The sequence below is a fragment of the Rhodococcus sp. WB9 genome (genome assembly GCF_007558985.1).
GTDB lineage: Bacteria > Actinomycetota > Actinomycetes > Mycobacteriales > Mycobacteriaceae > Rhodococcus_F > Rhodococcus_F opacus.
Window position 1 is genome coordinate 4,890,001 of sequence record NZ_CP041769.1, and the last position, 230,686, is coordinate 5,120,686.

General features: G+C 68.4%; 215 protein-coding genes, 1 tRNA gene, 3 pseudogenes and 1 riboswitch (2 of these 220 running past the window's edge). Of the genes and pseudogenes, 78 read left to right on the top strand and 141 right to left on the bottom strand.

The features are described from left to right. On the bottom strand, nt 1–1,165 hold the 5' portion of the coding sequence (gene tyrS, locus FND50_RS22680; RefSeq protein ID WP_144287193.1) for a tyrosine--tRNA ligase. 113 nt of this gene lie to the left of the window's left edge; the window shows 1,165 of its 1,278 coding nt (coding positions 1–1,165); the start codon lies at nt 1,163–1,165; its stop codon lies beyond the left edge, outside the window. An 8-nt stretch (nt 1,166–1,173) separates the two neighbouring features. Further along, entirely contained in the window at nt 1,174–1,845 is a 672-nt protein-coding gene (locus tag FND50_RS22685) for a DNA-3-methyladenine glycosylase (RefSeq protein ID WP_144287194.1), read from the bottom strand. 39 nt (nt 1,846–1,884) lie between these two features. Between FND50_RS22685 and FND50_RS22690 the strand changes: the two genes are divergently transcribed. From FND50_RS22690 to FND50_RS22700, 3 genes are read left to right on the top strand one after another with little or no spacing between them, the layout of a single operon-like run. After that, complete coding sequence (locus FND50_RS22690) at nt 1,885–2,616, top strand: ABC transporter ATP-binding protein (protein WP_144287195.1); 732 nt, start codon at nt 1,885–1,887, stop codon at nt 2,614–2,616. Next, a complete protein-coding gene (locus tag FND50_RS22695) occupies nt 2,616–3,371 on the top strand; it encodes an ABC transporter permease (RefSeq protein ID WP_037204898.1) in 756 nt (251 codons plus the stop codon). The genes FND50_RS22690 and FND50_RS22695 overlap by 1 nt, the downstream gene beginning before the upstream one ends. After that, on the top strand, nt 3,368–3,994 hold the full coding sequence (locus FND50_RS22700) for a TetR/AcrR family transcriptional regulator (protein WP_144287196.1): 627 nt from the start codon (nt 3,368–3,370) through the stop codon (nt 3,992–3,994). The genes FND50_RS22695 and FND50_RS22700 overlap by 4 nt, the downstream gene beginning before the upstream one ends. A 26-nt stretch (nt 3,995–4,020) precedes the next feature. On the opposite strand, the gene FND50_RS22705 is transcribed toward FND50_RS22700, so the two are convergent. The 17 genes from FND50_RS22705 to infC all read right to left on the bottom strand — a co-directional run bounded on the left by FND50_RS22705 (nt 4,021) and on the right by infC (nt 22,402). Further along, nucleotides 4,021–4,233: a Trm112 family protein gene (locus FND50_RS22705; protein WP_005247353.1), complete on the bottom strand. Its 213-nt coding sequence runs from the start codon at nt 4,231–4,233 to the stop codon at nt 4,021–4,023. 38 nt (nt 4,234–4,271) lie between these two features. Continuing rightward, entirely contained in the window at nt 4,272–7,232 is a 2,961-nt protein-coding gene (locus tag FND50_RS22710) for an acyl-CoA synthetase (protein ID WP_260851055.1), read from the bottom strand. 136 nt (nt 7,233–7,368) lie between these two features. Next, a complete protein-coding gene (gene argH, locus FND50_RS22715; protein ID WP_144287198.1) occupies nt 7,369–8,787 on the bottom strand; it encodes an argininosuccinate lyase in 1,419 nt (472 codons plus the stop codon). 2 nt (nt 8,788–8,789) lie between these two features. After that, nucleotides 8,790–9,989: an argininosuccinate synthase gene (locus tag FND50_RS22720; protein ID WP_144287199.1), complete on the bottom strand. Its 1,200-nt coding sequence runs from the start codon at nt 9,987–9,989 to the stop codon at nt 8,790–8,792. A 47-nt stretch (nt 9,990–10,036) separates the two neighbouring features. Then, nucleotides 10,037–10,597, bottom strand: coding sequence for an arginine repressor (locus tag FND50_RS22725; protein ID WP_005260422.1), 561 nt, complete (start codon nt 10,595–10,597; stop codon nt 10,037–10,039). Next, the gene (gene argF / locus FND50_RS22730; RefSeq protein ID WP_144287200.1) at nt 10,594–11,541 is read right to left on the bottom strand and encodes an ornithine carbamoyltransferase; all 948 of its coding nucleotides are present in this window, start codon (nt 11,539–11,541) and stop codon (nt 10,594–10,596) included. Before argF ends, FND50_RS22725 begins: the two co-directional genes overlap by 4 nt. Continuing rightward, the gene (locus FND50_RS22735) at nt 11,538–12,737 is read right to left on the bottom strand and encodes an acetylornithine transaminase (RefSeq protein ID WP_005247366.1); all 1,200 of its coding nucleotides are present in this window, start codon (nt 12,735–12,737) and stop codon (nt 11,538–11,540) included. Before FND50_RS22735 ends, argF begins: the two co-directional genes overlap by 4 nt. Next, nucleotides 12,734–13,660 (bottom strand): acetylglutamate kinase, encoded by a 927-nt coding sequence (argB, locus tag FND50_RS22740; protein ID WP_144287201.1) that lies wholly within the window; start codon nt 13,658–13,660, stop codon nt 12,734–12,736. Before argB ends, FND50_RS22735 begins: the two co-directional genes overlap by 4 nt. Beyond that, nucleotides 13,657–14,901, bottom strand: coding sequence for a bifunctional glutamate N-acetyltransferase/amino-acid acetyltransferase ArgJ (argJ, locus tag FND50_RS22745; RefSeq protein WP_144287202.1), 1,245 nt, complete (start codon nt 14,899–14,901; stop codon nt 13,657–13,659). The genes argB and argJ overlap by 4 nt, the downstream gene beginning before the upstream one ends. Next, on the bottom strand, nt 14,898–15,953 hold the full coding sequence (gene argC, locus FND50_RS22750; RefSeq protein ID WP_005247372.1) for an N-acetyl-gamma-glutamyl-phosphate reductase: 1,056 nt from the start codon (nt 15,951–15,953) through the stop codon (nt 14,898–14,900). The genes argJ and argC overlap by 4 nt, the downstream gene beginning before the upstream one ends. 68 nt (nt 15,954–16,021) lie before the next feature. Continuing rightward, a complete protein-coding gene (locus tag FND50_RS22755; protein WP_005260418.1) occupies nt 16,022–16,420 on the bottom strand; it encodes a hypothetical protein in 399 nt (132 codons plus the stop codon). Nucleotides 16,421–16,464: 44 nt separating this feature from the next. Then, entirely contained in the window at nt 16,465–18,951 is a 2,487-nt protein-coding gene (gene pheT / locus FND50_RS22760) for a phenylalanine--tRNA ligase subunit beta (RefSeq protein WP_144287203.1), read from the bottom strand. 67 nt (nt 18,952–19,018) lie between these two features. Beyond that, a complete protein-coding gene (pheS, locus tag FND50_RS22765) occupies nt 19,019–20,104 on the bottom strand; it encodes a phenylalanine--tRNA ligase subunit alpha (protein ID WP_037204920.1) in 1,086 nt (361 codons plus the stop codon). A gap of 94 nt (nt 20,105–20,198) precedes the next feature. Beyond that, entirely contained in the window at nt 20,199–21,008 is an 810-nt protein-coding gene (locus FND50_RS22770) for an RNA methyltransferase (protein WP_005247382.1), read from the bottom strand. 41 nt (nt 21,009–21,049) lie between these two features. After that, nucleotides 21,050–21,439 (bottom strand): 50S ribosomal protein L20, encoded by a 390-nt coding sequence (gene rplT / locus FND50_RS22775; RefSeq protein ID WP_005247385.1) that lies wholly within the window; start codon nt 21,437–21,439, stop codon nt 21,050–21,052. Between the two features lie 63 nt (nt 21,440–21,502). Next, entirely contained in the window at nt 21,503–21,697 is a 195-nt protein-coding gene (gene rpmI / locus FND50_RS22780; protein ID WP_005247390.1) for a 50S ribosomal protein L35, read from the bottom strand. Between the two features lie 57 nt (nt 21,698–21,754). After that, the gene (gene infC / locus FND50_RS22785; protein WP_144287204.1) at nt 21,755–22,402 is read right to left on the bottom strand and encodes a translation initiation factor IF-3; all 648 of its coding nucleotides are present in this window, start codon (nt 22,400–22,402) and stop codon (nt 21,755–21,757) included. A 377-nt stretch (nt 22,403–22,779) separates the two neighbouring features. Between infC and FND50_RS22790 the strand changes: the two genes are divergently transcribed. Both FND50_RS22790 and FND50_RS37635 read left to right on the top strand, forming a co-directional pair. After that, nucleotides 22,780–23,163, top strand: coding sequence for a DUF1844 domain-containing protein (locus tag FND50_RS22790; RefSeq protein WP_186301127.1), 384 nt, complete (start codon nt 22,780–22,782; stop codon nt 23,161–23,163). 1 nt (nt 23,164) lies between these two features. Further along, nucleotides 23,165–23,577: pseudogene (locus tag FND50_RS37635) on the top strand (DUF1801 domain-containing protein). A 7-nt stretch (nt 23,578–23,584) separates the two neighbouring features. On the opposite strand, the gene FND50_RS22800 reads toward FND50_RS37635, so the two are convergent. Beyond that, complete coding sequence (locus FND50_RS22800; protein WP_144287205.1) at nt 23,585–24,286, bottom strand: YafY family protein; 702 nt, start codon at nt 24,284–24,286, stop codon at nt 23,585–23,587. A gap of 119 nt (nt 24,287–24,405) precedes the next feature. On the opposite strand from FND50_RS22800, the gene FND50_RS22805 reads away from it, so the two are divergent. Beyond that, the gene (locus FND50_RS22805; RefSeq protein ID WP_065491612.1) at nt 24,406–25,152 is read left to right on the top strand and encodes an alpha/beta fold hydrolase; all 747 of its coding nucleotides are present in this window, start codon (nt 24,406–24,408) and stop codon (nt 25,150–25,152) included. A 6-nt stretch (nt 25,153–25,158) separates the two neighbouring features. On the opposite strand, the gene uvrA is transcribed toward FND50_RS22805, so the two are convergent. Beyond that, on the bottom strand, nt 25,159–28,152 hold the full coding sequence (gene uvrA / locus FND50_RS22810; RefSeq protein ID WP_186301128.1) for an excinuclease ABC subunit UvrA: 2,994 nt from the start codon (nt 28,150–28,152) through the stop codon (nt 25,159–25,161). Between the two features lie 151 nt (nt 28,153–28,303). On the opposite strand from uvrA, the gene FND50_RS22815 reads away from it, so the two are divergent. From FND50_RS22815 to FND50_RS22830, 4 genes are all read left to right on the top strand, one after another. Then, nucleotides 28,304–28,993 (top strand): MBL fold metallo-hydrolase, encoded by a 690-nt coding sequence (locus FND50_RS22815; RefSeq protein WP_144287207.1) that lies wholly within the window; start codon nt 28,304–28,306, stop codon nt 28,991–28,993. 168 nt (nt 28,994–29,161) lie between these two features. Continuing rightward, entirely contained in the window at nt 29,162–30,124 is a 963-nt protein-coding gene (locus FND50_RS22820) for a DoxX family protein (protein WP_144287208.1), read from the top strand. A 161-nt stretch (nt 30,125–30,285) separates the two neighbouring features. Beyond that, nucleotides 30,286–32,568 (top strand): ATP-binding domain-containing protein, encoded by a 2,283-nt coding sequence (locus FND50_RS22825; protein ID WP_144287209.1) that lies wholly within the window; start codon nt 30,286–30,288, stop codon nt 32,566–32,568. Next, a complete protein-coding gene (locus FND50_RS22830; protein WP_144287210.1) occupies nt 32,565–32,951 on the top strand; it encodes a DUF732 domain-containing protein in 387 nt (128 codons plus the stop codon). Before FND50_RS22825 ends, FND50_RS22830 begins: the two co-directional genes overlap by 4 nt. Nucleotides 32,952–32,964: 13 nt before the next feature. On the opposite strand, the gene FND50_RS22835 is transcribed toward FND50_RS22830, so the two are convergent. The 3 genes and pseudogenes from FND50_RS22835 to uvrB form a co-directional block, all read right to left on the bottom strand. Then, entirely contained in the window at nt 32,965–33,417 is a 453-nt protein-coding gene (locus FND50_RS22835; RefSeq protein ID WP_005260405.1) for a universal stress protein, read from the bottom strand. 188 nt (nt 33,418–33,605) lie between these two features. Further along, nucleotides 33,606–34,479, bottom strand: a pseudogene (locus FND50_RS22840) (hypothetical protein). A gap of 30 nt (nt 34,480–34,509) precedes the next feature. Beyond that, complete coding sequence (uvrB, locus tag FND50_RS22845) at nt 34,510–36,672, bottom strand: excinuclease ABC subunit UvrB (RefSeq protein ID WP_005260403.1); 2,163 nt, start codon at nt 36,670–36,672, stop codon at nt 34,510–34,512. Nucleotides 36,673–36,749: 77 nt separating this feature from the next. On the opposite strand from uvrB, the gene FND50_RS22850 reads away from it, so the two are divergent. Further along, the gene (locus FND50_RS22850) at nt 36,750–37,268 is read left to right on the top strand and encodes a DUF402 domain-containing protein (RefSeq protein WP_005260402.1); all 519 of its coding nucleotides are present in this window, start codon (nt 36,750–36,752) and stop codon (nt 37,266–37,268) included. A 1-nt stretch (nt 37,269) separates the two neighbouring features. Here the strand turns inward: FND50_RS22850 and coaE are convergent, their stop codons facing one another. Further along, complete coding sequence (gene coaE, locus FND50_RS22855; protein WP_144287211.1) at nt 37,270–38,484, bottom strand: dephospho-CoA kinase; 1,215 nt, start codon at nt 38,482–38,484, stop codon at nt 37,270–37,272. Nucleotides 38,485–38,654: 170 nt separating this feature from the next. On the opposite strand from coaE, the gene FND50_RS22865 reads away from it, so the two are divergent. Further along, entirely contained in the window at nt 38,655–38,873 is a 219-nt protein-coding gene (locus FND50_RS22865; protein WP_144287213.1) for a hypothetical protein, read from the top strand. A gap of 145 nt (nt 38,874–39,018) precedes the next feature. Here FND50_RS22865 and rpsA read toward each other — a convergent pair whose 3' ends face one another. Next, complete coding sequence (rpsA, locus tag FND50_RS22870; protein WP_005260398.1) at nt 39,019–40,503, bottom strand: 30S ribosomal protein S1; 1,485 nt, start codon at nt 40,501–40,503, stop codon at nt 39,019–39,021. Nucleotides 40,504–40,752: 249 nt separating this feature from the next. On the opposite strand from rpsA, the gene FND50_RS22875 reads away from it, so the two are divergent. Then, the gene (locus tag FND50_RS22875; protein ID WP_144287214.1) at nt 40,753–41,646 is read left to right on the top strand and encodes a class I SAM-dependent methyltransferase; all 894 of its coding nucleotides are present in this window, start codon (nt 40,753–40,755) and stop codon (nt 41,644–41,646) included. A 39-nt stretch (nt 41,647–41,685) separates the two neighbouring features. Here FND50_RS22875 and FND50_RS22880 read toward each other — a convergent pair whose 3' ends face one another. The 4 genes from FND50_RS22880 to FND50_RS22895 form a co-directional block, all read right to left on the bottom strand. Then, on the bottom strand, nt 41,686–42,447 hold the full coding sequence (locus tag FND50_RS22880; protein ID WP_005247428.1) for an amino acid ABC transporter ATP-binding protein: 762 nt from the start codon (nt 42,445–42,447) through the stop codon (nt 41,686–41,688). Continuing rightward, on the bottom strand, nt 42,444–43,427 hold the full coding sequence (locus FND50_RS22885) for an amino acid ABC transporter permease (RefSeq protein WP_005571114.1): 984 nt from the start codon (nt 43,425–43,427) through the stop codon (nt 42,444–42,446). Before FND50_RS22885 ends, FND50_RS22880 begins: the two co-directional genes overlap by 4 nt. A gap of 20 nt (nt 43,428–43,447) precedes the next feature. Then, nucleotides 43,448–44,377, bottom strand: a complete 930-nt coding sequence (locus FND50_RS22890) for an ABC transporter substrate-binding protein (RefSeq protein ID WP_050787246.1) — start codon at nt 44,375–44,377, stop codon at nt 43,448–43,450. Nucleotides 44,378–44,525: 148 nt separating this feature from the next. Then, nucleotides 44,526–45,623 carry an isocitrate/isopropylmalate dehydrogenase family protein gene (locus FND50_RS22895; protein ID WP_144287215.1) on the bottom strand — a complete coding sequence of 366 codons (1,098 nt, stop codon included), beginning with the start codon at nt 45,621–45,623 and terminating at the stop codon, nt 44,526–44,528. Nucleotides 45,624–45,642: 19 nt separating this feature from the next. On the opposite strand from FND50_RS22895, the gene FND50_RS22900 reads away from it, so the two are divergent. Continuing rightward, nucleotides 45,643–46,164, top strand: coding sequence for a 2'-5' RNA ligase family protein (locus tag FND50_RS22900; RefSeq protein WP_005571116.1), 522 nt, complete (start codon nt 45,643–45,645; stop codon nt 46,162–46,164). On the opposite strand, the gene FND50_RS22905 is transcribed toward FND50_RS22900, so the two are convergent. Next, nucleotides 46,165–47,070, bottom strand: a complete 906-nt coding sequence (locus tag FND50_RS22905; protein ID WP_144287216.1) for a DMT family transporter — start codon at nt 47,068–47,070, stop codon at nt 46,165–46,167. It abuts the gene before it with no gap. Nucleotides 47,071–47,264: 194 nt separating this feature from the next. Between FND50_RS22905 and FND50_RS22910 the strand changes: the two genes are divergently transcribed. Together FND50_RS22910 and trxA are read left to right on the top strand one after the other, a co-directional pair. After that, nucleotides 47,265–48,263 carry a helix-turn-helix domain-containing protein gene (locus tag FND50_RS22910; RefSeq protein WP_037204891.1) on the top strand — a complete coding sequence of 333 codons (999 nt, stop codon included), beginning with the start codon at nt 47,265–47,267 and terminating at the stop codon, nt 48,261–48,263. A gap of 73 nt (nt 48,264–48,336) precedes the next feature. Next, on the top strand, nt 48,337–48,705 hold the full coding sequence (gene trxA, locus FND50_RS22915; protein ID WP_005247443.1) for a thioredoxin: 369 nt from the start codon (nt 48,337–48,339) through the stop codon (nt 48,703–48,705). Between the two features lie 19 nt (nt 48,706–48,724). Here trxA and polA read toward each other — a convergent pair whose 3' ends face one another. Next, nucleotides 48,725–51,469 (bottom strand): DNA polymerase I, encoded by a 2,745-nt coding sequence (gene polA, locus FND50_RS22920; protein WP_144287217.1) that lies wholly within the window; start codon nt 51,467–51,469, stop codon nt 48,725–48,727. 226 nt (nt 51,470–51,695) lie between these two features. On the opposite strand from polA, the gene FND50_RS22925 reads away from it, so the two are divergent. From FND50_RS22925 to FND50_RS22940, 4 genes are read left to right on the top strand one after another with little or no spacing between them, the layout of a single operon-like run. Then, a complete protein-coding gene (locus FND50_RS22925) occupies nt 51,696–53,066 on the top strand; it encodes a branched-chain amino acid ABC transporter permease (protein WP_005260384.1) in 1,371 nt (456 codons plus the stop codon). A gap of 4 nt (nt 53,067–53,070) precedes the next feature. Continuing rightward, on the top strand, nt 53,071–54,060 hold the full coding sequence (locus tag FND50_RS22930) for a branched-chain amino acid ABC transporter permease (protein WP_005247450.1): 990 nt from the start codon (nt 53,071–53,073) through the stop codon (nt 54,058–54,060). Continuing rightward, on the top strand, nt 54,053–55,072 hold the full coding sequence (locus FND50_RS22935; RefSeq protein ID WP_144287218.1) for an ABC transporter ATP-binding protein: 1,020 nt from the start codon (nt 54,053–54,055) through the stop codon (nt 55,070–55,072). Before FND50_RS22930 ends, FND50_RS22935 begins: the two co-directional genes overlap by 8 nt. Then, the gene (locus FND50_RS22940; protein ID WP_005247455.1) at nt 55,069–55,863 is read left to right on the top strand and encodes an ABC transporter ATP-binding protein; all 795 of its coding nucleotides are present in this window, start codon (nt 55,069–55,071) and stop codon (nt 55,861–55,863) included. The genes FND50_RS22935 and FND50_RS22940 overlap by 4 nt, the downstream gene beginning before the upstream one ends. 62 nt (nt 55,864–55,925) lie before the next feature. Here FND50_RS22940 and FND50_RS22945 read toward each other — a convergent pair whose 3' ends face one another. Next, nucleotides 55,926–57,248, bottom strand: a complete 1,323-nt coding sequence (locus FND50_RS22945) for an ABC transporter substrate-binding protein (protein WP_144287219.1) — start codon at nt 57,246–57,248, stop codon at nt 55,926–55,928. 166 nt (nt 57,249–57,414) lie between these two features. Further along, complete coding sequence (locus FND50_RS22950; RefSeq protein WP_005260378.1) at nt 57,415–57,975, bottom strand: TetR family transcriptional regulator; 561 nt, start codon at nt 57,973–57,975, stop codon at nt 57,415–57,417. 109 nt (nt 57,976–58,084) lie between these two features. Between FND50_RS22950 and FND50_RS22955 the strand changes: the two genes are divergently transcribed. Then, on the top strand, nt 58,085–58,924 hold the full coding sequence (locus FND50_RS22955) for an oxidoreductase (protein ID WP_144287220.1): 840 nt from the start codon (nt 58,085–58,087) through the stop codon (nt 58,922–58,924). A gap of 38 nt (nt 58,925–58,962) precedes the next feature. Here the strand turns inward: FND50_RS22955 and FND50_RS22960 are convergent, their stop codons facing one another. Further along, on the bottom strand, nt 58,963–59,592 hold the full coding sequence (locus FND50_RS22960; protein ID WP_144287221.1) for an ANTAR domain-containing response regulator: 630 nt from the start codon (nt 59,590–59,592) through the stop codon (nt 58,963–58,965). A 100-nt stretch (nt 59,593–59,692) separates the two neighbouring features. On the opposite strand from FND50_RS22960, the gene FND50_RS22965 reads away from it, so the two are divergent. Continuing rightward, nucleotides 59,693–59,766, top strand: a tRNA-Leu gene (locus tag FND50_RS22965). Between the two features lie 84 nt (nt 59,767–59,850). Here FND50_RS22965 and FND50_RS22970 read toward each other — a convergent pair. Then, nucleotides 59,851–60,306 carry a carboxymuconolactone decarboxylase family protein gene (locus FND50_RS22970; RefSeq protein WP_005260372.1) on the bottom strand — a complete coding sequence of 152 codons (456 nt, stop codon included), beginning with the start codon at nt 60,304–60,306 and terminating at the stop codon, nt 59,851–59,853. Nucleotides 60,307–60,403: 97 nt separating this feature from the next. Between FND50_RS22970 and FND50_RS22975 the strand changes: the two are divergent. The 3 genes and pseudogenes from FND50_RS22975 (at nt 60,404) to FND50_RS22985 (ending at nt 62,937) form a co-directional block, all read left to right on the top strand. Then, nucleotides 60,404–61,278, top strand: a pseudogene (locus FND50_RS22975) (sigma-70 family RNA polymerase sigma factor). A 105-nt stretch (nt 61,279–61,383) separates the two neighbouring features. Next, on the top strand, nt 61,384–61,887 hold the full coding sequence (locus tag FND50_RS22980) for an SRPBCC family protein (protein WP_005260370.1): 504 nt from the start codon (nt 61,384–61,386) through the stop codon (nt 61,885–61,887). Nucleotides 61,888–61,911: 24 nt separating this feature from the next. After that, nucleotides 61,912–62,937 (top strand): DUF4185 domain-containing protein, encoded by a 1,026-nt coding sequence (locus FND50_RS22985; protein WP_144287222.1) that lies wholly within the window; start codon nt 61,912–61,914, stop codon nt 62,935–62,937. 4 nt (nt 62,938–62,941) lie between these two features. Here the strand turns inward: FND50_RS22985 and FND50_RS22990 are convergent, their stop codons facing one another. The 13 genes from FND50_RS22990 to FND50_RS23050 form a co-directional block, all read right to left on the bottom strand. Next, nucleotides 62,942–64,729 (bottom strand): ABC transporter ATP-binding protein/permease, encoded by a 1,788-nt coding sequence (locus FND50_RS22990; protein ID WP_005565500.1) that lies wholly within the window; start codon nt 64,727–64,729, stop codon nt 62,942–62,944. Between the two features lie 196 nt (nt 64,730–64,925). After that, a complete protein-coding gene (locus FND50_RS22995) occupies nt 64,926–65,174 on the bottom strand; it encodes a hypothetical protein (RefSeq protein ID WP_005260364.1) in 249 nt (82 codons plus the stop codon). Nucleotides 65,175–65,279: 105 nt separating this feature from the next. Continuing rightward, nucleotides 65,280–66,158: an acyl-CoA thioesterase II gene (locus FND50_RS23000; protein ID WP_005260362.1), complete on the bottom strand. Its 879-nt coding sequence runs from the start codon at nt 66,156–66,158 to the stop codon at nt 65,280–65,282. Next, nucleotides 66,159–67,577 carry a pyruvate kinase gene (gene pyk / locus FND50_RS23005; RefSeq protein WP_005260360.1) on the bottom strand — a complete coding sequence of 473 codons (1,419 nt, stop codon included), beginning with the start codon at nt 67,575–67,577 and terminating at the stop codon, nt 66,159–66,161. It abuts the gene before it with no gap. 37 nt (nt 67,578–67,614) lie between these two features. Further along, the gene (locus FND50_RS23010) at nt 67,615–69,117 is read right to left on the bottom strand and encodes a glutamate synthase subunit beta (protein WP_005260358.1); all 1,503 of its coding nucleotides are present in this window, start codon (nt 69,115–69,117) and stop codon (nt 67,615–67,617) included. Then, the gene (gene gltB, locus FND50_RS23015; protein ID WP_144287223.1) at nt 69,110–73,693 is read right to left on the bottom strand and encodes a glutamate synthase large subunit; all 4,584 of its coding nucleotides are present in this window, start codon (nt 73,691–73,693) and stop codon (nt 69,110–69,112) included. The genes FND50_RS23010 and gltB overlap by 8 nt, the downstream gene beginning before the upstream one ends. A gap of 273 nt (nt 73,694–73,966) precedes the next feature. Beyond that, nucleotides 73,967–74,809 carry a TM2 domain-containing protein gene (locus tag FND50_RS23020; protein ID WP_144287224.1) on the bottom strand — a complete coding sequence of 281 codons (843 nt, stop codon included), beginning with the start codon at nt 74,807–74,809 and terminating at the stop codon, nt 73,967–73,969. Then, nucleotides 74,802–75,860, bottom strand: coding sequence for a prolipoprotein diacylglyceryl transferase (gene lgt, locus FND50_RS23025; RefSeq protein WP_144287225.1), 1,059 nt, complete (start codon nt 75,858–75,860; stop codon nt 74,802–74,804). The genes FND50_RS23020 and lgt overlap by 8 nt, the downstream gene beginning before the upstream one ends. Continuing rightward, nucleotides 75,857–76,660, bottom strand: coding sequence for a tryptophan synthase subunit alpha (trpA, locus tag FND50_RS23030; protein ID WP_144287226.1), 804 nt, complete (start codon nt 76,658–76,660; stop codon nt 75,857–75,859). The genes lgt and trpA overlap by 4 nt, the downstream gene beginning before the upstream one ends. Continuing rightward, nucleotides 76,657–77,976, bottom strand: coding sequence for a tryptophan synthase subunit beta (gene trpB, locus FND50_RS23035; RefSeq protein WP_005247488.1), 1,320 nt, complete (start codon nt 77,974–77,976; stop codon nt 76,657–76,659). Before trpB ends, trpA begins: the two co-directional genes overlap by 4 nt. Before the next feature lie 62 nt (nt 77,977–78,038). Next, on the bottom strand, nt 78,039–78,848 hold the full coding sequence (gene trpC, locus FND50_RS23040) for an indole-3-glycerol phosphate synthase TrpC (RefSeq protein WP_005260348.1): 810 nt from the start codon (nt 78,846–78,848) through the stop codon (nt 78,039–78,041). 86 nt (nt 78,849–78,934) lie between these two features. Continuing rightward, nucleotides 78,935–79,639, bottom strand: coding sequence for a TIGR02234 family membrane protein (locus FND50_RS23045; RefSeq protein ID WP_144287227.1), 705 nt, complete (start codon nt 79,637–79,639; stop codon nt 78,935–78,937). Further along, nucleotides 79,636–81,222, bottom strand: a complete 1,587-nt coding sequence (locus FND50_RS23050) for an anthranilate synthase component I (RefSeq protein ID WP_039951282.1) — start codon at nt 81,220–81,222, stop codon at nt 79,636–79,638. Before FND50_RS23050 ends, FND50_RS23045 begins: the two co-directional genes overlap by 4 nt. A gap of 59 nt (nt 81,223–81,281) precedes the next feature. Here FND50_RS23050 and FND50_RS23055 point away from each other — a divergent pair, with 59 nt between their 5' ends. After that, on the top strand, nt 81,282–81,746 hold the full coding sequence (locus tag FND50_RS23055) for a peroxiredoxin (protein ID WP_061698034.1): 465 nt from the start codon (nt 81,282–81,284) through the stop codon (nt 81,744–81,746). Here FND50_RS23055 and FND50_RS23060 read toward each other — a convergent pair. Continuing rightward, entirely contained in the window at nt 81,734–82,513 is a 780-nt protein-coding gene (locus tag FND50_RS23060) for a dioxygenase (protein ID WP_144287228.1), read from the bottom strand. The genes FND50_RS23055 and FND50_RS23060 overlap by 13 nt on opposite strands. Before the next feature lie 177 nt (nt 82,514–82,690). Here FND50_RS23060 and FND50_RS23065 point away from each other — a divergent pair, with 177 nt between their 5' ends. Continuing rightward, nucleotides 82,691–83,200: a MarR family winged helix-turn-helix transcriptional regulator gene (locus FND50_RS23065; protein ID WP_005260338.1), complete on the top strand. Its 510-nt coding sequence runs from the start codon at nt 82,691–82,693 to the stop codon at nt 83,198–83,200. Between the two features lie 102 nt (nt 83,201–83,302). On the opposite strand, the gene FND50_RS23070 is transcribed toward FND50_RS23065, so the two are convergent. The 15 genes from FND50_RS23070 to FND50_RS23140 all read right to left on the bottom strand — a co-directional run bounded on the left by FND50_RS23070 (nt 83,303) and on the right by FND50_RS23140 (nt 96,317). Then, nucleotides 83,303–83,482 (bottom strand): 2-hydroxymuconate tautomerase family protein, encoded by a 180-nt coding sequence (locus tag FND50_RS23070; protein WP_005247502.1) that lies wholly within the window; start codon nt 83,480–83,482, stop codon nt 83,303–83,305. A gap of 362 nt (nt 83,483–83,844) precedes the next feature. Beyond that, entirely contained in the window at nt 83,845–84,336 is a 492-nt protein-coding gene (locus tag FND50_RS23075; RefSeq protein WP_144287229.1) for an SRPBCC family protein, read from the bottom strand. Between the two features lie 707 nt (nt 84,337–85,043). After that, nucleotides 85,044–85,388, bottom strand: a complete 345-nt coding sequence (gene hisI, locus FND50_RS23085; protein WP_144287230.1) for a phosphoribosyl-AMP cyclohydrolase — start codon at nt 85,386–85,388, stop codon at nt 85,044–85,046. Further along, a complete protein-coding gene (gene hisF / locus FND50_RS23090; protein WP_005247506.1) occupies nt 85,385–86,158 on the bottom strand; it encodes an imidazole glycerol phosphate synthase subunit HisF in 774 nt (257 codons plus the stop codon). Before hisF ends, hisI begins: the two co-directional genes overlap by 4 nt. Then, entirely contained in the window at nt 86,155–86,988 is an 834-nt protein-coding gene (locus tag FND50_RS23095) for an inositol monophosphatase family protein (RefSeq protein ID WP_005260332.1), read from the bottom strand. Before FND50_RS23095 ends, hisF begins: the two co-directional genes overlap by 4 nt. 9 nt (nt 86,989–86,997) lie before the next feature. Continuing rightward, nucleotides 86,998–87,732, bottom strand: coding sequence for a bifunctional 1-(5-phosphoribosyl)-5-((5-phosphoribosylamino)methylideneamino)imidazole-4-carboxamide isomerase/phosphoribosylanthranilate isomerase PriA (priA, locus tag FND50_RS23100; RefSeq protein ID WP_005247511.1), 735 nt, complete (start codon nt 87,730–87,732; stop codon nt 86,998–87,000). A gap of 19 nt (nt 87,733–87,751) precedes the next feature. Further along, nucleotides 87,752–88,009 carry a hypothetical protein gene (locus tag FND50_RS23105; RefSeq protein ID WP_144287231.1) on the bottom strand — a complete coding sequence of 86 codons (258 nt, stop codon included), beginning with the start codon at nt 88,007–88,009 and terminating at the stop codon, nt 87,752–87,754. Next, the gene (hisH, locus tag FND50_RS23110) at nt 88,006–88,641 is read right to left on the bottom strand and encodes an imidazole glycerol phosphate synthase subunit HisH (RefSeq protein ID WP_005247515.1); all 636 of its coding nucleotides are present in this window, start codon (nt 88,639–88,641) and stop codon (nt 88,006–88,008) included. Before hisH ends, FND50_RS23105 begins: the two co-directional genes overlap by 4 nt. Nucleotides 88,642–88,650: 9 nt before the next feature. Further along, nucleotides 88,651–89,832 (bottom strand): MFS transporter, encoded by a 1,182-nt coding sequence (locus FND50_RS23115; protein WP_144287232.1) that lies wholly within the window; start codon nt 89,830–89,832, stop codon nt 88,651–88,653. Continuing rightward, nucleotides 89,832–89,984, bottom strand: a complete 153-nt coding sequence (locus FND50_RS36265; RefSeq protein WP_007297398.1) for a hypothetical protein — start codon at nt 89,982–89,984, stop codon at nt 89,832–89,834. The genes FND50_RS23115 and FND50_RS36265 overlap by 1 nt, the downstream gene beginning before the upstream one ends. A gap of 13 nt (nt 89,985–89,997) precedes the next feature. Beyond that, complete coding sequence (gene hisB, locus FND50_RS23120; protein ID WP_007297399.1) at nt 89,998–90,612, bottom strand: imidazoleglycerol-phosphate dehydratase HisB; 615 nt, start codon at nt 90,610–90,612, stop codon at nt 89,998–90,000. After that, nucleotides 90,609–91,751 carry a histidinol-phosphate transaminase gene (locus tag FND50_RS23125; RefSeq protein WP_144287233.1) on the bottom strand — a complete coding sequence of 381 codons (1,143 nt, stop codon included), beginning with the start codon at nt 91,749–91,751 and terminating at the stop codon, nt 90,609–90,611. The genes hisB and FND50_RS23125 overlap by 4 nt, the downstream gene beginning before the upstream one ends. Continuing rightward, nucleotides 91,748–93,070, bottom strand: coding sequence for a histidinol dehydrogenase (gene hisD, locus FND50_RS23130; RefSeq protein WP_144287234.1), 1,323 nt, complete (start codon nt 93,068–93,070; stop codon nt 91,748–91,750). Before hisD ends, FND50_RS23125 begins: the two co-directional genes overlap by 4 nt. Nucleotides 93,071–93,176: 106 nt before the next feature. Beyond that, nucleotides 93,177–94,262 (bottom strand): putative zinc-binding metallopeptidase, encoded by a 1,086-nt coding sequence (locus FND50_RS23135; protein ID WP_144287235.1) that lies wholly within the window; start codon nt 94,260–94,262, stop codon nt 93,177–93,179. A 111-nt stretch (nt 94,263–94,373) separates the two neighbouring features. Continuing rightward, entirely contained in the window at nt 94,374–96,317 is a 1,944-nt protein-coding gene (locus tag FND50_RS23140) for an acyl-CoA dehydrogenase family protein (protein WP_144287236.1), read from the bottom strand. Between the two features lie 87 nt (nt 96,318–96,404). On the opposite strand from FND50_RS23140, the gene FND50_RS23145 reads away from it, so the two are divergent. Both FND50_RS23145 and FND50_RS23150 read left to right on the top strand, forming a co-directional pair. Beyond that, nucleotides 96,405–97,682, top strand: a complete 1,278-nt coding sequence (locus FND50_RS23145) for a glycoside hydrolase family 1 protein (protein ID WP_144287237.1) — start codon at nt 96,405–96,407, stop codon at nt 97,680–97,682. 36 nt (nt 97,683–97,718) lie between these two features. Continuing rightward, the gene (locus FND50_RS23150) at nt 97,719–98,348 is read left to right on the top strand and encodes a LysE family transporter (RefSeq protein ID WP_144287238.1); all 630 of its coding nucleotides are present in this window, start codon (nt 97,719–97,721) and stop codon (nt 98,346–98,348) included. Nucleotides 98,349–98,399: 51 nt separating this feature from the next. Here the strand turns inward: FND50_RS23150 and nadC are convergent, their stop codons facing one another. Genes nadC through nadA form a run of 3 tightly spaced genes read right to left on the bottom strand, consistent with a single transcriptional unit; the run spans nt 98,400 to nt 101,871 of the window. Continuing rightward, entirely contained in the window at nt 98,400–99,269 is an 870-nt protein-coding gene (gene nadC, locus FND50_RS23155) for a carboxylating nicotinate-nucleotide diphosphorylase (RefSeq protein ID WP_144287239.1), read from the bottom strand. Then, nucleotides 99,269–100,837 (bottom strand): L-aspartate oxidase, encoded by a 1,569-nt coding sequence (locus FND50_RS23160; protein ID WP_144287240.1) that lies wholly within the window; start codon nt 100,835–100,837, stop codon nt 99,269–99,271. The genes nadC and FND50_RS23160 overlap by 1 nt, the downstream gene beginning before the upstream one ends. Next, nucleotides 100,834–101,871: a quinolinate synthase NadA gene (gene nadA, locus FND50_RS23165; RefSeq protein WP_144287241.1), complete on the bottom strand. Its 1,038-nt coding sequence runs from the start codon at nt 101,869–101,871 to the stop codon at nt 100,834–100,836. The genes FND50_RS23160 and nadA overlap by 4 nt, the downstream gene beginning before the upstream one ends. Before the next feature lie 78 nt (nt 101,872–101,949). On the opposite strand from nadA, the gene FND50_RS23170 reads away from it, so the two are divergent. Beyond that, nucleotides 101,950–102,684, top strand: coding sequence for an NUDIX domain-containing protein (locus tag FND50_RS23170; protein WP_144287242.1), 735 nt, complete (start codon nt 101,950–101,952; stop codon nt 102,682–102,684). 41 nt (nt 102,685–102,725) lie between these two features. On the opposite strand, the gene FND50_RS23175 is transcribed toward FND50_RS23170, so the two are convergent. Continuing rightward, the gene (locus FND50_RS23175; protein ID WP_065491638.1) at nt 102,726–103,325 is read right to left on the bottom strand and encodes a TetR/AcrR family transcriptional regulator; all 600 of its coding nucleotides are present in this window, start codon (nt 103,323–103,325) and stop codon (nt 102,726–102,728) included. A gap of 82 nt (nt 103,326–103,407) precedes the next feature. Here FND50_RS23175 and FND50_RS23180 point away from each other — a divergent pair, with 82 nt between their 5' ends. Continuing rightward, nucleotides 103,408–104,220 carry an SDR family oxidoreductase gene (locus FND50_RS23180; protein ID WP_144287243.1) on the top strand — a complete coding sequence of 271 codons (813 nt, stop codon included), beginning with the start codon at nt 103,408–103,410 and terminating at the stop codon, nt 104,218–104,220. Here the strand turns inward: FND50_RS23180 and FND50_RS23185 are convergent. The 3 genes from FND50_RS23185 to bioB are packed head-to-tail and all read right to left on the bottom strand — an operon-like array spanning nt 104,210 to nt 106,075. Then, nucleotides 104,210–104,767 (bottom strand): DUF2567 domain-containing protein, encoded by a 558-nt coding sequence (locus FND50_RS23185; RefSeq protein ID WP_025432860.1) that lies wholly within the window; start codon nt 104,765–104,767, stop codon nt 104,210–104,212. The two genes, FND50_RS23180 and FND50_RS23185, sit on opposite strands and share 11 nt — an antisense overlap. 10 nt (nt 104,768–104,777) lie before the next feature. Then, a complete protein-coding gene (locus FND50_RS23190; protein ID WP_144287244.1) occupies nt 104,778–105,065 on the bottom strand; it encodes a hypothetical protein in 288 nt (95 codons plus the stop codon). Then, nucleotides 105,062–106,075, bottom strand: a complete 1,014-nt coding sequence (bioB, locus tag FND50_RS23195; protein ID WP_005260291.1) for a biotin synthase BioB — start codon at nt 106,073–106,075, stop codon at nt 105,062–105,064. Before bioB ends, FND50_RS23190 begins: the two co-directional genes overlap by 4 nt. A gap of 153 nt (nt 106,076–106,228) precedes the next feature. On the opposite strand from bioB, the gene FND50_RS23200 reads away from it, so the two are divergent. The 4 genes from FND50_RS23200 to FND50_RS23215 all read left to right on the top strand — a co-directional run bounded on the left by FND50_RS23200 (nt 106,229) and on the right by FND50_RS23215 (nt 109,529). Then, complete coding sequence (locus FND50_RS23200) at nt 106,229–106,858, top strand: TetR/AcrR family transcriptional regulator C-terminal domain-containing protein (RefSeq protein WP_144287245.1); 630 nt, start codon at nt 106,229–106,231, stop codon at nt 106,856–106,858. 77 nt (nt 106,859–106,935) lie between these two features. Next, a complete protein-coding gene (locus FND50_RS23205; protein WP_144287246.1) occupies nt 106,936–108,069 on the top strand; it encodes a lipase family protein in 1,134 nt (377 codons plus the stop codon). 54 nt (nt 108,070–108,123) lie between these two features. Then, nucleotides 108,124–108,861, top strand: coding sequence for a FadR/GntR family transcriptional regulator (locus FND50_RS23210; protein ID WP_007297412.1), 738 nt, complete (start codon nt 108,124–108,126; stop codon nt 108,859–108,861). Beyond that, a complete protein-coding gene (locus FND50_RS23215) occupies nt 108,858–109,529 on the top strand; it encodes a sterol desaturase family protein (RefSeq protein ID WP_144287247.1) in 672 nt (223 codons plus the stop codon). Before FND50_RS23210 ends, FND50_RS23215 begins: the two co-directional genes overlap by 4 nt. 61 nt (nt 109,530–109,590) lie before the next feature. Here the strand turns inward: FND50_RS23215 and FND50_RS23220 are convergent, their stop codons facing one another. The 4 genes from FND50_RS23220 to FND50_RS23235 are packed head-to-tail and all read right to left on the bottom strand — an operon-like array spanning nt 109,591 to nt 113,403. After that, nucleotides 109,591–110,340, bottom strand: coding sequence for a succinate dehydrogenase/fumarate reductase iron-sulfur subunit (locus FND50_RS23220; protein WP_005247561.1), 750 nt, complete (start codon nt 110,338–110,340; stop codon nt 109,591–109,593). A gap of 1 nt (nt 110,341) precedes the next feature. After that, entirely contained in the window at nt 110,342–112,276 is a 1,935-nt protein-coding gene (locus FND50_RS23225) for a fumarate reductase/succinate dehydrogenase flavoprotein subunit (RefSeq protein ID WP_007297414.1), read from the bottom strand. Nucleotides 112,277–112,297: 21 nt separating this feature from the next. Continuing rightward, on the bottom strand, nt 112,298–113,122 hold the full coding sequence (locus tag FND50_RS23230; RefSeq protein ID WP_005260277.1) for a hypothetical protein: 825 nt from the start codon (nt 113,120–113,122) through the stop codon (nt 112,298–112,300). Continuing rightward, nucleotides 113,119–113,403, bottom strand: coding sequence for a hypothetical protein (locus FND50_RS23235; RefSeq protein WP_005247567.1), 285 nt, complete (start codon nt 113,401–113,403; stop codon nt 113,119–113,121). Before FND50_RS23235 ends, FND50_RS23230 begins: the two co-directional genes overlap by 4 nt. A gap of 173 nt (nt 113,404–113,576) precedes the next feature. On the opposite strand from FND50_RS23235, the gene FND50_RS36270 reads away from it, so the two are divergent. Next, the gene (locus FND50_RS36270; RefSeq protein WP_186301129.1) at nt 113,577–113,963 is read left to right on the top strand and encodes a VOC family protein; all 387 of its coding nucleotides are present in this window, start codon (nt 113,577–113,579) and stop codon (nt 113,961–113,963) included. A 25-nt stretch (nt 113,964–113,988) separates the two neighbouring features. Beyond that, on the top strand, nt 113,989–114,363 hold the full coding sequence (locus FND50_RS36275; RefSeq protein ID WP_005260275.1) for a VOC family protein: 375 nt from the start codon (nt 113,989–113,991) through the stop codon (nt 114,361–114,363). A gap of 10 nt (nt 114,364–114,373) precedes the next feature. Here FND50_RS36275 and bioD read toward each other — a convergent pair whose 3' ends face one another. Continuing rightward, entirely contained in the window at nt 114,374–115,069 is a 696-nt protein-coding gene (gene bioD / locus FND50_RS23245; RefSeq protein WP_144287248.1) for a dethiobiotin synthase, read from the bottom strand. Next, on the bottom strand, nt 115,066–116,208 hold the full coding sequence (locus FND50_RS23250) for an 8-amino-7-oxononanoate synthase (protein WP_260850652.1): 1,143 nt from the start codon (nt 116,206–116,208) through the stop codon (nt 115,066–115,068). The genes bioD and FND50_RS23250 overlap by 4 nt, the downstream gene beginning before the upstream one ends. 77 nt (nt 116,209–116,285) lie before the next feature. Here FND50_RS23250 and FND50_RS23255 point away from each other — a divergent pair, with 77 nt between their 5' ends. The 4 genes from FND50_RS23255 to FND50_RS23270 are packed head-to-tail and all read left to right on the top strand — an operon-like array spanning nt 116,286 to nt 123,255. Then, nucleotides 116,286–117,581 (top strand): adenosylmethionine--8-amino-7-oxononanoate transaminase, encoded by a 1,296-nt coding sequence (locus FND50_RS23255; RefSeq protein ID WP_144287250.1) that lies wholly within the window; start codon nt 116,286–116,288, stop codon nt 117,579–117,581. A 51-nt stretch (nt 117,582–117,632) separates the two neighbouring features. After that, the gene (gene glgX, locus FND50_RS23260) at nt 117,633–119,888 is read left to right on the top strand and encodes a glycogen debranching protein GlgX (RefSeq protein ID WP_144287251.1); all 2,256 of its coding nucleotides are present in this window, start codon (nt 117,633–117,635) and stop codon (nt 119,886–119,888) included. A 13-nt stretch (nt 119,889–119,901) separates the two neighbouring features. Beyond that, a complete protein-coding gene (treY, locus tag FND50_RS23265; protein ID WP_144287252.1) occupies nt 119,902–122,259 on the top strand; it encodes a malto-oligosyltrehalose synthase in 2,358 nt (785 codons plus the stop codon). 54 nt (nt 122,260–122,313) lie between these two features. Then, on the top strand, nt 122,314–123,255 hold the full coding sequence (locus FND50_RS23270; protein ID WP_144287253.1) for an NADP-dependent oxidoreductase: 942 nt from the start codon (nt 122,314–122,316) through the stop codon (nt 123,253–123,255). Between the two features lie 10 nt (nt 123,256–123,265). Here the strand turns inward: FND50_RS23270 and FND50_RS23275 are convergent, their stop codons facing one another. Beyond that, complete coding sequence (locus tag FND50_RS23275) at nt 123,266–123,892, bottom strand: TetR/AcrR family transcriptional regulator (protein WP_144287254.1); 627 nt, start codon at nt 123,890–123,892, stop codon at nt 123,266–123,268. Nucleotides 123,893–123,983: 91 nt separating this feature from the next. Next, a complete protein-coding gene (locus FND50_RS23280; RefSeq protein ID WP_005563004.1) occupies nt 123,984–124,172 on the bottom strand; it encodes a DUF1918 domain-containing protein in 189 nt (62 codons plus the stop codon). 109 nt (nt 124,173–124,281) lie between these two features. Between FND50_RS23280 and FND50_RS36280 the strand changes: the two genes are divergently transcribed. Both FND50_RS36280 and treZ read left to right on the top strand, forming a co-directional pair. Beyond that, a complete protein-coding gene (locus tag FND50_RS36280; protein WP_005260252.1) occupies nt 124,282–124,431 on the top strand; it encodes a hypothetical protein in 150 nt (49 codons plus the stop codon). Nucleotides 124,432–124,471: 40 nt separating this feature from the next. Further along, the gene (gene treZ, locus FND50_RS23285) at nt 124,472–126,205 is read left to right on the top strand and encodes a malto-oligosyltrehalose trehalohydrolase (protein ID WP_144287255.1); all 1,734 of its coding nucleotides are present in this window, start codon (nt 124,472–124,474) and stop codon (nt 126,203–126,205) included. On the opposite strand, the gene FND50_RS23290 is transcribed toward treZ, so the two are convergent. After that, nucleotides 126,172–127,737, bottom strand: a complete 1,566-nt coding sequence (locus tag FND50_RS23290) for an MFS transporter (protein WP_144287256.1) — start codon at nt 127,735–127,737, stop codon at nt 126,172–126,174. The genes treZ and FND50_RS23290 overlap by 34 nt on opposite strands. Nucleotides 127,738–127,863: 126 nt before the next feature. On the opposite strand from FND50_RS23290, the gene FND50_RS23295 reads away from it, so the two are divergent. Beyond that, nucleotides 127,864–128,388 carry a TetR/AcrR family transcriptional regulator gene (locus FND50_RS23295; RefSeq protein WP_144287257.1) on the top strand — a complete coding sequence of 175 codons (525 nt, stop codon included), beginning with the start codon at nt 127,864–127,866 and terminating at the stop codon, nt 128,386–128,388. Nucleotides 128,389–128,392: 4 nt separating this feature from the next. Here the strand turns inward: FND50_RS23295 and ilvA are convergent, their stop codons facing one another. From ilvA to FND50_RS23310, 3 genes are read right to left on the bottom strand one after another with little or no spacing between them, the layout of a single operon-like run. Beyond that, complete coding sequence (gene ilvA / locus FND50_RS23300) at nt 128,393–129,745, bottom strand: threonine ammonia-lyase IlvA (protein WP_144287258.1); 1,353 nt, start codon at nt 129,743–129,745, stop codon at nt 128,393–128,395. 43 nt (nt 129,746–129,788) lie between these two features. Beyond that, entirely contained in the window at nt 129,789–131,564 is a 1,776-nt protein-coding gene (locus FND50_RS23305; RefSeq protein WP_144287259.1) for a pyruvate dehydrogenase, read from the bottom strand. 54 nt (nt 131,565–131,618) lie between these two features. Further along, complete coding sequence (locus FND50_RS23310) at nt 131,619–132,053, bottom strand: nitroreductase family deazaflavin-dependent oxidoreductase (protein WP_144287260.1); 435 nt, start codon at nt 132,051–132,053, stop codon at nt 131,619–131,621. A gap of 171 nt (nt 132,054–132,224) precedes the next feature. On the opposite strand from FND50_RS23310, the gene FND50_RS23315 reads away from it, so the two are divergent. After that, nucleotides 132,225–132,461 carry a hypothetical protein gene (locus FND50_RS23315; RefSeq protein ID WP_144287261.1) on the top strand — a complete coding sequence of 79 codons (237 nt, stop codon included), beginning with the start codon at nt 132,225–132,227 and terminating at the stop codon, nt 132,459–132,461. 3 nt (nt 132,462–132,464) lie between these two features. On the opposite strand, the gene dnaE is transcribed toward FND50_RS23315, so the two are convergent. From dnaE to lspA, 5 genes are all read right to left on the bottom strand, one after another. Beyond that, a complete protein-coding gene (gene dnaE, locus FND50_RS23320; protein WP_007297430.1) occupies nt 132,465–136,001 on the bottom strand; it encodes a DNA polymerase III subunit alpha in 3,537 nt (1,178 codons plus the stop codon). A gap of 98 nt (nt 136,002–136,099) precedes the next feature. Next, nucleotides 136,100–137,017: an EamA family transporter RarD gene (gene rarD, locus FND50_RS23325; RefSeq protein ID WP_144287262.1), complete on the bottom strand. Its 918-nt coding sequence runs from the start codon at nt 137,015–137,017 to the stop codon at nt 136,100–136,102. Then, complete coding sequence (locus FND50_RS23330) at nt 137,014–137,691, bottom strand: hypothetical protein (RefSeq protein WP_144287263.1); 678 nt, start codon at nt 137,689–137,691, stop codon at nt 137,014–137,016. Before FND50_RS23330 ends, rarD begins: the two co-directional genes overlap by 4 nt. Nucleotide 137,692: 1 nt before the next feature. Further along, nucleotides 137,693–138,619: an RluA family pseudouridine synthase gene (locus FND50_RS23335; protein WP_005260233.1), complete on the bottom strand. Its 927-nt coding sequence runs from the start codon at nt 138,617–138,619 to the stop codon at nt 137,693–137,695. Further along, nucleotides 138,616–139,212: a signal peptidase II gene (lspA, locus tag FND50_RS23340; protein WP_186301130.1), complete on the bottom strand. Its 597-nt coding sequence runs from the start codon at nt 139,210–139,212 to the stop codon at nt 138,616–138,618. The genes FND50_RS23335 and lspA overlap by 4 nt, the downstream gene beginning before the upstream one ends. Nucleotides 139,213–139,263: 51 nt before the next feature. On the opposite strand from lspA, the gene FND50_RS23345 reads away from it, so the two are divergent. Together FND50_RS23345 and FND50_RS23350 are read left to right on the top strand one after the other, a co-directional pair. Then, nucleotides 139,264–140,217 carry a hypothetical protein gene (locus FND50_RS23345; RefSeq protein ID WP_144287264.1) on the top strand — a complete coding sequence of 318 codons (954 nt, stop codon included), beginning with the start codon at nt 139,264–139,266 and terminating at the stop codon, nt 140,215–140,217. Beyond that, the gene (locus FND50_RS23350; RefSeq protein ID WP_144287265.1) at nt 140,217–140,969 is read left to right on the top strand and encodes a sensor domain-containing protein; all 753 of its coding nucleotides are present in this window, start codon (nt 140,217–140,219) and stop codon (nt 140,967–140,969) included. The genes FND50_RS23345 and FND50_RS23350 overlap by 1 nt, the downstream gene beginning before the upstream one ends. A gap of 101 nt (nt 140,970–141,070) precedes the next feature. Here the strand turns inward: FND50_RS23350 and FND50_RS23355 are convergent, their stop codons facing one another. The 24 genes from FND50_RS23355 to FND50_RS23470 all read right to left on the bottom strand — a co-directional run bounded on the left by FND50_RS23355 (nt 141,071) and on the right by FND50_RS23470 (nt 168,601). Next, entirely contained in the window at nt 141,071–141,571 is a 501-nt protein-coding gene (locus FND50_RS23355; RefSeq protein ID WP_005247603.1) for a hypothetical protein, read from the bottom strand. 152 nt (nt 141,572–141,723) lie between these two features. After that, entirely contained in the window at nt 141,724–143,058 is a 1,335-nt protein-coding gene (locus FND50_RS23360; protein ID WP_144289142.1) for a DNA polymerase IV, read from the bottom strand. Between the two features lie 46 nt (nt 143,059–143,104). Then, on the bottom strand, nt 143,105–146,239 hold the full coding sequence (gene ileS, locus FND50_RS23365) for an isoleucine--tRNA ligase (protein ID WP_144287266.1): 3,135 nt from the start codon (nt 146,237–146,239) through the stop codon (nt 143,105–143,107). A gap of 261 nt (nt 146,240–146,500) precedes the next feature. Next, nucleotides 146,501–146,752, bottom strand: coding sequence for a hypothetical protein (locus tag FND50_RS23370; protein ID WP_144287267.1), 252 nt, complete (start codon nt 146,750–146,752; stop codon nt 146,501–146,503). A gap of 49 nt (nt 146,753–146,801) precedes the next feature. Next, nucleotides 146,802–147,647, bottom strand: a complete 846-nt coding sequence (locus FND50_RS23375) for a DivIVA domain-containing protein (RefSeq protein ID WP_005260217.1) — start codon at nt 147,645–147,647, stop codon at nt 146,802–146,804. Nucleotides 147,648–147,749: 102 nt separating this feature from the next. Beyond that, nucleotides 147,750–148,052: a YggT family protein gene (locus tag FND50_RS23380; protein ID WP_005247609.1), complete on the bottom strand. Its 303-nt coding sequence runs from the start codon at nt 148,050–148,052 to the stop codon at nt 147,750–147,752. 133 nt (nt 148,053–148,185) lie between these two features. Then, entirely contained in the window at nt 148,186–148,863 is a 678-nt protein-coding gene (locus tag FND50_RS23385; RefSeq protein WP_005574458.1) for a cell division protein SepF, read from the bottom strand. A gap of 85 nt (nt 148,864–148,948) precedes the next feature. Further along, nucleotides 148,949–149,683 carry a YggS family pyridoxal phosphate-dependent enzyme gene (locus tag FND50_RS23390; protein WP_144289143.1) on the bottom strand — a complete coding sequence of 245 codons (735 nt, stop codon included), beginning with the start codon at nt 149,681–149,683 and terminating at the stop codon, nt 148,949–148,951. 37 nt (nt 149,684–149,720) lie between these two features. Then, nucleotides 149,721–150,464 (bottom strand): peptidoglycan editing factor PgeF, encoded by a 744-nt coding sequence (pgeF, locus tag FND50_RS23395; RefSeq protein WP_144287268.1) that lies wholly within the window; start codon nt 150,462–150,464, stop codon nt 149,721–149,723. Then, on the bottom strand, nt 150,461–151,660 hold the full coding sequence (ftsZ, locus tag FND50_RS23400; protein WP_005247614.1) for a cell division protein FtsZ: 1,200 nt from the start codon (nt 151,658–151,660) through the stop codon (nt 150,461–150,463). The genes pgeF and ftsZ overlap by 4 nt, the downstream gene beginning before the upstream one ends. A 217-nt stretch (nt 151,661–151,877) precedes the next feature. Further along, nucleotides 151,878–152,765 (bottom strand): cell division protein FtsQ/DivIB, encoded by an 888-nt coding sequence (locus FND50_RS23405; protein WP_260850657.1) that lies wholly within the window; start codon nt 152,763–152,765, stop codon nt 151,878–151,880. Then, entirely contained in the window at nt 152,762–154,273 is a 1,512-nt protein-coding gene (gene murC / locus FND50_RS23410; RefSeq protein ID WP_007297440.1) for a UDP-N-acetylmuramate--L-alanine ligase, read from the bottom strand. Before murC ends, FND50_RS23405 begins: the two co-directional genes overlap by 4 nt. Next, a complete protein-coding gene (gene murG, locus FND50_RS23415) occupies nt 154,270–155,418 on the bottom strand; it encodes an undecaprenyldiphospho-muramoylpentapeptide beta-N-acetylglucosaminyltransferase (protein ID WP_144287269.1) in 1,149 nt (382 codons plus the stop codon). Before murG ends, murC begins: the two co-directional genes overlap by 4 nt. Continuing rightward, nucleotides 155,415–156,950, bottom strand: coding sequence for a putative lipid II flippase FtsW (gene ftsW, locus FND50_RS23420; protein WP_144287270.1), 1,536 nt, complete (start codon nt 156,948–156,950; stop codon nt 155,415–155,417). The genes murG and ftsW overlap by 4 nt, the downstream gene beginning before the upstream one ends. Continuing rightward, nucleotides 156,947–158,446 carry a UDP-N-acetylmuramoyl-L-alanine--D-glutamate ligase gene (gene murD / locus FND50_RS23425; protein WP_144287271.1) on the bottom strand — a complete coding sequence of 500 codons (1,500 nt, stop codon included), beginning with the start codon at nt 158,444–158,446 and terminating at the stop codon, nt 156,947–156,949. The genes ftsW and murD overlap by 4 nt, the downstream gene beginning before the upstream one ends. Before the next feature lie 4 nt (nt 158,447–158,450). Beyond that, complete coding sequence (mraY, locus tag FND50_RS23430) at nt 158,451–159,530, bottom strand: phospho-N-acetylmuramoyl-pentapeptide-transferase (protein WP_005247625.1); 1,080 nt, start codon at nt 159,528–159,530, stop codon at nt 158,451–158,453. Then, nucleotides 159,527–161,041 (bottom strand): UDP-N-acetylmuramoyl-tripeptide--D-alanyl-D-alanine ligase, encoded by a 1,515-nt coding sequence (murF, locus tag FND50_RS23435; protein ID WP_005260200.1) that lies wholly within the window; start codon nt 161,039–161,041, stop codon nt 159,527–159,529. The genes mraY and murF overlap by 4 nt, the downstream gene beginning before the upstream one ends. Then, entirely contained in the window at nt 161,038–162,651 is a 1,614-nt protein-coding gene (locus FND50_RS23440) for a UDP-N-acetylmuramoyl-L-alanyl-D-glutamate--2,6-diaminopimelate ligase (RefSeq protein ID WP_144287272.1), read from the bottom strand. The genes murF and FND50_RS23440 overlap by 4 nt, the downstream gene beginning before the upstream one ends. Nucleotides 162,652–162,820: 169 nt before the next feature. Beyond that, a complete protein-coding gene (locus FND50_RS23445; protein WP_144287273.1) occupies nt 162,821–164,671 on the bottom strand; it encodes a penicillin-binding protein 2 in 1,851 nt (616 codons plus the stop codon). Continuing rightward, nucleotides 164,668–165,342 (bottom strand): hypothetical protein, encoded by a 675-nt coding sequence (locus tag FND50_RS23450; protein WP_144287274.1) that lies wholly within the window; start codon nt 165,340–165,342, stop codon nt 164,668–164,670. The genes FND50_RS23445 and FND50_RS23450 overlap by 4 nt, the downstream gene beginning before the upstream one ends. Then, nucleotides 165,339–166,355, bottom strand: coding sequence for a 16S rRNA (cytosine(1402)-N(4))-methyltransferase RsmH (rsmH, locus tag FND50_RS23455; protein ID WP_144287275.1), 1,017 nt, complete (start codon nt 166,353–166,355; stop codon nt 165,339–165,341). Before rsmH ends, FND50_RS23450 begins: the two co-directional genes overlap by 4 nt. Nucleotides 166,356–166,551: 196 nt before the next feature. Then, nucleotides 166,552–166,983, bottom strand: coding sequence for a division/cell wall cluster transcriptional repressor MraZ (gene mraZ / locus FND50_RS23460; protein WP_005247637.1), 432 nt, complete (start codon nt 166,981–166,983; stop codon nt 166,552–166,554). Between the two features lie 490 nt (nt 166,984–167,473). Further along, complete coding sequence (locus FND50_RS23465; protein ID WP_005247640.1) at nt 167,474–167,902, bottom strand: DUF3040 domain-containing protein; 429 nt, start codon at nt 167,900–167,902, stop codon at nt 167,474–167,476. A 234-nt stretch (nt 167,903–168,136) separates the two neighbouring features. Then, nucleotides 168,137–168,601, bottom strand: coding sequence for an SAV_6107 family HEPN domain-containing protein (locus tag FND50_RS23470; RefSeq protein WP_231137658.1), 465 nt, complete (start codon nt 168,599–168,601; stop codon nt 168,137–168,139). Nucleotides 168,602–168,774: 173 nt separating this feature from the next. Between FND50_RS23470 and FND50_RS23475 the strand changes: the two genes are divergently transcribed. The 5 genes from FND50_RS23475 to FND50_RS23495 are packed head-to-tail and all read left to right on the top strand — an operon-like array spanning nt 168,775 to nt 173,668. Further along, a complete protein-coding gene (locus tag FND50_RS23475) occupies nt 168,775–169,386 on the top strand; it encodes an N-acetyltransferase (protein ID WP_144287276.1) in 612 nt (203 codons plus the stop codon). After that, complete coding sequence (locus FND50_RS23480; RefSeq protein ID WP_144287277.1) at nt 169,383–170,954, top strand: NAD(P)/FAD-dependent oxidoreductase; 1,572 nt, start codon at nt 169,383–169,385, stop codon at nt 170,952–170,954. Before FND50_RS23475 ends, FND50_RS23480 begins: the two co-directional genes overlap by 4 nt. After that, the gene (locus FND50_RS23485) at nt 170,954–171,766 is read left to right on the top strand and encodes a carotenoid biosynthesis protein (RefSeq protein WP_144287278.1); all 813 of its coding nucleotides are present in this window, start codon (nt 170,954–170,956) and stop codon (nt 171,764–171,766) included. The genes FND50_RS23480 and FND50_RS23485 overlap by 1 nt, the downstream gene beginning before the upstream one ends. Nucleotides 171,767–171,797: 31 nt before the next feature. Beyond that, on the top strand, nt 171,798–172,511 hold the full coding sequence (locus FND50_RS23490) for an LppM family (lipo)protein (RefSeq protein ID WP_037204868.1): 714 nt from the start codon (nt 171,798–171,800) through the stop codon (nt 172,509–172,511). Beyond that, a complete protein-coding gene (locus tag FND50_RS23495) occupies nt 172,508–173,668 on the top strand; it encodes a glycosyltransferase family 2 protein (protein WP_144287279.1) in 1,161 nt (386 codons plus the stop codon). The genes FND50_RS23490 and FND50_RS23495 overlap by 4 nt, the downstream gene beginning before the upstream one ends. Here the strand turns inward: FND50_RS23495 and metF are convergent. Then, nucleotides 173,661–174,626 carry a methylenetetrahydrofolate reductase [NAD(P)H] gene (gene metF, locus FND50_RS23500; protein WP_222105583.1) on the bottom strand — a complete coding sequence of 322 codons (966 nt, stop codon included), beginning with the start codon at nt 174,624–174,626 and terminating at the stop codon, nt 173,661–173,663. The genes FND50_RS23495 and metF overlap by 8 nt on opposite strands. 189 nt (nt 174,627–174,815) lie before the next feature. Between metF and FND50_RS23505 the strand changes: the two genes are divergently transcribed. The 4 genes from FND50_RS23505 (at nt 174,816) to FND50_RS23520 (ending at nt 180,223) form a co-directional block, all read left to right on the top strand. Continuing rightward, a complete protein-coding gene (locus FND50_RS23505; RefSeq protein WP_186301347.1) occupies nt 174,816–175,913 on the top strand; it encodes a polyprenyl synthetase family protein in 1,098 nt (365 codons plus the stop codon). 9 nt (nt 175,914–175,922) lie between these two features. Further along, nucleotides 175,923–177,548: a phytoene desaturase family protein gene (gene crtI, locus FND50_RS23510; protein WP_144287282.1), complete on the top strand. Its 1,626-nt coding sequence runs from the start codon at nt 175,923–175,925 to the stop codon at nt 177,546–177,548. Between the two features lie 121 nt (nt 177,549–177,669). Beyond that, nucleotides 177,670–179,274: an alpha-(1->6)-mannopyranosyltransferase A gene (locus tag FND50_RS23515; RefSeq protein WP_144287283.1), complete on the top strand. Its 1,605-nt coding sequence runs from the start codon at nt 177,670–177,672 to the stop codon at nt 179,272–179,274. Between the two features lie 7 nt (nt 179,275–179,281). Continuing rightward, nucleotides 179,282–180,223 (top strand): phytoene/squalene synthase family protein, encoded by a 942-nt coding sequence (locus tag FND50_RS23520; RefSeq protein WP_144287284.1) that lies wholly within the window; start codon nt 179,282–179,284, stop codon nt 180,221–180,223. Between the two features lie 7 nt (nt 180,224–180,230). Here FND50_RS23520 and FND50_RS23525 read toward each other — a convergent pair whose 3' ends face one another. Continuing rightward, nucleotides 180,231–180,599: an Rv2175c family DNA-binding protein gene (locus FND50_RS23525; protein WP_005260167.1), complete on the bottom strand. Its 369-nt coding sequence runs from the start codon at nt 180,597–180,599 to the stop codon at nt 180,231–180,233. A 110-nt stretch (nt 180,600–180,709) separates the two neighbouring features. Here FND50_RS23525 and pknB point away from each other — a divergent pair, with 110 nt between their 5' ends. Next, nucleotides 180,710–182,728 (top strand): Stk1 family PASTA domain-containing Ser/Thr kinase, encoded by a 2,019-nt coding sequence (pknB, locus tag FND50_RS23530; RefSeq protein WP_260850660.1) that lies wholly within the window; start codon nt 180,710–180,712, stop codon nt 182,726–182,728. 43 nt (nt 182,729–182,771) lie between these two features. Here the strand turns inward: pknB and FND50_RS23535 are convergent, their stop codons facing one another. After that, entirely contained in the window at nt 182,772–184,157 is a 1,386-nt protein-coding gene (locus tag FND50_RS23535) for a class II 3-deoxy-7-phosphoheptulonate synthase (protein WP_144287286.1), read from the bottom strand. 42 nt (nt 184,158–184,199) lie between these two features. Then, on the bottom strand, nt 184,200–184,691 hold the full coding sequence (locus tag FND50_RS23540; RefSeq protein WP_005260165.1) for a polyadenylate-specific 3'-exoribonuclease AS: 492 nt from the start codon (nt 184,689–184,691) through the stop codon (nt 184,200–184,202). 67 nt (nt 184,692–184,758) lie between these two features. Between FND50_RS23540 and FND50_RS23545 the strand changes: the two genes are divergently transcribed. Next, nucleotides 184,759–186,081 carry a glycosyltransferase 87 family protein gene (locus FND50_RS23545; protein WP_144287287.1) on the top strand — a complete coding sequence of 441 codons (1,323 nt, stop codon included), beginning with the start codon at nt 184,759–184,761 and terminating at the stop codon, nt 186,079–186,081. A gap of 13 nt (nt 186,082–186,094) precedes the next feature. On the opposite strand, the gene FND50_RS23550 is transcribed toward FND50_RS23545, so the two are convergent. The 6 genes from FND50_RS23550 to FND50_RS23575 form a co-directional block, all read right to left on the bottom strand. Next, nucleotides 186,095–186,853, bottom strand: a complete 759-nt coding sequence (locus FND50_RS23550; RefSeq protein WP_005260161.1) for a 1-acyl-sn-glycerol-3-phosphate acyltransferase — start codon at nt 186,851–186,853, stop codon at nt 186,095–186,097. 130 nt (nt 186,854–186,983) lie between these two features. Beyond that, on the bottom strand, nt 186,984–187,997 hold the full coding sequence (locus FND50_RS23555) for an ROK family protein (RefSeq protein ID WP_144287288.1): 1,014 nt from the start codon (nt 187,995–187,997) through the stop codon (nt 186,984–186,986). Nucleotides 187,998–188,049: 52 nt separating this feature from the next. Next, nucleotides 188,050–188,451 carry a hypothetical protein gene (locus tag FND50_RS23560; RefSeq protein ID WP_144287289.1) on the bottom strand — a complete coding sequence of 134 codons (402 nt, stop codon included), beginning with the start codon at nt 188,449–188,451 and terminating at the stop codon, nt 188,050–188,052. Then, nucleotides 188,448–189,689, bottom strand: coding sequence for an ArsA family ATPase (locus FND50_RS23565; protein WP_144287290.1), 1,242 nt, complete (start codon nt 189,687–189,689; stop codon nt 188,448–188,450). The genes FND50_RS23560 and FND50_RS23565 overlap by 4 nt, the downstream gene beginning before the upstream one ends. Then, complete coding sequence (locus FND50_RS23570) at nt 189,686–190,123, bottom strand: SRPBCC family protein (RefSeq protein ID WP_144287291.1); 438 nt, start codon at nt 190,121–190,123, stop codon at nt 189,686–189,688. Before FND50_RS23570 ends, FND50_RS23565 begins: the two co-directional genes overlap by 4 nt. Before the next feature lie 151 nt (nt 190,124–190,274). Beyond that, on the bottom strand, nt 190,275–190,649 hold the full coding sequence (locus FND50_RS23575) for a polyketide cyclase / dehydrase and lipid transport (RefSeq protein WP_144287292.1): 375 nt from the start codon (nt 190,647–190,649) through the stop codon (nt 190,275–190,277). Nucleotides 190,650–190,817: 168 nt separating this feature from the next. Between FND50_RS23575 and FND50_RS23580 the strand changes: the two genes are divergently transcribed. Then, nucleotides 190,818–192,629, top strand: a complete 1,812-nt coding sequence (locus tag FND50_RS23580; RefSeq protein WP_144287293.1) for a long-chain fatty acid--CoA ligase — start codon at nt 190,818–190,820, stop codon at nt 192,627–192,629. A gap of 60 nt (nt 192,630–192,689) precedes the next feature. On the opposite strand, the gene FND50_RS23585 is transcribed toward FND50_RS23580, so the two are convergent. The 4 genes from FND50_RS23585 to FND50_RS23600 form a co-directional block, all read right to left on the bottom strand. Next, nucleotides 192,690–193,817 carry a glycosyltransferase family 4 protein gene (locus FND50_RS23585; RefSeq protein WP_005573205.1) on the bottom strand — a complete coding sequence of 376 codons (1,128 nt, stop codon included), beginning with the start codon at nt 193,815–193,817 and terminating at the stop codon, nt 192,690–192,692. A gap of 43 nt (nt 193,818–193,860) precedes the next feature. Continuing rightward, entirely contained in the window at nt 193,861–195,222 is a 1,362-nt protein-coding gene (locus FND50_RS23590; RefSeq protein ID WP_144287294.1) for a hypothetical protein, read from the bottom strand. A gap of 49 nt (nt 195,223–195,271) precedes the next feature. Continuing rightward, nucleotides 195,272–196,324, bottom strand: a complete 1,053-nt coding sequence (locus FND50_RS23595) for a C40 family peptidase (protein WP_144287295.1) — start codon at nt 196,322–196,324, stop codon at nt 195,272–195,274. A gap of 379 nt (nt 196,325–196,703) precedes the next feature. Then, on the bottom strand, nt 196,704–197,249 hold the full coding sequence (locus tag FND50_RS23600) for an NlpC/P60 family protein (RefSeq protein ID WP_029537328.1): 546 nt from the start codon (nt 197,247–197,249) through the stop codon (nt 196,704–196,706). Nucleotides 197,250–197,263: 14 nt separating this feature from the next. Further along, a riboswitch (cyclic di-AMP (ydaO/yuaA leader) is annotated at nt 197,264–197,428 on the bottom strand. A 456-nt stretch (nt 197,429–197,884) separates the two neighbouring features. On the opposite strand from FND50_RS23600, the gene FND50_RS23605 reads away from it, so the two are divergent. Both FND50_RS23605 and FND50_RS23610 read left to right on the top strand, forming a co-directional pair. Beyond that, nucleotides 197,885–199,651 (top strand): DEDD exonuclease domain-containing protein, encoded by a 1,767-nt coding sequence (locus FND50_RS23605; RefSeq protein WP_144287296.1) that lies wholly within the window; start codon nt 197,885–197,887, stop codon nt 199,649–199,651. After that, complete coding sequence (locus FND50_RS23610) at nt 199,648–199,923, top strand: Lrp/AsnC family transcriptional regulator (protein ID WP_005247708.1); 276 nt, start codon at nt 199,648–199,650, stop codon at nt 199,921–199,923. Before FND50_RS23605 ends, FND50_RS23610 begins: the two co-directional genes overlap by 4 nt. A gap of 9 nt (nt 199,924–199,932) precedes the next feature. Here the strand turns inward: FND50_RS23610 and trpD are convergent, their stop codons facing one another. Continuing rightward, nucleotides 199,933–201,021: an anthranilate phosphoribosyltransferase gene (gene trpD, locus FND50_RS23615; protein ID WP_039951279.1), complete on the bottom strand. Its 1,089-nt coding sequence runs from the start codon at nt 201,019–201,021 to the stop codon at nt 199,933–199,935. A 47-nt stretch (nt 201,022–201,068) separates the two neighbouring features. Continuing rightward, complete coding sequence (locus FND50_RS23620) at nt 201,069–201,536, bottom strand: hypothetical protein (protein WP_144287297.1); 468 nt, start codon at nt 201,534–201,536, stop codon at nt 201,069–201,071. A 127-nt stretch (nt 201,537–201,663) separates the two neighbouring features. On the opposite strand from FND50_RS23620, the gene FND50_RS23625 reads away from it, so the two are divergent. The 4 genes from FND50_RS23625 (at nt 201,664) to FND50_RS23640 (ending at nt 206,009) form a co-directional block, all read left to right on the top strand. Beyond that, nucleotides 201,664–202,275 carry a heme-copper oxidase subunit III gene (locus FND50_RS23625; protein WP_005260123.1) on the top strand — a complete coding sequence of 204 codons (612 nt, stop codon included), beginning with the start codon at nt 201,664–201,666 and terminating at the stop codon, nt 202,273–202,275. A 64-nt stretch (nt 202,276–202,339) separates the two neighbouring features. Continuing rightward, a complete protein-coding gene (locus FND50_RS23630) occupies nt 202,340–203,191 on the top strand; it encodes a cytochrome c (protein WP_186301133.1) in 852 nt (283 codons plus the stop codon). Then, entirely contained in the window at nt 203,188–204,330 is a 1,143-nt protein-coding gene (locus FND50_RS23635) for a ubiquinol-cytochrome c reductase iron-sulfur subunit (RefSeq protein WP_005247713.1), read from the top strand. Before FND50_RS23630 ends, FND50_RS23635 begins: the two co-directional genes overlap by 4 nt. 29 nt (nt 204,331–204,359) lie before the next feature. Continuing rightward, entirely contained in the window at nt 204,360–206,009 is a 1,650-nt protein-coding gene (locus tag FND50_RS23640; protein WP_050787461.1) for a cytochrome bc complex cytochrome b subunit, read from the top strand. 2 nt (nt 206,010–206,011) lie between these two features. On the opposite strand, the gene FND50_RS23645 is transcribed toward FND50_RS23640, so the two are convergent. Then, nucleotides 206,012–206,959 (bottom strand): DMT family transporter, encoded by a 948-nt coding sequence (locus tag FND50_RS23645; RefSeq protein WP_144287298.1) that lies wholly within the window; start codon nt 206,957–206,959, stop codon nt 206,012–206,014. 69 nt (nt 206,960–207,028) lie between these two features. Here FND50_RS23645 and FND50_RS23650 point away from each other — a divergent pair, with 69 nt between their 5' ends. Then, nucleotides 207,029–207,631, top strand: coding sequence for a TetR/AcrR family transcriptional regulator (locus FND50_RS23650; RefSeq protein WP_144287299.1), 603 nt, complete (start codon nt 207,029–207,031; stop codon nt 207,629–207,631). Nucleotides 207,632–207,702: 71 nt separating this feature from the next. On the opposite strand, the gene FND50_RS23655 is transcribed toward FND50_RS23650, so the two are convergent. Beyond that, nucleotides 207,703–208,119, bottom strand: coding sequence for a cytochrome c oxidase subunit 4 (locus FND50_RS23655; protein ID WP_005573189.1), 417 nt, complete (start codon nt 208,117–208,119; stop codon nt 207,703–207,705). A gap of 41 nt (nt 208,120–208,160) precedes the next feature. Then, a complete protein-coding gene (locus tag FND50_RS23660) occupies nt 208,161–209,228 on the bottom strand; it encodes a cytochrome c oxidase subunit II (protein ID WP_144287300.1) in 1,068 nt (355 codons plus the stop codon). Between the two features lie 275 nt (nt 209,229–209,503). On the opposite strand from FND50_RS23660, the gene asnB reads away from it, so the two are divergent. Next, nucleotides 209,504–211,429, top strand: coding sequence for an asparagine synthase (glutamine-hydrolyzing) (gene asnB / locus FND50_RS23665; RefSeq protein ID WP_120660689.1), 1,926 nt, complete (start codon nt 209,504–209,506; stop codon nt 211,427–211,429). Between the two features lie 71 nt (nt 211,430–211,500). Here asnB and FND50_RS23670 read toward each other — a convergent pair whose 3' ends face one another. The 3 genes from FND50_RS23670 to FND50_RS23680 all read right to left on the bottom strand — a co-directional run bounded on the left by FND50_RS23670 (nt 211,501) and on the right by FND50_RS23680 (nt 214,220). Continuing rightward, nucleotides 211,501–212,475 carry a carbohydrate kinase family protein gene (locus FND50_RS23670; RefSeq protein WP_144287301.1) on the bottom strand — a complete coding sequence of 325 codons (975 nt, stop codon included), beginning with the start codon at nt 212,473–212,475 and terminating at the stop codon, nt 211,501–211,503. A gap of 179 nt (nt 212,476–212,654) precedes the next feature. Next, nucleotides 212,655–213,005 carry an iron-sulfur cluster assembly accessory protein gene (locus FND50_RS23675; protein ID WP_005247725.1) on the bottom strand — a complete coding sequence of 117 codons (351 nt, stop codon included), beginning with the start codon at nt 213,003–213,005 and terminating at the stop codon, nt 212,655–212,657. 138 nt (nt 213,006–213,143) lie between these two features. Beyond that, the gene (locus FND50_RS23680; protein WP_144287302.1) at nt 213,144–214,220 is read right to left on the bottom strand and encodes a glycerate kinase; all 1,077 of its coding nucleotides are present in this window, start codon (nt 214,218–214,220) and stop codon (nt 213,144–213,146) included. A gap of 88 nt (nt 214,221–214,308) precedes the next feature. Here FND50_RS23680 and FND50_RS23685 point away from each other — a divergent pair, with 88 nt between their 5' ends. Next, the gene (locus FND50_RS23685) at nt 214,309–214,965 is read left to right on the top strand and encodes a DUF3043 domain-containing protein (RefSeq protein WP_007297475.1); all 657 of its coding nucleotides are present in this window, start codon (nt 214,309–214,311) and stop codon (nt 214,963–214,965) included. A gap of 3 nt (nt 214,966–214,968) precedes the next feature. On the opposite strand, the gene FND50_RS23690 is transcribed toward FND50_RS23685, so the two are convergent. After that, nucleotides 214,969–215,184 carry a hypothetical protein gene (locus tag FND50_RS23690; protein ID WP_144287303.1) on the bottom strand — a complete coding sequence of 72 codons (216 nt, stop codon included), beginning with the start codon at nt 215,182–215,184 and terminating at the stop codon, nt 214,969–214,971. Between the two features lie 100 nt (nt 215,185–215,284). Here FND50_RS23690 and cobU point away from each other — a divergent pair, with 100 nt between their 5' ends. The 3 genes from cobU to FND50_RS23705 are packed head-to-tail and all read left to right on the top strand — an operon-like array spanning nt 215,285 to nt 217,790. Continuing rightward, nucleotides 215,285–215,932, top strand: a complete 648-nt coding sequence (gene cobU, locus FND50_RS23695; RefSeq protein WP_144287304.1) for a bifunctional adenosylcobinamide kinase/adenosylcobinamide-phosphate guanylyltransferase — start codon at nt 215,285–215,287, stop codon at nt 215,930–215,932. Beyond that, entirely contained in the window at nt 215,929–217,047 is a 1,119-nt protein-coding gene (gene cobT / locus FND50_RS23700; RefSeq protein WP_144287305.1) for a nicotinate-nucleotide--dimethylbenzimidazole phosphoribosyltransferase, read from the top strand. The genes cobU and cobT overlap by 4 nt, the downstream gene beginning before the upstream one ends. A 2-nt stretch (nt 217,048–217,049) precedes the next feature. Further along, nucleotides 217,050–217,790, top strand: coding sequence for an adenosylcobinamide-GDP ribazoletransferase (locus tag FND50_RS23705; RefSeq protein ID WP_144287306.1), 741 nt, complete (start codon nt 217,050–217,052; stop codon nt 217,788–217,790). 19 nt (nt 217,791–217,809) lie between these two features. Here FND50_RS23705 and FND50_RS23710 read toward each other — a convergent pair whose 3' ends face one another. Together FND50_RS23710 and gcvT are read right to left on the bottom strand one after the other, a co-directional pair. Beyond that, nucleotides 217,810–218,913: a branched-chain amino acid aminotransferase gene (locus FND50_RS23710; RefSeq protein WP_005260097.1), complete on the bottom strand. Its 1,104-nt coding sequence runs from the start codon at nt 218,911–218,913 to the stop codon at nt 217,810–217,812. Nucleotides 218,914–218,976: 63 nt separating this feature from the next. Next, nucleotides 218,977–220,077 carry a glycine cleavage system aminomethyltransferase GcvT gene (gene gcvT, locus FND50_RS23715; RefSeq protein WP_144287307.1) on the bottom strand — a complete coding sequence of 367 codons (1,101 nt, stop codon included), beginning with the start codon at nt 220,075–220,077 and terminating at the stop codon, nt 218,977–218,979. Between the two features lie 111 nt (nt 220,078–220,188). Between gcvT and FND50_RS23720 the strand changes: the two genes are divergently transcribed. Further along, nucleotides 220,189–221,706, top strand: a complete 1,518-nt coding sequence (locus tag FND50_RS23720; protein WP_144287308.1) for a leucyl aminopeptidase — start codon at nt 220,189–220,191, stop codon at nt 221,704–221,706. 68 nt (nt 221,707–221,774) lie between these two features. On the opposite strand, the gene FND50_RS23725 is transcribed toward FND50_RS23720, so the two are convergent. Beyond that, the gene (locus tag FND50_RS23725; protein ID WP_005260093.1) at nt 221,775–222,113 is read right to left on the bottom strand and encodes a hypothetical protein; all 339 of its coding nucleotides are present in this window, start codon (nt 222,111–222,113) and stop codon (nt 221,775–221,777) included. Between the two features lie 329 nt (nt 222,114–222,442). Here FND50_RS23725 and sucB point away from each other — a divergent pair, with 329 nt between their 5' ends. From sucB to FND50_RS23750, 5 genes are all read left to right on the top strand, one after another. Continuing rightward, complete coding sequence (gene sucB / locus FND50_RS23730) at nt 222,443–224,182, top strand: 2-oxoglutarate dehydrogenase, E2 component, dihydrolipoamide succinyltransferase (RefSeq protein WP_025432898.1); 1,740 nt, start codon at nt 222,443–222,445, stop codon at nt 224,180–224,182. 91 nt (nt 224,183–224,273) lie between these two features. Continuing rightward, nucleotides 224,274–225,164, top strand: coding sequence for a TIGR01777 family oxidoreductase (locus FND50_RS23735; RefSeq protein ID WP_144287309.1), 891 nt, complete (start codon nt 224,274–224,276; stop codon nt 225,162–225,164). 48 nt (nt 225,165–225,212) lie between these two features. Then, nucleotides 225,213–225,989, top strand: coding sequence for a lipoyl(octanoyl) transferase LipB (gene lipB, locus FND50_RS23740; RefSeq protein ID WP_144287310.1), 777 nt, complete (start codon nt 225,213–225,215; stop codon nt 225,987–225,989). Between the two features lie 52 nt (nt 225,990–226,041). Next, nucleotides 226,042–227,052, top strand: coding sequence for a lipoyl synthase (gene lipA / locus FND50_RS23745; protein ID WP_005561159.1), 1,011 nt, complete (start codon nt 226,042–226,044; stop codon nt 227,050–227,052). 73 nt (nt 227,053–227,125) lie between these two features. After that, nucleotides 227,126–227,884 carry a DUF4191 domain-containing protein gene (locus FND50_RS23750; RefSeq protein WP_144287311.1) on the top strand — a complete coding sequence of 253 codons (759 nt, stop codon included), beginning with the start codon at nt 227,126–227,128 and terminating at the stop codon, nt 227,882–227,884. Between the two features lie 65 nt (nt 227,885–227,949). Here the strand turns inward: FND50_RS23750 and FND50_RS23755 are convergent, their stop codons facing one another. After that, nucleotides 227,950–228,426: an RDD family protein gene (locus tag FND50_RS23755; RefSeq protein ID WP_144287312.1), complete on the bottom strand. Its 477-nt coding sequence runs from the start codon at nt 228,424–228,426 to the stop codon at nt 227,950–227,952. 211 nt (nt 228,427–228,637) lie between these two features. Here FND50_RS23755 and glnA point away from each other — a divergent pair, with 211 nt between their 5' ends. Then, nucleotides 228,638–230,074: a type I glutamate--ammonia ligase gene (gene glnA, locus FND50_RS23760; protein WP_005247755.1), complete on the top strand. Its 1,437-nt coding sequence runs from the start codon at nt 228,638–228,640 to the stop codon at nt 230,072–230,074. 160 nt (nt 230,075–230,234) lie between these two features. Here the strand turns inward: glnA and FND50_RS23765 are convergent, their stop codons facing one another. Beyond that, nucleotides 230,235–230,686, bottom strand: the 3' portion of a protein-coding gene (locus tag FND50_RS23765; protein WP_144287313.1) for a DNA alkylation repair protein. The gene runs 235 nt beyond the window's last position; 452 of the gene's 687 nt are visible here — the last part of the coding sequence; its start codon lies beyond the right edge, outside the window; the stop codon is at nt 230,235–230,237.

Below are 230,686 nucleotides of genomic sequence, written 5' to 3' on the forward strand. Positions count from 1 at the left end.
TCTGGTTGTTCACCGAAGCGCCGCCTTCCTTCACGGTGCGGCGGGCCGCACCCTTGCTCTCGCACAATCCGCTGAGAACCAGGAGGTCGACGATGCCGGCGGGCTCCCCCGGCGCAAGTTCCGCGACGGACGCCTCCCGAAGGGCGGCACCGAGCGTCGGCTCATCCAGGTCCTGCAGTTCCGCGCGGCCGAACAACGCCTGGCTCGCGAGCTCCACGGCACGAGTGTTGGCTTCGCCGTGCACGAGAGTCGTCATTTCGGCGGCGAGCCGGCGCTGCGCCTCCCGCGCATGCGGCCGCTCGGCCGTCGCCGTCTCCAGTTCCGCCAACTCCTCGGCCGTGAGGAAGGTGAACCACCGCAGGTACTTGATGACGTCGGCGTCGCCGGTGTTCACGAAGTACTGGTACCACGCGTAGGGGCTCGTCATCTCCGGGTCGAGCCACAGGCTTCCGCCTCCGGTCGACTTCCCGAACTTCTTGCCGTCCGCCGACGTGACGAGCGGGACGGTCAGACCGTGCACCGACTCGGCGTCGATGCGACGGTTCAATTCGACGCCGGCGATGATGTTGCCCCACTGGTCGGATCCGCCGACCTGCAGCGAGCAGCCGTGACTGCGCTGCAGGTGCAGGTAGTCGTTGGCCTGGAGCAGCATGTAGCTGAACTCGGTGTAGGACATGCCGTCGGATTCGAGGCGCCGCTTGACGGTGTCTCTCGCGAGCATCACGTTGACGGAGAAGTGCTTGCCCACGTCGCGCAGGAAGTCGATGGCCGACAGCTTGCCGGTCCAGTTCATGTTGTTCTCGATGATCGCGCCGCTCGGCGAGTCGTCGAAGTCGACGAAACGTTCGAGCTGACCCCGGATCCGATCGGCCCATTCGGCCACGGTGTCGGCGGAGTTCATCGTCCGCTCACCGACGTCGCGGGGATCGCCGATCAGACCCGTCGCTCCACCGGCCAGCACGACGGGGCGGTTGCCCGCACGCTGGAATCGCTTCAGCGCGAGCAGGGGCACGAGATGGCCGGCGTGCAAACTCGGCCCGGTCGGATCGAAACCGGCATAGAGCGTGACCGGTCCGGCGTCGAGATCGCGACGCAGCGCGTCCAGATCGGTTGATTGGGCGATGAGCCCGCGCCAGGTCAGTTCATCGATGATGTTCTCAGTCACGGGTCCGATCATCCCATCTGCTCGTCGGCGGGCATCGCACGCGGGCTCCTCCGGTACACGGAGACGGCCGGCGACTCCGGAATCCAGAAGCGCCACGGCCGGTCCGCGGCCGTGCTGACGCCGACCCGGGGGCCACTCGCCCATCCGTCCGACTCCGCGACCTCCAGCCGGACCGGCGAATCGTGCTCGAACAACGCCGCACCGTTCTCCGCGAGGGTCACGCCGGTCGCGGACCCCAGGTTGCCGGGACCGCGCGCCCAATCCGCAGGTCGCGTGACGCGGGGCCGGCGCGCCTGAACCGTGGCGCAGCCGTCGAGCACTTCGCCCGCCCGGAGAAGCACCCCGCCCGCGCTTCCGACCGGCCCGTACGACACGTTCATGCAGAAGTGCATCCCGTAGCTGCGGTAGACGTACAGGTGCCCGGCCGGGCCGAACATCACCTCGTTGCGCGGCGTCCTCCCTCGGTACGAGTGCGATGCCGGATCGGGCCACGGGCCGTCCTTCTCCCCGCCGTACGCCTCCACTTCGACGATGCGGATGCGGACGTCTCCGATGATCAGCGTGGATCCGAGAACGATTCGCGCGGCGTCGACGGGGTCCGCCCGGTCAAGTCGATCGATGGTCACGTCCCGATTCTCCACAACCGTTGACTTCGCCACCCCGTCGGTCGCATAATTCATCAAGCAATGAATTCACCCAGTGATGAATTGAGGCCCGCCATGACCGGCAGCCCGGTGATCGACATCCGAGATCTGCACGTGCGAAGAGGCAGGAACGAAGTGCTGCACGGCATCGACGTTCAGGTGCCGAGCGGATCCATCACCGGCCTCCTGGGACCCTCCGGCTGCGGGAAGACCACGCTGATGCGGTGCGTGGTCGGCACGCAGATCGTGGAATCGGGGACGGTCACGGTGCTGGGCGCCCCCGCAGGCTCGGTCTCGTTGCGAAGCCGCATCGGATACGTCACCCAGTCACCCAGCGTGTACGCCGACCTCACGGTCAAGAAGAACGTGGCCTACTTCGCCGCGCTCTACGGCCAACCGTCGGACGCGATCACCGAAGCCGTCGAGGCGGTGGGTCTGACACGCTTCGCAACCCAGAAGGCGGCGGATCTGTCGGGAGGACAGCTGGGACGGGTCAGCCTCGCCTGCGCGCTGGTGGCACGCCCCGAGGTCCTCGTCCTCGACGAGCCGACCGTCGGCCTGGACCCACTCCTGCGCGTCGAACTGTGGGAACGGTTCGACGCTCTCGCCGACGCCGGTACCACCCTGCTCGTGTCGAGCCACGTCATGGACGAGGCCGAACATTGCGCTTCGCTCCTCCTCATGCGCGACGGCTACGTTCTCGCGCAGGTTTCCCCCGGCGAACTCCGGGAGCAGACCGGTGAGGCGAGCCTCGAAGACGCCTTCCTGAACCTCATTCGCGCATCACATGTCGGGAGCGAGAACTGATGAACGTCACGATCTTCGCAGCCACTGCGGGCCGGATCCTCGCGCAACTACGGACGGATCACCGCACCGTCGCCATGATTCTGGTGGTACCCAGTCTGCTGATGGTGTTGCTGTACTTCCTGTATCAGAACGTTCCGGCGCCACCCGGTCAGCTGTCGCTGTTCGAGCGCGTCGCGATCACGATGCTCGGCATCCTGCCGTTCGTCGTGATGTTCCTGGTCACGTCGATCGCGATGCAGCGCGAACGGACGTCGGGAACACTCGAACGCCTGCTCACGACCCCCATGGGCAAACTTGACCTGCTCGGCGGCTACGCTGCCGCGTTCTCCACGGCCGCTGCTGCGCAGGCGGCGCTCGCCTGCGTCGTCTCGTTCGGATTCCTCGGCCTCACCACCGAGGGCAGCGTGACGTGGGTGCTGCTGATCGCCGTGCTGAACGCGATACTCGGCGTCGCCCTCGGCCTATTGTGCAGCGCCTTCGCGCGCACCGAGTTCCAGGCGGTGCAGTTCATGCCGGTGGTCGTGGTGCCCCAGCTCTTCCTGTGCGGTCTGCTCGTTCCGCGAGATCAGCTCCCCACGTGGCTCGAGTGGATCAGCAACGCCCTCCCGCTGAGCTACGCGGTCGAGGCGCTGCAGCAGGTCGCCACCCATCCCGGGGCGACGGGGCTCATGTGGCGCGACCTGGCGGTGGTCGCCGCCTTCGCGCTCCTCGCACTGTCGCTGGGCGCCGCGACTCTGAGGCGTCGCACACCATGACCGGCTCCGCGACACGCGCGGACGCCACCCCGGGTCTGCGCACGGGACGACGCCCGGGCAACCCGGACACACGGTCACGAATCCTGGCGAGTGCACGGAAACTGTTTGCACAGAACGGATTCGACAAAACCAGCGTGCGCTCCGTGGCCACCGGTGCCGGCGTCGACTCCGCCCTGATCCACCACTACTTCGGAACCAAACGAGATCTGTTCCTCGCCTCGGTCGACATTCCCGTGGATCCGACGCAGGTGATCGCTCCGGTGCTCGACATTCCGACGGGCGAGGTCGGTAGTCACCTCGCCCGGGCCGTCTTCTCCATCTGGGAGTCGCCGCACAAGCCCGCCGTGGTCGCGGCGTTCCGGTCCGCGATGGCGGGAAACGAACCCAATCTCATTCGCACTTTCCTCCTGGAGGTAGTTCTCCGAGACCTCGGACCGCGCGTCGACGAGCCACCGGGAACCGGGATGCTGCGCATGCAGCTGGTGGCATCCCAGATGGCCGGGGTTCTGGTGACGCGGTACATCCTCGAATTCGAGCCACTCGCGTCGCTACCCGTCGACGACCTCGTCGCGATCGTCGGACCGACGTTGCAGCGCTACCTCACCGGAGCTCTGCCGGTGTGATCGGGCTCGCCCCGAGTCCGGTGTGATCAGGCCTCGCCCGCAGCCCGGGCAAGCAGCGTCTCGTGCTCGTCCGCGCCGACGTCCCGGGCCTCGTCGATGAGGAGGACGGGAATCCCGTTCTCGATAGGATACGCCCGTCGCAGGCGAGGGTTGTAGAGCAGCTCGTCGCCGACCAACAGCAGAGGACCCTTGTCCTGCGGGCACGCGAGAATGCCGAGCAACGTCGGATCAATAACCACGGAAGTCCTCTCCAACCGTTCGGGTGAGCAGTGTCAGGTTACCGCGCACCGGCAGGCACCCCGGCCGAGCCGTTCCGAAACTCCGCGGCCACCGCTTTGGTCAGTCGCTTGTACTGCTGCGATTCCGGATCGACGTACCACACACGGGTTCCCGGCGTGGGCAGTCCGGCCGCGCTCAGCGCCTCGGCGTTCGGACGGTACGAGGACCCCAGCGGGATGTCCTCCACCACCTGGATGATGTCGGGTCGCAACGCGGGAGGAAGCACCTCGAAGGCGTCGGAGATCTCCGCCAGCCTCGGCGCCCGCCCTTCGCGGAGGGTGAACGCGGCCACGGCCAGCGTCCGGCCGCCGACCTCCACCCCGTAGGCAACCGCGAGGTCGACGCGATCGACGGACACGAGCGCATCGACGATCGGCTGGGTGAACACGGCCCCCCTCGAAGTCGCGATGACGGTCTTCCTGTGGTCGACCAGCCAGTAGTCCCCGTCGGCGTCGCGACGGAAGAGGTTCTCCGTCGGAATCCAGGCGTCGCCCGCGGCAAAGATCCCCCGCATCGCGCCGCCGGACATCTCGGCGTGCACGCCCGCCCTGCCGAGGAGCAGACCGACCTCGTCGTCCTGGCATTCCCGGATGAACCCCTGCTCGTCCTCCAGCAGTCGCCCGGCGATCGGGTCGTAGGCCGCGAGCCGGACCTCCGCGCTCCCCGGGAGGGGGCGCCCCTTTGCCCCGACCTTCGCGCCTGCGACGTTCGCGAGAACCACGTCGCCCTCGGTGGACGCGTAGAACTCGAGGACCTTCGCCGGTGCGAACCGCTCCGTCGTGTGACGCCACAACCCCTGCGGCATTCCGGATCCGATGAAGAGCCGGACGGGGTGACTGCCGTCGAGCGCGAGGTTCTCGGCGTCGAGGATTTCTCGCATCATCGTCCACGTGTAGCTCACCACGGTCACCCCGTAGCGGTGGACTTCCTCGGCGAACCGCTCGGGATCGACTCCGCGTGAGAGCGCAATCCGGGAGCCACCTGCCACGGCACCACCGATCGCGGCCAGTAGGCTCGACGAATGATGCAGGGGTGCAAGGCAATACACGGTGTCGCCACGGTCCAGATCGGCGGCCGAGGCCGTTCCGAACGCCGACAGCGCCCACCGGTAGTTGGTGATCTGTTTCGTCTCCCAGTGGCCGTTGGACTCACTGCAGATGATGAATGCCAGTTCACGAGCGAGACCGGGATCGGGCCGGTACCAGCCCGGCAGTGTCACGGCGGCGGGGTCGATCTTCTCGAGGTCCACAACGTTCGCCGAGGGATCCACGTCGAGGTCGCGCTGGTCGCCACCGCCCAGAACCAGGACCTGCATCCCGGTCGTGATCGCCGCGTCGAGATTCTCCGGGTCGGTGACGATGCGTTCGACACCGTCGATGCGGATCGCGGTGTGGACCTCCCGGCCCGGGGGCAGGAGGACAGCCACAGCACCGAGACGGGACAGCGCCGCGATGGCGGCGAGCGCACTCGGGCGCGTCTGCATCACGACGCCGACGTGAGCGGCGGGACGGACACCGGCCTGGATCAGGCCGCGCACCACGTTGTCGATCCGCTGATTGACCGCCGCGTAGGTATGGACGCGATTGTCGAAGAGGAAGCACTCGCCGCCGGGCGCCTTCCGACCCTGTTCGGCCAGCAACCGGCTGAGCGAGATCTGGGTGTGAGGCTGCATCTGACCGAGCCGGGCCAGCCGCGGCAGCGCCCGCGTGGCCTCGCCGGACAGCTCCACCGTTCCCCGCAGCGCGCCCGAAGCGAACTCACTGATCCCCTTGCCGACACCGACGCCGACCTCGGCGACCGACGCCACGGTGTGAATGATGCGGTCGCTGATGGAGACTCCGGATTCGCTGCCGAAATGTTCGTCGTAACGCATGAGCTCGATAGTGGTGGGCCGTGGGCCGAGACCCTCGTTCCACAGCACCCATTTCCCGGTCGTGGGCCACGTGTGGGTCGCCGCAGCCGAACCGACGACGAGGCCGAAATGTCCTGCCCGCAAAGTTGATTCGTACACATTCGCCCGTGGGGCCGCCCGGCGGATACCGCGGACAGCCAACGGCTGACCGATGTCGTCGACTTCCCCGACGAACGCGAGGATGGGGCAGGTCAACTCCGCGAGCGACACCACCTGATCCTTGATCACGAACCCGCCGGTCATCATGCGGTTGTGCACGATGAACTGCTTGAGCAACTCCGCAACAGCCGGACCGGACCACGCCACCCAGCCCTCGGTCGCGAGGAACCGCCGCTGCTGCTCCCGCGGCAACAACGCTTCCCGGTCGTGCAACTGACGCAGGAAGTCGAGCCTCGACTTCAGCGTTTTTACGGGATCGAGAAGCTGAAAACCGGTGCGCGCCATCCACCCCGAGACCGCGAGCCGATTGAAGACGTGGTCGGCGAGGAAGCCGGCAGCGTCGGTGGCGAACCCCGCCGGAATACCGAACGGCAACCCGGCGAGCGTGTCGACCGGACTGCCGAACGTCACGAGGCCGGCGATGTTGCGACTGCGGCGGTAGGCGGCGGCCTGGTAGGCGAACATGCCGCCCTGCGAGTATCCGGACAGGTAGACGTCACGACCGGTGTGCGCCCGCACCTGGTCGATGATCTCGCTGATCGCGACGATGTGGTCGGCGAGATTCCGATCCCACCCGCCCTCTTCGGAATCCGGCGATCCGAAGTCGACCACCCACGGGTCGATCCCCATCGAGTGCAGGATGCCGACTGCGCCCTGATCGCGGGTCACGTCGTAGACGTCGGCCGACATCATCATCGGCGGGACCAGAACGATCGGGGGCCCGGCGTCGGCAGGGTCGGTGTCGGGGAAATACCTGCGGAGCCGATACATCGGTGCGCGTTCGACCACCTCGAACGGCGACGTGGTGAGGTCCGTCTCGAGTCCACCGAGGCGAACTACCTCCAACCCGTTCTGCGCCGTCGCCACCACGCGACGGATCGGGCCCATCACCGTTTCGGTATTCAGTCCCACGAACACTCTCCCAGACTCTCGAACCGTGACGCACGTCTCACTGCCGCCCGCCCTCACCCTACTGCGCTCGACGCGTCACACAGCCCCTAATCCGGGGCGTCCGACACGGGCGTCATCGACACCACTCTCGCAGCGACTCGGACAGCTGACGGACCCCGCCCAACTGTTCGGCCACACGGATACCGGCTGTACCGCCGCGGGCGTTACGCGAGGCGATCGAGCCCTCGACGGTGAGCACCTCCCGCACCTCCGGAGTGAGCGCCGGATCGACCTCGGCGAGTTCGTCGTCGGTGAGATCCTCGAGTCCGACGGCCCGCGCCTCGGCAACGCGGACGCACGCCCCCGCCGCCTCGTGCGCGACCCGGAACGGGACGCCCTGACGAACGAGCCACTCGGCGATGTCGGTGGCCAGCGTGAAGCCCGCCGGTGCCAGTTCCGCCATTCGGTCCGTGTGGAATTCGAGAGTGGACACCAGTCCGGTGATCGCCGGGAGCAGCAACTCGAGCTGTGCCACCGAATCGAAGACCGGCTCCTTGTCCTCCTGCAGATCCCGGTTGTACGCGAGCGGCTGCGCCTTCAGGGTGGCCAGCAGACCGGTCAGGTTGCCGATCAGCCGCCCGGACTTGCCGCGGGTGAGCTCGGACACGTCCGGGTTCTTCTTCTGCGGCATGATCGACGAGCCGGTCGACCAAGCGTCGGCGAGCGTGATGTAGCCGAATTCCGGAGTGCTCCAGAGGATGACCTCCTCGGCCATCCGCGACAGGTTGACGCCGATCATCGCGAGCACGAACGCCGCCTCGGCCGCGAAGTCCCGCGACGACGTGGCGTCGATCGAGTTCTCGGCCGACGAATCGAACGCGAGCTCCGCGGCGATCGCCTCGGGATCGAGTCCGAGTGACGATCCGGCCAGCGCTCCGGACCCGTACGGCGACACGGCCGCCCGCACGTCGAAGTCCCGCAGCCGCTGAACGTCACGAAGCAACGGGTGCGTGTGTGCCAGCAGGTGGTGCGCGAGCAGCACCGGCTGCGCGGCCTGCAGGTGAGTCTTGCCCGGCATCACCGCGGAGGGATGCGCCGCGGCCTGCGTCGCGAGTGCGTCGACGACGTCGAGGACACCCGCGGCCACGCGGCGGACGGCGTCCCGCAGCCACATCCGAAACAGCGTCGCCACCTGATCGTTGCGCGAACGCCCGGCGCGCAGGCGTCCCCCGACCTCGGGACCGACCCGATCGATCAGGCCTCGCTCGAGCGCCCCGTGCACGTCCTCGTCGGATTCGCTCGGGACGAACTCGCCACTCGCGACGTCGGCGGCGAGCCTGCCGAGACCCTCGAGCATCGCCGCGAGGTCGTCGTCAGCCAGCAGGCCGGCCTTGTGCAGCACCCGGGCATGGGCCTGGGACGCGCGCACGTCGTACGGGGCCAGCACCCAGTCGAAGTGGGTGGACTTGCTCAGCGCCGCCATGGCGGCGGCCGGTCCGGACTCGAACCGGCCGCCCCAGAGGGCTCCTTCGTTGGTGCCGTGAGCACTCATACCTAGAGGCCCAGATCGCGCTTCGCCGCGACCTTCGAGGACAGTCCGTGGATCTGCACGAATCCCTTGGCGTAGGACTGGTCGAACGTGTCGCCCTCGTCGTAGGTGGCCAGGTTGAAGTCGTACAGGGACTGGTTGCTGCGGCGGCCGTTGACGATGATCGCACCGCCGTGCAGCACCAGCCGGATGTCGCCGGAGACGCGTTCCTGCGTCTTCTCGATGAACGTGTCCAGCGCGACCTTCAGCGGGGAGAACCAGAGGCCGTCGTACACCAGCTCGCTCCAGCGCTGTTCGGTCTGACGCTTGTAGCGGCCGAGCTCGCGTTCCTGCGTGACGTGCTCGAGTTCCTGGTGGGCGTTGATGAGGACCATGGCTCCCGGAGCCTCGTAGATCTCACGGCTCTTGATGCCGACGAGACGGTCCTCGACGACGTCGAGGCGCCCGACGCCCTGAGCGCCGGCGCGGCGGTTGAGCTCCTGGATCGCTTCGAGGACGCTGACCGGCCTGCCGTCGATCGCGACGGGGCGGCCGGCCTCGAAGCTGATGATCAGCTCGTCCGGGGCCTGCCAGTTGACGGTCGGATCCTGCGTGTAGTCGTAGACGTCCTTGGTCGGCGCGTTCCACAGGTCCTCGAGGAACCCGGTCTCGACGGCGCGGCCCCACACGTTCTGGTCGATCGAGAACGGCGACTTCTTGGAGACGTTGATCGGGATCTCGTTCTCCTCGGCGAACGCGATCGCCTTCTCACGGGTCCACGCGTAGTCGCGGACCGGTGCGATCACGTCGAGGTCGGGAGCGAGCGATCCGAAGCCGACCTCGAACCGGACCTGGTCGTTGCCCTTGCCGGTGCAGCCGTGCGCGACCGTAGTGCCGCCGTGGGCGCGCGCCGCCTCGACGAGGTGCTTGACGATCAGCGGGCGGCTGATGGCCGACACGAGCGGGTAGCGGTCCATGTAGAGGGCGTTGGCCTGGATGGTCGGCAGGCAGTATTCGTCGGCGAACTCGTCGCGCGCATCCACCACGACCGAATCGACCGCACCGCAGTCGAGTGCACGCTGACGCACGACCTCCATGTCCTCGCCGCCCTGGCCGAGATCGATGGCGACAGCAACAACTTCCTTGCCCGTCTCCTTGCCGATCCAGCTGATGGCGACTGAGGTGTCCAGCCCGCCCGAGTAGGCGAGTACGACGCGATCGGCCATGGTCCTTGTGCTCCTTAGGTTGAAGATCTGTAGAGATGATTCAGTTGTCAGGCGAGGGATTCGATCTTGGCCGCGAGTTCCGCCCCGCTCAGCGGCTCGCGTGCCACCACGAGAATGGTGTCATCCCCCGCGATGGTTCCCACGACGTCAGGTAATGATGCCCGATCGAGTGCACTCGCCAGATAGTGCGCTGCCCCCGGGGGAGTTCGCAGCACCGCCATGTTGCCACTGGCATCGGTCGACACCAGTAACTCCCCCAGCAACCGCGACAGCCGGTCGGTTCCGCCGGAGACGCCGCGGACGGGATTTCCGTCCTCGGGCACCACGTAGACCCCGGCGCCGCCGTCTGCGGCGCGAAGTTTCACGGCACCCAGTTCTTCGAGGTCTCGCGACAGCGTGGCCTGGGTGGCGTCGATGCCCTCGGCCGCGAGCAGCGCCGCGAGTTCGGTCTGGCTGCGGACGGGGTTGTTCGACAGGATCGCGACGATGCGCGCCTGCCGTCCCGCCCGAGTGGGTGCCGTCGCCGCGTTGGCGGCGCGCTGCGGCTGAGCCGCACCTGCACGCTGCGGCTGAGCCGCACCTGCACGCTGCGGGGGTGCCGCACTCACGGACGGTCCCCGGCTCGCTGCGCCAGCAGCCACACGAGCAGGGCCTTCTGCGCGTGCAGCCGGTTCTCCGCCTCGTCCCAGACGACGCTCTGCGGTCCGTCGAGAACCTCGTCGGTGATCTCCTCCCCGCGGTGGGCGGGCAGGCAGTGCAGGACCACCGCGTCGGCGTCGGCCTTCGCGAGGAGCGCCTCGTTGATCTGGAACGGGCGGAACGGACCGACCCGGTCGAGCCCGTCGTTCTCCTGGCCCATCGACGTCCAGGTGTCGGTGACGAGTGCGTCCGCGCCGACGACCGCCGTCTGCGGGTCACCGCTGAGGGTGATGGTCGCGCCGGTCTCGCCCGCCCGCGCGCGGGCCGCCTCGACCACCCACGGCAGCGGTGCGAACCCCTCGGGGCTGGCGATGGTCACGTCGACGCCTGCGGTCACACCGCCCAGCATCAGTGAGTGCGCCATGTTGTTGGCGCCGTCGCCGAGGTAGGTGAGCTTCAGTCCCTTCAGCGAACCCTTCCGCTCCACGAGCGTCTGCAGGTCGGCCAGGACCTGGCACGGGTGGAACTCGTCGGACAGCGCGTTGACGATCGGGACGTCGGCGCCCGACGCCATCGCCTCGAGCCGCTTCTGCCCGAACGTGCGCCACACCACGGCGTCGACGTACCGCGACAGGACGCGGCCCGTGTCCTGCAGCGTCTCCTCACGGCCGAGCTGGGTGCTGCGCCCGTCGACGACGATCGCGTGACCGCCGAGCTGGGCGATGCCCATCTCGAACGAGAACCGGGTACGCGTCGAATTCTTCTCGAAGATCACGCCGACCCCGCGGGGGCCTTCGAGCGGGCGCTCCGCGAATGGGGCCTTCTTCAGCCTGGCGGCGAGCTCGAGGACCTCAGCCTGCTGTGCAGGGGTGAGGTCGTCGTCCCGGAGAAAGTGTTTCACCACGGTCGTCACTGCTTTCCCGGCTGAGCGGCCGATTGCGCGTTGTCGAGAATCGCGGGCAGCGCCGCGACGAATCCTTCGGCCTGATCGTCCGTGAGGACCAGGGGCGGAGCCAGCCGGACGACGCCCGGTTGTGCGGCGTTGATCAGGTATCCGGCCTCGCGCGCGGAGTTCTCCACCGCGGGGGCCACGTCCTGGGTCAGGACGATGCCGAGCAGCAGCCCGGCCCCGCGGACGTGGTCGATCAACGGATGTCCGAGACCTTCGATACCGGCCGACAGCGACTTGCCGAGCGTGTCGGCGCGGGAGATGAGGTCGTCTTCGGCGATCGTCCGCAGCACGGCGAGCGCCGCCGACGCGCAGACGGGGTTCCCGCCGAACGTCGTGCCGTGCTTGCCCGGCCCGAACAGGTCCGCGGCCGCGCCGGTCGCAATGCACGCGCCGATCGGCATCCCGCCACCGAGACCCTTCGCGAGGGTCATGACGTCGGGCACGATCCCGACCGCCTGATGTGCGTAGAACCAGCCCGTGCGGCCGATCCCGGTCTGCACTTCGTCGAGCACGAGCAGGGCGCCGCGATCGGCGGTGATCTGCCGTGCGCCCGCGAGGTACCCCTCCGGCGGAACGACGACACCGCCTTCACCCATCATCGGCTCCAGGAACACGGCCGCGGTGTCGGCGTCGACGGCGCGGTCGAGTGCGTCGAGATCGCCGTACGGCACGTGCTCGACGCCCGGGGGCATCGGCTCGAACGGCGCGCGCTTGGCGGCCTGGCCGGTGAGCGCGAGAGCACCCATCGTGCGGCCGTGGAAGGAGTTCTCCGCGGCGATGATCTTCGATCGTCCCGTGGCCCGCGCGAGCTTGAACGCCGCCTCGTTGGCCTCCGTGCCGGAATTACACAGGAATACACGTCCGGGGGCGCCCAGATGGGAGAGCAGCTTCTCGGCCAGTTCGATCGCCGGCTCGCTGGCGTACAGGTTCGACACGTGCCCGAGGGTCGACAACTGCGTGGTGACGGCCTCGATGATCGCCGGGTGGGCGTGTCCGAGGATGTTGACGGCGATGCCGGCGAGGAAGTCGACGTACTCCTTGCCGTCGGCGTCGGTCAGCACCGCTCCCTGCCCGCGCGTGAGTGCCACCCGGGGGACGCCGTACGTGTTCATCAGAGCGCCGGACCAGCGCTGCTGGAGTTCCGGGGTTCCGGTCATGAGGCAACTCCCTCGGTAGGTGAAGTCGGGCCGGGCGTGACCATCGTGCCGATGCCCTCGCCGGTGAACAGTTCGAGCAGAACGGAATGGGCGACACGGCCGTCGATGACGTGCGCGGTGGGCACGCCGCCGCGGACCGCGCGCAGGCAGGCCTCCATCTTCGGCACCATGCCGGCGTCGAGGCTGGGCAGCAGTTGCGCGAGCGCGTCCACGTCGATCTCGGTGGCCAGCGAATCGCGGTCCGGCCAGTTCGTGTACAGCCCTTCGACATCCGTGAGGACCACGAGCTTCTCGGCGCCGATGGCCTCGGCGAGCGCTGCGGCGGCGGTGTCCGCGTTGATGTTGTGCACCACACCGTCCGAGTCGGGGGCGATGGTGGACACCACGGGAATTCGGCCCGCACGGATCAGATCGAGGACCGCCTCCGGGTTCACCGTCGTGACGTCGCCGACGAGACCGATGTCGGTCGGCGTGCCCTCGACCATCACGGTGCGCTTGGTGGCGGTGAACAGGTGCGCGTCCTCGCCGGAGATGCCGACGGCGTACGGTCCGTGCGCATTGATCAATCCGACCAGTTCGCGGCCGACCTGACCGAACAGCACCATCCGGACGACGTCCATGACCTCGGGGGTGGTGACGCGGAAGCCGCCTTTGAATTCACCTGTCATGCCGAGCTTTCCGAGCATGGCATTGATCTGGGGGCCGCCGCCGTGCACGACGACCGGCTGAATTCCGACCGTCCGCAGGAACGCCATGTCGGCCGCGAACGCCGTCTTCAACGCGTCGTCGATCATGGCGTTGCCGCCGTACTTCACGACGACGACCTTGTCGCGGAACTGCTGCAGCCACGGTAGCGCCTCCGCCAGGACGTGCGCCTTCTGGTGATCGGTGACGCCGCTGAGTGCCTCGCTGGTCACTGTCATGACGAATACGCCGAGTTCTCTTCGACATACGCGTGCGAGAGGTCGGTGGTCCGGATGGTCACCGCGTGTTCGCCGAGACCGAGGTCGATGTCGAGGGAGATGTCGATGTCGCTCAGGTCCACGTCCCGCGCACCCGGTGCGCCGACGCCGTCGATGCAGACGGGGGCGCCGTTGAATGACACCGAGATCTTGTCGGGGTCCAGTTCGATCGGCGCGATGCCGATTGCGGCGAGCACCCGGCCCCAGTTGGGGTCGGATCCGAACAGCGCCGTCTTGACGAGGCTGTCCCGCGCCACCGTCCGGGCGCCGATCAGGGCGTCGTCCTCGCTGAGGGCGCCGCTGACCGTGACCCGCACCCGCTTGGTGACGCCCTCCGCGTCGGCCATCATCTGATCGGCCAGATCGTCGCAGACGGCCGTCACAGCCGCGTTCAGTTCTTCCTGGGTCGGTGTCACGTTGCTCGCACCGGACGCGAGCAGCAGCACCGTGTCGTTGGTCGACGTGGCGCCGTCGACGTCCAGCCGGTCGAACGTCACCCGGGTGGCCGCCCGCAGCGCGGCGTCGAGTTGCGCGGCGGTCGCGACGGCGTCGGTCGTCACCACGCACAGCATCGTCGCCAGCGCGGGGGCCAGCATGCCTGCGCCCTTCGCCATTCCGCCCACGTTCCACTTGTCCGCATGGTGCAGGGCGGCCTGCTTCGGCACCGTGTCGGTGGTCATGATCGCGTACGCGGCGTCGGTGCCACCCGAGATTCCCCCGGCGAGCTCGTGCACGGCCTCCGTGACACCGGCCAGGACCTTGTCCATGGGCAGGCGGTCCCCGATCAGTCCGGTGGAACACACCGCGACCTCGACGGCGCCGGTCTCGGTTCCCCAGTTGCTCAGCGCGGACGCCACTTCCTCGGCCGTCTTGTGCGCGTCCTGGAACCCGCCTGCACCCGTGCACGCGTTGGCCCCACCGGAATTGAGCACGACGGCGCGCAGCCTGCCCGTGGTGAGCACCTGTTGCGACCACAGCACGGGGGCGGCCTTCACCTTGTTCGCGGTGAAGACGCCCGCCGCTGCAAGCTCGGGTCCCTCGTTGACGACGAGAGCCAGGTCGGCGTTGCCGCTCGCCTTGATACCCGCCTTGATCCCGGCCGCGCGGAAGCCCGCGGGCCCCGACACTCCCTGGGTTCGGACCAGGGTGCCGCCGGCGACCTCCCGGGTCGGATGCGGATCGATCGTGCTGTCACTGCTCACGGGGCAACTCCCACTGTCGAGAGACCGGCGGTCTCGGGTAGTCCAAGCGCAAGATTCATCGATTGCACCGCTCCCCCGGCGGTGCCCTTCGCAAGGTTGTCGATCACCGCGACCACGACGATCTGACCGGCGTCGGCGTCGACCGTCACCGCGATCTGGACCGCGTTCGATCCGACGACGGCACCGGTCTGTGGCAGCACGCCCCGGGGCAGCACGTGCACGAACGGCTCGTCCGCGTAAGCCTTTTCGTAGATCGCGCGCACCTCGTCCTCGGACGCGGTGGTGGCCGCGGTGCACGTGGCGAGGATGCCGCGCGGCATCGGCGCCAGCACGGGGGTGAACGACACGGTGACGCGCTCACCGGCGAGTTCGGAGAGGTTCTGGATGATCTCCGGGGTGTGGCGGTGCACGCCGCCGACACCGTAGGCACGGACCGAACCCATCACCTCGGAGCCGAGCAGATCGGCCTTGGGTGCGCGTCCCGCGCCGGAGGCGCCGGTGACGGCGACGATCGTGACCCGCGGTTCGACGACACCCGCCGCGACCGCCGGAGCCATCGCCAGGCTCGACACCGTCGGGAAGCACCCGGGGACGGCGATGCGGGTGGCGCCGACGAGTTTCTCGCGGGCACCCGGGAGTTCCGGTAGCCCGTACGGCCAGCTACCCGCGTGCGGGCTCTTGTAGTACCGCTCCCAATCCTCGGCGTTCGTCAGCCGGAAGTCGGCGCCGCAGTCGATGATGACCGTGGACTCGGGCAGCGCCTTCGCGTACTGCGCCGAATTACCGTGCGGCAGACCGAGAAACACCACGTCGTGTCCGGCGAGCGTCTCGACGGTGGTGTCCTCGAGCACTCGGTCGGCGAGGGGAAGCAGGTGCGGATGGTGCGAGCCCAGAGTCGATCCGGCGTTGCCGCCGGCTGTGAGCGCGCCGATGACGAGCGAACCGTCCGCATACGACGGGTGCCCCAGCAGCAGACGCAGCACTTCGCCACCGGCGTATCCGCTCGCGCCGGCGACGGCAATCCTGATCGGTTTTCCCGCGTGCTCAGTCATACGATTGATTATGCATCATCATGCAAGCTAATACACACCGCGGTCTCTCGACGGGCCGCAATCCGTGGTCACTGCTTGCCGAGCGACCGCCGAATCTCGTCGAGCTTGGCCTTACCAGCCTTCTCCCGCTTCTCCCACGCCTCGTCCAGCGACTGCCCCGACGGGCTGTCGTGCGCGAGTTCGGAGGAGCCCATCGCCGTCCCGAACCGTCCCTCGATCCGCTCACGCACCCGGTCGAACGTCGGGACCCCACCCGGCGTGTAGTCCGGCTCGGGCACATCCGGTGCGATGTGGGGCACGACCTCCGCGGTCACCGGATCCTCGGCCGGAATCGCCGCGCCCACGTCCACCGCCGCGAGGAGCGCCCCGAGGCCCGGACGACCCGCGGCCACCGCACGCACCACCTGGAGGAACTCGGCGTCGGTCAACTGACTCGCCGCCGCCACGACGTCGCGCACTTCGGTCATCGCACCGCTCCTCACCGTCCCTGGCCCTCCACCCAGGCTACGGGTCAGCTGCGCAGTTCGGCACCCACGGCAGCGGACGCCGCAGCCACCGCGGCGTCGCGGGCGGCGCTCGCCTCGTCCTCGGTCAGGGTGCGGTCGACGCCGCGGAATCGCAGCGCGAACGCCAGCGACTTCCGGCCCTCCCCGACCTGCTCACCTTCGAACACGTCGAACAGCCGGATGTCCTCGAGCAGCTCCCCTCCGCCCGACCGCAGGGCCGCCTGGACCTCGGCGGCGGGTACCGCGGCGTCGACCACGACCGCCACGTCCTGAAGGACCGCGGGGAAGGGCGAGACCTTCGGCGCGGGCAGGTTCTCCACCAGCGGCAGGGCGTCCAGATCGATCTCCACGGCACTCGTCCGCGGGGGAAGTCCGGCGCGCTCGAGCACGGCGGGATGCAACTCGCCCGCGTGTCCGACGACGACACCGTTCACGAGCAGCTCCGCGCCGCGACCCGGGTGCCACGGCAGGTACTGCGTCGCGCGGAACTCCAGTTCGACACCGGCAGCGGCAGCGACCGTCCGGGCGGCGGCGAACGCGTCGGTGGCGTCGGCCGCTCGGCCCGCGCCCCACGGACCGCTCGGCTCACGCTGCCCCGTGAGCACCGCCGCCACGTGCACCGGCTGATCCGGCAACGACTGCAGCAGTGCCGTGATCTGCTCGTCGGTCGGGCGCCGGTCCACCGGCAGCGCCTCGACCGGCTTGGTGTCCGCACCGGGCAGCACGACCTGCGCGATGCCGAACAGCGACAGGTCGCGTTGACCGCGGGAAACGTTGCGGGCGAGGACCTCGAGAAGTCCGGGCAGCAACGTGGTGGGCAGTTCCGGCCGATCGGATTCGAGCGGGTTGAGCACCCTGCTGGTGTTCCTGCGCGGATCCTCGGGATCCAGCCCCCACGTGTCGAAGATCGCCGTGGGCAGGAAGACCGGAGGCAGGATCTCGACGTATCCAGAGAACGCCAGGGCCCGGCCGACGGCGCGCTTGCGGCGCTGCGCCGGAGTCAACCCACGACCCGCGGGGGCTGCGGGCAGCACCGACGGAATCTTCTCGAGCCCCTCGAGGCGCAGCACCTCCTCCACCAGGTCGGCGGGCTGCACCAGATCGGGCCGCCACGACGGCGGGCCGGCGACGAGCTGACCGTGTCCGCTGTCGCTGACCCCGACCTCCACGTTGCAGCCGATCTGCGTGAGCCGGCGTGCAGCGGTGCCGTTGGGGTAGTCGACACCCGCCACGCGGTCGGGGAGGTCGATGTCCATGCGGATGGGCTCGTGCGGGGTGACCTCACCGATGTCGGTGAGCGCCGGATCGACCCGCCCGCCGGCGATGTCGACGAGCAGCGCGGCCGCCCGGTCCAGTGCCGCCACGGGGATCTCGGGGTCGACCACACGCTCGAAACGCTTGCCGGCCTCAGTCGACAGCTTGTGCCTGCGCGCGGTCTTGAACACCGCGAGCGGATCCCAGGTGGCCGCCTCGAGCAGGATGTCGGTGGTTTCCGAGCCGACCTCGGTGGACGCGCCACCCATGATCCCGGCCAGCGACAGGACGCCCGAATCGTCGGCGATCACGACGTCCTCGGGGTCGAGGACGCGCTCGGTCTCGTCGAGAGTGGTCAGTTTCTCCCCCGCCACCGCGCGGCGCACGACGAGTTCGCCGCTGATCTTCGCGGCATCGAACGCGTGCAACGGCTGGCCCAGTTCGAGCAGAACGTAGTTGGTGACATCGACGGCCGGCGAGATCGGGCGGACCCCCGACAGCAGCAACCGGCGCTGCAGCCACCACGGGCTGACCGCCTTCGGATCGATACCCGTCACCCGGCGGGCCGCGAAACGCGTCGCCTTCGACTCCGGCTCGACGCGGATCGGCCACGCCTCCCCCTCCGCCGGGTACGGCGCCACCGACGCCGGGTCGGCGAAGTCGAGGTCGAACCCGCACGCCAGTTCACGGGTGAGCCCACGGATGGAGAAGCAGTAGCCGCGGTCCGGGGTGATGTTGAGTTCGATGACCGTGTCGTGCAGGCCCATCAACTCGTTGGCGTCCGCGCCGGGGAGCGCGGTGCCCGGCTCGAGGACGAGGATGCCCGAGTGGTCCTTGCCGATGCCGAGTTCGGCCACCGAGCAGATCATCCCGTCGGAGACCTGCCCATACGTCTTGCGGGACGCGATGGCGAAACCACCGGGAAGGACTGCGCCGGGGAGTGCGACCACCACGAGGTCGCCTACGTCGAAGTTCCGGGCGCCGCACACGATGCCCTGCGGCTCGGCCGCCCCCACATCGACCTTGCAGAAGCGGATCGGCTTCTTGAACTCGGTGAGCTCGGTGATCTCGAGAACCTTGCCGACCACGAGGGGGCCGTCGACGGGCTCGAGCCGGTCGACTTCCTCGACCTCGAGCCCGACCCGGACGAAACCTGCGTCGAGTTCCTCGGCGGTGACGTCCCAGTCCGGGGTGGCACGCTGCAGGATCTCGGTCAGCCAGGATTGCGCTACTCGCACGTCTGCTCAGCTCTCTCGTTCGTGAAAATGTCGTGACTGTGGTGGACGGGATCCGGGTGACGCAGGGTCAGCCCTGGACACCGAAGGGCAGTGTGAATCGCACGTCGCCCTCGACGATGTCGCGCATGTCCGGGATCCCGTTCCGGAACTGGAGTGTGCGCTCGAGCCCCATGCCGAACGCGAACCCGGTGTACACGTCGGGGTCGATTCCGGAAGCGCGCAGCACATTCGGGTTGACCATTCCGCAGCCGCCCCACTCGACCCAGCCTGCGCCGCCCTTCTTGTTCGGGAACCAGACGTCCACCTCGGCGGACGGTTCCGTGAACGGGAAGTAGTTCGGGCGCATCCGGGTGCGGGTCTCGGGACCGAACAGTGCGCGGGCGAACGCGTCGAGTGTCCCGCGCAGGTGAGCCATGGTGAGGCCCTTGTCGACGGCGAGTCCCTCCACCTGAGAGAAGACCGGGGTGTGGGTCGCGTCGAGTTCGTCGGTGCGGAACGTCCGCCCCGGGCACACCACGTAGATCGGCACCTCGCGCGAGAGCATCGTGCGCACCTGTACCGGCGACGTGTGCGTGCGGAGCACCTGGCGCGAGCCCTCCGGTGCGATGTGGAACGTGTCCTGCATCGTCCGCGCGGGGTGATCGGGCAGGAAGTTGAGGGCATCGAAGTTGAAGTGCTCGGTCTCCACCTCCGGGCCCTCGGCGACCTCCCAGCCCATCGCCACGAACACGTCCTCGACCTGCTCGGAGATGATGCTGATCGGGTGGCGGGCGCCTACCGGCTGACGCTGCGACGGCAGGGTCACGTCGATGGCCTCGGCCACGAGGACGGCCGCGTCGCGCTCGGCGAGCAGGACGGCGCGGCGCTCGTCGAACGCCGCACTGATCCGGGTGCGGGCGACGTTCACGCGCTTGCCTGCGTCGGCCTTCTCCTTGCCCGGGAGGGCTCCGAGTCCGCGGCGGGCGAGGGCGATCGGCGACTTGTCACCCATGTGCTCGACCTTGGCCTTCGCCAGGTCGTCGAGATCCGCCGCCGACGCGAACGCCTTCTCGGCGCTCTCCGCCGCCGCAGTCAGAGCGTCCTCGGTGAGCGCACTCGCATCGACCGCGCCGCCTTCGACCCCCGTGGAGGCAGCGCCCTCTTTTTTAGCCACGACCGGTGCCACTCCTTAAGTTCTTTCAGTCAACACTCTCGACGAAACCGAAACAGCTCGCCGTCAAATCCTATGCGATCCGATTTTCGCCGTTTCAGCTGTCGGTTCGCTTGCGGTTCTGGACCCGCGCGCTCGAATACAGGCAGATCGACGCCGCCGTCGCCAGGTTGAGGCTCTCGGCTCGACCGTGGATCGGAATCCGGACACGGTGATCGGCTCGCGCCGAGGTGGCTGCGTCGAGGCCGTGGGCCTCGTTCCCGAACAGCCACGCCGTGGGGCGGGCCAGCAGTTCGTCGGCATCGTCCAGATCGACTTCGCCGTCGGCCGCCGTGGCGAGCAGTTGAATTCCCGCCGCGCTGATGCTGTCGAGGACTGCAGCGGTGTCCCGTTCACGCACGACGGGAAGGTGGAAGAGGCTTCCGGCGGACGCCCGGACACATTTGCCGTTGTGCGGGTCGACGCTGTCGCCCGCGAGAATCGCCGCGTCCGCGCCCACCGCGTCCGCGACCCGGATGACGGTCCCCGCGTTACCGGGCTCCGCGACCGCGACCGGAACCGCGAGCAGACGAGTTCCGGGGCCTATCGCCTCCGCCAGCGGAACGTCGAGGAGATCGCACACCGCGACGAGACCCGGCGGGGTCACCGTGTCGCTGAGAGCTCGGACCGCCCGGTCCGTCACCAGCGACGTCCGGACGCCCGCCGTGTGTGCCCGGTCGATCAGCCGCGAGTACCGCTGCTCCGCGTCCTCGGTGTAGAAGAGGTCGTGTACGGGGCGGGTGTCGAGTGCCTCGCCGACGGAGTTCTCGCCCTCCACCAGGAATCGCCCCACCTTGCGGCGTTCCGCGGTGCGCAGCAGCTTGACAGCAGAAACGACCCGTGGGGTGCGCTCGGTGAGCGGGTCCACGGGTCGTTTCCGAGGCTCTGAAGGCCGGGGTGCTGCGAGACTCAGGCTGCTTCTCCGGCCGGAGCGTTCACGTCCGCCGGGAGCGCCGCCTTGGCGAGGGCCACGAGGCCGGCGAATGCCGCCGCGTCGGAAACGGCCAGCTCGGCGAGGTTCTTGCGGTCGACCTCGATCTCGGCCAGACGCAGACCCTGGATCAGGCGGTTGTACGTGATGTCGTTCGCCCGTGCAGCAGCGTTGATACGCGTGATCCACAGCTTGCGGAAGTCACCCTTGCGCGCGCGACGGTCACGGTAGGCGTAGGTCAGCGAGTGGAGCTGCTGTTCCTTCGCCTTGCGGTACAGGCGCGAGCGCTGTCCGCGGTAGCCGCTGGAGGCTTCGAGAATCGAACGACGCTTCTTCTGGGCGTTTACCGCCCTCTTTACGCGTGCCACTGAAAAATCCTGTCAATCTTGGGGCGGTGAGCTGCCCCGGGTGGTCAGTAAAAGGGTGTCGACTCAGATGTCGAGCAGGCGCTTGATGCGAGGAGTGTCAGCCTTGCTGACGACAGCCACGCCATCGAGGCGACGGGTCACCTTCGTGGCCTTGTGCTCGAGCAGGTGGCGGCGACCGGCCTTCTGGCGCAGGATCTTTCCGCTGCCGGACACCTTGAATCGCTTCGCGGTGCCGCTGTGGGTCTTCGACTTGGGCATGGAGTCCTCAGTTCTCTGTATCCGGACGGTGATCCGGGTCGTGCTGGTGTAGTCGGACTAGCTGGTCGGCGCTTCGCCGGGCGCACTGTCGCCCGCCTGCTCCGCAGGAGCCTGTGCCGGCGCGGCCGGCGCGGGAGTTGCCCGCTGCGCCGGCGGCGCAGCGGCGCTTTCCTGCGCCTTCACACGGGTCTTCGCGCCCTTGTGCGGAGCGAGCACCATCGTCATGTTTCGACCATCCTGCTTGGCGGACGTCTCCACGAACCCGAGATCCGCCACGTCTGCACCGAGACGCTGCAGCAGCCGGAATCCGAGCTCCGGACGCGACTGCTCACGTCCGCGGAACATGATCGTGACCTTGACCTTGGATCCGGCTTCGAGGAAGCGCACGACGTTGCGCTTCTTCGTCTCGTAGTCGTGATCGTCGATCTTGGGGCGGAGCTTCTGCTCCTTGATGACCGTGAGCTGCTGGTTCTTGCGCGACTCACGCGCCTTCTGCGCGGCCTCGTACTTGAACTTGCCGTAGTCCATGATCTTGCAGACCGGCGGGCGAGCGTCGGGGGCCACCTCGACCAGGTCGAGATCGGCCTCGAGGGCCAAGCGGAGTGCATCTTCAACACGCACGATGCCAACCTGTTCACCTCCGGGTCCGACGAGGCGGACCTCGGGAACTCGGATGCGATCGTTGATGCGGGTCTCAGTGCTGATGGGGCCTCCTAGGTTGAACGGTCTTGTCTCGAGACCGCCAGCAGCCCGTACGCCCGGATTCCCAACAAAAAAGCCCCGCTGCGGTGAATGACTCTCACCATGCGGGGCCCGATGTCGACCGATCAGACGAACTCACGGCTCACGCCGATCCCTCGTCTCCTCACACTCGAGGAACTCGAACCGAGTAGCCTCGGACCGAGCGACCGGACCACTGAACTGCAGTTTTACCTGCCGCGCAGAGGTGGGAGTCGGACTCCACTTGCTGCCCCCGACAAATCCGAAGGCGGTCGTTGCGTCAAGGGTAACATTTGCGCACGCCGTGAGCTAATCGATACCGGGACGTTGTGCCGGCGGACGCTGGTGGAATCCTCTAAGGCATGACGGACAACATCGATGACACCCCGAACGACGGCACCCTGACCGGCGGTGACCAGAATACCGACGTCCGGGAACTGGCCGACGTTCCCTCGGTCGAGGTCATCAGCCGCGCCGCGGTCATGCTCATGAGTTCGGCAGCCGAGAAACTGGGCCTCTCCGACGCCGACCCCGACTCCAGCCCCCACCGCGACCTCGACGAGGCCCGGCGGGTCATCACCGCCCTCGCCGGCCTGGTGACCGCGTCCATCGAGTACCTCGGACCGCACGCGGGACCGGTCCGGGAAGGCCTCCAGGCGCTGCAGCGCGCGTTCCGCGAAGCGTCGTCGCACCCGGACGAGCCGGGCAAGGGTCCAGGCGAGAAGTACACCGGCCCCGTGTACTGACATGGCGAGCCGCAACAAGACCGCGCGGACGCCCGCCGGCGTCGACGAGTTCCTCGCCACGATCGCCGACCCGGTCAAGCGCGCCGACAGCGCACGACTGGTGGAACTGCTCACCGCCGCGAGCGGAGAGCCCGCCGCGATGTGGGGCACGAGCATCGTCGGGTTCGGCTCCCGCCACTACAGGTACGCCAGCGGACACGAGGGCGATACCGCACTGATCGGCTTCTCGCCCCGGGCCGCGGCACTCACCCTGTACCTCTCGCTCGACTTCACCGAGCACGAGGCCGAACTCGCTACCCTCGGCACGCACACACTCGGCAAGGCTGCCTCTACGTCAAGAAGCTCGCCGACGTCGACGAGTCGGTTCTCGTCTCGTTGCTGGACCGATCCGTGGCCGCCGCCCGCGCGCTCTGATCGAATCTCACCGTTCGAACACGCTGCGCGCGTCGGCCGGCGGTTCGCCGAAGAGGCTCGGATCGCGTGGGACGAACGACCGGCCGGTGAGGGTGGCGTCGGACACCCGATCCAGCCGGAACCACCGCACACCCGCGCGGCTCAGACACCACGCGACGACGAACCACGATCCCCTCGTGTAAGCGAGAAGGTGCGGTTCGACGACGCGTTCGGTGCGCTCACCGTCCCGGTCCACATACCGGAGCGACACCATCAGCTCGCGCTGCACGCCGTCCTCGACGACGCGGCGGATGCGTGGTTCCGCGCTCGCCGTGTCGGCGTCTCGCCGGATCCACACCTTCGCGCCGAGTCGCTCCACTCGCTCCCTCGACTCGGCGTCCATCACGTCGAGCAGTTTGGCCAGCGCGGCCCGGCCGTCGGTCGCGAACGGCGCATCGCGAAACGCCGTGAGGGCCAACGCCACCGAGACCGCTTGAGCGGGAGTGAAATTCACCGGTGGCAACGTGCCGTTCCCGATGATCCCGTATCCCCCGCCCGGCCCGGCAGTGGCCCGGATCGGGGCGCCCGAGGATTGCAGCACGGCGATGTCCCGCTTGATCGTCCGGGTGGTCACCTCGAACTGCGCCGCCAACTGCTCCGCGGTCCGGCCCCGGTTCCCCGCGCGGCGCAGTTCTTCCGTCAGGGCGTGGAGGCGGGCTGGACGGTCCATGAGGGCAGTCTGCCGAACGACCGCGGCAAAGTTCCGATTCTCGCCGACCGATTCCGTTACGCGACTGTGACACATACGGTGACACGCAGTTGTCACCGTTACGGGTTCACTCTTGTCTCATGACCCAGACAAGCGAAGCACACGACAGCACAGGCACTCACATCATCCTGGCTCCCGGATTCTGGCTCGGCGCATGGGCTTGGGAGGCAGTGGCTTCCGACCTGGTCCGGCGAGGACACCACGTCACCGCGGTGACCTTGCCCGGACTCGACTCCGCGGACAGCGACCGTGCAGGCATCCGACTGGACGATCACATCTCCGCGATCGCGGACGCCGTCGCGGCCACACCGTCGTCGGAGCGGGTGGTGCTCGTGGCGCACAGCGGTGCGGGTCCGGTGGCCTACGCGGCGAGCGATCGGGTGCCCGACCGACTGGCCCGCATCGTCTACGTCGACTCGGGACCGCTGCAGACCGGCACCGCGCTCCGGGAGGATCTCGACGCTTCGGTCACCGAGATCCCGCTTCCGTCGTGGTCCGAACTCGAGGCCGAAGGCAGCAGCCTCGACGGGCTGGACGACGCCACGCTCGAGATATTTCGCAGCCGCGCAGTGCCCGAACCGGCCGGCCCGGCGAGGGACAGGCTCGAACTCGTCGACAGCAGCCGTCTGGACGTGCCGACCACGGTGATCTGCACGAGCTTCCCGTCGGAGGTCATCCAGCAGATGGCCGGCGCGGGTCATCCGATGGCCGCCGAACTCGCGCAGATCGCGAAGGTCGACTACGTCGATCTGCCGACCGGCCACTGGCCGATGTGGTCGCGGCCCGCGGACCTCGCGACCGCGATCGACGCGGCCGCGAGGGACTGACCGAACTCAGCTGACTGCTGCGGCCTTCTTCGGCGCCCGCTTGCGCGGTGTCGCCGTGGCGGCCGCGGCAGTCTTCTTCGTCGAAGCGGGCTTCCGCGACGACGACTTGGACGCCTTCGACTTCGCCGCAGCGGGAGGCGCCGGCACCTCGAGGACGTTTTCCAGGAACCGACCCGTGTAACTCTCCGGAACCTGCGCCACCTCCTCCGGGGTGCCCTGCGCGACGACGGTGCCGCCGCCGGACCCGCCCTCGGGCCCCATGTCGACCACCCAGTCGGAGGTCTTGATCACGTCGAGGTTGTGCTCGATCACGATCACCGTGTTGCCCTTGTCGACCAACCCGTTGACGACCCCGAGCAACTTGCGGATGTCCTCGAAGTGCAGACCGGTCGTGGGCTCGTCGAGGATGTACACCGTGCGGCCCGTCGACCGTTTCTGCAGCTCGGCGGCGAGCTTCACGCGCTGCGCCTCACCACCGGACAGCGTGGGTGCGGGCTGACCGAGCCGCACGTACCCGAGACCGACCTCGACCAGGGTCTTGAGGTAGCGGTGGATCGAGGTGATGGGCTCGAAGAACTCCGCGGCCTCCTCGATCGGCATGTCCAGCACCTCGGCGATGGTCTTGCCCTTGTAGTGGACCTCGAGGGTCTCGCGGTTGTACCGGGCGCCGTGGCAGACCTCGCACGGCACGTACACGTCGGGAAGGAAGTTCATCTCGATCTTCAACGTGCCGTCGCCGGAGCAGGCCTCGCACCGGCCGCCCTTGACGTTGAACGAGAACCGGCCCGGCTGGTAGCCGCGCACCTTCGACTCGGTGGTGGCGGCGAACAGGGTGCGGATCTTGTCGAACACCCCGGTGTAGGTGGCCGCGTTGGACCGCGGGGTGCGGCCGATCGGCGACTGGTCGACCTGCACGAGCTTGTCCAGCTGGTCGAGCCCGTTGATGCGGGTGTGCCTGCCCGGCACCTGGCGGGCGCCGTTGAGCTTGTTCGCCATCACCGTCGCGAGGATGTCGTTGACGAGCGTCGACTTACCGGACCCGGACACACCGGTGACCGACGTGAGCACGCCCAGCGGGAAGCTGACGTCGATGCCCCCGAGGTTGTGTTCGCGCGCACCGATGACCGTGACCTGCCGCTTGCGATCGACCGGCCGGCGGATGGCCGGAATCTCGATGTGACTGCGGCCCGACAGGTAGGCCCCGGTGAGGGATTCCTCGCAGTCGAGCAGTTCCTCGTACGGCCCGCTGTGGACGACCTTGCCTCCGTGTTCGCCGGCGAGCGGTCCGATGTCGACCACCCAGTCGGACGTGCGGATGGTGTCTTCGTCGTGCTCGACCACGATGAGCGTGTTCCCGAGGTCGCGCAGGCGCGTCAGGGTCTCGATGAGACGCCGGTTGTCGCGCTGATGCAGACCGATCGACGGTTCGTCGAGCACGTACAGGACGCCCACCAGGCCCGAGCCGATCTGAGTGGCGAGGCGGATACGCTGCGCCTCACCACCGGACAGGGTCCCGGCGGCGCGGGCGAGCGACAGGTATTCGAGGCCGACGTCGAGCAGGAAGCCGAGACGTGCCTGAACTTCCTTGAGCACCTGACCGGCGATGGCCTCCTCGCGACTGCCCAGCGTGAGGCTGTTCAGGAAGTCGGCGCAATCGGAGATCGACAATTCACAGACCTCGGCGATCGACTTCATGCCGAACTTCTCGTTCGCGATCGTGACCGACAGAATCTCGGGGCGCAGACGCGCGCCGCCACATGCGGGACAGGGGGTGTCTCGCATGTAGCCGTCGTAGCGTTCCTTCATCTGGTCCGACTCGGTCTGCTCGAGGCGGCGGTGCAGGAAGGGCATGACGCCCTCGAACTCGGCGTAGTAGGAACGGGTACGCCCGTACCGGTTCTTGTACCGGACGTGGACCTGCTCCTCACTGCCCTCGAGGATCGCCCGGCGTGCCTTCGCGGGCAGCTTGTTCCACGGCGTCTTCATATCGAAGCCGAGAATGTCGCCGAGCCCGGACAGCAGGCGGCCGAAGTATTCGGAACTCTGCCCCATCGACCACGGCGCGATGGCTCCGTCCTCGAGGGACAGCTCGGGGTCGGGGACCACGAGGTCGGGGTCGACCTCCTTGCGAATTCCGAGACCCGTGCACTCGGGGCAGGCGCCGTACGGGGAGTTGAACGAGAACGACCGGGGTTCGAGGTCGTCGATGGAGAGAGCGTGGCCGTTCGGGCACGCCAGCTTCTCCGAGAATCGGCGTTCCCGGTCCGCGGCGTCCTCTTCGCGATCGACGAAGTCGAGGACGACGATGCCCTCCGCCAACCGCAGCGCGGTCTCGACGGAGTCGGTGAGCCGCTGCTTGGAGCCGGCCTTGACAGTGAGGCGGTCGACGACGACCTCGATGTCGTGCTTCTCCTGCTTCTTGAGCTTCGGCGGATCGGAGAGCGGATGCACCACGCCGTCGACCCGCACACGCGAGTAGCCCTGCATGTTGAGCTGGTCGAACAGGTCGACGAATTCACCCTTGCGGGTACGCACGACGGGAGCGAGCACCTGGAAGCGGGTGCCTTCCTCCATGTCGAGGACCTGGTCGACGATCTGCTGCGGCGTCTGCCGCGCGATCTGCTCGCCACACACCGGGCAATGGGCGGTGCCCGCCCGGGCGTACAGCAGACGGAGATAGTCGTAGACCTCCGTGATGGTGCCGACCGTCGACCGCGGGTTGCGGTTGGTCGACTTCTGGTCGATGGACACCGCAGGCGACAGACCTTCGATGAAGTCGACGTCGGGCTTGTCCATCTGACCGAGGAACTGGCGCGCGTACGCCGACAGCGACTCGACATAGCGTCGCTGGCCCTCGGCGAAGATCGTGTCGAACGCAAGACTCGACTTGCCCGAGCCCGACAGCCCGGTGAACACGATCAGGCTGTCGCGGGGCAGATCGAGATCGACCCCTCGCAGATTGTGCTCACGGGCACCCCGCACGATAAGGCGATCCGCCACTCCAAGTCCCTTCATTGTTCGACAGCCGAGGACGCGCATGAACGCTGGGCCCTCTGGCCGTGCCATGGTAAGCCGGGGCACCGACACGTTCTGTGGGACGGATGGCCGCCCTGCCACTCACCTGCCTGTATTCGACGGTAGCCTCCCCATCATGACCGAGCAGCCCATGGTGATAGAAGACTCGTACACCGGCCACGTCTCCCCCGGTTCGGCGCCACAGCGTCGCACGGTTCCGGGAGCCACGATCACGAAGATGTCCGTCGGCCCCATGAACAACAACGTGTACCTGGTCGTCTGTTCCACAACCGGAAAATCCGTCCTCATCGACGCCGCCAACGAGGCGGACCGCGTCAACCAGTTGATCGACGAACACGCTCCCTCCCTCGAACTGATCGTCACCACGCACCAGCACGGCGACCACTGGCTGGCGCTCGAGGACGTCGCGGCCGCCACCCGCGTGGACACCGCCGCGCATCCACTCGACGCCGACGCACTGCCCGTCCGGCCCGACCGTCTCCTGGAAGACGGTGACACGGTCACCGTCGGCGACGTCACCCTCGACGTGATCCATCTCGCCGGCCACACCCCCGGTTCCGTCGCGCTCGCACTCACCGAGGCCGGCGGCGGACGCACCCACCTCTTCACCGGCGACTCCCTCTTCCCCGGCGGCGTGGGCAAGACCGCCGACGCCGGCAAGTTCGCATCACTGCTCTCCGACGTCGAAACCAAGCTCTTCGACCGCTACGGCGACGACACGGTCGTCTACCCCGGCCACGGTGACGACACCACCCTCGGCGCCGAACGCCCCCACCTCGGGGAGTGGCGCGCGCGCGGCTGGTGACCGCATCCGATCGCCGATTGCGCACCGGACGGTCCACGATTGGCGATCGGCCTCCCTGGGTACTGGTGAATGGGCAGCCCGTCGGTTCGGCAACATCGTCGTACGCCGACGACTGCCCTGAACTCTCGTTAGTGTGAGACGGGAGAACTCGAGATTGGGAGGCCAGGAATGCTTGTCCGTCGTATCGCTCGCCCACTGCTGTCCGCAGTCTTCATCAGCGGAGGGATCGATGCACTTCGAAATCCGGCGCAGAGAGCACAGGCCGCCGCACCACTGATCGACAAGTCCACAGAAACGCTTCCCGAGTCCGTCACGCAGAAGATCCCGTCCGACCCGGAGACGTTGGTCAAGATCAACGCCGCCGTGCAGATCGGCGGCGGAGTGCTTCTCGCCACCGGGAAGGCGCCGCGACTCGCATCGCTCGCACTGGCCGGCAGCCTGGTGCCCACTACCGTTGTGGGGCACGACTTCTGGAACGAGAACGACCCGGCGAAGAAGGCGGCGCAGCGCACTCAGTTCCTCAAGAATGTCAGCCTGCTCGGCGGACTGCTGATCGCCGCCGTCGACACCGAGGGCAAGCCGTCCCTCGGCTGGCGTGGCCGTCGCGCCGCCCGGCACGCACAGGAGGCCGTGGCCGCGGCTCTGCCGCTCGGATCGGGTCACGACCATCACGGTCCCGAGATCGGGGAGGCGTTGGCTGCGGCGTCGGAGCGCGCACGCATCCTGTCCGGTGAGGCCGCCGAGCGCGGGTCCGAAATCCTCGAGGTCGCGAAAGACCGTGGCGCCGAATTCGCGAAGGTAGCGGCGGATCGCGGCCCCGAGTGGGCGGACGTCGCGAAGGAACACGGCTCCGAATGGGCCGAGGTCGCGAAGGAACACGGCTCCGAATGGGCCGAGGTCGCCAAGGAGCGCGGCGCGGAACTCGTCGAACTGGCGAAGGAACGCGGAGCGGAACTCGTCGACGTCGCGAAGGAACGCGGCCCGGAGTGGGCCGAGGTCGCCCGCGAAAAGGGCGGCGAATGGGCCGGCACCGCCGCAGAACGCGGCGAGGTGCTGAGCAAGCGGGCCCGCAAGCAAGCGGAAGCCGCGCTCGAGAAGGCCCGAGCGAAGCGGGACGAACTGTCCCACTGACCCCCGAGTCGCGGCGCCGACCTGCGCCGGATAATCGATCTGATCGGCCCCGGAGACCGCCCCTGACCTGCAATATCAGCGGGCGGCCTCCGGGGCCGACTAGACTGTCCAGGCACTTTTGCAGCCGATCCGGTTGCAGCCGAACCAGTCAAGGAGACCTCTTGCCCGACGAGGACACGTCACGCGACGAGCGCGAGCTCGAGCAGCAGTACGTGACGATGCTCTACACCCGACTGGACGGCCTTCGCCAATACGCGGCGAACCGGCTGAGCCGTGTACTGCTCGAAACCGGCGGGACCCCGCAGGCCCGCAGCGAGCGGGAGTCGTTCAACCAGCTCTACACCGAAGACCTCGCCAAGTACGACGCCGCCGAGAACGGGCTGTGCTTCGGGCGCATCGATCTCGACGGCGAGCACCGCTACATCGGCCGACTCGGAATCCTCGACGAGGAGAACGACTACGAGACGATGCTCCTCGATTGGCGTGCGCCCCTAGCCCGCCCGTTCTACCTCGCCACCCCCGCAGCCCCCGACGGCGTCTCCCGTCGACGGCACATCCGGACGCGAAGCCGCCGAGTGACGGCCGTCAACGACGAGTATCTGGATCTGGCGGCGGCGGAGGCCGCGGGCACGATCACCGGCTCGGACGGCGTCGCGGGTGAAAGTGCACTGCTCGCCGCGCTCAACGCCGCCCGCACCGGTCAGATGAACGACATCGTCGAGACCATCCAGGGTGAGCAGGACGCCATCATCCGGTCGGAGCACAAGAGTGTGCTGGTGGTCCAGGGAGGACCGGGAACCGGCAAGACCGCGGTCGCGCTGCACCGCGCCGCCTACCTGCTCTACACCTACCGGCAGCAGCTCGCGAAGGCCGGCGTCCTCATCATCGGCCCCAATGCCACATTCCTCGACTACATCGGCCAGGTGCTGCCCTCGCTGGGCGAGACCGGTGTGCTGCTCTCGACCATCGGCGACCTCTACCCCGGTGTCCGCGCCACCGTCGAGGACAGCCTCGACGCCGGCGAGATCAAGGGCTCGCTCGACATACTGGGCGTGCTCAAGAAGGCGGTCCGGGATCGGCAGGAAGTGCCGTCGCGTCCCGTCGAGCTGACCTTCGACACCTACCGGATCACCCTCGACCGCAAAGTCGTCACCCGCGCTCGTGGCCGGGCGAGGTCGTCGCGGCGCCCGCACAACCTGGCCCGGCCCATCTTCGTCTCGTCGGTCATCGAGGCGCTCGCCCAGCAACTCGCGGACACACTGGGCGCCAACGTCGTCGACGGCGGGAACCTGCTGAGCCGGGACGACATCGCCGACATGCGGGACGAGATGCGTGAAGACCCGGAGATCATGACGGCGATCAGCGCGCTGTGGCCGGAATTGTCGCCGCAGCAGGTCCTCGCCGAGCTGTATGCGTCGCCGAAACGACTGGCCGACGCCGCCCCGAATCTGACCGAAACGCAACGTGAGTCGTTGCGACGCCCCGTCATGCGCGGCTTCAGCGCCGCCGACGCGCCACTCCTCGACGAATTGGCTGAACTGCTCGGCGTCGACGACGCCGCCGAACGGGAACGCGCCCGCCGCCAGTGGCGAGCGCAGATCGCGGACGCCCAGGGCGCCCTGGACATCCTGACAGGTTCGGCGCCGCAGGATCTCGAGGACGAGCTGGACCCGGAAATTCTGATGGCGTACGACCTGATCGACGCCAGCCAGCTGGCCGAACGCCACGACGTGGGACAGCATCAGACCACCGCGGAGCGCGCAGCGGGCGACCGAACCTGGACCTACGGCCACGTCATCGTCGACGAGGCGCAGGAACTCTCGGAGATGGCCTGGCGAATGCTGATGCGGCGCATACCGAATCGTTGGATGACGCTCGTCGGCGACACGGCGCAGACCGGCGACCCGGCGGGAACGTCGTCGTGGCAACGGATCCTCGAGCCGTACGTGGCCGCACGGTGGAAGCTCACGGAACTGACCGTCAACTACCGCACTCCGGCGGAGATCATGACGTCGGCACGGCGAGTTCTCGCCGAGATCGACGCCGAGCAGACCGTGCCGCGGTCGGTGCGCGAATCCGGTTTCGCACCATGGGCACTGCAGGTGTCCGAATCCGAGCTCGCGGACACGGTGCGCACCTGCGTGTCCCGGGAATCGGGACCGGGCACCACTGTCGTGATCGGGGGCCACGACCTCGTCGCCGCACTGGCCGATCTGAAGTCGGACACCGTCAGCGTCCTGACGGTGCGGGACGTCAAGGGGTTGGAGTTCGACTCGGTGCTCATCGCCGAGCCCCAGGACATTCTCGACGAGTCGCCGCGGGGAATGAACGACCTCTACGTCGCCCTGACCCGCGCGACGCAACGACTCGGTGTGGTGCACACGAAGGCGTTGCCCGCGGTGCTGTCCGAACTCGGTCCGGCCGAGGTCGGGATCCTGTCGTGACACCGGGCGGTCGCGGTCGGCTGATCGCGTGTGGGCTCGCCCTCACCACGATCGTGCTGACCGCGTGCTCGGAGGCCACTGCCTCCGGCCCGCCGCCGACGGCCCCGCCTGCGTCCACTACGTCCGCATCACACCTGGACGCGCGTGGCCTGCGCTACAAGGAGGCGCTGATCGAGTCCGGCATACCGGCGATGCCCGACGACACGGTGATGGCGCTGGCCAACGGCATCTGCGGTCAACGGTCCGAGGGCACCGACGAGGCCACGATCCTCGCGCATTTGACCCCGATGGCGCAGTTCGCCTCGGCGACATCGGATATCGGCCTCACCACCGAACAGGTGGCGCAGGTCTATCTCGATGCCGCCGAGGCGAACTACTGTTGATCCGTCTCCAGTCTCAGCGCACCGTGTGGACGATCAGGACGTCGGACGTCGACTTGCGTGCGGCATCCGACGGAACGGACCCGAGGAGACGCCCGGTGAGCGTGTTGAGTCCGCGGTTGCCGATCACCAGAAGACCAGCCTCGACCTCGTCGACCAGGTTCAGCAGCGACTCGACCGGGGCACCGACGACAGCCCGCTCCACGACCTCCTTGGCGCCGGCCGCGTGGGCGCGCTCCTTCGCGGTGCGGAGGATGTCGTACGTCGGGGCGGAACCGGTGATCTGGTAGGCCTCGTCACCGAGCGCGTCGGCGGCCTGCCCGACGTCCTTCGGATCGGCCGGGTAGTACGCGCAGGCGATGATCAGTTTGGCACCGGCGTCCCCCGCGATGGCAGCAGCCTTCTCGACGGCCAGAAACGACGACTCGGAGCCATCGGTTCCGACGACAACGGTCCGGTAGGCGCTCATTCATTCCTCCATGTCTGCGGTGGTCAATTGGCCGGGGTCCGGACACACGTCATGCCTGGACCCAGCAGCCACTGCGCTGACCCTAGCCGTATCGGTGCCCGCATAGGTGCATTTGCAACACATGCCACAAGGGATATCCCCAGTGCATGACGGATCACATTCCGGATGCGCGCAGGCTGTGATCAGCGTCAGTGCGACGTGCCGACCTTGGGGCCGAACACGCCGGCGGGGAACACCCCCGCCGCGACGATCGCGTCACGCCACGGGGTCGCGAGTTCGACGAGCCGGGCCGCCCCGTCCTCCCCCCAGCGCGGCCCACGGGGCCAGCGCGAGATCGTCGGTGAGATCCTCGACCAGTTCCCGCAGTTCCTTACCGTTGGCGGTGAGTTCGCCCCGGTCGTCCAGGATCTCCTGGTCACGGAGACTGTCGCATGCCGAGTCCCACTGGTCCTGGGTCCAGGCGCGGCGCGTGATCGCGAATTTCTTCTGGAAGCCGAACCCGGTCGCGGTGTGCGTGATCAGCGATTCGAGTCCGCTCAGTCCCGCGGTCTGCAGGGCGGCGACGTGACCGTCGCCGCGGTACTCCCGCAGCAATGTGAGGGCATGCCAGAAAGCGAGGTGCGGTGCGTCCGGCCACGCTACCTCCGCGTACCCCGCATACAGCGGCCTGCCCTCGACACCCGGAATCCCCCGCGCCGCGATCGACGCGAGTTCGGCGGCCTCGGCCATCTCCGGTGAACTCGTCACCGATTCGCCGAGAAGTCGCACATACGCCTCCCCGACCGCCTGGTACCGCGCCTCGACGACTGCCCCGGGCGTGGCCAGACCCCAGGCACGCGGAATGACCGACTCGATCACGACGGGACTGAAGTTGAAGAAGGTCGCAGTGACAACGCCCGCACCGACCGCGCCCATCGGCGCGGAGCGGCCCGCGAAGTAGCCCATCCGACCCGGCTCGAGACCTGCCTCGACCAGACGATCCTCGACCTCGGGAACGAAGTAGCTGAAGGAATGAAGCAGCTCCAAAGACCGGGCGGTACGACCTGCGTTGTGTGCATCCATGCTTCAGACCGTACTGCCTCGGCGCCGTCGCTATTTCAGGCCCGCGGCGTCCATGCCGCGCAGTTCCTTCTTCAGGTCGGCGATCTCGTCGCGCAGTCGTCCGGCGAGTTCGAACTGCAGATCACGGGCGGCGTTCATCATCTGATCGGTCAATTCCTTGACCAGGTCCGCCAACTCCGCCCTGGGCATCGACTTCGTGTCGCGGCCCTCGTACACCCCTGCGCTGACCGAGCGCCCGGCCTCGCCCTGCGCGCGGCGCCCGCGGGTGGCGTTGCGTCCGGAACCGCCGACGTCGACTCCGCTGGCCGTGTCCTCGGCTTCCTCGTAGACCTGGTCGAGGATGTCTGCGATCTTCTTCCGCAGCGGCTGCGGATCGACGCCCATCTTCTCGTTGTAGGCGATCTGCTTCTCCCGCCGCCGCTCGGTCTCCTCGATCGCGTGCTGCATCGAGTCGGTGATCTTGTCGGCGTACATGTGGACCTGGCCGGAGACGTTACGAGCCGCACGGCCGATCGTCTGGATGAGGCTGGTCGAGCTCCGCAGGAACCCCTCCTTGTCGGCGTCGAGGATGGCTACCAACGACACCTCGGGAAGGTCGAGGCCCTCACGCAGCAGGTTGATACCCACCAGAACGTCGTACTCCCCCAGCCGGAGCTGCCGGAGCAGCTCGACCCGGCGCAGGGTGTCGATGTCCGAGTGCAGGTACCGCACCCGGATACCGAGCTCGAGGAGATAGTCGGTGAGGTCTTCCGCCATCTTCTTCGTCAACGTGGTGACGAGGACGCGTTCGTCCCGGTCCGCGCGTTCGCGGATCTCGTGCACGAGGTCGTCGATCTGCCCCTTGGTCGGTTTGACGACGACCTGAGGGTCGACGAGACCGGTGGGGCGGATGACCTGCTCGACGAACTCCCCGCCGGCCTGCCCCAGCTCGTACTTGCCGGGCGTGGCTGACAGATACACCGTCTGCCCGATGCGCTGGGTGAACTCCTCCCACGTCAGCGGGCGGTTGTCGGTGGCGGACGGCAAGCGGAACCCGAACTCGACGAGGTTCCGCTTGCGCGACATGTCGCCTTCGTACATCGCGCCGATCTGCGGGACCGTCACGTGGGACTCGTCGATGACGAGGAGGAAATCCTCCGGGAAGTAGTCGATGAGCGTGGCGGGCGCGGTGCCCGGCCCGCGACCGTCGATGTGACGCGAGTAGTTCTCGATGCCGGAACAGAACCCGACCTGCTTGATCATCTCGAGGTCGTACTGGGTGCGCATCCGGAGACGCTGCGCCTCGAGCAGCTTGCCCTTGTTCTCGAGGTCGGCGAGCCGTTCCTCGAGTTCGGCTTCGATGTCCTTGACGGCACGTTCCATCCGCTCGGGACCCGCCACGTAGTGCGTGGCCGGGAAGATACGCACCGAGTCGACCTTCCGCACCACGTCCCCGGTGAGGGGATGCAGGTAGTACAGCGCTTCGATCTCGTCACCGAAGAACTCGATCCGGACCGCCAGCTCCTCGTACGAGGGAATGATCTCGACGGTGTCGCCGCGCACCCGGAAGGATCCACGGGTGAACGCCAGATCGTTGCGGGTGTACTGCACGTCGACCAGCAGCCGCAGCAGAGCGTCGCGCGGAACCTCCACACCGACCTCGAGCTGCACCGACCGGTCGAGGTAGGACTGCGGGGTGCCGAGGCCGTAGATGCACGACACGGACGCCACCACGACCACGTCCCGTCTCGAGAGCAGGCTCGACGTCGCGGAGTGGCGCAGTCGCTCCACGTCGTCGTTGATCGACGAGTCCTTCTCGATGTAGGTGTCGGTCTGTGCGATGTACGCCTCGGGCTGGTAGTAGTCGTAGTACGAGACGAAGTACTCCACCGAGTTGTTGGGCAGCATGTCGCGCAGCTCGTTGGCCAACTGTGCGGCGAGCGTCTTGTTGGGCGCCATCACCAGGGTGGGCCGCTGCACCTTCTCGATCAGCCACGCCGTGGTCGCGGACTTACCCGTCCCGGTGGCGCCGAGCAGGACCACGTCCTTCTCGCCGGCGTTGATGCGGCGTTCCAGATCGGCGATCGCGGTGGGCTGGTCGCCGGCCGGCTTGTGGTCGCTGACGACCTCGAACCGCGCTTCCGACCGCTCGATGTCCCCGATGGGACGGAACTCGGAATGTGCCACCACGGGGTGCTCGGATGCAAACGCCATGCAACCAGGGTAGGCGCAGGTACCGACAAACTCCCCGACGATCTCGGTCAGCTGAAAAACCCGGTAGGTTCCCCACCATGGCAGGCGCGAGTCACGACATCCACCCACCGAAGGTCGAATACTTCGACCTGAGAGATCACACCAACACCGACCCCAAGGGTTTCGTCCGCCACGTCGATCACTACCGGGTCGAACCGTGGGGGCTGTACATGGCGCGCACCTCCGACCACCGACAGTTCCACTACCTGGAGTCGTGGCTGCTCCCCGACCTCGGTCTGCGCGCGTCGATCTTCCACTACCACCCCTACCACCAGCGCGATCAGGACCATTATGTCGACATCGGCACCTTCACCCGCGGTGACGACGTGTGGAAGTCGGAGGACCACTACCTGGATCTGGTCGTCCGCACCGGCCGCGACACCGAACTCCTCGACGTCGACGAGCTGATCGAGGCGCACAGCACCGGCCTGCTCGACACCGCGACGGTCGAGCAGGCGATCCTCACCGCCACCACGGCGATCGACGGCATCGCCGCGCACGGCCACGACCTCGGCCGCTGGCTGGCTTCGATCGGAATGCCGATCGACTGGCGGTGACCTACGCGCTCCAGCCGGTCCGCTCGGCCCATTCCCACGCCCGGTGATAGGCGCGGTCGAACCACGGGGACTTCGCGTCCACATAGGCGGTGATCGCGTCACGGTAGTCCGTGTGACCGGCCGCCTTCTCCGCCGCACCTTCCTTGACCGCGAGGTACTCGGTCCGGGCGTCGGTGTCGGCGCGGAGCCAGTCGCGGAACACGAGCGCGAACTGCTGTCCGGGCCATCCGTCGACACGAATGTGGATGTTGACAGGCCGTCCCGGATCCGCGCCGCCGTGGATTCGCTTGCCCCACAGCGCCGGGTCCGTCTCTCCGCCCTGGTACGAGGGCTTCGGGTCGTCGGCGGTGATGTGCTCGATGCGAGGGAAACCGGCGTCGGCGAGAGATTCTGCGAGGTCGTCGGCCGTCTCGAGGTTCGCGACGGTCACCTGGACGTCGATGACGTCCTTGGCGGGCAATCCTTCGACGGCCGTCGACCCGATGTGGTCGATCCGTACGGCGCGGTCACCGCACACCAGTGTCAATCGAGCGATCAACCGATCCGCCTGCGCGGGCCACTGCGGATTCGGCGGGGCGAGTTCGGGCAGGACACGGACGACGGACCGTGTGCGGATGTTGGACTCGAAGGGCACGAGTCGCTCCGACCACAGTGCCCGGATCTCCGGCTCGAGCGCGCCCGGGGCGCCGCTGTTGTCGAGCCAGACGTCGGCCGCCGCCCGCCGCTGATCGTCGTCCGCCTGAGCTGCGATCCGCGCCCGCGCATCGTTCTCGGGCATCCCCCGCGATCCGACGAGCCGCCGCACCCGCTCCTCGGCATCGACGAATACGACGACGACCAGGTGGAACGCTGCGCCCATTCCGCCCTCGACCAGCAGTGGAATGTCCTGAACGAGGATCGCGTCCTTTGGCGCCGCTTCGATCGTCTCGGTGGTGCGCGCCCCGACGAGCGGGTGGACGATCGCATTCAGCGCCAGCCGTGATTCGTCGTCGGCGAAGGCACGCGCTGCCAGGGCGGGCCGGTCGAGTGCGCCGTCCTCCGTCAGGATCTCCTCACCGAACCGGTCAACGAGGGCAGCGAGGCCGGGTGTTCCGGGTTCGACGACCTCCCTCGCAATCAGATCGGCGTCGATGATGACGGCCCCGAGTTCGGCGAGGACCTTCGACACGGTGGACTTACCGGCTCCTATGCCTCCAGTGAGGCCGATTCTCAACACGCCTCCCAGTGTTGCACCCGCCGCGGAACGAGTACGCACGTCCCTCGCCGATCTCCACCCTCTTCCTTCTCTGCAGACTCACCTGCCCCAAATACCACAGATCTCCGACATGGTCGGTTATGTTCGAGCGAACGCACCCGACCTGCACCTTCTCGAAGAAGAGGAACGCCATGCGCGATCACCGCAACCAGTTCGGTCGGCACCGCCTCGGCATCGCGGGCGGGGTGCATTGCATCGAGATCCCCGAGGTGGCGTCCGCGCTGGCCGAGCATCGCCGGACCTGGCTCACCGCACTCATCGGCCAGGGCAGGCACAGTTTCGCAATGATGCGCAAGCGTGCCGAGGTGCAGTCGTCGTCCGGCTACTGGATTCCCGCCACCGCGAACTGAGCACCCTCCTCACCCGACACCACTGTGGCCCAACCTCCGGAGAGGTTGGGCCACAGTCATGTTCGGATGCCTGCAACGACGAGACCCCGCCCCTGCAGTGCAGGAGCGGGGTCTTCGGCTTTGCCTGACGCGTCAGGCGGACTTGCTAGGCGTTGCCCGACAGCTTCTCGCGCAGAGCGGCGAGCTGTGCGTCGCTGGCCAGCGATCCGCCGGCAGACTCGGACGACGAGGTGCTGGCAGCCGAAGCGGCGTCGGCGTCGCCGGCACCCGACTCGGAGGAGTAGCCGGCAGCAGCGGTGGCAGCCTCGGCGGCCTCGTCTGCAGCGGTCTTCTCCATCTGAGCGGTGTGCATCTTGTGGCGACGCTCAGCCTCGGCGTAGCGGTTCTCCCACTCCTCACGCTGCTTGTCGAAGCCCTCGAGCCATTCGTTGGTCTCGGGATCGAAGCCCTCGGGGAAGATGTAGTTGCCCTGCTCGTCGTAGCTGTCCGCCATGCCGTACTTGGACGGATCGAACTCGGCGTTGTAGTCCTCGTTGGCCTGCTTCAGCGACAGCGAGATGCGACGACGCTCGAGGTCGATGTCGATGACCTTGACGAGTGCATCGTCGTTGACGCCGACAACCTGGTCCGGGACCTCCACGTGGCGCTCGGCCAGCTCGGAGATGTGGACGAGGCCTTCGATTCCCTCTTCGACGCGCACGAAGGCACCGAACGGAACCAGCTTCGTGACCTTGCCGGGCACGATCTGGCCGATGGCGTGCGTGCGGGCGAACTGGCGCCACGGGTCTTCCTGCGTCGCCTTGAGCGACAGGGAGACGCGCTCGCGGTCCAGGTCGACGTCGAGAACCTCGACGGTGACCTCGGTGCCGACCTCGACAACCTCGGACGGGTGGTCGATGTGCTTCCAGGACAGCTCGGAAACGTGCACCAGGCCGTCGACGCCGCCCAGGTCCACGAAGGCACCGAAGTTGACGATGGAGGACACGACGCCCTTGCGGACCTGGCCCTTCTGCAGCTGGTGCAGGAACTCGCTGCGAACCTCGGACTGCGTCTGCTCGAGCCATGCACGGCGCGAGAGGACGACGTTGTTGCGGTTCTTGTCGAGCTCGATGATCTTGGCCTCGATCTCCTTGCCGACGTACGGCTGCAGATCGCGGACACGGCGCATCTCGACGAGCGAAGCGGGGAGGAAGCCACGCAGGCCGATGTCGAGGATCAGGCCGCCCTTGACGACCTCGATGACGGTGCCCTTGACGGCCTCGTCCTTCTCCTTGAGCTCCTCGATGGTGCCCCAGGCACGCTCGTACTGAGCGCGCTTCTTCGACAGGATCAGTCGGCCTTCCTTGTCCTCCTTGGTGAGGACGAGAGCTTCGACCTCATCGCCCACGGAGACGACCTCGTTGGGGTCGACGTCGTGCTTGATGGAGAGCTCACGGGAAGGGATGACGCCTTCGGTCTTGTAACCGATGTCGAGCAGGACCTCGTCACGATCGACCTTGACGATGGTGCCTTCGACGATGTCGCCATCGTTGAAGTACTTGATCGTTGCGTCGATGGCGGCGAGGAAGTCCTCGGCGGAGCCGATGTCGTTGACGGCTACCTGCGGCGAGGTCACGGTGGTGGAGGGCATGTGTTGAGTTGCTCCGGACGGGTTGTGGTCGGTTGATGGTGTTCTGTCGGACAAGCAACCTGAACCGACGAAACATTCCGCCGAATCAGATCACCGCAAGCGCAGTGAACGACACCCGACTGGAACCGAACAAACTCGAACTGAACCGAATCCGATGCCGCACACAGAGACACTCGCGTGCAATAGGCTACGCGCCCGTGGGCAAGCTGGGCAAACCCGGGCACGTTCTCACGCTCTACTCTGTTGCCCATGCCCGATCCTCGCCCGTCCGATTCTCCCCTCTCGCCCGAAGACGACCGTCACGGCACCGCCAACAGCGTCCTCGGAACGTCCGGGGTGAGCCGCGTCCGCGTCGATTCCGAGTCCAGCGAACGCGCGAGCCGTGCCTGGTGGGACGCCGATGCGGACGACTACCACCGCACCCACGGCGAGTTTCTCGGCGTGGACTCGTCCGAGGGTGAGTTCGTCTGGTGTCCGGAGGGACTCCACGAGGGCGACTACCACCTTCTCGGTGACGTGACGGGCAAGGACGTCCTCGAGGTGGGCTGCGGTTCCGCTCCCTGCGCGCGGTGGCTCGCCGGCCGGGGCGCCCGGGCGGTCGGGCTCGACCTGTCCATGTCGATGTTGACCCGCGGGGTCGAGGCCATGCGGGCCGGCGGCACGACCGTGCCGCTCGTTCATGCGGGAGCCGAGCACCTCCCCTTCGCCGACGCGAGCTTCGACATCGCGTGTTCCGCTTTTGGAGCAGTTCCGTTCGTGGCGGACTCACAGCAGGTGATGAGCGAGGTGGCCCGGGTTCTTCGCCCGGGTGGGCTGTGGGTCTTCGCCGTCAACCATCCGATCCGCTGGATCTTCCCGGACGATCCGGGCCCCCGTGGACTCACTGCGTCGCTTCCCTACTTCGACCGCACGCCCTACGTGGAGGTCGACGGCAACGGCGTCCCCACCTACGTCGAGCACCACCGGACCATCGGCGACCGGGTGCGCGAGATCGTGGCGGCCGGACTGGAGGTGCGCGACATCATCGAGCCGGAGTGGCCCGAGTGGCTCGACCGGGAATGGGGGCAGTGGAGCCCGCTGCGGGGACAAATCTTCCCCGGCACCGCCATCTTCAGCTGCCGCAAACCCGTGAGTACTTCTTAACCGCCCGCGGTTGAGAAGTACTCACGGGGCCGGAGGCCACTACAGCAGCTTCGACAAGAACAACTTGGTGCGGTCGTGCTGCGGATTGGCGAGCAGCTCGCGGGGATTGCCCGATTCCACGACGACGCCGGCGTCCATGAACACGAGCTGGTCGGCCACCTCGCGCGCGAAACCCATCTCGTGCGTGACGACGACCATCGTCATGCCGCCGGCCGCGAGATCCTTCATCACGGTCAGCACCTCCCCGACCAGCTCCGGGTCGAGGGCGGACGTCGGCTCGTCGAACAGCATCAGCTTGGGGTCCATCGCCAGCGCGCGGGCAATAGCGACGCGCTGCTGCTGACCACCCGACAGCTGCGCCGGGTATGCGTCCGCCTTCTCGCTCAGTCCCACCTGCTCGAGGAGATCACGCCCTCGCTCGAGCGCCTTCTTCTTGCTCAGCCTCTTCACCTGGATGGGCGCCTCGATGATGTTCTCGAGTGCCGTCCGGTGCGGGAACAGGTTGAAGTGCTGGAACACCATCCCGATGTCGCGGCGCTGCTTCGCGGCCGCCCTGGGATGGAGTTCGTAGAGCTTGCCGCCACGCTCGGAGTACCCGACGATCTCGCCGTCGACGTACAACCGCCCGGCGTTGACCTGCTCGAGGTGGTTGATGCATCGCAGGAACGTCGACTTCCCCGAGCCCGACGGCCCGACCAGGCACAGGACCTGGCCGGCGTCGATCTCCAGTGACACACCCTTGAGTACCTTCAGCGCCCCGAAGTTCTTGCAGACCCGGTCCGCCTTGACCATCGGCGTCATCGTCGTTCCCCTCCGGGTGTGTCGGGCAAGGTCTCCGGCCCGGGTTCGATCACGAGCGGCTTGCCCTGCGCGTCCGCGAGCGCCTGCAGTTGCCGCGGGGTGAGCTTGCGGGACGCACCCTTCGAGTAGTACCGCTCCAGGTAGAACTGGCCGATCATGAGCAGGCTGGTGATGGCGAGGTACCAGGTGGCGGCCACCATCAGCAGCGGGATGGGCTGGAAGTTCGCGCCCGAGATGTCTCTGGCACGTCCGTACAACTCCAGGCTGTACGGCACCGCGGTGACCAGCGATGTCGTCTTCAGCATGCTGATCAGCTCGTTGCCCGTGGGCGGGATGATCACCCGCATGGCCTGGGGCAGGACCGTGCGGCGCATGGTTTGCGACCAGGTCATGCCGAGCGCCACCGACGCCTCGGTCTGCCCCTCGGCCACCGAGTTCACGCCGGCCCGGACGATCTCGGCCATGTACGCGGCCTCGTTGAGTCCCAGCCCGATCACCGCGAACAGGAACGCCGCGTTGATTCCCTGCAGGTCGATGTGCACGAACTGGTGGACGAACGGGATGCCCAGATCCAGCTGCTTGTAGATGGACGGGAACAGTCCCCAGAACACCAACTGCACATAGACCGGGGTCCCGCGGAAGATCCACAGATACCCCCACGACGCCGCCTTCAGCACCGGGTTCGGCGACAGCCGCATGACGGCGAGGACGACACCCAGGATGATGGCGATCGCCATCGACAGGATCGTCAGCTGGATGGTGTTCCACGCCGCGGCCGAGATCCGTGCATCGAACAGATAGCGGGCGTAGACGTCCCAGCGGTACGCCTCGTTGGTGCGCGCACCGTTGACGAACAACGCCAGCAGCAGGCCGACGACGATCGCGGCGATCCAGCGGCCGGGCCGCCGCAGCGGGATCGCCTTGATCGGTTCCGGTTCCTGCCCCGTCTCGGTGCCGGACCGGTCCGGGGCCTTCTCCACGTCAGACACTCGTCAACCGCTCAGCTCGTGGCGCCGTTGATCTGGGACGTGGTGATGACGCCCGCCTCGACACCCCAGTTCTCCGCGATCGTCCGGTAGGTGCCGTCGTCGATGAGATGCTGCAGCGCCTGCTGGAGGGTCTGTGCGAGCGGCGACCCCTTCGCGACGGGCCAGCCGTACGGCGCGGCGTCGAAGACCTCGCCCGCGGCCTCGATCTTGCCGTCACTCTGTTTGATCGCGTACGCGGTGACGGGCGAGTCGGCGGACATCGCGTCGACCTTGCCGAGGGCGACGGCGTTGGCCGCGTCGTCCTGGCTGTCGAACTTCACGATCTCGATGGGCGGCTTCCCGGCCGCGACGCACGCCGCGCTCTTGGCGGGCACCTCCTCGAGATCCTCGATGGTGGTGGTCTGCACGCCGACCCGCAGGCCGCACGCGTTGGTGGGGTCGACGGACTTGCCGGCGGGCTGCGCCCACTGCACTCCGGCGCTGAAGTAGGTGGTGAAGTCGACCGACTGCTCGCGTTCCTTGGTGTCGGTGAACGACGACATGCCCATGTCGTAGCTGCCGGCCTGGATCGACGGGATGATCTTGTCGAAGTCCGCCTCGGTGTACTCCGGTGTCACGCCGAGCACCTTGCTCACGGCGTCCACGAGGTCGACGTCGAAGCCGACGATCTTGCCGCTCGGATCCTTGAACTCGTTGGGCGAGTAGGGAATATTGACACCGACGATGATCTTGCCGGACGAGGCGATCTTCTCGGGCAGTGTCGCCGCGATGGCATCCACCTTGTCGACTTCCACGGCGACGGTCTCTTCTCCGGAAGGCGTACCACCGCCCTCGGTGTTGCTGGCGCATCCGGCGAGCAGCAGAGCACTGCCGCCCGCCAGTGCACAGATGGTGCGGGCCACTCGGCCTCGCGCGAAGACGGATCGACCAGACACTGGCATGTCCTCCAAGGAAATCGTGGTACACCGAGCGAGCTACGGCGACGGAGAACTCGCGAACTCCGAATAGTCGAACGGTAGGTTACGGCACCCGCATCTGCGGACGTCGTTACCGAACATTAACGGCCTGTCCCGGCCCGTGGCGGCGGTTTCAGCGACGCAGTGTCCGGGCGAGGACCGTCTCGGTGAATTCACCGGTCGACGCGAGTCCACCCAGGTCAGCCGTGGCGACTCCGGATGCGATCGTCGCACGGACCGCGTCGCGGATCCGGTGGGCCGCGCCGCCCAGATGCCGGTCCGCGCGGCGTTCCCCGAGCCACTCCAGCATCATCGCGGCCGACAGCATCAGCGCCGTGGGATTGGCCCGGTTGCGGCCCGCGATGTCGGGGGCGGCTCCGTGCGCCGCCTGCGCCATCACCTTGGTCTCGGAACTGTTGATCGACGGGGCGGTGCCGAGCGAGCCGGACAGCTCACCGGTCAGGTCCGACAGGATGTCGCCGAACATGTTCTCCGTCACCACGACGTCGAAGTCGCGTCCCCTGCGGACGAGGTGCGCGGTCATGGCGTCGACGTGCTCGTCGTCGATCCGCACGTCCGGGTAGTCGCGCTTCCCCACCTCCCGGCAGACGTCGCGGAACAACCCGGTCGTCATCGACAGCACGTTGGCCTTGTGCACGATCGTGACGTGCCGGCCGCGGGTGCGCGCCAGCGCGAATGCCGTGTGCGCGATGCGCTCACACGCCTTCCTCGTCACGACGCCGACCGCCAGCGCCACGTCCGGAGTGGGCATGAACTCGCCGCTGCCGGCGAACATGTTCCGATCCGCGTACAAGCCTTCGGTGTTCTCCCGGACGATCACCAGGTCCATGTCCGGGACCGTCGACGCGACGCCCTCGAGCGAGCGCGCGGGGCGGATGTTCGCGAACAGGTCGAATCTCTTGCGCACCACCCCGCCGGGGGTCAGCCGGCCGCGGAACGGTTCCGGGTAGGCGGCGCTGTCGTGCGGGCCCAGGATCCAGGCGTCGAGTTCGTCCAGCGCGGAGAGCGTGGAGTCGGGGATCGGCGTTCCGTGCGACTCGATGGCGCCCAGGCCGAGGGGCAGTTCCACCCAGTCGACGTCGCCGCCTCCTGCCGCGGTCACCGCGGCCGAGACCACCCGCTGGGTGGCGGGGACGATCTCGTGACCGATGCCGTCGCCGAGGAGCACCCCGATCCGGGTATCGGAAATGTTTGCCGTAGCACCGCTCATGAGGCCATCATTGCCTACCATGGTCCAGTCGGTGGAACTGCTGTTCGACGAAGCGACCGACGTTGCCGTGCGCGCGGAGTGGCAACGCCTGTGGGATGCCGGGATGCCCAGCCGCACTCGCGTTCGCGCCGAGTCGAATCGGCCTCACATCACCCTGTTCGTGGCACGCCACATCCCACCCGAGATCGACGAACTGCTGGGCCGCCGGATCGCGACGCCCTCGTTCCACATCCGGCTGGGCGGGCTCGTGATGTTCGGCGGCAGGCACGTCACGCTGTCCCGGTTGGTGGTGCCGTCGAAGGCGCTGCTGTCCCTGCACCGCAGCGTGTTCGATCTCGCGGCGCACGCCACGGAAATCACGCCGCACATCCGCCCGGGCGAGTGGACGCCGCACGTGACTCTCGCGCGACGATTGCCTGCCGATCAGATCGCAGAGGCCGCGCGGCTCCTCGACGGCGGCGACATCATCGGCCGGGCGTCGGTGGTGCGCCGGTGGGACGGGGACGCCAAACGCGAGTGGGTCGTCACGGCACCACCATGATCACGACGCGTCCGCGGCGACCGTCTCCGCTGCCGTGCGCGAAGACCGTTGGGTGACGACGATTCCCGCGATCACCGCGAGTGCCCCGACGGGCTGGTTCCACGAGATGCGCTCGTCGAGTGCGACCGCACCGAGCACGACGCCGACCACCGGTGTCAGGTAGGTGACGGTGGAGGCCGCGGTGGGCCCCCAGCCGCGCACCACGTTCGTGTTCCACACGAACGCCAGTCCGGTGCCGAACGCCCCGAGCCCGATCATCGACGCGACGATCGCGGGGGTCAGGTGCATCGGCGTGCTCGCGACCCACGGGGCGGCGAGGACCATGGCGGCTGCGGCGATCGACACCTGCATGAACGCGATGGTGGGCGTGCCGACGCCCCGCGGAAGGATGAACCGCCTCAGGTAGACCAGTGCCACGCCGTACGACGCGGTGGCGCCGAGGCACGCGACCTGGGCGGGGACGCTGCCGATGATCCCCGCCTGCCACGGCGCCAGCACCACGACCACCCCCGTGAATCCGAGCAGGAGGCCGAACAGCTTTGCGTCCGTGAGCTTCTCCCCAGGCAGGAACGCCAGGGCCACCGACATCGTCATGAGGGGCGTGGTCGCGTTGTAGATGCTGGCCAGGCCGGAACTGATGCTCTGCTCGGCCCAGCTGAACAGCAACCACGGCACCACACACTGGGCGACCGCCAGGACCGACAGGTGCGCCCACGTCGCCGCTTGGCGCGGCAACCGCGTCCGGGTGAGTCCGAGGACGGCACCGAGGGTCACCGCCCCGAACACGAGTCGCCACAGCACGACCTGCGTGAAGGACAGGCCCTCGAGGCCGACCTTGATGAAGAGGAAACTCGCGCCCCAGGCGAGCGCCGCGCCCGCATACTGGACCGCCAGATTCCCTCTCAAAATCGGAAGTCCCCGTGCTGGATGACTTCGTTGTGCGTGTCGGGCGTGCGGCCGGCGAGCGCCAGCGCGTCGAGCGCCAGGAACACGAGGAGTACCACGACCAGGATTGTCATGTCTTCAGCCTCGTAGCATCGACCTCCGAGAAAAAGTGGCAGAAACGACATTGTTGACCGTATTTCTGCCACACTGAGACGGTGCTGAAAAAAGTCGTCGTACCGCTCATGCCGCTCACCGAAGCGTTCGAGCTCGGTGTCGCCTGCGAGGTGTTCGGTTTCGACCGATCCGACGACGGACTCCCCACCTACGACTTCTCGCTCGTCGCCGGCTCACCGGAACCCATCCGCACCCGCTTCGGATACGGCATCGACGTGCCGTACGACCTCGACCGGCTAGACGACGCCGACCTCATCGTCGTTCCCGCGGGCGGAACCTACGCCGAGGCGGACGGCACCTTCGTCTGCGCGAAGGACCCCGACCCGTGCATGGACCCCCTCCTCGACAAACTGCGGGCCGCGGTGGACCGGGGCGCCAAGGTCGCCAGCCTCTGCAGCGGCGCCTTCGTGCTCGGCGCGGCCGGGCTGCTGGACGGACGCACATGCACCACCCACTGGCGGCACGCCCAGCGGCTCGCCGACCTCCACCCGGCCGCCACGGTCGACCCGAACGTCCTGTACGTCGACGACGATCCCGTCCTGACCAGCGCGGGCACCGCCGCGGGAATCGACCTGTGTCTGCACATCGTGCGCAAGGAACAGGGCAGCCGGGTGGCCAACGGGATCGCGCGGCGCATGGTGGTCCCGCCGCACCGGGACGGCGGTCAGGCGCAGTACGTGGCGATGCCGCTGCCGTCGACGACGATCGACACCCTCGGGCCGTTGCTCGACTGGATGACCGAGCACCTCGCCCTCGACCTGTCGGTGACCGCGGTGGCGGCCAAGGCCAACATGTCTCCCCGCACGTTCGCGCGAAGGTTCCAGGCCGAGACCGGGACCACCCCGGCCCGGTGGCTCAGCGATCAGCGGGTGCTGGCCGCGCAGCATCTGTTGGAGAACTCGGATCTCTCGGTCGACGTGATCGCCGAACGGGTCGGCTTCGGCGGCGGCGCCGTCCTGCGGCAGCATTTCCTGCGGCTGCGCCACACCACCCCGCAGGCCTACCGCCGCACGTTCCGGGACACGGAGCGCACCGGCTGACGACGCCGCAGGGAAGAATCGACGGCGACGCGGCGTTGCACACGCAAAGCAGTCACCGAAAGAAAGGACCCTCGTGGCCACCAAGACTCTGACTCAGCAGAACTTCGACGAGACCGTGACCGGCAACGATGTCGTTCTGGTCGACTTCTGGGCATCGTGGTGCGGACCGTGCCGCTCCTTCGCCCCCACCTTCGAGGCCTCGTCGGAGCAGCACCCCGACGTCGTACACGCCAAGGTCGACACCGAAGCGGAACAGGGCATCGCCGCCGCCGCGAACATCCGGTCGATCCCGACCATCATGGCGTTCCGTGAGGGTGTGCTGGTGTTCAGCCAGCCCGGTGCGCTGCCGCCCGCGGCGCTCGAGGATCTGGTCACGCAGGTCAAGGCACTCGACATGGACGAGGTGCGCAAGCAGATCGCCGAGCAGGCGCCCGCCGAGTAGGGCGGAGGACCGCCGCCGCCTAATGTGCGGCGGCGTCCCAACTGCGACCGGTGCCGACGGACACGTCGAGCGGCACCGACAGCTCGATGGCCGAGGACATCTTTTCGCGCACCAGCTGTTCGACCTGTTCCCGTTCCGAATCGACGACCTCGAGCACGAGTTCGTCGTGGACCTGCAGCAGCATCCGCGATTTCAGGCCCGCCTCGCGCAGCGACCGCTGCACGTTGATCATCGCGACCTTGATGATGTCGGCGGCCGTGCCCTGGATGGGGGCGTTGAGCGCGGCGCGCTCGGCGACCTCCCGACGCTGGCGGTTGTCGCTGGTGAGGTCGGGCAGGTAACGTCGACGCCCGTACAGCGTCGACGTGTAGCCGTCCTTGCGGGCCTGTTCCACGACCTCATGCAGGTAGTCGCGCACCCCGCCGAACCGCGCGAAGTACGCCTCCATCTGCGATTTGGCCTCTTCGGTCGAGATCTTGAGCTGGGCGGCCAGACCGAACGCGCTCAGCCCGTACGCCAGCCCGTAGGACATCGCCTTCACACGGCGGCGCAGCTCCGGCGTGACCTCCTCGATCGGCACGCCGAACGCACGCGCGCCGACGAAGCTGTGCAGGTCTTCGCCGGTGTTGAACGCCTCGATCAGCCCCTCGTCACCGGACACGTGTGCCATGATCCGCATCTCGATCTGGCTGTAGTCGGCCGTGAGCAGCGAGTCGTAGCCCTCGCCGACGACGAACCCGTCCCTGATCTGCCGGCCGGCGTCGGTGCGTACCGGGATGTTCTGGAGGTTGGGCTCGGTCGACGACAGCCGGCCGGTGGCCGCGACGGTCTGGTTGAACGTCGTGTGGATGCGCCCGTCCTCGGCGACCGTCTTCAGCAGCCCGTCGACGGTCACCTTCAGCCGCGTCGCGTCGCGGTGCGCGAGCAGGTGCTCGAGGAACGGGTGCGACGTCTTCTCGAACAGGTTCTGCAACGCCTCGGCGTCCGTGGTATATCCGGTCTTCGTCTTCTTCGTCTTGGGCATCTCCAGCTCGTCGAACAGCACGACCTGCAGCTGTTTGGGCGACCCGAGGTTGATCTGCTTGCCGATGACCCCGTAGGCCGCCTCCGCCGCCGCGGAGACCTCGGCCGCGAACCGGCTCTGCAGGTCGTGCAGGTGGTCACCGTCGACGGCGATGCCGGACGCCTCGATGACGGCCAGCACCTCCAGCAGCGGCAACTCCATCTCGGACAGCAGCGCCGTGGATTCGATGTTCGCGAGTTCGGTGTCGAGCGCGGCCGCGAGGTCGAGGACGGCGCGGGCGCTGAGAATTTCGGTCTCGGCGGCTTCCGCGTCGACCTGGTCGGCGTCGTCGAGCAGCGACAGCTGCTCCTGGCCGGTCTCCTCCACCCGCAGCTCCCTGCGCAGGTATCGCAGCGACAGGTCGTCGAGGTTGAACGTCCGCTGCCCGGGGCGCACCAGGTAGGCCGCCAGCGCGGTGTCGCTGGTGAGACCACCGAGCACCCAGCCGCGTCCGCGCAGCGCGTGCATCGCCCACTTGGCCTCGTGCAGGGCCTTCGGCTGATCCGCGTCCGCGAGCCAGATGCCGAGCGCCTTCTCGTCCTCCGGGGTGGCGGACGCGGTGGCGATGTAGGCGCCCTCACCGTCTGCGGCGGCGATGGCGATCGCCGTCACGTCACCGCCGTACGGGGTGCGGGTGCCGACCACCGACACGCCGGATCGCTCGCCCGTCGACGCGTGCGCCGACAACCAGTCCGCGACGGCCCCGGGATCGAGCGCGCTGCCGCGCACCTCGAAACCCTCCTCGGCCTCCGCTTCGACCGGCGCCAACGTGGCGAACAGCCGGTCGCGCAGCACCTTGAACTCGAGGTCGTCGAACAGCGCGTGAATCTTCTCCCGATCCCACTGCGCGAGCATCAGCTGGTCCGGGGTGTACGGCAGCGGGACGTCGCGCACCATCTCGGTCAGTTCCCGGTTGAGCAGGACGTTCGGCAGGTTCTCCCGCAGCGCGTCACCCACCTTGCCGCGGACCTTGTCGACGTTGTCGACCAGGCCGACGAGATCGCCGTACTCCTTGATCCACTTGGTGGCGGTCTTCTCCCCCACACCCGGGATGCCCGGCAGGTTGTCGCTCGGGTCGCCGCGCAGTGCCGCGAAGTCGGGGTACTGCGCAGGTGTGAGCCCGTACTTCTCCTCGACGGCCGCCGGCGTGAACCGGGTGAGGTCCGAGACGCCCTTCTTCGGGTACAGCACTGTGACGCCGTCGGTGACCAGCTGGAGCGAGTCCCGGTCGCCGGTCACCACGAGGACGCGGTACCCGAGCGCCTCGGCCTGGGTGGTGAGCGTGGCGATGATGTCGTCGGCCTCGAAGCCCGCCTCGGCCATCACCGGGATGCCGAGAGCCCCGAGGACGTCCTTGGTGATCTCGACCTGCCCCTTGAACTCGTCCGGAGCCGTGCTGCGATTCGCCTTGTATTCGGGGAACTTCTCCGCCCGGAACGTCTGCCTGGACACGTCGAACGCCGCCGCCACGTGGCTCGGCTGTTCGTCGCGCAGCAGGTTGATCAACATCGACGTGAACCCGTAGACGGCGTTGGTGACCTGACCGCTGTGCGTCTTGAAGTTCTCGGCGGGCAGGGCGTAGAACGCACGGAAGGCCAGCGAGTGGCCGTCGAGCAGCATCAGGGTGGGGCGATCGTCGGACGACGCGGCTGCGCCGGACGCGGGGGACGTGGTGGACCGGGGGGTGGTTGCAGGGCTCACGGTTGCCCAGTCTAGGGAGCCGATCCGACACCGATCAGCCGGATGGTTCGATACCCAACCGAAACGTGCCGGAAATCCGAGAACCCCATTTCGCGCGACCGGAGCCGTTAGAGTCCGGAAATTGCGGCACGGGCGGTAGTCGAGTCCGTCGCAGCACGTTCCTGACCGATCTACACGTCCCCGGAGGACCTGCGTGGCCCCAACCGTGAGGAAGCGACTCCCAGCAGTGAGGACGCGACCGAAATCCGCGAGGAAACGCACGAGAAGAGGGTCGGTCACCCGGCAGCTCGGCCGTGCGTTCGTCCTCGTCCTGCTCGGCCTCGTCGCGGCGATCGCTTTCGGCGGTCCCGCGGCGGCGCAGGAACCCACCCCACCGCCCCCACCGCCCGCGACGAGCGGGCAACCGGCGCCCCCGGAGAACGCGGTGCGGGTCAGCGGCAATCTCAACAACGCGGGCGAACGGCTCGCGGACGTCGAGGTGCGCGCTCTCGATTCGTCGGGCAGCGAGGTGGCGAAGGCGACGTCGGAGTCGAACGGCCGCTGGGAACTCCAGGTCGCGCCCGGCACGTACACGTTCGAGATCGTGGCGGACTCGCTTCCCGACGACGTCAGCGTGCAGGCCACGGTGCAGCGGGAAGTGGTGGCCGGTCGCACCAACACGGTGATCTTCTCGTTCGGCGAGGCCCGCACCGGTTCCGCGGTCCCGTTCTACGAGAAGCTGATTCGCCAGACCATCGACGGGCTCCGGTTCGGTCTCGTGATTGCCATCGCCGGTGTCGGGCTGAGCCTGATCTACGGCACCACCGGCCTGACGAACTTCGCGCACGGCGAACTCGTCACCCTCGGTGCGGTCGCGGCGTGGGTGATCAACGTGACGTTCGGTGTGCAGCTGATCCCGGCCACGATCCTCGCGGTCTTCGTGGGAATCCTGATCGGACTGCTGAACAATGCCGGGATCTGGAAACCGCTGCGACGACGCAAGACCGGCCTGATAGCGCAGCTGGTGGTGTCGATCGGACTCGCGATTTCCCTGCGCTACCTGATCCTGATCTTCTTCTCCGATCGCGCGGAACCATTCGTCGACTACCAGGCCCAGGTGGAAAGGCACTGGGGTCCGATCGCGATCACCGACGCCAACCTCGTGAGCATCGGCATCAGTCTCGTCGTTCTCGTCGGAGTGGCCCTGCTGCTGCAGAAGACGCGCATCGGCAAGGCCATGCGCGCCGTGTCCGACAACCGCGACCTGGCCGCGTCGTCCGGCATCGACGTCGAACGGGTGATCCGCTTCGTGTGGGGTCTCGGCGGCGGTCTCGCCGCGCTCGGCGGCGTCCTGTTCGGCATCTCCGAACTCGGCGGCCGCGTGCAGTGGGAGATGGGCTTCAAGCTCCTGCTACTGATGTTCGCCGGTATCACGCTCGGCGGACTCGGCACCGCCTACGGCGCGCTGCTCGGCTGTGTGATCGTCGGTCTGCTCGTCCAGCTGTCGACGCTGGTGATCAACCCCGACCTCAAGTACATCGGAGGACTGCTCATCTTGATCGTCATCCTGGTCGTCCGGCCTCAGGGCATTCTCGGCAGCCGGCAAAGGATCGGGTGAGGGCATGGACATCGCAGGAGCACTCCAGGTCTCGCTCGCCCAGCTGATCGGCCCGTCGGCGATTTTCTACGCGCTGCTGGCGATCGGCCTCAACCTGCACTTCGGCTACGCCGGACTGCTGAACTTCGGTCAGATCGGGTTCGCCCTCCTCGGCGGCTACGGCGTCGGGATCATGACCGTCACCTACCAGCAGCCGCTGTGGGTCGGCATCCTCGTCGGTCTCGCCGCGGCCGGGTTGCTGGCCGTCGTCCTCGGTATCCCGACGCTGCGGTTGCGGGCCGACTACCTCGCCATCGTCACGATCGCCGCGTCCGAGATCCTGCGGCTGATCTTCCGGTCCACCGCTTCGGATTCGATCACCGGATCCACCAACGGCCTGTTCGGTTTCGCCGACCCGTTCACCACGCTCAGCCCGTTCGACTCGGGTAAGCAGTACAACTTCCTCGGCGTGAAGTTCTACGGCGACGACCTCTGGTCGATGGTCGTCGGATGGACTCTCGTCCTGGTGCTGTGCGGGTTCGTGTTTCTCCTGACGCACAGTCCGTGGGGCCGTGTCCTCAAGGCCGTCCGCGAGGACGAGGACGCCGCTCGCGCACTCGGCAAGAACGTCTTCGTCTACAAGATGCAGGCGCTGGTCCTCGGCGGCATGATCGGCGGGCTCGGCGGCGTGTTCAACGCGCTGCAGACCAAGTCGATCAACCCCGACTTCTACTCCACCGCGCAGACGTTCTTCGCGTTCGGCGCCCTCATCCTCGGCGGCGCGGCGACGGTCTTCGGACCGGTGGTCGGCGCGATGCTGTTCTGGTTCCTGCTGGCCATCCCGGACGCCCTGTTGCGGCAGGCCATCTCCGGGCCCGATCCGCTGCTGCCGCTGACGGAACAGCAGGTCGGGGCCATGCGGTTCGTCCTGCTCGGCATCATGATCGCGGTGCTGATGGTCTTCCGGCCGCAGGGCATACTGGGCAACAAGCGGGAGGTGCAGCTCAATGCCTGACCACAGACTGCCGGATCATCAGCAGACCACCACCGTGCTCACCGCCGAGGAACGGGCCTCGATCTTCGCCGACGTCCCGCACTCCCCCGGCGCACCGAAACCCGACCCGATCCTCGTGGTCGACAACGTGTCCCGGACGTTCGGCGGGCTCAAGGCCGTCGATGTGGCGCATCTGGAGATTCAGCGCGGCTGCATCACCGGACTGATCGGTCCGAACGGCGCCGGTAAGACCACCCTGTTCAACCTGCTCACCGGTTTCGACCGGCCGGACAGCGGCACGTGGTCGATGGATGGCCAGTCGCTGGGCCGGATGTATCCGCACCAGGTGGCCCGCCGCGGCGTCGTCCGCACGTTCCAGCTCACCAAGGCGTTGTCGAAGCTGACGGTGCTCGACAACGTGCGGCTCGGCGCCACCGGGCAACGCGGCGAACGCATCGTCAACACGCTTCTGCCGTGGACGTGGAAGGCGCAGGAACGGGCCGTCACCGAACGGGCCAACGAACTGCTCGCGCGGTTCAAGCTCGACGCCAAATCCGACGATCTCGCCGGTTCGCTGTCCGGCGGTCAGCGCAAGCTGCTCGAGATGGCGCGGGCGCTGATGACGGAGCCGACGGTGGTGATGCTCGACGAGCCGATGGCCGGCGTGAACCCGGCGCTCACCCAGAGCCTGCTCGGCCACATCAAATCGCTTCGGGACGAGGGCATGACGGTCGTGTTCGTCGAACACGACATGGACGTCATCCGCGACATCAGCGACTGGGTGGTGGTGATGGCGCAGGGCAGCGTGATCGCCGAGTCCACACCGGGACACCTCTCGTCCAACAACGCGGTGGTCGACGCCTACCTGGGCAGCCACCACGATCAGGCACTCGAGTTCGACGACGAGGGAAATCCGGTGGGCGCGACGGCCGTTCTGGCCGAGGCACTCGAGAACGCCGAGGCCGAAACCCTCGAGACCGGCGGCGACCTCTCCGAACCCGACATCACCGAGCTGAGGCGTGAGAACCCATGACCGAACTGACCCCTGCGGAATTCGCGGCCACACCCGAGGAGCATGCCCGGCTCGCCGAGGGTGCCCTCGTCCGCGCGGACGGTGTGGTGGCCGGCTACATCCCCGGCGTCAACATCCTCCGCGAATGCAACTTCTTCCTGCGCGAGGGTGAGATCGTCGGCATCATCGGTCCCAACGGCGCCGGGAAGTCCACGCTCCTGAAGTCGCTGTTCGGGCTGATACCGGTGCGTGAGGGATCGGTGACCCTGCGGGGCGAGGACATCACGTCCAAACCCGCCCACGTGCTCGTGCAGAAGGGCGTCGGCTACGTCCCGCAGACACAGAACGTCTTTCCGTCGCTCACCATCGAGGAGAACCTCGAGATGGGGATGTATCTGCGGCCCAAGCTCTTCGCGGAGCGATTCGCGTTCGTCGGCGACCTCTTCCCGCTGCTCGTCGAGCGGAAGAAGGTGAAGGCGGGCGCCCTGTCCGGCGGTGAACGGCAGATGGTCGCGATGGGACGTGCGCTGATGATGGAACCGTCCGTGCTGCTGCTCGACGAGCCGTCCGCCGGGCTGTCCCCGATGTTCCAGGACGAGGTGTTCATCCGCTGCAAGCGGATCAACGCGGCGGGAGTCTCGGTGATCATGGTGGAACAGAACGCCCGCCGGTGTCTGCAGATCTGCGACCGCGGGTACGTCCTGGACCAGGGCCGCAACGCCTACACCGACTCCGGCCCCAACCTGATGCACGACCCGAAGGTGATCGAACTGTACCTCGGGACCCTGGCGGGAAGTCAGGAGAAGAAGTAGTTCCACCAACACGACTGTGGGCCAGGTTTCCCTGGCCCACAGTCCGTTTCAGGGGAGTGCGATCATCCGCCGACGACTATGTATCCCTCCGTCGTCAGCTTGTTGTCGGCGCCGAACTTCAGCTTGCCGTACGAACCGATGGACGGCTCGCCTGCGGCGGCGAAGTCGAGCTTGCCGGTGATGCCGTTGTAGTCGACGTCCGTGCCGGCCTGCACGAGCGGCAGGCACTCCTGGTACGACGTACACGGGGTTCCGCCTTCGGTGACGGCGTTGATGTTCGCGGCGATGTCGCGACCGGCCGTCGACTTCGCGGCTTCCGCGGCGAGCGCGGAAACGACTACGGCGTCGTAGGATTCACCGGCGTAGTTGAAGTCGATCAGCCCCGGGTTGATGCCCTTGAGACGATCCTGGAAGGCCGGGCCGACGTCCGTGAGCGGCGTGGTGCCCTGCATGCCGTCGAGCAACGGTGCGGCCACCGACTCGCCGAGCGCGTTACCCATGTTGCCGTCGACGCCGTAGACCTTCATCCCGTCGGACGGGCCGATGCCGACCTCGTGCATGCGGGTGATGATCTTCGCGGACTCCTCGAATCCGACCACCGCGACGGCGTCGGGGGCGAAGTCCTTCACCTGGTCGATCTCGGAGTTGAAGGACTGCGCGTTGGGGTCGTAGATGATCTTCTGGATCTGGTCCTCGGGGATGCCCGCGTCGACGAGGTTCTTCTGGATGTTGTCGGCGAGCCCGGTTCCGTACGGGTCGTTGAGGGCCAGGATGGACACGCGCTGGCCGCCGTCGTCCGAGATGAGTTGCGACACAGCCTGAGCCTGCAACACGTCGGTGGGGGCGGTGCGGAAGTACTGGCCCTTGTCCGGGTAGCAGACGAACTGGTCGGACGTGTTGGCCGGGGAGAACATCACGACGCCGGCGCTGGACACCTTGTCGATGACCTTCAGCGACACCGAGGACGACGCCGCGCCGATGATCACCTGGGTGCCCGCGGCGAGTTCCCGGTCCACGGTGGTGTTCGCCGTGTCGGTGGTGGTGTCGCCCGAGTCGCCGGGGATCAGTTGAACGGGCTGGCCGAGAACTCCACCGGCCGCATTGACGTCGTTGACACCGAGTTGGGTGCCCGCCACCATCGGCGGTCCGAGGAAGGAGAGGCTTCCCGTGTCGGGAAGCAGAGTGCCGATCTTCAGCGGCGCTGTGGACGGGGCACCCGCTGCCGCCGCCTCTTCGGGCGTGCAATCGGTGGAAACAGTGGTGGCCGAGGCAGAGCTGTCACTCCCGCTCGCGGAGTCGTCGCCACTGTCCGAACTACAACCTGCCAGTGCGAGTGATGCCGCGCCGAGAACCGCGGCCGCCCGCACGAGGGTCCGTTTAGCCATCCAAACTCTCCTTAGATCACCTGAGTGCGGGCGCCACCCGAGTTGGCGTCCGCTGTGGGATCAGACGCTAGCGGTCCGGCGGCTTTCGCGATCCGTCCGGAAAGGCTCGTGACCTTACTGTGATCTGAATACGACGAGTGTTTACGCGGTCGTAGCGTGGCGAGCCTCAGCCGCCGACGAGAAGGCGCACGGAGTCGACGACAACCTGGCGCCGGCGGGCCCGGTCCGCGGGGGCCGAGGCGCCGAGTTCCGGTGTCTGCGTGTGCCAGGACATCGCGACGGACCGGACGACGGTGAGCAGTTCCACGGGTTCGAATCGGGTTGGCAGCACACCACTTCTCTGCGCTCGCTCGATGTCGGCGAGCTTCGACCGGTTGGACGCGACCACCACCTGGAGCGGCTCACCGTCGGGCCGCTCCAGCTGGTACCAGGTGGCGAGCCGGAGCGTCGCCGGGTTGTCCTCGTACAGGTCGAACGACCGCCCCGCGTAACCCGGGAGGTCGGTGGCGTCGAACCGCACCTGCTCGGTGAAGGCCACCACGTGGGCGGAGAAGACCGCGTCGAACAGCTGCCCCTTGTCGCCGAAGTACGCGTAGATCATCGACTTGTTCGCCTTGGCGGCCAGGGCGATGCGGTCGACCCGCGCCCCGGCGATGCCGAACTCGGCGAACTCGGCCGCCGCCGCGTCGAGTAGTCGCTTCTTCGTTGCCTCTGCATCGCGCACCATGCATTCAGACTATCAACCAAATAGTTGGTTGACAGTTCCTTCCGGCGGGTGTTCCATGAATTTCGTAAGCATCCAACCAGTCAGTTGCAACCAGCGGATGGAGTACACCATGGCGAAGACGTGGCTCGTCACCGGAACCTCACGCGGTTTCGGCAGGGAACTCGCGACAGCAATCCTCGGCAGCGGCGACAACCTGGTAGCCACCGCCCGGCAGCCCGAACAGCTGACCGGCCTGATCGACACGTACGGCGACCGGGTTCGGGCGGCCCCCCTGGACGTCACCGACGACGCGGCCGCCCGTGCGGCGGTCGCCACCGCCGTCGACGAGTTCGGGGGCCTCGACGTGGTGGTGAACAACGCCGGCTACGCCAACAGCGTCCCGATCGAGGAAATGGACGACGAGGACTTCCGGCAGCAGGTCGAGGCCAACTTCTTCGGCGTCGTCAACGTCACCCGCGCGGCACTGCCGATCCTGCGCGAACAGCGCGGCGGCTGCTTCGTGCAGTTCTCCTCCGTCGGAGGCCGCGTCGGTGGCACGCCGGGGCTGAGCGCCTATCAGGCAGCGAAGTTCGCCGTCGAGGGATTCTCCGAAGTCCTGGCGGCGGAGGTGAAACCGTTCGGCGTGAAGGTGCTCATCGTGGAACCCGGAGCATTCCGCACCGACTGGCAGGGTTCGTCGATGACACGCAGCTCGGTCGGCCCCGACTACGAGGCAACGGTCGGCGCTATGAACCACTACCGGGAGACCACCGACGGCACCCAGCCCGGCGACCCCGCCCGGGCCGCTCGGATCATCATGGATGTGGTTGCCGCCGAGGACGCCCCGCTGCGCCTGCTGCTCGGGGCCGGTGCCGTCGAGATGGCCGAGAAGTCGTCCAGCGAACGCGCCGCCGAGGCCCACCGGTGGGCCGACGTCAGCCGATCCGCGGACTTCCCCACCGGTGCCTGACGCGTCGAAAGCGCATCGGCTGTAGCCGATCTCGCGGGTCAGCTGGTGGGAGCTTCCCCACCGAGGGTCTCGAGTACCACCTGCGCGACCGCCTTCATGGTCGACCGCCGGTCCATCGCGGCCCGCTGGATCCACTTGAACGCCTCGGGCTCGGTCAGGGACTGCTTCTCCATCAACACACCCTTGGCCCGCTCGACGATCTTGCGGGTCTCCAGACGCTCGGACAGATCGGAGATCTCCCGCTCGAGCGCGGTCACTTCCCTGAACCGGCTGGCCGCCAACTCGACAGCGGGCACCAGGTCGGCTGTGGAGAACGGCTTGACGAGATAGGCCATCGCCCCGGCGTCGCGGGCCCGCTCCACCAGCTCGCGCTGACTGAACGCTGTGAGAATGACCACGGGCGCAATGCGTTTCGCCGCGATCTCCGAGGCCGCATCGATGCCGTCGCGACGGGGCATCTTCACGTCCATGATCACGAGGTCGGGTTTGAGCGCCACCGCCAGGTCGACGGCGGCCTGCCCGTCCCCCGCCTCACCGACCACGTCGTAGCCCTCTTCCCGCAACATCTCGACCAGATCGAGCCTGATCAGCGCCTCGTCCTCGGCCACCACGACCCGTCGCGGCTGCGACGGCACACCTTGCTGCTGGGGAGCGTTCATGGCCACCATTCTCCTCTGCTCGGACGACCCCGGCACGGGGAGCGAACGTTAGAAGGGTACCGGTGGTTGACTCCCGACGGCGATCTTCTACAGTGGTACAGCGCAACACGCCCTCGTATCCCAATTGGCAGAGGAAACGGATTCAAAACCCGTCCAGTGTGAGTTCGAGTCTCACCGAGGGCACTGCCAGGATTTCTCCGCGAATCGCAGGTCGGATACTTACTCCGACCTGCGATTCGCATCTCGTCCCCCGTTACGGTGTCCCCGTCACCACTGGCCGCCCGCGACCTGCCGGGTGGCGGCGTTGAGCCGGTTCCACAGGTTCACGGTGGCGATCGACAGGACCAGCGACGCGAGCGCCTGCTCGTCGTAGTGCCGGGCGGCCTCGTTCCACACGTCGTCGGGCACCGGATCCGGACGATCACTCAACCGGGTCATCGACTCGGCCAGCGCCAGGGCCGCGCGTTCGGCGTCGCTGAAGTACGGAGCCTCCCGCCACGCCGCCACCGCGAAGATCCGCTCGTTGGTCTCCCCTTCCTTCTCCAACTCACGCGAATGCATGTCCACGCACACGCTGCAGCCGTTGATCTGGCTCGACCGCAGATGGACGAGAGCGTGGGTCACCGGCGGCACGTCCGCGTTCGACGCAGCCTTTCCCAGCGCCAGCAGAGACTTCATGGCATCGGGAACGATCATCGCGGGGTTGGTCATCCGGGCTTTCACGATTGCCTGCCTCCAAAAGTATTCGGGTGATGCGATGTCACACCAGCTGATTTTCGTTCTCACTGACAAGACGAACCGCGACGGCAGAATGTGACAGATGACCGACAACGAAGTTCTGGCGCATCGCTTCGAGGAGAACCGGACGCACCTGTCGGCGGTCGCCTATCGGATGCTCGGCTCGATCAGCGAAGCGGAGGACGCCGTGCAGGAGGGCTGGCTCCGGCTCAGCCGTGCCGATACGTCGGATGTGGAGAACCTGCGTGGTTGGCTGACGACGGTCGTCGCCCGGGTATGCCTCGACATGCTCCGGTCACGGAAGACTCGCCGCGAGGAGCCCCTCGACGTCCATGTGCCGGATCCGAGCGTGAGTGAGCTGGACGGGGCCGGTCCCGAGAACGAGGCGGTGCTCGGCGACTCGGTCGGACTCGCGCTGGTGGTCGTTCTCGACACGCTGACACCCGCCGAGCGGCTCGCATTCGTGTTGCACGACATGTTCGCGCTGTCCTTCGACGAGATCGCCCCGGTCGCCGGACGCACCCCGCCGCGTCCCGTCAGCTCGCGAGCCGCGCGCGCCGCCGTGTCCAGGGGTCGGGGCCCGTTCCGGATACCGACCCGACCCGGCAGCGCGAGCTGGTCGAGGCGTTCATGGCCGCCTCGCGGGCCGGCCGGTTCGACGACCTCCTCGCCCTGCTCGACCCGGATATCGTCCTGCGGGCCGACGGCGGCGCTGACGGATCCTCTCTCGTGCGCGGAGCCCGCGCCGTCAGCGAGCAGGCCCTCACCTTCTCGCGCTTCGCTCCGTTCGCCCGGCTCGCCCTGGTGAACGGCGCCGCCGGAGTCGTGACCGCACCCGAGGGAAAGGCCATGTCGGTCATGGCCTTCACCGTCGCAGGTGGGAAGATCGCCCGGATCGACATCCTCGCCGACCGGCACCGCCTGCGGCGTCTCGGACTCTCTTCCGTAGGCGACTGACGACCCCGCAGGTAGCGGCGGTTTTTTGTGCCCGATCCTGGGGATCTGAGCCGTCCTGCCAGTACCATGGTGGGACAGGTACGCCCTCGAGCACGGAGGTCACCCATGGAGCTCGGCACCGTCACTTTCACCTACGACGGGCGGGTAGCCCTTCGATTCCAGCAAGCGCTCTCGCACTCGCCGGAGAAGGTGTGGCGTGTTCTCACCGACCCGCAGTACCTGAAGGCCTGGTTCCCCGCCGACGTCGAGTTCGACCTCACTCCGGGTGCCGAACTCGTCTTCCGTGTGACGCCGGAGCAGGTGCGCCGATTCGGATTGCCCGCAGATCAGACCACCACGGGGACGGTCATCTCGGTGCATCCCGCGCACATCCTCGAATACCTGTGGGACGCCGAAACCCTGCACTGGGAACTCGTCCCCGACGGCAGCGGAGGCTGCTGGCTGACGCTCACCCACACCGTGGAAGAAGAGGAATCCGCCTACGCCCACGCCGCCGGCTGGCACGCGGGACTCGAGGTGGTCGAAGCGCAATTGGACGGCCGCGAAGTCGACTGGTCCCCGTGGGATCGGGCCGACGAACTCGCGGCGTCGTACCGCAAGACGTCCTGACCACCGGATTCACCGACGGGAGGAGTGCGTATCCCGGACAGCACGACCACACCGGCAGCGACCTTCGTCAAGGAGGTCACCGGCGAGGCGACGCGGCGTTGGGGTGTGCACGGCACCGACCTCGGTTGTCCCGCACGCCTGGCCGACGGCAGAGTCGCGTTCTTCTTCGGCGACACGTTCTGCTCACGCGGCCGAAGCGGTAGGCGGTGGCGCAGCCCCGTGATGTTGCGCTCCACCACAACCGATCTCCGGGGCGGCATCGAGTTCGAATCCGCGGCCGGCGGCCGGACGGCGACGGAGATCCTGCCGAACGCGCACGACGTCCGCGAACTCCCCGACCGGGAATCTGCGGGCAGCGAGTTCACCGTCGTTCCCGCTGACGCCGTCACGATCGGTGACCGGACCTATCTGTCCGTCGTCAGTGTGCACTCGTGGAGGTCGCGTGCGTGGCCGACGAACTTCACGTATCTCGCCTGGTCCGACGACGGCGGCGAGAACTGGCACCGCTCACCCGCCCGCTGGGACAACCGCGGTGGGTCACTCGACCAGCTGTGGACCATGGAACGGCACGACGGCTACGTCTACGTCGTCTCGAGCGCGTTCGACCGCACCAATCCGGGTGGGATGATCCTCCGGCGGGTCCCCGAATCGCGCATCCTCGAGCCCGGTGCCTACGAGGACTGGGGCTGGGACCGCGGTACGGGGTGGGCGTGGGGACAGCCCGCGACCCCGATCCTGCCGGGCCCCGTCGGGGAGATGTGCCTGCGACGGATCGACGGCACCTGGGTCCTCGCGTACTTCGATCCCACCGCGTACGCGATCGTAACCCGCACCGCGGACCGGATCGACGGACTGTGGTCGGAACCGACCGTGCAGGTCGCCGGGGGCGACTGGGGAGCGGCGGACGGCACGTGGGCGCAGATCTACGGCGGATTCATCCACCCGGGGTCCACGTTGGGCGAGATGCATCTGCTTGTGTCGCAATGGAACACGACGACCGGCGACCCCTACCGCGTCCTGCAATTCACGACTCGACCGGCCGCCGGGTAGCTCGTCACCCCACGAGTTCCGACTCCGTCCACCGCCCCTCCCCTTCGAGTTCCACACCGCGGGAATGGAATTGATTGAGAGTACTGCGGTGGCCCACGCTCACCACGATGCTGTCCGGGAGTTCGGTCCTGAGCAGGGTGTAGAGCGTGTATTCGAGGCCCTCGTCGATGGCCGACGTGGCCTCGTCGAGGAAGATCACCGCGGGGCGTGCGATCAGCACCCGCGCGAACGCGAGACGCTGCTGCTCACCCGGCGACAGGATCCGCGTCCAGTCGGCGGTCTCGTCGAGCCGATCCCCCAGATTACCGAGCGACACCTTCGACAGCGCGTCGCGCACGATGTCGTCGGACGCCGTCGGCTCTTTCGGGTACGCCAGCGCGGTCCGCAGCGAACCGAGCGGAAGGTACGGCCGCTGGGACAGGAAGATGGCCTCCCCCGCGGGCCGCGACACCGTGCCGTCGGCGTACGGCCACAGATCGGCGAGCGTGCGGAGCAGGGTGGTCTTTCCCGAGCCCGACGGACCCTTGACCAGCAACGACTGCCCGGGGGTCACGGTGAGCTCGAGGCCCTCGATGAGGGTCTGCCCCGTCGGGATGCGCACGTCCAGCTTCTCGACCTGGAGGTCGTCGCCCGACTTGCCGGTCTTCAGGATCGGAAGTTCGGCGGCATGCTGGTTGTCGTTTGCCAGACCGTTGAGTCGGATGAGGGTGGCGCGGAAACTCGCGAAGTCGGCGTACGACTCACGGAAGAAGGACAGGGAGTCGTGGACCTGGCCGAACGCCTGCGACGTCTGCATCACGTCACCGAGCGACACCTGACCGGTGAACAGTCGCGGACCCTGCACGAGGAACGGGAAGATGACGGCCGTCTGGTTGACGGTGAGGTTCCATCCGCTGAACTTCAACGTCCGGAAAACGATCTGCCACATGTTCCGGATGACGTCCGCGAACCGTCCGGCGAGTGTGCGGCGCTCGACGTTCTCGCCGCGGTAGAACGCGATGCTCTCACCGTACTCCCGCACCCGGATCAGCGCGTAGCGGAAGTTGGCGCCCAGTTTCTCGTTGAGGAAGTTCAGCTTGATGAGCGGCTTGCCGATCCAGAACGCCACCACCGTGGTGACCAGCACGTAGATGTAGACGAGGAAGATCATCGCCCGCGAGATCTCGACGCCGAACACCGTCATCGGGCCCGACAGATCCCACAGGATTCCCGTGAACGACACGATCGACAGCACGGCGGTCACCGCGCCCATCGACAGCGAGCGGGACGTGGTCACGAAGTTGGTGATGTCGGCCTGGACGCGCTGGTCCGGGTTGTCGATCGCGTCGTCCAGGAACCGGTCACGGTAGTAGGCGCGGCTGTCGAGCCAGTCGTCGACGAGATGGTGGTTGAGCCACGTCCGCCAGTCGATGTCGAGGGTCTGCCCGATCAGGTACTCGATCAGGGCCCGCACCACGTGGACCGTCGCCAGAAGGGCGAATACGCGGAGGAAGTGCCAGAACGCCGATTCGTCCAGATTCTGGATCGAATCGTAGAAGTCGTTGTACCAGTAGGAGAACAGCACCGTCATCCGCACCGCGAAGACCGTCGACAGCAGCAACACCGCCAGGATGGTCAACGGCTTGAGGCTGCGCCGCGGATTGAAGTACGGCGCGGCGAAGCGCCAGAACTGCCTTCCCCATTTGGTGAACCGCGCGAGCAGTATCACTACGACGACGAACGCGACGACAGTCATGACGTAGGCCTTGAGCAGCCACATTGCGCTGTCCCAGACGACGTTGTTCCAGTCCACGACCCATATCCCCGATCACGAGGTGAAACTCACCAGAAAAGATGGCGAAGTCTAACCCCGGACCTCGGTCGTCGGCGAGAGATACGCGCAGGACACGCGTCGATCCGCACACACACGTCGCCCGATGTCCCATTTGGGTGGTTTCGCCGCACGGGTGGGACACCGGGCAGGGAGAACGGGCCCCGTCGGCGGGAGTCTACGAATCCTTCTCGGGCTCAGGCTTTTTCAGGTTGCCCTCGTCGTCGACGTAATCGTCGAAGGCGGTACCCGACACCGTGCCGTCGGAGCCGGGCAGGACGACCGTCTCGCGGGCGCCCGGCTCGTAGCGGGCGTCGATCTCCTCCACCTTCTTCTTGGCTTCGGCAAGCGCCTCGTCGTCGGGAAGGGGCACTTCGGTCTCGGCCTGCCGGCCGGAGTTCTTCTGCTCGGGTGCGTCTGCGCTCATTGTGCACGTCCGTTCCGTTTCGGAGATTCCAGACCGACCATACGCCGCAGCCACCAGTTGAACTACCGTTCAAAACCGTTCGGTGGCAAAGGAATGACGGGGCCGCTACTTCCGCGGCGGGAAGTGGCGGATGAGACCTTCCTGGACGACGGTGGCCAGCAACTCGCCCTCGAGGGAGAAGAACCGCCCCGTCGCGAGGCCGCGGGAGCCCGCGGCGACCGGCGACTCGGTGGCGTAGAGCGTCCAGTCGTCGAACCGGAACGGCCGGTGGAACCAGATGGAATGGTTGACGGTGGCCGCGACGATCCGGTCCAGCCCCCACGACAATCCGTGGGTGGTGATGATGGAATCCAGGACCGTGGTGTCCGACGAGTAGCCCATCACGGCCACGTGTATCAGCGGGTCGTCCGGAAGATCGCCGTCCGATTTCATCCAGACCCGGTTGTGGGTGAGCTTCTCCCCGGTGCCCTTCATGATCCAGGACGGGTCGTTCGCGTAACGCATGTCGATCGGTTTGAGGGCGTCGACGAACATCTTCAGCCGATCCTCGTAACCCAGGAAGTGGTCGCCCAGCGGCGGCAGCGTGTCCGGGAACGGGACGTCGGGCACCTCGACCGCATGCTCGAGACCCTTGCCCCAGTCCTGGAACGCCGCCAGCATGACGAACAGTTCCTCACCGTTCTGCAGCGCCGTGACCTGACGGTTCGCGAATGCCCGGCCGTCGCGGTGCCGCTCGACGCGGTATTCGATGGGTTCCTTGACGTCGCCGCCGCGGATGAAGTGGGCGTTGATCGCGTGCACGGCGCGCTCGCCGCTCACGGTGCGGCCGGCGGCGACCAGTGCCTGGGAAATCAACTGGCCGCCGAACGTCCGGCTCCCCACCTGCGCGGGATGCCGACCTCGGTACGTGTCCTCGCCGGTCCTCTCGAGATCGAGAAGTTCGAGCAGGGTCTGGAGATCGGTCTTCGCCGCGACTTCGCTCACCTAGTGGTCCTCTTCGCCGATTCTGTGGACGTGGATCAGGTTGGTCGAGCCTACGGTGCCGGGCGGCGACCCGGCCACGATGACCACCAGTTCCCCCTTCTGGTACCGGCCCAACCCGAGCAGCGCGTGGTCGACCTGCCGCACCATGGCGTCGGTGCTCTCGACCGGGTCGACGATGAACGTCTCGGTGCCCCACGTCAGCGACAACTGGCTGCGCACCTCCGGCAACGGGGTGAACGCCAGCAACGGCAGCGGAGTGTGCAGCCGCGCCAGGCGGCGCACCGTGTCCCCGGACTGGGTGAACGCGACCAGCGCCTTCGCGTCGAGGCGCTCCCCGATGTCGCGGGCGGCGTACGAGATGACACCCCGCTTGGTGCGCGGCACATGCGTCAGCGGCGGCACCTGGGTGGACTCGTTCTCCACCGCCTCGACGATCCGCGCCATCGTGCGCACCGTCTCCATCACGTACTTACCGACCGACGTCTCACCGGACAGCATCACCGCGTCCGCACCGTCGAGGACCGCGTTCGCGACGTCGGACGCCTCGGCGCGGGTGGGCCGCGAGTTCTCGATCATCGACTCGAGCATCTGGGTGGCCACGATGACCGGCTTCGCGTTCTCCCGGGCGATCTGGATCGCCCGCTTCTGCACCAGCGGCACCTGCTCGAGCGGCAACTCCACACCCAGGTCACCGCGGGCGACCATCACCGCGTCGAACGCCAGCACGATCGCCTCGAGGTTGTCGATCGCCTCCGGCTTCTCGAGCTTCGCGATCACCGGGATCCGGCGACCGACCCGATCCATCACGGCGTGAACCAGTTCCACATCGGCCGGCGACCGCACGAACGACAGCGCGATGAAGTCGACGCCGAGACCGAGCGCGAACTCGAGGTCGGCGATGTCCTTCTCCGACAGCGCCGGGACCGACACGTTCATCCCCGGCAGGGACACACCCTTGTTGTTGCTGACCGGGCCACCCTCGGTGACCCGGCAGATCACGTCGTTGCCCTCCACACCGGAGACGACGAGACCGACCTTGCCGTCGTCGACGAGCAGCCGGTCGCCGGGCTTGGCGTCCTCGGCGAGCTGCTTGTACGTGGTCGACACCCGGTCGTGGGTGCCGTCGACGTCGTCGACGGTGATCCGCACTTCCTCACCGTTGGCCCATGTGGTGCGACCCTCGGCGAACCGGCCGAGCCGGATCTTCGGGCCCTGGAGGTCGGCGAGGACACCGACCGCCTTGCCCGTCGCGTCCGAGGCGGCCCGGACGCGTTTGTAGTTCTCCTCGTGGTCGGCGTGTTCGCCGTGGCTGAAATTCAGCCGCGCCACGTCCATACCGCTTTCGACGAGCTCGCGAATACGGTCACCGGTGGCGGTAGCAGGTCCAAGTGTGCATACGATCTTCGTGCGTCGGTTCACGGCCTCGAGCCTAGTCGTCCCGCGCGCCCTTCTCCATTTAGACGACTGCCAGCGGGAGCGCCGTCGGATGCACCGGCGACGGGAGGTCCGACGCCCCGGTCAGATACACGTCGACGGCGTGCGCCGCGGACCTGCCCTCCGCGATCGCCCACACCACGAGCGACGCGCCGCGGTGCGCGTCCCCGCAGACGAAGACCCCGGGTGCGGTGGTCTGCCAATCCGGTCCGCAGGAGAGCGATCCGCGCCGGGTGGGCGACAGCCCGTAGTCGTCGAGCAGCGGTCCGAGATCGACACCCTCGAATCCGATCGCGAAAAGCGCCAGTTCGCACGGCAATTCGATCTCCTCGCCGACCGGCGTGATGATGCGTGTGCCGTCCTCGCGGGTGACCCGGACCTCGGCGAGGACCATGGATCGGACGTTCCCGTTCTCGTCACCGAGGAAGCGTTGCACCGCGACCTGATACCGGCGGACACCGCCCTCGGCGTGCGCGGGCGACGTGCGCAGCACCATCGGCCACGCCGGCCACGGCGTCGCGGCCTCGTCCCGTTCCGTCGGCAACTCCGGGTTGTAGTCCAGCTGGGTCACCGACAGCGCGCCCTGGCGGTGCGCCGTTCCGAGGCAGTCGGCGCCGGTGTCGCCGCCACCGATGATGACGACGTGCTTGCCCTTGGCGGTGATCGTCGCGGGACCGTCACCCTCGCATTCCTTGTTCGAGGTGACGAGGTGTTCCATCGCGAGGTGGATCCCGTTCAGCTCCCGGCCTTCGACGGTCGTGTTGTCACGGCCCCGGAGCGCACCGATCGCGAGCACGACGGCGTCGAAGTTCTCGCGCATCTGCTCCACGGTGAGGTCGACTCCGACCTCACAATCGGTGACGAAGTGCGTTCCCTCGGCGCGCATCTGCATCAAGCGCTGATCGAGGATCGCCTTCTCCATCTTGAATTCCGGGATGCCGTACCGCAGCAGTCCCCCGAGCCGGTCGTCGCGCTCGTAGACGGTGACGTCGTGCCCCGCCCGGGTCAGCTGCTGTGCCGCCGCGAGACCGGCCGGCCCGGAACCGACCACCGCGACCTTGCGGCCCGTGGCGATCATCGGTGGCTTGGGCACCACCGTGCCGGACTCCCACGCGACGTCGGCGATGGCCTGTTCGATCCGCTTGATGGTGACGCTGCCGGTCGTGTGGGTGTCGGCGAGGGCGAGCACACACGCCGACTCGCACGGCGCCGGACACACCCGCCCCGTGAACTCCGGGAAGTTGTTCGTGGCATGCAGGCGCTCACTGGCCGCCGACCAGCGGCCGCGCCGCACCAGGTCGTTCCACTCCGGGATCAGGTTGCCCAGCGGGCAGCCCGCACTTCCCGAGTGGCAGAACGGGATTCCGCAGTCCATACACCGTGCGGCCTGCTCGGACACCTCGGCGGCCCGCTCCGCCGGACTCTGCGGTGCGTACACCTCGTGCCAGTCGTGCACCCGCTCCGCGACCGGACGCTTGCGCGCCTCCTTCTTCACGATGTGCAGAAAGCCCTGCGGATCAGCCACGTGCCGCCTCCATGATCGCAGTGTCGACGTCGAGTCCCTCGGCCTTGGCGATCCGGGTCGCGTCCAGCACCCGCTGGTAGTCCACCGGCATCACCTTGGTGAACAACGCGGAGCGCCGGGGCCAGTCGGCGAGCACCGACGCCGCCACCGCGGAACCGGTCCACCGGTGGTGCCGGGTGACCGCGCCGCACAACCAGTCGAGGTCGTCCGGGTCGGGTTGCAGGAGCTTCACCATCGCCGGGTTCACGTCCTCGGGGTCGAGGTCGAGGACGTAGGCGATGCCGCCGGACATACCGGCCGCCATGTTCCGGCCGGTCGGTCCGAGGATCACGACCCGTCCGCCCGTCATGTACTCGCAGGCGTGGTCACCGACGCCCTCCACGACGGCCGACGCACCGGAGTTGCGCACCGAGAAGCGTTCGCCGACGCGGCCCCGGAGATACAGCTCGCCCGAGGTGGCGCCGTAGAGCAGGGTGTTGCCCGCGATCACCTGGGTTTCGGGGACGAACAGGACGTCGTCGGCGGGACGGACCACGATCCGCCCGCCCGACAATCCCTTGCCGACGTAGTCGTTGGCGTCACCGGTCAGGTCGATGGTGATGCCCGGCGGCAGGAACGCGCCGAGCGACTGTCCCGCCGAACCCGTGAACGTGAGCCGGATCGTGTCGTCCGGCAGCCCGGCGGCGCCGTACCGGCGGGTGACCTCCGCACCGAGCAGCGTGCCGACGGTCCGGTTGACGTTGCGCACCGGCATCTCGATCTCCACGGCGTGCGCATCCTCGAGGGCACCCTCGGCCAGCTGGATGAGCGTCCGGTCCAGCGCCCGGTCCAGTCCGTGGTCCTGATCGCGGTCCCGGCGCCGCTGCGGCAGCGGGGCCCCGTCCGGCCCGGTGGGCACGGCGAAGATCGGGGTGAGGTCGAGTCCGCGATTCTTCCAGTGCGCGATCCCCTGCGCGGTCTCGAGGACATCCGCGTGACCGACGGCCTCCTCGATGCTTCGGAACCCCAGGTCCGCCAGGTACTGGCGCACGTCCTCGGCGACGAAGCGGAAGAACTCCTCCACGAACTCCGGTTTGCCGGTATACCGCTTGCGCAGCTCCGGGTTCTGGGTGGCGACGCCGACCGGGCAGGTGTCGAGGTGGCAGACCCGCATCATGATGCAACCCGCCACGATCAGCGGGGCCGTCGAGAACCCGAACTCCTCCGCACCCAGGAGCGCCGCGACCACGACGTCCCGCGCGGTACGCATCCCGCCGTCGCATTGGACGGTGATGCGGTCGCGGAGACCGTTGAGCACGAGTGTCTGCTGGGCGTCGGCCAGCCCGATCTCCCACGGCGCCCCGGCATGCTTCATCGACGTCAGCGGGGTGGCGCCGGTTCCGCCGTCGTTCCCGGAGATCAGGACCACGTCGGCGTGCGCCTTGCTGACGCCGGCGGCCACCGTTCCCACACCCACCGAGCTGACCAGCTTCACGTGGACCCGGGCCCGGTCGTTGGCGTTCTTCAGGTCGTGGATCAGCTGGGCGAGATCCTCGATCGAATAGATGTCGTGGTGCGGCGGCGGCGAGATCAGCCCGACCCCCGGCGTCGAGTGCCGGGTCTCCGCGACCCACGGGTACACCTTGTACGCCGGCAACTGGCCGCCCTCACCGGGCTTCGCGCCCTGCGCCATCTTGATCTGGATGTCGCTGGCGTTGATCAGGTAGTCGCTGGTGACACCGAACCGCCCGCTCGCCACCTGCTTGACGGCGCTGCGGCGGGACGGATCGTAGAGGCGGTCGACGTTCTCGCCGCCCTCGCCCGTATTGGAGCGTCCGCCGAGATTGTTCATCGCGACGGCCATCGTCTCGTGAGCCTCGGCGGAGATCGAGCCGTAACTCATCGCGCCGGTGTTGAACCGGGTGACGATCCGCTCGACCGGTTCCACCTCGTCCAGCGGAACCGGCGGGCGCACCCCCTCGCGGAACGTGAACAGGCCGCGCAGTGCGCCACCGGCCTCGGCCAGGCGGTTCACCTCCTCGCTGTACTTCGCGAACACCGCGTGCTGACCGGTGCGGGTGGCGTGCTGCAGCAGGAACACCGTCTCCGGGGTGAACAGGTGTAGTTCGCCGTCGCGGCGGAACTGGTACTCGCCGCCGTCCTCGAGCCGCCGGTGGGCGAACTCGGCCGGGTTGTCCGGGTACGCCTGCCGGTGACGGACGGTGACCTCGCGGGCGATCTCGTCGAGACCGGCGCCGCCCAGCTTGCTGACGGTGCCCGTGAAGTACTCGTGGACGAGGTCGCGGTCCAGGCCGATCGCCTCGAACACCTGCGCCGCGGTGTACGAGCCGACGGTGGAGATGCCCATCTTCGACATCACCTTGAGCACACCCTTGCCGAGAGCGGTGAGATAGTTCCGCACGGCGATCGTGTGCTCGACACCGGTGAGTTCGCCCTCGGACACGAGGTCCTCGATCGACTCCATCGCGAGGTACGGGTTGACGGCCGCGGCCCCGTACCCGATGAGCAGCGCCAGGTGGTGGACCTCGCGGGCGTCACCGGATTCGACGACCAGCGCCACCTTGGTGCGTTCCTTGGTCCGCACCAGGTGATGGTGCACCGCGGCGACCGCGAGCAGCGACGGGATCGGCGCGCGGGTGTGGTCGGAGTCGCGGTCCGAGATCACCAGCGTCCGGTAGCCGTCCGCGATCGCGGCGCTCGCCTGAGCCCGCAATTCCTCGATCGCCTCGGCCATCCCCGCACCGCCGCGCTCCACATCGTACAGCGCGCGCAGCACCGCCGCGGCCAGCCCCGGATGGTTGCCGTCCGCGTTGACGTTGATGATCTTGTTCAGCTCTTCGTTGTCGAGCACCGGCCACGGCAGCACGATCTGCCTGCACGACGCCGCGGTCGGCTCGAGCAGGTTCTGCTCCGGTCCCATGACCCGCGACAGCGACGTCACGATCTCTTCACGGATCGCGTCGAGCGGCGGGTTCGTGACCTGCGCGAACAGTTCGACGAAGTAGTCGTAGAGCAGCCGCGAACGCTGCGACATGACGGCGATCGGGGTGTCCGTCCCCATCGAGCCGAGGGGCTCGCCGCCGGACGCGGCCATCGGCGCGAGCAGGATCCGCAGATCCTCCTCGGTGTACCCGAACGCCACCTGCCGTCGCACCACCGACTCGTGGTTGTGCTGCGCGTGCGGGCGATCCGGCAGCGTCTTCAGTTCGAGCAGACCGGCGTACAGCCACTCGGCGTACGGCTGCTCCGCCGCGAGCCGCATCTTGATCTCCTCGTCGGGCACGATCCGGCCCTCGGACGTGTCGACCAGGAACATCTGCCCCGGTTCGAGGCGGCCCTTCGCCACGACCTCCGCCTGCGGGACGTCGAGGACACCGCTCTCGCTCGCGAGGACCACCCGCCCGTCGACGGTCTGCCACCAGCGTCCCGGACGCAGGCCGTTGCGGTCCAGCACGGCGCCGACCACGGTCCCGTCGGTGAACGTCACGCACGCCGGTCCGTCCCACGCCTCCATCAGCGACGCGTGGAACTGGTAGAACGCCCGACGGTCGGGGCACATCGACGTGTCGTTCTCCCACGCCTCCGGCACCATCATCATCACCGCGTGTGCCACGCTGCGGCCGGCGAGGTGCAGCAATTCGAGGACCTCGTCGAACGACGCCGAATCCGACGCGTCGGGGGTGCAGATCGGATACAACCTGCGCAGGTCGCCCGGGATCACCGAACTCGACAGCAACGCCTCGCGGGCGCGCATCCGGTTCCGGTTGCCGCGGACCGTGTTGATCTCACCGTTGTGCGCGACGAACCGGAACGGATGCGCGAGCGGCCAGGACGGGAACGTGTTGGTCGAGAACCGGCTGTGCACGATCGCGATCGCACTCGCCATCCGCGGGTCGCGCAGGTCCGGGAAGTACCGGGACAGCTGGGACGTGGTCAGCATTCCCTTGTAGACGACGGTCCGGCTCGACAGGGACGGGAAGTACACGCCGCTGCCCTCGGACTCGACCTCGGGAGTGACCTGCTCGGCCCGCTTACGCAGCGCGTAGACCAGGCGGTCGAGTGCCAGCCCGCCGGGCCGGATCCCGCCGACGGCGGGCGCGGTGACGAACAACTGGCTCATGTACGGTGCGCAGGCCCGGGCCGTGGAGCCGACGTCCGCGCCGTCCGGATCGACGGGCACCCGACGCCAGCCGAGGATCTCGAGCCCCTCCTCGGCCGCGAGGTCGGACACGCGTCGTTGCGCGGCCGCCCGTGCCTGCGCGTCCTGCGGGAGGAAGCAGATTCCCGCCGCGTACGTGCTGCCGCCGTCCTCGAGCGGCGCCGGGAGATCGAAGTCGACGACGTCCCCGAAAAATTCGGTGGGGAGCTGGAGGAGGATGCCGGCGCCGTCGCCGCTGTTCGGTTCCGATCCTGCCGCACCGCGGTGCTCGAGATTCTCGAGTGCGAGGAGTCCGTCGGAGACGATGGAGTGTGAGCGGCGGCCGTGCACGTCCGCGACCATGGCGACGCCGCAGGAATCGACTTCCTGGTCCGGGTCGTACAAGCCCTGGGGACCGGGCAACTGAGAGAACAGCACCGATATACCTCCACATCGGCCAGGAAGACCACCAGTGTGCGCTCCGCACGCGCTGTCGGCGGCCTCCGCTAGCGGGGTCGCCACGACGGGCGCTAACTGCTTTTCGGGGGTCTACCGGGACAGCATCGGCCCGTGAAGGTTGTAACCGGACATACATCCGGCGCGCTCAGCTTACCAGGACCGATACCTCGCAAGATATGCCGAATCCGGCCCCGGAAAGCGCTGTGGCCCGTGTCGCATCAGCAACACGGGCCACAGTTCGGTCGGGGATCGTCACTGCTCCCGCAGGGGTCGACCGTACTTGTCCTTCACGCTCCCTGTCAGCATCATGATGCCGTCGACCAGCGGCCAGATTCCGCCGATTCCACAGGTGAGCCACGTGACGGCGATCTGCGCCACGGCGATGCCGGGCTGGTTCAGGTAGAACCGTCCGACTCCGAAACCGCCGAGGAAGATCTGCAGCAGGCCGGCGGTCAGCTTGGACTTGTCGGAGTAGGGCTCACCCGTCAGTGGATGCCTGCCGAACGGCGCCGACGGGTCGGCGTACGCGTTGTAACCGGCGGGGGCGTATCCGGGCGGCGGGAATCCCTGCTGGGGGTAACCCTGCTGCTGTCCGTACCCCGGCTGCTGGTGTCCGGGCTGCTGGTAGTCCTGGGACGACTGCGGAGCCGCCCCGTACTGCGCGCCGTAGTTGGGGTCGGGTGCGCCGTAGGTGGGACCGTCCGGTTGCTGCTGGGGCCTCTCGTACCCGGTGTACGGCGCGGTCGGCGAAGTCGGCTCGCCCACGTTCGGGAACGGGGCCGTCGGCTCGGTGCCGCTCGGCGACGGGTAGGTGGGGGTGGACCCCCAGCCCGGGCCGTTACCGACACCGGAGTAGGTGTCCCAGCCCGGTCCGGTGCCGGATGAACCCGGTGACGGCGTCGCGTCCGACGTGGCCGGCGGCTGGGACAGCGAGGCCTCGGCGGTGGCGTCGTAATCGAAGGGTGAGCCGAACTCGGGCAGGCTCGACTCGGTGCTGTTCTCGGTGCCGTCGCTGCTCTTACCCAGGTCGACCTTGTGTGCGTCCTCGGATGCACCCTTGCCGGAATCGTCGGATGCTTTCCCCGGTTCAGTCATTCGCGTCATCCTTCTTGCTGTCGATGGTCTTCGTGCCCGCTTCGCCGCCGGTACCCGCAGTACTCGCGGCCTTGTCGTCCGATACCGGCTCCGACGCGGGCGCGTCCTCGTCCGTGCCCTCGTCCCCGACGTTCTTCGCGGGCTCCTTCTCCGTGGTCTCGCTGTCGACCGGTTCGCCGTCGGCAGGCCGCAATTCGGCCGGGTCCTCACGGCCCTTCGTGGCGGCGAAGAAGTACACCAAGGCCGCGACGAACACCAGGGCGGAGGTGAACGAGTTCACGCGGACACCGGCGATGAGGCTCGCGTGGTCGCTGCGCATCAGTTCGATCCAGAAGCGGCCGGCGCAATATCCGGCCACGTACAGGGCGAAGAGGCGGCCGTGACCGATGCGGAAGCGGCGATCGACCCACACGAGCAGGAGAACGATCAGCACGTTCCACAGCGCCTCGTACAGGAACGTCGGATGCACCACGAACGCGACCTCGCCGGTGGACACCCCGTCGATCAGCTGCGGTGACACCTGGCCCACGTCGTTGCGGCGCTCGAAGATCTCGAGCCCCCACGGCACGTCGGTCTCGCGACCGTAGAGTTCCTGGTTGAAGTAGTTTCCGAGCCTGCCGATCGCCTGCGCCAGCAGGATTGCGGGCGCGACCGCGTCGCCGAGCGCAGGCAGCGGGATGCCGCGGCGACGACAACCGATCCAGGCGCCGACGCCGCCGAGCGCCACGGCGCCCCAGATGCCGAGGCCGCCCTGCCACACCTTCAGGGCGTCGACGGGGTCGCCGCCCTCCCCGAAGTACGTCGGCCAGTCGGTCATCACGTGGTAGAGACGGCCGCCGATCAGGCCGAACGGCACCGCCCAGATGGCGATGTCGAGGACGGTGCCCTTCTCGCCGCCGCGGGCGACCCAGCGACGGTCACCCCACACGATCGCGACGACGATCCCGACGATGATGAACAGCGCGTACGCGCGCAGGGCCACCGGTCCGACATACCAGACGCCTTGGGGGGGACTCGGAATGTAGGCCAGTACGTCCACAGTGGAAGTCACGACGCCACGGTAGCGGAGCGAACGCCCTCGGCGAGTTCCTTCGTGAGCGAGCGCACCGCGTCCAGACCGCTCTCCGCGGCCGTGACCAGCGCAGATCCGACGATGACCGCGTCGGCGTACGCGGCGATCTCGGCGGCCTGCGTGCCGGAGCGGACACCCAGTCCGACACCCACCGGGATGTCCGAGTGGGCGCGGATGCGGGCCGTCAGCTCGGGTGCCATCGACGACACCGCGTCACGGGCTCCGGTGACACCCATCGTGGACGCGGCATACACGAAGCCGCTGCTGGCGTCGAGGGTCATCGCGAGGCGTTCCTCGGTCGACGACGGCGCCACCAGGAAGATCCGGTCGAGGTCGTGTTCGTTCGACGCGGCGATCCACTCGCCGGCCTCCTCGGGGATCAGGTTGGGCGTGATCAGACCGAGGCCGCCCGCGCTCGCCAGGTCGCGGGAGAACTTGTCGACCCCGTACTGCAGGACCGGATTCCAGTACGTCATCACGACGGCCTTGCCTCCGACGGAGGCGATCGCCTCGACGACGGTGAACACGTCACGCACCCGGACACCGTTCCGCAGCGCCGTCTCGGCCGCCGCCTGGATGGTGGGCCCGTCCATCACCGGGTCGGAGTAGGCGATGCCGACCTCGACGATGTCGCAACCGGATTCGACCATCGCCTTGAATACGTCGATGGACTCCTGCACGGTGGGGAAACCGGCCGGGAGGTACCCGACGAGCGCGGCGCGCTTCTCCTCGCGGCACTGCGCGAACGTCGGGGCGAGGCGCGAGAGTCGTTCGCTCACTTGGCCGAACCTTCCTTGTCAGTCGTGGTGGTCTCGGTCGAATCGTCGGGATCGAACAGTCCGAACCACTTGGCGGCCGTGTCCATGTCCTTGTCGCCGCGCCCGGACAGGCTGATGACGATGATCGCGCCCTCCCCCAGTTCGCGGCCCAGTCGCAGCGACCCGGCAACGGCGTGCGCGGACTCGATGGCCGGGATGATGCCCTCCCGCTCGGACAGCAGACGCAGCGCGTCCATGGCCTCCGTGTCGGTGACCGGCTCGTAGGTAGCGCGGCCGATGTCCTTGAGGAGCGCGTGCTCCGGTCCGACACCGGGGTAGTCGAGGCCCGCGGAGATCGAGTGCGACTCGATGGTCTGGCCGTCCTCGTCCTGCAACAGGTACGAGTACGCGCCCTGGAACGCGCCCGGGGTGCCCGCCGCGAACGTGGCGGCGTGCCGCCCGGTCTCGACGCCGTCACCGGCGGCCTCGTAGCCGACGAGCCGAACGGCCGGGTCGTCGAGGAACGCGTGGAAGATGCCGATGGCATTGGAACCGCCGCCGACGCACGCCGTCACCGCGTCGGGTAGCCGGCCCGTCAGCGCCTGCACCTGGGCACGCGCCTCCAGACCGACGACGCGCTGGAAGTCGCGGACGATGGTCGGGAACGGGTGCGGCCCGGCAGCGGTGCCGAAGCAGTAGTACGTGTTGTGGGCGTTGGTGACCCAGTCGCGCAGCGCCTCGTTGATGGCGTCCTTCAGGGTCCTCGACCCCGACTCGACCGACACCACCGAGGAGCCCAGCAACCGCATGCGGGCGACGTTCAGCGCCTGCCGCTCGGTGTCGACGGCACCCATGTAGATGACGCATTCGAGGCCGAGGAGCGCGCAGGCGGTGGCGGTGGCGACACCGTGCTGGCCGGCGCCGGTCTCCGCGATGATGCGGGTCTTGCCCATGCGCTTGGCGAGCAGCACCTGACCGAGCACGTTGTTGATCTTGTGCGAGCCGGTGTGGTTGAGGTCTTCGCGCTTGAGGATGAGCCGAGCCCCACCGGCGAACTCGCTCATCCGTTTCGCCTCGAAGATCGGGGACGGACGGCCGGTGTAGTCGCGCTGGAGACGATCGAGTTCGTTCAGGAACGCGTCGTCGGCGCGGGCCTTCTCGTACTCGGCGGTGACCTCCTCGATCACTGCCATCAGGGCCTCGGGCACGTGCCGTCCGCCGTACACGCCGAAGTGTCCTCCGGCGTCGGGGTCGTGCGTCGTGCGCTCGGCGATTCCGGCGCTGGCAGTCGGCAGATTGCCACCCTTGAAGACGGTTTCCTGATTACGTGAAGTCACAGGTCCAGTCTGCCCCAACGCCGGGTTCCGCCGCCGTCCGGGTCAGTTCCTCCGGCGCAACGTCAGCGTGACGGCTTGGGGCAGGACGGGTGAGCGCCGGCGTTGACCAGATCGGCCACCGCCTTGCGCGGATCCCCGCTGGTGACGAGGCCTTCGCCGACCAGCACCGCGTCGGCTCCCGCACCGGCGTAGGCCAGCAGGTCGGCCGTGCCGCGCACACCGGACTCGGCGATCTTGATGGTCTCGGTGGGCAGCCCGGGAGCGATCTCGCCGAACGTGTTCTTGTCGACCTCGAGCGTCTTGAGATTGCGGGCGTTGACACCGATGACCTTGGCGCCCGCCTCGAGCGCACGGTTGGCCTCTTCCTCGGTGTGGACCTCGACGAGGGCCGTCATGCCCAGCGACTCGGTGCGGTCGATCAGCGACGCGAGCGCGTCCTGCTCGAGGGCGGCGACGATCAGCAGTACGACGTCGGCGCCGTGCGCGCGGGCCTCGTGGATCTGATACGGCCCGACGATGAAGTCCTTGCGGAGGATCGGGATGCTCACCGCGCGGCGGACGGCGTCGAGGTCCGCGAGGGATCCCTGGAACCGGCGCTCCTCGGTGAGCACGCTGATCACCCGGGCGCCACCGGCCTGGTAGGCGGCGGCCAACTCGGCGGGATCGGTGATGTCGGCGAGCGCGCCCTTCGAGGGGCTGGCCCGCTTGACCTCGGCGATGACTCCGATGCCCGGCTCGAGCAGGGCGGCCGCGGCATCGAGGGCCGGCGGTGCGGCAGCGGCGGCAGCCTTGACTGCGGCGAAGTCAAGGACGGCTTCGCGGGCGGCGACGTCGGCGCGCACCCCGTCGAGAATCGAGTCGAGAACGGTCATCGTGGCCCGAGTCCTTTCTGGGCAGAAACCCGATGTGAGGAACATCATCAGGGGTGAAGTCAGCCTAGATGGCACTCTGATTCTGTTTACGTTCGGGTCCCCGGGTCTTTGTCCGGTCCGTCAACTTGGTCGACAGGTTCGGCTTTCTTGTCTTCCACCGTGGGGTCCTCCCCCGCGTCCAGGGCGTCCCAGAGCATGCGCTGGGTGACGGGCCCCTCGGCGGAATCGGTGCCGGCCTTCTTCGCCGCGTCCCGACGCGCACCGGGGCTGTCGTACTTGGAAGAGAGCCCGGCCCGCACCCGCGGACGGCGGACGAGTTCCACCGCGGCGGCAAGCGCCGCCAGGGCGCCCACCAGCGCGAGAACGGAGGGACCGACGTGCACGGACACCAACTGGACCTCGGCACGGCCCGGCAACTCGGCCAGCCGGCCCGCGTCGTCGTCGGAAGCACCCGAGACGATCAACCCCACCGCGGGGACCGCGGCCGCGACGGCCACGACCGCGACGAGGACACCGAGCACCCGCAGCGCCCAGCCCTTCACGGCGAACGACGCGGCGATCGCGGCGACCAGGGTCAGCGCCAGCGGCGTGAGCGCCGCGGCCCACGTGCCGCCGACGAGCGCCGACGTGCGCTCCTCACCGAGTCCGTCGGAGGAGGTGACCTCCACCCACGTCATCCGGGAGGCACCCCACAGGCACACCGCGGCGACCGCGAGCAGCAGCACCGAGATCATCGACCGGCGACGTCCCGCCTGCCCGGGTTCCCGAGCCGTCTCCGACGCGTCACTCACTGCGTGTCGCCTCCCAGGGTCCGGAGCGTGTGTGCCGCCGCGATCGCGCTGAGCACCGCCATCGCCTTGTTCCGCGCCTCGGTGTCCTCGTACTCGGGGTTCGAGTCGGCGACGACACCCGCACCTGCCTGGACGTACCCGATGCCGTCCTTGATCAGCGCGGTCCGGATCGCGATGGCGGTGTCGGCGTCGCCGGCGAAGTCGAGGTACCCGATGATGCCGCCGTAGATGCCCCGGCGCGTGGGTTCGAGTTCCTCGATCAGCTGCATCGCCCGGACCTTCGGCGCGCCCGACAGGGTGCCGGCCGGGAAGCACGCGGTGACGGCGTCCAGGGCATGCTTGCCGTCCGCGAGGTGACCCGTGACGGTGGAGACGAGATGCATCACGTGGCTGTACCGCTCGATGTGGCGGTAGTCGTGGACCTTCACCGTGCCCGGTTCGCACACGCGCCCGAGGTCGTTGCGGCCCAGATCCACGAGCATCAGGTGCTCCGCGTTCTCCTTCTCGTCGGCGAGCAGGTCCTTCTCGAGCAGGATGTCCTCCTCCTCGGTGTGCCCGCGCCAGCGGGTTCCCGCGATCGGGTGCGTGGTGGCGACGCCTTCCGACACGGTCACCAGGGCCTCCGGGCTCGAACCGACGATGGAGAACGCCGTTTCGCCGTCGCCGTTCGGCACGTTGAGCAGGTACATGTACGGGCTGGGGTTGGAGGCGCGCAGCATCCGGTAGACGTCGATCGGGTCCGCGGTGCAGTCGATCTCGAAGCGCTGCGACAGCACGACCTGGAAGGCCTCGCCCGCCTCGATGTCTCCCACGAGCTTCTGCACGTCCGCGCCGAAACCCTCGGTGGTGCGCTGACGCCGGTAGTCGGGTGCGGGCTTCGCGAACGTGGACACGGTCGACGACGCCGGGGCCGACAGGGCGTGCGTCATCCGGTCCAGCCGCTCGACCGCGGAGTCGTAGGCCTCGTCGACGCGTTCGTCGGTGCCGTCCCAGTTGACCGCGTTGGCGATCAGGGTGATGGCGCCCTCGTGGTGGTCGACAGCCGCGAGGTCCGTCGCCAGCAACATGACCATCTCGGGGATCTGCAGATCGTCGGTGGCGTGCTCGCCGATTCGCTCGATCCGGCGTACCGCGTCGTATCCGAGGAACCCGACCATGCCACCGGTCAGCGGCGGCAGGTCGGGCAGCCGCTCGCTGCGGAGCAGTTCCAGCGTCTGGCCGAGGGCCGCGATCGGATCGCCGCCGGACGGTGCGCCCGCGGGAACGTTGCCGTACCACGCGGCCTCGCCGTCGACGACCGTGAGCGCAGCGGGACTGCCCGCGCCGATGAACGACCACCGCGACCACGATCGGCCGTTCTCCGCCGACTCGAGCAGGAAGGTCCCCGGCCGGTTCGCCGCCAGCTTGGTGTACGCCGACAGCGGAGTTTCCGCGTCAGCCAACACCTTGCGCGTCACCGGGACCACCCGGTGTTCGGCGGCGAGAGCGTGGAACTGCTCGCGCGTGGTGGTCGAGTCGGACCCGCCGTCGGCCGGGGTGGCGGCGGACTCGGGTGCGGGAATCGTGGTGGGCTCGCCGTGCATGCCGACCATCATCCCAGGCGCACTCGTCGTGTCTGCGTGCGCGGGTAGCCTCGGCTGTCATGAAGCCAGGTCAGCTCGCACCGGAATTCACCCTGCCCGATCAGGACGGCATCGCGCGATCGCTGTCGAGCCTTCTCGAGGACGGCCCTCTGGTGCTGTTCTTCTACCCTGCGGCGTCGACGCCGGTGTGCACCGCCGAGGCCTGCCATTTCCGTGACCTCGGAGTCGAGTTCTCCGCAGTGGGCGCGTCCCGCGCCGGGATCTCCACCGACGCCGTGGAGAAGCAGGCGTCGTTCGCGCAGGCGCAGTCGTTCGACTACCCACTGCTGTCGGACGCCGACGGAGCCGTCGCGGAGAAGTTCGGTGTCCGCCGCGGACTGCTCGGCAAGCTCGCCCCGGTCAAGCGGTCGACGTTCGTCATCGACACCGACCGCACCGTGCTCGAGGTCATCTCGAGCGAGTTCCGCGCCAACACGCACGGCGACCAGGCGCTAGCCTTCCTCCGGACGCGTCAGTCCACCTGAATCGACCGTTTGGCCAGCCCCATCCAGAAGCCGTCGATGACCTGCCGAGGGATCTGCTCGGGATCGCTCGAGGCGCCCAGCGTGACGAACAGCGGCGCGAAGTGCTCGATCGTCGGGTGGGCGTACGGCATGCCCGGCGCGAGCGAGCGGAAGTCGATGAGCGAATCGACGTCGCCCGCGGCGAGACGCTCGTCCGCCCAGGCGTCGAACTCCGACGACCAGCCGGGCGCCTTCGCGTCGGGTGACGGGTCGCGCAGGAACGGCAGCCCGTGGGTGGTGAATCCGGAACCGACGATCAGGACACCCTGCTCGCGCAGGGGACGCAGCCGCTCACCGAGGTGCAGCAGTCGTTGCGGGTCGAGCGTGGGTAGCGAGATCTGCAGGACCGGGATGTCGGCGTCGGGGTACATGACAGTCAACGGAACGTAGGCGCCGTGGTCGAGGCCGCGGTGCGGCTGATGCGACACGGCCTCGTCGTCGGGCATCAGGGCCACGACCTGCGCCGCGAGTTCGGGGGCGCCGGGCGACTCGTACGTGGTCCGGTAGAAGCGTTCGGGGAAGCCACCGAAGTCGTAGACGAGGGGGGTGCCGGTGGTGGTGGACCCGATCGTGAGCGGCGCCGATTCCCAGTGCGCCGACACCATGAGGATGGCCTTCGGCCGCGGCAGGTCGCCTGCCCACTTCGCCAGCTGCGACACCCACAGTTCGCTGTCCACCAGCGGAGGCGCACCATGACTGAGGAACAGTGCGGGCATGGTGGCGGTCATCGCGACTCCTTCGGATCGAGATCCAACATCGAGGCTCAATGTTGAACCTTCAAGTTACTATAGGAGTCAACGCGTGGGCCCGGCAACTATTCCCCACGCACGGTCCGGCCCACGACGTGCTAACTATGTTGAACACGTTGCACGCGTGGATCGACGTACAGATGGAGGACACCACTGATGAGTGGTAACGACGAGGGCACGCCGGCAGAGCCCGGCACCCGATGGCTCGACGCCGAGCAGCAGGAGGCCTGGCTCACCCTCATCGCCCTGGTCACCCGGCTCCCCGCCGCACTGGACACCCAGCTCCAACGCGACTCGGCACTCACCCACTTCGAGTACTTCGTCCTCGCCTCGCTCTCCGGCGAGGCGAACCGGCGCCTGCAGCTGTCCCTGCTCGCCCAGCGCGCCAACGCGTCCCTGTCCCGGCTGTCCCACGTCATCACCAAGATGGAAAAAGCCGGCTGGGTTCGCCGCGAGAGCATCCGCGGCAGCCGCGGCTCCGACGCCGTCCTCACAGACGAGGGCATGGCCAAGGTCGTCGAAGCCGCGCCTCCGCACGTCGAATCCGTCCGGTCCCTGATCTTCGACGGACTGTCCGCCGACCAGGTCCGTCAGCTGTCCGAACTGTCCGGCGCCATGCTCACCCAACTCGACAAGAGCATCGCATCGGGAACCGGCAGAGCCTGACAGCACTCACCCCAACGGCGCCCCGGCAACTCACCCCAACGGCGCCCCGGCAACTCACCCCAGCGGCGCCCCGGCAACTCACCCCAGCGGCGTCCCGGCAACTCACCCCAGCGGCGTCCCGCCGACACCCCAGCTGTCGCGCGGGACCTCGGTGATCGTCACCCACACCTTCGCGGGATCCTTGCCCGTCGCGTCGGCGTAGGCCTTGGTGACCGCCTCGATCGTGGCGCGCTTCTGCTCCGCGGTGAGTCCCGGCGTCTGACTGATCTGAATCAATGGCATGAGACGAACTGTGCCACAAAATCATTTGGCGGCTCATCGACCGTCGCTCACGTTCGCTTGCGCGACCTGAGATCGACAACTCGCTCAATGCTTCGACCTCCCGGTGCAACCGTTGATTCCCGAGCGCCAGGCGCTGAACGCTGGCCACAGCAGCCTCGAGATCAGTCCGAAGCACAGAGTTCTCCTTTCGGACCCGAGCGCAGTCACAGGGAGATTTGGTCGACCGGCCACTGCACCGACCGCGAGTTCGACCTCCCCGCACCGCCGCGGAATCTCGGAGATCAACTGGTCGATGATCCGGATGATTTTCGCCGGGCCATGACCGTGTCATCACTCTTCGGGAGACGAGCGCTGATCGTAGATCAGTCCTTCGCTGCGCGGACGTCGTTCCCTTGCTCGGCAAACGCCTTGAAGTCCTGCATGTGCTGTTGCGACTGCTTGCGGAAGGCACCGGGCATCAGGAGCCCCACCAGCCGCATCAACACGCCGCTGAACCGGTATTCGCTCTCGCTCACCCAGAGCGTCATCTCCGGACCGACTTCGGTCAGCCGGTCGCGCACGGCGCTCCACATGCCCTCGCCGACGATCTCGCGGTCGAAGTGAACGACGCTCCCTTTCGGGATCCCGCGCAGGTCTGCCGGTTCCCGACGCGTGATGGTCTCGGTGCACTCGATCTTCTGCTTACCCATCTGCATCACGACCGGCGATTGGGTACCGACCTGCCCGTGCACCCCACTCAGCGGCTCGTGCAGCACCAGACCCCGCAGCCACCTCGGCAGGTGTGCCGAGTCGGCGAGCAGCTGTACCACTGTCTCCCGCGGCAGGGCGATCTCGATCGAGACGGTGTACTTCATGCGGAGCGCTCCTGGGTCCCGAGTAAAGGGGCCTACGCTAGCAGCCTCGCTTCATTTTTAGAGGTCACGGCGTGTTCAACGATCCCCGGTCCGCGTGGTCACGGCGGGTGTCGCCCTGTCAGCGGAGGGCGAGGGCGCGCTGCGGCCGGCGTCGCACACGTCGACGTGTAGCTCGCCCGAGCGGTTGTCCACCACGAAGTGCGGGCCCAGGGGCGGCACGGTTTCTCACCGCCGTGCCGTACGCCGGTTCCTGGGATCGGAAGCGCGGGCGGCGGCTCGTGGCGTCTACGTGGACCGGCCGAAGCCGTGGGCCTACGCGAGAGTGACTGTCACCTGCCGGAAACCGGGTGGGGCGCCTCACCCTCCGCGAGGCGCGGCGCCCCGTCTCGGGGAAGCGGTGGACGGACTCCGGGGCACGGCCCCACCGCAAGCGGGTGGGCGGATGTGCATACGCTCGGTAGTTGGCGCGCACGGTGTGTTCGATCCGACTGAGCGGGAACAGTGTGATGAACAGCGGCAACGGTTTGACTGGACGCTCCTGCAACCAACGAAGTTCGTCGAACAGACAGTCCGGGCCATCACCCGCAGGCCTCGCGAGCTGGACCCAGTGAGCAATCGTTCCTGCCGAGGCTGACCACAGTGGTCATTGACCGGTCATACACAAGCACGAACGGCATGCGGGCACTCTGCCCGAACGCCGAGGCGCCTTACTCGGCGGCGAGGAGCACGTCGGTGTCGAAGCAGGTGTGCGTGCCCGTGTGGCACGCCGCCCCCTCCTGATCGACGACGAGCAGCACCGAGTCGCCGTCGCAGTCGAGCCGCACCTCGTGGACGTACTGCGTGTGACCGGACGTCTCGCCCTTTACCCAGTACTGCCGACGGGACCGGGAGTAGTAGGTTCCCTTGCGGGTGTCGAGCGTGCGTGCGAGGGCCTCGTCGTCCATCCACGCCACCATCAGGACGTCGCCCGTCGACCGTTCCTGCGCGACAGCACTGAACAGTCCTGCCTCGTTGCGCTTGAGCCGGGACGCGATGGCGGGGTCGAGACTCATCGGACGGTGATCCCTTCTTCACGCATGGACTTCTTCACGTCGCCGATCGTCATGTCGCCGAAGTGGAAGACACTGGCCGCCAGGACGGCGTCCGCGCCGGCGCCGACCGCGGGTGCGAAGTGCTCGACGGCGCCCGCTCCCCCGCTGGCGATCACCGGCACATGCACGGCGGCGCGCACCGCCCGGATCATCGGCAGATCGAAACCGGCCTTCGTGCCGTCGGCGTCCATCGAGTTGAGCAAGATCTCCCCGACGCCCAGTTCGGCGCCGCGGACCGCCCACTCCACCGCGTCGATACCGGTGCCGCGCTTGCCGCCGTGCGTCGTGACCTCCCACCCCGACGGGGTGTCGGGCTGACCCTGCGGCACGGTCCGCGCATCGACCGACAGCACGATGCACTGCGAGCCGAAGCGTTCGCTGAGTTCGCGGAGCAACTCGGGCCGGGCGATCGCCGCCGTGTTGACGCTGACCTTGTCGGCGCCGGCGCGCAGCAGCCGGTCGACGTCCTCGACGGTGCGGACACCGCCGCCGACCGTGAGCGGAATGAAGACCTGCTCCGCCGTCCGGCTCACCACGTCGAGCATGGTGCCCCGGTCCGCGGTGGACGCGGTGACGTCGAGGAACGTGAGCTCGTCGGCTCCCTGGGCGTCGTACGCGGCAGCCAACTCGACGGGGTCACCCGCGTCCCGCAGGTTCTCGAAGTTGACGCCCTTGACGACGCGTCCGGCATCGACGTCCAGACACGGGATCACTCGAACCGCCAGAGTCATTGCGTACGCCCTCCTGAAGGCTCGGAACGAGGATCACCCAGTGATCCGAGGATATCGAGAATTTCGCCGTGTACTCCGGGCGCTCCGGCGAGCACCGAGTCGGACGTGACCGTCCAGGGCTTGCCGCCCAGATCCGTCACCACACCACCCGCGGCGCGCACCAACGCGACACCGGCGGCGTTGTCCCACGCATTGTGGCCGAACACCACCGCGCCGCCGAGTATTCCGGCCGCGGTGAACGCGAGGTCGACACCGGTGGATCCGTGGATCCGGATCCGCGACGACACCCGGCTGAGCTGCGCGAGGACCTGCAGCCGGTACGCGCCGGGGATGCGCCCGCGACTGTCGATGTTCAGTGCGCCCAAGCCCACGATCGACGACGCGAGCGACGTACGCCCGAGCGCAGGCAGGGGCGTGCCACCTTCGAGCAGCGGACCGTCCGCGACGGCCGCATACCGCCGGCCGACGAGCGGCAGCCACGTGAGACCGAGAACGGGAACCCCGTCGTCGAGCAGCGCGAGCAGCGTGCCCGCCGTGGGCAGACCGGCCGAATAGTTGAACGTGCCGTCGATGGGGTCGAGCACCCACACGGGTCCGCTGCCCAGGTCGGGGCCGCCGAACTCCTCGCCGTGGACATCGATGCCGGTCCGGTCGCGCAGTTCACCGGTCAGCCGCTTCTCGAGTTCGAGGTCGACGGCGGTCGCGAAGTCGTCGGGTCCCTTGTGGACGGCGCTGGGCGCACCCACGCCCGAGACGAACCGTTCGTGCACGCCGTCGAGCAGCTCACTGGCGACGGCGAGGAGCTCCCGGGGATCACGGGACAGGGTCATGGCGGGAACTCAGCCCGAGACCGCGGCGAGCGCCTCGGGGAGGGTGAACCGCCCCGCGTACAGCGCCTTGCCGACGATGGATCCCTCGACCCCCTGATCGACGAGTCCGGCGATCGCCCGGAGGTCGTCGATGGTGGACACGCCGCCCGAGGCCACGACGGGAGCGTCGGTGGCAGCGCAGACCTGCGCGAGGAGTTCGAGATTGGGGCCGGTGAGGGTGCCGTCCTTGCTGACGTCGGTGACGACGTACCGGGAGCAGCCGTCCTTGTCGAGGCGGGCGAGGGTCTCCCACAGGTTTCCGCCCTCGGTGACCCAGCCGCGACCGCGGAGCTGGTATTCACCGTCGACGAGACGCACGTCGAGACCGACGGCGATCTTCTCGCCGTACTTGGCGATGGCGCGGGCACACCACTCGGGGTTCTCGATGGCGGCGGTACCGAGGTTGACGCGTCCGCAGCCCGTGGCCAGTGCGGCCTCGAGCGACGCGTCGTCGCGGATCCCACCGGACAGTTCCACCTGGACGTCGAGCTCGCCCACCACGTCGGCGAGGAGTTCACGGTTGGAGCCTCGGCCGAACGCGGCGTCGAGGTCGACGATATGGACCCACTCGGCACCGTCGTTCTGCCACGCGAGGGCGGCATCACGTGGCGAGCCGTATCCGGTCTCGCTTCCTGCCTCCCCCTGGACGAGGCGAACAGCTTCACCGTTGACGACATCTACAGCAGGCAAAAGGACCAGGCTCACGTGCGACAACCCTAGTCGCTCAGCGGTCGGAACCCGGCTCCGGGTCCTCGGGATCGGGACCGTAGGCGTTGCGGGTCATGCGCTTCGACACGTAGCCCATGGCCGCGATCGCGCTTGCGACACCGAGCAGTCCGACGATCAGTCCGAGGACGGGGCCCGGCTTCACCACCAGAATGATCGCGGTGGCGAGGACCAGCACCGCGGTGGCGGCGCCCATCGCGTACACCGCGAGCCTGCCGATCGACAGGTCGCCGCGCCCGTCCCCGGGTTCGGTCACAGACTGCGAACCCAGTTCCGGAGCAGCTCGGCACCCGCATCGCCGGACTTCTCGGGGTGGAACTGTGTGGCGGACAGCGCGCCGTTCTCGACGGCGGCGAGGAACTTGCCGCCGTGGTCGGCCCACGTCAGCGCGGGGGGCGCCAGCCGCTCCGGCGTCGGCATGTCCCAGGACTGGGCCGCGTACGAGTGGACGAAGTAGAACCGGGTGTCGGGATCGATGCCGGCGAACAGCGTGCTGTTCTCCGGCGCCTCGACCGTGTTCCATCCCATGTGCGGCAGCACGTCGGCCTGAAGCCGTTCGACGGTGCCGGGCCATTCACCGCAGCCTTCCGCCTCGACGCCGAACTCGACTCCGCGTTCGAAGAGGATCTGCATACCGACGCAGATCCCGAGGACCGGCCGTCCGCCGGCCAGACGCTGACCGATGATCCGCTCCCCGCGGACCGCGCGCAGTCCCTCCATGCACGCGGCGAAGGCACCGACGCCGGGAACGACCAGACCGTCGGCCGCGAGTGCGACCTTGTGATCGGATGTGACCTCGACGCGCGCGCCGGTCCGGGCCAGAGCGCGGGTGGCCGAATGCAGGTTGCCGGAGCCGTAGTCGAGGACGGCAATCGTGGAGACGGTCATGACATAACCTTATCCGGCGGCCGAACGACGCCCGAGGGCGCGGCCGACGACCATCCCGGCGGCCGGGACCACCGCGACGGCCGTCGCCGCGACCGCGAACACCCAGGAGTACCCGGCCGCCGACGCAACGGCTCCGAGCGCGAGGGAACCGAAGCCGGTTCCGGCGTCGAACCCGATGTTCCATCCGGCGCTCGCCGAGCCGAAGCGAGCCGGTCCCGCGGCGGTGAAGATCATGACGAGGGATTCGTTCTGCACCGCCCCGAATCCGAATCCGAAGGCCAGGGCCGCGCACACCAGCAGCGGCACCGGCGCACTCGTCGCCGCCGCGACGGCGAACAGCACCAGGCCGAGGCACACGCACGTCAGGGCGGGAACCAGGGCGCGGCCCACCCCCAGCCGGTCGGAGAACGATCCCGCGGCGTATCGCCCGATCAGCGTCGCACCGCTCGAGACGGCGAGGATCACCCCGGCGAGTGAGGCTCGCTCCGAGATCGCGATGGGCAGCAGGCTGGACAGACCGCCGAATGCGGCCGCGGAGACCGCGATCGCGAGCCACGGCGTGAGCAGGACGGCGAGCGGGATGCGGCCCTGCGACGTGCGATCCGCGGGGGCGTGGATGGCGGGGAGGCGCGTGATCGCGACCACTGCGAGAGCGGGAATGAGAGCGCCGATCACGAAGACGGGGGTCGCGGACCAGTGCTGCATGACCGCAAGCCCCGCGGGCAGCCCGACCATCTGCGCGGCGGCCACCGCGATTCCCTGCGCACCAGTGGCGCGGCCGAGCATCTCGCGGGGAACGAGTTCGGCGACCAGCGCACTGCTGGCGACGGTGAGCATGCCGAAGCCCGATCCCCGGACGGCCGACACGGCCAGCACCGGGATCGCCTCGGTGGACAGCAGGAGGAGCAGCGACGGCGGCCCGAGCAGCATGCAGCCGGCGGCGAGCACCCAGCGATGCCCCCACCTGCGCAGGAGCCGGGGCACACCGAGTTGCGTGACGACGGTCGCGGCCATGAACACGGCCGTGACGCTGCCGGCGAGCGTGTCCGAGCCACCGGACAGCGAGACGATCAGCGGAACCACGGGCAGCAGCACCGCCCAGCCGCCGAACGCCGCGGCGCCCATCACCATCGCGGCGGGCATGCCGCGGGTGCGGAGCAGGCCGCGGCGCGACTCCACTGCGACAGGCACTACATCAACCTGAGAACGCCCGCCACGGCTGCCAGCACCGCCAGTGCCAGCAGCACGCCCGAGGCCAGTTTGTTGAACTTCCACATGGAGTACGCGCCGCCCGCCGCGATCCCCGCGGCGATGAACAGGACGTAGACGAGGACGACACTCACGAATGCGCCCGGATCACAGGCTGCCCTTGGTGGACGGCACACCCGTGACGCGGGGATCCGGTTCGACCGCCTCGCGCAGTGCGCGGGCGACGGCCTTGAACTCGGCCTCGGTGACGTGGTGCTGATCGCGTCCGTAGAGCACCCGCACGTGGAGGGCGATGCGCGCGTTGAGCGCGATCGACTCGAACACGTGCCGGTTGATCACCGTCGCGTACGGCACGCCCGGGTACCCGCCGATGACGGCGTGCAGCAGGTGTTCCGGTTCGCCGGTGTGGACGCAGTACGGACGCCCGGACACGTCGACCGACGCGTGCGCGAGCGTCTCGTCCATGGGGATGAACGCGTCACCGAACCGGCGGATGCCCTTCTTGTCGCCGAGCGCCTGACCGAGCGCCTGGCCGAGCACGATCGACGTGTCCTCCACCGTGTGGTGCGCCTCGATCTCGATGTCGCCCTTCGCGTGGACGGTGAGGTCGAAACTCGCGTGGGAGCCGAGCGCGGTCAGCATGTGATCGAAGAACGGGACCCCGGTGGAGACGTCGACGATGCCGGTGCCGTCGAGGTTCAGTTCGACGGTGATGCTGGATTCCTTGGTGGTGCGCTCCACGCGGGCGATGCGGTCGGTCATCCTCGGTCTCCTGAGCTGGTGAGTTCGGTGGCGGCGATGTCGTCGCTCGCCACGATGAAGGCGTCGTTTTCGGAGGCCAGCCCGATGGTGGCGCGCAGGTATCCGGGGATGCCGACGTCCCGGATGAGCACTCCGCGGTCGAGGTAGGCCTGCCAGGCGCGGGCACTGTCGGTGAACTCACCGAACAGGATGAAGTTCGCGTCGCTGGGGATGACGCGGAACCCCGTGTCCTCCAATGCCTTCGACACCCGCGCCCGCTCCGTTGCGAGAGCGTGCACGCTGGCGAGCGTCTCGTTCGCGTGCCGCAGCGCCGCGCGGGCAGCGGCCTGCGTGACCACCGACAGGTGGTACGGCAGCCGGACCAGGAGCAGCGCCTCGATGAATGCCGGTGCGGCCGCGAGGTATCCGAGCCGGCCGCCGGCGAACGCGAACGCCTTGCTCATCGTCCGCGACACGACGAGCTTCGACGGGTACTCGTCGATCAACGTCAGGGCGCTGGGGGCGTCGGAGAATTCGGCGTACGCCTCGTCGACGATCACGACACCCGGTGCGGCGTCGAGGACCCGGCGCAGTTCCGCGATGCCGACGCTGTGCCCGGTCGGGTTGTTGGGACTGGTGACGAACACGACGTCGGGCCTGCGCTCGGCGATCGCCGCGGTCGCGGCGTCCACGTCGAGCGCGAAGTCGGCGCGCCGGAAGATCGGCAGCCACTCGGTTTCGGTGCCGTCCGCGATGATCGGGTGCATCGAATACGACGGCACGAAGCCCATCGCGCTGCGACCGGGACCGCCGAACGCCTGCAGCAGCTGCTGCAGGATCTCGTTGGACCCGTTGGCCGCCCACACGTTGTCGACCGTCACCGGCACCCCCGTCTGGCGGACGAGGTACGCGGCGAGGTCGGTGCGCAGAGCCACCGCATCACGGTCCGGGTAGCGGTGCAGTTCCCGCGCTGCCTCCCGCACGGACTCCGCGACGTCGTCGACGAGCGCCTTCGTGGGCGGGTGCGGATTCTCGTTGGTGTTCAGCTGAACCGGGACGGTCAGCTGCGGCGCCCCGTATGCCGACTTGCCACGCAGATTCTCCCGGATCGGCAGGGCGTCCACCCCGATCGACGAACCCGGCACGTTCGCCGCCGTCACCGCAGCGCCTCGAACCGCAGCCGCACGGCCTCACCGTGTGCGGGCAGGTCCTCGGCGTTCGCGAGGGTGATGACGTGGCCGGAGACCTCCTTCAGCGCGGATTCGGAGTAGTCGACGACGTGGATGCCCCGCAGGAACGTCTGCACACTCAGGCCCGAGGAGTGCCGGGCGCAGCCCGCGGTGGGCAGGACGTGGTTGGACCCGGCGCAGTAGTCGCCGAGGCTGACCGGCGCCCACGGGCCGACGAACACCGCACCCGCACTGGTCACCTTCGCGGCGACGGCGGTGGCGTTCTCGGTCTGGATCTCGAGGTGCTCGGCGGCGTACGCGTTGACCACCCGCAGTCCGGCCTCGACGTCGGAGACCAGGACGGTGCCCGACTGCGTGCCGGACAGCGCGGCGGTGACGCGCTCCTTGTGCTTGGTGATCTCGAGCTGCGCGGCCAGCGCCGTGTCGACGGCGTCGGCGAGTTCGACGCTGGAGGTGACGAGCACGCTCGCGGCCATCACGTCGTGCTCGGCCTGGCTGATCATGTCCGCCGCGACGTGCACCGGGTCGGCCGTGTGGTCGGCGAGGATCGCGATCTCGGTGGGGCCCGCCTCGGCGTCGATGCCGACGAGGCCACGGCAGAGGCGCTTGGCGGCAGTGACGTAGATGTTGCCGGGGCCGGTGATGAGGTCGACGGGGGCGAGTTCGGCGCCGTTCGTGTCGGTGCCGCCGTAGGTGAGCAGGGCGACGGCCTGTCCGCCGCCGACGGCCCACACCTCGTCGACGCCCAGCAGGGCGGCCGCGGCGAGGATGGTCGGGTGCGGCAGACCACCGAACTCCGACTGCGGCGGCGACGCCACCACGAGGGACCGGACACCGGCGGCCTGCGCCGGGACCACGTTCATCACGACGCTGGACGGGTAGACGGCGTTGCCGCCGGGGACGTACAACCCGACACGGTCGACGGGCACCCACCGTTCGGTGACGGTGCCACCCGGGACGACCTCGGTCGTGGTGTCGGTGCGACGCTGGTCGGCGTGGACCTTGCGGGTGCGTTCGATCGCGACCTCGAGGGCGACGCGGACGGCCGGATCGAGTTCGCCGAGCGCGCGGTCCAACTCGGACTGCGGCACCCGCACCTGCGCGGGACGGACGCCGTCGAACTTCTCGCTGAACTCGAGCGCCGCGTCGGCGCCGCGCTCCCGGACCGCCTCGACGACGGGGCGAACCTGATGCAGGACCGCGTCCACATCCACTCCACCTCGAGGAAGTGCGGCGCGAAGTTCGGCCGTGGAAGGGGTACGACCACGAAGGTCGGTGCGGGCGAGCATGAGAGGTCCTCTCTGCGACTGTCGGGACACGGTGTCTCGGACGAGCGGACTGTTCTGCGGAGAACAGGGCTCGACACCGATTATCCAGGATAGGCGCACCCCGTTTTCACCGGTCGGCGGCCGACCGGGTTTCCGTCGACACCGGTGCCGGCTCGTCCCACACCGGGGCGGGCTGGATCAGTGAGTGGATGAACCGCATCTTCTCCAGCACCGCGGCCGGCAGCACGAACGGATACAGGTCGTGGTGGCCCATCGACCTGTTCATCTGGTTCAGCGCCCACGACAGCGGCAGCCACCAGTCGATGATCTGGTCGAACCCCACGTCACCGCTGAGTTCGCTGCCCGTCGTCGCTCCGGCGGGCGCCATCGCGAAGGCTGCCGCGGTGTCCAGGGCGTCACGAATGTGCAGGTAGTGCGCGAAGGTCTCCGCCCAGTCCTCGGCGGGGTGCATCGTGGCGTAGGACGACACGTAGAGCCGACCCCAGCCCTTCGGCGCGCCCTCGCTGTAGTGACGTTTCAGCGCGGCCTGGTAGTCCTGGTCCGGATCCCCGAACAGGTCCTCGAATCGGGTGCGCTCGGCGTCGCCCCGGATCAGCATCAACTGGTAGTAGTGCCCGATCTCGTGCCGGAAATGGCCGACGAGCGTGCGATAGGGCTCGTCCATCTCGACGCGCAGCTGTTCCCGGTGCACGTCGTCGCCCTCGGCCAGGTCGAGGGTGATCACCCCGCCGGCGTGCCCGGTCACCACCCGGGTCCGTGCGCTCGACAGCAGGTCGAAGGCCAGCCCGGTGTCCGGGTCCTCGAACTTGGGGACGATCGGGAGACCGAGTTCGTCGAGTTCGAGAACGACCCGCCTCTTGTTGGTCTCGGCGGTCGCGAACGCGGCCATACCCGCGTCGTCACCGTCCGCGGGACGCGTCCGCGTCAGCCGGCACGACGTGCACAGGCTCTGGACGTCGTCTTTCCGGACGAGCCAGTTGCACTTCGCCGGGCCGGAATTCGCGCACCGCACCCAGGTCTCGCCGTCCACCACCGCGCGGTCCGCGCCATCCACCCCCGCGCGGTCCGCGCCGTCGAGGACGACGATGGACCGGCTCGGCAGGTGGAATCCCAGAGCGCTGTCGCATTTCAGGCAGAGACTGTTCTCGAACGACAGTCGTTGGCCGCATTTACGACACATGAAGCTGCGCACTGGTGTTCCCTCGGCTCGTCCCGCCCGCGTCCGAGAACGCAGGCGGGTGCCACGCTGGTGTGCGCGTCTCCTCGGAGGGTACCGCCGAGCCGTGGCGGGGAATCGGACGGCCTAGAGGCGGGTGGAGTGCAGGAACCTCCTCGCCAGGTTCTCCTCGGTGGACGCGCCGGGGGTCCACTCGGTGATCCACGGACCGGTGCCTTCACTGGGGTCGACCACTCCCCGCTCCAGCCACGCATACCGTCCCTCGAGGATCGAGTGCGCAACCTGCTTGTCCACGTCGTCGGTGTTGTGCCACAGACCGTCGAACAGCTTCTCGACCCGCAGCGCCGCCTGCCGGCAGAACACGTCGGCGAGTTCGTAGGCGGCCGCGCCCTCGGCTTCGTTCTCCTCGCGTTGCATCTCCGCCTTGACGCACGTGGCGGACATCGCGAACAGTTCGGCGCCGATGTCGACGACCCGGCCGAGGAAGCCCTGCTGCTTCTCCAGCGCCGCCTGCCACCGGGCCATCCCGTAGAACGTGGAGCGGGCCAGCTTGCGGGAGTGCCGTTCGACGAACCGCAGGTGCTTGGCCAGGACACCGAATTCGCTGTACGACGTCGGCACCTGCCCCTTGCCTGCCACGAGTTGCGGCAGCCACTTCGCGTAGAACCCGCTCGCCTTGGCGGCCGCGCGGGCCTTCGCACCCGTGTCGGCGTGCGGGTCCGCGAGATCGCCCGCGGCCGTGAGGTGCGCGTCCACGGCCTCGCGCGCGACCAGTAGCCGCATGATCTCGCTCGAACCCTCGAAGATCCGGTTGATGCGCAGGTCGCGGTCCAGCTGTTCCACCGGCACCGCGCGTTCACCGCGGGCGGCCAGCGACGCCGCCGTCTCGTATCCGCGACCGCCGCGGACCTGGATCAGCTCGTCGGAGATGACGCAGGCCATCTCGGACGACCACAGCTTGGCGAGCGCCGCCTCGATCCGGATGTCGTTGCGACCCTCGTCGTTCATCTGCGCCGACAGGTCCACCACGGCCTCGAGGGCATAGGTGGTCGCGGCCATGAACGACAGTTTGTTGGCGACGGCCGTGTGCTCGGCGATGGGCTTGCCCCACTGGACGCGTACCCCGGACCATTCGCGGGCGATCTTCAGCGACCACTTCCCGGCCCCGGCGCACATCGCCGGAATCGCCAGCCTGCCCGCGTTGAGGGTGGTGAGCGCGATCTTGAGCCCGTCGCCTTCCCGGCCGATCAGATTCTCGCGGGGAACGCGGACCTTGTACATCCGGGTGACGCCGTTCTCGATCCCCCGCAGTCCCATGAACGCGTTGCGTCGTTCGACGGTGATGCCCGGGGTGTCGGCCTCGACCACGAACGCGGAGATCCCGCCGCGGTGACCTTCGCTCTTGGGTACCCGCGCCATGACGACGAGCAGTTCGGCGACGACGCCGTTGGTCGTCCACAGCTTCACACCGTCGAGTTCGTAGGCGGCACCGCCCTCGATCGGGGTCGCGGAGGACGCCAGGCGCGCGGGGTCGGAACCGACGTCCGGTTCGGTGAGGAGGAACGCGGAGATGGCTCCGCGTGCGCAGCGCGGCAGGAACTCGCGCTTCTGCTCGGGGGTGCCTGCCAGCTTGAGCGGTTCGGGGACGCCGATCGACTGGTGAGCCGACAGCAGCGCGCCCAGGCTCGGATGCACCGACGCGACGAGCATCAACGCCCGGTTGTACGCGACCTGCGAGAGTCCGAGTCCGCCGTACTCCTCCGAGATCTTCAGGCCGAAGCAGCCGAGGTCGGCGAGGCCGCGGACGTAGTCGTCGGGAATGCGCGACTGGGATTCGATGACGCTGCCGTCCATCTCCTCGCAGTAGGCGCGGAGGCGGATGAGGAATTCCTCGGCCTTCGCGGCGTCCTCGGTAGCCGGGCGGGGGAAGGGATGAACCAGATCCAGCCGGAACCGTCCCAGAAACAGTTCTTTCGCGAAGGAGGGTTTGTCCCAGCCGGATTCCCTCGCCTCCTCCGCGACCGCTCGTGCTTCTTCTTCGGTGACCTTCGGAGCTGAGGTGTCGACCATGACGCGCCTCCTACTGGCGGGTAGTCCTACTCATCAGTATCCCCCAATCGGCGCAGTCGGGACACCGTTTCCGCTACTCTTCGGCCGATGCGGACTCCCTCGCGACTCCTGGGCGCCGGCGCGGTCCTGCTGTGCTTGCTGGCGCCCGCCACCGCGGCGCGCGCCGCCCCTCTCCCCGACGACTTCCTGTGGGGCGTGGCGACGTCCGGGTTCCAATCGGAGGGTTCCTCACCGGACAGCAACTGGCGGCGGTATTCCGACTCGGGGCGGACCCACGACGCGATCGGCAACTCGGTCGACTTCCGTCACCGGTACACCGAGGACATCGCCCGTGCCGCGGACCTGGGTGTCGACGTCTTCCGGTTCGGCGTCGAATGGGCCCGCGTGCAGCCCGCCCCGGGCGTGTGGGACGAGACCGAACTGCGGTACTACGACGACGTCGTCCGCGAGATCACCAGCCGCGGGATGACCCCGATGATCACGCTCGACCACTGGGTGTATCCGGGGTGGGTCGCCGATCAGGGTGGGTGGACGAACCCGGCCACCGTCGACGACTGGCTCGCGAACGCGCAGAGGGTGATCGAGCGCTATTCCGGTCTCGGTGCGCTCTGGATCACGATCAACGAACCGACCGTGTACGTGCAGAAAGAGCTGACGTTCGGCGGAGTCGGCCCCGACCGGGCCCCGCAGATGCTCGACCGGCTCGTGGAGGTCCACCGCCGCGCCTACGACCTGATCCACGAGAACGACCCGGGCGCCCGGGTGAGCAGCAACCTCGCGTACGTCCCGGCCGCCATGGACGCGCTCGACGCCAGCTTCGTCGACCGGGTCCGCGACAAGCTCGACTTCCTCGGCGTCGACTACTACTACGGCCTCTCCCCCGACAACCTCACCGCGGCGCATGCGGTCACCGACGCCTTCTACGACATCAACCCCCAACCGGACGGCATCTACCACGCCCTGATGCGGTACACCGGAAAGTTTCCGGGACTACCGCTGTACGTCGTCGAGAACGGCATGCCCACCGACGACGGGACACCGCGCCCGGACGGCTACACCCGGTCCGACCATCTCCGCGATCACGTCTACTGGCTGGAGCGGGCACGCGCGGACGGCGCCCCGGTGATCGGATACAACTACTGGTCGATCACCGACAACTACGAGTGGGGCACGTACCGTCCCCGGTTCGGCCTGTTCACCGTCGACGCGCTGACCGATACCACCCTCACCCGCCGACCGACCGATGCGGTGACCACCTACCGGGACCTCGTCGCGAACGGGCTCCCGCCCGGCTACGGACCCGAACGCCCTGCCGCACACTGTTCCCTCGTGAATCCGCCGCTCAGCTGCATCGATCCCCCGTAGAACGGGTGCCGCCGAAGCGCGACGTACCATCACCTCGTGTCGTGGCAGATGTGGTGTGCAGTGCTCGGGGCCTCGTGCGTGATCAGTCTGTCCCCGGGGGCCGGCGCGATCGCGTCGATGGCCACTGGGATGCGGTTCGGGTTGCGTCGGGGCTATTGGAACATCGCGGGTCTCCAGCTGGGGTTGCTGCTGCAGATCGCGGTCGTCGCCGCCGGACTCGGCGCGCTGCTCGCGAACTCGACACTCGCGTTCACGGTGATCAAGTGGTTCGGCGTCGCGTACCTGGTGTATCTCGGCGTCCGCCAGTGGCGGGCGAATGCGACCGACGTGTCCGGCGTCGACGGCGAGGTCGCCGAGACCAGTGGGCCCGCGATGACCCTGCGCGGGTTCCTGGTCAATGCCAGCAACCCGAAGGCCGTCGTCTTCATGCTCGCGGTGCTCCCGCAATTCATCACCCCGTCGGCGCCCCTGCTCCCCCAGTACCTGATCATCGCCGCCACCATGATCGCGGTCGACGTCGTCGTCATGACCGGCTACACCGGGCTGGCGTCGAGGGTCCTGCGGCTGATGCGGTCACCACGCCAGCAGCGCGCCACCAACCGGACGTTCTCCGGATTGTTCTTCGTCGCGGCCACATTCCTGGCGACGGTCCGCCGCGCCGTCTGACCCGTGAGTACTTATTAACCGCCCGCGGTTAATAAGTACTCACGGGTGGGGTCACATGTCGAGGCCGAGATCCAGCACGGTGACGGAATGGGTGAGCGCGCCGACCGCGAGGTAGTCGACTCCGGTCCCGGCGTACTCGGCCGCGACGTCCAGCGTGAGTCCGCCCGACGACTCCAGCTTGGTGCCGGGGGCGTTCGCGTCGCGGCGTTGCACCGCGATCTGCGTCTGCCACAGCGGGAAGTTGTCGAGCAGCACCAGTTCGACGTTCTCGGCCAGCACCTCGTCGAGCTGCTCGAGGCTGTCGACTTCCACCTCGCACTCGATGTCCGGTGCCGCCGCGCGCACCGCCCGCAGCGCCGCCACCACCGAACCGGCGGCAGCGACGTGGTTGTCCTTGATCAGTGCCGCGTCGCCGAGGCCCATGCGGTGATTGACGCCGCCGCCCACCCGGACGGCGTACTTCTGCAAGCCGCGCAGTCCCGGCAGCGTCTTGCGACTGTCGCGGATCTTCGCCCCGGTGCCCTCGACCGCGTCCACCCAGGCGGCCGTCGCGGTGGCGATGCCGGACAGGTGGCACACCAGGTTGAGCATCGTCCGCTCTGCGGTGAGCAGCCCCTGCGTGGGCGCGGTGACCGTCAGCACGGCCTGGCCCGGCACGACCCGGGCGCCGTCGGTTACCCGGTCGAGAATCTGGTAGCGGCCCGCCCCGATCACCTCGTCGAGCACCAGCAGTCCCACGTCGAGGCCGGCGACGGTGCCGTGCGCACGGGAGACCACGGACGCCTTCGCCACCGCGTCCGCCGGGACCGTGGACGACGACGTCACGTCCGGTCCGTACCGCAGGTCCTCGTCCAGGGCGAGACGCACGAGCGCACGCACCTCGGCCGCGTCCAGACCGTCGGGAAGGACATGGTCGGACATCACAGCACTCCTGTCAGTTGGGGTTCGAGAAGCTCGAGTTCGCCGTCACGGAGGCGTACATGCGTGCTGCGGCGCCACTCGTCGGACGTCTGCGGGTAGTCGCTGCGGGTGTGGCAACCACGACTTTCGGTCCGCGCGGCGGCCGCGAGTACCAGCGCGGACGCCGTCAGGGTCAACGCGGCGTCTTCGAGCGCGGTCTCCCCCTCGGGCACTGTGCGCGGCGCGCCGGTGAGGGCGGCGGCCACCGCCTCGAGGCCGGCACCGTCCCGGACGACGGAGGCGTTGCCGGTCATCAACTGCTGCACCAGCTCCCGCGGTGCGGACGGCAGGGCACGCTGCTCGGGGGCGGTTGCCTCGACGCGGAGGCCGGCGCGGTCGACGGCCGCGCCGCCGACCCGCTCGCCGACCACCAGGCCCTCGAGGAGACTGTTGGAGGCCAGCCGGTTCGCTCCGTGCAACCCGGTGCGGGCCACCTCTCCCGCGGCGTAGAGACCGGGGACTGCGGTGCGTCCGTCGACGTCGGTGACCACTCCGCCGCACGAGTAGTGCGCGGCGGGCGCGACCGGGATCAGCTGTTCACGCGGGTCGATCCCGGCTTCCAGGCACGATGCCGTCACGGTCGGGAACCGCTGCGCGAACCCGGACAGGTGACGCGCGTCGAGGTAGACGTGGTCGTGACCCAGGTCCCGGAGCCTCGACGCGATCGCCCGCGACACGACGTCGCGGGGGGCGAGGTCGCCGCGCGGATGCACACCCGCGGTCACCGAATCGCCGTTGGCGTCGACGAGGATCGCGCCCTCGCCGCGGACGGCCTCGCTGATCAGCGGACGCCGTCCGAGACCGCCGGGAGTGAACAGGACGGTCGGGTGGAACTGCACGAACTCGAGATCGGCGACGGCTGCGCCCGCGTCGAGCGCGAGAGAGATGCCGTCCGCGGTCGCTCCGGGCGGGTTGGTACTGCAGGCGTACAGCTGCCCGAGTCCGCCGGTCGCCAGGAGGACGGCCGGTGTGTGGACGACGCCGAGTCCGCGCGGCGAATCCACGAGCACGCCGGTGACGCCGCGCGCATCGGTGAGCACCCGTACGGCGCAACTGTCGAACAGGACCGGAAGGCCGGCGGCACCCAGAGCGCGCTGCACCTCCGCGCCCGTGGCGTCCCCGCCGGCGTGAATGATCCGCCGGGTGCTGTGCCCGCCCTCGCGGGTGCGCGAGACGGCGCCGTCTCGGCCGCGGTCGAACACCGCGCCCAGATCGGTCAACGCGGCCACGGCGTCACGGCCGCCAGCCACGATCGACCGCACGGCGTCCTCGTCGCACAGGCCCACCCCGGCCTCGCACGTGTCGGCGACGTGCGAGGCCACCGAATCGGTGAGGGCGTCACCCACCACCGCGATACCACCCTGCGCGTACTGCGTCGCGGTGTCCGTCGCCCCACCCTTGCTGACGGTGAGCACGGTCAGTCCGCGCAGCGAGGCGGTGCGTGCGGCCGTCAGTCCGGCCACACCACCGCCCACCACCACGAGGTCGGCGTGCTCTTCCCAGGAAATCCCCCGGGCCGGGCTGCTCACTCGCCGCCGCCCGGGTTTCCGATCTCGATCATGCGCTGCACCGACTTGCGGGCACGCTCTGCGGTCTCGAGATCGACGTGAACCTCGTCCTTGCCCTCGAGCAGGCAGCGGAGCAGGGCCGCAGGAGTGATCATCTTCATGTACGGGCAGGACGCGCGGTCGTTGACGGCCTGGAAGTCGACCTCCGGCGCAGCCTTGCGCAGCTGGTGCAGCATGCCGACCTCGGTGGCCACGAGAACCTGCTTCGCCCCGGTCGCGCGGGCGGCGTCGAGCATGCCGCCCGTCGAGAGGATCTTCACCTTGTCCTCGGGCACGAACCCTTCGCCGGCCAGGTAGAGAGCCGAGGTGGCGCAACCGCATTCGGGGTGCACGAACAGTTCGGCACCGGGGTGCGCCTTGGCCTGCGCGGTGAGTTCGTCGCCGTTGATGCCGGCGTGGACGTGGCACTCACCCGCCCAGATCTGCATGTTCTTGCGGCCGGTGACGCGCTTGACGTGTGCGCCGAGGAACTGGTCGGGAAGGAACAGGACCTCACGGTCGGGGTCGATCGACGCGACCACGTCGACGGCGTTGGACGACGTGCAGCAGATGTCCGTCAGACCCTTCACCTCGGCGGTGGTGTTGACGTACGACACGACGACAGCGTCGGGGAATTCCGCCTTCCACTCCCGCAGCTGATCGGCGTTGATCGAGTCGGCGAGCGAGCAGCCCGCGCGCTCGTCCGGGATCAGCACGGTCTTGGCGGGGCTGAGGATCTTCGCGGTCTCGGCCATGAAGTGCACGCCGCAGAACACGATGGTGTCCTCGGGGGCTTCGGCGGCGATGCGCGAGAGTGCCAGGGAGTCGCCCACGTGGTCGGCCACGTCCTGGATGGCGGGCAACTGGTAGTTGTGCGCAAGGAGGGTCGCTCCCCGCTCACGTGCCAGCCGTTTGATCTCGGCAGCCCACTCTTCGCTCGCCTCGACGCCCGCGTAACCGCCGGGACCGTCCTGAATCTGCGAGTTGGTACCCGCCCACAACGTCGTGGTCGTCATGGCTTGCTCCTTCACCGTGAACTCGGGCGGGCTGGCCCGAATTGCCGCAATCGAGGTTTTCGACTTAGGATCGAAAACATGCCCAATAGTAACACCACGCATGAAGTGCTTACCGCGGTGTTCCAGGTTCGCCACTTCCCCGACCACATCACCGCAGGTCAAGGCGGTGATGTGCGTCACGCGGCGGGCACCGGTGAGCTCGCCGTGCTGCTGTGGCAACGGGCCCTCGATCCCCAGGCGGGCGCCTGGTCCCTACCCGGCGGACTGCTCCACGAGAACGAGGACCTCACCACGTCCGCGCGACGCCAGCTGGCCGAGAAGGTGGACGTGCAGGAGGTCTCCCACCTCGAGCAGCTGTCGGTGTTCAGCGATCCGCATCGAGTGCCGGGCCCGCGCACCATCGCGTCGACCTTCCTCGGGCTCGTGCCCCTCCCCGCCGACCCGCAGCTGCCGCCGGACACCGCGTGGCACCCGGTGTCCGCGCTCCCCGAGATGGCGTTCGACCACGGCACCGTCGTCCGGCACGCCCGGACCCGCCTCGCGGCCAAGCTCTCCTACACCAACATCGCGTTCGGTTTGGCCCCCGACGAGTTCTCCATGTCGACGCTGCGTGAGATCTACTGCGCCGCACTCGGGTACCAGGTGGATGCGACCAATCTCCAGCGCGTCCTCGGACGACGTGGGGTGCTGACTCCTACCGGGAACACGGCACCGTCGGGCCGCACCGGTGGGCGCCCGGCCACGCTCTACCGGTTCACCGACTCCACGCTGCGGGTGACGGACGAGTTCGCAGCGCTTCGACCGCCGAGCTGACCCCGCGCGTCAGGCCGCCTCCACACGTCAGGGCGTCGGACTCACGCCTGGGCGAGACCCCGCCAGAACGTGTCCGATGCGGCGGTGACGACTTCGTCCACCGGCGCGCCGTCGAGCATTCCGCCGGCGGCCAGGGTCGCGATCCCGTGGAACGTCGCGAACGCGACGAGGGCGATGCGCGACGCGTCCCCGGGTCCGATGTCGCCCGCGGCCTGGGCCTCGGTGACGATACGGACCGTCAGGTCCATCGAGGCGTGGCCGGCCTCCACGACTTGGGAGGCGGCTCCGGGCGCGTGCTTGTTGCCGTACATCAGGGCCAGCAACTCGCGATGCTCGAGCGCGAAGCTCACGTAGGCGCCGGCGAGCGCGGCGAAGCGGGCCCGGGCGTGGGGTTCCGCCTCCTCGACCGCGCGTTCGAGAGCGGCGGTGAGGCGCAGGAAACCGGACTCCGCGAGTGCGTCGAGCAGCGCCTGACGGTCCCGGAAGTGCTTGCTGGGTGCGGCGTGACTGACCCCGGCCTCACGAGCGAGCTGCCGGAGGGAGAGTCCGTCGACACCGTCCTTCTCGAGCGTGCTCTCGGCGCGCGCGAGCAGCACCCGGCGAAGACTCCCGTGGTGGTAGGGCTGTTCGGCGACGGACATGCCGCCAGCCTAGCAAAATGTTGTCATTGACTACATAGATGACACTGACTACATTCGAGGCACCCCACCGCTAGGAGCAGACATGTCCTTCGACGTATCCGGAACCACCGTCCTCATCACCGGCGCGAGCGCGGGCCTCGGTGTCGAATTCGCCCGCCGGTTCGCCGAGCGGGGAGCAGATCTCGTTCTCGTCGCCCGCCGCGCCGACCGCCTCGAACAACTCGCCACCGAACTCCGCGCCGCGCACCACGTGTCGGTCACCGTGCTCCCGTTCGACCTTGCGACACAAGGCGCCGGCGAGCGGTTGCGCAGCGAACTCACCGCCCGCGACATCCGCGTCGACTCACTGATCAACAACGCGGGATTCGGGACGCACGGAGATTTCGCTTCCGCCGACCTGGAGCGCCTCACCTCCGAGATCCAGCTCAACGTCACCACCCTCGTCGAGCTGTCGCACACGTTCCTGCCCGACCTGCTCCGGGGACGCGGCGCACTCGTGAACGTCGCGAGCACCGCAGCGTTCCAGCCGACTCCCGGCATGGCCGTCTACGGGGCGACGAAGGCGTTCGTCCTCAATTTCACGGAGGCGTTGTGGGCCGAGGCGCGAGGCACGGGCCTCACCGTGCTCGCCGTCTGCCCGGGCCCCACCCGCACCGAGTTCTTCGACGTCGTCGGCTCCGAGGACGCCGCCGTCGGCCGCATGCAGACCGCGGATCAGGTCGTCACGACAGCGCTGCGTGCCCTGGACCGGCGCAGCACCCCGCCGAGCGTCGTCTCCGGGCTGATGAACTGGGTGTCGTCGGTCAGCACCCGGTTCGCGACCCGCCGCATCGGCGCTCTCGCCAGCGGGCGCCTCCTCGGAGACGTACGGATGCGGACCTCGATCACGAGGTAAGGGTCGCGTCGCGCTCTTCCGGCTCGTCGAGTTCGACCGGGGGATCGCTGACACCGAGATCGTCGTACGGGTTGAGCGCGGCGAGCACCAACGTCACCGCGCAGGCGACGAGGGGCTGGAAGATCAGCACCAGCAGGGTCCCGATTCCCGGCGCGACCGCCACGACGGTGCCTGCGGTCGAGGTGTCGGGGTCGGGGAACCGCAGCGCAGCCACGCCGATTCCACCGAGCGCCATCACCCCGGCCCCGACAACACTGCCTGCCAGGACCGCGCCCAGCGCCACCGGGCCGCGACTCGTCCGCGCCGTCCACGCCGCGACCGCGGTGAGGATGCCGACCACCAGGCCCGCGCAGGCGAACATCCCGATCGCGTCGAACCGGTGCACGCTCTCCCCTGTCAGCGACACCCCACGGTCGGGGGCGACCACCAGCAGGTGCTCGGGCGGTGCGAGGACTCCCCACAACACCCCGGCGAGCGCGCTCGCCACCACCGTCCCGCAGAAGATTCCGGCGGCAGATCGAAGCCTGAAGCGCGGGAGCGTGGTCACCCGTCCGACGCTACCGCCGTCCGACGTAGATCGAGTCGAACACACCGTGGCGGGAACATTTCGCCCACCAGCCGTCCGGGCTGATCTGCACCACCATCCGGCGGCCGCACGCCTCGCAGAAGCGGGGCGGCTCCAGCCCCAGCTGCGCGGCGGTGGGGACCGCGTCGTCCACACCGGCCACCACGCGCCGGCCGGTGTACGGGTTGTAGCGCTCCTCGGTGCAGTGGACCCGCTCCTCGGTGCCGTCGACCCGATCCTCGGGGCGCTCGCCCATGGTCGCCTCGGCCCGGATCGTCACAGGGTGTCGTTCAGTGCCTTGATCGGCATCTGCAGATCGACGAGCAGGTCGAGGTCCTGTTCGGCCGGGCGGCCGAGGGTCGTGAGGTAGTTGCCGACGATGACGGCGTTGATGCCGCCGAGGATGCCCTGCTTGGCTCCGAGGTCCCCGAGCGTGATCTCGCGACCGCCTGCGAATCGGAGGATGGTGCGGGGCAGCGCGAGGCGGAACGCGGCGACCGACTTGAGGGCCTCGCTCGCGGGCAGGACCTCGAGGTCGCCGAACGGGGTTCCGGGACGCGGGTTGAGGAAGTTCAGCGGCACCTCGTCGGGTTCGAGTTCGGCCAGATTGGCCGCGAACTCGGCGCGCTGCTCGAGGCTCTCGCCCATGCCGAGGATGCCGCCGCAGCACACCTCCATGCCCGCTTCGCGCACCATGCGGAGGGTGTTCCAGCGCTCGTCCCACGTGTGGGTGGTGACGACGTTCGGGAAGTGGGACTTCGACGTCTCCAGGTTGTGGTTGTAGCGGTGCACACCCATCGCGGCGAGCTGGTCGACCTGCTCCTGGGTGAGCATGCCCAGCGAGCAGGCGATCTGGATGTCGACCTCGTTGCGGATCGCCTCGATGCCGGCAGCGACCTGGGCGAGCAGCCGCTCGTCGGGGCCGCGGACGGCGGCGACGATGCAGAATTCGCTGGCGCCGGACTTGGCGGTCTGCTTGGCGGCCTCCACGAGCGACGGGATGTCGAGCCACGCCGCGCGGACCGGCGACTGGAACAGGCCGGACTGCGAGCAGAAGTGGCAGTCCTCGGGGCAGCCGCCGGTCTTGAGGCTGATGATGCCCTCGACCTCGACCTCGGGACCGCACCACTTCATGCGCACGTCGTGCGCGAGGGCGAGCAGTTCCTCGAGCCGGTCGTCGGGAAGTTGCAGAACCTCGAGCACCTGACTCTCGTTCAGCGCGTCACCGCGCTCGAGAACCTGCTCACGCGCGAGGGCGAGGATATCTGTCTGTACCGGGGCCGATGTCACACGTATCTCCTGAAAAACGGGCCGATCACGTGCCGTGAATCGACTGGACCGAAAAATTGAACACCGTACAAGTTGAACGGTGTTCACGTTAGATCCGTGGTGGAATACTGTCAAAGCCGAAGCGGGCTTTCGACGAGATTGGGAGATCACACAGTGCAGTTGCGACGCGGCGACGTACTCGACGGCGCAATGGCCATCCTCGACGAGTTCGGCCTCGCCGACCTCACGATGCGCAGACTCGCGACGGCCCTCGGCGTGCAGCCGGGTGCGCTGTACTGGCATTTCCCCAACAAGCAGACCCTGCTCGGGGCCCTCGCCGACAAGATCCTCGAAGACGTCGACGCACCGGTCACGGCCCCCGGCTGGGACGCGGAGTTCACCGAACTGGCCCACCGGCTCCGCACCGCGCTGCTCGCCCACCGCGACGGCGCCGAACTGGTCTCCGCCACGTATGCGTCCCGCATGACCAACTCCCGGGTCCGGGAAAGCTTCGCCGCAGCCGGTCTGCGATCCGGACTGTCCCGCGAACACGCGGAACTGTCGTCCTACTCGCTGCTGTACTACGTCCTCGGCCACACGGTCGACGAGCAGTCGCGGGCGCAGATGGAGTCGGCCGGGGCCCTCACCCGGGCGGCCCTCTCCCCCGACGCCCCGCAGTCTCCGATCGCGGCGTACGACGAGGATCTCCTCGACGGCGATCCGGCGGTCCGGTTCGACTTCGGCCTGTCGCTGTTCGTCGACGGAATTCGCGCACGACTGAAAGACTCCGCCCACCGCCCCTGAGCGCGCACAATTGAGTCGACGCCGCGTCGGCCACTCGAGGACCGCGCGGCGCCTCCGACGGCCCAGGGACGGATGCGATGACGTCTTCGCTCGGCCGCCGCACCGGAACGGTTCTCGCGGCGGCACTCGCACTGTCGCTCCTCGGCGCGCCCACCCCGGCGGCAGCACAGACTGCGGGCGGCGATCCGGGTGCCGTCGTCGTGGCGACGCCGGTGGCGCCGGACGCGCGGCCGCCGGGCGTCGCCGACGCCGCGTACGTCACCTACTGGACGACGGGGCCGTTGAACGAACCCGCGCTGAGCACCGGCGCGGTCCTGCTGCCCCCTGGTGAGGCGCCGCCCGGCGGGTGGCCCGTCGTGTCCTGGGCCCACGGAACGGTCGGCATCGCCGACAAGTGCGCGCCGACGGTGACGGGAAAACTCGTCGGACCGTACGTCCAGCACTGGCTCGATCAGGGCTACGCCGTCGTCGCAACGGATTACGTCGGCCTCGGCACACCCGGTGTGCACCCGTACCTGGACGGCCCGACGGAGGCGCACAGCGTGATCGACATGGTGCGCGCGGCGCGGACCGTCACGCCGTCCCTGTCGAACCGGTGGGTCGCGATCGGCCAATCGCAGGGCGGTCACGCCGCTCTCGTCGCCGCCTCGATGGCCACCACGTATGCATCCGACCTCGACTTCCGCGGCACCGTCGCCACCGGCGCCCCGTCCAATCTGGAGAACCTCGCACCGCTCGTCGGCCCCGGATTCCCGCAGCTCCCCCTCACCGGGAGCACGGTGTTCGTGGCGTACGCGCTCGCCGGTTTGCGTGCGTCGCGGCCCGACCTCGAGATCGACAGCTACCTCACACCGCTCGGCGTCGACGTCTTGAATCGCGTCGAATCGCTCTGCTACGAGGAGGCGGCCCCGCAACTCGACGGGATCTCGATCGGCCAGTTGATGGCCCGCCCCCTCGACGACCCGGCGGTCCTGGCGGCGCTGCGCATCACGCTGGGAGTTCCCGTGCGGGGCTACGACCGGCCGCTGTTCATCGGACAGGGACTGTTCGACGACGTCGTCCCCATCCCCCTCACCTGGAAACTCACGGCCGACCTCACCGCGAACGGGCAGCAGTTCGTGTTCCGGACGTATCCGACCGGCCATCTGTACACCATGCCCGCGTCCCTGCCCGACACCAGTGCGTTCGTCCGGAGCCTTTTCGGCACGTGAGCCACTGGTAAGACCACTTGACCTCTTACCTATCGCCGCCTTAGTGTCGTGGTCATGATGTTCGAGCCGATCGCGCGGAAATCCGCCTCCACCGAAGTCTTCGACCAGATCACCGCGCGCGTGCTGGGCGGCGACCTCGCCGCCGGCGACGCCCTGCCGAGCGAACGACGCCTGGCCGAAGCCTTCGGGGTGTCCCGGCCCGCGGTCCGGGAGGCGATTCAAAAGCTGGCCCAGGCCGGACTCGTCGAGGTCCGGCAGGGCGACGCCACCTCGGTGCGCGACTTCCGGCAGCACGGCGGGCCCGAACTGCTGTCCCAGCTGCTGGTCCGCGACGGCGTACCCGATTGGGCCGTGGTCCGCAGCGTCCTCGAGGCCCGGCGGATGATCGGCGTGCAGGTCGCGCGGCTCGCCGCCGGCCGGGCGACCGACGAGTCGGGTGCCGCTCTCCGCGTCGCCGTGGATCGTCTCGCCTCCGACAGCGACCCGGTCGCGCAGCAGGTCGGCGCCCTGGCCTTCTGGGAGCGCGTGGTCGACACGGCCGATTCCATCGCATTCCGGCTCATCTTCAACAGCCTCCGCAACGCGTACGAACCGACCATGACGGCGATGGCCGCCGTCATGGTCGCGGAAGTCGGCCGCACCGACCTGTACTCCCAGCTGGCCGAGGCGATCTCCGCCCACGACGAAGTCGCCGCGGCCCAGACCGCCACCACCCTCCTCGACCTCGGCACGGCGGCCGTAACCGCCGTGATCGACGCACTGCACCAACACGATTCGGAGAAGGACACATGACCACGAAACCTCCCGCAGATCGCCGCCAGCGCAGGTCGATTTCCCTCCGCGACGCCGCAGACCAGTTCCGCCGACACCCCTCCCCGTGGATGATCGGCGGCATGCTGGTCGCCGCGGTGGCCGCCCGCCTGATCGTCGGCGACTGGCAGCTGACCGATGCCGCGCTTCCGCTGGTGATGTTGGCCGTGTTCCCGTTCGCCGAATGGGTCATCCACGTCTGCATCCTGCACTGGAAGCCCCGAAAGGTCCTGGGCCTGACCGTCGATTCACTGCTCGCCCGGAAGCACCGCGAGCACCACGTCGACCCCCGGGACGTACCGCTCGTCTTCATCCCATGGCAGACACTGATGTGGCTGATCCCGGTTGTCGTAGCCGTCTCACTGCTCGCGTTCCCGCGCACCGGACTCGGACTGACGTTCCTGGTGGTGCTGAGCGTCCTGGGTGTCCTCTACGAATGGACGCACTACCTCATCCACAGCGACTACAAGCCGAACTCCCGCCTGTACCGTGCGATCTGGCGCAACCACCGCCATCACCACTACAAGAACGAGCACTACTGGTTCACCGTTACCACCTCGGGAACCGCCGACCGGATCCTGGGCACCGACCCGGACCCCGAATCGGTCGAGAAGTCGCCCACCGCCCGCAACCTCCACGCCGTGCGCTGACGCACCCGTGAGTACTTGTTAACCGCCCGCGGTTAACAAGTACTCACGGGTGCCGGAGGCGCTAACCGCGGCGAAAGAGCTTGTTGCCCAACCAGACGATGGGGTCGTACCGTCGGTCGACCACCCGCTCCTTCATCGGAATGATGGCGTTGTCGGTGATCTTTATCCCTTCGGGGCACACCTCGGTGCAGCACTTGGTGATGTTGCAGAGCCCGAGGCCGAACTCTTCCTGCGCCGCCTCACGACGGTCGGCCGTGTCGAGTGGATGCATCTCCAGTTCGGCGACGCGGATGAAGAAGCGGGGCCCGGAGAACGCCGGCTTGTTGTCGTCGTGATCACGGATGACGTGACAGGTGTTCTGGCAGAGGAAGCACTCGATGCACTTGCGGAATTCCTGCGACCGTTCGACATCGATCTGCTGCATCCGGTACTCGCCCGGCCCGAGCCCCGGCGGCGGGGTGAACGACGGGATCTCCCGCGCCTTCGCGTAGTTGAACGACACGTCGGTGACGAGATCCCGGATGACCGGGAACGCCCGCAGCGGTGTGACCGTCACCACCTCGTCTTCCGTGAACGTCGACATCCGCGTCATGCACAACAGCCGTGGCTGGCCGTTGATCTCCGCGGAACACGAGCCGCACTTGCCCGCCTTGCAGTTCCATCGCACCGCCAGGTCCGGGGTCTGCGTCGCCTGCAACCGGTGGATGATGTCGAGCACCACCTCACCTTCGTTGACGGGAATGGAGTAGTCCTGGAGGGCGCCGCCGTCGGCGTCGCCGCGCCAGACCCGGAACTGCGCGTCGTAACCCATCTCAGGCCTTCCTTCCCGGGTGTTCCGCGAGTTCGGCGTCGGTGTAGTACTTCGCCAGTTCGTCGATGTCGAAGAGCTCCAACAGCTCTGCGCGCATCGGGAGCTGCGGCTCGCGGGTGACGGTGACGTCCGGCACCACCGAATCGGGATGAGCGGACATGTCGCCGACCACGCTGCACACCAGCAGAGTGTTGCGCCACTCGGCCTCCATGCTCGGGTGGTCGTCGCGGGTGTGCCCACCGCGACTTTCCGTGCGCAGCAGAGCCGCCTGCGCGACGCATTCGCTGACCAGCACCATGTTCCGCAGGTCGACGGCGAGGTGCCATCCTGGGTTGAACTGGCGGTGCCCCTCGACCTCCACGCCCCCGATGCGGCCCTTGATCTCCGTGAGTTTCTCCAGGGCGCGGACGATCTCGTCTTCCTTCCGGATGATGCCGACGAGGTCGTTCATGGTCTGCTGCAGTTCGGTGTGGAGCGTATACGGGTTCTCGGTGGTGCCGCCCTCCCCGACCGCGGGATCGAACGGCGACAACAACATCCGCGCCGCCGCATCGACGGCGTCCGCGGAGACGACCGGCCGTTCCTGCAGCGACTTCACGTACTCCGCCGCCCCCAGTCCGGCGCGACGCCCGAACACGAGGAGGTCGGACAGCGAGTTGCCGCCGAGCCGGTTGGAGCCGTGCATCCCGCCCGAGCACTCCCCCGCGGCGAACAGACCCGCGACGCTGGAGGACCCGCTGTCGGGGTCGACCTCGATGCCCCCCATCACGTAATGGCAGGTGGGCCCGACCTCCATCTGCTCCTTGGTGATGTCGACGTCCGCGAGTTCCTTGAACTGGTGGTACATCGAGGGCAGCCGCCGGACGATCTCGTCGGCGGGCATGCGCGAGGCGATGTCGAGGTACACGCCGCCGTGCGGGGTCTGCCGCCCGGCCTTGACCTCGGAATTGATGGCGCGGGCCACCTCGTCGCGGGGCAGCAGATCCGGTGTGCGGCGGTTGTTGTCGGAATCCTTGTACCAGCCGTCGGCCTCTTCCTCGGTCTCCGCGTACTGCCCTTTGAAGACCGGCGGAATGTACGAGAACATGAACCGCTCACCCTCGGAGTTCTTCAGTACGCCGCCGTCGCCGCGGACGCCTTCCGTCACGAGGATGCCCTTGACGCTGGGCGGCCACACCATGCCGGTGGGGTGGAACTGCACGAACTCCATGTTGATGAGGTTGGCGCCTGCGCGCAGGGCGAGGGCGTGACCGTCGCCGGTGTACTCCCACGAGTTCGACGTCACCTTGAACGACTTGCCGATCCCGCCGGTGGCCATCACGACGGCCGGTGCCTCGAACAAAACGAACCGTCCACTCTCGCGCCAGTATCCGAACGCACCCGAGATCCGGTCGCCGTCCTTGGTCAACTCGGAGATGGTGCACTCGGCGAAGATCTTGATCCGGGCCTCGTAGTCGCCGGTGGCGGCGAAATCTTCCTGCTGCAGCGACACGATCTTCTGCTGCATGGTGCGGATCAGTTCGAGTCCGGTGCGGTCACCGACGTGGGCGAGCCGCGGATACGTGTGACCGCCGAAGTTGCGCTGGCTGATCCGGCCGTCGGGGGTCCGGTCGAACAGGGCGCCGTACGTTTCGAGTTCCCATACCCGGTCGGGAGCCTCGCGGGCGTGCAGTTCGGCCATTCGCCAGTTGTTGAGGAACTTGCCGCCCCGCATCGTGTCCTGGAAATGGGTCTGCCACGTGTCCTTCTCGTTGGCGTTTCCCATCGCGGCGGCGCAGCCACCCTCCGCCATGACCGTGTGCGCCTTGCCGAACAGCGACTTGCAGACGACGGCGACGGACAGGCCCTGTTCCCGGGCCTCGATGACCGCTCGCAGTCCGGCGCCGCCGGCACCGATGACCACGACGTCGTACTGGTGCCGTTCGACTTCCGTCATTCCACTCCCTCTTCGGTGAAGTCAGTTGATCAGGCGCAGGTCGGAGATGGTCCCGCTCGCCACGAGCATCACGTAGAAGTCGGTGACGATCAATGTGGCGAGTGTGGTCCAGGCGAGCTGCATGTGCCGGGTGTTCAGTGTGCTGACCCAGGTCCAGAGCCGGTATCGGATCGGGTGCTTGGAGAAGTGGGTGAGCCTGCCGCCGGTGACATGCCTACAGGAATGGCACGAGACGGTGTACGCCCAGAGCAGGATCACGTTGCAGACCATGATGAGTGTGCCGAGCCCGATTCCGAATCCGCCGTCGGCGCCGTGGAACGCGCGGATCGCGTCGTACGTGTTGATCAGCGAGACGACGAGTGCGACGTAGAAGAAGTAGCGGTGTGCGTTCTGGACGATCAGCGGCAGGCGCGTCTCACCCGTGTAGGTTCGATGGGGCTCCGCGACCGCGCACGCGGGCGGCGAGAACCACACCGACCGGTAGTAGGCCTTGCGGTAGTAGTAGCAGGTGAGCCGGAAGCCGAGCAGGAACGGCAGCACCAGGAACCCGAGCGGGATGATCATCGGCAACTCGCCGATGGGTGTCCCGAAGTCGCTCGAACCGGGCACACACGAATCGCTCAGGCACGGCGAGTAGAACGGCGTCAGGTAGTGATAGTCCTCGACGAAGTACGCGGTGCGGACCCACGACCGGACCGATGCGTACACCACGAAGACGGACAGGCCGAGCACCGTCAGCAGCGGCGCCAGCCACCACCGGTCGGTGCGGAGCGTGCGTTCCGCGATCCGGGCACGCGTCGGCGCCCCCACACCGGCACTTTCGGGATTTTTCGGCGGCGCGCTCATCCGCGCTCGTAGTGGAGCCCGCCCAGCCCCTCGTCGTCGACACCGAGCCACATCGACGCGTCGTACGGGGTGTCCGACACCTTGATTCGCTCCACCGGTTCCCGGTGGACGACGTTCGGTGGCGAGGAGTCGAGGTCCCGCGCGTCGATCTCGAGCCGCTCCAGATCGTTGCTCAGTCGCCGCACGGATGCGGCGTCGCCGTACATCGATCGCAACGAACCGACAGCGCGCCGAAGGCGGTCGATGGTGCGATTCAATTCGAGCATTTCGGAGGTCGACATGTGACCCCTCCCAACCCAGCCGGATGTAGCCGTGACACGAATCACACTACCGACATTCGGAGGGGACGGTGCAGCTTTCGGAACCTCGGAAACTCCGTGGCGATGAATTTCGCGGGGCGGCCGAGTCCATATCTGCAGGACCACCGACAACGCACACCCACCCGGAGGACATCATGGCCGACGCCACGATCGGAAGCATCCTGCTCGCCAGCACTCAGCCCGACCGACTACGGGACTGGTACACCGCCGCGTTCTCGCCGAAGGTCGAACACACCCCCGGCGCGCCGGGCTACGACGTCCTCGACTTCGACGGCTTCTACATCATGCTCGACCGGCGTGACGACGTCGGCGACACGAATCCCGAACCCGGACGCGTACTCCTCAACGTCGAGGTCACCGACGCCCGCGCCGCAGCAGACCGGATCGACGAACTCGGCGCGACGTGGCTGTCCCCGCTCGAGGATCGTGACGGCAGCTGGTTCGGCACCGCCGTGGACCCCGACGGCAACTACGTCCAGATGATCCAGCTCAGCGCGCAGGCGCGGGCCGAGATGTCCTGACCGACACCACGGAAAGAGAACAGCCATGTTGAGCAATGCGAGAGCATTCAGCGGATTCGCCGTCGACGACATCGCCGCGGCCAAGTCCTTCTACACCGACGCCCTGGGCCTCGAGGTCACCGAAGAGGAGATGGGCCTGCTGGGCCTGCACCTCCCCCAGGGGCCCGTGGTGCTGATCTATCCCAAACCCGACCACACGCCGGCGACGTTCACCATCCTGAACTTCGCCGTCGACGACGTCGAGAAGGCCGTCGACGCGCTCACCGAGCGCGGGATCCGGTTCCTGCGGTACGACGGTTTCGATCAGGACGACAAGGGAATCATGCGCGGCAACGGTCCCGACATCGCCTGGTTCACCGACCCCGCCGGCAACGTGCTGTCGGTGCTCGCCGAATCCTGACCGCCCCAGCTCAGAGGCCCGCGAGCGTCGCCTTCAGCCAGGTGCCGTCGAACCACGCGGAGGCGGCCGCGCCGAACGACGCGGAGCCGAGGCGTCCGCTGCCCGCGGGCACCGAGCCGATTACGTCGACCCCGGTCACGGCGGGCAGGTCGTCGAGATTGCACCGCTCGGCGAGCCCGGGCTCGTCCGGCCACGACCCGATCACCGTTCCGGCGCAGGCGAGACCGGCCGACGACAGTGCCCGGATCGTGAGCTCGGTGTGATTGAGCGTGCCGAGCGCGGCCGCGGCGACCACGACAGCCGGTGCGTCGAGGGCGCGCGCGAGATCGACGAGCGTGAAGCCCTCGGCGCCCAATCGCACCAGCAGGCCGCCGGCACCCTCGACGAGCACCAGATCGTGCCGGTCGTCGAGTGCGCGGACCGTCTCGACGACGTCGGCGCACCGCAGCATCGGCCGCCCGCTGCGCCGGGCCGCGGTGTCGGGAGCGAGTGGTTCGGGGTAGCGAGCGAGTTCCACCACCGCCGTGACACCGGACAGTCTGGTCACCTCGGCCAGATCGCCCGGTTCTCCCGGGGCGACGCCGGTCTGCGCGGGCTTGCACACCGCCACGGACAGGCCGGCCTCGCGTGCAGCCGCCGCGAGCGCCGCCGTGACCACCGTCTTGCCGACGTCCGTGGACGTGCCGGTGACCACCAGGATGCTCACGCCGACGCTCCCGCCAGGACGTCGGTCAGCACGGCTTCGATCCGCGCCAGTTCGTCCGCGTCGAGCGTCGCGCGCGCGGTGAGCCGCAGACGCGACGTGCCCTCCGGCACCGACGGGGGCCGGAAGCAGCCGACGTGCAGTCCCTGTTCGCGGCAGGCGGCTGCGGCGTCGACGGCGCGTTGCGGGTCGCCGAGGATCACGGAGACGACGGCGGACTCGGGTGCCCCTGCGCCGGTGAACCGCGCGAGATCCCGCGCACGGTCCAGGACGGACTCGGCACGGTGCGGTTCCCGCCGCATAACGGCGAGTGCCGCCCGCGCCGAGCCGACGGCCGCGGGGGCCAGTCCGGTGTCGAAGATGAACGTGCGCGCGGCGTCGACGAGATGCGCACGCACCTTCTCCGACGCCAGCACCGCACCGCCCTGACTGGCCAGCGACTTCGACAGCGTGGCAGTGACGACGATGTCGGGTTCGCCGGCGAGCCCCGACTCGTGCACGAGTCCGCGGCCCCCTGCGCCGCGGACTCCGACGCCGTGCGCCTCGTCCACGACGAGGAACGCCCCGTGGTCGCGGCACACCCGATGGAGGTCGACGAGGGGTGCGAGATCACCGTCCGCGCTGAACACCGAATCGGTGACGACCAGCGCCCGCTCCTCCGGCCGGGCGGCCAGGGCGCTGCGGACGAAGTCGAGATCGGCGTGCGGTGCGACGGCCACGCGGGCCCGGGACAGGCGGCACGCGTCGACCAGCGACGCGTGGCTGCCCGCGTCGGAGACGATCAGCGATCCGGCGCCGGACAGTGCGGTGACGGCACCGAGATTCGCGGTGTAACCGGAGGAGAACACCAGCCCGGCCTCGGCGCCGACGAACTCGGCGAGTTCCGTCTCGAGCAGTTCGTGTTCGGTGGTCGATCCCGTGACCAGCCGCGAGCCGGTGGCCCCCGCACCCCAGCGGCGCAGCGCGGTCATCGCGCCGTGCAGCACCTCCGGGTGCCGTACGAGTCCGAGGTAGTCGTTGGACGCCAGATCGATGAGCGCGTTGCCCGGCGTGCGTGGACGCAACTCGCGGCGCAGTCCCGCGGCGCGCCGCTGGTCCTCGACGTCGTCGAGCCAGGTGGTGAAGGTGCGGTCGGTACTCACCCCCGGCACGATACGCGACTTGAACGGTGTTCAACCCGGGTGGGCCCGGTTTTCTTCGGGTGGCTAGGGTCGAGACCGTGACCTCCCCGAGCCTGTCCGTCGACGACATCACGTCCCTCGATGCCTCGCTGCTCTGGCATCCGTACGGCGCCTTCCCCGCCTCGACCACCCCGCTCGTGGTGGCCGAGGCGAGCGGGACGCGCCTCACTCTCGCCGACGGACGTGAACTCGTCGACGGCATGAGTTCGTGGTGGGCCGCGGTCCACGGGTACCGGCATCCCGTCCTCGACGCGGCGGCGACGGCGCAGCTCGGGCGAATGAGCCACGTGATGTTCGGCGGGCTCACCCACGAACCGGCTGCGCGGCTCGCCCAGCTGCTCGTGGAGATCACCCCGGACGGACTCGACAAGGTGTTCCTCGCCGATTCCGGTTCGGTGTCCGTCGAGGTCGCCGTCAAGATGTGCCTGCAGTACTGGCGCAGTCGCGGCAGGCCGGAGCGACACCGGTTGCTGACCTGGCGCGGCGGGTATCACGGCGACACGTTCGCCCCGATGAGTGTCTGCGACCCGGACGGCGGCATGCACTCCCTGTGGACGGACGTCCTGGCACGGCAGGTCTTCGCGGGACCTCCGCCTCGCGAGTTCGACCCGCGGTACGTCGCGGAGTTCGAGCGTCTGGTGGCCTCGCACACCGACGAACTGGCGGCCGTCATCGTGGAACCGGTGGTGCAGGGCGCCGGTGGTATGCGCTTCCACGACCCCCGGTACCTGTCGGAGCTGCGGCGGATCTGCGACGAGCACGGGCTCCTGCTGGTGTTCGACGAGATCGCGACCGGTTTCGGCCGTACCGGCGAGCTGTTCGCCGCGGACCACGCCGGCGCCCGACCCGACATCATGTGCGTCGGCAAGGCCCTCACCGGCGGGTACATGACCCTCGCGGCGACGCTCTGTTCCACCGACGTCGCCGAGACCATCAGCGCCGGGGACGCCGGCGGGCTGATGCACGGTCCCACGTTCATGGCCAACCCGCTCGCCTGTGCCGTCGCGGTGGCGTCGATCGAACTCCTGCTGTCGCGCGACTGGCGAGGCGAGGTCGAGGCCGTGCGCCGCGCACTCGAATCGGGACTCGCACCGGCCCGGGAACTCCCCGGTGTCCGGGACGTCCGGGTGCTCGGCGCGATCGGCGTGATCGAACTCGCCGAATCCGTCGACATGCGTGGCGCCACCGAGGCCGCGGTGGCCGCCGGGGTCTGGTTGCGGCCGTTTCGGAACCTGATCTACGCGATGCCGCCGTACGTGTGCACCAGCGAGGACGTGCGGAAGATCACAACCGGAATGCTTGCTGCCGCACGGAGCTCCACCCCAGGCCGCTAGCCCGCTCTCGTCGAGCTGAGAGCGACGCGAACGCGGGCTACTGTTCTCGGTATGGAAGCAAGCGAGTCGACCGGCACCACGCCCATTCCCGTGTGGCCCGGCAGCGCCTACCCCCTGGGCGCCACCTACGACGGGGCCGGGACGAACTTCTCCTTGTTCTCCGAGGTCGCCGAGGCGGTCGACCTGTGCCTGATCGCGAAGGACGGCACGGAGACGCGCGTACGCCTCGACGAGGTCGACGGCTACGTGTGGCACGCGTACCTGCCGACCGTCGTTCCCGGTCAGCGGTACGGGTACCGGATCCACGGCCCCTGGGATCCCGCGGCCGGGCACCGCTGCGACCCCAGCAAGCTCCTCCTCGACCCCTACGGCAAGGCATTCGACGGCGAGTTCGACGGAGACCGATCCCTGTTCTCCTACGACATCGACGCGCCCGCCGAGCCCGCCCCGGAGGAATCGGAGGATGCCGTCGAGGTCGTCGACTCGGACGACGACATCGAGGCCGAGGACGCCGCCGAGCTCGCAGCGGAGCCCGAGGACATCTCGACGCCGGGACTGCCCGGACACGACTCGCTCGGCCACACGATGACGACGGTGGTGATCAACCCGTTCTTCGACTGGGCTGCCGACCGCGCCCCGAAACACCCGTACCACGACACCGTGATCTACGAGGCCCACGTCAAGGGCATGACGGCGACGCATCCCGGTGTGCCGGAAGAGCTTCGCGGCACGTATGCGGGCCTCGCGCACCCGGTGATCATCGACCACCTCGTCGACCTCGGTGTCACCGCGATCGAACTGATGCCGGTGCACCAGTTCATGCACGATCAGACGCTGCTCGACAAGGGGCTGCGGAACTACTGGGGCTACAACACCTTCGGCTTCCTCGCCCCGCACACCGGGTATTCGTCGGCGGAGAAGCCGGGCGCCGCGGTGTCGGAGTTCAAGGCGATGGTCCGCTCGTTCCACGAGGCGGGCATCGAGGTCATCCTCGACGTCGTCTACAACCACACCGCCGAGGGCAACCACCTCGGTCCGACCATCTCGTTCCGCGGCATCGACAACGCCGCCTACTACCGGCTCGTCGACGGCGACGCCGAGCACTACATGGACTACACGGGCACCGGGAACAGTCTCAACGCCCGGCACCCGCACACGCTGCAACTGATCATGGACTCGCTGCGGTACTGGGTCACCGAGATGCACGTCGACGGATTCCGGTTCGACCTCGCGTCCACGCTCGCCCGTGAACTGCACGACGTCGACCGGCTCTCCGCGTTCTTCGACCTCGTCCAGCAGGATCCGATCGTCAGCCAGGTCAAGCTCATCGCCGAACCGTGGGACATCGGCGAGGGCGGGTACCAGGTGGGCAACTTCCCAGGCCTGTGGACGGAGTGGAACGGCAAGTACCGGGACACGGTCCGCGACTACTGGCGCGGCGAACCCGCGACGCTCGGCGAATTCGCGTCCCGGCTCACCGGCTCGTCCGACCTCTACGAGGCGACCGGGCGCCGCCCCGGCGCGAGCATCAACTTCGTCATCGCCCACGACGGGTTCACCCTGCGCGACCTGGTGTCGTACAACGAGAAGCACAACGAGGCCAACGGCGAGGGCAACAACGACGGCGAGAGCCACAACCGGTCCTGGAACTGCGGCGTCGAGGGACCGACGGACGATCCGGAGATCCTCGATCTGCGCGGGCGGCAGAGCCGCAACATCCTGGCCACCCTGCTGCTGAGCCAGGGGACGCCGATGCTGGCGCACGGCGACGAGATGGGCCGCACCCAGCGGGGCAACAACAACGTGTACTGCCAGGACTCGGAACTGTCGTGGATGGACTGGTCGCTGGCGGACTCCAACGCCGACCTGGTCGAGTTCACCAAACGGGTGATCGCACTGCGCATGAAGAATCCGGTGTTCCGTCGTCGCCGGTTCTTCGAGGGCACACCCATCCGCAGCGGTGACCAGACCCGCGACATCGCGTGGCTCACCCCAGCCGGTGAGGAGATGACCCCCGAGGACTGGGACAGCGGTTTCGGGAAGTCGCTGGCGGTATTCCTCAACGGCGAGGGCATTCCCGAACCCAACCACCGCGGCGAGCGCGTGGTCGGCGACTCGTTCCTGCTGTGTTTCAACGCGCACGACGAGGAGATCGAGTTCTCCACGCCGAACTCCGACTACGCCGACGAATGGGCGGTCGTGCTCGACACCGCCGTCCCGACGGGGGCGAAGGAAGCGGTGATCAAGGCCGGGAATTCGCTGCAGGTCGAGGCCCGGTCGCTGGTCGTGCTGCGCCGGACCGCCTGAGCCGGGGACGACGATGTCGATCACGGCCACCTACCGACTGCAACTGCGCGGGGACTGCTTCACCCTGGCGGACGCCGCCGCCGTCGCCGACTACCTGGACGACCTCGGGATCTCCCACGTCTATCTGTCGCCGATCCTGACGGCCACGACCGGATCGACCCACGGTTACGACGTCACCGACGTGACCCGCGTGTCCCCGGCGCTCGGCGGGCGGGAGGCGCTGGCCGCGCTGGCCCAGGAGTTGCGGGGCCGCGGCATGGGCATCGTCGTCGACCTCGTCCCCAACCATGTGGGTGTCGCGAATCCGCGTGAGAACGCGTGGTGGTGGGACGTCCTCACGCACGGTCGCCGCTCCGAGTTCGCCGACTTCTTCGACATCGACTGGAGCGACGACAACGGCGCGGGCGGGCGACTCGCGCTGCCCGTCCTCGGATCGGACGCCGATCTCGAAGCGCTGACCGTCGACCGCTCGGGACCCGAGCCCCTGCTCGCGTTCTACGAGCACCGGTTCCCGATCGCCCCCGGCACCGATGCCGCCGAACCGGCGTCGGTGCACGACGCGCAGTCCTACCGCCTGGTCCCGTGGGACTCCGGGCTCATCGGGTACCGCCGATTCTTCGCGGTCAGTGAACTGGCCGGTATCCGCCAGGAAGACCCGCGCGTGTTCGAGGCCGCGCACCGCGAACTGCGGAGCTGGGTGGCGGACGAGTTGATCGACGGAGTGCGCATCGACCATCCCGACGGGTTGTCCGATCCGGCCGAGTATCTCGACCGGCTGCGCGGGCTGATCGGCGCGGACCGGTGGCTCGTGATCGAGAAGATCCTCGGCCACACCGAACCACTGGACGACCACCTTCCGATCGCGGGCACCACCGGCTACGACGCACTGGCCGAACTCGGCGGCATCTTCGTCGACACGTCGGGAGCTCCCGCGCTCACTGCCCTGTCGGCGTCCCGCACGGGTGACCGGGGTGACGCGACGTGGATTCACGAGCACGAAACCGCGATCAAACGTGACGTCGCCGGAACCATCCTCGCCCCGGAGGTCCGGCGCCTCGTCGGTGCGATCCGCGCGGAGACCGGCACCGAATGCGGCGATGCGGACCTGCGTGACGCCGTCGCGTTCGTCGTCGCGGCCATGCCCGTGTACCGGTCCGACTACAGTCCGCTGGCCGGGCTGGCGAAGCGCGTGATCGGTGACGTCCTGCGGCGTGAACCGCAACGGTCCGACGCGCTGTCCGCCCTCGCCGCCGCCCTGATCGCCGGCGGTGAGGCGGCCACCCGATTCCAGCAGGTGTGCGGTGCGGTGATGGCGAAGTCCGTGGAGGACTGCCTGTTCTACCGCACCGCCCGGCTGGTGTCACTGCAGGAGGTGGGTGGCAATCCGGCGAACGTCGGCGTCTCCCCCGCCGAATTCCACCTGGCCGCAGCCGAGCGAGCCACCCGGTGGCCGCGGGCGATGACGACGCTCTCGACGCACGACACCAAGCGCGGGGAGGACGTCCGGGCCCGGATCGGCATACTGTCGCAGGTGCCGGACCTGTGGGCCGAATGCGTCGATCAGTGGGAACGCATCGCACCCAGCCCGGATCCCGTCACCGGACTGTTCCTGTGGCAGAACCTGTTCGGGGTGTGGCCGGTCGACGGCCGCGCTGCGGGCGACGTGCCCGACTTCCGCGACCGCGTCCACGCCTACGCGGAGAAAGCGGTCCGTGAGGCCGGAACCCGGACGTCGTGGCACGACGTGAACGAGGACTTCGAGAGCGACCTCCACCGCTGGCTGGACACGGTGATCGACGGCACGGTCGGGAAGGCGCTCGGTTCACTGTGCACCCAGCTGGCCCCGCACGCCTGGTCGGACTCGCTCGGCCAGAAGCTCCTGCAGCTGTGCGGACCGGGGATCCCGGACGTGTACCAGGGAACCGAGCTGTGGGAGGACTCGCTCGTCGACCCGGACAATCGCCGTCCCGTCGACTACGACGTGCGACGGAGCGTGCTCGCGGGACTCGGCACTCGTCCGCTCGATACGACGGGCGCGGCGAAGATGCACGTCGTCCGCACGGCTCTGCGCCTGCGCCGGGAACGTCCGGACAGCTTCGTCGGCGGGACCTATGCACCGGTCTTCGCGTCGGGGACCGCGGCGGAGCATCTGATCGGCTTCGCCCGCGGCCCCCAGGGGTCGTCCGCGGACGTCGTGGCGCTGGCCACCCGGCACACCGTCGGCCTGGAGCAACGTGGCTGGGGCGACACCACCGTTTCCCTCCCGGACGGCACCTGGACCGACCTGCTCACGTCCGCGACGTACGCCGGCGGCCGGGTCGACACGGCGACACTGTTCTCCCGCTATCCCGTTGCGCTTCTGGCTCTGTGAGTACTTGTTAACCGCCCGCGGTTAACAAGTACTCACAGGGGTACTGGCTCTTGTATGTCGCGCCGTGTGGTTGCCCGGGCGTACGGAGGGCCGGAGGTCCTCGCGCTCGTCGACGCCGAGGCAGTGAATCCCGCCCCCGGCGAGGTGGTGATCGAGGTTCGCGCCATCGGGGTCAACCCGATCGACTACAAGCTCTACAGCGGCGCGTTCGGCGCCGACCCGGACGCCCTGCCCTTGCGGCTGGGCAGCGAGGCCGCGGGCGTCGTCGCCGAGGTGGGTGACGCCGCGGCGGGACCGGTGGGCCCGATCTCGGTGGGCGACGAGGTGATCGTGTATCCGGTGTCCGAGTCGTACGCGGATCGACTTGTCGTGTCCGGTGATTCGGTGATCCCGAAACCGGCGTCGTTGCCGTGGAACGAGGCTGCCGGACTTCTCGCGGTGGGTGCCACCGCGGTCGACACCCTCGACACGGCGCACGTCGGCGCCGGCGACCTGCTGCTCGTGCACGGAGCGGCCGGTGGCGTGGGGTCGTTCGTCGTGCAGTTGGCGCGTGCCCGCGGCGCCACGATCATCGGCACGGCGCGCCCCGAGCACCACGACTACGTCCGGTCGCTCGGCGCCGCCCCCGTGTCCTACGGTGCCGGTCTGGGCGATCGGGTCCGCGTCCTGGCGCCCGACGGGGTGGACGCCGTCATCCACACCGCGGGCAGTGACGAGTCGATCGACATCTCCGGGGAGCTGGTGCGGGACCGGTCGCGGTTGGTGACGACCGTCCCGGGGCCCCGGCCTGCCGAAGCGGGCTTCCGGATCGTCGGCGCGCGGGGGCCGGACGGGATGGAACCGCGTAAGCGGGCCCGCGTCTTCCTCGTCGACCTCGCGGGCAACGGCGACGTGCGGGTGCGCGTCGCGCGCACCTACGCGCTGTCCGAGGCGGCGCGCGCGCACGCCGATCTTCGGAAGCCGCACGCGGCGGGCAAATTCATCCTGCTGCCGTAGGCGCGCCCCATCAGTGGAGCAGACTCGCCCGGATCGTCGCTTTCACCCAGTTCCGGTACTCGTCGACGTCCCACCCGCATTGCCGGCGCAGCATCGAGTACACCTGCGGCGACACGACCGTGAACAGCACGTCGGCGGCCCGCTGGACAGAGATCTCGGGACGCAGCAGTTCGTGCGCGGCGAGTCCCTCGGCGAGCGTCATCGCATTCTCGGCCGAGGCCCGCGCCCCCTCGTCGGCGAACCGCCGCATGTCGTCGTCCGCTCCCGAGGATTCGATCGACGTCGTCATCAGGGTCCCCGCCCGCTCCAGGACGTCGGTGCTGAATCCCACCATCTGGTCGAGGATCCGTTCGACCGGGTCGCCGTCCCGGGGCGCGGGCGTGTGGGCCGCGGCGGTATCACCCGCGATGGCGGCGTGAAGTACCTCGTGGAACAGTTCCGCCTTGCCACCAGGGAACGCGGTGAACACCGTGCGGGTCGACACCCCGGCGGCCTCGGCCACGTTCCGCACCGTCGTGCTGACGTATCCGCGGTCGATGAACAGCCGGGCCGCGGCGTCCCGGACGAGGAGACGGGTCCGGCGCGCCGATTCCGCTCGCAGCGGCGAACTGTAGGGCCTCTTGGCCGTTTCGGGCATGGGTTCACGATAGACGCATTCGATACATCAATCGTGCAACCAATGTGACACAGCGATTCGCCGCGCATCGACCAGGCGAAACGCCCGATACCTACGACTTCGGGTGTTCCACCCAGGCATCGGATCCGGGAAACACGAGCGCCTCGTGGCCGTCGTCGTACCGGACGAGATAGGGCGGTGCGCCGTTCTCTCCGTGTACCTCCACGACCTCGGCGGTCGTCTCGTGCACTCCGACCACCCTGCCCTGAACGTGCAACCGGTCTCCCACTGCTACGTGCATGACTGCTCCTCGCGACGTTCGAGTCCGTACTCCCAGCTTGCTACTTCCGGAAGCGGGGCGAAAGGGCCGACTCGCCGCCATCTCTGCCGGCGTGTGCCATCGTGAGGACATGGCTACGTATCGATACCTCGACAAGGACCGTAACGTGCTCGAGGAGCAGGACTTCGGCACCGTGCAGGACGCCGAGGAACACCGGTTGTCCGTTCTCGGCGCCGAGATCATCGAGGAGGTCGAGGACTCCGGCACGCCCGAGAGCTGACTGTCCTGCGCGGCCCGCCGCGTCGAGGCATGCTGATCGGGTGCACACATTCGAGGTATGGGCCCCGATTCCGGAATCCGTTTCTGTGGAGGTCGACGGCCGACGCCACGACATGACCCCATCACCGGACGGATGGTGGCGAGCCGACGTCGACGCGTCGCCGGATTCCCGGTACGCGTTCGTCCTCGACGACAGCGACACCCCGCTTCCCGATCCCCGGTCACCTCGCCAGCCCGACGGAGTCCACAGTCCGTCGCAGCTCCACACGCTCGACGAGAGCCTCTGGACCGACTCGCGGTGGACCGGGCGGCAGCTCGCCGGCTCCGTCGTCTACGAATTGCACGTCGGCACGTTCACCCCGGAGGGCACGTTCGCGGCTGCCGTCGCCAAGCTCGACCATCTCGTCGCCCTCGGCGTCGATTTCGTGGAACTGATGCCCGTCAACGGGTTCAACGGGACCCACAACTGGGGATACGACGGGGTTCTCTGGTACACGGTGCACGAGGGTTACGGCGGACCGGACGGGCTGCAGACCCTCGTCGACGCGTGCCACGCCCGCGGTCTCGGCGTGGTCCTCGACGCCGTGTACAACCACCTCGGACCGTCGGGAAACTACCTGGACCGGTACGGGCCGTACCTGGCGCAGGGCGCCAACACGTGGGGCCGGAGCATCAATCTGGACGGACCGGATAGCGGCGAGGTCCGCCGCTACATCATCGACAACGCGCTGCGGTGGTTCCGCGAGTTCCACATCGACGCGCTGCGCCTCGACGCGGTCCACGCGCTCGTCGACCACACCGCCACCCACCTTCTCGAGGACCTGGCCATCGAGACCCGCAGGCTGTCCGCGCACCTGAGGCGGCCGCTGACGCTCATCGCCGAGAGCGACCTCAACGATCCGCGCCTGATCACGTCGCGGTCGGCAGGCGGCTGCGGCCTCGACGCCCAGTGGGACGACGACGTGCATCACGCCATCCACGCCGCCGTCTCGGGCGAGAGACAGGGCTACTACGGAGATTTCGGTTCGATGGCCGGCCTCGCCGACACCCTGCGCCAGGGGTGGTTCCACGCGGGCACGTTCTCGACGTTCCGCGGTCGCACCCACGGCAGGCCGCTGGACACCCGCCGGACCCCGGCCAGTTCGCTGGTCACGTACACGTGCACGCACGATCAGATCGGCAACCGGGCAGTCGGTGACCGTCCCGGCACGTATCTCGATTCCGGGCAGCTCGCCGTGAAGGCCGCGCTCGTGCTGTGCTCGCCGTTCACGCCGATGCTGTTCATGGGTGAGGAGTGGGGGGCGAGCACCCCGTTCCAGTTCTTCACCTCCCACCCCGAACCGGAACTCGCGCGGGCGACGGCGGAGGGGCGCAAGGCCGAGTTCGCCGAGCACGGCTGGAGCACGGACGATGTTCCCGACCCGCAGGACCCGGAGACGTTCGAACGGTCGAAGCTCGACTGGGACGAACTGGCTCGCGAACCGCATGCCCGGCTGCTCGACTGCTATCGCTCGTTGCTGCACCTCCGTCGGGACCGCGCCGAGCTGACGGATCCGTGGCTCGAGAACCTGTCCGTCGACTACGACGAGGCGGAGCAGTGGATCGTGGTGCACCGCGGTGCGCTTCGTCTCGCGTGCAACCTGGGCGCCGAACCGGTGAGCGTCCCGGTCGGCGGCTCCCCCGTGCTGTGGTGGGAGCCGCCGACGCAGGACGAGACCGCATCGGCGACGGTGCTACCGGGTCACTCGTTCGTGGTGCTCGACAGCTCACCCTGACGGTCGCGCAGCATCCGCAGGACGAGGATGGCGGTCGCGAACAGGATCACGGCCGTCGTGCCGGCGGCGACGTGCATGCCGTCGACGAACGCCGATTGCGCGGACTCCAGGAACACCGTCCGGGCCGTCTCCGGGAGGTGCTGGGCCTCCGCGACGGCGGCGCCGAGCGTGCCCTGGGCGGGCTCGACCTGTTCCGGCGGCAGCATCGACGTGTCGAGGCCGTTCCGGAAGATCGCCATGACGACGCTGCCGAGCACCGCGACGCCGAGTGCGATGCCGAGTTCGTATGCGGTCTCGGACACCGCGGAGGCGGCGCCGGCCCGTTCGGGCTCGACGGCGCTGACCACGAGGTCGGACGTCAGGGTCAGTGCGATACCGACACCGGCGCCTGCGAGGCCGAAGCCGATCACGAACATCGTCGGGGCGCCGTCCACGCCGAGCCTGAGCATCAGTGCCGCACCCACAGCCGCGATCGCGAGACCGCCGCCGAGCACGTGCGAGGTGGCCCACCGGCGCACCATCCAGGCCGCCGCGAGTGCGGTGATCGCGCTCATCAGCATGCCGGGAAGCATCAGCACACCGGATTCGAACGCGCTGTTACCCAGCACCAACTGCAGGTACTGCGAGCCGAAGAACAGCACGCCGGCCAGCGCGAAGATGGACAGCAGATTGGTGAGGACGGCGGTCGAGAACGCCGGCTTGGCGAACAGGCCGATGTCGATCATCGGGTCCTTCATCGCCTTCTGCCTGCGTACGAACACCACACCGGACACGACGCCGACGAGTCCGACGACGAGGAGTACCGGGTCGACACCGTGCACCACGGTCTCCTTGACCGCGTACACCAGCGGCAGCATCGTCGTCATCGACAGCGCCGCGCTGAGCAGGTCGAAGCGTCCCGGGGCGGGGTCCTTCGACTCGGGGATCACGAGCGGTCCCACGGCGATCAGGACCAGCATCACGGGGATGTTGATCAGGAACACCGAGCCCCACCAGAAGTGCTCGAGCAGCCAGCCGCCGATCAGCGGGCCCGCCGCGGTGCCGCCACCGGCCATCGCACCCCACACGCCGATGGCGAGGGTCCGCTGGCGCGGGTCGACGAAGATCGTGCGGATCAGACCGAGTGTCGCGGGCATCAGCGTCGCACCCGAGATTCCCTGCAGAACGCGGGCCGCGATCAGCATCTCGGGTGTCGGCGACCACGCCGCGATCAGCGAGGCGATGCCGAATCCGGCGGCGCCGAGGAGCAGCAGGCGACGCCGCCCGATCCGGTCGCCGAGCGTGCCCATCGTGATGAGCAGGCCGGCGAGGACGAACGAGTAGACGTCGATGATCCACAGCAGCTGCGTGCTGCTGGGTTCGAGGTCGGCGCTGATGAACGGCAGTGCGAGGTCGAGCACGGTGCCGTCGACGGCGATCAGGAGGACGGCGAAGGCCAGGACGACCAATCCGAGCCAGTCTCGGCGTGATGCGGAGGACTGACCTGGCGCGCCGTAGGCGTCGTTGATCCCGCGATCCGTGGAGACTGACATTTATCTTCCTGCGACTTTCCGATTCGAGAGCTGACCCGGTGATGAACCGTCCAGCCGGTACAGTTCCGTTACATTACCGTGAACCGTCCGGACGGTAAAGTTATTTCCCGGGTACAGTCCCTCTTCATGGCTGCCGGAACGCGCGATCGAATACTCGACGCCCTCGAGAAGCTGCTGCTCGACGTGGGGATAGCCCAGGTGACCCTCGAATCCGTCGCCGCGGAGGCCGGGGTGTCCAAAGGCGGACTGCTCTACCACTTCCCCAGCAAGGAAGCGCTGCTCGCCGCCATGGTGCGCCGGCTCGGCGAACGGGCGGACGCCCAGCGCGCCGACGCCGTCTCCGGCGGCACCTCGCTGTCCGAGTGGTATCTGCAGGTTCCCGACGCGAGCACCACCGAGGAACTCGCCCTCTACCGTTCGACCATCGCCGCGCTACGGAGCGTCGACGGTCAGCACGACGAGATCCAGAAAGCCGTCACCGAGGTGATGCGCGGCTGGGACGAAGGTCTCCAGAGCGAGATCGACGACCCCGTGCAGGCCGAGATCGTGCGGCTCGTCGGCGACGGCATCTACCTGTCCGCACTGCTCAGGCTCCCCATGCCCGAGCCCGGGCTGTACAACAAGGTGGTCGCGCGGCTGCTGCAGAAGTAGCGGCTCAGGTGAGGTAGCGGTACGCGGGGCTCCCCGGCTCCAGCCGTTCCACCTGCATCCGGGACTGCTCCATCCGCTCGAGCAGGTCGCCGAGCCCCTCGGCCTTCCCCAGCTCGATACCCACCAGGGCGGCACCGGTCTCCCGGTTGTTGCGCTTCACGTACTCGAACAAGGTGATGTCGTCCTCGGGCCCGAGCACCTCGTCCAGGAAGCGGCGCAGCGCGCCCGGCTCCTGCGGGAAGTCGACGAGGAAATAGTGCTTCAGGCCGAGATTCACCAGCGAGCGTTCCAGGATCTCACCGTACCGCGAGACGTCGTTGTTGCCCCCGGAGATCAGGCACACCACCGTGGAACCCGGCTCGAACGTGATGTTGCCGAGGGCAGCCACCGACAAGGCGCCCGCGGGCTCGGCGATGATGCCCTCGTTCTGATATAGCTCGAGCATCGTGGTGCACAACGCACCTTCGTCGAGGTTGGCCATCACGAAGCTCTCGGGGTCGAGCCGGATCGTGGTCGACCGGTCGGTCTGGCCCAGCGACGTGTGCGTCGCGACCTCGGCGCCGAGGGCGGACACCACGGCGTAGGGAAGGTCGCCGACCCGCTTCACCGACGCGCCGTCGACGAACGGGTCGATCTCCGTCAACGTCACGGGACCACCGGCCACCAGGGCCGCCGTCATCGACGCCGCCCCCGTCGGCTCCACCCCGACGATGGCCGCATTGGGTGCGTGCGCACGCAGATACGTGGCGATGCCGGCGATGCATCCGCCGCCACCGACCGGGACCAGCACGGAATCGGGGGCCGCACCGAGCTGCGCGAGGATCTCGGCGGCGATGGTGCCCTGTCCGGCCGCGGTACGGGCGTCGTCGAACGGCGCCACCATCGTCGCGCCCGTCCGCCGCACATCGGCCGCGGCCGCAGCGGCAGCGGCGTCGTACGTCTCCCCTGTCAGGATCAGCTCGACGAACTCGCCGCCGTGCGCGCGGATGCGGTCACGCTTCTGCTTGGGGGTGTTCGACGGAACGTAGATGCGGCCCGTGATTTCCATTGTCCGGCAGGCGAATGCGACGCCCTGCGCATGGTTGCCCGCGCTGGCCGTCACCACTCCGGCCGCACGCTCGCCGGCATCGAGCTGGGCCATGAGGTTGTAGGCGCCGCGCAGCTTGTAGGAGCGGACGACCTGCAGGTCTTCGCGCTTGAGGTAGACGTTCGCGCCGGTCAGCGACGACAGGCGCTCGCTCCGCTGCAGCGGGGTCGCGTCGATCACGTGGGAAATTCGCTCGATGGCAGCGTCGATGTCGCCCACTGTCAAGGGCGAGGTGATGTTCTGGGCTGCGGTATCGGGCGATGTGGACACCCGGATATGTTCCCACTCTCCAGCCATGGGATACCAGTCGGGTTCAGCCGCGCGGATCGAACTGGGACGGTCGCGGCACGTTGCGGACGTTCGACTTCGCCATCTTCACGGCCTCGCCGACACCGCCGTTCATCACCATCTTCGACAGCGCCAACGCGAAACCGGTGACCTGCCCGCCCGTGATGGTCGGAGGCAGCGACAACGCCAGCGGGTCGGTGACCAGATCGACGAGCGCCGGTCCGTCGTGATCGAACGCCTGCCGCAGACCCGATTCGATGTCGGCCGGATCCTCGATCCGGCGGGCGAAGATGCCCACTGCCGACGCCACCGCCGAGTAGTCGACGGGCGCGACGTCCACCCCGAAATCCGGCAGCCCGTCCACCAACATTTCCAGCTTGACCATGCCCAGAGTGGAATTGTTGAACACCACGATCTTGACCGGGAGCCGGTACATCGCGACCGTCACCAGTTCTCCCAGCAGCATCGACAGCCCGCCGTCGCCCGACACGGAGACCACCTGCCTGCCCGGCGCGCACACCTGGGCGCCGATCGCGTGCGGCAGGGCGTTCGCCATCGATCCGTGCAGGGCCGAGGACAGGAAACGCCGTGACCCGTTCGGCGTCAGGTAGCGCGCCGTCCAGACGTTCGACATTCCCGTGTCGGTGGTGAAGATCGCGTCCTCGGTGGCGAGGTCGTCGAGGATCGACGCCGCATATTCCGGGTGGATCGGGATCCGCTGCTTCGCGGGTTTCGTGTACGCACCGACCACCTTGTTCATCAGCGTCCGGTGCTTCTCGAGCATGTCGTCGAGGAATCGGCGATCGTCCTTCCGCCGGATCAACGGGGCGAGGGCACGCAGCGTGCTCGCCACGTCGCCGTGCACGGCCAGGTCGACGTTCGTTCTCCGGCCGATTCGCTGTGCGGCCCAGTCGATCTGCGCGGTGCGGACTCCGTCGGGCAGGAACTGGTTGTACGGGAAGTCGGTTCCGACGAGCAGCAGGAGGTCGGCGCCGTGCATGCCGTCGTGGGCCGCCCCGTATCCCAGCAGTCCCGTCATCCCGACGTCGAAGGGGTTGTCGTACTGGATCCATTCCTTCCCGCGGAGCGTGTGGCCGATCGGCGCACCGATCGCGTCGGCCAGGCTCAGCAGCTCCTCGCGAGCCTCCCGCACGCCCTCGCCGGCGAAGATCGCGACCTTTCCCGCCCCGTTCACGGCGTCGGCGAGCGCCTGCACGTCGGTCTGGTCGGGCACGATCGCCGGTACGCCGGTGCGCGGCACCGAGGGTGCCTGTCCCTCGGCGGGGCGGTCCGCGATGTCGCCCGGAAGGGTGATCACCGCGACACCGGACAGCGCGGTCGCGTGCGCGATAGCGGACGCCGTCACGCGCGGCGCCTGGGCGGGACTGCCGATCAGCTCCGCGTACCGGGAGCACTCGACGAACAGGCGGTCCGGGTGGGTCTCCTGGAAGAAGCCGAGACCGATCTGCTCGCTCGGGATCTGCGCCGCGATCGCAAGTACGGGCGCTCCCGAGCGGTCCGCGTCGTAGAGACCGTTGATCAGGTGCAGATTTCCCGGACCGCACGAGCCGGCGCACACCGCCAGTTTGCCGGTGACCTGCGCCTCCGCTGCCGCGGCGAACGCGGCGGCCTCCTCGTGACGCACGTGGATCCAGTCGATTCCACCCTTCGCCGCGCCACCCGACCGCCGGACCGCGTCGACGACGGGATTGAGACTGTCGCCCACGATTCCGTAGATCCGCTGGACGCCGGCGTCCTGGAGTTGACGTACCAGCTGATCGGCAACGGTTTTCGCTCTCATCGGGCCTCCGGTCGGGGGACGGTCGAACGGCGAAGGACAGCGGCGGTGCAGGCGTCAGGCGGGTTCGAGCACGAACACCGGGATCTCCCGATCGGTATTCTTCTGATATTCGGCGTAGTCCGGGAACGCGGCGACGGCGCGGTCCCACCACGTCACCTTCTCGTCGCCGGTCACCTCACGGGCCACCATGTCCCGTGTGGTCGAGCCGTCGCGGAGTTCGACGTGCGGTTCGGCCTTCACGTTGTAGTACCAGACCGGGTTCTTGGGTGCACCGCCGAGCGAGGCGACGATCGCGTACGTCCCGTCGTGTTCGACACGCATCAACGGCGTCTTGCGGAGTTTGCCCGATTTCGCGCCACGCGTGGTCAGCAGGACGACGGGCCTCCCGCCCAGCGTGGTGCCCTCGGCTCCATCGGTGGATTCCATCAACTCGGCCTGATCTGCTGCCCACTTGGACGGACTGGGTTCATATTCACCTGTGAGTGGCATGTGTCCAGTCAACACCTGATCCGCGAGAACGCGCCACCGATTCCACCGAACGAGCGCACATGCGAAGAACCGCATCCGTTTGTTCGTTGCGCCGAACTCCGGGTTCCGAGTACCCTGATCCCACGCGGGGGACGTCCACTCCCCCGGTCCCCGTCAGTGAGGTGACCTGCGATGACGACACACGACGCATGGCTGCGCCGCGAGGTTCGCCGCAGCGACCCCGCGCGCACCGTCGATCTCGCCGGCGCCGAGTGGCCCCTCTACAAACTGGAAGCACTGGCCGTCGCGCTGCTGGTCTTCGTCACGGTCCTCGTCGTCACTCAGACGCTGCAGGCGGCCGTACTCACCGCCGCCGCGGTGGCCGTCGTGGTGTGGTGGGCGCGGCGCCTCTTCCCGCCGCGCCCCTGACCGTCACACGGACAGGCAGCTCGGTCCGAGCAACGCCTTGAGATCACCCATCAACGCCGACGACGGTTCCACCCGGAGCACGTCGTCCACCTTCCACAACGTGACCTCGGTGCCGCCGATCAACCGCACGTGCACGTCCGACGTCCCCGGATGGCGTGTGAGCACCTGACGCAACGCGCCGATCTTGTCCTTGGTGCACTGACGCAGCGGCAGACTGACCGCCAGCGGCTTCGCGACCCCCACTGCCGAGAGATCCGGCACCGCAAGGTCGTTGGCGATGAGTGAGATCCGATCGTCACGGATCGACACGCGCGCCTTGACGAGCACGACGGAGTCCTCCGTGACATCCATCCCGTAGACCGAGTAGGCCTGCGGGAAGAACAGCACCTCGATACCACCGGTCAGATCCTCGAGCTGCGCGGACGCCCAGGTGAGACCGTTCTTGTTGATCCTCCGATTCACCGACGCGAGGATGCCGCCGACGGTGACCTGGGTGCCGTCCTTGATGTCGCCTTCGAGGATGGTCGGGATCGCGGTGTCGGACTGCGCCGACAGCACGTGTTCGACGCCGTTGAGCGGGTGCCCGGACACGTACAGGCCCAGCATTTCCCGTTCCAGCGCCAACCGGTGCTTCGAGTCCCACTCCTCCTCGGGGATCTTCACGTTGAACACCGAGGAGATCGACTCGTCGGCGTCGTCGCCGCCGAACAGGTCGAACTGTCCGATCGCCTCCGCCTTCTTGGTGCCCATCACCGCGTCGATGGCGTCGGCGTGGACGAGCATGAGTCCCTTGCGCGGATGGCCCAGCGAGTCGAATCCGCCTGCCTTGATCAGCGATTCGGTGACCTTCTTGGAGCAGGCGGCGGCGTCGATCTTGTTGAGGTAGTCGGAGAAGTCGACGAACTTGGACTTCTCCTTGCGCGCCTTGATGATCGAGCCCACGACGTTAGCGCCGACGTTGCGGACGGCGCCCATGCCGAACCGGATGTCCTCACCGACGGAGGCGAAGTTGACCTCCGATTCGTTGACGTCCGGCGGCAGCACCGTGATCCCCATCTTGCGGCAGTCCGCGAGGTAGACGGCGGCCTTGTCCTTGTCGTCACCGACCGAGGTGAGCAGACCGGCCATGTACTCGGCCGGATAGTTGGCCTTGAGATACCCGGTCCAGAACGACACCAGGCCGTACCCGGCGGCGTGCGACTTGTTGAACGCGTACCCGGCGAACGGGAGGATGGTGTCCCACAGCGCCTTGATGGCGGGCTCGGAGAATTCGTTGGCGAGCATGCCCTCGCGGAAACCGGCATACGCCTCCTCCAGCACCGAGAGCTTCTTCTTACCCATGGCGCGGCGGAGAATGTCGGCCTGTCCGAGCGAGTACCCGGCCACCTTCTGAGCGATCTGCATGATCTGCTCCTGGTAGACGATCAGGCCGTACGTGTCGGCCAGGATCTCCTTCAGGGGCTCCTCGAGTTCCGGGTGGATGGGTTTGACCTCTTGCCGCCCGTTCTTGCGGTCGGCGTAGTCGTTGTGCGCGTTCATGCCCATCGGACCGGGCCGGTACAGCGCGAGCACCGCGACGATGTCCTCGAAACCGGTGGGCTGCATGCGGCGCAGCAGGTCGCGCATCGCGCTGCCGTCGAGCTGGAACACGCCGAGAGTGTCTCCGCGCGAGAGCAGTTCGTACGTGGCCGGGTCGTCGAGCGCGAGGGTGTCGAGATCGAGATCGATCCCCCGGTTCGCCTTGATGTTGTCGATGGCGTCACCGATGACGGTGAGGTTCCGCAGTCCGAGGAAGTCCATCTTCAGCAGGCCGATGGCCTCGCACGACGGGTAGTCCCAGCCGGTGATGATGGCGCCGTCCTGGGCGCGCTTCCACACGGGAATCGCATCCATCAGCGGTTCGGACGACATGATGACCGCGCAGGCGTGGACGCCGGCGTTACGGATCAGGCCCTCGAGTCCCTTGGCCGTCTGGTAGATCTTCGCGACGTCCGGGTTGGAGTCGATGAGGGCGCGAACCTCCACCGCTTCCTTGTAGCGTTCGTGGTTCGGGTCGGTGATGCCGGACACCGAGATGTCCTTGGCCATGATCGGCGGCGGCAGCGCCTTCGTGATCTGGTCGGCGATCGCGAAACCGGGCTGGCCGAACTGGACTCGGGCGGAGTCCTTGATGGCCGCCTTCGTCTTGATGGTGCCGAACGTGATGACCTGGGCGACGCGGTCGCTGCCCCACTTGTCCGTCGCGTAGCGCACCATCTCGCCGCGACGGCGATCGTCGAAGTCGATATCGATATCGGGCATGGAGACGCGTTCGGGGTTCAGGAACCGCTCGAACAGCAGGCCGTGCGGGATGGGGTCGATGTTGGTGATGCCCATCGCGTAGGCGACGAGCGAACCCGCCGCCGAGCCTCGGCCGGGGCCGACGCGGATGCCGACCTCCCGGGCATGGTTGATGAGGTCTCCGACGACGAGGAAGTAGGCGGGGAAACCCATTTCGAGGATGACGCCGATCTCGTAGTCGGCGCGGGCGAGGTACTCCTCGGGCGGTCCGTCGGGGAACCGGCGGTCCAGTCCGCGCATGACCTCCTTGCGCAGCCAGGTGCCCTGCGTCTCGCCCTCGGGGACCGGGAAGATCGGCATCCGGTCGTGGTGCGCCCACACGTCGTCGTACGACTGGACCCGCTCGGCGATCAGCAGTGTGTTGTCGCACGCGCCGGGCACCTGGTCGTCCCACAGCGCGCGCATCTCCGCGGCCGGCTTCAGGTAGTAGCCGTCGCCGTCGAACTTGAACCGGGTGGGGTCGGACAACGTCTTACCGGTCTGGATGCAGAGGAGCGCCTCGTGGTTCTCCGCGGCTTCCTTGGTGACGTAGTGGCAGTCGTTGGTGGCGAGCGGCGGAATCTCGAGCTTCTTGCTGATCTCGAGCAGGCCCTCACGCACTCGTCGCTCGATCGACAGTCCGTGGTCCATCAGCTCGAGGAAGAAGTTGTCCTTGCCCCAGATCTCCTGCCACTTGGCAGCGGCCTCGAGCGCCTCGCGGTCGTGGCCGAGTCGCAGCCGGGTCTGGATCTCACCGGACGGACATCCCGTGGTCGCGATGATGCCCTCGTGGTGGGTGGCGATGAGCTCTTCGTCCATCCGCGCCCACTTGCCGAGCTGGCCCTCGATCGACGCGAGCGAGGACAGCTTGAACAGGTTCCGCAGACCGGTCGCGTTCTCCGCGACCATCGTCATGTGGGTGTACGCGCCGCTACCGGAGACGTCGTCGGACTTCTGGCTGCGGTCGCCCCACAGCACACGCTTGGTGTTGAAGCGGGACTCGGGCGCGATGTACGCCTCGATGCCGATGATCGGCTTGATGCCCTGCTTCTTCGCCACGTTGTAGAACTCGCTGGCGCCGTACATGTTGCCGTGGTCGGTCATGCCGACCGCCGACATCCCCAGTCGCTCGGCCTCTTCGAACAGGGGGCCGACCTTGGCCGCACCGTCGAGCATCGAGTACTCGGTGTGATTGTGCAGATGTACGAACGAGTCAGCCACGTGCGCCTCTCTGAAGGTCTGGGAGCCTCACGAGTGTAGGCCCTCGGACCGACAGCACCGGTCGCCGACGGCGGGTGTCGGAGAAGTCGTGACGCGAGTTACTGGACGGGCGCCTGGGACGGTTCGGTATTTCGCCGCTCGCGCCGGACCCGTACCAGCGCATCGGTACTGAAGATCGCGAGTGCCACCCAGATCAGCGCGAAACCGATCCACCGCGACGCGGGCATGTCCTCGTGGAGAACGGCGACGCCCCACGCCATCTGCAGCGCAGGCGTCAGGTACTGCAGCATGCCGAGTGTGCGCAACGGCACCCGTTGCGCGGCCGCGCCGAACAGCAACAGCGGCAGCGCGGTCACCGGTCCCGCGGCCATCAGCAGCAGGGTGTGACCCAGCCCGAACCCGAGGAACGTGCCTGCCCCGGTGAGGGCGAGGAACACGAGGTAGCCGATCGCGACGGGCGCGGCCACGATTCCCTCGGCGGTGAGGCTCGTCCGCGGGTCGAGCGGCATCACCTTCTTGCACAGCCCGTACAGCGCGAACGAGGCGGCCAGGGTCAGCGCGATGTACGGCGGATGTCCGTAGTCGACGGTGATCACGATCACCGCGGCGGCGGCGAGCGCGAGCGCGACGATCTGGGCGGGGACGAGCCGTTCCCGGAAGATCACGACCCCGAGCAGCACGCTCACCAACGGGTTGATGAAGTAGCCGAGCGCGGTCTCGACCACCCGGTCCGAGGTGACCCCGTAGATGTAGGTGCCCCAGTTCACCGCGATGGCCGTCGACGCGGCCGTGACGAGCAGCCAGGTGCGCGGACTCAGCCCGCGCAGCGACCGGAGCCGGCCCGAGACCGCAAGGACGACGAACATGAGCGCGAGCGTCCACACCACCCGGTGCGCGAGGATCTCCACCGATCCGGCCGGGCCGAGCAATCCGAAGAACGCCGGGAACGCGCCCCACAGGACGTAGGCGCCGACTCCGCAGGCGGCGCCCACGGTTTCCGCCTTCCTCGCCTTCACGAACCGCTCCCCGGGACGATGCCGTCGTCGGGGCCGGGCGCGACGATCTCGGCCTGCTCCGGCAGCAGCGGGCGCACGGCGAATCGCCCGGCGACGGCGTCGGCGCCGAGTGCCTCGACCGCCCGGACGTCCGGGGCGGACCGCAGCGCGGTGAGGGCTTCGTGATCACCGCGGACGACGACACCGATCACGCACTCGCAGTTCCGGGCGAGTTCCGCCGACGACACAGCCGCGATCTGCGCCTGCCGCTCCGTTTCGCCCGTCATCGCCTGGGCGCGTCCGGCGGCCAGGACGCTCGCCCGTGCGAGCGCCGCATCGCCTGCCGCGACGGACACGGGAACGAGGGGGGTCTGCACCCGGTCCAGGGGCACACGGAAGAGCACCTGCGACACCCGGGTGCCGGACGCGGCGTCCCGGACGACGTCCGTCGTCACCGGACGCGTGAACGAAACCAGCGCCCACTGCTCGCGGCGCGCGTCCGCCGCGTCGAGCGACCGGTCCGCCCGGGCCAGGTAGTCGGCCACCACTTCCCCGTTGTCCGGGCCCAGCGTGTCCGTCGACACGGGCGCCCGCCGGACAGGGTGCAGTACTCCGAGCACGACCGTCACCGCGATCAGGGCGACGGCGGTGAGCACTGCCGGCACCGCGGTACCGCCCGGGTACGGGCGCCTCACCTCAGCTCGCCCGCAGAACCCCGAGAGCGTCCTCGAGATCCTTCGGGTACTTGGACGTGATCTCGACCCACCGCCCGTCCGCGGGATGCGCGAAACCGAGCGATCGGGCGTGCAGCCACTGCCGTTCCAGCCCGAGACGTTCCGCCAGCCGCGGATCGGCCCCGTATGTGAGGTCGCCGCAGCACGGGTGCCGCAGTGCGGCGAAGTGGACGCGGATCTGATGGGTCCGGCCCGTTTCGAGGTGGATGTCCAGCAGGCTCGCCGCCTGGAACGCCTCGACCGTGTCGTAGTGCGTGATGCTGGGCTTGCCGTCCGCGGTGACGGCGAACTTCCAGTCGTTGCTGCGGTGCCTGCCGATCGGCGCGTCGATGGTTCCGCTGCTCGGGTCCGGGTGCCCCTGCACCAGCGCGTGGTACCGCTTGTCGATGGTCCGCTGCTTGAATGCGCGCTTGAGGAGTGTGTAGGCGCGTTCCGACGTGGCCACCACCATCACCCCGGACGTGCCGACGTCCAGCCGGTGCACAATGCCCTGGCGTTCGTGCGCACCGGACGTCGAGATCCGGAAGCCCGCGGCGGCGAGACCGCCGATCACCGTCGGACCGGTCCAGCCCACGCTGGCGTGGGCGGCCACACCCACCGGTTTGTCGACGGCGACCACGTCGTCGTCGGCGTACAAAATTTCCATGCCCTCGACGGGTTCCGCCTCGATGGTCAGCGGCCGCGGCGGTTCCGGCAGTTCCACCTCGAGCCAGGTGCCTGCGGACAGGCGGTCGGACTTGCCGACGGGTGCGCCGTCGACGAGCACCGAACCCTCTTCGGTGAGCTGAGCCACCGCGGTGCGCGACAGACCGAGTAGTCGAGCGAGGCCGGCGTCGACCCTCATCGCTTCGAGCCCGTCCGGGACCGGCATCGACCGTGTTTCCCTCACTTCTCTACCCCCTTACGTGTTCCGTCCGGTTCCAGCCCTATCAGTGTGAGCACGACGAGCAGGATCGCACCGCACACGATGCCGGAATCCGCCACGTTGAACACCGGCCACCAGCCGACGGACACGAAATCGACGACGTGACCCTGCATCACTCCCGGCGCCCGGAAGAACCGGTCGACGAGGTTGCCGAGGGCGCCTCCGAGTACCAGCCCCAGACCGAGCGCCCACCACGGCGACCGCAGCGTGCGGCCGATGCGGACGACGCCGATCACCACACCCACGGCGACGAGCGTGAGCAGCCACGTCATGCCGGTGGCCATGGAGAACGCCGCACCCGGGTTGCGCACGAGCCGCAGCGAGACGATGTCCCCGATCAGCCAGACCGGCCGGCCGGGCTCGATGTTGGCGACGGCGAGGATCTTCGTCAGCAGGTCCGCGGCCAGGACGGCACCGGCGATCACGAACAGCAGCAGCCTGCGCTGATGCTGCACCGGCCGGGGCGCTGCGGTGCCGGACGTGTCACCGTCGTTTCGGTCTTCTGCGTCGGTCTCGTTCTCTGCCGTGGGGTCTTGACTCACCCGTTCATCATCCACTACGGAGGCAAGCCTCCGTTCACGCGCTCCCGCGCGCACTAGCCTGGGGGCGTGCCACTGTTCTCGAATGCTCTGCGACCCGGATTCTGCCTACTCGCCGTAACCCTCTCCCTGGTCGCTCTGACCGCCGGGTGCGGAGGCGACGGCGACTCCTCGGAGTCGAACCCCGCAGGGTCCACGTCCACTCCCGCCGAAGTGACCGTCCCGATCTCCGCCACCACCGTCGAACTGATCCAGCCCGGCGAGGAGCCGCGCGAGGTGATCCAACGCAGACCGCCGGCGGGGGTCACGCAGCAGGTGCAGTTGACCACCGGCGCGCAGGTGTTCCAGCAGATCGACGACCAGCCCGCCCAGGACTTCTCCTCACCCGAGATCACACTCCCCCTCACCGCCGCCGTCGGGCAGGCCAGCGACGACACGGACGGCGGCACCACCGTCGACCTCACGCTCGGTGACGTCACCAGCCCCGACGACCGCCTCGGCAGCGCGCTCGAAGCCAGCGCCGGTTCGGGCGCCGGCTTCACGGTCGACCCCACCGGTGCGATCACCGCGCTGCGACTGCGTCCGGACGCCGAAGCCCAGGACATCGCGCGCTCCGCGATCGAGCAGGCGTTCTACCAGGCCGTGTATCGCACAGTCCCGTTTCCGGCGGAGCCCGTCGGAGTGGGCGCCCAGTGGACGATCCGCCAGCAGGTGATGAGCGGCATCGCCCTCGACCAGACCACCGTGGCCACCCTGACCGCCCGGGACGGCAACCGCCTCACCGTCGACTACACGATCGACCAGAAGCCGAAGTCCCCCGTCTGGGAGCTGCCCGGGGAGGCAGGCACGCTGAACGTCGACCAGTACGTGATGCACGGTTCCGGCACCATGACCGTCGACCTCGGCCTGCCGCTGCCCGTCGCCGGGACAGTGACCGTGGGCGGCGACCAGGAGTACAGCGACCCCGACGGCGCCACCCGCCTGCACCAGACCACGTCGAACTCGGTCCGGTGGGGTTCCTGATGCGCCGCGGACCCGTCGCCGTCTCCTGCTCCCTGTTCGCCGTGCTCGCGCTGTCGGCGTGCTCGTCGAATGCGTCCGGCGACGCCGGCGGCACCGCCTCACTCGCGCCGCTCGGACCGGTGGTGACCGCAGCACCGAACGCGGCAGGCACACCGTTCGCCGATCAGGCCGCCCTGAAGGCGGCCCTCCTCGACGTCGGCGACCTTCCCGTCGGCTTCACCCCCGCGCCCGACCCCGAGGACGATCTGGGGCTGCCTCCGGCGTCGGAGTCGGCGGACTCCGACAAGTCGAGCACGGACCCCGCGGAATGCGGCGCGGTGTTGTCGCCCGTCGCGGATCAGCGTGCGGGCGCGGTGGCGTCGGCGTCCGACTGGTTCACCGGCCCGGAGTTCGCCACCATCGACCAGGACGCGGCGAGCTACGGCACCGGCGCCGACGCATCCCAGGCCTTCGCGGCGGTGCAGGACCGGCTGGCGGGCTGCACCGGGTACACCGGCACGGACGCCGACGGCGTGCAGGTGCAGTACCGGGTCGGCGGCCGCGAGCAGCAGCCCGCGGGTGACGCGTCGGTGGCGTTCCGGCTCGTCACCACCAGCGAGGGCGTCAGTCTGGTCTCGGACGTGGTGGTGGTCGTCGTCGGGAGCACCGTCACCCAGCTGGTCGCGACGGGCCAGGACCCGATCGACGCCGGCGTCTTCGACGACCTGACGAGCACCGCCGTATCGAAGCTCGCGCCCGCCCCTGCCGGCTGAACCGACCAGCCGTGAACGACCGATGCCGGTGTCCCCGAGGGGACACCGGCATCGGTGCGGAAACGCGGCGATCCGTCAGGACTGCACGGTTCGGCCTGGAATCAGGCAGGGCATGCAGGCGAGGTCAGCTGCGCGAGCGACACGATCTGGCATGCGGTGATCTTCGACAGCTTCCACGTTCCGTTCTCGCCGGGAACGAAGATGGCCGGAACGCCACCCTGCTGGACCTGGCCGTTGACGGTCAGCTGCAGCTGGCCGCTGGCGGTGCCGTCACCGTTGTCGATGACCGGGTCGAGAACGGTGACCTCGGCGTTGTTGGCCTTCGCGGCGGCGGCGACCTGGTTGATGAGCTCCGGATCCTGCTCCGAACCCTCGACCATGGCGGACTTGACCTCGAGCGGCGTGGCCGGATCGAGGCCCTGCACCAGAAGCGCGTTGAGATCGGCCGCGGTGGGCACCTCGATGGCTTCCGAGGTCTCGGCAGCTGCGGAAGTCGTCGTCGTGGTCTTGGTCGCCGTGTCGCTCTCGTCGGAGCCACACGCGGACATCGTGAGGGCTGCGGCGATTGCTACTCCGGCAACCGTGATCTTACGAAGCTTCAACTCAATAACCTCTTCATTCTCGGTGTTCGTTCTCGGACGATCTGAGCATTTATCGCTACCCGGGCCAACATTACCCAAGGGTAAGCATCAGCGCCCGAGGCTACCTTCTCGTGGAGCCGGTCTCCACTCCTTCGTCCGGGCGGTGGATCCGGTCACTCGAGCGAGCCTTCCACATCGGCCCGTTCGAGTCGCACGTCGTCCTCCTTGAAGGTCCGCGCCTTCCCCGGACCCGTTGTGCGCGTTTCGAATCGAACGGTCACGACACCGTGGCCGGCCCCCTGCACCCAGCCGTGCCCGAAGTCCGGGTGCGTCACGTCGAGACCGGGATGCCACCGCGTGTCGATCGCCCGGGCGGGTGCGGGAGTGGGCGCGGAGAGGCCGTCGTCGGGGCCCGCCTCCGTGATCTTCGACTCCTGATAGCCCGGGACGTCCAGGTCCAGTTCGGGGAACAGCGAGCCCTGGCGGACCGTCGACAGTCCGGCGAATCCCACCCCGACCAGACGCACCGGCCCGAGTTCGAGCGGATCGATCACCTGCCGCTGCGCCGCCGCGACGAGGATCTGACGGTCGAGGGTCGCGTAGGGCAGCGTGACCGAGCGCGTCACGATGCTCATGTCTGCCTTCTTCAGCTTCAGCACCACCGTCCGCGCGGCCCGGCCGTCCTTCTGCAGGCGCCCGAACGCGGACGCCGCGCTCGACTCGACGGCACCCCGCAATTCGGCCATCGTGACGAGGTCGGTGGCGAAAGTCGTCTCCGCACTGACCTGTTTGGACTCGGCGCGTTCGGCGACCGGCCGATTGTCGATGCCCTGCGCCAGCCGGTGCAGGCCCGGTCCGACCGTGGCGCCCAGAATGGACGCCACCTCCGATTCCGGGGTCCGCGCGAAACCGCCGATGGTCTCGATGCCGAGCCGCTTCAGCTTCTCCTCCGCGACCGGGCCGATGCCCCACAGTTTCCGCACCGGAAGCTCGTCCAGCACGGCATGCTGCTCGTCCGGCGGGATCACCGTGATCCCGTCGGGTTTGGCCAGACCGGACGCGATCTTGGCCACCTGCTTGCCCGACCCGGCGCCGATGGACGCGACCAGTCCCGTCTCCTCGAGCACCAGGGCGCGCAGTCCCTCGCAATAGCGTTGCACCGTGGCCGCATCCGCCCCGGCCAGCTCGGTCGGTTCGCCGAACGCCTCGTCCATCGACAGTTGCTCGAGCACCGGCATCGGGCCGCGGAGAGCGTCGAACACGGACTTGCTCAACATGCCGTAGAGGCGGCCCCGCGGCGGCAGCACCACCGCGCCCGGACCCACCAGTCTGCGGGCCTGATGCATCGGCATGGCCGAACGCGCGCCGAAGACCCTCGCCTCGTAGCTGGCCCCGGCGACGACACCGCGTCCGCCGAGACCACCGACGAGAACCGGGCGGCCGCGGAGCGTCGGCCGGGTGAGCTGCTCGACCGACGCGAAGAACGCGTCCATGTCGAGGTGCAACACCCACCGACGACTCACCTGGTGCAAAATACCCGCCCGGTCCGACAGGTCATGCCTTGGCGATCGCCGCCCGCACACCCTCACCGAGTTCGACGGCGTCGCCCGGCGCCTCGGCCAGTTCCAGCTCGACGGCGAGGATCTCGCCCGCGATCAGCTCGCGGTGCGCGAGCGCCCAGTCCCGCCGTTCCGCGGGCACGTCGAGGACGACGGTGATCCGGTCGGACACCTCGAGCCCGGCGGCGCGCCGCGCGTCCTGCAACTCGCGGATACGGTCCTTCGCCCACCCCTCGGCTTCCAGTTCCTCGGTGACCGCCGAGTCCAGGACGACCAGGCCGGCCCCATCGGGCAGGGCTGCTGTCGACTCCGGTTCGGCGGCGACCAGCCGCTGCGTGTACTCCTCCGGCAGCAACTCGATCCCCGCCGCGACGACGACGCCGTCCGAATTCTCCGACCAGTCACCGGCCTTGACGGCCTTGATGACGGTCTGCACGTCCTTGCCCAGGCGCGGCCCCGCGGCGCGCGCATTGACGACGAGCTCGAACCGGCCGTGCACGTCCACGTCGGTGGTGAGGTCGACCTTCTTGACGTTCACCTCGTCTGCGATGAGACCCAGGTACGGGCGCAGGCGCTCCGCGTCGTCGGAGGCGACCGTCACCTCGGGCAGCGGCAGCCGCACCCGGAGATTCTGGGCCTTGCGCAGTCCCAGCACCGTCGAGCACACCGACCGCACCTCGTCCATCGCCGACACCAACTCCGCATCCGCCGGCAGCTCACCCTGGGCGGGCCAGTCCGCGAGATGCACGGACCGTCCGCCGGTGAGCCCCCGCCAGATCACCTCACTGACCAGCGGCAGCATCGGAGCGGCGAGCCGGGTGACCACCTCGAGCACCGTGTGGAGGGTGTCGACGGCGTCCTTGTCCTCGTCCCAGAAGCGCGAACGCGACCGCCGCACATACCAGTTCGTCAGCGCGTCGCAGAACGTGCGCAGTTCGTCGCACGCCCCGGCGATGTCGTTCGTCTCGAGCGCGCCGGTGATGGCGTCCCGGGTTCCGGCCAGCTTTGCGAGGATGTACCGGTCCAGGACGTTCGTCGAATCCGTGCGCCACTCACCGGACGTCGGCGCGTACAGCTGCAGGAAGCTCCACGCGTTCCACAGCGGCAGCAGCGCCTGCCGGACACCCTCGCGGATCCCCTGTTCGGTGACGACGAGGTTCCCGCCGCGCAGGATCGGCGAGGACATGAGGAACCAGCGCATGGCGTCCGAGCCGTCGCGCTCGAACACCTCCTTCACGTCCGGGTAGTTGCCCTTGGACTTGCTCATCTTCAATCCGTCTTCGCCCAGGACGATGCCGTGGGCCGCAACGGTCTTGAAAGCGGGACGATCGAACAGCGCCGTCGCCAGCACGTGCAGCGTGTAGAACCAGCCGCGGGTCTGCCCGTTGTACTCCACGATGAAGTCGCCCGGGAAGTGGCTGTCGAACCATTCGCGGTTCTCGAACGGGTAGTGCACCTGCGCGTACGGCATGGAGCCGGACTCGAACCAGCAGTCGAGGACCTCGGGCACGCGCCGCATCATCGACTTCCCGCTGGGGTCGTCGGGGTTCGGACGCACCAGGTCGTCGATCATCGGCCGGTGCAGATCCGTCGGGCGCACCCCGAAGTCGCGCTCGAGTTCGTCCAGCGAGCCGTAGACGTCCGTGCGCGGGTACGCCGGGTCGTCGGACACCCACACCGGAATCGGGCTGCCCCAGTACCGGTTGCGGCTGATGTTCCAGTCGCGCGCGCCCTCGAGCCACTTGCCGAACTGTCCGTCGCGGATGTGCTCGGGGACCCACGTGATGTCCTGGTTCAGCTCGACCATGCGGTCGCGGAACTTGGTGACCGCGACGAACCACGACGGGACCGCCATGTAGATCAGCGGCTGCCCGCTGCGCCAGCTGTGCGGGTACGAGTGCTCGATCGTCTCGTGCCGCAGCAACTTTCCAGCAGCCTTGAGGTCCTTGATGATCACGGGGTTCGCGTCGAACACCTGGAGACCCTCGTAGGGCGGCACCATCGCCGTGAACTTGCCGCCCGGGTCGAGCGGCTGCACGATCTCGATTCCGTTCGCCGTGCAGTACTCCATGTCCTCTTCACCGAAAGCCGGTGCGAGGTGGACGATTCCGGTACCGGACTCGGTGGTGACATAGTCGGCGGAGATGACGCGGTGCGCGTTCTCGTGTCCGACGAAGAAGTCGAACGGCGGGTCGTAGCGGAGCCCGACGAGGTCCGAACCCTTGTGCTCCGACAGCACCTCGGGTGCCTCGCCGAGTTCGCGGGCATAGTGACCCAGCCGATCCTTGGCGAGCACGTAGCGCTTGCCGTCGGCGCCCGTCACCTGGACGTAGTCGATGTCCGGGTGCACCGCGACAGCGAGGTTGGACGGCAGCGTCCACGGCGTGGTGGTCCAGATGATCGCGTTGGCGCCGTCGAGCGGGCCCTCACCGTGCAGCGGCATGTCGACCGTGACGGCGGGATCCTGGCGCATCTTGTACGCGTCGTCGAGCCGGGTCTCCTGGTTCGACAGCGGCGTCTGCTCGTACCAGCTGTACGGCAGCACACGGAATCCTTGGTAGATCAGGCCCTTGTCGAACAGTTCCTTGAACGCCCACATGACCGACTCCATGAAGTCGAGGTCCAGGGTCTTGTAATCGTTGTCGAAGTCGACCCACCGGGCTTGCCGGGTGACGTAGTCGCGCCACTCGTCCGTGTACCGCAGCACGGAGGATTTGCAGTACTCGTTGAACTTCTCGAGACCCATGACGTCGATCTCGGACTTGTCCTTGATCCCGAGCTGCTTCTCCGCCTCGAGTTCGGCGGGCAGTCCGTGGCAGTCCCAGCCGAATCGGCGCTCGACCTTGTTGCCGCGCATGGTCTGGAACCGCGGGATCAGGTCCTTGACGTACCCCGTCAGGAGGTGGCCGTAGTGCGGGAGACCGTTCGCGAACGGCGGACCGTCGTAGAACACGAATTCGGGGGCGTCGTCGCGCTGGGCGACCGAGGCCCGGAAGGTGTCGTCCTCGTCCCAGCCGGCCAGCACACGCTGCTCGATCTGGGGGAACCGGACACCCGTATCCTGGGAGACGCCGTAGTCGACCTTGGGGTAGGACTCGTTGCTGCTGGTCACGTTGCTGGTGTCGGTCACCGCGATCTCCTCGTGCCTGACGTACTCGGCACGGGGACGACGGAGACGCCTCCTGCGTCACCACCGCGGTACCACCCCGCTTGCACCCCGGAGGGCGCCTCTCGGTGCCGGGCTGTGACGGGCCCACCCGTTCGGTTCTACTGAGCCGGCGTACCGGCGGTTCTTCCGAAGGCTCCCCGGTGATGGCCGGATCGTCGCCGCGAAACTCGGTTACTGAATTATTCGCTGAATGCAGTCTAGCCGCCACCGGCGTGCGGCAGCTCAGTCGCCCTCGTCGGGGCCGGGCGTCGTGTCCGCGTCCCGTGCGGGACCGCGGTCACCGGGGACACCGCCCGCGGGTTGCCCCGGCACGGTCGCCGCCTTCTTGCCCGCGAGGGCGCTGACGAGCAGCAGGACCGCTCCGGCGACGCACACTATGATGCATCCCCAGGCCCACACGACCGAACCGGTCATCAGAGCCACCACCAGGAGAGCGAACCCCACCGCTGCAAGAGCGAGTGTCACGACCAGCACGGCTCAACCTCTATCCGGGCCGCTGGCTGGGCAACTACCGCGCGCTCAGTCAGCTATTGCCCTTGGCGTAGGACTGGCTGTAATTGGACTGCGATCCACCCTGCGCGAACGAATCCTGACCGCCGTCCACCGGAACCGCGGATCCCCGCTGCTCCAGTTCCTCGAGCTGCGACTCCAGGTACGACTTCAGGCGCACACGGTATTCGCGCTCGAATGTCTTGAGCTGCTCGATACGACCCTCCAGCACGGAACGCTGCTGGTTGATCGTCGCCATGATCTCGGTGTGCTTCTTCTCCGCGTCCGCCTGCAGCGCGTCGGCCTTCTCCTTGGCCTGGCGCAGCTGGGTCTCGGACCGGGTCTGAGCGTCGGTAATCAGCGCTTCCGACTTCTGGCGGGCGTCCGCGATCATCGTCTCGGAACGGGTCCGCGCGTCGCTGACCAGCTGCTCCGAGTTGGTGCGCGCGTTGCCGAGCAGCTGCTCGGACTCCGTCTTCGCGTCACTCGTGAGGCGGTCCGCCATCTCCTGGGCGAGACCCAGAACCTTGGCGGCCTGCATGTGCGCGTCGGCGCCCTGTGCAGGAGCGGCCGCAGCCGCAGCGGCGGGAGCCGGTGCCGGCGCGGGAGCCTTGGGCTGCTCGACGACGCGAGCCGGCTCTGCCTTGGGGGCGGGAGTCTGTGCTGCGGACGCGGAGCGTGGAGCCTTCTTCGCATCGGCGAGCTCCTTGTCGAGCTCCCCTACTCGCTGCCGAAGGTCGGCGTTCTCCTCGATCAGGCGCGACAACTCTTGCTCGACGAGGTCGAGAAACGCATCGACTTCGTCTTCGTTGTAGCCCCGCTTACCGATCGGTGGCTTGCTGAACGCGACATTGTGCACATCAGCGGGAGTCAGCGGCATGGAAGGATCCCTTCACGCGTCATTTGGCGGTCTAGCAAGCATTCAGTTACAGCGCAGTCTACGTAACGGTGAAACAAGACTGGATCAATGGGGTCCATTCTGTCACACCAGACCCGTAGCACGCGCTTGTCCCTGAACGATCGACATCAGGATGAAGACGATGAACAGCAAGACCATGATGGATAGATCCAACCGCACACCCCCGAGATTGATCGGGGGGATCAACCGCCGGAGCAGTTTGACCGGAGGATCGGTGACCGTAAAAATCGCTTCGAGGATGACGACCACGACGCCGGTTGGCCGCCAGTCTCGTGCGAAGGTCCGTACGAACTCGACAATGATTCTGCCGATGAGTAGCAGCCAAAAGACAAACAGTATCAAGTAGATCACCGAGAACAAGGCCACACCTTCACTCTGCCTGAGAATGTCCGGCCGATCAAAACGAGCCGCGTGGCCAGGGCTTTCTCCGCCACAGCCGCCGCGGCCCGCGTCGCTTCGGACGTTCGGATCCCGATGGTCGTTTCCCCCGCTCCCCGGTCTACTTCTGGCTGTAGAAGCCGGTTTCCGCGATGCGGCGACGCTCCTCGGCGGAGACGTCGATGTCTGCGGGTGAGAGCAAGAACACCTTCGTGGCCACCTTGTCGAAGGACCCGCGCAGCGCGAATGCCAGTCCGGCGGCGAAATCGACGAGGCGCTTGGCGTCGGCGTTGCTCATCTCGACGAGGTCCATGATGACGGGGGTGCCGTCACGGAACCGCTCGCCGATGGTCCGGGCCTCCCCGTAGTCGCGGGGACGCAGCGTGGTGATCTTGGACAGCGGGCCCCCTTCGTCGAAGAGGGGTCCGCGACGACTCTCCACCCGCTCGGACCGCGTGTCGACGGCCAGCGCGCCACGGGTGCTGCCACGCACGGCACCGCTCGCACTGGGACGGGCCGACCGGACGGCCACGGGTTCGACCCGGGACGAGTGCCGCGGGCCGTCGTACCGGTCGAAGTCGTCGTCGAGGTCGTCCCGGCGGCCGGGAGCGTAGGCAGCCTTACTGAAGGCCGGCTCCGCGAAGTCACGGTCGTCGCGGTCGAGATACGGGTCACGTCCACTGTCACGCGCCGGTCGAGCGGGCCTGCGCGCAGGTTCCGGCTCGTCCAGGTACTCGTCCTCGTAGTCGTCGAGGGGAACCATGCCGAAGTAAGCCTTGAACTTGTGCAGACTGCTCATTGATCGACCTTCCTTGGCGCGGCGGACAGGATCCAACTGCGACCGGTCGCAGCGGTGTGGACGGGTTGGCGATCACCTGGGCGATCTACTTCGAGGTTATAGGCCTCGAACCCAACAGCGCGGTTCCGACACGCACGCACGTCGACCCGTGCCGGACAGCGTGCTCGAGATCATTCGTCATGCCTGCTGAGAGGTCCGTCGCATCCGGATGGTCGCGCCTGAGCCGCGCGTGTATCTTCTCCAGTTCCTCGAACGCCGCGTCCGGGTCGGCGTCGATCGGCGGAACCGCCATCAGCCCGCGGTATTCGAGTCCCGGCGACGACTGCACCTGCGCGGCAAGGTGTTCGAGGTCGGCGATCCCGGCACCGCCGCGCTGCGGATCGCCGTCCAGACTGACTTGGAGCAGCACCCGCAGAGGCTCGGGCCGCTCCCCCGCCTCGAGAGCCGCGGTCGCCGCGCGGCCGAGGGCGCCGACGAGTCGTTCGCTGTCCACCGAGTGGATGGCGTACGCCCAGTGCGCGACGGCCTTCGCCTTGTTGCGCTGGAGGTGCCCGATCATGTGCCACCGCACCGACGGATCCGTCACCGCGGTCCGGAACTCCGCGATCTTGGCGGTGGCCTCCTGCTCACGTGACTCCCCGAACTCGCGGCACCCGAGGTCGTACAGGATTCGCGCGTCGGATTCGGGGAAGAACTTGGTGACGGGCAGCAGCGACACCTCCGCGGGGTCGCGGCCGGCGTCCCGGCACGCCGCGTCGAGCCGTGCGCGCACGGCGCCCAGCGCAGCCTCGATCTCCCCGACCCTGCCCATCTTGTCCACTCCCACACCGAATCCTCGCCGCCGCCGGCGGCCGTCGTCACACGCTGTCTTGCCCAGTATCCATCCAGATCACCGCCGCGAGGCGACCGGTCGGGGCCTGCCGGCGATGACTGAACAGTGTCTGGTCCTCGATGGTGCAGCGCGGATCCTCCGCCACCCCCGCGACACCCGCGTCGAGCAGTTGCTTCCGCAGGCCGGCCCGCAGGTCGAGGCCGGGGGTCCCCTTGACGGTGCGGGTGGCGCTGCCGGGAAGGAATTTCTCGACGTCCGCCTGCATCGCCGCGGGAACCTCGTACTGTCGGCCGCTCGCCGCCGGACCCAGGAACGCGCCGATCCGGTCGACCCGCGCCCCCTGCTCGACCATGACGTCGAGCACCCGCGGAACGATGCCGATGCGGGCGCCGATCCGGCCGGCGTGGACGGCGGCGATCACCCCGGCCTCGTCGTCGGACAGCAGCACCGGGACGCAGTCGGCGCTGAGGGTCGCGAGTGCGAGCCCCGGCACCGTCGTCACCAGCGCGTCCGTGGCGGGCACCGGCACGTCGGTGGGCCCGTCGACCACGGTCACGTTGCGACTGTGGATCTGCTCCATCCAGACCAAGTGGTCGAAGGGCACGCCGATGTTGTCGGCCAGCCGACGCCGGTTCGCCTCCACCGCGGCCGGATCGTCGCCGACGTGATCACCGAGGTTGAACGTGTCGTACGGTGCGACGGACTGCCCACCGGCACGGGTGGTGACGACCCGGCGAACCCTGAAATCGGGGGCTGACGACGAACTCAACGACGCATGAAGGAGGGCACGTCGACTTCGTCTTCACCCTCCTCGTCGGACACCGGCACCGCACGGGACTGACCGTTTCCCGGAAGCGGCGGCAGACTGCTCGGGCTCTGGTGGGAGCTGATCGTCTCTCGGGTCACCGACATCGGCTCGCTGTGCTGCTGCTCGGCCTGCTGGCCGACCTCGCCCGCCCGCCCGGCACCGATGGCGCTGCGACCGGCGGCGCCCGACTCGACCGGCCGACGGGCGGGGGCGCCGCCGTCGAACCCGGCGGCGATGACGGTGACCCGCACCTCGTCGCCGAGCGAATCATCGATGACGGTGCCGAAGATGATGTTCGCGTCGATATGGGCAGCTTCCTGCACCAGCGACGCCGCCTCGTTGATCTCGAACAAGCCGAGGTCGCTGCCACCGGCGATCGAGAGCAGCACGCCGCGCGCACCCTCCATCGACGCCTCGAGCAGCGGAGAGTTGATCGCCGATTCCGCGGCCTTGATGGCCCGGCCCTCGCCGCGCGAGGATCCGATGCCCATCAGCGCGCTACCCGCGCCGGACATGACGCCCTTGACGTCGGCGAAGTCGACGTTGATCAGACCGGGGGTGGTGATGAGGTCGGTGATGCCCTGGACACCGTTGAGCAGGACCTCGTCGGCGCTGCGGAACGCGTCCATGAGGCTGACTGCGGCGTCACCGAGCTGCAGGAGGCGGTCGTTCGGGATCACGATGAGGGTGTCGCACGATTCACGCAGCGACTGGATGCCGGTGTCGGCCTGGCCGCCGCGGCGCTTGCCCTCGAAGGAGAAGGGGCGGGTGACGACACCGACGGTGAGGGCTCCGAGCTTGCGCGCGATACTCGCCACGACCGGTGCGCCACCGGTACCCGTGCCGCCGCCCTCGCCTGCGGTCACGAACACCATGTCGGCGCCCTTGAGGACTTCCTCGATCTCGTCCTTGTGGTCTTCTGCGGCCTTGCGGCCGACTTCGGGATCCGCGCCGGCTCCGAGCCCGCGGGTGAGCTCCCGGCCGACGTCGAGCTTGACGTCGGCGTCACTCATCAGCAGCGCTTGCGCGTCGGTGTTGACGGCAATGAACTCGACTCCCTTGAGTCCCTGCTCGATCATCCGGTTGACTGCGTTCACGCCGCCGCCGCCGATGCCGACGACCTTTATTACGGCGAGGTAGTTGTGCGGGGGCGTCATCGGCTCTCGCCTTCCATGAGTGTGTATCACGCTTTCGTACAGATCAGTCCAGCCTGAACCCTCAACCTCAACCATAGGGTTACGGTTATGTCAAGTGCTGCCCGACTAGAGCGAAACGCTATGCACCGCCATACGGATACGCCATTAGGCGCGCCGAGACGCGCCGAGTTATTTGACGAACTCGCCCGCAACTCTTTCGCATCCGGGTCACGACCCCTCACCGCACCGTCGGCAGGTCGGGACTCGACACGTCGTACGTCTGCCCGGGCTGGGTGAGCAGCGGCAGGGTGACCGCAGCCTTGCGCTCGGACTTCTCCGTGCCGCCCCACACCACGGTCCGGCCGTCGAGCAACGTCACCGCGATATCCGAAATCGACTTCGCCACAATCTGTCCCACCTGACCGCGGAGCTGAGGCGGCATCGACTCCAGCACCTCGATCGCAGCCTCCGTCGACGGGTCGCCCCACCCCGGCGTCTCCGTCACCAGACGCGGCACCCCCGGCGGCGGCGGTGCGATCTCGTAGTCCACGGCCTCCACATCGAGAAGATGGGTACCGCCAGGGTTGTCGACGAACACGACGGGCACCCGCTCGGTTACCGTGACCCGGATGGTGGACGGGTACACCCGCTGGACGCGCGCGGACGCCACCTTCGGGATCGCGGCGACCCGCCGAGCCGCGCCCTCCGTGTCGACACGCAGCAACGGCTGCCCCTCCGGCACCGCCAGCACCTGGCGAATCTGCTCCTCGGAGACGGACGTCGCCCCCGCGACGTCCGTCTCCCGCACCGACAGCAGCGGCGTGAACCAGGCGACGAGGCCGAGCGCCACGACCACGACGACACCGACGACGCCCATCACCGCGGGCCGCCGGTACCACGGCCGCTGCGGCGTCTCCGCCGCCGCGGACTTCCGTGCCGCCGAAGCCGATTCGCGGGTGCGCCGCGTTCCGGGGTCGGTGACCGTCGAGGTGCGCCGACGCGAGGACGTCCGATCGCTCGCCGTCGCGCGGGCACCGGCCTCACGCCCTGGCCTCGGACTGCGCTGGACGTCGCGGCGGACAGGGCGGTCCGGCCGCTCCGACCGGCCCCGACGCTCCCGCGTCATCGCGACGGGTGGTGGTGCGGAGCCGCACGCAGAGCGTCGAGGATCTGGTTGCCGAGCATCGTCACGTCACCGGCACCCATGGTGATCACCACGTCCCCGGGGGTCGCGAGGGCCGCGACCTGCCGCGGCGCCTGCGACAGGTCGGGCTGGTAGTGCACCGGCTTCGACACCGACAGCGCGACCAGGGCGCCACTGACACCCGGGAGCGGTTCTTCCCGCGCGCCGTACACGTCGAGGACCACGACCTCGTCGGCGAGGTCGAGCGCGTGCCCGAATTCTTCCGCGAATGTTGCTGTGCGGGAGTACAGGTGGGGCTGGAACACCACGATGACCTTGCCGCTGCGCACCGAGTCCTCGGATTCGCGACGGTCGGCCTCGTGGGGCTGGCGCACCAGATCGGCGGCGGCGCCGAGCACGGCACGCACCTCCGTGGGGTGATGCGCGTAGTCGTCGAACACGCGGACCCCGTGCTCGCGGCCGGTGAACTGGAACCGGCGGTGCACTCCCCCGAATCCGGCAATGCCTTCGAGGATCTCGTCCACGTCGGCACCGGCTTCCCGGGCGGCGAGGAGAGCGGCCAGAGCGTTGAGCGCCATGTGCCTGCCGGGCACACCCATCCGGACCGTCCTCGGCGCCTGTTCGCCGGCCAGCTGGAACTGCAGCACTCCGCCGACGTCCCGGGCCTCGAAACTCAGCAGCCGCGCGCCGACCTCGACGCCGTCGACGGGAGCGAAGGCCCCGTCGGTGTTCTCGGCGCTGCCGTATCCCAGCACCCGCACACCGGGCAGTCCCCGCGCCGCCACCCGCTGCGCGAGCGCCGCGGACCCCGGATCGTCGAGACAGGCGACGAGCAGACCGCCGGGCGACAGACGTGCCGCGAAATCGTCGAACACCTGGATGTACGCCTCGGTGCTGCCGAAGTAGTCGAGGTGGTCGGCTTCGACGTTGGTGACGACGACGACGTCCGGTTCGTACTGGAGCAGCGAACCGTCGCTCTCGTCGGCCTCCGCGACGAACACGTCGCCGCTACCGTGGTGGGCGTTGGTTCCGGCCTCGTTGAGTTCGCCACCGACCGCGAACGACGGATCGAAACCACAGTGTTGCAGCGCCACCACCAGCATCGACGTGGTCGACGTCTTACCGTGGGTGCCCGACACCAGCAGGGTGCGGTGCCCCTGCATCAGCGAGGCCAGCACCGCGGGTCTCAGGATCACGGGTATCCCGCGCCGGGCCGCCTCCACGAGTTCCGGGTTGTCCTTCGGGATGGCGGCATGGGTGGTGACCACGACGGTCGGGCCGCCGGGCAGCAGGTCGAGCGCGCCGGCGTCGTGACCGATCCGCACGTGCGCGCCGCGGGCACGCAGCGCGAGGACGCCGCGGCTCTCCTTGGCGTCCGATCCGGACACCTGCCCACCCCTGGCCAGCAGGATCCGCGCGATTCCGGACATTCCGGCGCCGCCGATCCCGACCATGTGGACACGTTCCAACTCCGCGGGCAGGTCGGTCATCGGGTTCCCCTCGTCAGCGCGGCCACGTCGAGCACGATGCGCGCAACCTCGGTGGCTGCGCTGCGGTGACCCGCACCGGCCGCGCGTCGCCCCATGTCCTCGAGCTGTGCGGGATCACGCAGCAGAGGGATCACGGTCTCCGCGACGAATCCGGCGGACAGGTCTCCGTCGGCCACAATCATTCCACCTCCGGCGGCGACCACCGGTCGCGCGTTCAGTTCCTGCTCCCCGTTGCCGTGTGGCAGCGGCACGTACACCGCGGGAAGCCCCACCGCCGACACCTCCGCCACCGTCATCGCACCCGACCGGCAGATCACCGCGTCCGCGGCCGAATAGGCGAGGTCCATCCGCGACAGGTAGGGAACAGCCACGTACGGCGGGCCGCCCGGTGTCGCGGGAACGTCGAGGGCGTTCTTCGGTCCGTGCGCGTGCAGGACGGCCACACCGGCCGCTGCCAGCGACTCGGCCGCGCCCGACACGGCCTCGTTGAGCGACCGCGCGCCCTGCGAACCACCGAAGACGAGCAGTACGGGACCGTCGGCGGGGAGCCCGAAGTGTGCGCGCGCCTCCGCCCGCAGGGCCGCCCGGTCGAGACCGGTGATCGACGCCCGGACCGGGATCCCGAGGATCTCCGCGTCCGAACGACCGCGACCGGAGACTCCGGAACCGGCGACCGCGGCCAGGACCCGGGCGGCCCGGCGGGCACCGATCTTGTTCGCTATCCCGGCGCTGGCGTTCGCCTCGTGCACCACGATCGGAATGCGGCGCCGGCGGCGCAGCAGTCCGGGGCCGGCCGCCAGATATGCCGGCAGCGCGACGTACCCGCCGAATCCGACGACGACGTCGGCACCGGTCGCGTCGAGCACCTCGCGGGTGCGGCGCACCGACGCGCGCACCCGGCCGGGAAGTCGCAGCAGGTCGAGGGTGGGTTTACGGGGCAGCGGCACCGGCGGTATGAGCTCGAGCGGGTAGCCCCGCTCGGGAACCAGGGTGGTTTCGAGGCCACGCGCCGTACCGAGAGCGGTCACCACCGCGGTGTCGTCGATCGCCTTGATCGCATCGGCCACTGCCAGAGCCGGTTCGATGTGCCCGGCGGTACCACCACCGGCCACGATCACCGACAGGGTGGACTTGTCGCCGTTCACCTACGAAATCCTCGCTCTCCTGCTCGGCCACCCGAGCTTCGCTGTTGACGTGCACCTCGTTCGGGGGTGCGGCCCTTACCGCGTTCGGGGCGGCCCTTCTCGTATGTGACGCTGCGGGTCCGTGGGGCCATCTCCCGACCGGCGCGCCGGCGGGCCTCGGCGCGGCGCACCGCCTCGGCGCGTGCCGCGTCGGCCCGCACCGGCGAATACGCCTCCGGCTTGCGGAGCCGGAGGAGACGACCGAACGGGCCGTCCTGTCCGGAGTGCAGCGCCGCGACCGCCTCCGGTTCGTGCCGCGCCGCGTTGGCGACGAGGCCGAACATGAACAGTGTGGTGGCCGTCGACGTTCCGCCGGCGGACACCAGCGGCAACTGCAGGCCGGTGACGGGCAGCAGCCCGATCACGTATCCGACGTTGATGAATGCCTGTCCGGTGATCCACACCGTCGCCGTTCCGGTGAGCAGGCGCAGGAACGGGTCGGCGGATCGGGCCGCGATGCGCAGGCCCGTGTACACGAACAGTCCGAACAAGCCGAGGACGGCGGCGCCACCCAGATATCCGAGCTCCTCGCCGATGATCGCGAAGATGAAGTCGTTGTGGGCGTTCGGCAGGTAGCTCCACTTCGCGCGGCTCTGCCCCAGCCCTCGCCCCAGGATTCCGCCGTCGGCGAGAGAATACATCGCCTGCCGCGACTGGTACCCGAGGCCCTGCGGGTCGGAACCGGGATTGAGGAACTCGCGCACGCGAGCGGAGCGGTAGCCGGCGGTGAGCGCAAGGATCACGATTCCGCCGAAGCCGGTGCCGACGATCGCGATGAACAGTTTCAGCGGCAGGCCCGCGAACCACAGCAGGGCCATCAGGATGATGGCCAGCGAGACCGTCGTTCCGAGGTCGGGCTGCAGGATGATCAGGACGAACGCGACGAGCGCGGCCGGCACCAGCGGAACGAGCATGTCCCGGATACTGGAGATGTCGCTGCGCCGCGACGCCAGGATGTGCGCACCCCACACTGCCAGCGCGATCTTGGTGAGCTCGGCGGGCTGCAACGAGAATCCCGCCACGACGAACCAGCCGCGGGTGCCCTGGGACACGGTGCCGATGCCGGGTATGAGGACCAGGACCAGCAGGATGATCGTGACCGCGAAGGCCGGGAACGACAGGGCGCGCATCACCCGGACCGGGATCTGCAGCGCCGCGTAGAACAGACCGAGCCCGAGAGCCGCGAACAGCGCCTGCCGGGTGAAGAGGGTGTATGCCGAACCGTCGGAGGCGTAGGCCTCGACGCTCGAGGACGACAGCACCATCACCAGGCCGAGGACCGTCAGCAGAAACGCGATGGTGACCACGAGGTGGAACGACGCCAGGGGCCGCGACAGCCAGGCCCCGATCCGGGTGCGCGGGCCACGCGGAGGTGCCGTGCGCGTGCGGGGACTCGACGGTGCACGCTTCACCACCCCGGGGGCGGCCGCCGTGCGGGCCGGGGACCGCCGTCCTTCGGGGACGCGGCGGGTGCGGGCTCCGGCGGAGGTCATCGCAGAGTCCTGGAGATGTCCGACTCGTCGAGCCTGCCGACGGCGTCCGCGAAGCTGCGCCCCCGGTGGCCGTAACTGTCGAACATGTCGAGCGAGGCCGCCGCGGGCGCCAGGACGACGGAATCCCCTGCCGTTGCCAGCGCAGCCGCTTCGCGCACGACGACACCCATCACGGCGTCGCTGTCGGTGTCCGCCGGCAGCACCACCCGGTGCGTCGCGGTCTGCGGGACTGCACTCACACCTGCATCGTCTCCCGTTTCGACAGTGACCACGGGAACCTCGGGGGCGTGTCGCGCAAGGGACTCTGCGATCTGCATCGCATCGCGGCCGAGCAGGACGGCGCCGGCGAGGCGACCCGCCACCTCGCGGACGAGGTCGTCGACCCGCGCACCCTTCAGCAGACCACCGGCGATCCACACCACCCGCTCGTGGGCGAGGATCGACGGGCGGGCGGCGTGCGGGTTGGTGGCCTTGGAGTCGTCGACGAATGTCACTCCCCCGACGTCGGCGACGTGTGCCGCGCGGTGCGGGCCCACGACGTGGGCGGCCAGACCTGCAGCGACGGCGTCCGGCAAAACTCCGATCGCCCGGGCCAGAGCCGCCGCGGCCAGGGCATCCATCTGTCCGGCAGGCCCGGGCGGGGTGATCCCCTCGGCCGGGGCAAGCCGCTCGCCGTCGGCGAACGCGCGGTCGACGAGATACCCGTCCTCGACACCCAGTTCGCCCGACGCCGGCACACCGAGCCGGAAACCCAGGGTCCGGTCTGCGAGGGACGAGGAGAAGAGAGAGGACGCGACTTCGTCGTCGAGCCCCAGCACCGCGACCTCACCGGTCAGGGCGCGGGCCTTCGCATCGATGTACGGCTGCATCCCGCCGTGCCAGTCCAGATGATCTTCGGCGATGTTGAGGATCGCGCCTGCGGTCGGCCGGACCGACGGCGCCCAGTGCAGCTGGAACGACGAGAGTTCGACGGCCAGCACCTCCGCCCGGGGTTCGGTCTGCCGCAGGGCGTCGAGTACCGGAAGCCCGATGTTGCCGCAGGCCAGACTCGGCAGCTCGGCCGCGTCGAGGATGGACTGCAGCATGGAGGTCGTCGTGGTCTTGCCGTTGGTTCCGGTGACCACCAGCCACCGCCGGGGCGGACCGTAGAGCCCGGCCCGGTCGACGTGCCAGGAGAACTCGATGTCGCCCCAGATCGGCACCCCGTCCCCGGCGGCGAGCGAGAGCAGCGGCGCGTCCGGACGGAACCCCGGGCTCGTCACGACCAGCGCGAACTCGGCGACCCGGTCCCGCTCGGCGAGCAGATCGTCGATCGGGACGGTCGCGGCGCCGAGTCGCGCGCACTCGGCGAGGGCGTCGACGTTCGCGTCGGTGACGGTGACGAGCGCACCGAGGTCACGAAGCGGTTCGATGGTGGCCCGGCCGGAGACTCCCGCACCGGCGACGAGGACGCTGCGACCCCGCAACCAGTCGAGCCCGCCGTGTTCCTCTGCCACGTCGTCAGCCCCCGATCGCTGCCAGGTACTCGCTGTAGAACAGCGCGAGCCCGATCGCGGAAGCGATGGCGGCCAGCAACCAGAACCGGATGATCACCGTGGTTTCCGCCCACCCGGCGAGTTCGAAGTGGTGGTGGAACGGAGCCATCCGGAACACTCGTCTTCGGCTCGACCGGAACACCGCGACCTGGATCACGACCGATGCCGCCTCGGCGACGAACAGCGCGCCGATCACGACCATCAGCAGTTCGGTGCGCGTCGTGATCGACAGTCCGGCGAGCATGCCGCCGAGTGCCAGCGAACCGGTGTCGCCCATGAAGATCTTGGCGGGCGCCGCGTTCCACCACAGGAATCCGATGCACGCACCGGCACCGGCCGCGCAGATCAGGGCCAGGTCGAGCGGATCGCGGACGTCGTAGCAGCCCTTGCCGGGACTCGTCTCGCACGCGTTGCGGTACTGCCAGAACGTGATGATCACGTACGCGCCGAGCACCAGGCTCATGGAACCGGCAGCGAGACCGTCCAGTCCGTCGGTGAGATTGACCGCGTTCGACCAGGCGCTCACCAGGAGGTAGCAGAACGCGACGAACACGACGGAGCCCATCGTGACCGTCGCGATGTCACGCACGTACGACAGGTGCTCACTGCCCGGCGTGAGGTCGTTGGCGCCCCGGAACTGCAGCGCGAGAATGCCGAACGCCACTGCCGCGATGAGCTGGCCGACCAGCTTCGCGGTCTTGTTCAGACCGAGGTTGCGCTGCTTGCGGATCTTGATGAAGTCGTCGAGGAATCCGACCCCGCCGAGCGCCGTCGTGAGACCGAGAACCAGCAGTCCCGATGCCGACGGCCCGTCCGCGTTGTAGCCGATTCCGATCAGGTGCGAACCCCAGTAGCCGGCCCACAGTCCGGCGAGGATGGCGACGCCACCCATCGTCGGGGTGCCGCGCTTCGATTGGTGGCTCGCCGGACCTTCGACACGGATCTCCTGGCCGAATCCCTGACGGGAGAAGGCTTTGATGAGAACGGGGGTCAGCAGAATCGAGACGGCGAGCGCGATGCCCGCCGCGAAGAGGATCTGTCTCACCGCGTAGCCTCCGAACCCTTCTGTCCCGTGCTTCCCGCCAACACCGTGTCCGCAACCTCCCACAATCCGATGGACTGCGACGCCTTGACCAGCACCAGATCACCCGGCGCCAGTTCCTGTTCGAGCAAGGCGACCGCACCGGCGATGTCGGGGACGAGCATCGACTCCTCGCCCCACGAACCCTCCATGACCGCACCCTGGTGCATGGCGCGGGCGGGCCTGCCGGTTCCGACGATGATCAGCCTGCTCACGTCCAGCCGGACGGCGAATCTGCCGATGGCGTCGTGTTCGACCACTGATTCTGGACCCAGCTCGGCCATTTCTCCGAGCACCGCCCAACTCCGGCGCGCCGCACCCCGGCCCGTCCTGGCCATCGACACCAGCGCCTTCAGGGCCGCCCGCATCGAGTCGGGGTTCGCGTTGTACGAATCGTTGACGACGGTCACACCGTCCGGCCGGTCGCGGACGTCCATCCGGCGCGCCGAGACGGCGGCGGCACCGGAGAGGGCCTGCGCGATCTGCTGGAGGTCCGCCCCGCATTCGAGCGCCACCGCCGCTGCGGCGAGCGCGTTGCCGACCTGGTGTTCGCCGTGCACGGCGAGCTCGACGGGCACACTGCCCGCCGGCGCCGTGAGAGTGAAACGCGCCCTTGCCTTCTCGTCGAGCACGATGTCGGTGGCCCGCACGTGCGCGGACTCCGACTGGCCGACGAGGACCACCCGGGCCGACGTGCGCGGGGCCATGGCTGCCACCAGCGGATCGTCTGCGTTGAGGATCGCGACGCCGCCGTCGTCCGCCGAGGGCAGCGACTCCGCGAGTTCGCCCTTGGCGGCGGCGATCGCATCACGCGAACCGAATTCGCCGAGGTGCGCCGTACCCACGTTGAGGACGACCCCGATCTTCGGGGGTGCGATTGTCGCGAGGGAGGCGATGTGGCCGCGGCCGCGGGCCGACATCTCCAGAACCAGGTATCCCGTGTCCGCGTCCGCGCGGAGGGCGGTCCACGGGTGGCCGAGTTCGTTGTTGAACGATCCGGGCGGCGCGACGACGGGGCCGAGGGGGCGCAGGACGGCGGCGAGCAGATCCTTCGTCGACGTCTTTCCCGCCGATCCGGTGACGCCGACGACGGTGAGCCCCTTCGCGGTGAGGTCGTCGACGGATGCGCGCGCGAGCTTCGCGAGGGCCGAGAGCACGGCGGCGCCCGATCCGTCGGTGTCGTGCTCGAGTGCCATCGCCTTGCTCGGGATGTCGCTCGGTGTCGGGGTGACGACGACCGCGGGGACGCCGACCGGGCGCGCCGCCAGGACCGCGACCGCACCGGCCTCGACCGCCGAGGCCGCGTGATCGTGGCCGTCCACTCGGGCGCCGGGCAGGGCGAGGAACAGACCCCCGGCGGTGACCTTCCGCGAGTCGAACTCGACCGTTCCCGTCACCTCGGCCGACGGATCGGCGACGTCGTGCAGTTCGCCGCCCACGATCTCGGCGACGCGAGCGAGTGTCATCGGGATCATCGCGCTCCTCCGACCTGTCGCTCGATCGCGTCGCCCAGTACGTCGCGGTCGTCAAATGGGTACTTCACCCCGTGTATCTCCTGACCGATCTCGTGTCCCTTGCCTGCGACCAGAACCACGTCGCCTGCCTGCGCCCAGCCGACGGCGTCGGCGATCGCCTTCGCTCGGTCCGCTACTTCCCACACCTGTCCCCGCTCGGATTCGGGCACTCCGAGAGCGCCCTCGCGGACCGCGGCCCTGATCTTCGCCGGATCCTCGGTGCGGGGGTTGTCGTCCGTGATGATCAGCAGGTCGGCGCCGCGCGCGGCCGCGGCGCCCATCAGCGGCCGCTTGCCTGCGTCGCGATCGCCGCCCGCACCCACGACGACGGCGACGCGGCCCTGCACCTGCTCGCGCAGCGTCGCGATCACGGCCTCGACCGCTGCGGGCTTGTGCGCGTAGTCGACGACGGCGAGGAAGTCCTGCCCTCGGTCGATCCGCTGCACCCGGCCCGGCACGTCGACCCCGGCGATGCCCGCGACGGCGTCGCGCGGATCGACACCCAGCGCCGCGCACAGCGCGACGGCGAGGGAAGCGTTGGCGACGTTGTACTGCCCCGGCAGACGGAGCTCCACGTCGAGTGTGGTGCCCTCGGCCGTGGTGAGCGCGAAGGTCTGCGAGCCCGAGGGCGACACCGTCGCCGGGCCCGCCGTCCACACCGCGCCCTCGCTGTCCGGTGTGGTCGCGACCGTCGTCACGATCGAATGCGCACCGCGGGCGACGTCGGCCATCCGCTGTCCCCACACGTCGTCGATGCAGATGACGGCGTGCTGGGCGTGCACGGACGAATCGGCCGCGAAGAGCCGCGCCTTCGCGGCGAAGTAGTCCTCGAAGTCGCGGTGGAAGTCCAGGTGGTCCTGGGAGAGGTTCGTGAACGCGCCCACATCGAAGCGGACTCCGTCGACGCGGCCGAGCGACAGCGCGTGGCTGGACACCTCCATCACGACGGTGTCGATCCCCTGCTCGAGCATCACGGCGAACAGGGCGTGGAGCTGCGGCGCCTCGGGGGTCGTCAGTGCGCTCGGCACCCGGCGGCCACTCATCCGGGTCTCGATGGTGCCCACGAGACCGGTCGTCCGCCCCGCGGCGGTGAGCGCGGCTTCGACCAGATACGAGGTCGTCGTCTTACCCGATGTCCCGGTGATACCGATGACCTGCATCTTCTCCGAGGGCCGGCCGTAGATGGTGGCCGACAGCTCGCCGAGAACGCCCCGTGGGTCGTCGTGGACGAGCACCGGCATGTCGGAACCCAGTGCGGACACCAACTCGAATCCGGCCTCGTCGGTGAGAATCGCGGTCGCGCCGCGGGCGAGAGCGTCGGCGGCGAATTCCGCGCCGTGCGCGCGGGCCCCGGGAAGGGCCGCGAACAGATCGCCCTCGATGATCCCCTGGGCGCGGAGATCCACCCCGGTGACAATCACGTGCTCGGCGGTTCCGGTGGGTGCCTCGACCCTCGCTCCGGCGAGCGCTGCCAGAGCGCTCACCGTGGTACGGACCGGCTGGGCGGGGCGAAGGCTGTCTGTGACCTTCGCCTCCACTGACGCCGACTGCGGGCGGGACGGAACAGGCACCGGGCTCCTCTCGGATGTCGACTCTCACTGACAACGGCGTAGTGCACGGATCGATACAGCGTGCTACCTCGGCAGTTCCCTGCGTCCACGGAAAAGTCCGTGTCCACTGAACGGCCGACGTGTCAGATTACCGCGAGAGCTCTCGGAACCCGATTCGGCCGACCTTCGCTCAATCGGCCTGCAGCACCAGCCTGCGTCCGGGGTCCGGGGACATCGGCACGCTGTCGCGTTGCAGCATCCAGGACGCGATGTTGTGGAACAGCGGTGCGGCGGACTGCCCGCCGGAGCCGTCCGCGCTGCGTGTCGGCGCGTTGAGCATGATTCCGACGACGTACCGCGGGTTGTCGGCCGGGGCGATCCCGGCGAACGTGATCCAGTAGTTCGAGTTCGAATAGCACTTGCAGGCGGGATCGACCTGCTGGGCGGTGCCCGTCTTGCCGCTGATCTGGTATCCGTCGACGGCGGCCTGCACCCCGGTGCCCCGCTGGTTGCCCGTGTCGTCCTGGGTGACGGACCGGAACATGTCGCGAACGGTGGACGCGGTCTGGGGGCTGACGACCGTCACCTTCTCGGGCGTCTCGGTCTCGGTCCGGTTCCCGGACGCGTCGACCGTCGCCTTCACGATGCGCGGCGGGATGCGGACGCCGTCGTTGGCGATCGCCTGGTACATGCCGGTCATCTGCAGCAGTGTCATCGACAGGCCCTGGCCGATCGGCAGGTTCGCGAACGTGCCCCCCGACCACTGGTCGCGGCTGGGGACGCTGCCTGCGCTCTCACCTGGGAGCCCGACGTCGGTGCGCTGGCCGAGACCGAACCTGGACAGCATGTCCGCGTAGCGGTCCTCCCCCACGCGCTGGGCGAGCATCAGGGTGCCCACGTTGGAGGACTTACCGAACACGCCTGTGGCCGTGTACGGGGCGACCCCGTGGTCCCAGGCGTCCTTCACCGACACACCCGACATCTGAATGTTGCCGGGGACCTCGAGAACTTCGTCCGGTGTGGTGAGCCCGTACTCGATCGCGGCCGCCGCGGTGACGATCTTGTTGACCGAGCCCGGTTCGAACGGCGTGCTCACCGGCAGGTTGCCCATCTCCACGGTCCGCGGATTGTTGCCCACCCCGATCGCCGGATTGAACGTGCTGTCGTTCGACATCGCGAGTACCTCACCGGTGTGGGAGTCGAGCACGACCGCCGATGCGTCCTTCGCACCGGACTTGTCCTTCGCCATCTGCACCTGCTGCTGGACGTAGTACTGCAGGTCGGAGTCGATGGTGAGCTCGACGCTCGACCCGTCCACCGCCGGTTGCTTGTCGCGCCAGCTGCCGGGAATCACCGCGCCGTCGGAACCTCGGTCGTAGGTCTGGGAGCCGTCGGTGCCGGCAAGAGTGGAGTCGAGCGAGTCCTCGAGGCCGAGCAGTCCGTGACCGTCCCAGCCGGTGGCGCCGACGAGGTTGGCGGCGAGGGATCCGCCGGGGTACTCGCGGATGTCCTGGCGTTCGAGTCCGACCTCCGGGAACTTGTCACTGATCTGCGCGGCGATGTTGGGGTCGACGCTGCGCGCCAGATAGACGAACGTGTCGTCGCCGTGCAGTTTCTCCTTCAGATCCTTCTCGGGTGCGGCGTCGCCGAGCCGGTCGTGGATCTCCTTCGCGATAGCGTCGAGACGGGAGTCGACGTCGGGGGCGGTGTCGCTCTTGGCCTTCGCCTCCTCGAGTTCCTTCCGCACCCGTGCGGGCTGGAACGTCAGGGCCTTCGCTTCCATCGTGAATGCGATGGGGTTGGAGTTGCGGTCGGTGATCGACCCGCGCAGCGCCGGATCCACCTCGGTGGTGGTGCGCTGGTTCGCCGCCTCCGCGGACAGTTGTGGTGCGTCGATAACCTGGATCCACAGAAGTTGCACTGCGGCGAGGCCGAGCGCCAAGAACATCACCAGGCGTCCGTACCGTTGTCTGAACGGAAAGGACGCCGAACCGGCGCCCTTGGGGCGCCGGGGACGACTTCTCGGTGCGCTTCGACTCACCGGCGACCGCCGGACGGTGGAGCAGTCGTCGGAGCGGTGGTCGAGGGGATCACGGGAACCAATTGTTCACCCTGCGCTTGGATCTCGGTGCCATTGCCGGGCTGCGGCGTGGCGCGCGGCGACTGCGTCGTCGTCCCGCGGTTGGGGGCGGTCGCGACGGCGTTGCCACGCTGGGAGGGCGGGGCGACGTCCAGCGGCGGCACGGGTGCACCCGACGCCGGGGCCGGCTTTCCGACGACCTCGACGCTGCCGTCGGGGTGGACGACGAGGCGAGCGGGATCGTTGGCGGGCACCATGCCGAGCTTGGCTGCTTCCTCCGCCAGTTTCGGGGCGGAGTTGGCGGTCTCGACGTCACGCTCGAGTGCCGCCTTCTCCTCCGCGAGCGACTGGTTGTGAGCGCGGGCGGCGCTCAGCTGGTACGAGTCCTCCGCGGACCGGGTGGTCAGCAGCAATGTCATGGCCAGGCCCATCGCGAGCAGAACGAGGATCGTTGCTACGAACGGGATGCGGGCGGTGAGCGTGCCGGTGCGGTTCTTACCGGAGACGGCGATCGCGGATCCACTGTGCACGGCCGCGCGCTGGGTGCGCTTCTTGTACGCCCGCTCAGCCGCGCCCGTCCGGGCGGCCGCCCGCGCGGGCCGCATCTCGGTGGAGCTCACCTGAACCGTCATGCCGCCGACCTCCTGGCAATTCTTTCTGCAGCGCGCAAACGCACCGGGGCTGATCGTGGGTTCTCTTCGACTTCCTGCTCGGACGCCCGCTCCGCCCCTCGTGTGAGGATCCGGAACTCCGGTCCCATCCCCGGCAGTTCGACAGGAAGCCCCTCGGGGCTCTTCGACTTCGACCTGGGAGTGATTTCCTGCTTGACGACCCGGTCTTCCAGGGATTGGTACGACATGAACACGACGCGTCCCCCGACGGTCAACGCGTCGAGTGCTGCCGGGACCGCGGCGCGCAGTGAATCGAGCTCGCCGTTGACCTCCACTCGAAGGGCCTGGAACGTCCGTTTGGCCGGATGTCCCCCGGTACGGCGGGTCGCCGCAGGAATGGAGCGATACAGCAGTTCGACCAGCGCTGCGCTGGTGGTGAACGGCTCCTTCGCGCGCTGCCGGACGATCTCCGACGCGATCTTGCCTGCGAAGCGCTCCTCGCCGTATGTGCTGAGGATGCGAGCGAGGTCTCCGTGGCTGTACGTGTTGAGGACCTCGGCCGCGGTGATGCCGGTGGTCGGGTCCATCCGCATGTCGAGGGGCGCGTCGATCGAGTACGCGAATCCCCGATCCGATTCGTCGAGCTGCATCGAGGAGACACCGAGGTCGAAGAGGATCGCGTGCACCGACTCCTGCGCGGGGAGGCCCGCCTGGGCGAGCGCCTCCTCGATGCCGTCGTAGCGGGTGTGCACGAACGTGATGCGATCGGCGAACGGAGCGAGCCGGCCACCGGCGATCTCGAGCGCGTGCGGATCACGGTCGAGGGCGATGAGCCTCAGCTGAGGGTAGGTCCGCAGGAAGTGCTCGGAATGACCACCGAGACCGAGGGTCGCGTCGATCATGACGGCTCCCCCGCCCTGCGGGTCGTTCACGGTGAGGGCGGGGCCCAGCAGTTCGTCTGCGCGGTGAAGCAGAACCGGGATGTGACCGAAACCATCGGCGGGCGAGGAATCTTCCCCCTCGTGATCCACCATGATCCCTCCGGCTCCTGCTCTGTGGTGCGGGTGAAGCGCCCGAAGCCGGGGTTCACTGCTCGAACTTCTCATGTCGGCCAGTTGCCGTGGCGAATGCTTCGAGGTCCCTGCCCGAAATGAAAACCTGGCGCTGGGGAAGTGCGTCAGGGTTCCGTCGGACAGAGGCCTCGCGGCATTCGCGGGGACGCGGTCACGCTCAGACGATCTCGCCGAGCGCGACTCCTGTTGCCTGCGAGTAGTTCTCCTCGTTCGCCTCGACGTAGGTCTGCCAGGCTTGCGCATCCCAGATTTCGAGGAAATCGACCGAACCGATCACTACGCAGTCCTTGGAGAGACCCGCGTAACGACGGTGATCTGCCGAGAGGGTGATGCGCCCCTGGGCATCTGCGTGCTGCTCGTCGGTACCTGCCGCCAGTCCGCGAACGAAGGCTCGCGCCTCCGGATCGCTTCTCGACGCGGCCGCGGCCTTGCGTGCGAGAGCGGTGAATTCTTCCCGGGGATACACCGCGAGGCTGTGATCCTGACCCTTGGTGACCATCAACCCTCCCGCCAGCGCATCCCGGAACTTTGCGGGCAACGTGAGCCGCCCCTTGTCGTCGAGCTTCGGCGTGTAGGTACCGAGAAACACTCGACACCTCCCACCACGTTCGTATCGAACGCCGTATGCCCGGGCGGTTCACCTTCGCTCCCCGCTGCGCACCACAGTACCCCACTTTCCCCCACTCACAAGGTGGATAACAGCGTGTTGTCGCCCAATTTGCCCAATACTTGCTGGTCAACGCTTATTGCAGAAGGTGGGGGAAAATTCCCGACGTGATCACCGACACGAGCCGAGCCGATCGGGCTCGGTCACACATCAGCCCAAAAAGCAGCAAAAGCCCAGGTGAAAGCACAACGCGAGGGGCCTGCGCCCCCACCTCGCGGTTCATCGCGGGGCGCAGGGGGGAAAGTGGGGAGACGCGGTGGGTGAGGGTGGGGATTCGTGGGCGGGAACGTTCACTGGCCCCACCGGATCGACCCCGACCCACTGCACCCAAACGACCCTGCACCGCCCGGACACAGCAGTGGCGGCGTGGCATCACCTGCCACGCCGCCACTGTGCTGCCGAGCGGGTCGAACTACTCCTGCTCGAATCTCTTCTTGAAGCGGTCTTCCATTCGCGACGAGAATCCGCCACTCTTGCGCCCGCCTCGGGGCTTACCGCGATCGGCACGGCCGGTCTCACCTTGCGTGGTCGAGCCACCACGTGAGGACTGTCCGGACTTGCTCTTTCCTCCACCCCACAGGAGGAGGACTCCGGCACCGAACATGACGATGAAGCCGATCAGGCTGATGACGGGAAAACCGCCCGGCTTGATCGGAAGGGCGACGCCGGCAATGAGCAGGACCAGCCCCAGAACGAACAGGGCCACCGCCTGCAATCGACGACGACTCGATGCCGCACGCATGCGACCGCCTCGCACAGTGGAGGCGAACTTGGGATCCTCGGCGTAGAGAGCGCTCTCGATCTGGTCGAGCATGCGCTGCTCGTGCTCGGAGAGTGGCACGGTACCTCCCCCGGCACTGGAGTGTTGGCCACCGCCTCACGGTGCGAGACGGTGGGTAACCGACTTTGGCGGCTACCTAGATTTAATAATACGAGCAGTTCGATCCCCGTACCACCTACTCCACGTACGAGTTCGACACCAACCTTACGGACTCCCGCACCGAACCCCGTTCGGGGCACCGCAATGTCGCGGACGCCTCACCGTTTTCCCGCCGTTTGCGGCCCACAGCCCGGTCTACGACGCCCGCAGATCGAGACCTGCGCCACGTCCGATGTGATCTTCGACGTGCTGGAGAAAGCGTCCGACCTCGACAAAGAACTCGTCCGCCTCGAGATCGGTGAGGGTACGCGACATTCCTGCCTCGATCGCGGCGCGGGTGGCCGAGTGCCCGGCGAAGTAGTCGGCCCAGTTCACGAATTCCGGCGCCGCGGCGGCCATGAGAACCCAGGCGTTACGCGTTCGTGTCCGTCTGCTCCCCGCCGCAGGCCCCTCGACGGCGGCCAGCACTGCGCCCGCGCCGCGGAGCGCGGCCAGATACGCACTGTGGAATCGATCCGCCGGCCCACCGGCCCCCACCGATTGGGCGAGGAGCGCGTCGGCGCGATCGAGCAGCGTCGAACCCCGCCTGGAGCCCGGGTTGCGTATGTCACCCGGTCGCCGCGAGTTCCCAGAGGCCGGTCCCGTGACCGGGTTCGTCATCACTTCGAACACCTCCAAAACCCCGGTGCAACCACCCCGCCGGGCGTAGTCGGTTCGTGAGTTCGGGGGCCGGCGATGCTCGCTTCCCTCGAGCATCGCCGGATCCCCGCTATCGAACATCCGTTCGACCTATTCAATATAGCTGGACCCACCGACACGTCGTCAAGAGAAAGGTGAGACCGGTCGACACGAACGCTGACCAGACTCCATTCGTGGTCGAACTCACGGCCACCGAGTTCCGCGACCGCCTGCACGAGGCGCTGTCGATCTACGTCGCCGCCATGGGCTATCCCCACGGCACCGAATACCACCGGGCGCCGATGTGGAACGAGCACCTGCAGCGATCGGGGTGGCGTGGCGTCGGCGCGCTCGTCCCGGCCGGTGACGGATCCGCCGACACCGCGGCCGCCCGTCTCGTCGCCGTCGCCTACGGCTACCGCGGGGCACCCGAACAGTGGTGGCATCAGCAGGTCCGTTCCGGTCTCCGCCACACCGGGTGGACCCGGGACCAGATCGACGTGATCCTCGGCAACTACTTCGAACTCACCGAACTCCACGTCCACCCGGACGCCCAGGGACATCGGCTCGGCGAGACCCTGCTCCTCCGCCTCCTCGACCACAGGCCCGAACGCGGCGTGCTGCTCTCCACCCCGGAAGTGGCGGACGAGGACAACCGCGCATGGCGGCTGTATCGCCGCCTCGGCTTCAGAGATGTCCTGCGCCACTTCCGATTCGCCGGGGACAACCGGCCGTTCGCCGTACTGGGACGCGGGCTTCCACTGTGATCGACGCGGTGGTGGTGGGATCGGGACACAACGCCCTCGTGTCGGCGTGCTACCTCGCGCGGTCCGGATGGTCGGTCGAAGTGATCGAACGCGACACCGTCATCGGTGGCGCGGTGTCCACCGTCGAACGCTTCCCCGGGTACAAGGTCGACCGCGGGTCTTCCGCGCACATCATGGTCCGTCACACGGGGATCGTCGAGGAACTCGACCTCGGCGCGCACGGCCTGCGGTACCTCGACTGCGATCCGTGGGCGTTCGCCCCCGCCCCCGCGGGGTCGGATCGGCCGGGGATCGTGTTCCGCCGCAGCCTGGACGCGACGTGCCGGTCCATCGAGGAGTCCTGCGGCGCCACGGACGCCGACGCGTACCGCCGGTTCGTGGCGGTGTGGGGTCCGCGCAGCGCACGTGTCATGCGCGCGTTCTCGAATCCGCCGACCGGGCCCGCGCTCCTCTCGTCGTTCTGGGGGCTCGACACGGGCGGCGGCGGCAGCGACCTCTCACGGCAGTTCCTCGGTTCCGGCGACGCGCTGCTCGACGAGTACTTCGACGACGAACGCCTCAAGGCCGCCCTCGCGTGGTTCGGCGCCCAGTCCGGTCCGCCGATGTCGGAGCCGGGGACGGCGCCGATGGTCGGATTCGCCGCCCTGCTGCACACAATTCCGCCCGGCCGTGCCGTCGGCGGCAGCGGAGCCCTGACCGCCGCTCTCGCCGCGAAGCTGCGCGCCGACTCCGGGACCGTCTCACTCGGCGACTCGGTGGTCTCGCTGAGCCGCGACGGCGACTCCTGGACGACGCGGACGGCGTCCGGACGGGAGATCCGCTCACGTGCGGTGATCGCGGGCTGTCACGTGCTGACCACGCTCGGCCTGCTCGAGCGCGGTGGGTACGACGCGCTGACCCTCGACCGGTGGCGTCGCCGGATCCGCGTGGGCCCGGGGATCGGGATGGTCGTGCGGCTGGCCACCGACGCCCTCCCCGCCTATCCGAGTGCGCCCGACGCGTCGGTCACCCACGGGCTGCAGTTGCTGGTCTCGGATCGCGCACACCTGCGGCTCGCGCACGGCGCGGCACTCGCCGGAGAACTCCCGCCGCGGCCCGCGGTGCTGGGAATGAGCTTCAGCGGCCTCGACCCCACCATCGCACCCGAGGGCAGGCACCAGGTGACCCTGTGGTCGCAGTGGCAGCCGTACCGGCTGACCGGCGGCCGGCGCTGGAGCGACCTCGCCGGACCGGAGGCCGATCGGATCGTCGCGGAGATCGACGCGCTGGCACCCGGTTTCGGTGAGTCCGTCCTCGACCGGCACGTGCAGTCGCCGCAGGACCTCGAAGACGAGATGGGGTTGCTCGGCGGCAACGTCATGCACGTGGAGATGTCGCTGGACCAGATGATGATGTGGCGTCCGCTCCCCGAATTGTCCGGACACCGGGTGCCGGGGGCCAGCCGCCTGTACCTCACCGGCGCCTCGACCCATCCGGGTGGCGGGGTGTCCGGCGCAAGTGGCCGCAGCGCTGCACGCATCGCGCTCCACGACGACCGGCGGGGTCTGGGACGCCTGCGGCGCCGGTGATGACCTCCCGCCTGCCCCTGCTGCTCGCGGGCGCGGCGATCGCGGCGCAGATCGTCTACCCGCTGGTGCACGGCGGGACCCGTGACGTCGTCACCGTCCTCGTCGTCGCGCTGCTCGCCGCGGCGTCCGTCACCCACGCGGCCGCGACCCGGGGTGCCCGCTGGACGGTGGGACTGGTGCTCGTGACCGCGGGGCTCGGTCTGTGCTCCGAGATCGTCGGCACGGCCACCGGCTTCCCCTACGGCTGCTACGACTACAGCGTCGGGCGGCTCGGGCCCGCACTTGCGGGGGTGCCTCTGGTGGTGCCGTTCGCCTGGACGGCCGGGTTCTATCCGGTGTGGTGCGTGGCGTCCGTGCTCGCGCGCGGCCCGTACCGACGGCTGACGCGCATCGCACTGACGACGATCGGTGTCGTCGGCTGGGACCTGTACCTCGACCCGCAGATGGTCGCGGACGGGCAGTGGCACTGGTGCGTCACCGACGCCGGCCTGCCCGGTGTCGAACACATTCCGCTGACCAACTACGCCGGGTGGTTCGTCGTCGCCGCCGTGATGGCCGCCGCCGTGGACCGGATCGACCGTCGTCTGGACGCCGGGACCCGGCACCGTGACGGTGTCCCGATCGGGTTGTTCCTGTGGACGTGGCTCGGTTCGGCGCTGGCACACTCGGTCTTCCTCGGCGCCCCCGAGTTGCGGTATTCGGCGATCTACGGGTGGTTGGCTATGGGAATCCTGGGAGTTCCCCTGCTCGTGTCGCTGCTTCGGCCGCGTGCCCGGCGACCCCGGACCCACGACACGCACCCTCACGCCTGACACCGATCCACTCCCCTGGCACGATACGACTGTGCAGCCGCCCTCAGTTCCGACCTCCACCCGCTCGCGGAGGGCCTTGTCCCTCGCGGCCCTCGGCCTCCTTCTCGTGCCCCTCCTCGCGGGATGCCTGCGGGTTCAGGTGTCGATGGGGGTGTCCGCCGACGACAGGGTCTCCGGCCAGATCGTCGCGGCCGCCGTGCCGGCGAACGATCAGGACAAGGGCCCGCAACTCACTCCGCCCGACTCACTGTCGGGCAAGGTGCGCGTGCAGGAGTACAAGAAGGACGGGTACGTCGGCAGCCAGGCGTTCTTCAGCGACCTCACGTTCGGCGACGTGCAACAGCTCGGCTCCATGTCGGAGCAGGCCAACGGAAGTTTTCAGATCTCGCTCAAGCGGACCGGCGACCTCGTGACCCTCGACGGGAAGGCCGATCTCGGTTCGGTACCCGCCCAAGGCACGGACGTGCAGTTCACGATTGCTTTTCCGGCGCGCGTCGCCACCACCAACGGCACCCGGGAGGGCGACTCCATCGTGTCGTGGAAACTTCCCGCCGGCGACACCTCGACGATCCGCGCCGAGGTGCGGTACTCGGACCCCAGCACCCGCAGCTTCGCGGGCTGGGCGGGCATCATGGCCGGCGTGACGCTGGGCGTCGCCGTGATCGTCGGTGCGCTGGCCTGGATGGCCCGCAACAAGGATCCGGTGATCGGCAGCGGTCGCGCACGGGACCACTCGGAGGTGTGACCTCTCCGCCGATCGAGCGGGTCGTGCGGATCGGCTCCCTGATCTCGGTTCTCGGTCTCGCCACGGCCGGCGCCAACCTGGTCCGCGCCCCACGGCTCCCCACTGCGACCCGCCCGGTCACCGAACCCGTCACGGTCTGCATTCCGGCCCGGGACGAGCGTGACCGGTTGCCCGACCTGATCGGCGACCTGCGAGAGCAGCGAGGCGTCGGCGACCTGCGGGTATTCGTCTACGACGACGCCTCCACGGACGGGACGGCCGAGGTCGCGGAGGCCGCGAGCGGCGCGGACCCCCGCTTCTCCGTGGTGCGGGGAACCGCGGAACCGCCGCCGGGCTGGGTGGGCAAACCCGCGGCCTGCCATCGGGTGAGTGAGCACGCCTTCGCGCAGGGCCGCGGTGACGGCGGGATACTCGTGTTCCTCGACGCCGACGTGCGATTGCGTCCGGACGCCCTGACTGCCGCCTGCGCCGCGCTGCGCGAGTCCGAGGCAGCACTGGTCTGCCCGTGGCCGTTCCAGCAGGCGAGGTCGGTGACCGAGGTCCTGGTGCAGCCGCTGCTCGCGTGGTCGTGGGCGGCGACACTGCCGATCCGCCTGGCCAACCGGTCGCGGCGCCCGTCGACGGCCGTGGCCTGCGGGCAGTTCATGGTCTTCGATTCCGCCGGGTACCGCGGGGTCGGGGGCCACCGGGCCGTCGCGGACAGCGTGACCGAGGACCTCGACATCGCACGGTTGCTCCGTACGCGGGGTCGTGCGAGCACACTGGTCGTGGCCGGCCGGTCGGCGTCGTGCCGGATGTACGAGGACGCCGACGCGCTGCGCCGCGGTTACGACCGCTGGATGTGGACGGCATTCGGCTCCCGCCTCGGCGCCGTCGCGGTGCTCGGTGCGGCAAGCGTGGCGTACCTCGCGCCGCCGGTCGCGTTCGCGGCCGGACGGGGACGCGTGCGCGGGTGGGGTGCGGCGGGGTATCTCGCCGCCACGGCGTCCCGGCTGTGCGCCCGCGCACTGGAACGGGAGGGCCGCCTCACCGCCGTCGACGTGGCCGGCGCGGTCGCGCACCCGCTGTCCGTCGCCGCGGTGACGGCCCTGACGATGTCGTCACACCGCAATCATCGCCGCGGGCGCACCCGATGGAAGGGGCGGACGCTCAGCTGATCCGAGCCGGGGTGACCGGGGTGGGATCCGCCACACCCGAACCGACCTTGTCGCCGAGCCGGGCCAGCACCTCGCTGGTGGCGCGCGCGAAGTTGAGGGTGATGAAGTGCAGGCCGGGCGCACCCTCGGCGATGAGACGTTCGCTCATCTCGGTGGCGACGTCGATGCCGATCTCGCGCACGGCGGCGCGGTTCTCCTCGGGACCGTCCCCGGCGGCCGTGGCCAGACGCTTCTCGAGGTGCGCCGGGAGACGCGACCCCGACAGTTCGAGCACGCGGCGGACCGACCGCAGCGACGTGATCGGCATGATCTCGGGGATGATCGGCTTGGCCCCCTGCTCGGGGTCGTACGCCGACACCCGGTCGCGCAGGCGCAGGTAGTCGTCGACGTCGAAGAACATCTGGGTGATCGAGTACTCGGCGCCGGCCCGCAGCTTCGATACCAGGTACCGGGTGTCGTGCGCGAGATCGGGCGCGCGGTAGTGGCCTTCGGGGAACGATGCGACGCCGACGTGGAAGTCGCCGAGGTCGCGGACGAGCCGGACGAGGTCCTCGGCGTACTCGACGCCGTCCGGATGCTTCTCCCACTCGCCCAGCGGGTCGCCGGGCGGGTCGCCGCGCAGGACCAGGATGTTGCTGATTCCGCGGTCGGCGTAGGCGCCGACCATCGACCGCAGTTCGTCGACACTGTGCGACACGGCAGTGAGGTGCGCGACCGGCAGGAGGGTGGTCTCCTCGGCGAGCTGGCCGGTGACGCGGACCGTGCGGTCCCGCGTCGACCCGCCCGCACCGTAGGTCATGGACACGAAGGCCGGACCCAGCCGCTCGAACTCCCGCACCGCACGCCACAGACGAGCCTCGGCGGCCTCGTCACGCGGCGGCGAGAACTCGACGGAAAAGGGGACCCGGCCGTCGCTGGACGACCGGATCCGGTCGACGATGGACGGAGTGCGGGTCACCCAACCTTCGCTGGCCCGCCCCCTGACGGAATCGAATGTCACCCGTCCAGCATAGGTAGTGCCCGGGGCAATGCACCCACTGCGTCTGCACGGGCGGCGGAATCCGGGTATCCGGCCACCCGGGAGGGCGCCCACTATGGTGGTGTCGACGCCTGTCGCCGGTCTCGGCGCGCACGCGAGAATTCGATCCTGGAGGCAACACTGTCCGTTGGAACGCGCCCCGCCGCCCTCGCGGCCGAGGTCGAAAATGCGCTTCGCGACTTCTTCACCAGCCGGCAGGACCTCGTCGACTCCGTTGGCGGTGGTTACCGCGAGGCCGTGACCACCCTCGAAGACTTCGTCCTGCGCGGAGGCAAGCGGGTCCGTCCCGCCTTCGCGTGGACCGGCTGGCTCGGGGCGGGCGGCGACCCTCGCGGCCCCGATTCCGGACCCGTGCTCCGCGTCTGCTCCGCGCTGGAACTGGTTCAGGCCTGCGCACTGGTCCACGACGACATCATCGACGCGTCCACGACGCGCCGCGGGTTCCCCACCGTCCACGTCGAATTCGCGGAACAGCATCGTGCGGGAGCGTGGAGCGGTGATTCCGCTCACTTCGGCGAGGGCGTCGCGATCCTGCTCGGCGATCTCGCGCTGGCCTGGGCCGACGACATGATCCGCGAATCGGGCATCACCGCGGACGCGTCGGCCCGCATCTCCCCCGTCTGGTCCGCGATGCGCACCGAGGTGCTCGGCGGGCAGTTCCTCGACATCAGCAACGAGGCCCGGGCGGACGAGTCGATCGACGCCGCCATGAAGGTGAATCGGTACAAGACGGCGGCATACACCATCGAGCGCCCCCTGCACCTCGGTGCGGCGCTCGCAGGCGCCGACGAGACCCTGGTCTCGGCGTACCGCCGTTTCGGCACCGACATCGGTATCGCCTTCCAGCTCCGTGACGACCTGCTCGGAGTGTTCGGCGATCCGGCCGTGACGGGCAAGCCCTCGGGCGACGACCTGCGGGCGGGCAAGCGCACCGTCCTGTTCGCGATGTCGCTGCAGCGCGCCGACGCCGAAGAGCCCGCGGCGGCCGAACTCCTCCGCGAGGGCATCGGCACCGATCTGTCCGATTCGGACGTGGACACCCTCCGGACCACGATCACGTCGCTCGGCGCGGTCGCGGACGTGGAGAAGCAGATCGAGGAACTCGTCGGGAACGCGCTGTCGACGCTCGCGGAGAGCACCGCCACCGCGGAGGCGAGGCAGCAGCTCACCGAGATGGCCGTCGCCGCGACGCGCCGCGACTACTGAGGGTCCGGGATGGCCCGCGCACTCCGGACGGTTCCCGGCCGCACCGATCACGTCGTGGTCGTCGGTGCCGGCCTCGCCGGTCTCTCGGCCGCTCTGCACCTCGCCGGATCGGGCCGGCGCGTCACCGTCCTCGAACGGGAGTCCTCACCGGGCGGCCGGGTGGGCACCTACCGCGGTCCCGGCTACGACATCGACAACGGTGCCACCGTCCTCACGATGCCCGAACTGGTCGGCGAGGCCCTGGCCGCCGTCGGCGCGGATTTCGAGTCCACCAGTCCGGCGCTCGTCCTCGAGCGGCTGGAGCCGGCGTATCACGCGCGGTTCGCCGACGGTTCCTCGCTGGACGTGCACTCCGACCCCGAGGCGATGGTCGCCGAGGTCAGCCGGGTGTGCGGGCCGGAGGAATCGGCCAGGTACCTGCGGCTGCGGCGCTGGCTCGGCCGGATCTTCGACGCCGAGTACCACCGTTTCATGGACGCGAACTTCGACTCGCCGCTCGATCTCGTCTCGTCCCCCGCGGCCGCGCGGGATCTGCTGACGCTCACTGCCCTGGGCGGGTTCGGCAGGCTCGGAGCCCGGGTCGACCGCACGATCATCGATCCGAGACTCCGCCGGATCTTCACGTTCCAGGCCCTCTACGCCGGGGTCGCTCCCGCCGACGCCCTCGCGGTGTACGGCGCGATCGCCCACATGGACACCTCGCTCGGCGTCTACTTCCCCCGGGGCGGGATGCGCTCGATCGCGCTCGCCCTCGCCGACGCCTTCACCACCGCGGGCGGCGAGATCCGGTTCGACACCGAGGTCGCGGCGCTCGAGCGAAGCGGCGACCGCATCGGCACCGTCGTCACGGCGGCGGGTGACCGCATCGACTGCGACGCGCTGGTACTCACCCCGGACACCGCCGTCGTCGACACACTGCTCCGCCCGGTGACACGCCGGACGCCCCGCCGGGTGCGGGTGTCACCGTCCGCCGTGGTCCTGCACGGGACCGTCCCGACCGCGGTCGCGTCGCAGTGGGCCGCCCAACGGCACCACACCATCGACTTCGGTCATGCGTGGAAGCGGACGTTCGCGGAGATCACCGCCCGCGCGGGGCGCGGACGGCTCATGACGGACCCGTCGCTGCTGATCACCCGGCCCGCCCTGTCGGATCCGGGCCTCGCCGTGGACCGGGCGGGCACTCCGTCGGAACCGCTGTCGGTGCTGGCGCCCTGCCCGAACCTGCACAGCGCACCGCTGGAGTGGTCGTCGCTGACCGGCCCGTACGTGAACGAACTGCTGCGCGAACTCGAGACGCGCGGGTACACCGGAATCGCGGAGCATTTCACGATCGACCACGTCGACACCCCCCTCACCTGGCTCGGCAAGGGCATGGCGGCGGGCAGTCCGTTCGCGGCGGCGCACGTGTTCCGGCAGACCGGACCGTTCCGGCGGCCCAACCTGGTCAGGGGGCTGGACAATGTCGTGCTCGCGGGTTCCGGCACCGTCCCGGGGGTCGGAGTTCCGACCGTCCTGCTGTCGGGAAAACTCGCGGCCGCCCGCGTCACCGGGCCCACCGCAGCACGAAGTGCGAAGAGACCCACCGCAGCACGAAGTGCGGAAAGACACACGAAAGCATCCAGTGCGGGAGGATAGGGCGAGGCGTGGCGGGAACTGGTGCCGGCAGCAATTAAACTGGTTCCTCGACCATGCGATGCGCACGACGACGAGCGCACCGACCGCAACCGAACGCACCTCGGGGGAGGAATCTGCACTCATGACGTCCTCTGCCCGGCAGGCGACCGTCGCCGCTGCGACGCCCACGCCGCAGCGGTCGTGGCCCCAGACCACGGCCGACTTCCTCCGCAGCCCCGAGGGGCACGCCGCCATCCTCGGTTTCGTAGGCGCCGTGATGATCACGTTCGGTGGTTTCGGTGCGGGCAGCGTCCGCCGCGAGGACCCGCTCCTGGAGGCCATGCACCTGTCGTGGCTCCGGTTCGGTCACGGTCAAATCCTGTCGACGGTCATCGTGTGGGTGGGTGTCGTCGCGATGATCACGGCCTGGGTGCGGCTGGGCCGCGCCACCCTCGGCGGCGACGTCACCCTCCGGCAGTTGCGAATGGTCGTCCCGGTGTGGACGGCGCCGCTGCTGCTGGCCGTGCCGATGTTCAGCCGGGACGCCTACTCCTACCTGGCGCAGGGTGCGCTCCTGCGTGACGGGTTCGACCCCTACGCCGTCGGGCCGGTGGTCAACCCGGGCGTGCTCCTCGACAACGTCAGCAACGTGTGGACCACCACCACCGCGCCGTACGGTCCGCTGTTCCTGCTCCTCAGTCAGGGGATCACGGGGCTGACCGGCGACAACGTGATCGCCGGGACGATGCTTCTTCGCGTGACGATGCTGCCCGGACTCGCGCTCATGGTGTGGGGAGTCCCACACCTCGCGCGCCACCTCGGTGGTAATCCGGCGATCGCCCTGTGGCTCGCCGTTCTCAATCCTTTGGTTCTCGTCCACCTCATCGGCGGTGTCCACAACGAACTGCTGATGGTCGGCCTGATGATCGCCGGCATCGCGCTCGTCCTCGAACGTCACCATCTCGCCGGGATCGCCCTCGTGGCGGTTGCGGTCGCGATCAAGGCGACCGCAGGCGCCGCGCTGCCCTTCATGGTCTGGATCTGGATGCTCCACGAGAGGGAGAAGGCCTCGGCGGAAGGGCGCACACCCGCGTCGCCGCTCGCGTCGTTCGCGAAGACCGCGGGCGCGGGATTCGCCGTGTTCGTGGCCGTCTTCGCGGCCGCGTCCGCCGTCGCCGGTGTCGGGCTCGGCTGGATGACCGCGCTGTCCGGGTCGAACAAGATCATCAACTGGTTGTCGCTGCCGACGATCCTCGCCCACATCGTGACCGTCGGAACGTCGTGGTTCGCGGAGCTGCGGCTGGGTGAGGTGCTGGCCATCACCCGCCCGATCTGCGCGGTCGCCCTGGTCGCGATCGTGCTGGCGGCCTGGTGGCGCTACCGGAAGACCGAGCGTGAGGCGATTCTCGGAATTCTCATCGTCCTGGTCGCGATCGTGATCCTGTCGCCCGCGGCACTGCCCTGGTACTACTCGTGGCCGATCGCCATCGCGGCCGGCTTCGCGTTGTCGACGCGGACCCTGATGATCCTCGTCGGGTTGTCCACCTGGTTGATGCTGGTCTTCCAGCCCGACGGCTCGATCGGTCTGTACACGTTCGCGCACGTCGTGCTCGCGACGTTCGCCGCGGTCGTCGCGGCGGTATCGCTCCGCACGGTCGATCCGCTGCGGCTGCGCGCACCCCGGCCCCTCGAGGAAGAGCGCACCTCCGGCCTCGCAGGTGCTGCGACGTCGTCCCGCGTCGAATGACCGGTCGATGACCGAGCTGGCCGACAGTTACCGGTTCTGCGGCGCGGTGACGGCGGAGCACGGTCGCACCTACCATCTCGCGACCCGGTTGCTTCCCGAGCGCCGCCGGGCCGCTGTGCATTCCCTCTACGGGTTCGCCCGCACGGTCGACGACATCGTGGACGTCGATGCCGGTCGGACGGCCGGCGACTGCGCCGCCGAACTCGATCGGATCGACGCGGCACTGCGACTCGGCTTCACCGACCGGAAGGCGGTCGGGCCGGCTGCGTGCGCACCGGAGATGCAGCGGGTCCTTCCCGCGTTCCTCGACACCGTGGCTTCGTTCGACATCCCCCACGACTACTTCTTCGCGTTCCTGGAGTCCATGCGGATGGATGTTCCGGGAACCGCGGAGTATCGGGCCGAGTACGGCACCATGACCGAACTCCGGACCTACATGTACGGATCGGCCGTCGTGATCGGGTTGCAGATGCTGCCCGTCCTCGGAACCACCGGGCCCGCCGCCGATGCCGAACCACACGCTGCGGCTCTCGGTGAGGCGTTCCAGCTGACCAATTTCCTTCGCGACGTCGGCGAGGACCTGGATCGGGGCCGGGTCTACCTCCCGGCCGACGAATTGGCCGCATTCGGTGTCGACACCGAACTCCTCGCGCACAGTCGTCGCAGCGGCACGACGGACCAGCGGATCGTGCGGGCCCTCGCCCACCTGATCTCGATCACCCGTTCCGTGTACCGGGACGCGGAACCGGGCATCGCGATGCTGGACCGACGGGTGCAACCCGGGATCCGGACCGCGTTCGTGCTGTATTCCCGCATTCTCGACGAGATCGAGCGAGGCGGTTACCGGGTTCTCGACCGGCGCGCCACCGTGTCCCGGAGACACCGGTGGGCGACGGCGCTGCCTCAGTTCGCCCGGCTCGCGGTGCCTGCCCGTGGCCGAGCGTGGTGACCGGCGGTCAGAATCCCATCGCTTGAGCGCGGCGGATCACTTCGCGGGCGAGGTCGCCGTGCAGGGCCTGGACGGGTGCGCCGGGGAGGCTGTCGTCCTCACGGAACAGCCACTGCAGGATTTCCTCGTCCTTGAATCCGCCGTCGTGCAGCACGGCGATGAGACCGGGCAGCCACTTGACCGTCTCGCCGGTCTCGTCGAAGAAGAGTTCGGGAACACCGAGGACGCCGTCGCGTCGGACGGCGATCAACTGCTGATCGCGCAGAAGCTGCTGCACACGGGTGACGGCCACACCGAGGTTCTTCGCGACGTCCACCAACTGGAGGAGCGAGACGGAAGGGTCCAGGACATCGTCACAGTAAGGGATGGCACTCACTCCCCTAACGTTATCTGGTCGCTTCCTGCGTGGCGCTACCGGTCGGTGTCGCTGGCTACGATTGAGGGGCGCGTGGCCGGGCCGCGCGCACTGACGGGGGAACGGACACTGTGCACGATGGAGGTCAACGTTTGATCGGCGAGCTGCTCGACCGGCGCTATCGGGTGGATGCCACGATCGCGCGTGGCGGCATGTCCACCGTCTACCGGGGGCTCGACACGCGTCTCGACCGTCCGGTGGCCATCAAGGTGATGGATCCGCAGTTCGCGGCCGACCCGGCGTTCGTCGCCCGGTTCGAGTTCGAGGCCCGCTCGGTCGCACGACTCAAGCACCCGTCGCTGGTCGCGGTCTACGACCAGGGACACGATCGCGAGCACGCGTTCCTGGTGATGGAACTCGTCGACGGCGGAACGCTCCGCGAGCTGCTCCGGGAACGCGGGCCGATGCCGCCGCACGCGGTGGCCGCGGTCGCGGGCCCGGTTCTCGACGCGCTCGCCGTCGCCCACCGGGCCGGTCTCGTGCACCGCGACATCAAACCCGAGAACATCCTGATCTCCGACGGCGGTGAGGTGAAGATCGCCGACTTCGGTCTGGTGCGGGCCGCCGCCGCGTCGACCACCACGTCGAACAGTGTGATTCTGGGCACGGCGGCATACCTGTCGCCGGAGCAGGTGACGTCCGGGATCGCGGACACCCGCAGCGACGTCTACTCCACCGGTGTCCTGCTGTTCGAACTCCTCACCGGACGGACCCCGTTCACCGGGGACACGTCGTTGTCCGTCGCCTACCAGCGGATCAACCAGGACGTTCCGAGGCCGGGTTCGTTCATCGCGGGCGTCCCGCCCGAGTTCGACGAACTCGTGGCGGAGGCCACCCACCGGGAACCGTCACACCGCTTCGCCAACGCCGAGCAGATGGGCTCGGCCCTGCGCGGCATCGCGGCGGCGCTCGACCTGCCCGCCTATCGGGTGCCCGCCCCGCGACGCTCGGCGCAGCACCTGAGCGCCGCGGCCGCCGCGAGCGCGCCTCCCCTGAGCGCGCCGCCGGGCCCCGCCGCACCGCCCACCGTGCACCTTCCCCCCGCCGCGCCGCTGTCGCCGCCCAGCCCGCTACCGGCGCAGCCCGGTGTCCAGCACACGCGGGTCGTCACCACCCAGACTCCGCGCCCGCCGATCGACGAACCGTCGTTCGGGGTGGAGGACGAACCCGACGACGGCTATCACTACCCCGACTTCGCCGCCGAACGGCAGCGGTCGCGCCGGACCACGATGGTGTGGCTGCTCGTGATCCTGATGCTCGCCCTGGCGGTGGGTTTCGGTGGCTGGTGGATGGGTTCGGGCCGATTCACCGCGGTCCCGACCATCGACGGTCTCGATCGCGGTGCGGCGGTGACGGCGATCGAAGCGGCCGGGCTGTCGACGGAGATCCGGGGGCAGTATTCCGACACGGCTGCGCTCGACACGGTGCTGGGTACCGATCCCACCGGCGGTTCGCGGATCTCCCGCGACGGCACGGTGGCTCTTCTCGTCTCCCTCGGGAGGCCGACGGTCCCGCCGCTGCCCGCGGGCGGTGAGCGCGCCGGAATCGAGCAGGAACTGCGGAACCGCACGTTCACCCCGGTCGACGGCGGTCAGGCGTTCAGCGCGAAGGTCCCGATCGGTGCGGTGGCCGCACTCGACCCGGCACCGGGTACCGAGCTCACGACCGGTTCCACGGTCAAACTGATCGTCAGCAAAGGTGCACCGCCGGTCGATGTTCCCGACGTGAAGGGCATGTCGGAGGCCGAGGCCCGGGCGTCACTCGAGGCGGTGGGCATCGTCGTGCAGGACGTCACCACGGACTTCGACCGGAACGTCGCCGCCGGGGACGCGATCGCCACCAGCCCGAAGGCCGGCGCCCGCGTCAATGCGGGTACCAGCGTGACGTTGAGTGTGTCGAATGCGGTGCGAATTCCGTCGATGCTGGGCCGGACGGTCGGATCCGCGCGGGACGAACTGAGCCGTCTCGGACTAGACGTCAAGGTGCGTTCGGTGACCGACACGGACAGGTCGTTCGTCATCAGCCAGAACCCGGGCAGCGGCGATCTGGTGAAGCCCGGGAGCACGGTCACCCTGGTCTCACTGCCCTGACCCCGCAGGTGCAGGGCAGTGAGGGTCCGAATGATGCGGGCGATCAGCCGCGCAGCATCTCCGCGACGAGGAACGCCAGTTCCAGCGACTGCTGGGTGTTCAGGCGGGGGTCGCACGCCGTCTCGTAGCGACCGGACAGGTCGAGGTCCGAGATGTCCTGCGCGCCGCCGAGGCATTCGGTGACGTTCTCACCGGTGAGTTCGACGTGGATGCCGCCCGGGTACGTGCCGAGACCGTTGTGGACCTCGAAGAATCCCTGCACCTCGTCGACGATGCGGTCGAAGTGGCGGGTCTTGTATCCCGTGGACGCCTCGTGCGTGTTGCCGTGCATCGGGTCGCACTGCCAGATCACCTGGTGACCGGTGGCCTGGACCTTCTCGATGATGGGCGGCAGCAGGTCGCGGACCTTGTTGTTCCCCATGCGCGAGATCAGGGTGAGGCGACCCGGCTTGTTGGTGGGGTCGAGGCGCTCGACGTATTCGACCGCCATCTCCGGTGTGGTGCTGGGTCCGATCTTCAGGCCGATCGGGTTCGACACGAGTTCGGCGAACGCGATGTGCGCCCCGTCGAGCTGACGGGTGCGGTCGCCGATCCACAGGAAGTGAGCGGACAGGTCGTACAGCTTGGCGTGGTCGTCGTCGGTGTCGAGGCGCAGCATCGCGCGCTCGTAGTCGAGGACGAGCGCCTCGTGGCTGGCGAAGATCTGCGCGTGGTGCAGGCTGGGATCGGTGACGCCGCAGGCGTTCATGAACTGCAGCCCGCGGTCGATCTCCGCGGCGAGTGCCTCGTACCGGGCCCCGGCCGGCGACGACGCCACGAACTCGCGGTTCCAGTCGTGCACCTTGTGCAGGTCGGCCATGCCCGCGCCGGTGAGCGCGCGGACCAGGTTCATCGCGGCGCTGGCGTTCGCGTACGCCCGCACGAGCCGCGACGGGTCGTGGGCGCGCACGGCCTCGTCGGCGACGAGGGAGTTGATCATGTCGCCGCGGTACGACTGCAGGCCCAGGGCGTCCACGTTCGACGACCGCGGCTTGGCGTACTGGCCGGCGATGCGGGCGACCTTGACGACGGGCAGGCTCGCTCCGTACGTCAGGACCACGGCCATCTGCAGCAGCGTGCGGATGTTGCCCTTGATGTGCGGCTCGGTGTTGTCGGCGAACGTTTCGGCGCAGTCACCGCCCTGGAGGAGGAACGCCTCGCCGCGCGCGACCTGGGCCAGCTTCTCCTGCAGGGCCACGACCTCGCTGGCCACCGTGATCGGTGGCACGCTCTCGAGGACGGTCCGCATCGCGGCGGCCTGACCCTCGGGCCATTGCGGCTGCTGGGCAGCGGGCTTGGCCAGCGCTGCATCGAGGCGCTCACGCATCTCGGTGGGCAGCGGCGGGAGTTCGGGCAAGCGGTCGATCGGCACGTCGACAGTCCAGTTCACCCATACAGGATATTCGCTCGACCGGAGCGATGGCGAGTCAGGTCACCGGAGTGAGCGCGCCGCCCGAACTGCCTCGAACTTCGCCAGGTTGTGCCGGGCGTCGGCGAGGGCGTCGTGCGCGTCACCCGGTGCAGGTGGGAGCGCCGGGCTGCCGTGTTCCTCCCAGTACTGGCGGAGTTCCCGCGTGTACCGGGGCAGCGACTGCGGCAGCTCCGTCATGTCCCCCCACAACTGGCAGAGGGCGACGTGGTCGTAGGCGGCCACCCACGCCCACAGTTCGGGGACGATGCCGGGCCGGGGAATCAGGAACGCGTAGAGGTCGTCGCGAATGCGGGCGCGGCTCTTCCAGAGGGGCGACGACGGCGGCGGCAGCTTCGGCAGCACGTTCCTGCGCACCCACTTGCCCGCGCGGTCGGGATCGAACTCGGTGGACACCGCGTAGAATTCACGTCCGTCCTCCGCGACCACCCCGATCGACACCAGGTCGATCGTGCGACCATCCTCGATGAACTCGCAGTCGTAGAAGTAACGCACGCCCGCAAACTATGCCTCACCCGTTGGCGTCATCCGGATCCACCCCTACCTCGTGAAGGAGGCCTCGGTGCGCGCAACCTCCGACGGTCGACAGTCCGCCGCCCCTGTCGCGGACCTGATCGACCCCCCGCGGGTGCCTCTGCATCTCCGCATCGGAGGTCTCGTCGTCCGAGTCCTCGTCCTCGCCGGGCTCGCAATCGGATTCGCCTACAACCTGCTCGGACTGCCCGGCCTGCGGGACTTCGGCAGTTACTACCGGCTGGATCTCGACGTCTACCGCCTGGGCGGTTCGGTGTTCCTGCACGGCCCGACCCTGTACGGGTCGATGCCGGCCACCCAGATGGGCAACTTCCTGCCGTTCACCTACCCGCCGCTCGCCGCCGTCGTCTTCAGTCCGCTGTCGACGGTGTCGCTGGCGATTGCCGGGACCGTCGTGACGGTGTTGTCGCTGATCGCGTTGTTCGGTGTTCTCGTCGTCACGCTCGACTCGCTGGGCATCGCACCCCGCACCACGCTGGTGTGGACTGCCCTCGGTGCGCTCGCGGTGTCGATGGCCCTCGAACCCGTCTCGTCGACCCTGGACTACGGGCAGATCAACATCCTGCTGATGCTGCTGGTCGCCGCGGACTGCCTGCCGAAGAAGACGCCGTGGCCGCGCGGCGTGCTGATCGGCCTCGCGGCGGCGGTGAAGCTGACGCCCGCCGTGTTCATCCTGTACTTCCTGGTGCGCAAGGACTTCCGCTCTGCCGTCGTGACCGGGGTCAGTTTCCTCGCGTTCAGCGCAGTGGGCGCGATCGCGACGTGGAACGACTCCGTCACCTACTGGACGCACACGCTCTTCGATTCCGATCGGATCGGCACCCCGGCGTATCCGGCGAACCAGAGCATCACCGGTGTGCTGGCCCGGCTCGGCCTGAGCGACTCGGTGCGCACCCCGTTCTGGCTGCTGCTGAGCGTCGTGGTTCTCGCACTCGTGATTCTCGCGATGGCGCGGGCGCTCCGGTCCGGCGAGACCGCGCTCGCGCTGGAACTCAACGCCGTTCTCGGACTGCTCGTCTCCCCCGTGTCCTGGTCGCACCACTGGGTGTGGTCGGTGCCGGTGATCCTCGTGCTCGGGGTCCTCGCCTACCGCCGCCGGAGTGTCGCCCTGGCGGTCACGGCCGTGTCCGGCGTCGTCGTCGTGAGGCTCGCCGCGCACTGGAAACTCGGGGTGGGCCGCTGGAGCGGAACCCACTGGAATCTGTGGGATCAGTTCCTGGCGTCGTCGTACGTGTGGTGGGGACTCGCCGTGGTGCTGGTCGCGATCGTCGCGTTCCGCACCCGCCCCTCACAGTCCGACGAGGACGATCGGTCGGAGACCTCCGACGATCTCACCGTCCCCGTCGGCTGAGAGGTCGCGGCGGTCAGCTCGCCCGCGTGTCCGGCAGTCGCGTGACGGTGGTCGCGTCGCTCGCCGGCGCCACATCGGCCACCGAGGCGTCGGCGGCGGGCGCCTTCTTCTTCAGCGTCGCCGCGTAGATGTCGACGTACTCCTGACCCGACAGCTTCATCAGCTTGTACATGACCTCGTCGGTGACGGCCCGCTCCACGAAACGGTTGCCGCCCATGCCCTCGAACCGCGAGAAGTCGATGGGCTCACCGACGCGGATGGTGACCTTCGACGGACGCCACACCCGGGAGCCGATCGGGTTGACCTTCTCCGTTCCGATCATGGCGACCGGGATGACCTTCACACCGGATTCGAGAGCCATGCGGGCCAGGCCCGTCTTGCCCTTGTAGAGGCGGCCGTCGGGCGACCGGGTGCCCTCCGGGTAGATGCCGAGCAGCTTGCCCTGCGAGAGGACGCGCAACCCGGCGTTCAATGCATCCTGCGCGGCGTCGGCGCCCGTCCGGTCGATCGGCACCTGGCCGACCACCGAGAAGAACCAGCGCTGGAAAGCGCCCTTGAGTCCCGTCCCGGTGAAGTACTCGCTCTTGGCGAGAAAAGTGATCCTCCGCGGCACACGCAACGGCAGGAAGAACGAATCCAGCACGGCCTGATGGTTACTCGCCAATATGGCGCCACCCTCCGCCGGAATGTTCTCCGTACCCTCCACGGTCGGCCTACCCAGCCCCCAGAGAACCGGCCCTAAAAACACGTACTTGAAGAGCCAGTACCACATGGCGTCCCTCCCGTTCACAACCCAAGCTTCGTTCGGGTCGACTCTACTTCGGGTGGGTGAGGGTCGCTACACACGCCCGGGAGCCCCGCACAGCATCACACTCTGCGGGTTTACAGCAGTAGGCCGGGCGTCAACCCACCCGATCGGGCAGGACGGCCCGAGCGAGTTCCGCCGCTCCGATCATGCCCGCCGCCTCCCCCAGCTGGGTAGGCCGGATGCGGGCGAGCGGCCGGTGCCCGGCCCCCGTCGTCAGCGCCGCGTAGTGCTCGCGGGCCTCGTCGATGAACAGCGGTGAGGAACTCGCGACCCCACCGGCGATCACGACGAGATCCGGGTCGTACACGTCCCCGATGAGCGCCAGGCCGACGCCGAGCCAACGGGCGAACTCCCGCATGGTCTCCAGTGCCAGCGGATCGCCGTCCTGTGCCGCGCCCGCGATCCGCCGTCCCGTCAGCGCACCGGGATCGACCGCCACCTCCCGCGCCAGGACGGTCGACGTCACCGGATCCGCGGCCAGAAGTTCGATCGCGGTGTCGACGAGGGCCGTCCCGCTGCAGTACCGCTCCCAGCAGCCGTGTTTGCCGCACGCGCACGGGCGCCCGTCGGGGACCACCTGGATGTGACCGAGTTCGGGTGCGACGCCGTGGCTGCCGCGGTACAGCCTGCCGTCCGCGAGGAGCGCCGCACCGATACCCGTGCCGATCGCGAGCATCACCACGTTCCGGCCGCCTGCGGCCGCACCGAACCGGTGCTCGGCCCACGCCGCCGCGTTCACGTCGTGCTCGAGGATCACCGGGAGACCGAGACGCTGCCCGAGGTCCCGGCCGACAGGTGCGCCCACCCACGGCAGATGCGGCGCGAACCGCACCGTCGTGCGGTCGGGGGTGATGAACCCGGCAACCGCCAGCCCCACTGCGGCGACGTCGTGCCGCGCGGACAGCTCCCGGACCGCGCGGTCCAGGCCGTTCTCGAGTGCCTTCGCCGACGCCGGGGTCGGCGACTGGAGCGAGTCGAGCACCTCACCGGCCGAGTCGACCACCGACGCACGGATGCTCGTTCCACCCACGTCGATGCCGATGGTCAGCGCCGCGCTGCCGCCACGTTCGCTGCCCGTGCCTGTGCTCATGGAGATGATTGTGCCCATGCCGGATCGCCGACGTGCACGAGTCCGGCGATCCGGTCCGCGCAGAGCACGCTCAATGCTTGATGGTGACCGTGATCGGCTCGAACGCCGAGCCGCCGTCCGGTTCGGGCGTTCCACCGCCCGGGCCGGGTTCCGGAGTGTCGGGGCCGCCTGGGTCCGGGGTGTCGTGAACGGCATGCTCGTCGAGGACCTGCCGCAGCACTGCGATCAGCACGGACGCCTGGCCGGCGAGCAGGGTCACGAGGTCGTGCTGCTCACCGCGGATCAGGGCCGCGAGTGCGCACACCGGGCACCATGTGCACCCCGACCACTGCCCGGTTCCGGGCACTGCACCCTCGGCGTCCGCTTGGGCGTGCGGCGCCGCCGCGCGCTGGAGAATGGGCTCGAGACGGTCCAGGGCGGTCTCGGCGAGCGCCCGCAGCTCTGCCACCAGCTGCACGTGGTCGTCGTTCATACCGGCCACACCTGCGGGTCGGGCGTGAAGCGCACGACCAGATCGCTTCCGTCGAGTTCTGCGCCCGCGACGACGCACCGGCGCAGGACCGAGGCGAGGCGGACCCGGCGGCGCACCCCTTCAGCTCCCACGACCAAGTCGTCCTCCACTCGACCCAACGTGAGGGTCGACGGGTTCACGAGCGGAAGATACATCCGCATCGTGTACACAGAATCCACACCGGCCCCCGATTCCAGCCCCACCCGCACTGCAGGCGGGTTCTTCCCCAACACCGCAACCGCGTCCGTGTCGTCGGCATACAACTCCCGGGCGATTCCGCCGAGATCGGCCCACCCTACCGGCTCCGTCACCGACCGGGTCACCGAGAGGATCACCGTGGCGCCCGCGGAGGCGGTCAGCTCGGCGAGCACCCGTTGCTGCAGGGCTCGCCGCCTGATCAACCATGCCACACCGGGATCGTCGTGTCCTGCCGGCGAATCGAAGTGCGGCAGAAGGTTGTTCACGAGGATCGCATCGATGCGCAGGCCGGACAGCGCGGCAACCGCCACGGTGCGCCGGGTCTCCGTCAGCACCACCCGCTCCGGCGTCGTCACCAGTCGCACAGTGGTTTTCGCCCGGTTCGCGAGCATCTCCCGGACCTCGCCGACCGCGGCGACGACCTGTTCGATCAACGTCACCAGCATGACGAGGCGCGAATCGGAACCCAGGAGCGCGACGATGCGGCGGTGCTGCGGCCACACCCGCTCGATGTACTCGAGAGCCATTGCAGGCGCGGCGAGCGTCCGCAGACAGTCCGCGGTGGGCGGGCAGTCGACCACGACGGCGTCGTAGTCGCCCTCGGTGGCGAACCGGACGATCTCGCGCAGCCCGAGCACGTCCTGCACGCCGGGAAGCCCCGTCAGCTCCTCCGGTTCGAGCGCGGACAACTGGGCACCGTGGTCGTGCGATCCGGCGGCGGCGAGAACCGCTGCCAGACTCCGGAATCTGTTCTCGAGCAACGTGAGGGTGTCGAGTTCGAGGACGTCGAGGGTGTCGGTCACGGACAGGAGGTCCCGGGCGGCGGCGATCCCGATCACATCGGCGAGGGAGTGCGCCTGGTCGAGGGAGACGAGGAGAGTCCGGTTTCCCGCCTCTGCGGCCGCCTGCGCCGTCGCGGCCGCGAGCGTCGTCTTCCCGACGCCCCCCTTCCCTACGAAGAACTGGACCCGCGCAGGTCCGGCACGACCCTCGCTGCTCAGCCTTCCACCCGCTTCTTGAGTTCCTTGAGCGCGGTGTCGGTGATCGCCTTCTCCGCCTTGCGCTTGAACAGGCCGATCATCGGAATGGTGAGGTCGACGGTGAGCTCGTATGTGACGGTGGTGCCGCCGCCCGGCTCGTCCTCCAGAACGTACGAACCGAACTGCGACTTCTGGATCTCACCGGACTCGAGCTCCCAGCTGACCGATTTGCCGTCGGAAGCCCAGTCGTAGCGGAGTACGTACGTGTCCTTGACCATGCCCGCGTCGAGCACGAACCGCACCCGGTCGGCCCGGCCGCCCTGTCCGGGTTCCATGACCTCGACGGACTTCGCTGCGGCCACCCACGCCGGGTACGCGTCGAAGTCGGCGATCACATCCATCACCCGGGCGGGCGGCGCCTCGATACTGATCGACCTCTTGGTCCTCTCGGGCATGGAGTGAACGCTTCCTTTCGCCTGGCCGACCCGCTCGTCGATCGCGGGGCCACGCCGTTACCGGTGTCGTATGTCTGTGTTGTGCCCGACTATCACACACGATCTCGGCGCCCTGACACAATGCCGACCCCGCCGCGCGGCCGGATCTGCCTCAGGACGGCGGTTCTCCCGCAGCGCGACCGGCCTCGAGTTCTTTCTTCACCTCGAAGGACATGACCTTTCCCTCGACGCGCCTGCGACGGTTCAGTGCGGCCAGATCGGAGGTGCCCTCGCTGCGGGCCGGTTCGGCGTGGAGGAAGTAGTGGACGATCGCCCCGTCCAGCACCGGCTCGAGCCACACTTCCATCGTTCCGGTGAGGGGTCCGGCCACCGTCCACCGGATGCCCTTCTCGGCCCGGTCCTCGCGGACGGCGAGAGTGAGATCGGGCCACCACCGGCGCCAGCGGGCCGGCGGCGCGATCGCCGCCGCGACCTGCTGTGGTGGGGCCGCGATGAACGTCTGGTCTGCGACCTGAATGCTGCTCACGGCGACTAGCTTCACATACCGCTGCCTGCGGTGGCCGCGGGGTTCCGCAGCACCTCACCGGCAGGGCTCTGACCACGCTTCTTCGGCCTGGAAGCAGGCCGGGCAGGGGAAGGTCTAAAGTTGGGACGACAATCCTACTCGTCAGTATCTTCAGTGTCGGAGGTTTTCGTGCCCGAGTTCAGCGCGCCACAGTCGTTCACGATCGCGGAGGACGCGTCCGCGGTCGACTCGGTGTTCGCCCACGCCGCGGCCGACCCGACGCTGGTCGTGTACAAGCGCAAGATCGGCGGACGCTGGACCGACGTCACGGCCGCCGAGTTCGCGGCTCAGGTCACCGCGGTCGCCAAGGGTCTCATCGCCCTCGGCGTCCAGCAGGGCGACCGGGTGGCACTGATGTCGGCCACCCGGTACGAGTGGCCCCTCGTCGACTTCGCGATCTGGGCAGCGGGCGGCGTCACCGTCCCGATCTACGAGACGTCCTCCGCCGAGCAGGTGCGGTGGATCCTCGAGGACTCCGCCGCGATCGATCTCGTCGTCGAGAACGCGACGCACGCGGCCACCGTGAAGGCCGTCGCCGCCGAGGCGACCGCGCTCCGCGGCGTCTACCAGATCGAGGTGTCCGACGGCGGCCGTGGCGTCGTCGAGGAACTGACCGAACTGGGCGCCGGCGTGCCCGACTCCGAAGTCCAGGCCCGCGTGGCCGCGTTGAAGTCGAGCGATCCGGCCACCCTCATCTACACCTCCGGCACCACCGGCAGGCCCAAGGGCTGCCAGCTCACGCATTCCAACCTCATCGCCGAGTCCAAAGGCATCCTCGATTCCAGCCTCGGCACCCTGCTGAAGACGCCCGGCGTCAGCACCCTCATGTTCCTGCCGATGGCGCACGTCCTGGCGCGCGCCGTCAGCATCGCGTCGTTCGACGCCGGCGCCGCACTCGGACACACAAGCGACATCCCGAACCTCGTCCCCACGTTCGGCGAATTCCGCCCCGACTTCATCCTGTCCGTGCCGCGTGTGTTCGAGAAGGTCTACAACAGCGCCCGCGCCAAGGCCCACGGCGAGGGCAAGGGCAAGATCTTCGACGCCGCCGCCGAGACGGCCATCGCCTGGAGCGAGGCTCAGGACAAGGGCGGGCCGGGGCTGATACTCAAGGCCAAGCACGCCCTGTTCGACAAGCTGGTGTTCTCGAAGCTGCGGGCGGCGCTCGGCGGCAAGTGCCAGCTGGCGATCTCCGGCGGCGCGCCGCTCGGCGCCCGCCTCGGCCACTTCTTCCGCGGCATCGGCATCACGATCTACGAGGGCTACGGCCTCACCGAGACGTCCGCGGCGTTCGCGGTCAACACGATCGGCGAGCAGAAGGTCGGCTCGGTCGGCAAGCCGTTGGCGGGCAATTCCGTTCGCATCGCCGACGACGGCGAGATCCTGCTGTCGGGGCCGGTCGTCTTCAGCGGCTACTGGCGCAACGAGAACGCGACCGCCGACGCGATCGAGAACGGCTGGTTCCACACCGGCGACCTCGGATCGGTCGACGCGGACGGGTACATCACCATCACCGGCCGCAAGAAGGAGATCATCGTCACAGCCGGCGGCAAGAACGTCTCCCCCGCCCAGCTCGAGGATCACCTGCGTGCGCACCCGCTGATCAGCCAGGCCATCGTCGTCGGAGACCAGCAGCCGTTCATCGGCGCGCTGATCACCATCGACGCCGACGCGCTGCCCGCGTGGAACGAGCGCAACGGCAAGCCCGCAGGCACGACGGTCGCGGATCTGCTCGCCGACGCCGACCTCACGGCCGAGATCGACGAGGCCGTCGCGGAGGCCAACAAGCTCGTGTCGCACGCGGAGGCCATCAAGAAGTTCCGGGTCCTGCCCGTCGACTTCACGGAGGAGACCGGCGAGCTCACGCCGACGATGAAGCTCAAGCGCAACGTGGTGCACGACAGCTTCGCCGACGACATCGCCGCCATCTACGCCAAATAGTGCCCTCCGGGCTCGTGAGTACTTATTAACCGCGGGCGGTTGACAAGTACTCACGGGCGGTCATGCAAGCAGTGCCTGGAGCTTGGCGGCGAGCACGTCCCATCGCCACTCCGCCCTGACCCATTCGCGGCCGGCCGCCCCCATCGCGGCCGCGCGGTCGCGGTCCGACAGGACCGAGATCACCGAACGCGCCACCTCGGCCACCGACGTGCCGTCCACGACCATGCCGGTTTCGTTCTGCCGCACCGTTTCCGGGGCGCCACCGGACTGTCCGGCGACGACCGGCACACCGGTGGCGGACGCCTCGAGGAAGACGATGCCGAGGCCCTCGACGTCGAGTCCCGCGCCCCTCGTGCGGCACGGCATCGCGAACACGTCGGCGATCGTGTGGTGCGCCGCCAGCTCCGCGGACGGCACCGTGCCCGTGAACACGACGTGGTCCTCCACCCCGACCGAGCGCGCGAGCGAGCGCAGGCGGTCCTCGTAGGGGCCGCCGCCGACGATCACGAGCACGGCGCCATCGATGTGCTCGCGGATGCCCGGGAGCGCCTTGATGAGGATGTCCTGGCCCTTGCGGGGCACGAGACGGGACAGGCACAGGACCGTCGGACGCTCCCCCAGCCCGTAGCGGGACCGCAGTTCGGCCCGCGCGCCGCTGTCCGGGGTGAACAGGTCGGTGTCGACTCCCGGCGGCAGGTGTTCGAGCGCGGCACTCGCGCCGAACGCGGACGCGAAGCGGCCCCTCGTGTACCGGCTGACATACGTGACGACGTCGGTCCGGTCGCCGATCCGTCCGAGGGCCTGGCGCGCGGCGGGGAGCATCGACCAGCCGACCTCGTGCCCGTGGGTACTCGCGACCACCCGTTCCGCCCCGGCGCGGCGCAGCGTCGAACTCAGCAGCGCGAGCGGGGCGGCTGCGCCGAACCAGACGCCCGTGCAGTCGTGTTCGGCGAGCAACGTGGCGGCGCGGCGGGCGACGAACGGGGTGGGCACCATCAAGGTGGTGGGGTGCCGGACGACCTGAAACGGTTGCCGCGCATCGAACTTGATGTGTGAGTCGCCGCGCCAGCGCGGGGCGTAGACGACCAGGTCGTCGGCGGGCAGGTGCTTGGCGAAGGTGTGCAGGTACGACTGAATTCCGCCGGGTCGCGGCGGAAAATCGTTCGTCACCAACAGGGTTCGGCGCATGTGATCACCGTAGGCGGTGGACCGTGCGGCGACGGACGCAGGGTCACCCCAGGTGAGCACCCACCCAGTCGGTCCAGCGGTCGCGGAATTGATCGGCGTCGACGCCGAGGACGTCGGACAGCCGCCCGTCGACCGTGTCCGGATCGGCCTCTCCCACGGCCAGCGTCCGGTACAGCTCGGTCAGCCTCGATTCGCCGTACTGCTCCGCGACGAAGGCGTTGATCGACCACGCCGTCTCGTAGGCGACCGAACCGCGTTGTCCGTACCCGGAGAAGTCGGTGTCCTCGGGGAACTCGGTCGGCGGACCCTCGGCACCCACGTGCGCGGTCAGTGCCGGCGCGATCTGCCGTTCGGCCTCGCCGGTCCCCCGGTAGGCCGCGTACTCCGCGTAGCCCTCCAGCACCCACATCGGCGAGCGGTCCACCGTCTCGGCGCGTGCCGCCACGTGGATCAGCTCGTGCCGCAGGATCGCCCGCCGGGTGATCTCGGTCAGCCGGTCCGCCGACGCGGGGCTGAACACGATTCGCTGTCCGGTGACCGTGGCGGCGTCGGGGTCGACGGCGTCCGAGATGGCGACGGCGGCGATGTCGCGTCCGTCGTGATTCGGCCCGACGAGAGCCGTGAACTCGTCCTGCGATCCCGCGACCCACACGAGCGCGCGGCCCGCCCAGTTCGAACCCCACAGCTGGGTGGCGTTGACGACGGCGGCGGGGAGTTCGTCCGCCAGCCGGTCGACCATGGTGGCGTTCTCGGGATGTCCGAGCACCACCGACGTCCGCCCGTCACCGGTGTCGACGCGGCGCGACACGACGGGTCCGAAATCCCACGGTCCGCGCCAGGTCCGCCGCTCGCCGTCCACGGTGGCGCTGTCGCTGACGAGTGCCCAGCGGTCGCCGCGCCGGGCGACGACGAGAGCCACCGGTTTGCGGGTGGGACTCTCGTCCGCGATCGCGTAGCGGAGTTGCACGGCGGGGGCCCACACCTCGTCGGCGCCGATCGCGTCGACGAGACTCGACGGCACCCCTGTCTCGGCTCCCTCGGCGATCTCGTAGCCCCAGTCCGAGAATTCCACCCCGGCAACGTTGCCCGCTCGCCGCGTCTCGGCGGCCAGGAATGCCGGTGCCGCCGCCTGATCCATCAGACCGGACAACCGGGCCGCGTCGTTCTTCCGCACGGCCGACGCCCAGGTGTCGAGGAGCGTCCGGACGGCTGCCGCACGCGCCTCGGCGTCGGCCTGCACGGTGCCGACGGCTCCGTCGGCTGCCCGCTCGGTCCGGGAGAACCCGGTCAGTGCGAGCACGACGACGACGGCGAGAACGAGTCCGGCCAGTGCGGCCAGTTCCCACGGGCGCGCCTGACGGCGCGAGGTCGGATCCGTTGCGGGAGACGGGTCTGAAGCGGGCACGCCGGTGAGTGTATGAGCACGCCCGGGCGCCGCTGTCGGACGGTCGCCGTCAGTAGCGGCGCGCCCCGTAGAAGGGGAACTTCGCCATCGACTCGATCTTCACCGGAACACCGAACGTCGAGGCGTGGAGAATGTTGCCGTTTCCAGCATAGAGGCCGACGTGGGACGCGTCGTTGTAGAAGAGGACGACGTCGCCGGGCTGCAGGGCGTCGCGGGACACCGGGGTGCCGCCGCTGGCCTGCGCCTGACTGGACCTCGGCAGCGTCTTGCCGATCTGCTTGTACGCCCACACGACGAGTCCCGAGCAGTCGAATTCGTCCGGACCGGTGGCGCCCCACACGTACGGGTCGCCGATGCGGGTCATGCCTGCCTGCAGTGCGCTCGTGCCCGAGCCGGGGGTGAGGTGCGCGAGGATCGTGTTCGGGTCGAAGCCGGGCGGGAAGGGCGTCCCCGCCAGCTGGTCGCGTTCGGCGCCGGTGAGATCTCCGAATGCCTTGATCACGTCGGCGATCTGCGCCTGCAGGTCGCTCTGTTTGCGTTGCAGGTCGTCGCTCACGGCTTTGGCCTGCTCGGTCGCGGACCGCGCGGCATCAGCGGACTTCTTCGACGCCTCGGCCGCCTCGGTGGCTTCCGACGTGGCCGATTGGAATTGGGCGACCTGATTGCGGGTGTCGTTGGAGATGGCGTCCAGAGCGGACATCTGGTCGAGGAGTTGCTGCGGCGAATCGCTCACCATCACGGCGAAGAGGCGATTGGTCCGTGCGCCCTGGTAGTTGGCGGTGGCGAGCTTGTTCACCACGGGCTGGAAGACGGCGACGCGCGCGTTGGCGGCGTCGAGCACACCCTGGTCGGCCGCAAGCTTGGCGTCGGCGTCGCGTTGCACCGACTGTTTGGCCTCGAGATCGATCTGCGCGTTGTGGAGTGCTTCCGACGTCTGCTCGGACTGCCGGGACAGGTCACCGAGCTTCGTCAGCGCTTCGGTCGGGTTGGTGGTGACCGGGTCTGCACCCGCCTGGATCGCGGGCAGCGACACGAGCGCCACCGACAGCACGCCGGCTGTCAGCACGCTGCCCAGGGAGCGCTTCATCTTGTGTGAGGCCACGGAAATGCAGTTCTCCGATCGTCGATCTCCACCAGCCGGGTCGGGTGTCCGGTGCGCGGCTCAGGGATTTCCGCGGCCGAGGCGACCGTGGAGTGCCGAAGCGGTGGTGACCCGCGTTGCCGCCCGGTTGGCGCGACAAGACTTCGCAAGGTCTCGGATAGGTTACGGAATGGCATACGTTTGTGTCCACCCATGTCACGAACGGGTGGCGGGGACCACCCGGCGAGTGGACGACTCGCTGTCTGCCTGGGGCACAACGACATCGAGGGTGGGTTCGAATCGTGATTCGAACCCACCCTCGGTGGTCGTGCGAGATCCTACGAAGCTACCCCGTGCATCCCCGCCCTCGACTCGGTGGATGCCTCGCCTCGTGTGTGGATCAGTAGCGGCGTGCGCCGTCGAAAGGCATGGACGCGATGGGCGCCAACTTGACGGGCTGACCCTCGGTGGAGGCGTGGATCACGTTGCCGTTGCCGGCGTAGATGCCCGAGTGCGATCCGCCGTAGAAGGAGACCACGTCGCCGGGGCGGAGATCGGACTGCGACACGGGAGTGCCTGCCGCTGCCTGCGCGTAGCTGGTGCGCGGCAGGTTCAGTCCGGCCTGCTTGAACGCCCACTGCACCAGGCCGGAGCAGTCGAACGAGTTGGGGCCGGCGGCGCCGTAGACGTACGGCGAGCCGAGCTTGGTCTGAGCGGCCTGAACGGCCTTGTCACCTGCGGTGCTGGCCGGCGCCGGGGGCGCGGGGAGGTTCGGGACACCGGGGATCTGCGGGATGACGACACCCGGGATCTCGAAGGTTCCGACTCCGGGGATGGTGACGGGATCTGCGGCCGCGGGGGCCGCGGTAGCGGTGAGCGCTCCGACTGCGAGCGCGCCGGCGACGACTGCCCGTCGCACATTCCGCTTGGAAACTTGTGACGCCACGAAAGGGGTACTCCGTTTCTTCCATTCATCCGCCGACCGAGTTAGCTGACGGGTTCGGGCTGGGAAGATCAGCCCTACCCACCGGTGCGTGAGGACGTCCCGGCGGGATTCACCCCAGTAGAAACTTGGGTTCCCGGTACGACCGCTCTCGCGAGTGGCCGATTAGGCGGTGACTAGCGATGCTGCCCCGGTGTTGGGGCTGCGAGACTCCGCTAGGTCTCAGGAAGGTTACGAAATGGAATACCCGGATGTCGACCGGAACACGCGGAAAGTGTCCGTTTGGGCCGATTCCGGCTTTGCGGGCGCGCGATACCCACATTCGGTAACGACTGGATAACAAGCGGTTTGTTTCCGATCTCTTTCCGTCAGCGGGAGTGGGCATTTCGCGGACCCTCACGACTCCCCGATTTCTCCCCACACCGTGTTCCTGCTGTTCAACGGGGTGCCGCGGACCGAACCCGCGGCACGCGCCGGACCCGCCGCAACCGACCGCCGCACCATGCGAATCCCTCGTTCGCGGCCCCGCGGCCGCCCCTCGCACCGCCCGCGACCGCCGCCCGAGACGGGCAGTGTGATCCTCGTCTCTCCGGGCTCTCCGGGCGGTTCTGTCGGTGCCCGTCCATACGCTCCGATCCGTGAGTGTTCCCGGTGTACCCGAACAGCTGAGATTCGACGACCTCGACACCCCACTGCGGGACACCACGTTCGTGGTGGTCGATCTCGAGACCACCGGTGCACGGCCGGGTGAGGACGCCATCACCGAGATCGGCGCCGTGAAGATCCGCGGAGGCGAGGTGATCGCCGAAATGGCCACTCTCGTCGACCCGGGACGGTCCATCCCGCCGCACATCGTGGAGATCACCGGCATCACCACCGCCATGGTGATCGACGCCCCGCGAATCGAGCGAGTTCTGCCGGCGTTCCTGGAGTTCGCACGCGGGGCCGTGCTCGTCGCGCACAACGCCCCGTTCGACACGGGATTCCTCAAAGCCGCGGCGTCCGCCACCGACACCCCCTGGCCCAAGTTCACCGTGCTCTGCACCGTCAAACTGGCCAGGCGCGTCCTCAGCCGCGACGAAGCGCCGTCCGTCAAGCTGTCGTCGCTGGCCCGGCTGTTCGACGTCGGGACCACTCCGACCCACCGGGCACTCGACGACGCCCGTGCCACCGTCGACGTCCTGCACGCCCTGATCGCGAGGGTCGGCAATCAGGGGGTGCACAGTCTCACCGAGCTCGTCGACTACCTGCCCGACGTCTCCTCACACCAGCGGGCGAAACGCTCACTCGCAAGCCATCTCCCCCACGCTCCCGGCGTCTACCTGTTCCGCGGACCGTCCGACGAGGTCCTCTACGTCGGCACGGCGACCGATCTGCGCCGGCGGGTGCGCAACTACTTCACCGGCTCCGAGACGCGTGGACGGATGAAGGAGATGGTGGCCCTGACCACCCGGATCGACCATGTCGAGTGCGCGCATGCGCTCGAGGCCGGCGTTCGCGAGCTCCGGCTGCTCGCCGCGCACACGCCGCCGTACAACCGGAGGTCCAAGTACCCGAAACGCGGCTGGTGGATCACGCTCACCGCGGAGGCATTCCCCCGGCTGTCGGTGGTGCGTACCCCGACCGCCGACTCGCTCGGTCCGTTCCGGTCCCGCTCGACCGCAGTCGACGTCGCCGACGTCCTCGCCGAGTACTGCATTCTCCGGACGTGCACGAGCCGCATCCCGAAGGGAAGGGAGCACGGTCCGCAGTGCCCGCCCCGCGAGCTCGGACGCTGCCCGGCGTCCGTCCACGACCGCATGACGGAGGACGCCTACCGTCCCGGGCCGGAACTCTTCCGGCAGTTCCTGCGCGGCCTGGACGACGCCCCGCTGCACCGCATGCGTGCACGGGTGGAGGAGCTGGCCGCCGGCGAGTTGTTCGAGAACGCCGCACGCCTGCGTGATCGCACCGCGGAGGTCGTCCTCGCGTTGCGCAGAATGCAGCGCCTGGCCGCCCTCACCGCCCTCAGTCAGCTCGTGGCCGCTCGCCCGGCCGTCACCGGCGGCTGGGAGTTCGCGGTGATCCGTTCCGGGCGACTCGCGTCCGCGGGCTGCGCCCGGCGGGGAATCCATCCGATGCCGGTGGTCGATGCGCTCGTGCTCACCGCCGAAACCGTCGTTCCCGATGCAACTCCGCTTCGCGGCGCGTCCCCCGAGGAGGCCGGGCTGCTGGCGCGCTGGCTCGACCAGGAGGACACCCGCATCGTCAGCGCCTCCGCGGGCTGGTGCGAGCCCGCATGGGGCGCCGGATCCTGGTCCGAGTGGTGCGCACTCGCGCGAGCGGGGAGCGCGTCGACACGGGACGCCGAGACTCGACCACCCGCGCCGAGTTCCGCCGACCACCGCTTAGGCTGGCGATCATGATCAACGCCATCGTCCTGATCCACGCCGAAGCCCACCGCATCCCGGAGACCGCTCAGGCGGTCGCCGACATCGAGGGCGTCGACAAGGTCTATTCCTGCGCAGGCGACGTCGACCTGATCGCGATCGTGCGGGTCCGGGACCACGCGAAGATCGCGGAGGTCGTCACCGAGGGAATCAACAAGGTGGACGGCGTCTCCCGGACGGCGACGCACATCGCGTTCCAGTCCTACTCCAGCGCCGACGTCGAAGCGGGCTTCTCGATCGGCGAATAGTTCCGCCGGCTATTTGCTGGTGGAAAGGCCCGACGTGAGTTCGGCCCACCGCGCGAGCAGCGTCGCGGCCGCTCCACTGTCGATCGACTGTGCCGCCGTCGAGAGTCCGTCCGACAACGCGTCTTCGAGCGTGCGGCCGCCGAGTCCCCGGTACGCCGCGATCGCCGCCGCGGCGTTGAGGAGGACCGCGTCGCGGACGGGTCCGGTCTCACCGGCGAGGAGTCGCCGCGCCACCGCCGCGTTCACCTCGGCATCGCCGCCGCGCAGTTCGTCGAGCGACACCCGCGCGATCCCGATGTCCCGGGGATCGAGCTGACGGGTGGTCACCGCCCCGTCCGCCACGATGTGCACGGTCGACGTCGTCGACGTCGTCAACTCGTCCAGGCCGTCGTCACCCCGCACCACGAGCGCCGAGTTGCCGCGCTGCGCGAGCACACCGGCCACCACCGAGATCAGGCCCGGGAACGCGCAGCCGATGAGGCCGGCCCGCGGACGCGCCGGATTGGTGAGCGGTCCGAGCACGTTGAAGACGGTCGGGATGCCGATCTCCTTGCGCGGCGCGCCCGCGAAGCGCAGGGCGGGATGGAACACCGGGGCGAAGCAGAAACCGATGCCGACCTCCCGGACGCAGCGGGCCACCTCGTCGGGACCGAGATTGATCTTCACCCCGAGCGCCTCGAGAACGTCCGCCCCGCCGCTCTTGGAGGACGCCGCCCGGTTTCCGTGTTTGACGACGCGAATGCCGGACGCCGCGACCACGAGTGACGCCATCGTGGAGATGTTCACGGTGTTGGATCGGTCACCTCCGGTTCCGACGATGTCGACGACGTCGTCGTCGACGGGGACCTTGCGCGCGTGCCCGAGCATCGAGTCCGCCAGTCCGCGCAATTCCTCCGGTGTCTCGCCCTTCATCTTCAGGGCGACACCGAACGCCGCGATCTGCGCGGACGTGGCGTTGTCGGACATGATCTCGTCCATCGCCCACTTCGCCTCGTCCACCGAGAGGTCACGTCCGTCGGTGAGCGTGCCGAGGACCGACGGCCACGTGCGTGCAGGCCGCACACCGTCGTTCGTCCCCTGAGCAGTCGGGCTCTGCATCGTCGTGTCCCCTTGTACTAATAACGGATCCGGTCCTGGCAGCCTAGTCAACGGGGCGGATCGGACTCGTGCGCCGGTTGCATCGCGTCCCAGCCGTCGACCGAGCCACCGAGTCGCTGCGCCAGCCCGGCCATTCTCGACCGTTCCTGAGAACAGTGCAGCGCGTCGAGGATCTGGACTCGCTGCAGCACGAGTCCGACCGTCGCACCGTCCTCGCCGGGGGATGCCTGCCCGTGCGGATTCTGCGGTCGGTAGCCGTCCTGGGCGGCGATCGACACGGCGTCGGCCACCGACGATGCGGGCAGCCGCAGATGGTGCCGCAGCACCGCTTCCGCGTCGGCGTCCCACCGCGGTTTCTCGGCGGCGGCGCGGTCGAGAGCGGTCGAGCACGCCTCCACGTCGTCGAAGCTCGAGGCGACGACCACGAGGTCGTGCCGATCCTGATCGAGAGGGGCCGGTTGCCGACTGCCGAACAGCCTCCGCAGCCACCCCGTACTGTTGTCACGAGAGCGCATGACTCCACCCTTTCACGGTCCGCCACCAGGGCTGTCAGCAGGGAGAATCGGACAAGCGGGGCGCATCGACGCGCCGAGGGTGGACCCGGGTAGTCGCCTCTTACGACGAAGCGTCATACTTCTGTCTGTGACGAGCGCAGTAGGGACTTCAGGATCAGCAATCACCCAACGCGTGCACTCGCTGAACCGACCTAACATGGTCAGCGTTGGCACCATCGTGTGGTTGTCAAGTGAGCTCATGTTCTTCGCAGGGCTCTTCGCCATGTATTTCGTGGCGCGAGCGCAGGCGAATGGGAACTGGCCGCCGGAGCCGACCGAGCTGAATCTGTTCCTCGCCGTACCGGTGACGCTGGTGCTGATCGCCTCGTCGTTCACCTGCCAGATGGGTGTGTTCGCGGCCGAGCGCGGCGACGTCTTCGGCCTCCGCCGGTGGTACCTCCTCACCCTGGCGATGGGCACGTTCTTCGTCCTTGGACAGGCCTACGAGTACATCCACCTCGTCGAGCACGGCACCTCGATCTCCAGCAGCGTGTACGGCTCGGTGTTCTACATGACCACCGGCTTCCACGGCATGCACGTGATCGGCGGCCTCATCGCGTTCGTCTTCCTGATCGCCCGCACCAAGGTCAGCAAGTTCACGCCCGCCCAGGCCACCGCCGCCATCGTCGTCTCGTATTACTGGCACTTCGTCGACATCGTGTGGATCGGTCTGTTCGCCACGATCTATTTCATCCGTTGATCAGCTGAACGCCCCAGGCAGCCCCCTGACGTCCAGTCCGTCCCGACATACCAAAGGGATACAGATGAGTTCATCCCCCCCTCCCGCATCCGATACCACAGCGTCTGCCGCGAAGGCACGTCGCCAGCGGAGGCTCCGCAGGCGCGTCACGGGCGCCCTGGTCCTGATGATGGGACTGGTCAGCGCCGGTTTCCTCGCGTCCGCGTTGACGCCGACCCCGCAGGTGGCCACCGCCACCGACGATCAGGCAGCACTGATCCGCGAGGGCAAGCAGTTGTACGACACCTCGTGCATCACGTGCCACGGTGCGAACCTGCAGGGTGTGCAGGACCGCGGCCCGAGCCTGATCGGTGTCGGCGAGGCCGCCGTCTACTTCCAGGTGTCGTCGGGACGCATGCCGGCCTCGCGTAACGAGGCCCAGGTCGAGCGCAAGCCCGTCAAGTTCGACGCCGAGCAGACGGACGCCATCGGCGCGTACGTCCAGGCCAACGGCGGCGGCCCCACGGTCATTCGTGACGAGAACGGCGAGGTCGCCCAGTCTTCGCTGCGCGGCGGCGACATCGGACGCGGCAGCGAACTGTTCCGCCTCAACTGCGCGTCCTGCCACAACTTCACCGGGCGCGGCGGTGCGCTCTCGTCCGGTAAGTACGCGCCGGTCCTCGACCCGGCCAGCGAGCAGCAGATCTACACCGCGATGGTCACCGGCCCGCAGAACATGCCCAAGTTCTCGGACCGTCAGCTGACCCTCGAGGAGAAGAAGGACATCATCGCCTACATCAAGTCGTCAGGCGAGACGAAGCAGCCCGGCGGCTACGGACTCGGCGGCATCGGTCCCGCCTCCGAGGGCTTGGCCATGTGGGTCATCGGAATCATCGCTGTCGTCGGTGCAGCACTGTGGATCGGAGCAAGGTCATGAGCGACGCTGGCCAGCCGGGCGGCGCCACGCCAAAGAAGTACACGGATGCAGAACTCGAGAACCTGAGCCGCGACGAACTGGTCGAGCTCGGAACCAACCTCGACCACGTCGACGTCGCGTTCCGCCGCAACCGCTGGGCGGTTCCGGGGACGAAGGCCGAGAAGCGCGCCGAGCGGTCGGTCGCCTTCTGGTTCGCCCTCTCCGGCATCTCCGCGATCGCGTTCATCGCGATCTACCTCTTCTGGCCCTGGGAGTACGCGGGCGCCGGCGAGGAGCACTACTCGGCCTACAGCCTGTACACGCCCCTGATCGGCCTCACCATGGGTCTGGCCATCCTCGGCCTCGGTGTCGGTGCGGTGCAGTTCACCAAGAAGTTCATCCCCGAAGAGGTATCCATCCAGGACCGCCACGACGGTGGATCGTCCGAGGTCGACCGCAAGACGATCGTCGCGGAACTCGGCGACTCGTTCGACACGTCGACGCTGGGACGCCGCAAGCTCCTCAAGCGCACTCTCATCTTCGGCGGCGGTGCCCTCGGCATCATGTCCGTCATGCCCCTCGGTGGTCTGATCAAGAACCCGTGGGCCAAGCGCGACGACTCCCCGCTGTGGGTGTCGGGATGGACCCCCCGCTACGAGGGCGAAACCATCTACCTGCGCCGCGACACCGGTCGCCCCGAGGACGTCGTCCTCGTTCGCCCGGAAGACCTGGACGCCGGCGCCATGGAAACGGTGTTCCCGTTTCGTGAGTCCGACCGCGGCGACCACGACGCGCTGCTGGAGGCGCTGCGCGGTATCCGCAACGCGACCATGCTCATCCGCCTCCGCACGGAGGACGCGGCACGGGTCACCAAGCGCAAGGGCCAGGAGAGCTTCAACTACGGCGACTACTTCGCCTTCTCGAAGATCTGCACCCACCTCGGCTGCCCCACCTCCCTGTACGAACAGCAGACCAACCGAATCCTCTGCCCGTGCCACCAGTCGCAGTTCGATGCGCTGACCTACGGAAAGCCGATTTTCGGTCCGGCCGCTCGTGCACTTCCGCAGTTGCCTATTACAGTGAACGAAGAGGGTTTCCTAGTCACAACGGGTGACTACATCGAAGCTCTCGGCCCGGCATTTTGGGAGCGTCGACCGTGACCGACAACAAAACGTCCAAACTGAGCGCGATGGCCACCGGCCAGGCCGAAGCGATGGACTCGCGCTACCACCTCGCAGCGGGAATGCGGCGGCAGATCAACAAGGTCTTCCCCACCCACTGGTCGTTCCTGCTCGGCGAGATCGCGCTGTACAGCTTCGTCATCCTGCTGATCTCCGGTGTCTACCTGACCCTGTTCTTCGATCCGTCGATGGCGCACGTCGTCTACAACGGTGCGTACGAGCCCCTGCGCGGCGTCACGATGTCCCGCGCGTACGAGACCACGCTGAACATCTCGTTCGAGGTCCGTGGCGGCCTGTTCGTACGTCAGATCCACCACTGGGCCGCGCTGATGTTCGCGGCATCGATCGTCGTGCACCTGATGCGCATCTTCTTCACCGGCGCCTTCCGGCGTCCGCGTGAGGCCAACTGGGTCATCGGTTGCCTGCTGCTGATCCTGGCGATGTTCGAGGGATTCTTCGGCTACACCATCCCCGACGACCTGCTGTCCGGCACGGGCCTGCGCGCCGCGTTCTCCGGCATCACGCTGAGCATTCCGATCGCAGGCACCTGGATGCACTGGCTGATCTTCGGTGGTGACTTCCCCGGCGACCTGATCATCCCGCGCCTGTACGTCGCGCACGTCCTGCTGTTCCCGGGCATCATCCTCGCCCTGATCGCCGGTCACCTCGCGCTCGTCTGGTACCAGAAGCACACGCAGTTCCCCGGCCCCGGCCGCACGGAAAACAACGTCGTGGGTGTGCGCATCCTCCCGGTGTTCGCCGTCAAGTCGGGTGCGTTCTTCGCGATCACGTTCGGTGTTCTGGCCGTGATGGGTGGCGTGCTGCAGATCAACCCGGTCTGGACCATCGGCCCTTACAACCCGTCGCAGGTGTCGGCCGGTTCGCAGCCCGACATCTACATGATGTGGACGGACGGCCTGGCCCGTCTGTGGCCGGCATGGGACATCTATCTGTTCGACCGCTACACCATTCCGTCGGTGTTCGCTGTCGCGTTGATCATGGGTCTGGTGTTCACGGTGCTGATCGCCTACCCGTGGATCGAGAAGCGCCTGACCAAGGACGACGCTCACCACAACCTGCTGCAGCGTCCGCGTGACGTTCCGGTGCGTACCGCGATCGGTGCGATGGCGATTGCGTTCTACGCCGTCCTGACGATCTCCTGCATCAACGACATCATCGCGTACCACCTGAGCATCTCGCTGAACGCGATGACGTGGATCGGCCGCATCGGCATGGTGCTGCTGCCTCCGATCGCCTTCTTCGTGGCCTACCGGTTCTGCCTGGGTCTCCAGCGCAGCGACCGCGAGGTCCTGGAGCACGGCATCGAGACCGGCATCATCAAGCGGATGCCGAACGGTCAGTACATCGAGATCCACCAGCCGCTCGGCCCGGTCGACGACCACGGTCATCCGATCCCGCTCGAGTACCAGGGTGCGACGGTCCCGAAGAAGATGAACAAGCTCGGTTCCGCCGGCAAGCCCGGTTCCGGCAGCCTCGTCACGGCCGACCCGGTCGAGGAGAGCCTGGCTCTCGAGCACGCCCTGCACCACGGCGAGCACGAGCAGCTCACGATGCTGCGGGAGTACCAGGACCGCGCCCACGGCAACGGTTCGTCGGCTTCCGGCAACGGATCGTCCGGCAACGGCGAGGCCCACTAGCCTCACCTCCGCAACCGAGCAGAGCCCCGAACCACTTCCGGTTCGGGGCTCTGCTCGTCTGTGGGCGTGCCCGCTCCCCTCCCCCGCGGCTGTGCGCGGAACACGAGCGCGACCGCCCCGAGTCCCAGGAGAAGACCGAGCGCGGTGAGGATTCCGAACGGCTCGCCGAACATCACGGTCCCCCAGATCGCCGTCACCGGTGCCATCAGGAACATCAGAGCATTGACCCGGGTGACCCCGCTCCGACGCAGCACGAGCCAGTACAGGCCGTAGCCGCCGAACGTGGACAGGCCGATCAACCAGGCCACCGACCACCAGAACGATGCCGTCGGCGGTGGCGACACCTGTCGGGCGCACGCGGCGAGGGCGGTGAAGAGCACGGCACTGGTCGCGCAGTGCACGGTCATGGCCACGACGGGGTCGGTGTCGGTCGGTGAGCGACTCTCCAGGAAGGTCGCGGCCACCAGCGACAGCATCCCGGCGAACGGCACGAGATACGCCCACCACGACACACCGGACCCAGAGGTGGCGTCGCCTGCGGTGACGATCACGACCCCCGCCAGTCCCAGCAGCAGCCCCCACCACTGCCGGGGCGCGACGTACTGCCCCAGCAGCGGGCCGGCCAGTACCGCGACGACCAGGGGCTGGGTGCCGTCGATCAGCGCGGTGGTACCGGTCGAGACGCCGAGCCCGATCGCCTGGTAGACGGTCAGCAGATATCCGGTCTGCGACAGCGCGCCGACCGTCACCTGACGACCGAACGCACGGGACCCGAGTCCACGCCACCGTGCGCGGTCGAACAGCGCGGCCGCCAGGGCGAGTGCCAGGGCGAGCGGCAGGAACCGCCAGGTCAGAACCGTCAGAGGGGATGCGTCCCCGGCGCCGAGTTTGGCCCCGATGAAGCCGGAGCTCCAGCACAGGACGAACAGCACGGCGAGAAACGCATTCACAACTGACCACCACCCAAGTAAACAGATCGGTATACCTCTTCAACCTACACCGATCTGTATACTTTCGTCATGGATTCTGTGCCGTCACCGCGACGCGTCGCACTGACCCCGGGAGCGAGGCGAGCGCTGGACGCGGCCGGCCGCCTCTTCTACGAGCGGGGAATTCACGCGGTCGGCGTGGATCTCATCGCCGCCGAGGCCGGCGTCACGAAGAAGACACTCTACGACCGCTTCGGATCGAAGGAACAGATCGTGGTCGAGTACCTAGCCGACCGGGACGAGCGGTGGCGGGCCTTCCTCGCAGCCCACCTCGACACCGTCGGCGACTCCCCCGAGCGGCGCCTGACGGCGATCTTCGACGCGTCCGGGGAGTGGACCGCGGAGAACAGCGCGAAAGGGTGCAGCATGGTTAACGCGCACGCGGAGATCAGCGACCCGTCACATCCGGCGTACGCGGTCATCATCGGCCAGAAACGGTGGATGCTCGAGCTGTTCACGGGGGTATGCCGGGACGCCTCGGTGCGCGATCCGGAGACACTCGCGCGCACCATCATGCTGCTCCACGAAGGCGCCCTGGTCTCGCACGGATTGCACGTGTTTCCGGAGGCGGTACGACTCGCGTCCGCTCAGGCGGCGGCACTCCTCGCCGCCGCGGCGGACCCGGCCGGTTAGGGCCGACGACAAAGCGGAGGCGCCGAACCCCGGTGGGATTCGGCGCCTCCGCCGTCTGATCGTGGGTGGAACTAGTGCTTCTCGGGCCCGACGTAGTACTCGAAGACGAGGCCTGCAGCGGCCGCGAGCACAGCAATCACGGCGACCACGATCATCCACGGCTGGAAGAACGCCATCGCGACTGCGACGAAAGCAGCAGAGGCGGCGAGCAGGATCGGCCAGTAACTACCGGGGCTGAAGAAGCCTAGGTCGCCTGCGCCGTCGGCGATCTCCGCGTCCTCGTAGTCCTCGGGACGGGTGTCGAGGCGACGGGCGACGAACCGGAAGTACGTTCCGATGATCAGCGTCAGTCCCGCCGACAGGCAGATGCCCGTCAGACCCGCCCACTCGATACCGGTTCGTGAAACGGCGGTGAAGACGCCGTAGACGATCGCGACGAGAATGAAGAATACCGTCAGGATCTCGAAGAGCTTGGCTTCGATCTTCATATCAGCACTTGTCCTTGGTCAGTGAGGTATCAGCAGCAGGTTCAGTTACCTTCGACACCGCTCGCCTGCTTGTAGCCGCGATCGGTGGTGAAGGGAGACGTCGACGTCGCAACCGGGGACTCGCCGATGGCCTGCAGAGCCTCCGCCGTGGTCAGATCCCGGCCGCCCTCGCTCGCCGGCTTACGCAGCTCGATGTACTGCGCGAACTTGTCAGGGCTCACGGCGCGAACCTCGAAGTTCATCATCGCGTGGAACGTGCCGCACATCTCGGCGCAGCGCCCGACGAAGGCACCTTCCTTCTCGATCTCACTGATCTGGAAGACGTTGTCGGAGTGGTTCTCCTTCGGGTTCGGGTTCACGTCGCGCTTGAACAGGAACTCCGGCACCCAGAAGGCGTGGATGACATCGGCCGAGGCCAGTTCGAACTGGATCCGCTTGCCGGTCGGCAGGACGAGGATCGGGATCTCGTTGCTCGAGCCGATCGTCTCGATCTTGTCGTAGTGCAGGTAGGACAGGTCCTGCGGGGTCTTGCCGTGGATCGGCCCGGGCTGAGCGTGCTCACCCTCGGCCTCCGCCTCGGATGCCGGTGCGGACTCGACCGCAGCCTGCGCTTCCTGATCGATGCCGTCGTACTTTCCGCCACCCTCACCGAGGTCGATGGAGCGGTATCCGAACTTCCAGTTCCACTGGTACGCAGTGACATCCACCACCACGTTGGGGTTGTCCTCCTTCTCGAGGACATGGTTCTGCACGATCACCGTGAAGTAGAACAGCACGGCGATGATGACGAACGGAACGGCGGTGTACGCCAGCTCGAGCGGCACGTTGTATGCCGTCTGCCGCGGGAACTCGGGTGAGTCCTTCTTCTTACGGTGGAAGATCACCGCCCAGAAGGTGAGTCCCCACACCAGCACACCCATGACGAGGGCGGCGATGACCGACCAGGTCCACAGTTCACGCATGCGGTGCGCCTGCGGGGTTACGCCCGAAGGCCACCCGAAACGAAGCACCTCGTTGTCGATTGAACAACCCGACAGCAGCAAGGCAGCAATGCCCAAAGATACTGCCAACCCTGCCCGCCGAAGGATCCGACCTTGCGCCACGTTCACGCCTTCCTGATCGCCGCAAATTCCACTAGGGCACACCCGATGGGAAGGCCCAATTACTACGCAGCGTAGACCAAAGGTGGCGGCTCTCCATCCTCGGGTCGGGCGACGACGTGTCGCTGCCGACGCCGCGGCGGTGCCGCTGATCGCGCCGGGGCACCGTCACCGGCGGCCCGAACCGGACGCTCCGGCAATCTGCGGCATACTTTCCGGCAGAGATCCCTGACCACTCCACCTCGTGGAGCCTTCCAAGATTCTGAATTGAGGTACCGGACGCTGTGTGCGGACTGCTCGGGCTACTGACCTCTGGAGAAACCAGCGACAACGCCGTCTCACAGGTCGACCAGGCGATGCACTGCCTGCGGCACCGTGGGCCGGACGAGCACGGGACCTGGCACGACGACCACCTGGTCTTCGGGTTCAATCGGCTGTCGATCATCGACATCGAACACTCCCACCAGCCCCTGCGGTGGGGTCCGGTGGAGAATCCGGAACGCTACGCGCTGACGTTCAACGGCGAGATCTACAACTACCTCGAGGTTCGGGCCGAACTCGCCGAGCAGTTCGGTGCGCAGTTCGTCACAGAGGGCGACAGCGAGGCCATCGTCGCTGCGTTCCACTACTGGGGCGAGGACGCGGTCCGCCGCCTGCGCGGCATGTTCGCGTTCGCGATCTGGGACACGGAGACGCGGGAATTGTTCCTCGCGCGCGATCCGTTCGGCATCAAACCGCTCTTCCTGGCGACGGGCGTCGGCGGCACCGCGTTCGGTAGCGAGAAGAAGAGCCTGCTGGAACTGGCGAGCCTGATCGGCATCGGCACCGAACTCGATCCGCGGGCCGTCGAGCACTACACCGTCCTTCAGTACGTGCCGGAGCCGGAAACCCTCCACAGGCAGATCCGCCGGCTCGAGTCCGGCTGCTTCGCGCGTGTGCGGCCGGGCGAAGAACCCGTGATCACCCGCTATTTCGCGCCCACGTTCCCGGTGCGTCCGTTCGCCGCGGGCACCGAGCAGGCCCGGTACCGCGAGATCGCGGAGGCGCTCGAGGATTCGGTCGCCAAGCACATGCGCGCCGACGTCACGGTCGGTTCCTTCCTGTCGGGTGGCATCGACTCGACGGCCATCGCGGCGCTCGCGATGCGGCACAACCCGAACCTGATCACGTTCACCACCGGTTTCGAGCGCGAAGGCTATTCCGAGGTCGACGTCGCAGCGGAATCCGCGGAAGCGATCGGCGCGCGTCACGTCGTGAAGGTGGTGAGCCCGTCCGAGTTCGCCGCCGCCATCCCCGAGATCGTGTGGTACCTCGACGACCCCGTCGCCGATCCCGCGCTGGTGCCGTTGTGGTTCGTGGCCAAGGAGGCGCGCAAGCACGTCAAGGTCGTGCTGTCCGGTGAGGGCGCCGACGAGCTGTTCGGCGGCTACACCATCTACCGCGAGCCGATTTCGCTGAAGCCGTTCGAGTACCTACCCAGGGGACTGCGGCGGGCCGCCGGGAAGCTGTCCGAGCGCATCCCCGAGGGCACCCGCGGAAAGAGCCTGCTCAACCGCGGTTCACTGACCCTGGAAGAGCGGTACTACGGCAACGCGCGCAGCTTCAACGACGCACAGTTGCGCGCCGTCCTGCGCGACTTCCGGCCGGAGTGGACGCACCGCGACGTCACCGATCCGATCTACGCACAGTCGCAGGGGTGGGATCCGGTGGCCCGGATGCAGCACCTGGACCTGTTCACATGGTTGCGCGGCGACATCCTCGTCAAGGCCGACAAGATGACGATGGCAAACTCGCTCGAACTTCGGGTGCCGTTCCTCGATCCCGAGGTCTTCAAGGTGGCGTCGCAGGTGCCGCTGGATCAGAAGATCACCAAGAGCACCACCAAGTACGCGCTGCGTCAGGCGCTGGAAGGCATCGTGCCCGGGCACGTGCTCCATCGGGCGAAGCTGGGCTTCCCGGTGCCGCTGCGGCACTGGCTGCGCGGCACCGAACTGTTCGACTGGGCACACGAGCAGATCGCGGCGTCGGGCACCGATCACCTGCTCGACAAGGCGGCGATCGCGAAGATGCTGAACGACCACCGGGACGGCGTGTCCGACCACAGCCGTCGCCTGTGGACCGTGCTGATCTTCATGGTCTGGCACGGCATCTTCGTGGAGAACCGCATCGTTCCGGAGATCGCCGAGCCGGCGTACCCGGTCTCGCTGTAGGCGCTTCGCGCCCGTGCGCCTTTTTGGTAGTTGGCGCTACCAAAAAGGCGCACGGGCGGCGGAGCCGCCTGTTACGGCAGAACGGCAGCGATCTCGTCTGCGGCGGTGGAGCCGTAGGCGTCCGCGAGGCGCTTGACAGCCTCGTCGCGGTCGAACGTCCATTCCTGGGTTCCGACGGTCTCCAGTACCAGCACCGCCACCAGCGACCCCAGCTGCGCGGAGCGCTCGAAACTCAGGCCCGCGCTGTGTGCGAGGAGGAATCCGGCCCGGAATCCGTCACCGACACCGGTCGGGTCGACCTTCGCCTTCTCGGGAACGACGGCGACGCGGGTCCAGTTGCCCTCGGAGTCGACGATCTCGACGCCCTTGGAACCGAGGGTCGTGACGCGGACGCCGACCTGAGCGCGGATCTCCTCTTCGGTCAGTCCGGTCTTCTGCTGCAGCAGTCCCCACTCGTACTCGTTCGTGAACAGGTATTTTGCACCGCGGATCAGCGCCGACGCCTCCTCGCCGTTCAGTCGGGCGAGCTGCTGCGACGGGTCGGCGGCGAACGGGATTCCCTGCCGGCGGCATTCCTCGGTGTGGCGGATCATCGCCTCGGGGTCGTTGGCGCCGATCAGGACCAGCTCGAGCGCTTCGGCGTCCTGCGCGATACCGGACAGCTGGATTTCGCGGGCCTCACTCATCGCACCGGGATAGAACGACGCGATCTGCGCCATGTCCTCGTCGGTGGTGCACACGAAACGCGCGGTGTGCGCGGTGGTCGAGATCCGGACGGCGGTGCAGTCGACACCGTTGCTCTCGAGCCACTGGCGGTAGTCCGCGAAGTCGGCCCCGACAGCCCCGACCAGCAGCGGAGATCCACCGAGGACGCCCATGGCGTAGGCGATGTTGCCGCCCACTCCCCCGCGCCGGACTACGAGGTCGTCGACCAGGAAGCTCAACGAGATGTGGCTGAGCTGATCGGCGAGCAGCTGCTCGGCGAACCGGCCCGGAAACCGCATCAGGTGGTCGGTGGCGATGGAACCGGTAACCGCAATTGTCACGGGCGGATGCCTTTCGATGAGTTCGGTCGGGATTTCTCACCGTACCCCGGGGTACCACCGCGATCGGTCGGCAGCACGGGGACCCGGGTACGTGGAGATCGGGCACGAAAAAAGTCTGACGCGGCAGCCGGTCGGCGCCGCGTCAGACTTGTCGATTCAGTTGTACTTCGGCCTGAGACTCAGTTGAAGGAGTCGCCGCAGGCGCACGAACCGGTCGCGTTGGGGTTGTCGATGGTGAAACCCTGCTTCTCGATGGTGTCGACGAAGTCGATCGAGGCACCCTCGACGTACGGCGCACTCATCCGGTCCACCGCGAGGGCGACGCCACCGAAGTCCACGATCAGGTCGCCGTCCAGGTTCCGGTCGTCGAAGAACAGCTGGTAACGCAGCCCTGCGCAGCCGCCGGGTTGCACGGCGATACGCAGTGCGAGGTCGTCACGACCTTCCTGATCGAGCAGCGCCTTCGCCTTGGCGGAGGCGGCTTCGGTCATCTTGACGCCGTGGACGGCGGTCTCGTTCTGCACAGTCATGGGCTCTCCCTGTAGTTCGTAACAAACCCGTGAACGCTTCAACGGTACTCCGCGCCCGACTTATTCCCGGGTTCCAATCCCTGCGGCAGCGTCCGCAGATCGATCCACGTCCATGGTATCCGACGTCGCGGATTCCGGTTACTGCCCTGCGGCCGCACCGTCCCATCCGCGGGCTGCGGCCGCGGCAAGGTCTCTCAGCTGCGCGTATGCGTCCGACATCGCGAGTTCGACGGATCCCGCGTGGTCCACCAGCGACAGTGCGTCGTCGATGCCCGCGCCGTAGAGATCCGCGGGGTCGAGGAGCACCTGCCCGGCCAGGACGAGCGTCGCGATCGACCGCCGGCGGGCGGCAGCGGCGAGCGCGATCACGAGTTTCCCGCGCAGCGACTGCTGGTCGAGCCGGCCTTCCCCGGTGATCACGAGCTGGGCGGAGGCGAGTTGCCGATCCTGCCGGGTGCGTTGCGCGACCACGTGAGCACCGGATTCTCGGGTCGCGCCGAGGGCGAGCAGCGCGGCCCCGATGCCACCGGCGGCGCCGGCCCCGGCCTCGGCGGCGACCTCCCGGGCCGTCACCCGCTGCAGTTGCCCCGCCCATGCGGCGTTCCGGTCCTCGAGGAATGCGACGGTGTCGGGGTCGGCGCCCTTCTGCGGTCCGAACACGCGGGCGGCGCCGTGCTCGCCGAGCAACGGGTGCTCGACATCGGACGCGGCCACCAGTTCCACCGAGCGCAGGCGGGCGACGGCGGCGTCCGCGCTCCCGAAACCCTGCGCGAGGGCTTCGACGAGGCCGCGGCCCCCGTCGGTGCAACTGCTGCCGCCGAGACCGACGACGATTCTGCTCGCCCCGGCATCGAGTGCCGCTACCACGAGTTGGCCGACGCCCCGGCTGTGCGCGTCGTGGGCGGTGCGGGGCGTCGGCGGTCCGCCCAGCAGTCCGAGTCCGCAGGCCTGGGCGGATTCGAGGTAGGCGTCGGTGCCGTCGAGGAGCCAGCGGGCCGTGACGTCGGCGCCGAGGGGCCCTTCCACGACCGCGGTCCGGACGGTGCCGCCCGCAGCCGCGACCACGTCGACGAATCCGGGGCCGCCGTCGGACTGCGGCGCCTCGATCAGCTGGTCGTCCGGGCGCACGGCCGACCATCCCGCCGCGATCGCGGCGGTCGCCTCGACGGCGGTCAGCGTTTCACCGAAGGAGTCCGGTGCGATCATCACTCGCATCGGCGAAGTGTATGGCGACGGGCGCGACCCGGCATTTCGATGTGAGGGCGGTTTTCCTCCCGGCGCCGTCTTCCCATACTCTGGAAGAGTGAAATTGCTACGCCGCGGTGATTCGGACAATTCAGACAAGCGGGACGTCGAGGTCGCCGAGTCGTCCACGGCCCCGGAGGCGGAGTCCGCCGAACAGGCAGGCAAGGGCCGCCCGACCCCCAAGCGACGCGACGCCGAGGCGAAGCGACGCGGCCCGGTCGCGCCCGCGCCCCTGACGGCGAAAGAGGCACGCGCCCGTAAGAAGGCCACCCGCGGTAGCAAGGAAGAGCGTAAGGTCGCCGCGGCGGAGCGACGCGCCACCGCCGCCGAGCGACGCGCCCGCATGCTCGCCGGCGAGGACAAGTATCTCCTCCCCCGCGACAAGGGCCCGGTCCGCGCATACGTCCGCGACATCGTGGACGCCCGGCGCAACCTGGTCGGCCTGTTCATGCCGCTGGCCCTGGTTCTCATCATGGCGATGTTCGTCAGCCCGGCGTTGCAGGCGATCGTGACACTCGCCATGCTCATCATGATGATGTTCATGGCCATCGAGGGCGTCTGGCTGGGCCGCAAGATCAACAATCAGGTGCGGGAGCGCTTCCCGGACACCCCCGACGGCGGTTTCAAGCTCGGGTGGTACGCATTCGTGCGTGCGTCGCAGATCCGCAAGCTGCGCGCCCCCAAGCCGCGGGTGCGCCCCGGCGACGCCATCTGACGGTCAGTTGTGGGGCGCGCGGTGCGTCTCGGCGAGCAGCCGCCCCAGGTCGGCGTCGCGGTCGTAGGACAGGTCGGTCATCGGATCGGCCGGTCGGAAGAAGTTGTCGCGGTAGCTTTTCCGCAGTCGCGGATGGAGTGGGCCCAGGTGCCAACCGGCGTACATCACGGCCGCATGCAGCACGAGGAGAAGTGCAACGAGGACGAGGAATTCGGTCATGGCTGAAATTTTCCGCCCATTCACTTCCCGCCAACAGTGGCGGAATTGACGTTCTTCGTCAAAATACTGCCACTCCGGTGGGTTGGTAGCGTTTCCCTCCGTGCCCACCGCCGATTCCCCGGACCGCCCGAGCCGTCCGAACCAGACGTCGCGAACACTCGTGCTCGGCGGTGCACGCTCCGGAAAATCCGCTCACGCCGAGGAACTGACCCAGGCCCTGGCCGGGGCGGGCCGGGTGCGCTACGTCGCCACCAGTCACCGCGACCCCGACGACCACGACTGGGAACACCGCATCGCTCAGCACCGCGATCGGCGTCCCCGCAGCTGGCTCACCGTGGAGACCGCGCACCGGCTCGACCTCGCCGACCAACTGCGTTCCCCCACCGAAGCCGCGGCCACCCTCGTCGACGATCTCGGCACCTGGCTCACCGTCGAACTCGACGGCGCCGCAGCCTGGGACTCGCCGCGGGGCACCATCGCCCCACGCACGGACGAACTCGTCGCGAGCGTCCGCGACTACCGCGGCGCACTCGTGCTGGTGACTCCCGAGGTGGGTCTCGGCGTCATCCCCGAGACCCGGTCCGGTCGCCTGTTCCGCGACGAGATCGGCTCCCTCAACGCGCGGCTCGCCCAGGTCTGCGATCGCGTGGTCCTCGTCGTCGCCGGACTGACCATGACCTTGAAAGATGATCCCGCACGCGAGGCGTGCGGGGCAGAAGTGTCCACTCGAGCGAGAGGCCAAGCGTGACCAGCGAGTCCGTGAGCACCGACCCCGGTCGGTTCGAACCCGTCACCCCACCCGACGAAGGGGTGCGCGCACAGGCCGAGGCCCGTCAGTTGCAGCTCACCAAACCGGCCGGCTCGCTCGGACGCCTCGAGACGCTCGCATGCTGGGCCGCGGCCTGCCAGGGTGTCTGCCCGCCCGCCCCGTTCGCGCGGGCGCGCGTGGTGGTTTTCGCCGGCGACCACGGAGTGGCACGGACCGGCGTCTCGGCGTATCCGCCCGAAGTGACGGCCCAGATGGTCGCCAATTTCGTCGGCGGCGGGGCCGCCGTCAATGCTCTCGCGAACCGGGCCGGCGCAAGCGTGCGCGTCGTCGACCTGTCCGTCGACGGCGACACGGATCCGTCGGTGTCCACGTTCAAGATTCGCCGCTCGTCGGGGGCGATCGACCGCGAGGACGCGCTCACACATGAGGAGACACTGAAGGCCATCGAGGCCGGACGGTCCATCGCCGACTCCGAAATCGATTCCGGCGCAGACCTGTTGATCGCCGGCGACATGGGAATCGGCAACACCACGCCGGCCACCGTTCTCATCGCCGCGCTGACGGACACCGAACCGGTGGCGGCGGTCGGCCGGGGCACCGGTGTCGACGACGCCGGCTGGATCCGGAAGACGGCGGCGATCCGCGACGCGATGCGCCGGGCCCGGCCGGTGGTCCGGGACACGGTGGCGCTCCTGCGTACGGTGTCGGGCGCCGACCTCGCCGCGATGGCCGGCTTCCTCGCCCAGGCCTCCGCCCGCAAGACCCCTGTGATTCTCGACGGCGTGGTCGTCACCGCGGCCGCGATGGTCGCGGAGGAACTCGCGCACGGCGCCCGCGCGTGGTGGCTGGCCGGCCACCGTTCCACCGAACCGGCCCACACGATCGCACTGAAGCACCTGCAACTCGACCCCCTCCTCGAACTCGATATGCGACTCGGCGAGGGATCCGGCGCCGTCACCGCGCTGCCGATCCTGCAGGGCGCCGTCGCCACGCTCGCGGAGATGGCGACGTTCGCGGAGGCCGGAGTCAGCACCCGCGACGCCGAGGACGTCGAGGACACCGCGCCCGGCTCCGCCGCCGATACCGCGGGCTGACCGTGTCGGGCGTACTGCTCGCGTTCTCCTGGCTGACGGTCCTCCCCCTGCGCGGACCGGATTCCGCGGACCGCGTGTCGGGCCGCCGCGCGATCCGGGCGGCGCCGGTGACCGGGGTCGCGCTGGGAGTCCTGGCCGCGGTGCTGCTGTGGGCGCTCGTGTCCGCCGGTCTCGACCCGGCCCTCGCCGGCCTGATGACGGTGGGTGCACACGCTCTCGCCACCCGGGGCATGCACATCGACGGTCTGTCCGACACCGTCGACGGGCTCGGCTGTTACGGGCCACCGGAGCGGGCGCGGGCCGTGATGCACAGCGGCGGCGCGGGCCCGTTCGGGGTGTGCGCCCTGGTGATCTGCCTGGGCGCCCAGGGACTGGCGTTCGGATCTCTGTCCGTCGCAGGACAATTCGCGTGCGTCGCCGTCGCCGTGGCGGCCGGGCGGGTGGCGGTCGTCTTCGCCTGCCGGCGCGGAATTCCCGCGTCGTCGACGGAAGGATTCGGCGCACTGGTCGCCGAAACCCAGTCACCGTGGACCGGCATCGCCTGGACCGTTCCGCTCCTCGCGGCGGCCGCGTGGTGCACCTCGCCGTGGTGGCAGGGACCGATCGTCGTGGCAGTCGCGCTGACGCTCACCGCGTTCCTGGTGGCTCACTGCGTCCGGCGATTCGCCGGCCTCAACGGCGACGTGCTCGGCGCCGTGCTCGAGATCACCGTCACCGTCTCGGCGATCGGTCTCACGTTCTGAGCGACCGCCGAAACCGAGATCAGCGCAGTTTCGTCATCCACCCGTGGGTGTCGGCGAACGTTCCCCGCTGAATGCCGGTCAGCGTGTCGCGCAGGGCCATGGTGACCTCGCCGGGCTCGCCGTCGGCGATCGTGAACTCACCCTCGGCCGACTTGACCCGGCCGACAGGCGTGATGACCGCCGCCGTACCACACGCGAACACCTCGGTGATCTCGCCCGACTTGGTCTTGGTGCGCCATTCGTCGGTGCTGATCCGACGCTCGTCCACCGCGAAACCGGCGTCGGTCGCGAGGGTCAGCAGCGAGTTACGGGTGATACCCGGCAGCAGCGAACCGGACAGGGACGGCGTCACGAGGCGGGCGTCGGATCCGGAGCCGAACACGAAGAAGAGGTTCATGCCGCCCATCTCCTCCACGTACGACCGTTCGATGGCGTCGAGCCACACCACCTGGTCGCAACCCTCGTCGGCGGCCTGCGCCTGCGCGAGAAGCGACGCCGCGTAGTTGCCCGCGAACTTGGCGGCGCCGGTGCCACCGGGTGCGGCGCGCACGTATTCCGTCGACAGCCACACGCTGACCGGCTTCACTCCACGCGGGAAGTAGGCGCCTGCGGGCGAGGCGATCAGCAGGTAGCGGTACTCGTCGGCCGGACGCACACCGAGTCCGGCCTCGGTGGAGAACATGAACGGGCGAAGGTACAGCGCGTCCTCACCACCGGCGGCGGGCACCCATTCGTGATCCAGCTCGAGCAGTTCGGTGATCGACTTGACGAACAACTCCTCCGGTAGTTCCGGCATCGCGAGACGACGCGCCGACGTCGCGAGTCGTTCGGCGTTCGCTTCGAGGCGGAACGTCGAGATGCCGCCGTCGGGCTGCCGGTACGCTTTCAGCCCCTCGAAGATGGCCTGCCCGTAGTGCAGCACCATCGCGGCGGGGTCGAGCTGGAGCGGCCCGTACGGTTCCACCTTGGCGTCGTGCCAGCCGAGCTCCGTGGAGTAGGTGATCGACACCATGTGGTCCGTGAAGTACCGACCGAATCCGGGCGCCGCCAGTATCTCTCGCCGTACCTCGTCGGAGGTGAGGGCGGGATGCGGGACGCGAACGAACTCGGTGACACCTGTCATGCCCGTGATCTTATCGAACGCCTTCCGCCGCCCCACGGCCGACAGGTCGTCCGCGACAGGCGCTTACTTGGTGTTGATCTCCACGAACGGCGGAGACACCACCTCGGCGCGCAGTGAGCGTCCCCGGACGTCCACGGCGATCTCGTCTCCCGCCGACACGCCGGCTCCGGAGTCGAGCAGCGCCAATGCGATCCCGACCTTGAGCGTGGGCGAGAACGTGCCCGACGTGGTCTCGCCGATCGACTCGCCGTCGCGCAGCACGGTCTGACCGGCGCGGAGAACCCCGCGGTCCAGCGCCTTGATGCCCCACAGCGTGCGCGCCGGGCCGGACTCCTTTTCGTCGGTGAGCGTCTCCTTGCCCCAGAACTTCGGCTTCCTCCACCCGATCGCCCAGCCGCATCGCGCCTCGAGCGGGGAGATCTCCAGCGACAGTTCGTGCCCGTGCAGCGGGTATCCCATCTCGGTGCGCAGCGTGTCCCGGGCGCCGAGACCGGCGACCTGGCCGCCGTGGGCGCGGACCTGCTCGACCGCGGCACGGAACAGCTTCTCGCTGTCCTCCCAGCGCGGCAGCAGTTCGAACCCGACCTCGCCGGTGTACCCGCTGCGGCACACGCGGACGGGAACCCCGTCCCAGGTGGCGTCCGCGAAGGCCATGTACTCGATGTCGGTGGGCAGGCCGAGGGCGGTGAGTACGTCCGCCGACTTCGGGCCCTGGACGGCGATCACACCGAAGTCCCGGTGCTGGTTCTCCACGGTGACGCCCTCGGTCGCCGCGGCGGCCAGTGCCGCGACCACGTCCGCGGTGTTGGCCGCGTTGGGGACGAGGAACACCTCGTCGGGGCTCACGTAGTAGGCGATCAGATCGTCGATCACTCCGCCCGACGGCGTGCAGCACAGCGTGTACTGCGCCTTGCCGGGGCCGATCTTGTCGAGATCGTTGGTCAGCGCCGAGTTCACGAAGGCTGCGGCGCCGCTGCCCCGCACAAGGGCCTTGCCGAGGTGGCTGACGTCGAATACCCCCACCGACTCGCGCACCGCGGTGTGTTCGGCGACGACACCGGCGTACGAGACGGGCATCTCCCAGCCGCCGAAGGGAGCGAACGTGGCCCCGAGTTCGACGTGAACGGCGTGGACGGGGCCTTGGGACAACTGCTCCTCGGTCATGGGCCTCAACTTATCCGACCCCAGGGCGCACCGGGTAGGCGACGGCGGACGAGCACTACCATCGGGACGGACGTCGACCATCCGATCCCGAACCGCTGCAGGAGAGACACCGTGAGCACTCACACAGCCCGACCCCTCGGACCACAACTCGCCTTGGCCGGCACCGTCGGCAAGCGGGTGGACGTGTTGGTGATCGGGTTGACGTCGAGCTCGGACGGACCCGAAATCGCGCTCGGCGACGGCATCGTCGACGAATCGGTGCTGACCGATCTGCTCGACACGCTCGTCGCGGTGGGCGCCTCCGGCAAGGCGGAGGAGACGACCCGCATCCCGGCACCCGACACGCTTCCGGTCGACAGTGTGCTGGCCGTCGGCCTCGGTTCGGCCGAGAAGCTCGACGCCGAGCAGATCCGCAAGTCCGCGGGCGCCGCGGCGCGTTCACTCAGTGGCGTCGGCACCGTCGCGACCACCCTGTCCGTGCTCGATCTCGGTGCCGCAGCCGAAGGTTTCGCCCTCGGCGCGTACCGCTTCAACGAGTTCAAGTCCGCGAAATCCGCTCCCGGCCCGGACGCACAACCTGTCTCGCGGGTGGAGCTGCTGGTGTCGTCTCCGCGGGCGAAGGAGTCGAAGGAGACCCTCGCGCGCTCCGCGGCAATCGCCGACGCCGTCGCCACTGCGCGCGAATTCGTCAACACTCCCCCGAGCCACCTCTTCCCCGCCGAATTCGCCGACCGCGCAAAGGCTCTCGGCACCGAGGCCGGGCTGAAGGTCGAGGTCCTCGACGAGAAGGCGCTCGAAAAGAACGGGTACGGCGGCATCCTCGGGGTGGGCAAGGGCTCGTCCCGGCTACCGCGGCTGGTCCGGCTGACCTACTCCGCTAAGAAGCGGAACGCCCCCAAGGTCGCGCTCGTCGGCAAGGGCATCACGTTCGACACCGGCGGCATCTCCATCAAGCCCGCCGCAGGCATGGAGAACATGACGTCCGACATGGGCGGCGCCGCAGCCGTTGTCGCCACCGTGGTCCTCGCCGCCAAGCTCGGACTGCCCGTCGACGTCACCGCCACCGTCCCGATGGCCGAGAACATGCCGTCGTCCACCGCGCAGCGACCCGGCGACGTCCTCACCCAGTACGGCGGCACCACGGTGGAGGTCATCAACACCGACGCGGAGGGACGCCTCGTCCTCGCCGACGCCATCGTCCGCGCGTGCGAGGACGATCCCGACTACCTCATCGACACCGCGACCCTCACCGGCGCGCAGATGGTAGCACTGGGCAACCGGACGCCCGGTGTGATGGGCACCGACGAGTTCCGAGACCGCGTCGCCGCCATCTCCCAGGAGATCGGTGAGAACGCGTGGGCCATGCCGATGCCCGCCGAACTGCGCTCGGACCTCGATTCGAAGGTCGCCGACCTCGCCAACGTCACCAACCATCGCTGGGGCGGCATGCTCGCGGCGGCCCTGTACCTCAAGGAGTTCGTCGCCGACGGCGTGCAGTGGGCGCACATCGACGTCGCCGGACCGGCGTACAACTCGTCGGGACCGTGGGGATACACCGGCCGCGGCGGCACCGGCGTGCCCGTGCGCACCATGATCTCGGTGATCGAGGACATCGCCGCCAACGGGTAGGCGCTCCGCGCCCGTGCGCCTTTCCGGTAGCTGGAACAACCAGAAAGGCGCACGGGCGGCGAAGCCGCCTAGAGGTCGCGCTCGCGCTCGCGCTTCCGCTCGATGCGGCGTCGCGCGTCGTGATCGCGCATCCGCTGCGGGTAGCCGGTCTTGCGAACGTCGTACACGGGGATGCGGAGGTCCTCGCCGAGTGTGCGGGCGCCGCGTTCACCGCCAACCCGGCGCCGGGTCCATTCGCCGTCCGCCGCAACAAGCACGACAGTGACTTCCGTCACCGTCGTCTGAGGTTCCACGTAGGCCTCCACACCGAGGTGCGTGCGAGTCCAGTTCGCGAGATACGCGGCGTCCTCGGGGGACGCCTGAGATCGACCGGACCGAGGCCGCGAGAATCGGTCGAACAACCCCACGTCGAGCCTCCTCGAGTGCGTGCGCCCGACAATGCCGGCGACTGTCCTCCAAGTTTGCCAGCGAACGCCCGGTTTCCGCCGCACACGAAAACTACTGGCCGGTAGCGATTACGTCGCGACACACCGGAGTCCCCGACGGGTGCCCCTCGGCGGACACGCCCGCCGGATCAATGGAAAGATGTGGAGCGCCGACACAGCGAGTGGGTGACGACGAATCGGAATTACCTGCAAGTAGACGCAAGACACGTGCATCTCGAAGCACAATGGTTCACGACCACAAGTCGACAAAATTCAACAACCCGAACACAACTGTCGAGGAGTCAAAAGACATGGCCTTCTCCGTCCAGATGCCAGCGCTTGGTGAGAGTGTCACCGAGGGAACTGTCACGCGGTGGCTCAAGCAGGAAGGAGACACGGTCGAAGTTGACGAACCCTTGCTCGAAGTCTCCACGGACAAGGTGGACACGGAAATCCCGTCTCCCGTGGCCGGCGTTCTCAGCAAGATCGTTGCTCAGGAAGACGACACCGTGGAAATCGGTGGCGAGCTTGCCGTGATCGGCGACGCCGGTGAGGCTCCTGCCTCCGACTCCGCTCCCGCACCCGCCGCCGAAGAGCCCGCCGCAGAGCCGGCTCCCGCCGCGGAGGCGCCGGCCGCCGAGCCCGCGCCCGCAGCATCCGGCAACGGTTCCGCCGAGGGCACCGCCGTGAAGATGCCCGAACTGGGCGAGTCCGTCACCGAGGGCACCGTCACCCGCTGGCTCAAGGCCGTCGGCGACGAGGTCGCCGTGGACGAGCCGCTCGTCGAGGTGTCCACCGACAAGGTCGACACGGAGATCCCGTCCCCCGTCGCCGGTACTCTCCTCGAGATCAGCGCCGAGGAAGACGACACCGTTTCCGTCGGCGGTCAGCTCGCCGTCATCGGTTCGGGTGCGCCCGCCGCCAAGCCGGCCGCGGAACCGAAGCCCGAGCCGACCCCCGAGCCCGCGAAGCCCGCTCCGGCCCCGGAGCCCGCGAAGCCCGAGCCCGCCAAGAGTGCACCGGCCCCGGCCGCCGCACCGGCAGCATCCGCGCCTGCTCCCGCAGCCGCCGCACCCGCTCCCGCGGCCACGTCCGGAGACAGCACCCCGTACGTCACCCCGCTGGTGCGCAAGCTCGCCACGGACAACAACGTCGACCTGTCCTCGGTGACGGGCACCGGAGTCGGTGGCCGCATCCGTAAGCAGGACGTCCTCGCTGCCGCCGAGGCCAAGAAGGCACCGGCCGCCGCTGCCGCGCCTGCTGCCGCACCGGCCGCCGCCGCTGCTCCCGCAGCCGCCTCCGCCGGGGTCCGCCCCGAACTTGCCCACCTGCGCGGAACCACGCAGAAGGCCAACCGGATTCGTCAGATCACCGCCACGAAGACGCGGGAGTCGCTGCAGACCACGGCGCAGCTCACCCAGACCTTCGAGATCGACGTCACCAAGATCGCGGCCCTGCGCGCGCAGGCCAAGAACACCTTCCTCGAGCGCGAGGGCGTCAAGCTCACGTTCCTCCCGTTCTTCGCGAAGGCCGTCGTCGAGGCGCTGAAGTCGCACCCGAACATCAACGCCAGCTACGACGAGGCGAACAAGCAGATCACCTACTACGACGCCGAGCACCTGGGCATCGCGGTCGACACCGACCAGGGTCTGCTGTCCCCCGTGATCCACAACGCCGGCGACCTGTCGCTGGCCGGCCTGGCCCGCGCGATCGCGGACATCGCCAAGCGCGCCCGCTCCGGTGGGCTCAAGCCGGACGAGCTGTCCGGTGGCACGTTCACGATCACGAACATCGGCAGCCAGGGCGCCCTGTTCGACACCCCGATCCTCGTGCCCCCGCAGGCCGCGATGCTCGGAACCGGCGCGATCGTCAAGCGTCCCGTGGTCGTGACCGACGAGTCCGGCAGTGAAAGCATCGGCGTCCGCTCGATGTGCTACCTGCCGCTCACCTACGATCACCGCCTCGTCGACGGCGCCGACGCCGGCCGCTTCTTGACCACGATCAAGCAGCGTCTGGAGCAGGGAGCGTTCGAGGCCGACCTCGGCCTCTGATCGTCACCGGACTTCGAGCCGAACGTAGTTTCGCAGGGGCACCATTTCCATCAGGGATGGTGCCCCTGCGCTGTGAAGGAGGCTGTTGCACATGCGAGTGGTCATCGCCGGTTCCTCCGGGCTGATTGGCACCGCTCTCGTCTCGTCTCTCCGCGGCGACGGTCACGACGTCGTCCGCCTCGTCCGCCGGTCGTCCGCAGGGCCCGACGAGTCAGGCTGGGATCCGCAGAAGGATCGGATCGACACGGGGATACTCGCCGACGCCGATGCGGTCGTGAATCTGTGCGGCGTCGGCGTCGGCGACAAACGCTGGACCGGGGCGTACAAGCAACTGATCCGGGACAGCCGCATCGCCGCCACCGACGTCCTGGCCGAGGGCGTCGCCGAAGCCGCGGTGCCCGTGTTCGTGAATGCGAGCGCGGTCGGCTACTACGGCGACACCGGCGATCGGGTCGTCGACGAGACCTCGCCCTCCGGGACGGGTTTCCTCGCGGACACCTGCCGCGACTGGGAGGCCGCGACAGCCCCCGCCGACACCTCGAAGATCCGGACGGTTCTGCTGCGGAGCGGCATCGTCCTCTCCCCCCACGGCGGCCTGCTCGGCAGGCTGAAGACGCTGTACTCGTTCGGGCTCGGCGGCCGGCTCGGCAACGGCCGCCAGTACCTGTCGTGGATCTCGTTGGAGGACGAGGTCGATGCGATCAAGTTCGTCCTCACCCGCGACGACGTCGCCGGCCCCGTGAACGTCACCGGCCCGGCGCCCGTCACCAACGCCCAGTTCAACGGCGCGGTCGCGCGGACGCTGCACCGCCCCGCGCCGTGGATCGTTCCCGGGTTCGCGCTCAGCGCACTGGTCGGAGAGTTTGCGCAGGAGGGCATTCTGGCCGGACAGCGCGCGATACCCACCGTGCTCGAGAATGCGGGATTCCGGTTCCGGCACAACACCATCGGGGAAGCGCTCGACGCCGCCCTCGTGCGGTGAACCCAGGTCGTGGCGGTGCGGCCGCAGCCCCGGCGTAACCTCTAGCGCATGAGCAGCGCGACACAATCCGCCCGTTTCAGCCCCTCCCAGATTTCCGTCGAACATCTCGGCACGATCGGGTACGTCGACGCCTGGGATCGACAGCGCGAGCTGGCGGCCGAACGCGCCGAGAACGTGGGTACCGACACGCTGCTCCTGCTCGAACACCCGGCCGTCTACACCGCGGGGCGCCGAACCGAACCCGAGGACCGTCCGACCGACGGCACTCCCGTCATCGACGTCGACCGCGGCGGGAAGATCACCTGGCACGGTCCGGGACAGCTGGTGGGCTACCCGATCGTCAAGCTGGCCGAACCGGTCGACGTCGTGCGGTACGTGCGCCGGCTCGAGCAGGCGCTGATCACCGTGTGCACCGACCTCGGCATCGTCTGCGGCCGCGTGGACGGCCGCTCCGGGGTGTGGCTGCCGGCGTCCCTCGACAACGGGCAGTGGCTGCCCGAGCGCAAGGTGGCGGCCATCGGGGTGCGGGTGCAGCGTGGTGTCGCACTCCACGGCTTCTCGCTCAACTGCAATTCCGTTCTCACGGGGTTCGACGCGATCATCCCGTGCGGTATCCGCGACGCCGGGGTCACGTCGCTGTCGCGGGAACTGGGCCGCGACGTCACTGTCGAGGAGGTCACGCCCGCCGTCACGGCGGCCGTCGTCGCCGCGCTCGACGGCGAACTTCCGGTGACCGAACACGACATCGAGCGGGTCACGTTCGACTCCGCCGCCGCCGAGACGACGTCCTCCGCGCCCACCTTCACTACTGTTCAGTACGGTTGACCTCCGCTCCCCGGCCCGCCGGGTGCGACGGGCCGGGCGTACGATCGTCTCCGTGACTGTGGCCCCAGAAGGACGCAAATTGCTCCGCCTCGAGATCCGAAATGCGGAGACCCCGATCGAACGCAAACCGAACTGGATCAAGACGAGAGCGAAGATGGGCCCGGAATACTCCGAGCTCAAAAGCCTCGTCAAGCGCGAGGGTTTGCACACCGTCTGCGAAGAAGCCGGCTGCCCCAACATCTACGAATGCTGGGAAGACCGCGAAGCGACCTTCCTCATCGGCGGTGAACAATGCACCCGCCGCTGCGACTTCTGCCAGATCGACACCGGCAAACCCGACGACCTCGACCGCGACGAACCCCGGCGCGTCGCCGAGTCCGTCCAGGCGATGGGACTGCGCTACTCCACCATCACCGGCGTCGCCCGCGACGACCTCCCCGACGGCGGCGCGTGGCTCTACGCCGAAACCGTCCGCCTGATCCACCAGCTCAACCCCGGCACCGGCGTCGAACTGCTCATCCCCGACTTCAACGCCAAACCCGACCAGCTCGCCGAGGTGTTCTCCACCCGCCCCGAGGTGCTCGCCCACAACGTCGAAACCGTCCCCCGCATCTTCAAGCGGATCCGGCCCGCGTTCCGCTACCAGCGCAGCCTCGACGTGATCACCGCCGCCCGCGAAGACAACCTCGTCACCAAGTCCAACCTCATCCTCGGCATGGGGGAAACCCCGGACGAGGTCACCCAGGCGCTGCACGACCTGCACGACGCCGGCTGCGACATCATCACCATCACGCAGTACCTGCGTCCCTCCCCCCGCCACCACCCCGTCGAGCGGTGGGTCAAGCCCGAGGAGTTCGTCGAGCACTCCAAGACCGCCGAGGAGATCGGCTTCGCCGGCGTCATGGCCGGACCGCTCGTCCGCTCCTCCTACCGCGCCGGCCGCCTCTACGCACAGGCGATGGCCCACCACGGCCGCGAATTGCCTGCAGGGCAGGCACATCTCACCGAAAGCGGCGATGCGTCGCAGGAGGCAAGTTCCCTCATGGCGCGGCTCGCCCGCTGACCTCCCCGCGTGCGCGGTGGTCGACACCGGACGGGTCATCACCGCGCACGGCCAGGGACGTATCCTGAAGAGCATGGCGAACGGCAGTAAATCCGGTAAAGCGGGCAAACCCAGTAAAGAAGCAAAGGCAGCCGCCAAGGCAGCCCGCAGGCAGGCGTCGAAGGAACGCAGAACTCAGCTCTGGCAGGCGTTCCAGATGCAGCGCAAGGAAGACAAGCTGCTGTTGCCGCTCATGCTCGGCACGCTCATCGGACTCGCGGTGGTGTTCTTCCTCGCCGGTCTGATCTGGGGCCTTCAGTGGTTCCTCCTCCCGATCGGTCTCCTTCTCGGCGTGCTCGGGGCCTTCATCATCTTCGGCCGCCGCGTCCAGAAGACGGTGTACGGCAAGGCTGAGGGCCAGGCGGGCGCGGCCGCGTGGGCGCTCGACAACATGCAGGGCTCCTGGCGCGTGACCAGCGCGGTCGCGGGCACCACGCAGCTCGACGCCGTTCACCGCGTGATCGGACGTCCCGGCGTCATCCTCGTCGCCGAGGGATCGCCGCAACGCGTGAAGTCGCTCCTGGCCCAAGAGAAGAAGAAGACGGCGCGCCTCGTCGGCGACACCCCGATCTACGACATCGTCATCGGAAACGACGAGGGCCAGGTCCCGCTGTCGCAGCTGCAGAAGCATCTGAACAAGCTCCCGAAGAACATCGACACCAAGCGGATGGACGCCATCGAGTCGCGGCTCGCCGCGCTCAGCAGCCGCGGTGGCGGGGCCGCACTGCCCAAGGGTCCGATGCCCGGCGGCGCGAAGATGCGCGGCGTGCAGCGCACCATCCGTCGTCGCTAGAAGCCTGTCGCCCCACTACTCCGCCCGATGTCGATCCGACATCGGGCGGAAGACGTTCTGCGGGGTCAGCGCGTGCGAACCAGCGCGGTGCCGGTGGCCCGGTCCTGCATGCCACGACCGTCGATGTCCGTGATGGTCCCGGGCACGACGAACACGAGCAGCGCCTGACGCACCAGCGCCCGGACGAAGCCGACGCGGGCCGGTCCGTCCACGCGCGCCACCTGCATCCCGAGGAACAACTGCCCCGGTGTGAACGAGAACAGTGTCACCGTGACGACACCGACGACGAACCAGACGAGCAGGGTGAAGGTCGAGAACGGGCCCTCGAAGAAGTTGTCGCCGATGATCAGCGCCGCGACGCCCGCCGACGACACCCAGTCGATCATCAGCGCGACGAGACGGCGTCCCGTGCTCGCGAGAGAACCGGGACCTTCCGCCTGCAGACCGAGGCGCTCGCCGCGGAAGGACTGCTTCGTCTCGTCCGCACCGTTCGGCAGGGCAGCCGTGGGTCCGGAAAGCCAAGAACCGGTGATACGTGCCATGCTGTCCAGGATAGGCGTCGAATCAACGGGGACCTCACACCGGAGCTGAAGGCTGTGTGCGCAGTCACAGCCGGTGCAAAAGCCCAGGACAATGCGACGCGTAACACGGGCGAAACAAAGGGTTGACCAGCGGGCAACACCAAGTACTTACCGTCTGGCTCGACGAATTCGCCAATATCCACTTGGCTGAAGCGACTTAAGGAGCACAAGCGTGGCGTTCACCACGGCCGAAGAGGTCATCAAGTTCATCAAGGACGAGAACGTCGAATATGTCGACATCCGGTTCAGTGACCTGCCGGGCGTGCAGCAGCACTTCTCGATCCCCGCGTCGGCGTTCAACCAGGACGTCTTCGAGGACGGCCTCGCGTTCGACGGTTCGTCCGTCCGCGGCTTCCAGTCGATCCACGAGTCGGACATGATGCTCCTCCCCGACGTCGCCACCGCCCAGATCGACCCCTTCCGTGCGGCCAAGACGCTGAACATCAACTTCTTCGTCCACGACCCGTTCACGCGGGAGTCCTACAGCCGCGACCCGCGTAACGTCGCGCGCAAGGCCGAGGAGTACCTGAAGTCGACCGGCATCGCCGACACCGCCTTCTTCGGCGCCGAGGCCGAGTTCTACATCTTCGACTCCGTCCGCTACGACTCCGGCATCAACGGCGCGTTCTACGAACTCGACTCCATCTCGGGTTCCTGGAACACCGGTAACGACGTGAACGCCGACGGCAGCCCCAACCTGGGCTACAAGGTCCGCCCCAAGGGGGGATACTTCCCCGTCGCTCCGTACGACCACTACGTCGACCTGCGCGACGAGATCTCCACCAACCTGCAGAACGCGGGCTTCGAGCTCGAGCGCGGCCACCACGAGGTGGGCACCGGCGGCCAGCAGGAGATCAACTACAAGTTCAACACGCTGCTCGCGGCCGCGGACGACCTGCAGCTGTTCAAGTACATCGTGAAGAACACCGCCTGGCAGCACGGCAAGTCGGCCACCTTCATGCCGAAGCCGCTGTTCGGCGACAACGGCTCGGGCATGCACGTCCACCAGTCGCTGTGGAAGGACGGTAAGCCGCTGTTCCACGACGAGGCCGGCTACGCGGGTCTGTCCGACATGGCGCGTCACTACATCGGCGGCATCCTGCACCACGCACCGTCGCTGCTGGCATTCACCAACCCGACGATCAACTCGTACCACCGTCTGGTGCCGGGCTACGAAGCCCCCATCAACCTCGTGTACAGCCAGCGCAACCGCTCGGCGGCCGTGCGTATCCCGATCACCGGCAACAACCCGAAGGCCAAGCGCCTCGAGTTCCGCGCCCCCGACTCCTCGGGTAACCCCTACCTGAACTTCGCGGCGCAGATGATGGCCGGCCTGGACGGCATCAAGAACAAGATCGAGCCGCAGGCTCCCGTCGACAAGGACCTCTACGAGCTCCCGCCGGAGGAGGCCCGCAACATCCCGCAGGCTCCCACCAGCCTGTCGGCCGTCATCGATCGCCTCGAGGCAGATCACGACTACCTCACCGAGGGTGGCGTGTTCACGTCCGACCTGATCGAGACGTGGATCTCGCTCAAGCGTGAGCAGGAAATCGCTCCGGTCAACCTGCGTCCGCACCCGTACGAGTTCCAGCTGTACTACGACGTGTAAGTCGTCAGCAGCCGCTGACCTGCGTCGGGGCGTTCGGTAGAGCGCCCCGGTACGCAGTAGCTTCGGTCGAGCCCACCCGCGCCGCGATCACTACACCGATCGCGGCGCGGGTGGGCTCTTCTGCGTCCGGCCACAGATGGTCGGGCGCGGGGCGAACCTTCTACTCGTCGCCCTGTCGGCGCACCATCTCGGTGATCCAGACGGGCGCGTACGGAGACGTGCAGCCCGGGGACGTCGGGTAGTCCTTCAGCACCTCCAAGCGCTCACCGATGTCGAGTGCGCGGGCGCGGTGCTCCGCGTGCTCGATCCCGATCTGAGCCAGGCAGTGGTTCATCGCCCACTGCAGGCGATCCGGGGCATCTTTCATCTCCGCCTCGATGACGTCGAGTAGTCCCGCGAGGTCGAGGTCCTCGGGCTTCTTCGCCACGCGTTCGGTGGTCAGCGCCCAGCCGGCACTCGCGACCACCGGATCCGGATCGGCGGACCACGCCAGGCGCAGCTCCTCGGAGTGCGGGTTCTTCTTCACCACGTAGTTCACGAGCCAGTCGTGCACCTTGGGTGCGCGCGCCTCCCGCACCATGACGTCCAGCTCGTCACGCTCGAACACCCTCG

Coding starts and splice junctions, on each gene's coding strand:
- FND50_RS22950 (WP_005260378.1), bottom strand. CDS start 57,975: ATGGTGCGCGATGCAGAGGCAACGAAGAAGCGACTACTCGACGCGGCG.
- FND50_RS23570 (WP_144287291.1), bottom strand. CDS start 190,123: ATGCCCGAGAGGACCAAGAGGTCGATCAGTATCGAGGCGCCGCCCGCC.
- hisD (WP_144287234.1), bottom strand. CDS start 93,070: ATGCTCGCCCGCACCGACCTTCGTGGTCGTACCCCTTCCACGGCCGAA.
- FND50_RS22835 (WP_005260405.1), bottom strand. CDS start 33,417: ATGAGCGCCTACCGGACCGTTGTCGTCGGAACCGATGGCTCCGAGTCG.
- glgX (WP_144287251.1), top strand. CDS start 117,633: ATGGAAGCAAGCGAGTCGACCGGCACCACGCCCATTCCCGTGTGGCCC.
- trpD (WP_039951279.1), bottom strand. CDS start 201,021: ATGCAGAGCCCGACTGCTCAGGGGACGAACGACGGTGTGCGGCCTGCA.
- FND50_RS22700 (WP_144287196.1), top strand. CDS start 3,368: ATGACCGGCTCCGCGACACGCGCGGACGCCACCCCGGGTCTGCGCACG.
- hisI (WP_144287230.1), bottom strand. CDS start 85,388: ATGAGTCTCGACCCCGCCATCGCGTCCCGGCTCAAGCGCAACGAGGCA.
- FND50_RS23070 (WP_005247502.1), bottom strand. CDS start 83,482: ATGCCATTGATTCAGATCAGTCAGACGCCGGGACTCACCGCGGAGCAG.
- rpsA (WP_005260398.1), bottom strand. CDS start 40,503: ATGCCCTCCACCACCGTGACCTCGCCGCAGGTAGCCGTCAACGACATC.
- FND50_RS23710 (WP_005260097.1), bottom strand. CDS start 218,913: ATGACAGGTGTCACCGAGTTCGTTCGCGTCCCGCATCCCGCCCTCACC.
- FND50_RS23170 (WP_144287242.1), top strand. CDS start 101,950: ATGCCCAATAGTAACACCACGCATGAAGTGCTTACCGCGGTGTTCCAG.
- FND50_RS23295 (WP_144287257.1), top strand. CDS start 127,864: ATGGCTGCCGGAACGCGCGATCGAATACTCGACGCCCTCGAGAAGCTG.
- hisH (WP_005247515.1), bottom strand. CDS start 88,641: ATGACCGTCTCCACGATTGCCGTCCTCGACTACGGCTCCGGCAACCTG.
- FND50_RS23560 (WP_144287289.1), bottom strand. CDS start 188,451: ATGAACGACGACCACGTGCAGCTGGTGGCAGAGCTGCGGGCGCTCGCC.
- FND50_RS23450 (WP_144287274.1), bottom strand. CDS start 165,342: ATGACGGTTCAGGTGAGCTCCACCGAGATGCGGCCCGCGCGGGCGGCC.
- FND50_RS23305 (WP_144287259.1), bottom strand. CDS start 131,564: ATGAGAGCGAAAACCGTTGCCGATCAGCTGGTACGTCAACTCCAGGAC.
- FND50_RS23210 (WP_007297412.1), top strand. CDS start 108,124: ATGATGTTCGAGCCGATCGCGCGGAAATCCGCCTCCACCGAAGTCTTC.
- FND50_RS22980 (WP_005260370.1), top strand. CDS start 61,384: ATGGAGCTCGGCACCGTCACTTTCACCTACGACGGGCGGGTAGCCCTT.
- nadA (WP_144287241.1), bottom strand. CDS start 101,871: ATGACGACCACGACGTTGTGGGCGGGTACCAACTCGCAGATTCAGGAC.
- FND50_RS23050 (WP_039951282.1), bottom strand. CDS start 81,222: ATGCACGGCGAGCCCACCACGATTCCCGCACCCGAGTCCGCCGCCACC.
- FND50_RS23515 (WP_144287283.1), top strand. CDS start 177,670: ATGACGTCCTCTGCCCGGCAGGCGACCGTCGCCGCTGCGACGCCCACG.
- FND50_RS22935 (WP_144287218.1), top strand. CDS start 54,053: ATGCCTGACCACAGACTGCCGGATCATCAGCAGACCACCACCGTGCTC.
- FND50_RS23145 (WP_144287237.1), top strand. CDS start 96,405: ATGCGGACTCCCTCGCGACTCCTGGGCGCCGGCGCGGTCCTGCTGTGC.
- rsmH (WP_144287275.1), bottom strand. CDS start 166,355: ATGGTGGATCACGAGGGGGAAGATTCCTCGCCCGCCGATGGTTTCGGT.
- argC (WP_005247372.1), bottom strand. CDS start 15,953: ATGACTGAGCACGCGGGAAAACCGATCAGGATTGCCGTCGCCGGCGCG.
- ftsW (WP_144287270.1), bottom strand. CDS start 156,950: ATGACCTCCGCCGGAGCCCGCACCCGCCGCGTCCCCGAAGGACGGCGG.
- FND50_RS22945 (WP_144287219.1), bottom strand. CDS start 57,248: ATGGCTAAACGGACCCTCGTGCGGGCGGCCGCGGTTCTCGGCGCGGCA.
- FND50_RS22805 (WP_065491612.1), top strand. CDS start 24,406: ATGACCCAGACAAGCGAAGCACACGACAGCACAGGCACTCACATCATC.
- hisF (WP_005247506.1), bottom strand. CDS start 86,158: ATGACTCTGGCGGTTCGAGTGATCCCGTGTCTGGACGTCGATGCCGGA.
- gcvT (WP_144287307.1), bottom strand. CDS start 220,077: ATGACCGAGGAGCAGTTGTCCCAAGGCCCCGTCCACGCCGTTCACGTC.
- FND50_RS22895 (WP_144287215.1), bottom strand. CDS start 45,623: ATGAGCGGTGCTACGGCAAACATTTCCGATACCCGGATCGGGGTGCTC.
- FND50_RS23680 (WP_144287302.1), bottom strand. CDS start 214,220: ATGCGAGTGATGATCGCACCGGACTCCTTCGGTGAAACGCTGACCGCC.
- argH (WP_144287198.1), bottom strand. CDS start 8,787: ATGAGTGCTCACGGCACCAACGAAGGAGCCCTCTGGGGCGGCCGGTTC.
- FND50_RS22960 (WP_144287221.1), bottom strand. CDS start 59,592: ATGGTGGCCATGAACGCTCCCCAGCAGCAAGGTGTGCCGTCGCAGCCG.
- FND50_RS23520 (WP_144287284.1), top strand. CDS start 179,282: ATGACCGAGCTGGCCGACAGTTACCGGTTCTGCGGCGCGGTGACGGCG.
- FND50_RS23310 (WP_144287260.1), bottom strand. CDS start 132,053: ATGCCACTCACAGGTGAATATGAACCCAGTCCGTCCAAGTGGGCAGCA.
- murF (WP_005260200.1), bottom strand. CDS start 161,041: ATGATCCCGATGACACTCGCTCGCGTCGCCGAGATCGTGGGCGGCGAA.
- rpmI (WP_005247390.1), bottom strand. CDS start 21,697: ATGCCCAAGTCGAAGACCCACAGCGGCACCGCGAAGCGATTCAAGGTG.
- FND50_RS22720 (WP_144287199.1), bottom strand. CDS start 9,989: ATGGCCGATCGCGTCGTACTCGCCTACTCGGGCGGGCTGGACACCTCA.
- uvrB (WP_005260403.1), bottom strand. CDS start 36,672: ATGGCGTTTGCATCCGAGCACCCCGTGGTGGCACATTCCGAGTTCCGT.
- FND50_RS22800 (WP_144287205.1), bottom strand. CDS start 24,286: ATGGACCGTCCAGCCCGCCTCCACGCCCTGACGGAAGAACTGCGCCGC.
- FND50_RS22710 (WP_260851055.1), bottom strand. CDS start 7,232: ATGGGCCCGATCCGTCGCGTGGTGGCGACGGCGCAGAACGGGTTGGAG.
- FND50_RS23275 (WP_144287254.1), bottom strand. CDS start 123,892: ATGCCCGAAACGGCCAAGAGGCCCTACAGTTCGCCGCTGCGAGCGGAA.
- FND50_RS22790 (WP_186301127.1), top strand. CDS start 22,780: ATGACGGACAACATCGATGACACCCCGAACGACGGCACCCTGACCGGC.
- ftsZ (WP_005247614.1), bottom strand. CDS start 151,660: ATGACGCCCCCGCACAACTACCTCGCCGTAATAAAGGTCGTCGGCATC.
- FND50_RS23375 (WP_005260217.1), bottom strand. CDS start 147,647: ATGCCGCTGACTCCCGCTGATGTGCACAATGTCGCGTTCAGCAAGCCA.
- FND50_RS22940 (WP_005247455.1), top strand. CDS start 55,069: ATGACCGAACTGACCCCTGCGGAATTCGCGGCCACACCCGAGGAGCAT.
- crtI (WP_144287282.1), top strand. CDS start 175,923: ATGGCCCGCGCACTCCGGACGGTTCCCGGCCGCACCGATCACGTCGTG.
- FND50_RS23220 (WP_005247561.1), bottom strand. CDS start 110,340: ATGGGTTACGACGCGCAGTTCCGGGTCTGGCGCGGCGACGCCGACGGC.
- FND50_RS23640 (WP_050787461.1), top strand. CDS start 204,360: ATGGCCACCGGCCAGGCCGAAGCGATGGACTCGCGCTACCACCTCGCA.
- FND50_RS23350 (WP_144287265.1), top strand. CDS start 140,217: ATGCGCCGCGGACCCGTCGCCGTCTCCTGCTCCCTGTTCGCCGTGCTC.
- FND50_RS23585 (WP_005573205.1), bottom strand. CDS start 193,817: ATGCGCCGAACCCTGTTGGTGACGAACGATTTTCCGCCGCGACCCGGC.
- FND50_RS22955 (WP_144287220.1), top strand. CDS start 58,085: ATGGCGAAGACGTGGCTCGTCACCGGAACCTCACGCGGTTTCGGCAGG.
- FND50_RS23635 (WP_005247713.1), top strand. CDS start 203,188: ATGAGCGACGCTGGCCAGCCGGGCGGCGCCACGCCAAAGAAGTACACG.
- FND50_RS23655 (WP_005573189.1), bottom strand. CDS start 208,119: ATGAAGATCGAAGCCAAGCTCTTCGAGATCCTGACGGTATTCTTCATT.
- FND50_RS23175 (WP_065491638.1), bottom strand. CDS start 103,325: ATGTCCGTCGCCGAACAGCCCTACCACCACGGGAGTCTTCGCCGGGTG.
- FND50_RS23555 (WP_144287288.1), bottom strand. CDS start 187,997: ATGGGCACAATCATCTCCATGAGCACAGGCACGGGCAGCGAACGTGGC.
- FND50_RS23020 (WP_144287224.1), bottom strand. CDS start 74,809: ATGACTGAACCGGGGAAAGCATCCGACGATTCCGGCAAGGGTGCATCC.
- FND50_RS22695 (WP_037204898.1), top strand. CDS start 2,616: ATGAACGTCACGATCTTCGCAGCCACTGCGGGCCGGATCCTCGCGCAA.
- FND50_RS23690 (WP_144287303.1), bottom strand. CDS start 215,184: ATGACCGAATTCCTCGTCCTCGTTGCACTTCTCCTCGTGCTGCATGCG.
- FND50_RS22995 (WP_005260364.1), bottom strand. CDS start 65,174: ATGAGCGCAGACGCACCCGAGCAGAAGAACTCCGGCCGGCAGGCCGAG.
- FND50_RS22880 (WP_005247428.1), bottom strand. CDS start 42,447: ATGACGCCGATGGTCAAGGCGGACCGGGTCTGCAAGAACTTCGGGGCG.
- nadC (WP_144287239.1), bottom strand. CDS start 99,269: ATGTCCGACCATGTCCTTCCCGACGGTCTGGACGCGGCCGAGGTGCGT.
- FND50_RS23270 (WP_144287253.1), top strand. CDS start 122,314: ATGTCGCGCCGTGTGGTTGCCCGGGCGTACGGAGGGCCGGAGGTCCTC.
- FND50_RS22875 (WP_144287214.1), top strand. CDS start 40,753: ATGCCCGATCCTCGCCCGTCCGATTCTCCCCTCTCGCCCGAAGACGAC.
- FND50_RS23290 (WP_144287256.1), bottom strand. CDS start 127,737: ATGTCAGTCTCCACGGATCGCGGGATCAACGACGCCTACGGCGCGCCA.
- FND50_RS23075 (WP_144287229.1), bottom strand. CDS start 84,336: ATGAAGTACACCGTCTCGATCGAGATCGCCCTGCCGCGGGAGACAGTG.
- FND50_RS23065 (WP_005260338.1), top strand. CDS start 82,691: ATGAGTGGTAACGACGAGGGCACGCCGGCAGAGCCCGGCACCCGATGG.
- FND50_RS23755 (WP_144287312.1), bottom strand. CDS start 228,426: ATGGCACGTATCACCGGTTCTTGGCTTTCCGGACCCACGGCTGCCCTG.
- argB (WP_144287201.1), bottom strand. CDS start 13,660: ATGACAGTGACCAGCGAGGCACTCAGCGGCGTCACCGATCACCAGAAG.
- FND50_RS23630 (WP_186301133.1), top strand. CDS start 202,340: ATGAGTTCATCCCCCCCTCCCGCATCCGATACCACAGCGTCTGCCGCG.
- FND50_RS23750 (WP_144287311.1), top strand. CDS start 227,126: ATGGCGAACGGCAGTAAATCCGGTAAAGCGGGCAAACCCAGTAAAGAA.
- FND50_RS23180 (WP_144287243.1), top strand. CDS start 103,408: ATGTCCTTCGACGTATCCGGAACCACCGTCCTCATCACCGGCGCGAGC.
- FND50_RS23735 (WP_144287309.1), top strand. CDS start 224,274: ATGCGAGTGGTCATCGCCGGTTCCTCCGGGCTGATTGGCACCGCTCTC.
- FND50_RS23225 (WP_007297414.1), bottom strand. CDS start 112,276: ATGACGGAAGTCGAACGGCACCAGTACGACGTCGTGGTCATCGGTGCC.
- FND50_RS23610 (WP_005247708.1), top strand. CDS start 199,648: ATGATCAACGCCATCGTCCTGATCCACGCCGAAGCCCACCGCATCCCG.
- FND50_RS23235 (WP_005247567.1), bottom strand. CDS start 113,403: ATGTCGACCTCCGAAATGCTCGAATTGAATCGCACCATCGACCGCCTT.
- FND50_RS23485 (WP_144287278.1), top strand. CDS start 170,954: ATGACCTCCCGCCTGCCCCTGCTGCTCGCGGGCGCGGCGATCGCGGCG.
- FND50_RS23385 (WP_005574458.1), bottom strand. CDS start 148,863: ATGAGCAGTCTGCACAAGTTCAAGGCTTACTTCGGCATGGTTCCCCTC.
- FND50_RS23060 (WP_144287228.1), bottom strand. CDS start 82,513: ATGACCGCCACCATGCCCGCACTGTTCCTCAGTCATGGTGCGCCTCCG.
- murC (WP_007297440.1), bottom strand. CDS start 154,273: ATGACCGACCTGCCCGCGGAGTTGGAACGTGTCCACATGGTCGGGATC.
- FND50_RS22685 (WP_144287194.1), bottom strand. CDS start 1,845: ATGAATTATGCGACCGACGGGGTGGCGAAGTCAACGGTTGTGGAGAAT.
- trpC (WP_005260348.1), bottom strand. CDS start 78,848: ATGACCGTTCTCGACTCGATTCTCGACGGGGTGCGCGCCGACGTCGCC.
- FND50_RS23095 (WP_005260332.1), bottom strand. CDS start 86,988: ATGACCCTGTCCCGTGATCCCCGGGAGCTCCTCGCCGTCGCCAGTGAG.
- FND50_RS23280 (WP_005563004.1), bottom strand. CDS start 124,172: ATGCACGTAGCAGTGGGAGACCGGTTGCACGTTCAGGGCAGGGTGGTC.
- FND50_RS36270 (WP_186301129.1), top strand. CDS start 113,577: ATGGCCGACGCCACGATCGGAAGCATCCTGCTCGCCAGCACTCAGCCC.
- FND50_RS23140 (WP_144287236.1), bottom strand. CDS start 96,317: ATGGTCGACACCTCAGCTCCGAAGGTCACCGAAGAAGAAGCACGAGCG.
- treY (WP_144287252.1), top strand. CDS start 119,902: ATGTCGATCACGGCCACCTACCGACTGCAACTGCGCGGGGACTGCTTC.
- FND50_RS22850 (WP_005260402.1), top strand. CDS start 36,750: ATGGCAGGCGCGAGTCACGACATCCACCCACCGAAGGTCGAATACTTC.
- FND50_RS36280 (WP_005260252.1), top strand. CDS start 124,282: ATGGCTACGTATCGATACCTCGACAAGGACCGTAACGTGCTCGAGGAG.
- FND50_RS23675 (WP_005247725.1), bottom strand. CDS start 213,005: ATGACTGTGCAGAACGAGACCGCCGTCCACGGCGTCAAGATGACCGAA.
- FND50_RS22690 (WP_144287195.1), top strand. CDS start 1,885: ATGACCGGCAGCCCGGTGATCGACATCCGAGATCTGCACGTGCGAAGA.
- FND50_RS22900 (WP_005571116.1), top strand. CDS start 45,643: ATGGTCCAGTCGGTGGAACTGCTGTTCGACGAAGCGACCGACGTTGCC.
- FND50_RS23215 (WP_144287247.1), top strand. CDS start 108,858: ATGACCACGAAACCTCCCGCAGATCGCCGCCAGCGCAGGTCGATTTCC.
- hisB (WP_007297399.1), bottom strand. CDS start 90,612: ATGACCGACCGCATCGCCCGCGTGGAGCGCACCACCAAGGAATCCAGC.
- FND50_RS22820 (WP_144287208.1), top strand. CDS start 29,162: ATGCTTGTCCGTCGTATCGCTCGCCCACTGCTGTCCGCAGTCTTCATC.
- FND50_RS22735 (WP_005247366.1), bottom strand. CDS start 12,737: ATGACCGGAACCCCGGAACTCCAGCAGCGCTGGTCCGGCGCTCTGATG.
- FND50_RS23620 (WP_144287297.1), bottom strand. CDS start 201,536: ATGCGCTCTCGTGACAACAGTACGGGGTGGCTGCGGAGGCTGTTCGGC.
- FND50_RS23470 (WP_231137658.1), bottom strand. CDS start 168,601: ATGACGAACCCGGTCACGGGACCGGCCTCTGGGAACTCGCGGCGACCG.
- FND50_RS22815 (WP_144287207.1), top strand. CDS start 28,304: ATGACCGAGCAGCCCATGGTGATAGAAGACTCGTACACCGGCCACGTC.
- FND50_RS23550 (WP_005260161.1), bottom strand. CDS start 186,853: ATGTGGTACTGGCTCTTCAAGTACGTGTTTTTAGGGCCGGTTCTCTGG.
- FND50_RS23650 (WP_144287299.1), top strand. CDS start 207,029: ATGGATTCTGTGCCGTCACCGCGACGCGTCGCACTGACCCCGGGAGCG.
- FND50_RS22865 (WP_144287213.1), top strand. CDS start 38,655: ATGCGCGATCACCGCAACCAGTTCGGTCGGCACCGCCTCGGCATCGCG.
- FND50_RS23055 (WP_061698034.1), top strand. CDS start 81,282: ATGAAGCCAGGTCAGCTCGCACCGGAATTCACCCTGCCCGATCAGGAC.
- FND50_RS23315 (WP_144287261.1), top strand. CDS start 132,225: ATGACGACACACGACGCATGGCTGCGCCGCGAGGTTCGCCGCAGCGAC.
- FND50_RS22890 (WP_050787246.1), bottom strand. CDS start 44,377: ATGCCAGTGTCTGGTCGATCCGTCTTCGCGCGAGGCCGAGTGGCCCGC.
- lipB (WP_144287310.1), top strand. CDS start 225,213: ATGAGCAGCGCGACACAATCCGCCCGTTTCAGCCCCTCCCAGATTTCC.
- FND50_RS22755 (WP_005260418.1), bottom strand. CDS start 16,420: ATGACCGAAGTGCGCGACGTCGTGGCGGCGGCGAGTCAGTTGACCGAC.
- FND50_RS23205 (WP_144287246.1), top strand. CDS start 106,936: ATGACGTCTTCGCTCGGCCGCCGCACCGGAACGGTTCTCGCGGCGGCA.
- sucB (WP_025432898.1), top strand. CDS start 222,443: ATGGCCTTCTCCGTCCAGATGCCAGCGCTTGGTGAGAGTGTCACCGAG.
- FND50_RS23230 (WP_005260277.1), bottom strand. CDS start 113,122: ATGAGCGCGCCGCCGAAAAATCCCGAAAGTGCCGGTGTGGGGGCGCCG.
- FND50_RS22930 (WP_005247450.1), top strand. CDS start 53,071: ATGGACATCGCAGGAGCACTCCAGGTCTCGCTCGCCCAGCTGATCGGC.
- FND50_RS23405 (WP_260850657.1), bottom strand. CDS start 152,765: ATGACGCGGGAGCGTCGGGGCCGGTCGGAGCGGCCGGACCGCCCTGTC.
- FND50_RS36275 (WP_005260275.1), top strand. CDS start 113,989: ATGTTGAGCAATGCGAGAGCATTCAGCGGATTCGCCGTCGACGACATC.